This is a genomic window from Sphaerisporangium rubeum, from assembly GCF_014207705.1.
GTDB classification, from domain to species: domain Bacteria; phylum Actinomycetota; class Actinomycetes; order Streptosporangiales; family Streptosporangiaceae; genus Sphaerisporangium; species Sphaerisporangium rubeum.
In genome coordinates this window covers 4633283-4862013 of the sequence record NZ_JACHIU010000001.1, presented here as the reverse complement: position 1 = coordinate 4862013, position 228731 = coordinate 4633283, and the positions used below count along the sequence as shown (strand labels likewise).

Below are 228731 nucleotides of genomic sequence, written 5' to 3'. Positions count from 1 at the left end.
GCGCGCCGGTCGCAGCAGCGCGGTCGGCGCCGGTGTGTAGGGGCCCTCGCCGAGCAGCACGGGACGGTACCTGCTGAGCAGCGACGCGACGATGAGCGGCGCGTCCATCGTGAACAGGTGCCGGCCGAGGCACTGGTGCGCGCCGCCGCCGAACGGGAAGTAGCTGTAGCGGTGGCGCCGCTCGGCCCGGCCCGGCTCGAACCGCGTGGGGTCGAACTCCAGCGGCCGGTCCCAGAACTCCTCAAGACGATGCGTGACGTACGGGCTGATCAGCACCATCGACCCGGCGCGCACACGCGTGCCGCCGATGACGTCGTCGGCCACCGCCATGCGGGGGAACAGCCACCCCGCCGGGTACAGCCGCATCACCTCGCTCAGCACCATCATGGTGTAGCGAAGCTGCGGGACGTGCTCGGGCCTGGCCGGTCCGCTGCCGACGACGTCGGCGATCTCGTCGCACAACGCGTCCGCCACCTCGGGGTGCGCGTCGAGCACCGGCCACAGCCACGTCAGAGTGGTCGCGGTGGTCTCGGAGGCGGCGGCGTAGACGCTGACCAGGTCGTCGCGGACCCGCCGCTCGTCCACGCCGTCCACGCCGTCCGCCGCGTGCGCGCGGCACAGCGCGGACACCACGTCGTCGCCGTCCGCGCCGGTCCCGGCGGCCCTGCGCCGGATCACCGGCAGCACCACGTCGTCCACGGTGCGCACCGCGGCGAGGAACGCGCGGTCGCCGGGCACCCTGATGCCGTACGGCAGGAACGGCATCAGCAGGCGGAACGACACCGCCGCGTCGGCCGTGTGGTAGGCGGTGATGAGCCGCTCGCTGTCCTCGCGGGAGATGGCGTCGCCGAACAGCACGCGCACCACGCTCTGGTTGACGATGGCGGCCATCTCGCGCGCGGCGTCCACGGGCCGGCCGGTGCTCGCGTGCCGGTCGAGCTCGGCGACCCGCGTGTCGATGGTGGCGGCGATGGCGCCGGCCAGCGAGGTGACGTACTTGGCGGTGAAGACCTGCTGCAGGATCTTCCGGCTGCCGGCCCAGGTGTCGCCGTCACCGAGGATGCCGTCGCCGAGCAGGCGGTTCAGCGGACGCCAGAACATGCCTTCGCGCACGTAGTTGGTCCAGTTGCCCCGCAGCACGTGCTGCACGTGATCGGGGTGGGTCACCAGATAAGGACGGAACGGCCCGAGCCGCAGCCGGACGACGTCCCCACCCGCGGCCACACCCAACGACGCCAGGCTGTCGGCCGGTTCACGGGCCAGGCGTGGCATCGCTCGGGTGAGAGTGCCTCGTACGGCGTGCCGGATCCGCGGCACGCCACCAACGAACGGCATCGTGTTGTGTCTCCCACTTTCGTCCACCCGGTAAGACCACTGACGGTGACAGTGCTCCCTCGCGCACCGGGTGCCGCAAGAGCTTCAAAGAAGACAAAACGCTCTTACGGCTAAATACACGTGATGCGAGACCTATCACGATCACTGACGTCGATCAACCCCTAGTAGTCAGACTCGTATCAATGGGGCAATCGCCAAGAATGCGCACAAGTTCCTGCGCGGCCTGGTGAACCAGAGGGCCGGACCGTGCGTACGAACCGGGTGTACGACGGCGGGCCGCGCTCTCGTCACCTTACGTTTCCGCAGGCCGCCGCCGCCGAAAGCATCGTCGTGCCGTCGGGGACGACCCCGCGACGGCCCGCGCTCGGCATCACGGTATTACCAACAATCACGACATTTCGGGGAATGGAGCGCTGTGGAGCCGGTTTCTGTGGGCCTGGTCGGAGCGGGACCGTGGGCCGAGGCGGTACACGCACCCACATTGGCCAAAGGCCCGCACACCCGGCTCGCCGGGGTCTGGGCCCGCCGGCCGAGGTCCGCCGCCAGGCTCGGCGTCCCGGTCTACGAACGCGTCGAGGAGCTATTCGAGGTGTGCGAGGCGGTCGCCTTCTGCGTGCCACCCCACGTGCAGGCCGACCTCGCCGCGCGGGCCGCCAAGGCCGGCAAGGCGCTGCTGCTGGAGAAACCGCTGGCCGCCGACCTGGACGGCGCGCGCCGCCTCGCCGGCGCCATCGCCGAGGCCGGGGTGCCGAGCCAGATGGTGCTCACGTTCCGCTACTCACCGGCCACCCGCGCCTTCCTCGACCGGGTCCGCGCCATCGCGCCGTTCGGCGGCCACGCCGTCAACATCTCCGGCGCGCTGCACACCATCAAGTCGCCGTGGCGGCGCGAGCGCGGCGCCATCCTCGACCTCGGTCCTCACATGATCGACATGCTGGACGCCGCGCTCGGCCGCGTCGTGGCCGTCCGCGCGCACGGCCACCCCCTCGGCTGGACCGGCCTGCTGCTGGACCACGCGACCGGCGCGGTGAGCGAGGCGTCGCTGACCATGGCCGCCACCGTGGAGCGCGGCACCTCACGCGTCTCGGTCTACGGCCAGCACGGCAGCGAGACCCTGGACGGCGGCGACCTCGGCTACGACGTGTTCCCCGAGATGGCCGCCGACTTCGCCGCCACCGTACGCGAGCGGCGCCTGGACCACCCCCTGAACGCCGCGCACGGCCTCCACCTCCAGGAGGTGCTCGCCGCCGCCGAGGCCCAGCTCGTCTGACACGGGAAACCAGGCCGTTACCGGACCGGGCCTGGTGGATCCGCCGGGGATTGGTACGGTTCGGGTACGCGTGGCGCGCAGCGAAGTCCGGTGGAAGTCCGGCGCTGTCCCGCAACTGTGAGGCCCCCGAGGGCCGAGCCAGGTCGCCTGCACGCCGCGTGGACGCCGTCAACCCTCGTGGAAAAGGGTGATCCGTCACCCGGGTCCCTCTGCTCCGCGGCGATCAGGAGGAACCCTCGTGAGGCTGCTTCGCATGGCCGTGGCGGGCCTGGTGCTCGGACTGCCGGTGCTCGCCGGATGCGGGGCGAGCGACCCCGCCCCCGCCGCGTCGACCGCCGCTCCGGCCCCCGCTTCCCCCGCCGCCACGGCCGGCACGTTCCCGGTCACCGTCCAGGCCGGCAACGGCGCCGTCACCGTGGCGGCCCGGCCGTCCCGCGTCGTGTCGCTGTCGCCGAGCGCCACGGAGATGCTGTTCGCCGTCGGCGCCGGCCCGCAGGTCGTCGCGGTGGACGACCAGTCGACCTTCCCCGCCGAGGCGCCGAAGACCGACCTCTCCGGATACAAGCCCAACGCCGAGGCGATCATCGCGACCAAGCCCGACCTGGTGGTGCTCGCCAACGACACCGGCGGCATCGTCGCCGCGCTCGGCAAGGTCGGCGTGCCGGTGCTGCTCGAACCCGCCGCGGTGAAACTCGACGACAGCTACGACCAGATGACCGACCTCGGCGCCGCCACCGGCAACACCGCCAAGGCGCAGGAGGCCGTCACCGCGATGCGGCAGCGCATCGACACGCTCACCGCCGCCGCACCCAAGGACAAGAAGCTCACGTTCTACCACGAGCTCGACAGCACGCCGTACTCGGTGACGTCCACCACCTTCATCGGCCAGATCTACGGCCTGTTCGGCCTCGTCAACATCGCCGACGAGGCCCCCGACCCGGCCGGCGGCTACCCCAAGCTGTCCGGTGAGTTCGTGGTGAAGGCCGACCCCGACCTGGTCTTCCTCGCCGACACCAAGTGCTGCGGCCAGAACAAGGAGACCCTGGCCAAGCGGCCCGGCTGGGGTGGCCTGTCGGCCATCGCCAAGGACCAGGTCGTCCTGCTCGACGACGACATCGCGTCCCGCTGGGGACCGCGGGTGGCCGACCTCATCGAGACGGTCGGCGCGGCCGTCGCCAAGGCCGCGGCCTGAACCCGCGGCCCGCCTGGGTGCGGCCGGCCGGCTACCTCGCCGCGTCGGCCGCGCTGGTGGCGTGCCTGCTCGCCGGGCTCGTCGCCGGCGCGGCCGGCATCCCGGTCAAAGGGGTGCTGCTGGCGCTGCTCGACCGGCTGCCGCTGGTGTCGGCCGACCCCGGCCTGTCACCGGTGGAGTACGGCCTGCTGTTCCAGCTCCGGGTGCCGCGCGTGCTGCTCGCCGCGCTCGTCGGCGGCATGCTCGCCATGGCGGGGGCCGGGTACCAAGGGGTGTTCCGCAACCCGCTCGCCGACCCCTACCTGCTCGGCGCGGCGGCCGGGGCCGGGTTCACCGCCACCTTGATGATCGTGCTGGTCGACGTGGACGCGCTGGTGCCGCTCGCGGCGTTCGGCGGCGCGGCAGGCGGGGTGCTGCTCGCGTACGCGCTCGGCCGCACCGCCGGACGCGGCGGCGGCACGGCCACGCTGCTGCTCGCCGGGATCGCGGTCTCGTCGTTCCTGTCGGCGTTGCAGGCGTTCGCGCAGCAGATCAAGGTGGACCGGCTGCAACGCATCTACGCCTGGATCCTCGGCGGCATCGGCTCCGACTGGTCGCAGGTCCGCATGGTCCTGCCGTACGCCGCGGTGTCGGCCGCCGTGCTGCTCGCGCACGGCCGCGTGCTCGACGTGCTGTCCGTCGGCGACGACGAGGCCTCGGGACTCGGGGTGAACGCCGCACGGGCCCGCCTGGTGATCCTGTGCGCGGCGTCGCTGGCCACCGCGTCGGCCGTGGCCGTCGGCGGCCTCATCGGTTTCGTCGGCGTCGTCGTGCCGCACGCCGTGCGGCGCCTCGCCGGCGGCTCCTACCGCGTGGTGCTGCCGCTGTCCCTGCTGGCGGGAGCCGGGTTCCTCGTCCTCGCCGACCTGGTGGCCCGCACCGCGCTGGCCCCCGCCGAGCTGCCGATCGGCGTCGTCACCGCGTTCGTCGGCGCGCCGTTCTTCGTCGCCGTCCTGCGCGCCACCCGGACGGCCGACCCGTGACCGGCCGGAGCGGGGGAGTCGTCGTCACCGGCCTGTCCGCCGATCTGGACGGCCGGCCCGTGCTGTCCGGCGTCGGCCTCACCGCCGCGCCGGGGGAGTGGCTCGCCGTGATCGGCCCGAACGGCGCGGGGAAGACCACGCTGCTGCGCGCCATGAGCGGCCTGCTCGACGTGCGCGGCGACGTGCTCGTCGGCGGCACCGCCGTGCGCGGCCTGCCGGCCCGGCGGCGCGCCAGGCTCATGGCGTACGCGCCGCAGACCCCGCTGCTGCCGCCGGCCCTCACCGTGCGCGAGTACGCGCTGCTCGGCCGCACCCCCTACATCCCCTACCTCGGCAGGGAGAGCAGGCACGACCGGGACGTCACCTGGTCGGTCCTGGAACGCCTCGACCTCACCGGTCTCGCCACCCGGCCCCTCGGCCACCTGTCCGGCGGTGAACGTCAGCGTGTCGTCATCGCACGCGCGCTCGCGCAGCAGGCCCCGGTGCTCCTGCTCGACGAACCCACCACCGCGTTGGACCTCGGCCACCAGCAGCAGGTGCTCGAACTCCTCGACAGCCTGCGCCTGGCCGACGGCCTGACCGTCGTCACCACCCTGCACGACCTCGGCCTAGCGGCGCAGTACGCCGACACCCTCCTCCTGCTGGCCGACGGCCGTCCCGTCGCCGCGGGACCCCCCGGAGACGTGCTCACCGAACCCGTCCTGTCGCGGCACTTCGCCGCGCACGTCGCCGTCACCCCCGGCCGGGACGGCCGCCCCCAGGTCCACCTGGTGCGTCCCGGCGGCCGGTAGGATTCCCGGGCCCCGGCACGCGAGGAGAGCCGATGTTGTCGCTGAGTCACCGGCACGAGGACGGCGCGCGGCTGGCCTCGCTGCTGTGGCGGTTCGGCCCCGGCTGGCGCATGATCTCCTCGGCGGTCCTCGGCGGCGGCATCGGCCCCGGCGAGTGGGTGCTGAACGCGCAGGTCGACGCCGCCTACTCGCGCACCGACCCGGTGGAGCACCTGCGTCAGATGGCGCCGGCCGGTCCCGGTGTCGGCATGCTGACCGCGGCGTCCGTCGACCACCACACCCGTGCCGCCGACCACGGCGCCGAGGCCGTCGCCACCGTCGGCCTGCGCGTCCCCACCTGGGCCGCCGCGCCGGACGGCGCGCAGGACCCCGAGCCGCGTCCCCCGGCCCCTCGTCCCGGCACCGTCAACATCATCGTGGCCGTCCCCGTCGCGCTGAGCGACGCCGCGCTCGTCAACGCCGTCATGACCGTCACCGAGGCCAAGACCCAGGCCCTGCTCGACGCCGGCTACGCCTGCACCGGCACCGCCTCCGACGCCGTCTGCGTCGCCACCCCCGACCACGGCCCGGCCGAGCCGTTCGGCGGCCCGAGGTCGGTGTGGGGGGCCAGGATCGCGCGCGCCGTCCACCGTGCCGTCCTCGACGGCGCGCGCACCTGGGGCCGCTGGAACGCTAGGTGAAGGTCAGCGTGCCGAGCAGATGGTCGATGGCCGTGGCGTCGCACTTGGCCGGGGGACAGTAGAACGCGATCAGCGCCACCGGCTGGCCCTGGCCGCGGCCGACGATGTAGACCACCAGGTCGAGACGGCCCTGCTGAGCGGGGTCGTTGACGACGCCGGTGAGCTTGAACGCCGGACGGCCGCCGATGGTGGCGGTCGACGGCGCCGAGGCGAACTCGGCCGGCCCCGGCAGGACGAAGCTCAGGCTGCGGCGCAGCGACTCCGGCGAGTCGGACGTCGTGATGGTGTCGCTGACCCTGGCGAACACCCCGGTCGCCTGGCCGGGGGAACTCGCGAGGAGCTGGTTGACGGCCGACCAGTCCGAGGCGATGGGGACGGAGAACAACGCGTCGAACTGCTGCGCGGCCGGGGACACCACCACGTACTCGTCGGCGTGCGTGACCGCCGACCACGTCCCCGGGTACTCGAACGAGAACGGCGCGGCGGTCGTGCCGGGATACCGCTTGTCCGGGGCCGCCAGCGGGGACGTCCCCTGGCCGAACAGCAGCCAGGCGGCGACCGCCAGCGCCACGACGACCGCACCCGCGCCGGCGAGCACCCCGACCGGGGCCCCGCGCTTCTTGCGCGCCGGCTCCGCCCCGGGGTGCGTGAGCTGCGCGGGATCGCCGTGACCGTACCGCTCGTAACCGGGAGGCAGGGAGTGGCCGTCCTGGCCGGCCGGCAGGTACCCCCCCTGACCCGGCACGCTGTGACCGCCTGAGGCCGGCGGCGGGTACGACGAGGGGCCGGGGTGGTGGCCGTCCGGCGGGTTCCAGGAGGGACGGCCCTCCGGAGGTGTCCGCGCGGGCTGGTGCTCCACCGAGGGCCGCGGCACCGGGCCCTCGGCCGGCGGCCACGTGGTGCGGCCCCGCGGCGGGCTGTGCGCGTCGTCCTCGCCGCTGATCGCGTCGCGCAGCGCGGTCACGAACTCGCCGCAGGTGCCGAACCGCTCGCCGGGGGTCTTGGCGAGCGCGCGCGCCATGACGCGGTTCACCGCGTGCGGCAGGTCCTGCCGGTACGGCGTCAGCGGCGGCGGCTCGTGCGACACGTGCGCGTACAGCAGCGCCAGCTCGGTCTCCCGCTGGAACGGCGGCTGACCCGCCAGCGCCTCGTACACCACGCACGCGAACGCGTACAGGTCGCTGCGGCCGTCCACGGTGAGCCCGCGGATCTGCTCAGGCGCGACGTACCGCGGCGTCCCCATGAAATGACCGTGGCTGGTCAGCCCGGCCTCCGAGAACGTGCTCTTGGTCAGCCCGAAGTCGGTGAGGTAGATGTGCTCGGGGTCCCGCTCGGACCCCTCGGTCACCAGGATGTTCGCCGGTTTGACGTCGCGGTGCACCAGCCCGTTCTGGTGCGCCGCGTCCAGCGCCGAGGCGATCTGCGTGAACAGCCGGTACGCGCGGGCCACCGGCAGCGCGCCGGACGACTGGATCACGTCGCGCAGGTCGGACCCCTCGACGTACCGCATCGCGATGAACAGCAGGTCGTCGCGTTCCCCCGCCTCGTAGATCGGGATGATGTTGGGGTGGTCCACCGCCGCGACCAGCCGCGACTCCCGGACGAACCGGTCACGGAACCGGGGGTCCTGCGTGAGCTGCGGCGCGAGCACCTTGAGCGCGACGGCCCGGCCGAGCCTGCGGTCCCTGGCCCGGTACACCGTGGCCATGCCGCCTCGGCCGACCACGGCCTCCACGTCGTAGTCGCCGACCCGCGCGCCGGCCAGCGGCGGCATGGAGAACCCTTGCTCGCTCATCGCTCCACCGCGTGACCGCAGAACCCGCAGAACCGGTGCGCCTTGCCGAGCCGCATGCCGCACTGCGTGCAGAACTGCAGCTGACCGGACGGCCCCCCACCGGCGGACGCGTCACCGGACGCGCCTGCGGACGGCATGGGGGCACCGGCCGACCCTACCGCGGGCTGCGGCGCCGTCCCCGGCCCGTCGCCGTCACGAGAGTCGGCACCCGGCCTGCGGGCCCCCGCGACCCAGGTGTCGGCCGACCTGTCGGCCTCCGGCCCCGCGGCGCGGGCCCTCGGCCCCGACGTCTCGGGCCCGGACGGGGCCGGCCTCGTGTCCGGCGCGCCGGTGGCCGCCAGGGCCGGCGGCCCGGCGGGACGGGGGACCGGCGGGTGGGAACCCCCGCCGGCGGCGGGGAACTCGATGGTGCCGTGCGGCGGCCGGGTCGCGGCGGTGCTCACCGGTTCGAGCGGCGGCTGCGCCGTGGCGGCGCGGCGGCGCCTGCGGACGGTGAGAGGGACGGCGATCGCCACGATGACGGCGGCGAGGACCACCCCGGCCGCGCCGAGCGCCAACGGGGACCAGGTGACGCGGTCGGGTGCCGGGACACCGGCGGCCGCGGTGGATGTACGGGACGCCGACGGCGCGGCGCCGCGGTTGGCGCGCGCGAACCGCAGGTGGTCCTGCGCGACCGCGTGGTCGGGTCGCAGGCGCAGCACCTGCTCCAGCACCGGCACCGAGTTGGCGTAGAACTTGTTGTGGTAGGGGGCCAGGGCCGTCTCGTACACCACGTCCACCGGACCCCGGCGGGGGGTGACGCCGGCGGCGACCAGGGCCGTGCGGATGTCCTCCACGGGGGTCAGGGTCTGCGCCGTGCCGCCGCCACCGGCGAGCATGCCGATGACCTCGCTCTTGCCGTCGTCGATCACGGCGGCCCCCTGGCCGTCGTCGTCCAGGAAGTCGTCGAGCTTGCCGCGCTCGGCGGCCTTGAACGTGCGGCCCCCCGGCGGGTCGAGGTGCGCCGTCACGACCTTCGGCGGCGTCTTGGCGTTCGGCCGGACCGGCGTGCCGATCGCGTCCACCGACTCGATGCCGCTGCCGAGCGACGCGCCGAGCGGGACCGTCGGCAGGGTGGAGTCCTCGCCGCCTTTGGCCATCTTGAGCACGGCCGGAGCCCCGGCGGACGCGCCGGTGTGCAGCAGGTCGGCCGGGTAGCCCTCGGGGGCCGGCGGGTCGGCGAACGGGAACACGGTGACCTTGGTGGCGGCCGTGATGATGCAGGTGGAGTTGGCCCCCTGCGGCGGGTAGCAGGCCTGGAGCCGGCGGTTGAGGCCGGGGTCCTTGAGCTTGTGACGGGAGAAGTCGGCGGGGATGTTCACGTCGAAGTACTCGGCGAACGCGCGGTTGGCGGCGTACACCGCGGGGTCCTTGCCGGACTGCACGACACCGGTCGCGGTGACGACGACCCCGTCAGGCGCCACCACGAAACCGCTCCCGGAACCCACCGGGGTGTCGTACTCGCGGACCACCTGCTGGATGACCCCCCGGTCGTCGAGCAGGTTGATCGTCACGTGGGACCGGGCCTCGACCCGGACCGTTCCAGGCGTCACTCGGTCGGTCGAGCCGCTTGGGTGAGGGTGCACGCCGAGGGCGAGCGATCCAAGAGCGCCTAACCCCGCGACGAGATGGTACAGGCGGGGCATCTCCGCCTCCAATTCCCGATCAGTGTGTTACCAGCGTCGCAGCGGTACCGGCACTCGACAAGCCTCAACACGCTGCCGTCACGCAGTTGCAATCGGTCGTTGAGCGCGCTGCGATCGCCTCCCGGCGGCTCGGTCCCCGGGGCCGCGGCGCGTGGCGCGGACACCGGCCGTCGCCGCACCGGCCCGGCGCGACACGAGTTCCCGCTTCACCCACATCCCTGTGTATATTTTCCGTATAAATCGGTACGATGCCGGATATTTTCTGTACGAGGAGGGGTGGACGACGATGACGGCTTTCCCGCGGGTGCTGTTCGACGAAGCGCACAGCGAATCGTGGACGATCCGGCGCGAGGTCGCCGAGGCCATCAACCCCGCGCACCCCGACGACAACAGCTACGCGCGCGCCGCCGAAGTGCTGCGCGGCCTCGGCCACACCGTCACCGCGCACGCCGAGGGGCCCCTCACCCCGGCACTGCTCGCCGCCGCCGACGTGTTCGTCGTCGCGCACCCGGCCGGCACGCGCTGGGAGCGCACCACCGGCACCGGCAGCCCCGTGTTCCCCGCCGGGGAGATCGACACGATCGAGCGGTACGTCGCCGACGGCGGCGGCCTGCTCGTGCTGGCCGAGCACGAGCAGGACAAGTACGGCAACAACCTCGCCGAACTGCTCGCGAGGTTCGGCGTCGAGGTCGAGCACACCACCGTCCAGGACCCCGCCGCCTGCTACAACGGCGTCGCCGCCTGGGTGCTCGGCACCCCCGAGCTCGACGGCGCCGGCGAGGACCTCACCGCCGGCGCGCGCGAGGCCTGCTTCTACCGCGCCGGCGTGCTCACCGCGCCAGGCGACGCCACCGTCCTGTTCCGCACCTCACCCACCGCCGACCCCGCCGGCCGTCCGCTCGCCGTGGCGCTGCGGCACGGCCGCGGCCGGGTCGTGGTGTTCGCCGACTCCGACCTGTTCGGCGACGACTCCATCGGCGACCTGCGCCACACCCGCCTGTGGGGCAACGTCGTCACCTGGGCCGCGCGCGTCCCGGAGAGCGCCGCGGGCCGCCGCGACGACGACGCCGACTTCGCCGCGCTCGCCGCCGCCGTCGAGGACCTGCGTCCCCTGACCGCCAAGGACGGCTCCGTCGACGACACCGCCGCCGCCGCGCCGATCCTGGACCGTGTGCTCGCCGGCGTGGAGCGCCTCGCGCCGCGCTTCCCCCACGACGCCGCCTACCTCGCCGCCGTACAGGCCGACCTGCGCGAATGGCGGGACGGCGGCTTCGGCGTCCCCGACTTCCTCGACTCCCTGAACGCCTTCCACCCCGAGCGGCAGCGCGAGGACGGCCTGGAGCACCTGGTGGTGTTCCCCATGTACACCCAGAACGGCAACCCGTCCCGCCACCTGGAGGCGGTCTGGATCCGCACCGTGTGGCCGGACTGGCTGGCCGCGCTGGAACGGGACCGCTACGACAACCCGATGTTCGTGCCGATCGCCTTCTCCGGCTTCACCGCCGGGTACGACACCAACTCGGCCGTGCTGTTCCCCGAGACCGTCGCCGTGCGGGAGACCCCGCCGCGCTTCACCTGGGGTGCGATCTTCTGCGACCGCGAGGCCGCGCGGTTCCGCAGCGTGAGCCGCGCCGCCGCCGAGACGCTCAAGCTGGCGCTGCCGCCGGACGCCGCGCGCCTGCTCGACAGCCAGGACCTCGCGCAGGACACCTTCGTGCTGTGGGACCTCGTGCACGACCGCACCCACAGCCACGGCGACCTGCCGTTCGACCCCTTCATGATCAAGCAGCGCATGCCGTACTGGCTGTACTCCCTGGAGGAGCTGCGCTGCGACCTCACCGCCTTCGGCGAGGCGGTGAGGCTGGAGGCCGAAGGCGTGCCGCAGGCCCGCTACGTGCAGTACGCCATCCTGTTCGACCGGCTGTTCCGCTTCCCGATCACCGGCGAGCGGGTGCGCAACTACGACGGCCTCGGTGGCCAGCTCCTGTTCGCCTACCTGCACAGGAACGACGTGGTGCGCTGGACCGACAACCGCCTCAGCGTCGACTGGGACCGCGTGGCCCCCTGCGTGGCCGACCTGCGCGGCGAGGTCGAGAAGCTGTACCGCGACGGCATCGACCGCTCCAAACTGGCCCACTGGCTGGCCGCGCACCGCCTGGTCGCCGCGTACGTCGCGCCGCACCCGGCGTCGGTGTGGGCCCGCGGCGTCGAGGCGCTGCCGGTGGACGGCTTCCCCAAGGCCGTGGTGGACGCCGTGCTTCCCGACGAGTTCCCGCTGAGCATGTTCTACGAGGCCCTGCGCCGTAAGCTGGCCGCCGTGATCGAGGCGACGAAGGGAATCCGTCCATGAGCTCCGTGCCTTCCGAGAACCGGCCGCGTGTCGTCGTCGTCGCCGGGGCCGGCGGCCCCACCGGCCAGGCCGTCACCGGCCGTCTCGCGGCGCGCGGCGACATCGTGATCGGCGTCGGCCGGCACGCCGCCGACGGCGTCGAGGCGGTCGACCTGACCGACTTCGCCGCCGTGCGCGACCTCGCCGGCCGCGTCGAGCGCGAGCACGGCCACGTGGACGGCGTGGTGCACCTGGTGGGGGGCTGGCGCGGCTCCAAGACCTTCGCCGAGACCGACCTCGCCGACTGGGACGCGCTGCACACCCAGCTCATCCGCACCCTGCAGCACGTCACCCTGGCCTTCGAGCCGCTGCTGCGCGCCGGCGGCGACGGCCGGTTCGCCATCGTGTCCGCCACCGCCGCGCGCAGGCCGACCCAGGGTGGCGCCGTGTACGCCGCCGCCAAGGCCGCCGCCGAGGCGTGGACCCTGGCCCTGGCCGACTCCCTGCGCGACACCGGCTCCGCCGCCACCATCCTCGTGGTGAAGGCCCTGGTCAACGACGCCATGCGCGCCGCGAGCCCGGAGAAGACCTTCCCCGGCTACACCGACGTGACCGCGCTCGGCGACGCCGTCGCGAGCCTGTGGGACCGGCCGGCGAGCGAGGTCAACGGCGAACGATTGGACCTCACCACATGACCGACGCGCGACGACGGCACGACCCGCGGGTGCGCTGGTTCGCCAGCGACAACTACGCCGGGGCCCACCCCGAGATCCTCGAGGCCGTGGCCCTCGCCAACGGCGGTCACCAGCCCGCGTACGGCGAGGACGTCTACACCGAGGCCCTCGGCGACGTCTTCCGCCGCCACTTCGGCGACGACGCCGAGGTGTGGCCGGTGTTCAACGGCACCGGCGCCAACGTCGTCGCGCTGCGCGCCATGACCTCCCCCTGGGAGGCCGTGGTCTGCGCCTACTCCTCCCACCTCAACACCGACGAAGGCGGCGCACCCGAGCAGTCCGGCGGCATCAAGCTGCGCATGGTGACCACCCCGGACGGCAAGCTCACCCCCGAGCTGATCGACCAGGAGGCCTGGGGCTTCGGCGACGAGCACCGCGCGCAGCCGAGGGTCGTGTCGATCTCGCAGAGCACCGAGCTCGGCTCGCTGTACACCCCCGAGGAGATCGCCGCGGTCACCGCGCACGCGCACGGCCTCGGCATGGTCGTCCACCTCGACGGCTCGCGCCTCGCCAACGCCGCCGCGGCGCTCGACGTGCCGCTGCGGGCCCTCACCACCGACGCCGGCGTGGACGTGCTGTCGTTCGGCGGCACCAAGAGCGGCCTGATGTTCGGCGAGGCCGTCGTCGTGCTCAACCGCGACGCCGCGCGCGGCATGATCTACCTGCGCAAGAGCTCCATGCAGCTCGCCTCCAAGATGCGCTTCGTGTCGGCGCAGTTCGAGGCGCTGCTCGCCGGGGACCTGTGGCTGCGCAACGCGCGCCGGGCCAACGCCATGGCGGCCCTGCTCGCCGAGACCGTGCGCGCCATCCCCGGCGTCACCGTGACCCGTCCCGTGCAGGCCAACGCGGTGTTCGCCATGCTGCCGCGCGCCGTCGCCGACCGGGTACGCAAGCGGTTCCGGTTCTACACCTGGGACGAGGCCACCGGCGAGGTCCGCTGGATGACGTCCTTCGACACCACCGAGAGCGACATCGAGGCCTTCGCCGCCGCGATCACCGAGGAGATGGCCACCGGCTGAGCGCCGCCTACTCCGTCAGGATCGACGGGTACGGCTTGGCGCCGCGCGCCGTGAGCATCTCGGTCATGAGCTGGATCTCGCTGTCCTGCGTGTCCACGATGTGCTGCGCCATGGTGCGGACCTCGGGCCGGTTCGACAGCTTCAGCAGCGCCTTGGCCATGTCCACCCCGCCTTCGTGGTGGCGGATCATCAGCTGCAGGAAAAGAATCTCGCCGTCCTTGCCCTTGGTGGCCTTCAGGCGCTCCATCTCCTCGTCGCTCGCCATCCCCGGCATCCGCGGCACCCCGCCGGGGGACGGCGACGCCGCCGCGCCGTGTCCGCCGTGGCCGGCCATCCACGCCATCGGGGGGCGGTCACTGGCCTGGTTCAGGCCCCACTGCTGCAACCACCCGCCGAACATGCCGCGCTGCGCCGTCTGCGTGGTGATGATGTCGTACGCCAGGTTCCTGATCGGCTGGTCGTCGCTGTTGTCCCGCAGCGAGAACCCCATCTCGGCGGCCTGCGCGTGGTGCACCGCCATGTCGCGCGCGAAGCCCGCCTCCGGCGAGTCGTCCCCCGGCGGGCCCGCCGCGCGGGTGACGAACACGGTCACCACCGCGGTCAGCGCGCACGCCACGAGCACGACCAGAATCTGGCGGGTACGTGAAAGATTCATGGCTGAGTGAGTCCTGAGGCAGGGATGACAAGGGCGATAGACGCAAACCTTATTACTTACCCACTATCCTCCACGTAAGCCAGGCGGCTTGACAGAAAACGCAAACGTGACGCGGGCGGTGGAGGACCAGTATGGCCAAGGAGAGGACGCAGGCTCGGCGGGAGCAGCTCGCCAAGGTGCGCGCCGCGCAGAAGCGCAAGGAGCGGCGCGCGGCACTGCTCATGTGGGGTACGGGCGGCCTCATCATCGCGGTGCTGGTCGGTGTCGTCGGGTACTACGTGATCAACGAGCGGGCCAAGTCGTCCCTGGACGGCGTGACCACCTACAGCTACAAGGGTGCCGGTCACACGTCCGCCAAGGTGACCTACAAGGAGAACCCCCCGGTCGGCGGTGAGCACAACCCCACCTGGCAGCTCTGCAAGGTCTACGACGAGCCGGTCAACAACGAGAACGCCGTCCACTCCATGGAGCACGGCGCGGTGTGGATCACCTACCGGCCCGACCTGCCGAAGCCCCAGGTGGACAAGCTCAAGGCCCTCGTCACCACCGACTACATGGTGCTCAGCCCCTACCCCGGCCTGTCCGCGCCGGTCGTGGTCAGCTCGTGGAACCACCAGCTGAAGCTCAACAGCGCCGACGACCCGCGCCTGCCGAAGTACATCAGCAAGTACAAGCAGAACCCGTCCACCACACCGGAGTACGGCGCCACCTGTGGCGGCTCGGGCAGCACCGACCTGCCGGCCGCGCAGAACCCGCTGCCGGACAAGGCCGCCACCCCCGAGCCGAGCGCCAGCGGCACCGCTCCGGCCCCGGACCCCACCATGCCGTCCGACACCGCCGCGCCGAGCGCCACCCCGTCGTCCTGAGCCGCGCCGAGTCGCGCTGAGCCGTCCCTGACGCGGCGGCTCAGCGCAGCAGTTCCTCCGGATCGACCGCCTCGACGCCGTGCGCCTGGCCCACGGGGTGGTTGGTGAGCCGGCCCGCGTGCACGTTCAGCCCGTGGGCCAGCGCCGGATCGTCGGCCAGCGCCGCGCGCCACCCCTTGTCGGCGATGGCCGTGGCGTACGGCAGCGTGACGTTGGTCAGCGCGTACGTCGAGGTGTGCGGCACGGCCCCCGGCATGTTCGCCACGCAGTAGAACACCGAGCCGTGCACCTTGTACGTCGGGTGCGCGTGCGTCGTCGGCCGGGAGTCCTCGAACGCGCCACCCTGGTCGATCGAGATGTCCACGAGCACCGAGCCCGGCTTCATGCGGGACACCAGCTCGTTGGAGATCAGCTTCGGCGCCTTGGCGCCGGGCACCAGCACCGCGCCGATCACCAGGTCGGCGCCGAGCACCGCGCGCTCGATCTCGTAGGCGTTGGACGCCACCGTCCGCAGATGGCCCCGGTAGATCGTGTCGGCCTGCCGCAGCCGGTCGATGTTCTTGTCCAGGATCAGCACCTCGGCCTGCATGCCGAGCGCGACCACGGCGGCGTTCATGCCGGACACCCCGGCTCCGAGCACCACGACCTTCGCCGGGTACACCCCCGCCACCCCACCCATCAGCACCCCTCTGCCGCCACCCTGCCGCATCAGGTGATACGCGCCGACCTGCGGCGCGATCCGGCCCGCGACCTCCGACATGGGGGCCAGCAGGGGAAGCGCGCCGGTGGCCGTCTGCACGGTCTCGTACGCGATCCCGGTGACGCCGGACTCCAGCATCGCCATGGTGAGCTTGCGTGACGCGGCCAGATGCAGGTAGGTGAACAGCACCTGGCCCTCACGCATCAGGGAGTACTCCGACGAGATCGGCTCCTTGACCTTCAAGATCAGCTCGCCGTCGCGCCACACCTCCTCCGCCGAGTCGACGATGACGGCCCCCGCGCGCGCGAACTGCTCGTCCGGGATCGACGACCCCGTCCCCGCTCCCCGTTCCACCAGCACCTCGTGGCCGCGTGCCGTGAACTCGTGCGCACCGGCCGGGGTCAGCGCGACGCGGTACTCGTTGTCCTTGACCTCTCGGGGTACTCCGACCTTCATGTGGGAACTCCTCCGTCGCCCCTCGACCGGCGGGCCGCCTCCCGCGGGGGACCGCCGCGCACCGCAGGCGCCGACGTCCCCGGCGCCGGGGGGTGGAGGCGCCGGACGCTTGTCACCCTTGGGCCCCTTCCCCGAAAAACCCCCGCCAAGGACCATGCCACCAGGAATTACCCTCAGCAGACGGCAAAGCGTCCGGAGATCTTCCGCCATCCCCCTGCCTGGCGGCTGTTCAGGCGGTTAGCCCTGTCGCCGCACCTCTCGGATAGGCTCGTCGGAGCATCAAGCGGTCACAGGGGTGAGGATGCGTAACGATCAGGGGAACTACGGGCACACCGGCCCGCCAGGCGAACAGGCCGGGCAGCCGGCAGAGCCTGTCGAGTTCCCCACAGAAGTCCTCACCGGAAGGCCGCTGGAGCCCGACGAATGGCGCGCGCGTGAGGCGGACGCGTGGTCGCAGGACGCCGACGCCGGGCCGTGGCCCGCCACCAGGTCCGCGGGCCAGAGGCTGGACGACGGGCCGCTCACCGACCCGTCCGGTTTCACCTGGGGGTCCGCGGCGACGACCGGATGGCGGCACACCGAGCCGCCGCTGCCGCCGCAGGAGCCGCCGCTCAGCGAACCCGAGGAGCTCGCCGGACCCGGTGGCGCGGGGCCGGAGGAGCCAATGGGGCCCGAGGGCCCCGACGGCCCGGCGCCTGAGGGTGAGCCGGGTGGGCCCGCGGGGCCGCCGCGCGCCGCGCGGTCCACGACGATCGCGCTGGTGACGGCGCTGGTCGTCGTGGTGCTCGTGACAGGGGTGCTCGGCACGATCGCCGTACTGATGACCAGCCAGCCCGACGTGCCGCTCGGCGTGGCGCCGCCGCGCCGCCTGGCCACCACCATCCACTTCGCGCCGGTCACCGGCGTGCGGGCCGCCCCGTGCCCCGGCGCCGAGGCCGTGCTCGACGACACCTCCACCACCTGCTACCAGCTCGCCCCCGGCGTCACCGTCACCTCCGTGCTCAAGGTCGAGGCCGTCGCCGAGCGGGACGACAAGTACGCCGTCCGCGTCGTCCTGCCCCCCGAGAGCCGCGACCGTGTCTCCGACCTCACCCGCGACTCCCTGGACCAGCAGCTCGCCGTCGTCGTGTCCGACCGCGTCGTCGCCGCACCCCGGGTGGCCCAGCCCCTGACCGTGGACAGCCTGAGCATCTCGGGTTTCACCAAGGACCAGGCCGACTCCCTGGTGGGCCGCCTCCTCGGCACCGGCGCCGCCCCGGCCCCGAGCACCTGCCCCCCGACCGACCCGAACCAGGCCCAGCCGGGGGTCCCGAACGGCCAGAACCAGTCCGGTGTCCCCAACGGCCAGAACCAGCCAGGTGCGCCGACCTCGCAGGGCCAGCCAGGCGGGCCGTCGTCCCCGGGCCAGCCCGGCGGCCCGGTCCAGAACCAGCCCGGCGACCCCAACGCTCAAGGCCAGCCGGGGGGAGTTCCCACCTCCCAGGGCCAGCCGGGAGCCCCGACTCAGGGCCAGTCCGGCGTCCCCGACGGTCAAGGCCAGAACGCGCCGCTCAACCCCGGCGGCACGAGCACCTGCGCGCCGGCCGCGGACCCGAACACCGTCCCGAACCCGAACCCCGTGCCGTCCGCGAACCCGAACACGGTCCCGAACACGGGGCCGTCCGGCGGCCCCAGCGCGCCGGGAGGCACAGCCACCGGCGGTCCCACCTCGAACGGGGCCGGCGCCATGCCGCTGACCCCCCCGACCGGCTCGTCACCGGGAGGCCAGACCGGCGGCACCACGCCGGTGGCGCAGACCTCCCCGAGCCCGTCCGCGACCACGCCGCAGAGCACCGCCACCCGGAAACCCGACAAGCGGTTCGCCAGTTGCAAGCTGGCCAACGCCGCCGGGTACGGCCCCTACACCAAGGGTGTGCACCCCGAGTACCACTGGTACGTCGACGGCGACCAGGACGGCGTGGCCTGCGAGCGTGGCGACCTCACCTGACCGCGCCGGTGACCGCGCCGCCGGCCACGTCGCCGGCCGGCAGTGCGATGTCGGCCGGCCGCAGGGGGATCCTCGGCAGCGCGAGGCCGGTCGCGTCGCGCACGGCGGCGGCGATGGCGGGGGTCGAGGACAGCGTGGGGGGCTCGCCGGCGCCGCGCAGGCCGTACGGCGCGTCCGGGTCGGGGTTCTCCAGGATCGAGATGGTCATCGGCGGCATGTCGAGGACGGTGGGGATCAGGTAGTCGGTGAACGACGGGTTCAGCATGCGGCCGTCGCGCACCTGGATCTCCTCCATGAGCGCGAGGCCGAGCCCTTGCGCGGTGCCGCCGTGGATCTGTCCCTCCAGCGCGAGCGGGTTGAGAATCCTGCCGACGTCCTGCACGGCCGTCAGCTCCACGACCTTCACCAGGCCGAGGTCCACGTCCACGTCCACCACGGCGCGGTGCACGCACAGCGCGAGCTGCACGTGCGAGTCGCCTTGGCCCGTCACCGGGTCCATGGGGAAGGTCGGCCGGTGCCGGTACTCGCGGGTCTCCTCGACCGGCCCCGACGTCTCCAGGATCTCGGCCAGCGACGACTCGGGGTTCGCGGCACGCAGCGCGTCCAGCCGTTCGCGCACCGCGAGGCATGCCTCACGGACGGCCCCGCCGGTGACGTACGACTGCCGGGACGCCGACGTGGAACCCGCGGAGCCGACGGTCGTGTCGGCGGGGGCCACGGTGACCCGCTCGACGCCGAGCTCGGTGCGCGCGATCTGCGCCTGCACCATCACCAGGCCCTGACCCACCTCGGCGGCGGCGGTGTGCACGAGGACGTGCGGCTCGCCGCCGAGCAGCTCGATCCGCACCCGCGCCGTCGAGTGGTCGTCGAACCCCTCCGAGTAACAGATGTTCTTGATCCCGACGCCGTACCCGACGCCGCGCCGCACCCCTTCGCCGTGCGTGGTCTGCGCCACGCCGCCGGGCAGCGACCGCAGGTCCGAGCCGGCGCGCTCCGGCGGCATCGGTGTCGCGGCCAGTTCCTTGAGCATGCCGGCGAGCGGCGCCGGCGACTCGATGACCTGGCCGGTGGCCAGGCGCGACCCCTGCGCCACCGCGTTGCGCACCCGGACCTCCACCGGGTCGAGCCCGCACGCCTGCGCGACCCGGTCCATCTGCGACTCGTAGGCGTAGCACGCCTGCACCGCGCCGAACCCGCGCATCGCGCCGCACGGCGGGTTGTTGGTGTACACGCCGTACGCGTCGATCTCGACGTTGGCCACCTCGTACGGCCCCACGCCGAGCGAGGCGGCGTTGCCGACCACCGCGGGGGTGGACGAGCAGTAGGCCCCGCCGTCCAGCACGATCTCGGCCTTCACGTACACGAGCCGGCCGTCGGCGGTGGCGCCGTGCTCGTACCGCATGCGCGCCGGATGCCGGTGCACGTGGCCGTGGAACGACTCCTGCCGGCCATAAACGATCTTGACGGGCCGTCCGGTGCGCAGCGCCAGCAGGGACGCGTGCACCTGCATCGACAGGTCCTCGCGCGCGCCGAACGCGCCGCCGACCCCGGCGAGCGTCAGCCGCACCTTGTCCTGCGGCAGTCCGAGGCACGGCGCGATCTGCTCACGGTCCACGTGCAGCCACTGCGTGGCGACGAACAGGTCGACGCCGCCGTCCTCGGCCGGCACCGCGAGCCCCGACTCCGGCCCGAGGAACGCCTGGTCCTGCATGCCGACCTCGTACTCGCCGCGCACCACGACGTCGGCCTCGAACACCGACCCCACCCGCACCGGCTGGTACCGCACGACGTTGCCGCGCGGATGCACCTTGGGACAGTCCGCGTCGAACGCCGCACGGCGCGGGTCGGTGACCGGCTCGCGCTCCTCGTACTCCACGACGATCGCCGCCGCCGCGCGCCGCGCCGTCTCCGGGTGGTCGGCCGCCACGATCGCGACCGGCTCACCCTGGTAGCGCACCTGGTCGACGGCGAGCACCGGCTGGTCCTTGACGTCGAGGCCGTAGAACTTCTCACCCGGCACGTCCTCGTGGGTCAGCACGGCGTGCACCCCCGGCATGGCCAGCGCCGGTCCGACGTCGATCGACCTGATCCACGCCGACGGGTGCGGGCTGCGCAGGGTGGCACCCCACAGCATGCCGGTGAGGTACAGGTCGGAGGAGTAGGCGAACTCGCCGGTGACCTTCAGGGTGCCGTCGGGCCGAGGCGCGCTGGCCCCCACGCCGAGGCCCGCCGGCGCCGTCCGGCTCTGACCGCTCGTGGTATGGCTCACTCCGGCAGTACATCAAGGCCCCGATGAGGCGGCCAATGGACACGACCGCGAAACGCCGCCGCCGGCCGCCGCGACCGGTTGTAGGTTCGTCCAAAGCGGCGCGCTTAGCCTGGTGTCTGTGCGGATAAGTGAGCTGCTCGGGACGCGGGGCCTCGGCGCCGTCACCCTGCTGACCGGTGACCACCACCTGGACCGGCGGGTGACCGGCGTCTACATCACCGACCTCCCCGACCCCGGCCGTTACCTGGCAGGCGGCGAGCTGGTGCTGACCGGCCTGATGTGGCGCAGGGACCCCGGCGACTCGCGGCGTTTCGTGGAGATCCTCGCCGCGGCCGGGGTCGGCGCGCTCGCCGCGGGCCGCGCCTGGCTCGGCCACGTGCCGGGTGACCTGGTGGAGGCGTGCCGCGAACACGACCTGCCGCTGCTCGACGTGCCGGAGGAGGTGTCGTTCCGCACGCTCAGCGACGCGGTGGAGTCCCACGCCGGCGACCTGCGCGGCGCGCTCGGCCGGCACCGCAGGATCGTCGCCGCGGTCGCCGAAGGCGCGGGCCTCGACGAACTGTGCGCGCTGATCGCCGGGGAGCTCGGCATGACCGGCGCGGTGATCTCGGCGGTCGGCACCGTCGTCGCCGGCGGTCTCGCCGAGGGGACGGCCGGCCTGCTGGCCCGCGAGTACCTGGCCGCGACCCGGCTGCCGCACCTGGTGCGCACCCCCCAGGGCCCGTTCACCCTGTTCGCGGTGGACCGGGCCCACCGGGCCGCGGGCTGGGCCCTGGCCTGCGGCGGCGACCTGCTGGACCGCGCCGACACCGGCTACGAGCTGGCCGCGTGCGCCGCGCTGGAACGCAGCCGCCGTGAGGAGGGCCGCCGGGTGGAGCGGCGGCTCGCCGAGCAGCTCATCGGCGCCGCGTCGTCCGGCACCGCGGGGACCGCCGAACTGGCGGCGCGGCTGCGCACGTGCGGGATCGACCCGGAGGAGCCGTACGCCGTGGTGACGGCCACCGTGGTACGGCCGGGGGCCACAGAGGGGCCTGATCCGGCGGTCCTAGGGGGTCGTGTTCTGGAGGAGATGCTGGAGCGCCGGGTGGTCGCGGCGGCGGGAGCGGACGGGGCTGTAGCCCTCGTGCCATTGCGTACTCTCGGTACTGATGAGATCGTGCATTTGCAACATTCGGATCCCGTGCATGTGCAAGGACGGAATCTCGTGCAGATGCAAGTGCAGCGTAGCGTGCGAGCGTTGTCGGGCCTGCTGACCCAGCGGGTGTCGACGCTCCAGGCCGGGCTGCCCGAGAGCCGGGTGTCGGTCGGCGTCAGCGCCGCGCTGACCGGGCCAGGCGCCGTGCGGGGGGGAGCAGAAGAGGCAGGTCACGCGCGTCGGCTGGCCGAAGCGCGCGGCGGGGGAGTGGTGACCAGCGACGAGATCTACACACATGCTCTGTTGCTGGCCACCGTTCCCGACGATGTGCGGCGGTCCTTCGCGGACCGGATCCTGTCACCGCTGTTCGTCTACGACCGTCGCCACCAGTCAGAGCTGGTCCGCACCCTCGGTACGTTCCTGGACTGCGCTGGGTCCTGGAACATCTGCGCCGAGCGTTTGCACGTGCACGTGAACACCGTGCGATACCGTATTCGACGCGTCGAGGAGCTGACCGGGCGAGATCTGTCCTCTATGGCGGACAGAGTGGATCTTTTCCTTGCGTTAAGGGCGGGTTGATATTGCTACTGATCAGCAGCAGAAGTGCCAATCCGCGCGGACGTTGTATGTCGCTGCGGCGGCGTGCGCGGACGTACCGATGCCAGCGAGGCCGAACATGGTTGTGAAGGAAACTACTAGGGCGCATAGCGCAAGGCGGCGGCGATGCATGATGGACTCCCGTCTGTCGCAGTCTTCCGGGGCTTACATCTTCAGGGGGTGCCGGTGAGCGGTCAAGATCTTATTGGACAGCGAATCAAGACGATCCGTCGTCAACGCGGTCTATCGCAAGCGCAACTGGCTCACCCTGAGTTGTCGGATAGTTATGTATCACTGATCGAGAGCGGGAAGCGAACTCCCACGGTCGCGGTGCTCGAACTGCTCGCCGCCAAACTGGAATGCTCGCTCACCTATCTGATCAACGGCGTGACCGCCGAGCAGATGCACGATCTCGAACTCGGTCTCAACTACGCCTCCATGGCGCTGGAGAACGGCGAGGTCGCCGAAGCGCGGCGCCGCTACGCCGAGCTCCTCGAGGACGGCAGTCTCGCCGGCCTGGCCCCCCTGCGGCAGCGTGCCGAGTTCGGCTACGCGCTCGCCAGCGAGGCCTGCGGCGACCTGGACGAGGCGATCACCGTGCTCACGCGGCTGCACGACGCCGGCGACGCGGGGGAGCGGCCGGTGGCCGTCGCCGTCGCGCTGTCGCGCTGCCACCGCGAGCGCGGCGACCTCGCCGCGGCCGTGCGCGTCGGCGAGGTGGCCCTGCTCGGCACCGGCCGTCCCGCATGGAACGACGAGCTCGTCGAGCTCGGCGCCACCCTGCTCGCGGCCTACCTCGTGCGGGGCGACCTGCTGCGCGCCAGCCAGTTCGCACGCGAACTGCTGACCGCCGCCGAGAACCTCAACACCCCGAGGGCCGTCGTCGCCGCGTGCTGGAACGCGGCACTGGTCGCCGAGAGCTCCGGCCGCGGCGAGGAGGCGCTCAGCCTCGCCGAGCGTGCCCTCGCCGTCCAGTCCGAGACCGGCGAGTCCCGCAACCTCGCACGGCTCCGCCAGGCGTACGCGCTGCTGCGGCTGCGTGTGCGTCCCGCCGAGGCCCAGGCCTGCCGCGACCTCATGCTGCGCGGCGAGCGCGAACTGCGTGAGTCGTCGGCGAGCACCGTGGACATCGCGCGGTGCCTCGTCAACCTCGCCAAGGCCGAGATCGTCCTCGGCGACCCCGGCAAGGCCGTCGAGTACGCGCGCCGCGGCAGGGACATGCTCGACGAGCGCACCTCGGCGCTCCTCGCCGAGGCCCACCTGGTCCTCGGCAACGCTCTGCTGCTGTTCCACCAGAGCGAGGAGGCCTCCGCCGAGCTGACCGTCGTGGAGAGCATGCTGGTCAACACCCCCCCGTCCCGCCGGGCCGCGGAGGGCTGGCTGACCACGGCCACCGCACTGGAACAACTCGGCGACGAGGAGGCCAGCGAAGCCGCCTACCACCGCGCACTCGCCTGCGCCGGCCTGTAGGACCCACCCGGCCGCCGCGGAGCCCTCAACTCCGCGCCGGCCGGGCCCCGCTCGATGCCTGGTTCCGTGTGCCGGCTCGTGAGTCTCGATCGAAGTCCGGCTCTGCGTGCGCCGATCCGCGAGGCCTGTCCGGTCGGCCTGCCACGTGGCCGCGAGGTCGACGACTCCGGTCCCGACGCGACCCCTGGAGGCGGCTCTCAAGGGAAACCTGCTCCCGATCCCCCTAAGTCGTCCACAGGACGGCTACGCGAGGTGGGGACCGGAGGTGTCCATGAGTAGCCTTAGGGGGTTATGAAGACGTCCCCGCTCGCCGCAGTGCTCGCGCTCGTGATCGCCGTCCTTTCCGGCACGGTGATCGCGACCCCGGCGCTCGCGCACACGGCTCTCAAGAGCAGCAGCCCCAAGAAGGGCGCCACCGTGGAGACCCTGGACGAGGTGAAGCTCACCTTCACCGAGTCCGTGAAGTTCCCCGTGGTCCTCGTGCGCGACGCCGGCGGCAAGGCCTACGCCGACGGCAAGCCGGACGCCGACGGCCCCGTGATCACCCAGAAGGTCGCGGGCCCGCTCCCGTCAGGCAAGTACACCATCGCCTGGCGCGTCGTCTCCGCCGACGGCCACCCTGTGGAAGGCGAGATCCCCTTCACCGTCGAGGCCCCCGAGCCGTCCCCCGAGGCGTCCCCGTCCCCCACCGACACCCTGGCCCCCCCGGCCGGCGACGCCACCCCGAGCGCGGCCACCACCGCCTCCACCGAACCTTCCGAGGTCACCGCCACCCCCGCCGCCGACGCCACCGAGCAGCGCGGCGGCGTCCCCGCCTGGGTCTGGATCGTCGTCTTCGGCATCGCAGGCGTCGGCATCGGCCTGCTGATCACCATGCGGAAGAAGACATGACCCCTCCGCGCACCCCGGCCCCACCACCGCACGGCGTCTCCCCTGACCCGCCGGCGGCTTCTCACGGCGACCTCCCGGCCCCAGGTGTCCTCACCTGCGGCGTGGCGCGAGACACGGTGGCGAGGCCATGACCAAGACGTTCAGGCTCGGGCTCGCCGGGGCCTTCGTCGCGGTCGGGGCCCTCGCGGTGGCGCTGATCGCCGGGGGCGCCGCGACGCCGCGCATCATCCCGGGGCTGCCGGACGAAGGCACGCTGACCCGGTGGGCCCTGCCGCTGTCCAAGGCGACCATGGACATCGCCGGGGTGCTGACGGTCGGCATGCTGCTCATGGCGTCGGTGCTGCTGCCGAACAACAAGGGGCTCCTCGGCAAGACCGCGCTCGGCTACACCAGGGCCGCGGCCTGGGGTGGCCTGATCTGGGCCGCCGCCGCCGCGTCCACCCTGGTGTTCAGCCTGTCGGAGACGCTCGGCCTGCCGGTGATCGAGGTGCTCGGCGGCGACGAGCTGACCAGCTACGCCAGCCAGGTCTCCCAAGGCATCGCCCTGACCCTGGTGGTCCTCTTCGGCACGGCCATCGCGCTGTTCAGCCGCGGCGCCATCACCGCGGGCGCCGCCGCGGGCCTGCTGATCCTGGCCCTCGCGACCCTGCTGCCGCCGGCGCTCACCGGCCACTCGGCCTCCTCACCCAACCACAGCCTCGCCACCACCGGCGTGGCCCTCCACCTGCTCGTGCTCGCCGTCTGGGTCGGCGGCCTGCTGGTGCTGTGCGCGCACGGCCTGCGCGGCGGCGCCGACCTCGGCGTGGCCGCGCGGCGCTTCTCCCGCGCCGCGCTGTGGTGCTTCATCGGGGTCGGCCTGTCCGGGCTGTTCAGCGCCATCGCGCGCCTCACCTCGATCACCGAGCTGTTCATCAGCTCCTACGGCGTCCTGCTGCTCGCCAAGATCGTCGCGTTCGCCGCTCTCGGCGCGATCGGCTGGTGGCACCGGGGCCGCACCGTCCCCGAGCTCACCTCCGGCCGCTCCGGCGCGTTCCTGCGGCTCGCCGCCGTCGAGGCCGTCGTCATGCTCGGCACCGTCGGCGTGGCCGTGGCGCTGTCCCGCACCGCGCCGCCACCGCTCGACCTGCCGGTGGACCGCGCGTTCGAGCTCCTCGGCTACCTCGTCCCGCCGCCGATCAGCCTCGCCAACCTCGCCACCCTGTGGTGGTTCGACCTGTTCTTCGGCGCGCTCGCCGCCGTGCTCGCCGGCCTGTACGGCGCCGCCGTCGTTCGCCTGTCCCGCCGCGGCGACCACTGGCCCACCGGCCGCACCGTCGCCTGGGCCGTCGGCGTCCTGCTGCTCGTGCTCGCCACGCAGAGCGGCGTCGCCAAGTACGCGCCGGTGCTGTTCAGCGTCCACATGGCCGAGCACATGGTGCTGTCCATGATCGTGCCGATCTTCCTCGTGCTCGGCGCTCCGGTGACCATCGCGCTGCGCGCGCTCAAACCGGCCCTGCGCCGCGGCGACCGCGGCCCCCGCGAGTGGCTCGTCACCATCCTGCACAGCCGCGCCGTCAAGGTGATCACCCACCCCGCCATCGCCACCGCGATCTTCATCACCTCGACCTACGCGCTGTACTTCACCCCGCTGTTCGCCGCCGCGATGGAGGAGCACCTCGGCCACATCGCGATGACCCTCCACTTCCTGATCAGCGGCTCGCTGTTCTTCTGGGTGATCATCGGCGTGGATCCGGCCCCCACCAAGCTGCCGTACGTCGGCCGCCTGCTCCTGCTGTTCGTCACCATGCCGTTCCACGCGTTCTTCGGCATCGCCCTGATGAACATGGGGACCGTGATCGCCGCCGAGTGGTACGACCAGCTCGGCCGCACCTGGGGCTCGCCGTCCCTGGCCGACCAGCAGGCCGGCGGCGGCATCGCCTGGGCCTTCGGCGAGATCCCCACCTTGATCGTCCTCATCGCGCTGGCCTTCCAGTGGTACCGCGACGAGAACCGCAAGTCCCGCCGCGCCGACCGCAGAGCCGACGCCAAGGCGGCCCGCGACGGCGGCACCGGCGACGCCGAACTCGACGCCTACAACGACTACCTCTCCCGCCTGAACCGCTCCGGCCGCGGCCTCGACCCCGCCGACAAGGAGTAGCCCCGGCCCTCCCTACTTGACCTTCGCGCATCTACCCGTACCGGTAAGTAGCGTGACCAAGAGTGTTGCTGGGCATAACTCGGGGGGACGGGACTCAACCGCCGTACCCGGCGGACGTCTCGGCAGCACCAAACCAATCTCAATCGCTCGTTGAGCACGCACCGGTAGCGTCGATCATGGTTTCACGGACCAGGCTGGACGCGGTGGGGCCGGGATCACGTCGCACTGGAGCGGTGCTCCCAGGAGGGTTGGGGGACTTGTACGAAGAGTTGCGCATGCGCGGACGACGAGGTCTGTCGCAGACCATCGAGGACTACCTGACCGAGTGGTCCGACCGCACCGGCATCACGGTGGAGGTCTGGGCCCTCCCCACCGACCGTGTCCCCACCCCCGTGGCCGACGCCGTCTACGCCGTCCTCCAGGAAGCCCTGTCCAACGTCGAGTCACACAGCGGCGCGCACACCCTCTCCCTGGCCCTCACCACCTCCCGCACCGGCCTGAAACTCACCATCAGCGACAACGGCGTCGGCTTCACCCCCGGCACCCGCGCCGGCCGGGGCCTCGACCTCATGAAACGCCGCTTCAGCGAGGTAGGCGGCACCCTCACCGTCAACTCGGTCGTCGGCGAAGGCACCACCATCACCGGCCACATCTGACCCCCGGATCAACCCCGGATCAATTCCCCAGGGTCCAACCCCCCGGACTGGTCGAGGAACGAAGGAAAACAGAAGCTGTATCTACCGGCGGAACCCAGGAGCTGTCCACGGCACCGCCTCGCTCGACCGGACCCGGCCGCGGCAGACGTACCCCGCGCGGTCGAGGTGGCCCGCAACGTCAGGAGCGGCCAGACACGCCACGCCGGACACGCCACGCCAGACACGCGATCCCTGGCACCGGCCATCGAAGGGTCGACCATCGAGGGTCGACCATCGAAAGGCCGACCATCGGGCACGATCCAACCCGCCGATCGGCCCCGATCACATCCCCTCTCGGCCTACCCCTCCGATCCGACCTCCCGACTCGACCTGGTCCACCAACCGGCCTGGGTCCGATATCCGACAAATCCCGATCTCGCACCGCTTCCGCGATCGCGAAGCCCCGCCTGCTCCGGTCAGGGAGTCGAACTCGCGCACCGGGGGAATTCCTTCTCCCGGTCCAACTGGCCGCAGCGGCCGATCGTCGTCTGCTGGCCGTTCGCGTCGATGCTGATCAGCACGATGGGACGGTCGAGCGCGTGCCGGTGATCGGGAGCGTCGCGCAGCCGGATGACGCCGCTGGCGCCGTAGATCGGTCCGAGCCGCTCCAGAGCCAGCAGAACCCCACCCCGGTCGACCGCGCCGGGCTCTCCTGCCACGGACGCCGACCCGCCTTGGTCGGAGTACGCCTTCTGCGCCGCCTGCATCAACGCTTCGGTGGCGTCGTACGCCTGCACCGCGTACGCGTCCGACGGCAGGTTGTGCGGATCCTCCTTCGGCAGCTCAAGCACCTTGACGAGGTCCCTCAGCTCTCCGTAGAAGCTCGGCGAGTGTTTCGCCGTGAACTCCCACACACTGGACGACGCCAGCGCCACGTACACCACACGCTGGATGTCGCGTCCGATCCGCGGCGCGTTGTCGTTCACGTACTGCGTGACGTCGTCGCTGGCCATGACCGTGACGTGATCGCACTCCGATGTGGAGAGCGCCGTGAGGAACGCGCCGAACTGCCCCGATCGACCCGCGTAGTACGCCAGATCCGGCCGCCGGCTCTCCACGGAGCACTCGGATTTCACCAACTGCTCCAGCTCACCGGCGTCCTCGAACTCGACCCTCCTCGCATCCTTCCCGAACGCCGCCTCGAAGCGCTTTCCGAGGTCCCTGCCGAACAGATCCCTGATCGACGTGTCGGCGAACACCGTCGCCTTCTTCGACGGAGCGAGGCCGGCCGACGGGAGGCCCGATCTGGCCCACCGTGCCGCTGTGGCGGCCAGCTCACTGTTCGGCGGCGCCAGCGGGAAGTACGACGGGATGTCCCCGCCGTCCTCCCGCGTCCCGAGGTCGTCGAACGTGGACGTGGTCGTGACCATCGGCAGAGCCTTGCGGCCGAGGATACGCAGAGCATTCTGCACCTCCTGGCGGCTCTCCCCGAGCCCCACCACTCCGACGATCGTCGGGTCCTCGTTGACTCTCCGCAGCACCTCTTCAGCCACGCGCTCGGCGTACCTGAAGTCGGACCCGGCGTTGGCCACCAGCACGCGCATCCGCAGCTTGCTGCCGTCAGAGCTGTTGCGGGTGAGCAGGCGCTGCTGCACCGCGATGCCGGCCAGTTCCCCGTGAATGTCGGTGAGCGGGTCGTCGCCACCGTTCCTCGGGTTGGTCAGCTTCCCGAAGTACACCACTGTGGCGTACGGCCGGCCCGAGTCCAGGATCGCCTTGTTGGCCTTGTCGATCTCGGTGAGCACCGGCTCCAGCCGCGGTGTGTAGCCGAAATAGTCGTACCCGAACCCGACACACTCCCCGGTGCCCCTCTCCCACCAGATGGAAGGCGCGCAGTTCGACGCGGCCGTCGTCCCCACGCGCATCAGAGATATCGCCACCAACGCCGTCACCGTCAGCACCGGCAGCAACGGATGCGCGAGCACCGGCCGCCGCCGGGTGCGCACCGGCACATGCGACCTCCCCAGCAGTCGCGTGTCCCCGTCCTTCAGAACGATCCGGATCAGCCGCCGCGAGCCGAGCACGCGGTCCCTGGCCAGCTCGGCCTGCCACTGCTCCCACAGCTCCTCGGCGAACCCGGGCCGGCCCTCCAGCGTCTCCGTACCACCCGCCGGCGGCAGCTCGGTCCGTGCCGCCGAGCCGGTGACCACGACCATCAGCGGGTCGAGCAGCCCTGTCCCGGCCCTGACCTCCTCGATCAGCGTGACCAGCCGGGTGTCACCCCCGCGGACCAGCAGCACCGGCAACGACGTACGGGCCCACGCGACCCGCCGCCAGAACTTCCACAGACTGCGCTCGTACCCCTGCCGCAGATCATGCAGAAACGCGTTCACCAGCAGATGCTCGATGCCTTCGATCGCCTGCCGCCGCTGCTCACGCCGCTTGTCCACCTCTTCCCCGGCCGTGACCTGGCCGGCTTCCGGCGCACTCGGCTTCGCCGCACCGGCTTCGGCCGCATGAGGAGAAAGTGCGAGGTTCCGTGCCTTGATCACCCGCACCGCGAACTCATTGAAGTTCTTCGGCGGGTTACGCGACTTCGCCGGCACCAGATAGGGCTGCCGGCAGAACCACTTGTACCGCCGCCGGCCGGCCCAGCTCCGCGACAGCAGCAACACGTGCGCCGCGCCGACCACCAGGCCGATGGCGATGGTGGCGATGCCGAGCCAGGTGGCGAGCTTCTCGGCCAGGGTCGCGCTGATCAGCGCCGTCGCCGCGGCCCACGCCGGCAGCGGCCCCTCGGCGTACGCGCGCACGTTGGCCCAGAAGTTGCGCGCGTCCGGCTCGTTGCCTGGCCTGATCCGCCGCCGCCGTACGGCCCGCTTGACGCTGTCGTGGAGACGGACGTCATCGCCGTCGGCGGCGTCGAGCTCCAGCAGCCACAGCACCTGCGCCAGCAACGGGAACCGCAGATGCGCCTCCCCGCGCGGCGCCGCCGAGGCCAGCTCACGGCTCACCTCTCGTAATCGCGCCACCAGCCCCGAGTACGGTGTCGCCTGCGACGTGGCGGACGTCGGCTCCTCAGACGGCGCGAGGTCGGCGAACGGCGTGCCGGCACACCGGTCCTCCAACGCGTTGGCGACGGCCACCGTCTCACTCGACGGCCCCGTCACCGACAACACCGGCACCGGCAGGTCGCCACTGCGCCGCGTCGGCCGGATGCGGATCTGGTCGAACACCCGCAGGAACTCGCGCACCCCGTCGTAGGAGCGCTGGTAAGTGTCCTGTGAATCATCGGCCCGGACAGGCATACCGTTCGTCTCCTCGAAGCGATCAGGGGGTGCGAGGGACCTTCCGCGCGACTCTGCTTTCACGAAGCGACTATGACGCTCCGGCGTCAGGCCCTTACCACGCTAAAGCTTTCTAGAAGGACACGGCGCACCACGCCACCTTTTCGCGACCCTTAGCACGGTTTTTTCCCGACACTGTCCGCACGCGGACATTCCCCACGACGAATTACTCTCCCTCACCCTGATCCGCCGCCGTCTGAACACCGACAACTCGTCGCGATAAAGATCAGGCCACCCCCCGACCCGGCACATGCCGCCACACCACGCTGCCGCCGACCCGGCACGTGCCACCACACCACGCCGCGCACCGACCTGGCACATGCCGCCAGAGTCCGGCCGTGTATCAACCCGGCACATGCCGCCAGAGGCCGCCATACACCGACCCGGCACCCGCCGTCAGAGGTCGCGCCGCATGCAGACCCGCGGCCACCGGTCCAGCCCGAGCTCCGCCTCACGCCTGCGCCGGGCCCGCAACCCCGGCGTCAGCTCCGAGTCGTCCAGCCCCCAGAACCCGCATCGCTCGTAGTACGGCGCGTTCCACGGCACCCGCGTGAACGTGATCAGCGTGAGCGCCGGCAACCCCGCCGCCTTCGCGTGATCGGCCGCGTGCTCGATCAACGACCTCCCGAGCCCCCGCCGCGCCGCGGCCGGATGCACCGACACCTGCTCCAGATGCAGATTGCCGTCCACCTCCTCCGCGATCAGATACGCGACCGGCCGATCGTCCCCGTCCACCGACACCCAGGCCCGGCCCGACCCCTGGAACCGCGCCAGCACCTCCAGCGGATACGGCTCGTCGTCGGCCACCGGCCCCATCCCGACCCCGCGGAACAACTCCCCGGAAGCCCGCTCGATCTCCTGCAGCAGACCAAGCTCCCCCGCACCGGCGACGCGAATGCTCATCGCCACATTGTCACCGCCACCCCGGCCCGGGACCAGTGCTTTTCCGGGCTCAGCAGCCGAGCGCGACACCGGTGTCGAGGAACCGCGCGCGACGTGACCGCCGATCCGCTCACCGTACGGAGCCGAGATCGGCGCGGCTCGCCGGTCAGTACACCAGTTTGCGGTTGAGGATGAAACATCCCGTCTTGAGGTCGTCCACGAACTGACACCACCCCGCGCGTGTGGTCACGAGCACCGTCGCGCTCGGCCGTTTGGAGTCGCGGACCGCCACCACCCCGCGCAGATTGTTCGCCACTTCCACGCAGTGCCCCCCGGTGTCCCCGCTGAACTTGGACTTGTACCACTTCGCCGTGCTTAAATCCATTTGTCGGCAATTTCTCTGATTAACTTAAGCGAAAGCGACTGAGGAAGCGCCTCCGCCCGGATGGCGTCGTACCGTGCCGTGAGCAGCGAGATCATGCACCGCTCCGTCACCGTCCGACCCTCCGGTATGGAATCCACATATACCGCACAAGCCGTGCCGCGTTGTTCCGCTATAACAAAAGCGGCAAGCAACCCCGGTACCGCCTCAGCGGCATATGGCACGATTTGTATGGTTACCTTGGGATGCCGTGAGATCTCCAGAAGGAATTCCAGTTGCTCCCGCATCACGGTGGCCCCGCCGATGGGCCGCCGCAACACCCCCTCGTCGATCACACTGAGAATCGCCGGCGGCTCCGCCTGGCTCAGCAGGTTCCTGCGCTGCATCCGGCCGAAGACCCGCTCCTCGACCTCCTCCGGCGTGATCCCCGGCGCGCGCTCGAACACCCGGCGCGCGTACGCCTCCGTCTGGAAGATCCCCGGCACCAGGAACGGATCCCAGATCTGCAACCCCGAAGCCCGCCGCTCCTCAAGCGTCCAGTTGCGGAAGTGCTCAGGAACCGGCGGCGGCGGAGGCCACCCGTCGCTGTGCAGCCTCGTGAACAGCCCGTCCAGCCCGAACACCTGGTCGCACCGCTTCGCGAAATCGTCACTAGGCGTCCGCTTGAGGTTCTCCACGGCCCCGATCAGGCTCCCCGAGAACCCGATACGCCTCCCGAGCTGCCCCTGCGTGAGCTTCGCCAACAGCCGGTGCCGCTGCAACTCGTACGCGAAACGGGCCCGCGCGGAGTCCTCAGGGTCGATCCTCGTCATGTGCGGCATGCCACTCCCGCGTCGTGCGGGGAGACGGCCGAGGCGAAGGCCATCCCATGCAGGCGCCACTCCCCGAAGTGTTCAGATGGCTACTTAAGGTAGTGGATGCCGGTGGTCGTACGGCGGCGAATTCCCCGGTCCGGCACGCGGCGCCGAATCGCCTCCGCGTAAACCGCGGCCACCTTGACCGGCCATTTCCCGGCCCGGTCAACGACTCCACCGGCCGTTTCCCCTGGCCACCGCCACCCCTGTTATAACCAATCCGCATCGCCGCAGGTGAACGGCCATGCCGCCAGGCTTCCCGCAACCCGGCCCCACCCCATCAACGACCAACGATCACTAAACTGCACCGAATCCGGAGAAAAGGGTGACGAGCTCTGCCGTAGTCAGTAAAGCTCATCGATGACCCCACTCCGCAGACGGCGACTCCTGGAGGACGAGTGTCCGTTCCCCGTCCGAGCACCGGCTTCTCACCCGAGACCGCCGCCGCGCTCAGCCAGGCCGACCGGGGAATCCGCAGCCGCATGGGGAACCACCACGCATTGTTCGACTACTGGCGCTTCGCCATGAGCACCCTGTGCACCGTGAACGCCTTCTACGTCGGCTTCTACCGCGAAGGCCGGAAAATCGTCTACCCGTACACCTTCGACGACACCCTGCCGAGCGAGAACTACATCCAGCCCGAGGTCTTCACCTACGGCCCGGACGGCCAGGCCGCGTGGATCCTCCGCAACCGCCGCCCCTACACGTACGCCATGGACCACGGCCGGCTCCTGTACAACGGCGTCGCCTTCGGCGACGAGAAACGCATGTCCGCCGACGCCGTCACCATCCCCGTCTACGAGACCCCCGAGCCGGAGGCCCCCGTCGTCGGCATCGCCTCCATCCAGTCGTACCGGCGCGACAGCTACACCGGCGAACACGTCCGCGCCTTCGAATGGACCGCACGCTCGGTGGCCACCGTCCTCAGCCGCGAACGCGAGGACGCACTGAACCGCGCCGAACTCGCCACCCCCGACCCGGCCGCCGAATCCGAACGCCTGTCCGTCGCCGACGTCGTCCAGGACGTGTCCGAACGCCTCCGCGAGCTGCACCGCGACATCTGCCGCGTCGCGGCGGCCCTGCCGGCGGACCGGCCCGACCTCGTGGCGCTGGTGGCGGCGCTGCGGTACCGCTGCGAGCGCACGCAGACCGAGACGATGGACATCATCGCCCGGCCGTCGGTGCACGCGGAGACGCTGCTGCGGTCGCTGTCGGGGAAGGAGCGGGAGATCGCGCTGCTGATCGCGCGCGGGGGGATGACGAACAAGGAGATCGCGGCGCAGGTATTCGTCACGGAGTCCACTATCAAAGGGCACGTGTCCAGAATTCTGCGGAAACTCGGAGTGGAGCAACGTTCTGGAATCGCGGCCAAGCTGAGTCAATTCACCGAGTAGTGCGGGGTGTGGTGAGGTGCGGGTGGGTGTCACGTGCGGTTCACCTCTGTTCACCCTCCGACGCCGGGTAGTACTTAGTACTGTCCTGGCCGGTTGAAAACCCGTCGCGGACGTCGGGGCTTTATCCGATCGGTCCCTATATCGTCCTATTGTCATATGGGAGGGATTTGTCGGTACCTGGCGGCTTTCGGGCCGTAATCGTGGGTTACTGGCGGCTGGGGGGCCGTACAGGTGCCGGCGCGAGCTGAGGAGCTCGACATGGAAGGCCTGACGATAGCCATCCTCGCGCTAACACTGCTGTCCACAGTGGGCTTCGGCTGGATGACCAGGAGGGGGAGCCTCGCACAGGCTCCGGTCACCGCCGAGTTCCCACTGGCACCGCTCGCCGCGGCTCACATCGCCGGGGTGGCCGCGCTCACCGCCAAGGAGAGATCGAGTCGAGAGCCTGTTGACGTGATGCGTACTGATGACGGGTACCGGGTCGAGGTCGGCTGCCGGGCCGGGGTCATGACCTTCGACATCGTGGGCCTGGGGGAGGGGTCACGATGCCGGGTCGAGGCCCGGGCCGGGGACCTCACGCAGATCGGGTTGCCGGACATCGGGGGGATCGGGGTACCGGCTACCGACGTGCTGCACCTGCGGGTGGGGATGCCACGGAACGCGGCCAAGCTTGTACGGCGACGGCACCGGGTGTTCCGGGCTTTGACTGTGGCATCAGCTCGGGACGCTGCCTATGGGGACGTTCCTTGGGTCGTCCACGTGTGACGCCTGCCGGTCTGAGCCCTGGCCGCGATTGGCGGCCGGGGCTCAGCGGGTCTTTTCGGCTGGTTCAGGGTCGGTGTCGAGGCGTTCCACGCAGAGACCGTCCAGCTCGCCTGGCTCGAACCTGCACAGGCCGGAGACCCACCAGAAACGGCCGGCGCTGTCGCCGCTCAGGCGGTAACGGTGCTCGCCGTAGAACGTGGCCCAGCCTTGGTCCGGTAAGCCCATCACGATCAGAGTCGTAGCCGGTTCGTCATGTGCGAGAGCATTCAATCGATAGATCCGTGCGGTGCCGTCGTCGCTTGTGGTGGTGAGGTGGGTGCCGTCGGGTGAGTAGGCCACGGCGGTGAGCCAGCGGGTGTGGCCGGTGAGGGTGTGCAGGCAGGTGCCGGTGGCGAGGTCCCAGATGCGTGCGGTGCGGTCGTCGCTTGTGGTGGTGAGGTGGGTGCCGTCGGGTGAGTAGGCCACGGCGGTGACGCTGCCGCTGTGGCCGGTGAGGGTGTGCAGGCAGGTGCCGGTGGCTGGATCCCAGATGCGTGCGGTGCCGTCGTCGCTTGTGGTGGTGAGGTGGGTGCCGTCGGGTGAGTAGGCCACGGCGATGACGCTGCCGCTGTGGCCGGTGAGGGTGGTCACGCAGGTGCGGGTGGCTGGATCCCAGATGCGTGCGGTGCCGTCTCGGCTGGTGGTGGTGAGGTGCGTGCCGTCAGGTGAGTAGGCCACGGCGGTGAGCCAGCGGGTGTGGCCGGTGAGGGTGGTCACGCGGGTGCCGGTGGCGAGGTTCCAGATGCGTGCGGTGTTGTCGTGGCTTGTGGTGGTGAGGTGGGTGCCGTCGGGTGAGTAGGCCACGGCGGTGAGCCAGTCGTTGTGGCCGGTGAGGGTGTGCAGGCAGGTGCCGGTGGCCAAATCCCAGATGCGTGCGGTGCCGTCTCGGCTGGTGGTGGTGAGGCGGGTGCCGTCAGGTGAGTAGGCCACTGAGGTGACCGAGTCGTTGTGGCCGGTGAGGGTGTGCAGGCAGGTGCCTGCGACGGGGTTCCAGATGCGTGCGGTGCGGTCTCGGCTTGTGGTGGTGAGGTGAGTGCCGTCAGGGGAGTAGGCGACTGAGGTGACCGAGTTGGTGTGGCCGGTGAGGGTGTGCAGGCAGGTGCCGGTGGCGAGGTTCCAGATGCGTGCGGTGCGGTCCTCGCTTGTGGTGGTGAGGTGGGTGCCGTCGGGTGAGTAGGCCACTGCGGTGACGCTGGCGTTGTGGCCGGTGAGGGTGCGCAGGCAGGTGCCGGTGGCGGGGTTCCAGATGCGTGCGGTGCGGTCTCGGCTTGTGGTGGTGAGGTGGGTGCCGTCGGGTGAGTAGGCCACGGCGGTGAGCCAGTGGTTGTGGCCGGTGAGGGTGTGCAGGCAGGTGCCGGTGGATGGATCCCAGATCCGTGCGGTGCCGTCTCGGCTTGTGGTGGTGAGGTGGGTGCCGTCGGGTGAGTAGGCGACTGAGGTGACCGGGTTGTTGTGGCCGGTGAGGGTGTGCAGGCAGGTGCCGGTGGCGGGGTTCCAGATCCGTGCGGTGCCGTCTCGGCTTGTGGTGGTGAGGTGGGTGCCGTCGGGTGAGTAGGCGACTGAGGTGACCGAGTTGGTGTGGCCGGTGAGGGTGTGCAGGCAGGTGCCGGTGGCGGGGTTCCAGATGCGTGCGGTGCGGTCGTGGCTTGTGGTGGTGAGGTTGGTGCCGTCGGGGGAGTAGGCGACTGAGGTGACCGGGTTGTTGTGGCCGGTGAGGGTGTGCAGGCAGGTGCCGGTGGCGGGGTTCCAGATGCGTGCGGTGCGGTCGTCGCTTGTGGTGGTGAGGTGGGTGCCGTCGGGTGAGTAGGCCACTGCGGTGACGCTGGCGTTGTGGCCGGTGAGGGTGCGCAGGCAGGTGCCGGTGGCGGGGTTCCAGATGCGTGCGGTGCGGTCTCGGCTTGTGGTGGTGAGGCGGGTGCCGTCAGGGGAGTAGGCGACTGAGGTGAGCCAGTCGTTGTGGCCGGTGAGGGTGCGCAGGCAGGTGCCGGCGGCCGGATCCCAAAGTTCCGCGTTGTTACCGTTCGCAAGAGCCAGCAGGGCTCTCGTCGGGTGCCACACGGTCATGGAGGTCGCGGTGGCACTTGGCTGGAGCATCAGGCGAGGAGGTTCGGATGGCATGGCGGTTCCCCAGCCTGAAAGCACGTCGATGTTCGCGTTCCTGGCGGAGGTGAGCTTGGTCCGATCACAGCTCACTCTCCCCATGGCCGCGTCACGCAACTCCACGCCGATCAGCGACGCCTCGTCCAGGACCGCTCCGGTGAGGTCGGCGCCGGTCAGGTCCGCGCCGTCGAGGACGGCGCCGGTGAGGCGAGCGTCCGACAGGTCTGCTCCGGACAGGTTCACCCCTGCCAGGCGCGCTCCGGTGAGGTCCGCGCCGCGGAAGACGGCCCCGCTCAGATCCTCTTTCGGAGTGAACACCTCGCCGCGCAGGTTCTCTCCCGCGTAGTCGAGCAATCGGATGCCGCGTGCAAGACCGTCCTCCCGGAACACCCCCAGCAGCGTCCGAGCATTCCGCTTGCGCCAGTCGCTCACATGTCCTCCGGGTCGTCACCAGACCGGCCGTCCAGCCAGGCCTCGACGGACTCAGGGGCCAGGTCACGCAGGAAGCGGCCGGTCAGCGGAGTGAGCCGCGCGTCACCGATCAGGTCGTCGGCCCGGCCGGCGCGGAAGAACGTCGCGAGGTGTGACGCCAGCAGGAACTCCCAGACCGACTGGTGCGTGAACTTCCAGCATCCGTCACCGACCTGCAGCAACGTCCGGCTGCCGGCGATCTGCGCGGCCTGGTCGACGGTCAGCTCCAGTCCCGGCAGGTCCAGCACGTCCCGGACCGCTTGCTGGAGCGCGTCCTCGGTGACATCCCGTTCTCCCGCCTGCCACAGTCGCAGCGCGATCTCCTCCAGGAGTTCTCTGCGCTGCTCCTCGGACACGGCGCCTCTCCCCGCGGGGTCGATCCGCGCCGCCTCCTCGCTGAGCCAGCGGCTCACCAGCCGGTCGTAGAGGTCGGCGGCTGTCACCACCCCACGGCCGACGGCGGATCTGATCTCCTCAAGCCGCAGGTCCTTGACGATGAAGGACAACATGCGGGGGGTTCTGGCGAGCTCAGGAAGGTTGTCCACCTGACGCAGCGCGGCCATCCACTCGCCGGCGAGCACGACGGGGTCCGCCGCACCCTCTAGTTCGAACCAGCGTCTCAGGAACGCGCGTTGCTGGTCGTCGTCGAAGGGCTCCAGCAGGCGTACCCGGCCGTGGTGCACCGTCTGGAGGCTGGCGAAAAGGCTGCTGGTGACGTTCTCGGTACTGCGGAAGTGGCTCGGCCTGGTGGTGAGCAGGATCCTCGCGCGTCCCTTGGCGGCGTCCAGGAACGTGCGGAGCTGTGCCGCGGCGTTGTCGTAGCCGACCCGCACGGCGAACTCGTCGTATCCGTCGATCAGCAGGGCCAGTGAGCCGGCCTCCAGGCTGTGGCGGAAGTGGTCCGGGGCGAACGACGTGTTACTGGGGATCAGCACGTTGGAGACCATCTCCGCCACCGTCTGGCGCTTGTCCCGGTCCTTGAGGTAGACGACGATCGGGGTGATGCCGAGCCGGTCGTTGTCCAGCATCCGGTGCGCCAGCCGCCGCACGAGGAACGACTTGCCGTACCCGGCGTCCCCGAGGACCAGCACGAAACAGCCGTCCTCGGCGAGAAGCTCCCTGGAGACCTGGTCGAGCAGGTCGTCCCGGATCTCTGACTCTGCGCCGCCGAACCGATCGATGTCGCGGTACCGCTGCGGCTGGTAGAGCTTCTGCGGGTACAGCCGGTCGTTGTCCAGCTCGCGCTTCAGCCATGTCCGGTACGCGGTGCAGTCGAGCAGTGCGTTGTACTCGTTCCAGGTCTTGACGCGGATGCCGTGCGGCACCAGTGCGTGTTCCCGCAGTTCCGGCTCGTCAGGGCCGCGATGCACCAGGACGAACTCGGAGTGCTGGACCCGCGCGGGACCGAAGACCCGGCGGTCGAAGTCCTCCAGGGTCGTGCGGTCCAGCGGTCCGTCCACGATGCCGACGTACCGCAGCGGCCTGCCGTTCTGGTGAACCAGGAGGTAGCGGAGCGGCGGGTCCTCCGTTCTACGGGAATGGATCTGTGCCTCTTTCCCCAGGTCCTGCTGTGTCGTCCACACAACCTGCTCGGCGAAGTCACGTCCCCGTTCCCAACGCTCCCAGAGCTCTCCCGTTTCGAACCGGCTCACCTCGTCGGCCGTCTGCCGCCTCGAATTCCACCCCGGCACAATGAGCCTGACCGGCACCTGCGTCCTGCGTCGCTCAGGATCGGCCCGAATATCCGGCATCCAATCCCGTACGCCGTCCCACTCACGAGCCCAGCGAGTGGTGTTCCAGGCGTCCACCCGGAGGACTTGGTACTGGTTCCGCGTCTCCCCTGGCCGCCAGTCCTCGGTCACGGCCGCGGAGCCGGTGGCGAGAACGAGGGTCCCGTTCGGCAGCCGGTCTTCCTTCCCCGCATGGGTGTGGCCGTGCAGGATCAGATCGAGCCTGTCGCGCAGGATGTCGCTGAGCGCGTCCTCGTCCCGGAGGTTCTCGTTGTCGGCCACCGCCTTTCGGCGAACGTTGTGGTGCAGTACCCCGATCCTGAGCATGCCGTCCAGCTCGCCGAGTTCCCGCGCGAACCACCGGAGCTGGCCGTCGCCGCACCAGCCGTAGTGGTCGTCGTCCCGGTGACTCTCCTTGATCGTGGAGTTCATCGCCGCGACGGCCACCCGCAGTTCATCGAACCTGTGCAGCCGGTAGGGCCGTTCCGCCGTGAACGCCGTCGGGTCGTGCAACTCGGTCACGAACCTCTGGTAGTTCTCCCACTTGGGGAAGTAAGGGACGGCGAACTCTTTCCCCTTGGCCCGGCACTCGTAGAAATGGGCCTCGCTCCACGACCAGCTCACGTCGTGGTTGCCGGGAACCACCACCACACGTTCCCTGGACAGCCCCGTGATGGCACACACCTCGTCGAGGAAGGCGAGCGCATCGGCGAACTCGTCCTCGTTGGCCCTCTCGGTGATGTCTCCCGAAAGGATCATCAGGTCCGGCTCCGGCACCCTCTCGTCCCGCTTTAGCCGCTCCAGGTCCCGAATAAGGTTCCGGGCCAGTGAATCCTCTGTCCCAAATCGGTGATACTGACCGAATTGCGTATCCGAGACATGAAGGATTGTCACACTTGGGGAGTTATTTCCCGTTGGCACCGTTCTGTGTCCCACCTGACCGGCCGGTATTCCATCGAGACGCTACTCTTTGACGGCAATACTGGCATAAAGAAAGGATCCGGGTGCCAGATCTCCCACCCCCCGAGCACCACCACCACCCCACCCCCCGCCGCAGACGCTCCTGGACCCGAGGCGACCTGCCACCCCTACCCCGTCCCGCCACGTCCCCCGACCAGTGGGCCGACCCCCCGCAAGCCCTCGAAGAACTCCGCGTCTGGGCCGAGCACCGAGCGCTGGAACACCTCGACTGGTACACCCGCGACAAGAAGTTCCGCCGCGTGGCCTCCCGCTTCCTCCGCGCCGCGGCCGTGCTCCTGGCCGTCGCCGGCGGCGCGTCCCCCCTGGTGCTGCACGAAGGTCCAGGCGCCAACCTCGGCTACGTCCTGCTCGCCATGGCCGCCGGCTGCGTCGCCTTCGACCACTTCTTCGGCATCTCCTCAGGCTGGATGCGCGACATCGCCGCACTCACCACCCTGCGGGGCCGCCTCACCCGCTTCCACCTCGACTGGGCCGCCTGGCAGTCCACCCCGGCCGAGCCCGACCGCACCACCAAGGGCCTGGCCCTCATCGACGGCCTCGTCACCGACATCGTCCGCATTTCCGAGGCCGAGACCGCACAATGGATCGCCGAATTCAACTCCTCCATAGCGTCCTTACGGCAACAGTCCACCCCCGCGGTGACCTCGACCTCCGACCTGATGACCTGGAGCCACAAAGGCGAATTGTCCCCCTGATGCGGAATTCCCGCATCGCCTACCCCGGCGACGCGACCGTCATTTCACACCACACCACTTTCCCCCCACTCGCCGGCCGCCGCACCCCCCACCGCGCGCACAACGCGATGACGATCTGAAGCCCCCGTCCGCTCTCGTCATCCACCTCCGCCATCCGAGGCGACGGGGGACACGGCGCGCCGTCCCACACCTCGACCACGAGCAGCCCCGGACTTCGGAACAGCCCGAGCCACACGACATCGAGCAGGCCACCGGCCTCCCCGGAGGCGTCCCGCTGCCGGGGTACGGCGACGGCCCGCGTGGCGTTCGTGACCAACTCCGACACCACCAGCTGCACGTCGTCGGCGTACCCGTCCAGCCGCCATTCCGAGAGCGCCTGCCGCACGTATCGCCGCGCCGTCCCCGCTGCCGATGGCATAACGGGCAATTGCCACGAGACTGAATCAATTGCCGTCGTCACGATTTTCCCCTTCGTTGTTTTCCTCGAACCTCCGCTCCTGCGGGTATTCAGCGTCGTAAGCTGCCGGGGAAGGCGTCGTCCGTACCCACGTAATGTGAGTGCGGAGTTTTCCCCGTGAGCGTCTGTGAGGAAAACATGAGCAGTAGTCGAATGACCCCTCTCGAATTCTTCGCGAGAGAGCTGCGGCAGGCTCGTGAGTGTGCCGGGATGAGTCAGTCCCAGCTTGCTGCGGCGATCGTCGGTTACTCCGCTTCGTTCGTCGCGATGGTCGAGACAGCACGGCGGGTTCCCAAGCCTGACTTCGCGCAGCGGTGTGATCAACTCTTTTCTACAGGTGGCATCCTCACTCGACTGGCAGAAGATCTCGTATGCCGTGACATGCCACCGGAGTGGACCGGCAAGTGGCTGTCCATCGAGGACCGGGCAACGGCACTGCTGTCGTACGAGCCGCTTGTCATACCCGGCCTGCTCCAGACCGAGCCCTACGCGCGCGCGCTCCTCGCCGCTTCAGGACGGCAGTTCGACGTGGACGATCTTGTGTCGGCACGGATGGAGCGGCAGGGGATCCTCAAGAGGGAGCGTCCGCCGATGCTCATTGCCGTTATGGATGAAGGGGTTGTCCGTCGTCATGTCGGCGGACCCAAGGTGATGCACGACCAGCTCATGCACTTGATCGACGTCAGCGAGCGATCCGATTTGATAATCCAGATTGTTCCGTCCGACTCAGGTGTCTACGCTGGTCTAGCTGGAGCATTCGTCGTCGCATCATTTGATGATAGAGACGTTGTTTATGTGGACAGTGCGCTTCGTGGCGATGTTGTGGAGCGATCGGACGACGTGACGATTATGAGACGGATGTGGGAGGTACTACGCGCAGAGGCCTTACCGAAGAGTAAGTCGATCGATCTCCTAGTGAAGGTGGCCAAGACATGGGAATGAATGACGGCAACTGGTACAAGTCCTCCTACAGCAGCGGAAACGGCGAAAACTGCGTGGAAGTGGCCGGTATGGCTGGCGTCATCGCCGTACAGGACAGCAAGGACCCCGCGCGTGGCGTTCTTCGAGTACCAGTAGGTGAGTGGCGCTGTTTCCTGAGCGGCTTGGACGTCGGCAAGCTCGACTGCTGAGCTGTAGTCGGAGGTGGCGCTACAGATGGACACTGCTAACGGTTGGCGGAAGTCGTCACACAGCAGCGGCAACGGTGGGGACTGCGTAGAGGTGGCAGGTTCACCTGGACACGTCGCTGTACGGGACAGCAAGGACGTCGGCCGCGGCGCACTCCGCATCTCTCCCGGTGAGTGGCACCGATTCCTCGGCGCACTGGATCGAGGAGAACTCGACCGCTGACACCTCACCGGCTGACCCCCGCACAAGGCGCGGGATTCACCGCACCACGTCCCGCCGCGTCGACGCCGCGGAGGAAGAACCCCAGTGGCGGGGGTGGTTGGTCGGTCCTCGGTGGTGTGTTGCTGTTCCTGGGCCGTTGGTCCCGGCGTGTCGTAGCTGGGATGAACTCCTGTGGCGGGTGGTTGGCTGGTCGTCGGTGGTGGGTTGCTGTTGCCGGGCCGCTGGTCGCGGGGTTTCGGCGCGGCAGAAGTTAGAACTCCATTGGTGGGTGGTTGGCCGGTTGTTGCCGGTGGATTGTTGTTGCAGGGCAGTCGGTTGCGGCACACTCCGCTACAGCATGGTGTCCGCCGGCTGTCAGAGATGGTCGATGCGAATAGGGGTATTGGGGATGGCCAAGAGGAGGATTACCAGTCCACCCCCGAAACGGCTGGTCGGTTTCGGCGTCCAGGTGAGTTGTGCGAGAAGGTGAAAGTTTCGCCGATCCGTGAGACCGGTTCCTGCGGTGCAGGGGAGCCGCTACCCATTTGTGTCGTCTAACAGGATCCATAACTGGCCTGTTGGCTGAGGTTGAGACATCGCTCCGCTTTTAGGACAGCATCAACCCGCTTATTGTTCCCTCTCTTGCGGCAAAGGCAAGGCGGTATGCCGGATAAGGCTTGTCCCGCTTTCGTCTCCGGTGTGCGATCCTCCGTCGTGACGGCGCCTCCCCCAAGCGTCTTGGCGGTGTGGTGCGCCGGAAAAGGTCACCGGTACGAAGGGGATGGTAAGTGAAACTTCGTCGAGGACTGCGGGCTCTGGCACTAGGCGCGGCGGCGATGCTGGCGCTGACCGGGATCACCAGCCAGCCGGCGAGCGCGGCGAGCGCCAAGGCCGCAGCGCTCAGTTGCCCCATCAGGATCACCGATCCGGTCGCGTTGTACGGGACTTCCGTCTATTCACTGGTCGAGGTCAACTGCAACCAGCGTGTCAGCTACATCGGCGGGTACCTTTCCCTGTACCGCGACGGGGTGTTCCTGAACTACGCCGAGACCTACCTCTACAACACCTCTTACGCCTACAAGCTCAACATGGTGACCTGCGTCCCCGGCAACTACCACGTCATGGGCTACGGTTTCGCCAACCTCGACGGCGGCGCACCCGATTTCTCGCTGCGCGTCGCCAGCACGCCGACTTACATCTCCTGCACCTGAGCGACGACCCGGACGAAAGGCCCGGTCCCACCGGGCCAGAGTGAGTGGATGGACATCGGCGACTCCACGTCCACGTTCATGTCACCGTCCTGACTGACCCGGCCTCGGTTTTCGTGTTCCCGTCAGCCATGATGGAACACGAAAACCCGGTCGCGTTTCTGCCGTTAACCGTCGTCGGCACGTGCTCATCGGTGCAGATCGATTCTCGATCATCTGAGGCCGAACCAGTGCGTGAGGTGCACTGACGGCAAACCGAGTCGTCAAATGAATCGGCTGGTACGACCGGCGAGCGTCTCGTTCACGGACTCCTCACCGGCCGTCCCCCGTGCAAGGCGCCGGATCGCGCCAGCTCGCCCTTGATGGCGAACTGGCGATCTTCGGGTACTCCCGCCCACGGCCACCGCACGATCGTCGGCACAACACTCGATGATCGCGGTGGCCGTCGCCATCTCTGCCACCAGCCCACGCACAAGATCGCAATCTACGGCTGGAGTACTAGGCTGAACTTCATGATCCTGCGCCATGTGACCGTCGACTGTGCCGATCCTTATGAGCTCGCGAAGTTCTGGAGCGCCGTAACCGGATGGCCGGTGTCCGATGATGACGCGCCGGGCGACTCCGAGGTCCTCGTCGAGGCTCCCCCGTCCGTGCCCGGGATGCTGTTCATCCAGGTGCCCGAGGGCAAGACGGTGAAGAACCGGATCCATTTCGACTGGATGCCCACCGAGCGGACCCGCGACGAGGAGGTGGAGCGCGTCATCGCCTTGGGTGCGAAACTGTATGAGGATCATCGCACCGCCGAGGGGCTCGGCTGGGTCACGTTGCTCGACCCCGAGGGCAACGAATTCTGCGTTGAGCGGAGCACGGCCGAACGTGGCCTCTGACATGCCGTAGATCGGCGACTTTCCGGTGGGCGAGCGTGGAGACGCCGACGTCCACCACGACCACCAAGTGTCGTGCCGACGATCGTGCGGTGGCCGTGGGCGACAGCGTGGCGACCTCGCGCTGGCGGTCGATGTTCGATGTCAGGATCTACGGCTGGAGTGTTGACCAGGCGCTCATGAGGCGGTCGCTGTGACAGAAGTGCAAGCCAAGCGCGTTCTACCTGGGAGTATCGACGCCGACGTCGCTGGTCGCGCGGTACGTCGTGTCAAGGACTACCTCACGCGGTGTCCCGAGCAGTCGACCATCCGAGTCGCCGGCGAGCACGGGAGTGAGGACCCCATGATCCTGCCTCGCGAAGCCGTCAGCCTGCTCGCCTTCATCCTCGCGCAGGCCGTCGAGGGCCGAGGGATGACGGTCGTGCCGTCCCATGCCGAGCTGACGACGCAAGAAGCAGCGGACATGCTCAATGTCTCGCGGCCAATTTGATCAAACTGCTGGAGGACGGGACGATCCCGTTTCGTCTCGTCGGCAAGCACCAGCGTGTCAGATACGAGGATCTTCAGGAATACAAGCGGCGCGATGACGCCAAGCGTCGTACGGCCGCCGACGATCTGGCCGCGCTCGGACAGGAGCTGGGTATCTGAGCATGGGGTTTGTGGTGGTCTACGACGCGAACGTGCTGTATGGCAACACGATCAGAGATCTGCTCATCTGCCTGGCTACCACGGGACGGCTCCAGGCCAAGTGGACCGGCGGAATCCTGGACGAGACCTGCCGGAGCCTCGTCGGCAATCGTCCTGACATCGCTGACGAGGAGTTGAACAGACGCGGGTGATCCCGTCCAGTCAGATCGAGCTGACGTGACGAGTTGGGGGACCAGGTAGTTTCCTGATCTGCGCCACCCGGCACCGTGCGGGCCCTGCGGCGATGTGTCGGCGAAGCGCATACGACGGAAGAGGAGTGAGCGGTATGGGAGAGCGTACGTCCTGGGCGGACAAGCGAGCCGAGGTCATGGGACGGCCCGGTGCGGGGGCCGCGTACGAGGCGGCTCGCCTCAGGTTCGAGTTGGGGGAAGCCGTACGGCACCGGCGCGAGGAGCTTGGGCTGACGCAGGCACAGCTCGCGGAGCGGGCAGGCCTCCAGCAACCGGCGATCGCGCGGTTCGAGGCCGGGGGGACCATGCCGACGATTCCGATGCTGGAACGGTTGGCTGAGGCGCTCGAAGTGCGGCTCAGCGTTCAGTTCCAGCCGGTTCGGAAGGCGAGTTAGTCACGGCAAGGTGAGGATTTCGCTGCCGGTGTCGGTGACGACGATGGTGTGTTCGAACTGGGCTGTGCGTCTGCGGTCCTTGGTCACGGCGGTCCAGCCGTCGGGCCACAGGTCGTAGTCGATGGTGCCGAGGGTGAGCATGGGTTCGATGGTGAAGGTCATGCCGGGGACCAGGGTGACGGTCAGGCTCGGGTCGTCGTAGTGGGGGACGATCAGGCCGGAGTGGAAGCTGGTCGAGATGCCGTGGCCGGTGAAGTCGCGGACGACGCCGTAGCCGAAGCGTTTGGCGTACGCGGAGATGACGCGGCCGACGATGTTGAGCTGGCGGCCCGGGGCGACGGCCTTGATGGCGCGCATGGTGGCCTCGTGGGTGCGTTCGACCAGGAGGCGGGACTCCTCGTCGACGTCGCCTACCAGGAATGTGGCGTCGGTGTCGCCGTGGACGCCGCCGATGTACGCCGTGATGTCGATGTTGACGATGTCGCCGTCGCGCAGGACCGTGTCGTCGGGGATGCCGTGGCAGATGACCTCGTTGATCGAGCTGCACAGCGACTTGGGGTAGCCGCGGTAGCCGAGCGTGGAGGGGTAGGCGTCGTGATCGCAGAGGAACTCGTGGCCGATGCGGTCCAGCTCGTCGGTGGTGACGCCGGGGGCCACGTGCTTGCCGACCTCTTGGAGGGCCTGCGCGGCGATGCGGCCGGCGACGCGCATGCGTTCGATGGTCTCGGCGGTCTGGACGTCGGGGCCGCCTTTGCGGGGTTGCTTACGGCCGACGTACTCCGGTCGCTCGATGTGTGCGGGGACCTTGCGGGGCGGGGAGATCCGCCCTGGCCGGAGCAGAGTCGTCATGGCGCCAAGTCTAGTTGCGCTCCGGCGGGGCAAGATGTGGCAGAGATCGTGCGTGGCGGAGGTTCCGGGTGTGCCACCCGGGGATGGAGGTCGACATGGCCGGGGATCAGTGGTGGTTCTGCCTGAAGCACATGGCGGTCGAAGGGGAGAAGGGCTGCCCCAACAAGGACCGCCTCGGGCCGTACGCGACACGCGAGGAGGCCGCTTCTGCCATGGAGACCGCCGCGGCTCGTAACAAGGCTTGGCAGGAGTCGGACAAGGAGTGGGACGGGGACTGAGCAGCCGGGGGCTGCTGGGACGCGGGTCGGCGCTGTCAACGCGGCGCCGGATCCGCCGTACCTCGTCCCGCCGTCGCGGCGCCGGTCGGGGCTCGGCGGGTGGTGAGGGAGAGGGGTCGTGGGATGTTCGGAGCGGGGTTGATCCCTGTCCGGGATGCCGGCTCGGAGCGGTCGTTGTCACGGGATCTGAGGGTTGTCGGACGGCCGAGGGTCCAGCCGTGTCGTGTCTTGTGTCGGGTGTTCTTTCGCGGTCGGGTGGGTGGGGTTGTGGGTGGGCCGGTTGGTTGGAGTGGGTCGGCTCTGATGGGTGGGCATGGGTCACACCAGCCGAAGAGGGGTTTTGTCACCCCGCAGGGATGCGGCTTTCAGGGCGGCGTGGCTCGATCACCCGCACCTGAGACTGAGATCTCCGAACCGCCGTCGCGTGGTTGATCGGACCGGCCGTCTTCACGGCGGGGGCCGGTGGTATTAGGTAGGGCTGTGCGGAGACATGAGGTGCGAGGGAGTGCGCAGGAGGCCGGCGTGGTCGCGGTGCTGGAGTGTGTGGTTCTGGACTGTCCTGAGCCGTTGGAGCTGGCCGGGTTCTATCGGTCGTTGCTCGGCGGTGAGGTGAACCGGCCGGATCGGCGGTGGTCGCTGGATGACGACTGGTCGACGTTGCATCTGGCGTCGGGGCAGGTCTTCGCGTTCCAGCGAGCGGAGGATCACCGGCCGCCACGGTGGCCGGACCCGGCGTACCCGCAGCAGTACCACCTGGACTTCGGGGTGTCCGACCTGGAGCAGGCGCACGAGGTGGCGATGGCCGGTGGGGCCACGCTGCTGGAGGACTCCGAGGGATCGAGCTGGCGGGTGTACGCGGACCCGGCGGGGCATCCCTTCTGCCTGGTGTACCACCGGTGGCTGGCGAAGGAGACCGCCGCCGAGTGACGGTGAAGCGCGGGCCGCTGCGCGGGGGTCGGCGGCCTGAGGTCAATCGGGGACGCGCGGCCCGGTGATGCGCTCGGCCAGCCGGGCCAGGCGGTCGATCAGCCGGGTGCCGGAACGTGAGACGTCGCCGGCGGCGGCGCTGACGAGGTGCTGCGCGGCGTCGAACGTGAACACGCCGTCCTTGGCGGGGACGCTGAGCGCGTCGTGCGCGAGGGACTCGAGCTCCGGGTCGCCGCCGTCGAGCGCGATGATCGTGGCGCCGGTGCGGCGAGCGTCGTCCACCCGTTCCAGCAGCGGCACCGGGGCCCGCTGCTCGGTGACGACGAAGACGGTCTCACCACGGCCCGCCGCCTCGACCCGGTCCATGCCGACGGCCAGATGTGGCGGTGCCCCTGGTGGGGGTGACCACCGGATCAGCGTCGGCGCGAGCTGGTCGAGGCCGGACAGGCGGGCCTCGTCGTTGAGGTGTGCGGCGAGATGCCACGGCTCCTCGTCCGGCGAGCCCACCACCAGCAGGCCACCTCTGCTGCGGGTGGCTCGCAGGTACAGCCCGAGCTGCCGGGTGCGCTCGACCCAGCCGGTCGAGGAGAGCACATCACGCAGGAAGGCCACCGACGCTGCGTCCATGACGTCCATGGTGCATCAGCGGCCCCGCCGCCGTCCCGCGAAGCGCCGCACGGCGACACGGTGTGGCGGACTGTGGAACGCGGTGGTTTCCCGTGGGGCGGCGGCCATGAATGTCGGTGTGGCTGGCATCATCGGGAAGATCCGCAGGGAATAGAGGAGAGCATGAGCGACGAGCGCGCAGAGGTGGACGGCCTGACCATCGGCATCCTCGGGGGGACCGGGGATCAAGGTAAGGGGCTGGCCCGGCGGTTCGCGCTGGCCGGCAACCCCGTGGTCATCGGGTCCCGGAACGCGGCCCGTGCCGAGGAGGCGGCGGCGAGCCTCGGCGACCTGCCGGTACGCGGCGCCGAGAACAGCGCGGCGGCGTCCGAGGCGGACGTGGTGATCGTCGCGGTTCCGTGGGACGGCCACCGTGCCACCCTTGAGTCCCTGCGGTCCGAGCTGGCCGGGAAGATCGTCATCGACTGTGTGAACCCGCTGGGCTTCGACAAGCAGGGTGCCTACCCGTTGCCGGTCGAGGAAGGCAGCGCGGCGCAGCAGGCGGCGGCCGTCCTTCCCGACAGCCGGGTCGTGGCGGCTTTCCACCATGTGTCCGCCGTCGTCCTGCTGGATCCCGCTGTGGAGCGTGTGGACCTGGACGTCCTGGTGCTGGGGGACGACCGCGAGGCCACCAACCTGGTGCAGGCGCTCGCCGACCGCATCGCGGGGGTCCGGGGGGTGTACGGCGGCCGGCTGCGCAACGCGCACCAGGTGGAGGCACTGACCGCCAACATCATCTCCATCAACCGGCGCTACAAGGCCCACGCGGGGATCCGGATCACCGACGTGTGAGGCGAGGCGGCAGAAACTGACAAATGGGGTGTCGAGCGTCATTCTTGGTGGCATGACCTCTATGCACTTCGACAGCCGGGCCGTCCATCTTCCCGTTCCTCCGGTGGAGGGGGTCCGGCCGATGGCGCCGCCGTTGTACCAGACGTCGGGGTTCGCGTTCGATGATCCGGAGGTGCTGTCGGACGGGTTGAGCAGGCCGGATGGCGCCTTCGTCTACGGACGGATGAGCAATCCGACGGTGCGGACGCTGGAGGAGGCCGTCGCGGGGCTGGAGGGCGGGGTCGGCGCGGTGGCGGCGGCCTCGGGGATGGGGGCCATCAGTGCGGTGCTGCTGGGGGTGCTGAAGGCGGGGGATCATCTGGTGGCGCAGCCGGCCCTGTACGGGGGGACGGCGGGGTTGATCGCGGATCTGGTGGAGAGGTTCCAGATCTCGGTCACCTTTGTGGCGCAGGACGACCCGGAGGCGGCGCGCGCGGCGATCCGGCCGGAGACGCGGCTGATGTACCTGGAGACCATCGCGAACCCGATGACGCAGGTGGCGGACATCGCGGGGATGTGCGCGGTGGCACGGGAGGCGGGGGTGCCATCCGCGGTGGACAACACCTTCGCCTCGCCGGTGTTGTACCGGCCGCTGGAGCACGGTGCGGACATCGTCCTGCATTCCACCACCAAGTACCTCGGCGGACACAGTGACGTGCTCGGCGGTGTCGCGGTGTTCGGGGACGACGCGCTGTACCGCAGGGTGTGGTCGCAGGCGACCGAGCTCGGCGCGACCCCCGACCCGTTCGGCGCGTGGCTGACGCTGCGCGGCATGCGCACCCTGCCGCTGCGCATGACACGGCACTGCGAGAACGCGCGCGTGCTCGCGACCCGGCTGGCCGGGCATCCCGCCGTGGCCGCCGTGCACTGGCCGGGGCTCGCGACGCACCCGCAGCACAAGCTGGCCGCCTCGATGATGCCGGACTTCGGCGGCATGCTGGCGTTCGACCTCGCCGGCGGCCGGGAGGCGGGGGAGCGGTTCATGAGCGCCGTACGGCTCGCGCTGCTCGCGCCGTCCCTCGGCGGGCTGGAGACGCTCGTCATGCATCCCGCTACGACGTCGCACCGCAAGCTGCCCCCCGAGGACCTGGCCGCGGCCGGCATCGGACAGGGGACGGTGCGGGTGTCGACCGGCATCGAGCACGCCGAGGACGTGTGGGCCGACTTCGCGCAGGCCCTCGACAAGGCCGCCGGGTGAACGTCCGGGGGTGAGCGTCCCGGCCGCGGACGGCACGCCAGGGACCATGAGCCGGTACCTTCGCCGGATGCGCGGGGTGGGTAGGCCGTTATCGTCGTTGGGTCGGCTTCCGGCACGGAATGCCGGCTCGGTGCCGAGACGAGGGAGCGGTACATGGTCGTGACACGTGGGGACGTCGAGCGGGCCGCGGCGCGGATCGGCGCGCACGTGCGCCGCACGCCGGTGCTTCAGGACACGCCGGAGCTGGCGTTGAAGATGGAGTTCATGCAGCACGGCGGTTCGTTCAAGGCCCGTGGCGCGTTCAACCGCATGCTCGCGGCCGGTGACCTCCCCGAGGCGGGGGTGATCGCCGCCAGCGGCGGCAACCACGGTGTCGGTGTCGCGTACGCGGCCCGCGTGCTCGGCGTGCGGGCCGAGATCTTCGTACCGGAGATCTGCGCGCCGGTGAAGGTCGAGGGCCTGCGGGCCCTCGGTGCGCGGGTCACCCAGACCGGGGCCATCTTCGCCGAGGCGTACGAGGCGTCGGCCAAGCGGGCCGCGGAGACCGGCGCTCTGGAGATCCACGCGTACGAGCATCCGGACGTGGTCGCCGGTCAGGGTACGGCGGGGCTGGAGCTGCTGGAGCAGACCGGCGGGGTGGACACGGTGCTGGTCGCGGTCGGCGGCGGCGGGTTCGTGGCCGGGGTCGCCGCGGCGCTCGACGGCGCGGCCACGGTCGTGGCGGTGGAACCGGCCCTCAGCCCCACGCTGCACGACGCGCTGGCGAACGGCGGCCCGGTGCGGGTGCAGGTCGGCGGGGTGGCCGCCGACGCGCTCGGCGCGAGCCTGGTCGGCAAGGCCGCCTTCGACACGGTGGTCGCCGCCGGCGTGCGGTCCGTCCTGGTGGCGGAGGACGCCATCGTCGAGGCGCGCCGCCACCTGTGGCGCACGTACCGCGTGGCCACCGAGCACTCCGGCGCCACCGCCATGGCCGCGCTCACCTCAGGGGTCTACGTACCGGAACCGGGGGAGCGGGTGGCCGTGTTCGTCTGCGGCGCCAACACCGACCCCTCGACATTGGTGTGAGGCGGTCCGCGAACCGCGACCGCCGGTACCGATCTCCCGGCATCGGTGTGAGGTGGTCCGCGAACCGGACCCGTCACGTGGAACGCGCGACCGCCGGCACCTGCCGCTCGGCAGCGGTGTGAGAAGGGCCGTGCCGGGACGGGCCCGGCACGGCAGGGGGACGGGTTACCGGTAGCTGTGCTCGGGGGTGGGGAAGGCGCCGGAGACGACCTCGTCGGCGAAGGCGCGGACGGCGTGGTCCATCTCGGTGGCCAGGTCGAAGTACTTCTTGACGAACTTCGCGGGCTGGGGGGTGAGGCCCATGAGGTCCTGCCACACCAGGACCTGCGCGTCGCAGGCGGGGCCCGCGCCGATGCCGATGGTGGGGACCGACAGCGCCGAGGTGACGCGTTCGGCGAGTTCGGTGGGGACGCATTCGAGGACGACGGCGAAGGCGCCGGCGTGTTCGAGTGCCTTGGCGTCGGCCATGAGCTCGTCGCCGGACTGGCCGCGGCCCTGGACGCGGTAGCCGCCGAACACGTTCACCGACTGCGGTGTGAGGCCGAGATGGCCCATGACGGGGATGCCGGCCGAGACCAGGGCCTCGACCTGTGGCAGGACGCGGCGGCCGCCTTCGAGCTTGACGGCGTGGGCCCCGGCCTCCTTCATGAAACGGGCCGCCGACTCCAGCGCCTGCTGCGGAGACGACTGGTAGGAACCGAACGGCAGGTCGGCGACGACCATGGCGCGGGAGGAGCCCCGCACGACGGCCGCGGTGAGCGGGATGAGGTCGTCGACGGACACGGGAAGTGTGGAGTCGTAGCCGTACACGACCATGGCGGCGGAGTCGCCGACCAACATGACGGGGATGCCGGCCTCGTCGAACACACGGGCCGTCATCGCGTCGTAGGCGGTGACCATCGGCCATCTCTCGCCGCGCTCCTTGGCGGCGGAGATGTCGCGGACGGTCACCCTCTTGCCTGCCTTACCGCCGTACAACATGGTCGGTGAGCTGGACATACTTGGTGCAGAGGACATCGTAGATCCCTCCAGCCTCGTGGCGCCCTTGTGGCGTCCCCGGACGGTCAGCATCATCGCACGCGCGACCTTCATCACAACACCGGGGAGTGCCCTTCCTCGTCCCCGCAGCCCGGCGGCCGTGCCCGTTCCTCCGCACCGCCTGCCCCCGTACCGGGTGCGCTCACCCTTGACTTGGTCCGCCGTACGCGCAGGGGCCGGGAGGGCCGGGCCGAATCCGCGGGGCCGGCCCAAGGCCCGGTTCAGGGGTGTCTGCATCCGGACAGGTGTACGAAACCACCCGTACCCCCTACTTGGGAAGATATTTCGATACGGGACGGTTGCGTATCGTTGGCGCATCCACTACGGTCGCGTTGCGAAACTACCGCGTATCGAAACTTTTGTGACAGCTCAAAATGGGGGCAAGAGAGTGGAAACGGCGACGGGACACCCGCGCAGATGGCAAGTCCTCGGCGTGATGGTGTTCAGCCTCCTGGCGGTCGTGCTGGACAACACGATCCTCAACGTGGCGCTCAAGGTCATCTCCGACCCGGTGGAAGGGCTCGGCGCCACGCAGAGCCAGCTCGAATGGGCCATCAACTCCTACACGCTGGTGTTCGCCGGCCTCCTGTTCACCTTCGGGGTGCTCGGTGACAGGTTCGGCCGTAAGCGGATGCTGCAGATCGGCATGATCCTTTTCGGCCTGGCGTCCCTGGCCAGCGCCTACGCGCAGGACCCGGCGCAACTGATCGCCGCACGCGCCGCCATGGGCCTCGGCGGGGCCGCCGTCATGCCGGCCACCCTCGCGATCATCGCCAACGTCTTCTCACCCAAGGAGCGCGGCAAGGCCATCGGCCTGTGGGCCGGCGGCGTCGGCCTCGCCATCGCCATCGGGCCCATCACCGGCGGCGTGCTGCTCGAACACTTCTGGTGGGGCTCGGTCTTCCTGATCAACGTGCCGGTCGTGGCCATCGCCTCGGTGCTGATCGCGCTGATCGTGCCGGACTCCCGCAACCCCGACAAGGCGCAGCTCGACCCGATCGGCGTGCTGCTGTCCATCGTCGGTCTCGTCGGCGTCGTGTACGGCATCATCAAGGGCGGCGAGCTCGGCCGGATCACCGACGTCGAGGTGTGGCTGCCGTTCCTCGCCGGCGTCGCGGTGCTCGCCGTGTTCGTCTGGCACGAGCGGCGCACCGCGCACCCCGCGTTCGACGTGCGCGCCTTCGCGATCCCGCGGTTCTCCACCGCGGTCGCCAGCGTCGGCATCGTGTTCTTCTCGATGATGGGTGTGATGTTCTTCCTCGCGTTCTACCTGCAGATCGTGAGGGGGTACGGCCCGCTGCAGGCCGGCGCGCTCGTGCTGCCGTTCGCCGTGGCGCAACTCATCTTCTCGCCGCTCAGCGCCACCATGGTGCGGCGGTACGGCGGCAAGCGGGTCGCGACCCTCAGCATGCTCCTGATCGCGGTGGTGCTGGTCGGGTACGCCTTCCTGCAGGCCGACACGCCGATCTGGATGTTCGAGGTCCTCGGCTTCGTGCAAGGCGCCGCGATGGCCAACATCGGCGCGCCGGCCACCGAGGCGGTCATGTCGTCGCTGCCGCGCGAGAAGGCCGGCGTCGGGTCGGCCATGACCAACACCGTGCGGCAGGTCGCCGGCGCGCTCGGCGTCGCCATCCTCGGCTCGGTGCTGTCGGCCGTGTACCGCGACAACATCGCCGCGTCGCTCACCGCGCTGCCGGAGAACGCGCGGCACGTCGCCGGCGAGTCGATCACCGCGACCCTCGGCGTCGCGCAGTCGCTCGGCCCGCGTGGCGCGTCCCTGGTGGAACCCGCCAAGGAGGCGTTCATGAACGGCATGCACATCGCCGCCATCGCCGCCGCCGTGGTCGCGCTGCTCGGGGCCGCCGTGGTCGCCAAGTGGCTGCCGGGTAAGGAGGCCGTCGCCGCGCCGGCCGCGAGTCCGGACACCAAGGAACCGGCAGTAGTGTGAGTTCACCATGGTGACTGATCAGGTTGGGACGGCCCGCGCGCCGGGCCGTCCCCGCAGCGAGAAGGCCGAGAAGGCGATCATCGAGGCCACCATCGACATGATCGCCGAAGGCGCCACGGTGGCCGAGTTGTCCATCGAGGCCGTCGCGTCCCGGGCCGGCGTAGGCAAGACGACCATCTACCGCCGCTGGTCCGGCAAGGAAGACCTGGTCCTCGACGCTCTCACCAGCCTCAAGGCCCCCCTCCCCGACCTCGACGCACCGACCGTCCGCGAGAACGTCCTGCGCTACCTGTCGGTCATGCAGCACGAGTCCCACAGCCGCCGCACCCGCTGCATCATGAACATCGCCCTCAGCGAGTCCGAACGCTTCCCCCACCTGGCCGAACGCTTCCGCGAGATCGCCATCCGCCCCCGCCGCGAAGCCCTCCGCTCAGTAATCCAACGCGGAGTGGCCTCCGGCGAACTCCGCCACGACACCGACATCGAGGTAGCCATGGCCGCCCTCACCGGCGCCATGCTCTTCTTCACCAAGTGGCCCGGCAACGACGACCCCCTCCCCGAGGACCTCGCAGAACGCATCGCCGACCAGGTCCTCACCGGACTGCGTCCGTAACGAGCCCCCGAGGCCGCGACCTGGCCGGCAACTTGACCGCGTATTGCTACGTGTGGCTTTTGCGTGGACATGCGAAGTAAATTGCCGATCATTTATGGGCTGGAGCGAGCCACTCGGCAATGGTGGCCGAACATACCGCGGGTTGCCGCTGCGTCGCACGGCCAGTCCAAGTCTTGCCGTACTGGAGCGCCGGTCAGGCGAAAGTTGCAACCGTAAAAAACCACTCATGCCGAAGCGCTATGGAACGTCGAACTTCTTGCATCGTCGGAATGCGCATAGCAGTATCCAGGTGAATAGATATTCGACCGGTCGTCATGAGTGGCCGAAAATCTGTAAATTGGATGCTCCTTAAGGTGGATCGGCTCTCGCGCATTCCGGCAAAAAACACATTGAATCTTGTTTTGGGTCCGACTTGGCGCGGGACGGGAAGCGGTCCTCCAGGGAACCGCTTCAAATCGGATGGAGATGACAGAATGCCCCCGATGAAACGCGTCGCAACTCGAAGCCTACGGCTCGGCCGCAAGGCGATGATCGTGCTGCTCGGTACCGTGTGCGTGGTGGCCGGAACCACGACTTCCGCTTTCGCCAGCGGGACCAGTCCCACCACCAATGGCTGCTACTCCACCTGGGGAAGCACCGGGACGAGCGCACACTGCTTCAACGTGACCGTGACCGGGAACTACCGGAATCACGCCGCATGTCAGTCTCAGCCCGACAAGGTTTCCAGCTGGCTGTGGATCACCGCCGGATCCACGGTCGACAACTGGGGACAACTGAACTGTACATTCAAGATAACCAGCTCGCGCATTGAATTCACGGGATAATCATCACCGGTCAGGCTGAAACACTCGGCAAGGCTGAGGACCGAACAAACCCGTCCCGCCGCTGCGGCGCCACTCTGCTGAGGCTGATTCGGCGGGACGGGTGACTCGGTGGTCCGCCGGGGAACGCGATAAGTCAGTTACCGGGGGTTTCGCGCCAGCGGTTGGTTATGGGGAGGCGGCGGTCCCGGCCGAAGTTCTTGGGGGTGATCTTGGGGCCCGGGGGGTACTGGCGGCGTTTGTACTCGGCGATGTCGACCAGGCGGATGACTCTGGCGACCAGGTCGGGGTCGTGGCCGGCGGCTACCAGGCCGGCTTTCCCCATGTCGCGTTCGACGTAGTCGGACAGGAGGTGGTCGAGCACGTCGTACGGGGGGAGGGAGTCGGTGTCGCGTTGGCCGGGGCGGAGTTCGGCGCTGGGTTCCTTGGTGATCGAGTTCTCGGGGATGGGTGGGGTGGGGAAGGGGTGGAGGAGGTCGGAGGGGTGGCCGGCTTGTGAGTTGCGCCAGCGGGACAGGGCCCAGACGGTGGTCTTCAGGACGTCCTTGATGGGGGCGAAGCCGCCGGCGGAGTCGCCGTAGAGGGTGGAGTAACCGGTGGCGAGCTCGCTCTTGTTGCCGGTGGTGAGGACCAGGTGGCCGTGTTCGTTGGACAGGCCCATGAGGAGCATGCCGCGGACCCGGGCCTGGAGGTTCTCGGCGGCCAGGCCGTGCAGGTCGACTTCGTTCTCGAAGGAGTCGACGATGCCTTCGATGGGGACCAGGCGGGAGTTGACGCCTTGGCGCTCCACCAGGTCGCGCGCGTCGGAGATCGAGTGCTCCGAGGAGTGGCGGGACGGCATGAGGACCACGTGGACGCGGTCGGGGCCGACGGCGTCGGCGGCGATGGTGGCGGTCAGGGCCGAGTCGATGCCGCCGGACAGGCCGAGGATGACCGAGTGGAAGCCGTTCTTGGTGACGTAGTCGCGCACACCGAGGACGAGCGCGCTGTAGACCTCTTCCAGGTCGTCCAGCCGGGGGGCCACCACCGGCGGCTCGGGCTCGTACGGCGGCAGCGGGTCGGCGGACAGCTCCAGCCGCTCCACGGTGATCGTGGTGCCGTCGCCGGCGTCCACAGGGAACGAACCGGGCCGCGCCTCGGGGTCGGCGGCCGGCAGGTCGAGGTCGGTGACCAGCAACTCCTCGCGGAACTGCGCGGCACGTGAGATCAGCTCGCCGTCGGCGCCGACCACGATGGAGTCGCCGTCGAAGATCAGCTCGTCCTGACCGCCGACCTGGTTGGCGTACGCCAGCGCGCACCCGGCCTCACGGGCCCGGCTCGCGCACAGCGCCAACCGCACGTCGTCCTTCTCCCGCTCGTACGGCGAGGCGTTCGGCACGACCAGCAGGCCCGCGCCGGCCTGACCGGCGGCGAGCACGGGGCCGCCGTCCTGCCACAGGTCCTCGCAGACGGCGATCGCGACGTCCACGCCGTGCAGGCGGAAGATCGGCATGCGGTCGCCGCGCACGAAGTAGCGGTACTCGTCGAACACGCCGTAGTTGGGGAGGTGGTGCTTGGCCGTGCGGGTCACCACGTGGCCGCGGTGCAGCAACGCCGCCGCGTCCAGCGGCGCACCCTTCGGCTGGCCGACCCGGGGGGCCACGCCGGACCGGTCGACGTACCCCACCACGACCGGCAGGTCGCCGAGCCCCTCGGCCTGCAGCCGCTCCGCCGCGGACGTGAGGGCCGCGACGGAGGCGTCCACGAAGGACGACCGCAGCACGAGGTCCTCGACGGGGTAGCCGGTCAGGAACATCTCGGTGAACACGACCAGATGAGCACCGCGTGCGGAGGCCTCGCGGGCCCACTCGATCAGCTTGTCGGCGTTGGCGGTGAGATCGCCGACCACCGGGTTGGTCTGGGCGAGGGCGATTCGCAGTTGTGGCACGGGTCTTACTTTACGTGCGGCGGTCCCGCCGGTCCGGGACGGGCCCCGCGCCTGTGGAGAACTTCCTGGCGGTCGTACGGGGGGTGCGCAGGCGCGGGACGGAGTGCGTGCGCGGTGGGTCGCGGGTCAGACGGCGGCGAGGCCGCCGTCCACGGGGAGGACGGCGCCGTGGATGTTGGCGGCGGCGTCGCCGGCCAGGAACAGGACGGCCTCGGCGACCTCCTCGGGGGTGCCGGCGCGGCGGGACGGGCTGCGCTCCAGGATGGGGGTGAGGTGGTCCATCCAGGCCCGGGTCTTGTCGGTGACGGTGGGTCCGGGGGCGACGGAGTTGACGCGGACGCCGGAGGGGCCGTACTCGGCGGCCCACGACGCGGTCAAGGAGTGCATCGCGGCTTTGGTGGTGCTGTACAGAGCGCCGCCGGCCGCGCCGCGCGTGCCGCTGATGGACCCCATGTTGACGATCGCGCCGCGACCCCGTCCGGCCATCGCCGACGCCACCAGGCCGGTGAGCAGGAAGGCCGCCTTGATGTTGACCGCGAGCGCGCGGTCGATCAGGTCCTCGGTGGTCTCCGCGGTCGGGGTGAGAGGGATGAGCAGCGCGGCGTTGTTCACCAGGATGTCCAGCGGCCCGTTCGCCACCGCGTGCGCGGCGTCGGCGAGAGCACGGACCGCCGTCGCGCCGTCCCCGAGGTCGGCCCGGACGAAGGTGGCGAGGCCCCCGTCACCGGTGATGGCGGCGGCGACCTTCTCGCCGCGCGCGGTGTCGCGTCCGGTGACCACGACGTGCGCGCCGTGCGCGGCGAGCGTCTCGGCGACGGCGACGCCGATGCCGTCGGTGGAGCCGGTGACCAGGGCCGTACGGCCCCGCAGTGAGGTGGACATGAGGTTCCCCGTTCGTCGTCGGTGGTGATGCGCGTCCCACGGTGCCTCCGGTAAATTGGACTCGCAAGTCCAAAAAGAGGGGCCGACGATGAAGCTGACCGCCAAGGGGGCCGCGACCCGGCTGAGGATCATCGAGGGGGCCGCCGCCGAGATCCGCGAGAACGGCGTCGCGACCACGACGCTGGACGACGTCCGGGTGCGGACCGGCACCAGCAAGAGCCAGGTCTTCCACTACTTCCCCGGCGGCAAGGAGGAACTGCTGCTCGCCGTGGCCCGCTACGAGGCCGACCGCGTGCTCGCCGACCAGCGGCCCGAGCTCGGCGCGCTCACCTCGTGGGACGCGTGGCGCGGCTGGCGCGACCGTGTGGTGGACCGCTACCGCCGCCAGGGGGAGCACTGCCCCCTCGCCTCCCTCATGACCCACCTCGGCCGCAGTTCCCCGGGAGCGCGGGCCGTGGTCGGCGGGCTCGTCGAGCGGTGGCAGGCCGAGATCGCCGCCGGGGTGCGCGACATGCAGGCCGCCGGCGAGGTGGACCCCGATCTGGACGCCGACCGCACGGCGTCCTCGATCCTCGCCGGCGTGCAGGGTGGCGTGCTGCTGCTGATGTCCACCGGCCGCGTCACCCACCTGGAGGCGGCCCTGGACACCGGCATCGAGCACCTGCGGCGCAGCCGTCCCCTCTCAGCCGGCGGCGCGCTCGCCTGACGGGCCGCTCGCGGCCGTCAGGCCACCGGAGCCCGCGAGCTCCGGGCTCTCCGCGGGGAGCCGCGCGGTCGTGGAGCGGCGGCGGATGGCGGGTGCGAGCGCGAGGATGCCGGCGGCGCTGAGGACGCCGAGCGCGCCGGCCGTCAGCCACAAGGTGGCAGGGCCGTGGGCCAGGAGCCTGGTGCCGATCAGGGGGGCCAGCAGGCCGCCGGCCGACCACGAGAAGCCGTACACGCCGCTGTACCGGCCGCGCAGGTGCGGCGGGGCCAGGGCCGCGACGATGGTGCCGGCCATGCCGGCGGTGGCGATCTCGCCGAGGGTCCACACCGCGACCGTGCCGGCGTATCCGGCGGCCGTCGAGACGAACGAGGTCAGCGCGAAACCCACGCCGGCCACCGCCATGCCGATGGCCAGGACAACGCTCGGGTCGTGCCGCGCCAGCCAGTGGCTCACCAGCGGTTGCAGCACCACGATCAGCACGCCGTTCACCGCCATCGCCACGCCGTACACCGCGGTGGACAGACCCTGGCCGGTGACGGCCAGCGGCAACGTGGTGAAGGCCTGCAGGTACACGAAGGTGTAGGCCAGCGAGATCGTGACGTACGCCATCATCAGCCGGTCCCGCAGCACGTCGGTGAAGCCCCCCGGCGCGTGCCCCCGCTCCGGCCGGGTCTCGGGGACCGCGCGCCACACCAGCACCCCGAAGATCACCGACGTGATCGCGTCGATCCAGAACAGCCACAGGAACCCCGACTGCGCCAGCCACCCCCCGGCGACCATCGCGACCGCGAACCCGAGGTTGATGGCCCAGAACAGCAGCCCGAACGCACGCGACCGGTCGTGCGGCGGGATCAGGTCGGCCACCAGCGCCTGCGAGGCGGGCCGGTAGGCGTCCACCACCAGGCCGAGCACGGCCATCACGGCGACGATGGCCGGCAGCGACGTGCTGTACCCGAGGCAGATCATCGCGGCGGCGGTCGCGACCATGCCGCCGGTGAGAGTGGCGCGGCGTCCGAGGCGGTCGGTCAGCCAGCCCGCGACGAGCTGCGACAGCAGCGAGCCGACGCCGAACACGGCCATGACGAGACCCGCGGTGGCCAGCGACATGCCGCGGGCCTGGGTCAGGTAGACCCCGATGAAGGGCTCGACCATCGTGCCGAGCCGGTTGACGAAGGTGCCGCCGAACAGCACCCAGAACGCCTTGGGGAAACCGCCGGCCCTGACCCGCAGGAACGAGGCCGCGGTGGTGACGCCGCTCACCCGGTCAACCCTGGCCACCTCGCGGGGGGCCTGCCACTCCTTTAGGCTGGGCTAAAAGGTCCACGGGGGGATCATGAGCATCGAGTGGCGGTTCGGCACCGACGACATGGCGCGCATGCGGTTCGCGTTCTCGCCGTTGTGGGAGCTCGTCGCCAGTCTGCAGGTGCTGAGGTCGCCGGCGCGGCACTCGCTGCACCTGCCGTGGCTGCGTGCCGTACGGCCCCGGCTCGGCGCCGTGGACCTGGCGGAGCTGTTCGCGCTCGTCCCCGTGCAGGGGTACATCGCCGACTTCCTCACCCCGCCACCCGACACCCCGCTGCCGGACTTCACGGCGGAGCTGGACCGCGTGCGGGCCACCGACCCCGGCACCGCCGCCGAGGAGGCCGGCCGGGTGGTCACCCCCGACACCGGCGCGATCGCGCGGTTCAGGGCCGACCCCGAGGCCGGTCTGCGGCGCGTCGCCGACACGCTCGCGGCCTACTGGGAGGCCGCGCTGGCCGAGCACTGGCCACGGGTGTACGCGCTGCTCGAAGCCGACGTGATGTGGCGCGCGCGCCGGTTCGCCACCGGCGGCGCCACGGAACTGTTCGGCGACCTGCACCCGTCGGTGCACTGGGACGTCGACCGCCTGATCGTCACGAAGAAGTCGTGCTATGCCGGTGACCTCGGCGGCGACGGGCTGCTGCTGGTGCCGAGCGCCTTCCGCTGGCCCGGCATCGCCATCATGACGCAGCCGTACCGGCCCATGCTCGTCTACCCCGCGCGCGCCGTCGGCACCCTGTGGGACAAGGGCCCGGTCCCCGAGCCCGGCGCGCTGGCCGCGCTGATCGGCACCACCCGGGCCCGCCTGCTGATCACCCTGGCCCAGCCGGCGTCCACGACGGCGCTGGCCCGCCGCCTGTCGCTGACACCGGGGGCCGTCTCGCAACACCTGTCGGTGCTCAGCGGCAACGGCCTGGTGACCCGCCACCGCCAGGGCCGCGAGGTCATCTACCACCGCACCCCCACCGCCGACTCCCTCGTCACCGGCGCCTGACCGGAGGGTCAGCACAGGAAGGGACGGGTGGTGGGGAGCGCGGCGAGGGAACCGTGGCGCGGCGGGGCCCGCCGGTCGGCCGGCTCACCGACGGAGTCGCTGCGCGCCGCCGCGCCGTGCCGGTCCGCGGGTGGGCCGGCGGGCCGTTCGGGGGGCCGTTCGTGCTTCGGGACGACGCGCGCCGACGACGGCGGCCGTACGGCCGGGGCAGCCGGGGCGGCCGGGGCGGCCGCGGGGCGAGGTGGCGCGGGGTCGCGCTTGTGGGCCTGCGGCGCGGCCCGGGGATGTGTGCGCGCCGACAGCGCGCGGGGGGTAGGCGCGGGGGAGGCGGACGCCGGGCTGTACAGGCGGCGCGAGGTGCGCTGCACGGAGCCGGGGGCCGGCCGGATGCCGGTGGTGGTGAGGCGCTGGCCGTACACGTCGGTCACGCGGAACGCGTAACGCGCGGAACCGGTGAGCCGCGGCGCCAGCCAGTGGTTGTCGGCGGTGCGCGGCAGCGCGCGCCACGAGCCGCCGTCGCGGATCTCCAGGGTCCGCAACGGGTTGCCGTGGTCGACCACCTGGACGGCCAGCCAGTCACGGGTGGCCCCGGGGGTGAGGCGGAAACCCACCGGACGCGGCACCTCGGGGTTGCGCACCGCGTGGTAGCTGACCCGCACGCGAGCCGTGCCGGACCCCGCGATCCGCTGGAACGCCTCCCGGCTCATGTCGAGCTCACCGAGCGCGCACGTGCGGCACTCCTCGGCCACCTGCACCCGCACCGTGCCGAGCGGCCCGGTCACATCGAGGTAGCCCCCGCACGCGGCGGAGCCGGCGAACTCCACCGACGACACCGCCGCGACCGGCGCCGAGGCGCCGGCGAGGGAGCACGTGCCGCCGGCCGGAGGTGCGGCGACGGCGCACGCGGCGTCCCGGCCGGCCCGGCCGCCGAGCAGGATCAGGGTGCAGGCCGCCGAGACCCACGCCGTCCAGGCCACTCGCCGCAGCGCCGGGCCGTGCCGCCGCTCCACGCCCATATGCTCCCGCCCCCAGGGCATTGACGAACACACAACGAGATGATGCTGTCACATTACGTGATAGGAGGTGGTGTCCGTAATCCACCTGGCGGAGTTCGTCTTAAGGGCTCCACCTGAGGTCCCATACCCGGGATTCGGTCGGGTTGTGTGCCGCCCGGATGCCTCTAACAACGAACCCGCGTAACGTGTGCGAAACACCAAGCGGGCAGACTGGGTGATGACCAGACATGTCTAGCGCCGACTCAGGGACCAGGCTGCGCGCGGCGACGATGGTGTCCGAACATGTGAGGCAGAAGGGGATGCCTTGGACCGCCAGCAGGAGTTCGTGCTCCGCACGCTCGAAGAGAGGGACATCCGGTTCATCCGGCTGTGGTTCACCGACGTGCTCGGTTTCCTCAAGTCGGTGGCCATAGCGCCGGCCGAGCTCGAAGGGGCCTTCGCCGAGGGCATCGGCTTCGACGGCTCCGCCATCGAGGGCTTCGCGAGGGTTCACGAGTCCGACATGCTCGCCAAGCCCGATCCCTCGACGTTCCAGATCCTTCCGTGGCGCAGCGAGATCCCCGGCGCGGCTCGCATGTTCTGCGACATCCTCATGCCGGACGGCTCACCGTCCCACGCCGACCCGCGGTGGGTGCTCAAGCGCACCCTCGCCAAGTGCGCCGACATGGGGTTCACCTTCTACACCCACCCCGAGGTGGAGTTCTTCCTGCTCAAGGAGCGGCCGGAGGCCGGCTCCAAGCCGGTGCCGAACGATTCCGGCGGGTACTTCGACCACACGCCGCACAGCTCGGGGCACGACTTCCGCCGCAACGCGATCATGATGCTGGAGTCGATGGGGATCTCGGTGGAGTTCAGCCACCACGAGGGGGCCCCCGGCCAGCAGGAGATCGACCTGCGGTACGCCGACGCGCTGACCACCGCCGACAACATCATGACCTTCCGGCTGGTCATGAAGGAGGTCGCGCTGGAGCACGGCATCTGGGCCTCGTTCATGCCGAAGCCGTTCGCCGAGCATCCCGGCTCCGGCATGCACACCCACATGTCGCTGTTCGAGGGTGACCGCAACGCGTTCTACGAGCCCGGCGCCGACTACCAGCTCTCCAAGATCGGCCGGTCGTTCATCGGCGGCCTGCTCAAGCACGCCGCCGAGATCACCGCGGTGTGCAACCAGTGGGTCAACTCCTACAAGCGCCTGTGGGCCGGCGCCGAGGCGACCGCGGGCCAGGGAGGCGAGGCCCCCGCGTACATCAGCTGGGGCCACAACAACCGTTCCGCGCTGGTCCGCGTGCCGATGTACAAGCCGCACAAGGGCAACTCGACGCGGGTCGAGTTCCGCTCGCTGGACTCGGCGTGCAACCCCTACCTCGCGTACGCCGTGATCCTCGCCGCGGGCCTGAAGGGCATCGAGGAGGGTTACGAGATGCCTCCCGGCGCCGAGGACGACATCTGGGCCCTCACCAGCGCCGAGCGCCGTGCGCTCGGCATCGAGCCGCTGCCGCAGAGCCTGGACGAGGCCATCACCACCATGGAGCGCAGCGAGTTGGTCGCCGAGACCCTCGGCGAGCACGTCTTCGACTACTTCCTGCGCAACAAGCGCCACGAGTGGCACGAGTACCGCCGCCAGGTCACCGAGTTCGAGCTGGCCAGGTACCTGCCGGTGCTGTAGGCGTGCGGGACACCCCGGAGCGAATCGGTTCCGGGGTGTCTTATTTTTGTTACGCGCCGTTGACGACGTGGTCATGGCGGGCTGGTTCCTTTGAGAGGGACGGTGCCGGGTCGGTATCGGATGCCGTCTCGGGTTTTGAGTGGAATGTCCGACTTGGTGGAGCAGCGATGGAGGTGCTTCGACGGTGATGACGTCCGCTGGGGTGCGGAGCGTGCTGAGTGTTCCCGCGAGGTTCAGCGGTCCCGAGGGGACCGCGAACGGCGGGTGGATCGCCGGGGAACTCGCCGGTGAGGTGGACTGCGACGGAACGGTCGAGGTGACGCTGCGGCGGCCGGTGCCGCTCGGCACCGAGCTGACCCTCGGTCAGGTCGCGAACTCGGTGACCCTGTCGCACGACGGTGTGGTGCTGGCGGAGGCGATCCCGGTCACCGAGGACCTGACGCCGCCGCCGTTCGTGCCGTTCAACGAGGCCGCGCTCGCCGAGGAGGGCTTCGCCGGGCTGCGCGGCGAGCACCCCGTGCCGGGGTGCTTCGTGTGCGGCCTGCGGGCCCCCGGTGACGGGCTGCGCATCTTCCCCGGACCGGTCGCGCGGACGGACCTGGTGGCGGCCGGGTGGCGGGTGCCGGTGATGCTCGGCGACGACGGCGCCGTGCCGCGGGCCCTGGTGTGGGCCGCGCTCGACTGCCCGAGCGGCTGGGCCCACCAGGGACCGGAAGGGCCGGGTCTGCTCGGCAGGATCACCGCGCGTACCTACCGGCAGGTGTACCCCAACGGCACGTACTCGGTGGTGGGCCGGTCCGAGGGCCGCGACGGCCGCAAGCTGTTCGGCACGAGCGCCGTCTACGAGATGGACGGCACGCTCGTCGCCACGGCCAGGGCCACCTGGATCCTGCCGCGCTGAGACGTCAGAACGGCATCCAGGGACGGATCAGCGGGAACCCCGAGGTCGCCACGAAGGTCAGCGCCGCCGCCGCGAGCACGGCGGAGGTGACGAGCAGCGACCAGCGGAAGACCAGGTGCCCCAGCGGGACCAACGTGGTGGGCCGCGGCCGGGGGGACCACGGAGCGCGCGGGTCGGTCAGGACCAGGTCGTCGGCGCCGACGGTGGTCAGGGCCTCGGCGTGGCCGTTCAGCGGCAGGCCCGTCAGCCACGCCAGCATGGACGCGACGGCGGGGAAGTCCGGCGGGAAGCCGGAGGCCAGGTAGCGGACCTCGGCGGCGCTGCGGGCCAGGTCGCGCGTCATGGTGCCGAGGCCCACGCCGTCGAACCACGCCGGCAGGTCGCCGGCGTCCTGGCCGATCGCGGTCCTGCGCAGCAGGTCGGCCTTGCTGACCACCACCGCGACCCGTTTCTGGCGGCCCCCGTCGGCACGGGCCGCGAGCTCGTTGCGCACCCGCTGGAAGGTGTCGAACGGGTCCTCGGGGGACAGCACGACCCCCGCTTTCTCCAGGGTGCGGCGCTCGTCGTCGGTGAGGCCGTGCTGCACCAGCGGCAGCGCGAACGGATCGACGACGATGAGCATCGCCTCGCCGTGCGCGAGGTAGCTCATCGCCTCGACCTTGGTGGCGCCGGTGAACCCCTCACCGGACGGGTCGAACAGGTACAGGATGCGGCCCGCCGTGCGGGGGAGCGCGACGTCGAGCATGGTGGCGGACGGCGCGGCCGTCGTGGTCTTGGAGACCTTGCCGAGCCGCAGCTCCTCGCCGAGCCTGGCGAACGCCTGCTGGTCACCCTCCACGACGAACCCGGCCCGGCCCCCGGCGGCCCGCACCGCGGCGTGCAGCGCGTTGATGGCCAGCACCATGAAGGTCGTCTTGCCGGCGTCCGGCCCGCCGATGAACGGCAGCGGCTCCACGCGGGCCCGGCCGATGCGGTGCGGCAGCGCGCGGTGGCACTGCGGGCAGTACGCGCGCAGCCGGAACCGGCCGAGCACGATGGCCGTCGGCAGCCGCGTGCCGCACCGGCAGACGTGCCGCAGCGCGCCGTCCAGGTTGGGCCGCAGGGTCCGGTGCCGCTCGTCGCAGGTCGGGCAGGCGTACTCGGGCAGGCTGATCCTGGCGTAGCACAGCGGGTGCGGACAGGTCTGCAGGATGCGCCGCACCAGCATGACGACCGACTCCACGCCGCGCAGCAGCGCCACCCCGAGGAGCCACAGCGACCCGCCGGCCGCGAACACCAGCAGGTGCGCCGCCGCGACCGCCACGACCGCCGCCGCCAGCGGCACCGCGGCCACCAGCACCCCGGCGACCACCCCGAGCCAGATCGGCAGCAGGAAGATCCCCTGCACACCACCGGCCAGCCACCGCGAGACCCGCGTCACCGCGTGCCACCCGGCACTCGCGGCCTCCGGCACGACCGTCCTCGGCACCCGCCACGCGTCCAGCGGCATCTGCAGGAACAGGTAGTGCCGGTACACCGGGTCCTTGCCGGCCCCGGTCCGCGGCGGCGCGACCTCCGACTCACCGAGATCCCGCGCGGCCCCCAGCATGAGCCCGGCCCGCGCGAAGTAGTACCCGACCCCGGTGAGCGTGGTCACCACGACCGTGGCGACGGCCACCACCGGGAAGCCGTACCAGAACCCGAAGTACATGCACGCGACCCACACGACCGCGAGCATCACCACGACCAGAGGCATTCAGCGTCCCCCCGTCCGTGGCACAGGGGATTGCGCGTGCGGTGGCAGGCGGTGCGGTACGGAGGGCTCGCTGTGCGGCGGTCGGCGGTGCGGCGAAGGAGACTGTCGCGGCGGTGCGGGACGGCGCGGAATCGGGGGCTGTCGCGACTGCATCAGGGATTTTCTCGTTTCCACAGTGCGCCGCGTCTGCCGCGGGACAGTTCGCGCAGTGACGGAGCCAAGGCGTCCTCACGGCGCAGGCGCGACTCCACGGCGTTGGCCACCGAACGGCTCGACAGGCGGGACCTGGCGAAGGACTCCAGGGACGGCACGGTCACCCCGGCGTGGTGCAGGCGGACGGCCGTCTCGGCGAGATCGGCCTGCTCGTCCCGGCTGAGCCTGCCCTCCAGCCACACCCGCGCGACCAGGGGACGCAACGACCCCGGCAGGGCCGTCACGAGTCCGGCGCGGAACCGGGGGTCGCGACCGGCCAGGGAACGGACGGCGACGGCGACGGCCTCTTGGACCAGGTCCTGGTGCGCCTCGGCGGCGACGTCGTCCAGGCGCATGAGGAGCGCGGCGGCGGCCGGCGGGTCGGCGGCGTCCCCGGCGGCTGCGGCCAGCAGCACGGTCTCGGCGTCGGCGGCCGGATAGCCGGGGACGTGCGCCTGCACGGCCCCCGCGAGCCGCACGACCTCCGGGCCGGCCATGCCGTGCGCGAGGTACGCGCGGGCCGGCAGGTCCGACAGGCAGGGGGAGGAGCTGACGCCGGGACCGAGCCGCTGCACCAGGGCCGCGCACTCGCCGAGCTCCGGCGGCGCCTCCCAGACCTCCTCCAGCACCCGCTCCACGACCTCCCGCACGTCCTGGAGTACGTCCGGCGCCTCGGCGGCGTTCACCGTGTCCCCGCTCATGACGGGGGTGGTGGTGTTCAGGGTGTCCCCGCTCATGACCGGGGTGGCGATGCTCAGGGGGTCGCCGCTCATGACCGGGGTGGCGGTGTTCAAAGTGTCACTGCTCATGATCGGGGTGGCGGCGAGCCGCAGCAGGCGCGTGGTGGCGTCGACCCGGGTGACGCGGGCCCGCAGCGCCAGCAGGCGCACCACCGCCGCGCAGGTGCGCGGCGCGGCGGTCAGGTCGTGGCTCTCCAGGTGGTCGCACAGCCGGTCGGTCAGCAGGCGGCGCCGCGCACGCGGCGAGGCGGCCTCGAGGCCGGTGAGCACACCGGCGACGACGGCTTCCCGCAGCGCGCGCGGCGTGTGGTCGAGCAGGTCGGCGAGGTCGCCGCCGCTGTGCGCGGCCCGGTGCGCGGCACGTTCCACCTCGGCCGCCGGCACCGGCACGCCGAGGTGGTCCACGGCGCGCAGCACCCCGGTCAGCGACGGCACACCGTCCGCGCACGCCACGGCGCGTACCGCCTCAGGGGTCAGCGCGCGGCGGGTCTCGTCGTCCGGCGGCTCAGGCGACGGCAGCGCGGGGTCGTGCAGGGACAGGACGGCGCACCGCGCGGCGAACGGCCCGGCGAGACCGGCAGGCGCACAGGCGCGCGCCGCGGTGGCCAGCTCGAAGCCCATGCGGTCACAGGCGCCGGCCAGCTCTCTCCAGGCCCAGTCCGGCAGGCCGCCGCGCAGGGTGCGCGCGATACCGGCCTGCTCCTCCTCGGTGACCGAGCCGTCACCCCGGCAGAACGCCGACAGCGCGGCGGCGGTGTCCGGGCTGAACCCCCCGGCCGGGACCAGCTCGCCGATGGCGTCGATGCCGGCCATGTCCATGCGCCGCCAGCACTCGGCGACCGTGCGCGCGAACCGGCCGGGGACCGGGACGGCGGGGACGTGCGGTGCGCCGAGGTGGACCACGGTGGCGTCGGTGTCGGACGGGATCCACACGTCCGGGGTGGTGCCGACGATGACGTACGACGCGGTGGCCGGGTCGGCGCTGTAGGTGAGGAACGTGAGCTTGGCGGCCACTTGCCACGGCAGCGAATAGGAGATCACCCCGATCCACCGCACAACGTCCTCGGCCCTTCCGGAGTCCCTTGGGTCCCCAGGGACCGATGGGACCGACCGGTTGCGGGGACCGGTGGGGGTCCAGTGGTCGAGCGAGTTCCTAGGGTCGGTCGGATCGTTGTTCCGCGCGTCGCCAGAGTCCGCCGAGAACCTCGGATCTGCTGACGTCCGCTGGTCAGGTGAGTTTCCGGGGATTGCGGCCCAAGGGTCGGCTGAGATCCCAGGTCCGCTTGGCTTCCTCGGTCCGGTCGGGTTCCCGGAGTCGGTCGGCGTGCCGGCCGCCACCAGCACCAGGCGGCCGTGGCCCCGGCTCAGCGCGGTCCCCACGATCTGGAGCAGCACCGCCAGCAGCGCGTACCCCTGTTCGCCGCCGGTCGCGAGCCACTCGCCGAGTGAGTCGGGGTCGAGGCGGTCGCCGGGGGTCAGGTCGGCGAGTTCCGGCAGGGTCGCTCCCGGGGGGGCCGGTTCGTCGTGCCACAGGGGGGCCTGCCAGAGCTCGACCGGCCGCAGTCCGGTCAGTTCGTCCTGGGTCGCCACCACGGCGTGGCCGAGGAAGTTGCCGTAGCGGCCCGAGTAGTCCTGGCCGAGGTACACGCAGCGCGTCAGCACGCGCAGGTCGCCGGCGTCGCCGTACGCCAGGGCCACCGGCAGCGCCGCGATCTGCGCGGGGTCCGGTGCGAGCGGCGCCTCCGGCGGCGGCCGGTACGCCAGGTGCGACGCCACCGCGCCGGTCACCTCCGGTGGCACCCCCGCCGACTCGGCCGTGAACTGGAACCCGGCGCGGCCCCCGGGGCCGCACTCCGCCGACGTGTAGTGAAGCTGCCAGGCCATCGCGTCACCCCCGGGTGCCTTTGAGCATGCCGAAGCGGTGGAGCAGCCACAGCAACGGATCTTCCACCCGGTAGGGGCGGACGCCGCCGGGCCCCACGGTGCCGGCGTCGGGGACGGCGCCGAGCGCCGAGAGGCCGAAAAGCGCGAAATCGGTGAAGTGCTGCCGCAGGTAGCGGTCCACCATGCCGGCCTGCCAGTCGTCGAGCAGCGCGCGCACCTGCTCGTGCACGGCGTCGCGGTCGTCGAGGTCCAGCGTGCCGCTCGGCACGCGCGCGCGGTGCAGCGCGGACTGCGCGTCCATGCTCTCGCGCAGCGCGTCGATCTTGCTGAGCGCCACCGCCACGGGGACCGTGAGCCGGCCCGAGCCGGAACGGTCGCGCAGCAGCTCGGTCACGCGGCTGATGACATTGATGGGATCGCTGTCGGGATCGCCGGCGTTGACGCCGCCGCGACTCTGCGCGGGGCCGCTCAGCGACGCCTTGGCGCCGGGCAGCTCGAGCGGGTCGAGCAGGAAGATCACGGCGTCGGCGGCGTTGAGGTACCGCAGATGGGTCTCGGTGGACTCCCTGCTGCGCAGATCCTCACCGGCGGTGTCGAAGAACACCAGCGTCAGCGACATCGTGCGCGGCCGAAGACGGCCGGGGACGGTGCGGGTCAGCAGGTACACCAGGGGGTCGCGCGGCTCGGTGGCCGCGGGCCGCGTGGTGCTGAGCAGCCGGTGCTCGCCGTACAGGGGCCGTGCGAAGTCGCGTTTGTACCGCGCGATGGTGCGGTCGTCACAGGCCACCAGGGACGCGTCCAGCTCGGCGCCGACACGGTTGGTCAGCTCGTGCAGCAGCACCGCGATGTAGGTGCTCTTGCCGGACCCCTTGGCCCCGACCAGCGCGACGATGCGGCCGGGGTTGGCGCAGTACTCGGCGGGTAAGCGGTTGTGGCACGCGGGACAGACCCGCCAGCCGCTGGACCTGCCGCACTCGGGACAGTCGGCGCGCCGGCCCGGCCGCCGCACCGAGAACACCGGCGGCAGCGACGCGGCGTTCTGCGACCCGAGATAGGCGGCCAGGGTCTCGTCGAGCCGCGGCTCGCACCCCGAGCCGAGCCCCGACCTGCCGAGGCAGCGGAACGCGACGCGGTTGCGCTCGACCTTCGCGAAACAGTACGGACACGTGATCACCGGGGTCTCCCTCACCCCACCTTCATCCGCCGCACCGGCGGATCGATCAGCGCGACCTCACCAGGGCCCTCACCCGCGACGTCATCTTCCATGGTGCCCTCGAAACCCTCCACGCCATAGTCGCCGGCGGAAACCGCGCCACGCGGCCCCGCCGGCAGAGCCCCCTCGGCGAAACACCGCAGCCAGTACGGCTTCTCCTGCCGCGGCGCCGGCACGCTCAGCCGGCCGGGGACCTCCACGTCGGTCCACTGGTCGAGCAGCACACCGTCGTCGGCGGACCTCGGCTGCACGTGGCCCGGCTTCAGCACCAGGGCCAGCCGCCGCAGCCGCACCGGCCGCTCCGAGGTGATCTCCACCACGACCGTGCGCCGCCACGCCGGCCCCTCACGGCTCAGGTCGTACCGCACCGGCACCTTCCCCGCGAGCCGCACCCACGCCGGCGGCCCGCACAACCGCTCGCCGCGCACCAGCGCCGTCGGCGCGACCTCGATGAGCAGCGGCTCGGACTCCGGCGCCTCCAGCCGCACACCCCCCTGCGCGCGGTACGCCGCCGAGCTGACCAGCATGTCGCGGCCGGCCCACCGCACCTCGACCTCGGGGACGTCCGGCGGCCAGTCGAACCCGACGTACACCGTGGTCCCCCTGCGCTGCGCCGACAGCCCGGTCGGCGTCGCCAGGTTGACATGCTCCAGATGGCCGCCGACGGTGGCGAGGTCGCCGGCGATGGTGACGGCCAGCAGCACGCACTGCGAGCCGGGCCGGATGGCCTGGCCCTCACGCGTCGGGATGGACGGCACGGCGCGGCTCGCGGCCCGCAGGTCCGCCAGCGGCACCGTGGCCCCGGCGGGCCACGGCGGCGCGGTGTCCAGGGCCACGAACTCCACCACCCCCGACGGCGGCTCGTCGTACCACGCGAGCAGCGTGCCGGGAGACGACGGGTCGGGGTGCAGGGTGAACCCGGCGATCGGCTTCGGCAACCCGCGCGGCGTCACGGTGTGCCGCACCCCCGGCGTGAACACCTCGCCCTCGGGGCCGGGGTAGGCGGCGGCGATCACGTAGGTGTACGCCGTGCCGTTCACCACGCCGGCGTCGCGGAACCCGGTGTCGATGACCTGCACCGGCAACCCGTCCCTGCTCACCACCACCCGTGACGCCTCGGCGGGCCGGGTCCAGCGTCCCCACACCACGCCGTCGCCGGCGGTCAGCCGCACCTCACCGGGCTCGGGCCGCACGACGATCGGCGCGGCGATGGACGCCGGGGCCGAGGCCTCCTCGCGGCGGGCCACCACCGAATAGCTCACCGGCACGTTGACCGGCGGGTGGTCGTCCCTGGCGGCGGTGCGCTCGGTGCTGCTGAGCTGCGCGCCGTTGCGGAACACGTCGTACACCACACGTCCCGCGCGGGACGGCGACGGCTGCCAGGTGATCGCCACCCCGTCCCCCTGCGTCTCGGCGCGCACCGCTCGGGCCGGGTACGGCGCGAGCCGCGCCAGCATGTCGGCGGCCCCCGGCAGGTCGGGGACGCGTTGCAGCGCGTCGCGCAGCGCGATCCACGCGTCGTCGGGGTCGATGGCCGCCATCGCGCGGTCACGCAGCCGCACCGCGCCTGTCAGCCGAGCGCGCACCTCGGTGACCAGCTCGGCCGCCTCCCCGGTGAGCTCGCTCGGCGCGAGCGCGTCGGCGAAGTCGACCGCGGCGTGGATCTCGCCGGCGTCCACCAGCTCACGCAGCCGCGCCGCCGGGCCCGACGGCACGCCGCCGCCTTCGCCGCGCACCGCGAAGATCAGCCGCCGCGCGTCCCCCTGCGCGAGATCGAGCTCGCCGGTCGCGTGCCGCAGCAGCGTGTCGTCATAAGGGTGCTCGCGTACACGCTCACGCAGCCGCGCCACCACGTCGTACCGCACCAGCGTCGCCGGGTCGGAGGTGCCGCGCAGCGCCGCGAGCACCGTGTCGGCGCTGACCGTCCACGGACCGCGTGGCCGTGCGGCCCACCGCGCCTCGGCGGCGGCCACCGCGTCGGCGAGCGGCGGCGCACCCGGCACCGTCACCTCGCCGAGCACCTCGAGGCCGGCGCAGTCGTCACCGAACACGAACCTGCCGAGATGCGGCAGCCCCAGAGCATCCAGGGCCTCACGCGCCTTGCCGTACCCCGCGTACGGCGCGGACCGCGGCAGCGGATCGGGCTCGCGCACCTCGACCGACCTGGCGGCGGCGAGCCGCAGCGCCTCCTCCTGTGACACGCCGCAGGACTTGGCGATGGTGGACAGCAGCGCAGGCGACAGCATGCGCAGCGGCCCCGCGGCGTCGTCCAGGCGGCGCGCCGCGTCGTCGAGCCGCCGGCCGGCCCGCGCGTGCGAGTCGCGCAGCGCGGCACGCAGCGGCGCGAGGTCACCCTCGGCGGCGGCGGCGAACAGCGGCGCGAAGCGCGCGTGGTCGGACTCCATGCGGTCGATCAGCCGCCGGTACTTCAGCATGCCGCGGGCCCGCCGCCAGCACTGGCGCACCTGCTTGGCGGCGTCCACGACGTCGCGCGCGGTCATCGACTCCGCGAGCTGGTAGCGCGCCGCGAGGTCCGCCGGCGGCACGCCGCCGGCCTCGCGCGCGGGCTCCAGCACCTCCCGGACGTACCGCTCCTCGTCGAAGGCCATGAGGCAGGGTCAGCTGACCTGGACCTTGGACAACGCGGCACGCGACTCGGCGACGTCCTCCTCGGACATGCCGCCGATCTGCACCCGGAGCTCCAGTGCCTCGCCGGTCTCGCGCTCGCGTGAGGTCACCTGGAGCAGCCCTGCCGTGTCGAGCGCGAACGTCACCTCGATGGGCCACCCCGCGGGCTTGCCGGGTGGGATGCGCAGCACCCCCTCGGCGATCAGCCCGTTGTCCTCGAGCTCGCCGGACTCCACGCTGCCTGCCTGCTCCATGACCTCGACGTCCACCCCGGTCTGGCCGGGGTCCACGGTGTAGAAGTCACGCGTGACGGCGGCCGGCAGCGCGTCGTTGGCGTGCACCAGGTGCTCCACCGTGCGCCGCCGGGTGTCGCGGTCGGTGACCACGATGCCGAAGCCGCGCGACGCCACGGTCTTGATGGTGCGCGCCGCGATGCGCTCCTGCTGGTCGGGGGACAGGCCGGCCCGCGCGGCCATGTCCTCGGCGCGGTCGTGCTCACCGGCGCGCAGCAGCCGCCGGTAGGTCTCCTCGAACGCGTACAGCGCGGCCCCCTTGGCGACCGCGAGGTCGGGGTCCTGCAGACGTGGTTCGAGTTGCAGCTCTTTCTGCAGGGTCTCGGCGACCGCCGGCATCTTGGTGGACCCGCCGACCAGCACGAGGTGGTCGTAGGACGTGACCCCCTTGGCGGCGGCGGTGTCGAGCGTGCGGCGGGTGATCTCGACGGTGCGGTCGAGCAGGTCGCGGGTCAGCTCGGCGAACCCCTCGCGGGTGACCTCGACGGTGGCGACGCGGCCCTCGTGCATCACGCGCACGACGTGCTGCGTGCGGGCCGACAGGGTCTTCTTCAGGTCCTCGGCGTCCCTGCGGAGCTGCTGCTCGGACTGCTTGTCCAGCAGCGGGCTGCCGGCGTCGGGGTGCTCCTGCTCGAACCGCTCGGCGAGGTGCTCCACCAGGCGGTCGTCCCAGTCGGCGCCGCCGAGCTCGTGGTCGCCGTCGGTGCACACCACCTCGATGTCGCCGCCGCGCAGCGTGATCACCGTGGTGTCGAACGTGCCGCCGCCGAGGTCGTACACGACGATCGTGTGGTCGCGCTCGGGGTTGAGCAGGCCGTAGGTGATGGCGGCGGCGATCGGCTCGGAGATGATGTCGATGACGTTGAGCCCGGCGATCTGGCCCGCCTTGTGCGTCGCGTCCCGCTCGGCGGCGCCGAAGTAGGCCGGCACGGTGACCACGACGTCCTCGACGGGCTCACCGGTGTCGGTGCGCGCGTCGTCGGCCAGTTTGCGCAGGATGAACGCCGAGATCTCCTCGGGGGTGTACGGCCTGCCGTGGCGCACGCGCGGGACGTCGTGGCCCATGTCGCGCTTGATGCGGCTCACCACGAGGTCGGGCTCCAGCACCGCGCTGTCCTTGGCGGTGGCCCCCACCACGACGTTGTCGGGGGACTCGAAGAACACCACCGACGGGGTGGTGTCGGTGCCTTCGAGATTGCGCAGCACCGTGGGCCGTCCGACGTCGTCGACGTACGCTATGCACGAGTAGGTGGTCCCCAGGTCGATACCGAAAACAGCCATCGCCTACTCGCTCCCTTTCTCCACACCACCGTCCGGCCCGGCGAACCGGGTCCCGTCATTATCGTCGTTTTGCGATTCGCGGGGTGTGTTCTGGCTTTCCGTGTCCCGCGATTCCTCGGCTGGTTCGCCGCCGGATTCCTGCGTGGCGCGGCCGACGGCCACCGCGGCCTTGCGCAGCACGCGCTCACCGGCGGTGAACGCCTCCGTCAGCACCTCGGCCACCGTGCCGTCCGCTCCGGCCTCGACCGCTACGGTGCGCACCGGACGGTGCAGTGCGGCGTCGTAGGGGTCGCCGGGCCGCACGCCGGCGCGCTCGGCGCCGGCCCGGCCGAGCACCTCGGCCACCTCGTCGGCGGCGGCGGCCAGCAGCGGCCCGGCCAGCTCGGCGGCCGGCGGATCGGCCCCCTGCCAGCGCGCGGACTCGCGGGACAGCGTGTCGTGCAGGCGGAACAGCCCCGCGCGCACCGGCGCCAGCGCCTCCTGCAGGAGCCCGTGCCGCAGCTGCTGGTTCTCGCCGTGCAGCCGGTCGATGACCTGCTCCCGGTGTGCCGCGCGCTCGTGCTCGCGCCGCGCCGTCTCGGTGAGCGCCGCGACCTGGCGGACGAGCTCCTCGATGCGGCCGGTGAGCTCCTTGACCGTGTCGTACGGCTCGGCGGCGGCCGGCGCGGCGTCCTCGTCAGGGCCGGTGTCACGGCCGGAGGGGGGTGCGCCACCGGACGGAGGGTCCTGCGGCTCTTTGCCGGAAGGGGGCATCTATCTCCTCGTTCGGAAATCCCGAATCGCTGCCGCCTGCAACTCTAGCCACCGGGACCGCCGCCCGGTAGTGAGGAAGTTGTCGTTTATCTCATGTTATGTCGGATTTGTTGGATCCATTTCGAACACCGTGCCGGGACCGAGATATCCGAGGTGACGCACCGTCCCGGCCCCGGACCCGCCTCTCCCTCTGCCATCCATCCGTACCAGACGTCACAAATGCCGATAAAAGGGAAAACATGTCTTCCTGGTGCGGTCACCGGAGAATTCCCCTCTGAATATCGGTCTCCGGCCGACCCGGCGGTCTCCGGCCGACCCGGCGGTCTCCGGCCGACCCGGCGGTCTCCGGCCGACCCGGCGGTCTCCGGCCGACCCGGCGGTCTCCGGCCGACGCGGTGGCCATGGGCCGACTCAGTGGCCTTCGGCCGGCCCGGTGGCACCTGCACCCCGCTGGTCCGACAAGCCGGACATACCGCATTATCGTCCTATGCATCATCGTGTCCTGGTCGTGGAGCACGAGGCCGACGCCGGTCTCGGATTCTTCGAGGGCTGGCTGGCCGCGGCCGGCGTGACCTGCGACGTCGTGCGGCCCTACCTCGGGGAGGACGTCCCGGCGGCACCGGGGGACGGGCTGATCGTGCTCGGCGGGGCCGCGTCCGCGTGGGACGACGCGGGGTACCCCTGGCAGCCCGCCACCCGCGCGCTGCTGCGCACCGCCGTGGAGACCTCGGTGCCGGTGCTCGGCATCTGCCTCGGCGCGCAGTTGCTGACCATGGCCTGCGGCGGCGTGGTCGAACGCGGCACGCCGGGCCTGGAGGTCGGGCTGCGCACCGTCACCATGCTCCCCGCCGCCACGCGGGACCCCCTGTTCGGCGTGCTGCCGCCGGCCCCCCGCGCCGTGCAGTACCACTCCGACGCCATGACCGTCCTGCCGCCAGGCGCCGTCCCCATGGTCACCGGCGCGCCGTACCCTGCGCAGGGGTACCGGCTCGGCGACCTCGCCTGGGCCGTGCAGTTCCACCCCGAGGCCACCCCCGCGATCTTCACCTCGTGGCTGGCCGACCCGGCGCCGCTCACCGCCGCCGGGTACGACCCCGCCGCGCTCGACGCCGCGGTGCGCGCCGCCGCGGAGGAACTGGCGGCCACCTGGCGGCCGTTCGCCGAGGCCTTCGCCGCCGTGGTGACCCGTGCGCGACCCCGGTCACAGCCGCTCGCACCCCTGTCCATTCCCTGTGACCACGCGATTACGGCGCGAAACCACTAACGACGAGTGCGTGAGGCACCGACTACGTTGAGCTTGTGAACGCCGAGTCCCGTATGCAGACGACGGCCGGGCGTCTCGCCCGGCTGGGGTTCGCCGACGGCGCGCACACCGAGCGTCTCCTTGACGGTCTCGGGCCAGAAGCCGTCGGCGACCTCGACCTGCTCGCAGATCTCCTGGGAGCCGCCGACCCCGACCTGGCGCTCGTCTCGCTCAGCCGCCTCGCCGAGCGGGACCAGAGCGTCCTCGGCGCCATGCGCGCCGACCCCGGCCTGCGCCGGCGCCTTCTGTCGGTGTTCGGCCTGTCGGCGGCCCTCGGGGACCACGTCGTGCGGCACCCCGGCCACTGGCGGCTGCTGGAGGGGGAGCAGGCCAGGCAGCGGTCCCCGTACCGCGACCTGCGCGCCGAACTGCTGGAGGCCGTGGGGGCCGGCCCCGCCGACCCCGTGCCGTGCGCGTCGGACGCCGGCACCGACGTGCTGTGCGCGCTGCGCGTCGCCTACCGCGGCCGGTTGCTCCAGCTCGCCGCGCGCGACATCACCGGCCTCGCCATGCTCGGCGAGGTCACCTCCGAGCTGTCCGACCTCGCCTCCGCCGCACTGGAGGCCGCGCTCGCCGTCGCGCGGGCCGAGATTCCCGAGAGCGCCGACGTGCGTCTCGCCGTCATCGGCATGGGCAAGTGCGGCGCGCGTGAGCTCAACTACATCAGCGACGTCGACGTGGTCTTCGTGGCGGAGCCGCGGGACGGCGTGGACGAGACCAAGGCGCTCCAGGCCGCCACCAAGCTCGCGCAGGGCATGATGCGCGCCTGCTCCATCAGCACCCCCGAAGGCACACTGTGGGAGGTCGACGCGGCGCTACGGCCCGAAGGCAAGGCCGGGCCGCTGGTGCGCACCCTCGCGAGCCACCTCACGTACTACCGCCGCTGGGCCAAGACCTGGGAGTTCCAGGCCCTGCTGAAGGCGAGGCCCGTCGCCGGCGACCTGGAGCTCGGCGGCGAGTACGTCAACGCGGTGAACGAGATGGTGTGGCAGGCCTCCACCCGCGACAACTTCGTCGAGGACGTCCAGGCGATGCGCCGCCGCGTCGAGGCCCACGTGCGGGCCGGCGAGGTCGACCGGCAGATCAAACTCGGCCCCGGCGGCCTGCGCGACATCGAGTTCGCCGTACAGCTCCTGCAGCTCGTGCACGGCCGCGCCGACGCGCTGCTGCGCCGCCGCGCGACGCTGCCGGCCCTCGCGGCGCTGTCCCGCGGCGGGTACGTCGCCAGGGACGACGCCAAGACGCTCGCCGAGGCGTACACGTTCCTGCGCCGCGTGGAGCACCTGCTGCAACTGCACCGGCTGCGCCGCACCGCCGTCGTCCCCGAGGACGTGACCGACCTGCGCCGCATCGGCCGCGGCCTCGGCATGGTCGTCGACCCGGTGGGGGAGTTCACCACCCGCTGGCGCAGGCACGCCATGGAGGCCAGGCGCCTGCACGAGAAACTGTTCTACCGGCCGCTGCTCCAGGCTGTCGCGCGCCTCCCCGGAGAAGAGGCACGCCTGTCCACCGGCGCCGCGACGGCTCGGCTGTCGGCACTCGGGTTCGCCGACCCCCAAGGCGCGCTGCGTCACATCGCCGCGCTCACCAGCGGCGTGTCGCGCCGCGCCGCCATCCAGCGCACCCTGCTGCCGGTCATGCTCGGCTGGTTCGCCGACACCCCCGACCCCGACGCGGGACTGCTCGGGTTCCGCCAGGTCAGCGACAAGCTCGGCGCCACACCGTGGTACCTGCGGCTGCTGCGCGACGAGACCGCCGTCGCCGACCGCATGGCGCGGCTCCTCGGCACCAGCCGGTACGTCACCGGGCTGCTGCTGCACGCACCCGAGGCCGTCGCCATGCTCGGCTCCGACGGCGAGCTCCAGGCCCGGCCGAAGAAGGCGCTCGCCGCCGAGGCCGCCGCCGCCGTGCAGCGGCACGAGGCGGACGCCGAGACCGCGGTGGTCTCGGTGCGCACCCTGCGGCGCCGCGAGCTGTTCCGCACCGCGGTCGCCGGGCTGGTCGGCCGGATCGACATCGAGGAGATCGGCCAGGCGCTGTCGGAGCTCAACGACGTCACCCTGCAGTCCGCGCTGGACGCCGCGATCCACAAGGTCACCCTGGAGCGGCGCGGCGGCCTGCCGACACGGTTCGCGGTGATCGCGATGGGACGGCTCGGCGGGTACGAGGCGTCGTACGGCAGCGACGCCGACGTCATGTTCGTGCACTCGCCGCTGGAAGGCTCCGACGAGAAGGACGCCGCCGGCGCCGCGCACGCCGTCGCCAACGAGATGCGGCGCCTGCTCGCCATGCCGGCCACCGACCCGCCGCTGCTCGTCGACCCCGACCTGCGGCCCGAGGGCCGCCAGGGGCCGCTGGTGCGCACGCTGGCGTCGTACGCCGCCTACTACCGGCGGTGGTCCTCGCCGTGGGAGTCGCAGGCCCTGCTGCGCGCCAGGTTCTCCGCCGGGGACGAGCGGCTCGGCGAGGAGTTCATGGAGATGATCGAGCCGCTGCGGTACCCGCCGGACGGCATCTCCGGCACGGCGGTGCGCGAGATCCGGCGGCTCAAGGCCCGCATGGAGGCCGAGCGGCTGCCGCGCGGGGCCGACCCGCTGCTGCACACCAAGCTCGGCCGCGGCGGGTTGTCGGACGTCGAGTGGATGGCGCAGCTCATCCAGCTCCAGCACGCCTGCGAGATCCCCGAGCTGCGCACCACCCGCACGCTGGAAGCCCTGCGTGCCGCCGTGGGGGCCGGGCTGCTCGCCTGCACCGACGAGGAAGTGGTGGCCGACGCCTGGCGGTTCGCCGCGCAGATCCGCGACGCCATCATGCTGGTGCGCGGCCGGGCCGGGGACAGCATCCCCGCCGACCTGCGCGAACGCATGCTCATCGCGCGTGCGCTCGGCTACCCGCCTGACGGCTCCGAGGACTTCGTGGACGACTATCTGCGCACCACCCGTCGCGCTCGCGTGGTGGTCGAAAGGGTCTTCTACGGCGCATGACCCCCGGCACGGCCGGCGTCGCCGTTCCCTGTGGCGGCGGCACGACCGGGGGGAGTGCGCTGGGGTGAGCCCCCGGCGGCCGGGTCCGGGTCCGGCCGCCGGGCTCCCCGAAAGGCCCCGGGACGGTTACCGTTGATGGGTTCTGTCCGGCGTACCGGGGGAGTGGCCGTGCCGTTGTCGGATTACCTCGCCAGTCTGCGCGCACGGATCGGCAGCGACCTGCTGATGCTGCCGTCGGTCACCGCGTGCGTCTTCGACGACGAGGGCCGCATGCTCGTCGCGCGCCACACCGAGATGAGCAACCTGTGGTGTCCCCCCGGCGGCATCGTCGAGCCCGACGAGGCACCCGGCGAGGCGCTGGTCCGCGAGCTGCGTGAGGAGCTCGGCCTCGGTGTGCGGCTGCACGGGCTGATCGGCGCGTACGGCGGCCCGACGTTCCGCACGACCTACCTCAACGGCGACCAGGTGGCGTACGTCATCTCCGTGTACGGCTGCACCGTGGCGGACGGCCACGCCGAGCCGGACGGCGTGGAGCTCGCCGAGGTGCGCTGGGTCCACCCCGCCGAGGCCGCCGCGCTTCCCATGCCGCCGTGGACGTCGGTGGTCGTCCCCGACGGCTTCGCCTGGCGCGACGCCGCGCTCCCCGCACCGGCGCTCTGACGGCGGGCCGCACGCTCACGGGCCGGCGGTTCCGTGTACGGTCCGGCGCTCGCGCTCACGGGACCGACGCTGTCGCTCACACGGGCCGGTAGTTCGTCGCGCGCGGGCTGACAACCGCAGGCGGTCCGGCGACGTCTGCTGTGTGGCCCCGGCCGCCTGTGGCAGGGGTCCTCGTCCTTATGCGCCTACCAAGGTGGTCCGTCAGTGAACTCGGTCTACGTCGACCTCGCCATCGGGCTGGTCATCGCGTTCTTACTTTTCTCGCTGCTGGTCAGCGGCATCAACGAAGGGCTGGTGCGGATACTCGGCATCCGTAGCAAGTTCCTGTGGGCCTACCTGCGGGACACGCTCGACGGAGCGGACGGCAAACGGTCCTGGATCCCGAGCACCGTCAGGGAGGTGTTCGCGCGCCTGCCGTTCGGCCACAGGGACGCCAGGCCGAAGTTCGACCCGATGCCCCCGCCGGCGCACAGCACCGCCACCACCTGGTCGGGTCGGCTGTACGAGCGGCTGCGTGAGATCGACCACAGCTCCGCGGGACGCACCAGCATCTCGTTCGTGCCTCCTGGCCGGTTCGCGGTCGCGATGATGGAGATGACCGCCGCCGAGGGCGGCGTGCCGGCCATGCTGGAGCGGCTCAAGCAGGACGGCAGCCCCCTGTACGGGCCGCTGAAAGGCGTGTGGGACTCCGCCAAGGACGACGTGGACACGTTCCGCAAAGGCGTCGAGGCGTGGTTCGACGGCGAGATGCAGCGCCTCACCGTGCTGTACCGCAAGTATGTGCGCTGGGTCATCGCGGCACTCGGGCTGGTGCTGACCCTGTTCTTCAGCATGGACTCCCTGGAGTACGGCAAGGCCATCCTCAGTGACAACGCCGTGCGCGCTCAGGTGGCGGCCACCGCGGACGGCGGCGCGGCGGCCCTCGCCGGCCTGCGCGCCAAGTGTCCCGAGCACCCCGCCGACCCGTACGCCTGCGTGACCGAGATCCTGGCGGAACCGGCGTTCGTGAAGATCGTCGGCAGTGCGCCGGTATCGGTGGTCATTCCCGACAACGGCAACCCGCGGTGGATCTGGAACGGCGGCGAGTGGCTGAGCCGCCTCGTCTCACCCGGCCACTGGCCCGGGTTCCTCATCACCTTCGTCGCGCTGCTGTTCGGCGGGCCGTTCTGGTGGGACATCCTGCGCCGTCTCACCGGGATCAAGATCCGTCCCACCGAGACCACACCTTGACCGTCGCGCACCCTCGGTAATCAACCGCCGGGATATGTCGGCCCTGTCCGGCAATGGCGGAGAATGTGAAACCCGGGGGAGTGCTTGGTCTGCATAGGACACGTTCCGGGTGGAACCCCCAGGTCGGCCGGGTAGAAGTGACGTATCGCATTCCTCGGTCGGGTTGGGGGGACCATGGGTCGCTTCAGAGGTCGTCATATCGGCGCACTGTCACTCGGAGTGATCGCCCTGGCCGGCTGCGGAGGCGGAGACGGCAAGATCGCCGCGCGGCCGGCCGCCGGCGGGGGCCCCGCCAAGGCCGTCTCGGCCCAGGAGGCACGCAAGGCGGCCGTCGCGACCGCCGCCAAGGCCAAGGCCAACGAGCTCGGCCAGATCCCCGTGATCATGTACCACCGCATCGTCGCCAAACCCGCCGGCGGCGACGACCGCACCCCCGCGCAGCTCCGCACCGAGCTCGAACGGCTCGCCAAGGAGGGCTACGTCCCCATCACCGCGCGCGAGTACACCACCGGCCGCATCGGCATCCCCGCCGGCAAACATCCCGTGGTGCTGACCTTCGACGACTCCTCGCCGTCCCAGCTCACCCTGGACGGCTCCGGCGTCCCCAAGGCCGACACCGCCGTCGGCATCCTCATGGACGTCGCACGCAAGAACCCCGGCTTCCGGCCCGTCGCCACGTTCTACGTCATCAAGGACATGTTCGGCACCTTCGGCCACGAGGCGCAGGCCCAGGTGCTCGGCTGGCTCAAGGACAACGGCTTCGACATCGGCAACCACACCCGCGACCACCTCAACCTGCGGGGCCCCGGCAAGGACCAGGTCGAAGGCCAGATCGCCGCCGGCCAGAAACTCATCACCGACCTCATCAAGGACGTCCCCGCCACCCTGGCCCTCCCGTACGGCAACCAGCCGACCACCAAGACGTGGGCCATGCACGGCGGGTCCGCCGGCGTCCACTACGACTACTCCGGCGTCTTCCTCGCCGGCTACACCCCCGCCGCCTCGCCGTTCAGCAAGGACTTCGACCCCCTCGGCATCCCGAGGATCCGCGCCATGGACAAGGTCGGCGACTGCGCGCGCTTCTGCTCCACCGCCTGGCTCGACTGGCTCAAGGCCCACCCCGAGGACCGCTACACCTCCGACGGCGACATCCGCACCGTGGCCTTCCCCAAGTTCAAGAACCCCTACGTGGCGACCCGCTACGCCAAGTACACCTTGCCGTACTGACCCGCCACCGTCGGCCCCACCGGCCCGCCACCGGCGCACCAGGCCGGCACCGGCGCCGCCGTCAGTGCTGGCCGAGCGCCATCAGCACGAACAACCCCACGAAGTGCCCTACCACCACGAACACGATCAGGAAGATGAACACGAACTTCGCCGGCCCGTGCTCGAAGTGCTTGCCTTCCTCCAACGGCGGCAGCTGAGCCCTGCGCTCCGCCAGTCGCTCCTCAAGAGGCTTGCGTCCGAACACCCGTACCCCGCCCTTCCCGCGACGGCCTGCGTCCCCTGCCGGTCCTGAAGCCAGACCCCATGCTAGGCGACCCGCGCACAGCCCTCCGAACCGGATCACACCTCGACCGCGACCTCATGATGCGTGACCCGCTCGTCCCACCGGCTCAGCACCTGCCGCGCCGCGTCCTCCACGACCGCTCGCTCGACATCGTCCCCCGCGAAGCCCCGCACATCGTCCATCCCGTCGAAGAACACGATCGACGTGAACAGCACCTCGTCCCCGTCGATCCGCCGGAGCAGCCGCGCACCGCGAAACCCCGCCACGTGCCGTAGGTGCCTCGTCACCTCATCCTCGTAATGCCGCTGGTAGTCATCGGCCGTCCCCATCGCGGCCCACCCTCGCCACACCCGCGCGATCACGTCCCCACCCGCTCCTTCCGGAAGACACAGGAGGCTGGCGGTCGCGCGCGAGAAGCGGCGGCAGACGGCCCCACATGTGCAGACGCTCTGATGGATCAGACGTCGTAGTTCTGATTCCGCATGCTCGCTGCCTGCAAGGATTCGCTCTGAACCGCGAGCGACCTGCGATTGTACTTCTGTTCGTTGTTATCGCTTGCCAGCGCTTTCCGGTGCTATGTGCCCCCAAAGTGTCCCGGCCCGACTGTCCTTCGCGAACCCCCTGAGGGCCGATGTCGGCTCCATGAAACCCTGATCCCGTTTCCGGCATGCAGGGGGGAGGCTCCGCGTCAGGACGGGGCGAGGACGCAGAACTCGTGGCCCTCCGGGTCGGCCAGGCACGTCCACGGGACGTCGCCCTGGCCGAGGTCGAGGTCGGTGGCGCCGAGGGCCCGCAGCCGGGCCACCTCCGCCGCTTGATCGTCACTGGGGTACGGCAGCAGGTCAAGATGGATGCGGTCCGGCACGGTCTTCACGTCGGGCGTGCGGAGGAACTCGAGATACGGGCCGACACCCTTGGCGGAGCGCAACACCGCGTGATCGTCGGTCACCTCGTGCAGGGTCCAGTCGATCGCCTCGTCCCAGAACCGGGCCATGGCCCGCGGATCGGCGCAGTCGACGACCACCGCGGCGATCGGCCCGGTGCCCCGGTAGATCTCCCGAGGCTCCAGCACGCAGAACTCGTTGCCCTCGCGGTCGGCGAGGACCGTCCACGGCACTTTGCTCTGGCCCACGTGGGCGGGCGTCGCACCGAGAACCTGGAGGCGCGCGACCAACTCCGCCTGATGGGCCGCAGAGGTGGTGGAGAGATCGAGGTGCACACGGTTCTTCGTTGTCGTCTTGGGTTCCGGGACGGGAACGACGTCGATGCCGACGGTGACCGGGTCCGGCCAAACGAAGCCGCCGACGGGTCCAACGTAGGTGGTCACGCCGGATCCCCCGCTGAAAGCACTCCAGCCGAGCGACTCCGCCCAGAACCGGCCGACCGCAAAGTGATCAAGAGCCTTTATGTTCACCTGAACAGGTCGCAGTGCCATGCCGCCGATTCTGACATCCTCGCTCCCGCACGTTTCCCCCTGTCCTGATCTCTCGTCTGCTGGGCTCTGTCTGGGTCGATGGCAGGCGAGCGCTCAGGACCTCTACCTCAGCGGTTTCCATGCCCTTCGGCATCACTTCGTGAGCGTGTGGCTGGCGGACGGCGTCGATGTGCGCAGCCTCGCCGAATTCCTCGGTCATCATGACCCCGGGTTCACGCTCCGGACGTATACCCACCTGATGCCGTCCGGAGGGGAGCGCATGCGAAAGGCCATCGACCGTGCCTTCAGTGCGGCGCCGGCCGATGGCCTTCCTGTGGACGCGAGTGCCTTCCTGTGCCCTGAGCGGGAACTGTTCGGCTTCCCGGCCAGGTCAACGGTTCAGCGGATCACACGTCGTAGTACAGCTCGAACTCGTGCGGGTGCGGACGCAGGCGGATCGGGTCGATCTCGAACTCGCGCTTGTAGGAGATCCAGGTCTCGATGAGGTCCGGCGTGAAGACGCCGCCTTCGAGGAGGAACTCGTGGTCGGCCTCGAGCGCGTTGAGCACCTCGGGGAGGGAGCCGGGGACCTGCGGGACCTGGCCGGCCTCCTCGGGGGGAAGCTCGTAGAGGTCCTTGTCGACCGGCTGCGGGGGCTCGATCTTGTTGCGGATGCCGTCGAGGCCCGCCATGAGCTGCGCGGAGAACGCGAAGTACGGGTTGCACGACGGGTCGGGCACCCGGAACTCGATGCGCTTGGCCTTCGGGTTGGACCCGGTGATCGGGATGCGGATGCAGGCCGAGCGGTTGCGCTGGGAGTAGACCAGGTTCACCGGGGCCTCGTAGCCCGGCACCAGGCGGTGGTAGGAGTTCACCGTCGGGTTGGTGAAGGCGAGGATGGCCGGCGCGTGCTTGAGCAGTCCGCCGATGTAGTGCCGCGCCATGTCCGACAGGCCCGCGTAGCCGACCTCGTCGTAGAACAGCGGCTCGCCGTCCTTCCACAGGGACTGGTGGCAGTGCATGCCGGAGCCGTTGTCACCGAAGATCGGCTTCGGCATGAACGTGACGGTGCGACCGGCGTGGACCGCGGTGTTCTTGATGATGTACTTGTACAGCATCAGGTTGTCGGCGGTCTTGAGCAGCGTGCCGAACCGGAAGTCGATCTCGGCCTGACCGGCCGTGCCGACCTCGTGGTGCTGCATCTCGGTCTCGATGCCGGCCTCGATCAGCTTGCGGACCATCTCCGAACGCAGGTCGGTGAAGTGGTCCATCGGCGGCACCGGGAAGTAGCCGCCCTTGTACCGCGGCTTGTACCCGAGGTTGCCACCCTCCTGGGCCTTGCCGGTGTTCCAGGCACCCTCGATCGAGTCGATGTGGTAGAAGCTCTCGCTCTGGCTGCTGGCGAAACGCACATCGTCGAAGATGTAGAACTCGGCCTCGGGGCCGAAGAACACGGTGTCCGCGATCCCGGTGCCCTTGAGGTAGTCCTCGGCCTTGCGGGCGACGTTGCGCGGGTCGCGACTGTAGGCCTCACCCGTCAGCGGGTCGTGGACGAAGAAGTTGATGATGAGGGTCTTGTGGTCGCGGAACGGATCCAGCACGGCCGTCGACGGGTCGGGCAGCAGCAGCATGTCCGACTCATGAATGGCCTGGAAACCACGGATCGACGAGCCGTCGAACATCAGACCGTCGGTGAATACGCTGGCGCCGAAGTTCTCGGTGGGGAAAGTGAAGTGGTGCGTCGTGCCCGGCAGGTCGGTAAACCTGACGTCGACGAACTGCACCCCTTCGTCCCTGATGAACTTCAGGACGTCGTCGGCGGAGCTGAACATCCAACCTCCCAGGGGCACGAACTTGCAGACTCGAACGTAGGCCTGTGCCGTTTCGGTCCCATGTCTCGTTTGTTTCGCGGACGTTAACCAGACGGGGGGAGGGTTACAGGACGCACCAAGGTACCTAGACGGTATCTTACCTGCATGAACAGGCAGCCGAGATGGACTCAGACCTGGCTCGGCGGCGTCCGTGCCGCAGGCGCCGACCTGGGTCGTCCAGGTGAACGACTCGGCCTCCCCGCCACGGGCCCCGGCTCGGTCTCCGGCTTCGCACGCCGCATAGGCGCCGTCATCATCGACTGGCTCATCTGCACATGGGCCATCGGCCGCGGCATTCTCGGCGCCGACCCCAGCCGTTCCCCGTGGATCGGCCTTCTCGTTTTCGCTCTGGAATACATCATTCTCGCCGGCACCACCGGCACAACTCTCGGCATGCTCCTCTTCCGCATCAAAATCATCACCGTTACCGGCCACCGGCCTTCCCTGAAATCCATCCTCATAAGAACCCTCCTCCTCTGCCTCGCCATCCCCGCCCTCATCTGGGACCGAGACAACCGAGGCCTCCACGACCGCGCCGCCGGCACCGTGGTCGTCCTCAAATAACCTCCGTCCGTCCGGCCACCCCCCGATTCCTTTCCCGCAGCCGTTGCCGCGGGGTCGATCGGCGCCGGGACGGCGGGATGTGGTGCGGTGAAGCCGGCGCCGGATGGCGGGGGTCAGCCGGGGAGACGTTCGCAGGTGAAGATGGCCGTGCCGGGGAGGTGGTGGCCTCGCAGGGGGCTCCAGCCGCCCCAGGTGCGGGTGTGGCCGGGGGGCCATTCCGGTTCGGTCACGGCGGTCAGGGTCAGGCCGGAGGTGACGATGGCGGAGACCCAGTCGGCGATCGTGCGGTGGTGTTCGACGTACGTGGGGACGCCGATTTCGTCCTCCTCGACGTAGGGGGAGCGGTCGAAGTAGGAGCGGTCGGCGGTGAGACCGTGTTCGCCGGGGTCGTCGGGGAAGGCCCACCGGATGGGGTGACTGACCGAGAAGACGAAACGGCCGCCGAGACGGAGCACGCGGACGACCTCGGACAGCACCGATCCGGCGTCGGCGATGAACGGCAGGGCTCCGTAGGCGGAGCAGGCCAGGTCGAAGGACGCGTCGGCGAAGGGAAGCCGGCCGGCGTCGGCCTGCACGACGGGGACGTGGCAGCCGAGCGCGTCGTCGATGCGCGCCGAGTGCCGCAGCTGCCGGAACGACAGGTCGAACGCGACGACCTGAGCCCCCTCGGACGCCAGCCAGCGCGAACATTGGGCCGCGCCGGAGCCGACCTCCAGTACCCGCCTGCCGGCGACGTCGCCGAGCAGCCGCGCGTCGGCCTCGTCGAGGCCCTCAGGGCACCAGACGAAACCGGCGTCACGCAGGAAACCGCCGTGCTCGGCCTGGTACTCGTCGGCGGCGGCGTCCCACCAGCCGCGGTTGGCCCGCGCGGAAGCGTCGCCTGGCACGGTGTGCCTGGCGGGGTGGGACATCAGCGCATCTTGCCGCCGCGGGGCATGCGCGAGCCCTTCGGCATGGGACCCTTCGGCATCGGCACGGTCTGCGGCAGGGCCCGCAGGCGGTAGTTCACCTCGGACACGGCCTGCTTCTTGATCATGCGGGGGAGCTTCATGAGGTGACGCTGCAACTTGTTCAGCGGGATCTGACCCTCGCCGTCGCCGCACTGCACGTCGTACACCGGCACGTCGATCGCGACCCGCTGCACCCGCTTCTTCTCGGCCACCAGCATGCGCTGCACCCGCGACGCAGGCCCTTCCGACACCAGCACGATGCCGGGGAACCCCACCACCCGGTGCACGACATCCTGGTCACGGGTGACCGCCACCGCCGGCGTCACCTGCCAGTTGCCCCGCATGCCCTGCAGGACCGCCGCCGCGGCGCCTGGCTGGCCCGTCAGCATCGAGTACTGCGCCTTCTGCGCGAGCTGCGAGAACACCACCAGTCCCACGGTGATGGCGACCATGATCCCAAGAAGGATCAGCTGCCAGACGTACCCGGTGACCAGACCGAGCACCACGAAAAGGACCACCGTGCCGGCTGCCGACGCGTAAACGATCGGCATGCCTTTGGGGTTGGCCTTCTGGACGATCTGCGCGACCATCCGGAGCTGCTTGATGCGACCCGGACGCTCGGGGTCTGCGGGCTTGTTCGCCATGGGTAAAGGATACAAATCCCCAGCCGGGGAATGGACCGCCCACCCGCCGTACGACGGCACCGACTTCACCGTAGAACGTCCCGCCGCACCGGCGCGGAGGCGGTGATGTCAGGTGGTCCTGGCCGGTGGGGCCCCCGGCGACCGCGGGGGCCGGTCGGGGTCAGGTGGTCTGGCGGGCCTCGATGGCCTGCTTGTAGAGGCCGCCGGCGCGGTACGACGAGCGGACCAGCGGGCCGGACATCACGCCGGCGAAGCCGAGGGACTCGGCCTCGGCCTGGAAGGCGACGAACTCGTCGGGCTTGACCCAGCGGGACACCGGGTGGTGGCGCGGGGTGGGGCGCAGGTACTGGGTGATGGTGAGGAGGTCGCAGCCGGCTTCCCTCAGGTCACGCATGGCCTGCGAGATCTCCTCGGGTTCCTCGCCCATGCCGAGGATGAGGTTGGACTTGGTGACGAGGCCCGCCTCGTTCGCCATCGTGATCACCGCGAGCGAGCGGTCGTACCGGAACGCGGGCCTGATGCTCTTGAAGATGCGCGGCACCGTCTCGATGTTGTGCGCGAACACCTCGGGACGGCTGGAGAAGACCTCCTCCAGCTGGTCGCGCCTGCCGTTGAAGTCGGGGACGAGCAGCTCCACACCACAGCCGGGGACGGCGGCGTGGATGCGGCGCGCGGTCTCGGCGTACAGCCAGGCGCCGCCGTCGGGGAGGTCGTCGCGGGCCACGCCGGTGACCGTGGCGTACCGCAGGCCCATCTGCTGGACGGACTCGGCGACACGGCGCGGCTCGTCGGTGTCGTACTCGGCGGGCTTGCCGGTGTCGATCTGGCAGAAGTCGCACCGCCGCGTGCACTGGTCGCCGCCGATGAGGAACGTCGCCTCGCGGTCCTCCCAGCACTCGGAGATGTTGGGACAGCCGGCCTCCTGGCACACGGTGTGCAGGCCCTGGTCCTTGACGAGGGATCTGATCTCGTTGAAGGTCGGGCCGTTGTGCAGACGTGTCTTGATCCACGGGGGCTTGCGCTCGATGGGGGTCTGGCTGTTGCGCACCTCCAGGCGGAGGAGCTTGCGGCCTTCAGGAGCAACTGTCACGCCGTCCAGCTTACGTCCGCGCGAACGGCTGTGATGACCGGCCCTGCCGCGCGCGCACCGAGGTCAGAACCGGCCCGACAGCAGGTCCTCCTCCTGGATGTCGACCGCTTCCGCGCCGAGCGCCTCGGCGAGCCGCTTCTCGGCGAACGGCAGCACCTCGTCGACCGTGATGCGCCGGCCGGTCTCGGCCGACAGCGACGTGACGCCGGCGTCGGGGATGCCGCACGGGATGATGCGGTTGAACCAGCCGGGGTCGTTGACGCAGTTGAGCGCGAAGCCGTGCATGGTGACACCACCGGACACCCTGATGCCGATGGCGGCGAGCGCGCGGTCCGGCAGCCCGTGCGCGGGGTTTCCCGCCACCCACACGCCGCTGCGGCCCTCGACCCTGCCGGACGTCACCCCGAAGTCGGCGCTCACCTTGATCAGCGCCTCCTCCAGCAGCCGGACGTACGCCACGACGTCGAGCGCGGTGGTGAGCCGCACGACGGGATATCCGACGAGCTGTCCGGGGCCGTGCCAGGTGATCTTGCCACCGCGGTCCACGTCGATCACCGGCGTGCCGTCGGCCGGCCGCTCCTCGGGACGGGTGCGCTTGCCGGCGGTGTACACCGGTGCGTGCTCCAGCAGCAGGCAGGTGTCGGGGACGGCTCCCGCCACCCGGCGTGCGTGGACGTCGCGCTGGAGCTCCCACGCCTGCTCGTACGGGACGTCGACGCCGAGCCGGACCAGCGCCAGCCGTCCGACGCCTGTGGTGGTCCCCTGGTTCCCGCGCTCGCTCACGGGGGTCAGCCTAACGCGAGGTCACGGCGTCAGCAGGCGAGGCTCCACCCTGAACTCCTTGACGCGTCCCTCCCCGTCGCGCTCCAGGCGGTAGGCGGAGCCGGCGGGGTCGACCGTGACGGCCTGGATGAACTCGGTGCCGACGTAGTGCAGGGCGACGCCTTCGTCGGCGGCGTACCCCTCGGGCAGCTCGCCTGAGGCGATCGACTCCTGCAGCAGCGGACGTCGCTGCGGCTCGGAGTTGTAGTGGACGCCGCACGAGAACGGCAGCAGCCCGAGGCCCTCGGCCCACACCCGAAGCTCCGGCCCGAAGGAGTCGGTGTTGCCGCCGACGTGCCAGCACAACGCGCCGGCGCTCTGGCCCGACAGCACCACACCGCTGCGCCAGGCCTCCTCGAACGCCTCGTCGAGCCCGTGCAGCCGCCACAGGGCCGCGAGGTTGGCGACGCTGCCGCCGCTGACGTAGATGACGTCCTGGTCGAGGATCCACTCACGGGGATCGTCGACGTTCGGCATGGGGAAGACGCTCAGGTGGCTGACCTCGACGTCCCAGGAACGGAACGCGCCGTACATCTTCAGCAGCCACGGCGCGTCGTCACCGGTGGCGGTGGCGACCAGGCCGAGCTTCGGCCGGTCCTGGCCGGTGAGGTCGATGGCGTAACGCAGCAGCCCGGACGCCTCGATCACCCCCAGGCGGCGGGTCTGGCGGAACGAGCCGCCGCCGATGGCGAGGATGTGGGACTGACCGGACCGTCGCATGATCTCTCCTGACGCCGCATGGTGAGGCGAGAAGCCCCCCCATGGATCATCGGGCCTCCCGTTTCCGGAACGGCACACTAGAGTATGGCGGCCAGTGCCTCGTCGACGTGGGGATGCCGGAACCGGTAACCCATCTCCAGCAGACGAGCCGGCAGCACACGCTGGCCGATGAGCACTCCTTCGTCCGCCAGTGCCCCGAGTGCGGCACGCAGCACGAACGGCGGCACGGCCACCGGCAGGGTGGGACGGCCGAGCGCGCGGCCGAGCGCCTTGGTGAACTCGGCGTTGGTCACGGGGTTCGGCGCGGTCAGGTTCACCGGTCCGGCCGCGCCGGCCGCGGACCCCGCCAGCAGGAACTCCACGGCGCCGAGCCAGTCCTCCATGGTGATCCACGAGGTGTACTGCCGTCCCGAGCCGAGCGGCGCGCCGAGCCCCAGCCGGAACAGCGGGAGTTGCTTGCCGAGGAAGCCGCCGTCACGGGTGAGCACATGACCGGTGCGCAGCAGCACGACCCGCACCCCCGCCTCGGCCGCGGGGACCGTCTCGGCCTCCCAGGCCGCGGCGAGACCGGCGAGCCACAGGCCCGGGGCCTGCGGGGACGGCTCGGCCGGCGGCGCGGGTGCCGCACCCGCGGTGGCCGCGGGGGACGTGCCGGGCTCGGTGGACGGCCCCACGGGGAGCTTGGCCGACTCGTCGACGGCGCGGTCGCCGGTGTCGCCGTAGATCCCCATGGCGGAGGCGGACAGCAGCACGCGCGGCGGCCGGCCGAGACCGGCGACGGTGGTGGCGATCAGGCGCGTCGAGTCGACCCTGCTGGCCAGCAGCTCACGCCGGTAGGCGTCGGTCCACCGGCGGTCGGCGATCCCCGCACCCGCGAGATGCACCACCGCCTCGGCCCCTTCGAGCAGGCCGGGGTCGAGCACCCCCTCCCGGGGGTCCCAGAACGCCTCGTCCGCCCCCGCCGGCGGCCTGCGCACCAGTCTGACGACGGAATGTCCCCGGTCACGCAACGCGCGAACCAGGGCCGTGCCGATAAGCCCTGACGATCCCGTGACGACGACGCTCATACCGATCACCCTATGCCGGTGACGCGGCGCGGCGGCGACCGGCACGGTGTGTCGGCCCGCCGTACGGCGACGGCCGGCACGGGACGTCGCATCCCCGCGACGGCGACCGGTACGGGGTGCCGCACCCCGTACGACGACGGCCGGACCGGGAAGATCCCGGTCCGGCCGTGCGGTGGCCTGAAGAATCAGCCCAGGCCGAGCTGGCTTTCGAAGCGGCCGTCCTCAAGGCGGCGCTTGACCGTCGTGAGGAAGCGCGCGGCGTCGGCGCCGTCCACCAGGCGGTGGTCGTAGGTCAGGGCCAGGTAGACCATGGACCGGACGGCGATGACCTCGCCCTCGGGGGTGTCGAGCACCACGGGACGCTTGACGACCGAGCCGGTGCCGAGGATCGCCACCTGCGGCTGGTTGATGATCGGCGTGTCGAACAGCGCGCCGCGGCTGCCGGTGTTGGTCAGCGTGAACGTGCCGCCGGACAGCTCGTCCGGGCTCACCTTGTTGGTGCGGGTGCGCTCGGCGAGGTCGGTGATCTTACGGGCCAGGCCGGCGAGGTTGAGGTCGCCGGCGTCCTTGATCACCGCGGACGCGAGGCCGCGCTCGGCGTCGACCGCGAACGCCAGGTGCTCGTGGTCGAAGTAGGTGACCTCGTTGGTCTCGCTGTTGATCACCGCGTTGAGCTTGGGGTGCTGCTTGAGCGCCTCGACGGTGGCCAGCGCGAAGAACGGCATGAAGGTGAGCTTCACACCCTCACGGCGCTGGAAGTCCGCCTTGACCCGGTCGCGCAGCCGCGCGATCTTGGTGACGTCGGCCTCGACGACCGTGGTGAGCTGCGCCGAGGACTGCAGCGACTCCATGGTGCGCTTGGCGATGGTCTGCCGCATGCGCGACATCTTCTCGGTACGGCCGCGCAGCGTGGTGTCCGCCTGCACCGGCTCGGGAGCCGGAGCAGCCGCCTGCGGCGCGGCGGCCGGAGCCTGCGCCTGCGGAGCCGGAGCCGGGGCCGGGGCGGCCTGGGCCGCCTGTGCCTGCGCGGCGGCACGCTCGCGCTGCTGCCTGGCGGCCTCCAGCACGTCCTGCTTGCGGATGCGGCCGCCGACGCCGGTGCCCTCCAGCGAGTCGAGGTCCACGCCGTGCTCGCCGGCGAGCTTGCGCACCAGCGGCGTGACGTACGGGCTCTCACCTGTGGACTGCGCCGCCGGGGCGGGAGCCTGTGCCTGCGGGGCCGGCGCCTGCTGCTGCTGCACCTGCTGCTGAGGCTGCGGCGCGGGCTGCTGCTGCGGAGCGGGAGGCTGCGGGATCGAGGAGGCGGGAGCCTGCGCGGCCTTCGGCTGCTCGGGCTCGGGTTCCGGCTCGGGCTCGGGCTCTGCCTCCTGCTCGGCCTTGGGCTCGGCCGGTGCGGCGCCGCCGCCCTCACCGTCGATGACGGCGAGCTCGGAACCCACCTCGACCGTCTCGTCCTCCGCGACGACGATCTTGGTGAGCACTCCGCTGGACGGCGAGGGGATCTCGGTGTCGACCTTGTCGGTGGAGACCTCGAGCAACGGCTCGTCGGTCTCGACCTGGTCGCCTTCCTTCTTCAGCCAGCGGGTGACGGTGCCCTCGGTCACGCTCTCGCCGAGCTGGGGCATGGTTACGGAAACCGGCATGATAGTTCTCTCGCGCTTCCTTGTGAGGGCTTCAGTTGTGGACGTGCAGCGGCTTGCCGGCCAGCGCGAGCATCGCCTCGCCGACGGCTTCGGACTGGGTCGGGTGAGCGTGGATGAGCTGGGCCACCTCGGTCGGCAGCGCCTCCCAGTTGTAGATCAGCTGGCCCTCGGTGACGAGCTCGCCCATGCGCTTGCCCACCATGTGGACCCCCAAAACCGGGCCGTCCTTCTGAGCGACGATCTTGACGGCCCCCTGCGTGCCGATGATCTGGCTCTTGGGGTTGCCGCCGAGGTCGTACACCAGCTCGACGACGTCGTGACCGCGCTCCCGCGCGACGGCCGAGGTGATGCCCACGGAGGCGACCTCGGGGTCGGAGTAGGTGATGCGGGGCACCCCGTCGTAGTCGATCGGCATGGGGTTGAGGCCCGCGATGTGCTCGGCCACCAGGATGCCTTCGGCGAACCCGGCGTGCGCGAGCTGCAGCGTGGGGATCAGGTCGCCGACGGCGTACACCCCCGGCACACTGGTCTGGCAGTACTGGTCCACCACGACGGTGCCCCGCTCGATGGCGACCCCCGCCTCCTCGTAGCCGAACCCGGAGTGCACGGCGCCGCGGCCGACGGCGACGAGCAGCAGCTCGGCGTCGAGGGTCTTGCCACCCTGGAGGGTCACGACGACCCCGGTGTCGGTGGTCTTGACCCCCTCGAACCGGGTGCCGAGCTCGTACTTGATGCCGCGCCGGCGGAACGCGCGCTCCAGCAGCTTGGAGCTGGACTCCTCTTCCAGAGGTAGCAAGTGAGGCAGGGCCTCGACGATCGTGACCTCGGCGCCGAAGGACTTCCAGACGGAGGCGAACTCGACCCCGATGACACCGCCGCCGAGCACCACCACCGAGGACGGCACGCGATCGAGCTTCAGCGCGTGGTCGCTCGTGATGATCCGCTCGCCGTCGATGTCCAGACCCGGCAGCGACCGCGGCGCCGACCCCGTTGCGAGCACGACGTTGCGGCCCTCGACGGCCTGACCGCCGACCGTCACGCGGTTCGGCCCGGCCAGCCGGCCCTCACCCTCGAAGATCGTGACGTTCCTGCTCTTCAGCAGGCCCTGCACACCCTTCCAGGCGCGGTTGACGATCTTGTCCTTGAAGGCGTGGACGCCGGAGATCTCGATGCCCTCGAAACGCGCCTTGACGCCGACGGTCGCGGCCTCACGCGTCTCGTCGGCCACCTCCGCGGCGTGCAGCAGCGCCTTGGTGGGGATGCACCCGCGGTGCAGGCACGTGCCGCCGATCTTGTCGCGCTCGATCAGCGCGACGCTCTTGCCTAGCTCGGCCGCCCTCAGCGCACACGCGTAGCCACCGCTACCGCCGCCCAGGACCACGATGTCGAAGGGGGCGCTGCCATCAGCCACTGGAAAGCTCCTTGTCGGATCGGTGGGCTCTGACGGCCGGGTGCTGCCCGTGGTCGCTCCCGCCACGCTCCCGGCCCGCCCAACAGCATCTTTTCACTTGTCCCGCGTACATGTGACCCGCTCGGCCGCCGGTACGCGCCGGGGCCGCGCACACGCGTCCCCGGCCCATCATGCCTCTCGCGCGCTCTGGTGGCGCTCGGCGAGGGCGACCAGCGTGCGAGTGATCACTCCGGTGCCGCCCTTCGGGGTGTACCCGTGCGGCGCCTCCTTGTTGAACGCCGGCCCTGCCATGTCGATGTGGGCCCAGCGCACGCCGTCCGGCACGAACTCACGCAGGAAGATGCCCGCCGCGAGCATGCTGCCGGACCGCTCGGGATTGAGGTTCGCGATGTCGGCGACCGGAGAGTCCAGGCCCTTGCGCAGCTCCTCAGGCAGCGGCATGCCCCACGCCGCCTCACCCTGCGCGACGGCGGTCTCCACCACGTCGGCGCGCAGCTCGTCGTCGGAGGCCATGACGCCACTGGTGCGCCAGCCGAGCGCGACGATCTGCGCGCCGGTGAGCGTGGCCACGTCCACGATGACGTCCGGATCGTCCTCGGCGGCCCGCGCGATGCCGTCCACCAGCACCAGCCGGCCCTCGGCGTCGGTGTCGAGCACCTCGACGGTCTTGCCGCTGTAGGTGGTGAGCACGTCGGAGGGCCGCTGCGCCGTGCCGCTCGGCATGTTCTCCGCCAGGCACAGATAGCCGACCGCGTTCACCCGCAGCCCGAGCCGCGCGACGGCGAGCAGCGCGCCGAGCACGGCCCCCGCGCCACCCATGTCGGACTTCATCCACGCCATGGACGCCGACGGCTTCAGCGACAGTCCTCCGGAGTCGAACGTGATCCCCTTGCCGACGAACGCCACACGCGACGTCGCCTCAGGGTGCTCGTAACCGAGCCGCACCAGCCGCGGCGGATTCACCGACCCCTGGCCGACCCCGACGATGCCCCCGAAACCGCCGCTCCTCAGCGCCGCCTCGTCGAGCACATCGACGGTCAGCCCCGCCTTGTCACCGAGCTCCTCGGCCAGCTCGGCGAACCTTGCCGGCGGCAGGTCGCACGGCGGCGTGTTGACCAGATCGCGCACCAGGCACACCGACTCGGCCAGCGTCGCCGCCCGGTCGAGCGCCTCCTGCGCCTCGCCGGCGTCACTGAGCACCGCCAGCTCACCGACCGGCGCCTTCTCCTTGCCCGTGCGGTACTTGGTGAACACGTACGCCCCGAGCAGCCCGCCGAGCGCCACCGCCTCGACCTGCCCCGCCGTACCGGCCGGCAGCGCCAGCGCCGCCCGCCCCGTCCCCGCCAGCGACCGCACCGCCGTACCCGCGGCCCGCCGCAGCACCTCGAGATCGTATGCGCCGTCCCCCGGCTCGTCCCCCAGCCCCACGGCGACGATCACCGTCGCCGCCACGGCCCCGAACGACGGGAACTTGGCCGTCTCACCCGCCGCACCGCCGAAGCCCAGCGCACCGAGCGTGGCCGCCAGCCCACCCGCGATGGCGTCATCGATGCCCTCGGCGCCGGCGGCGGGACGCGGGCCGTCTGGGGAACTGTGGATCCCGATCACGAGGGCGTCGGACTCCACCGACCTCGGGTCAGGCGCGTTAAGTCGCACTGTCGTCACGTGAGCCGATGCTAGCCGTGCTTGCTCCGTACGCATAAACGAGGGTTCGTCCGACGAATTCCGGGTCGCTGGGTGGGGATGGAGCGGGCTGGTGGGATCGGTGGCGGATGGGGGTGGGGAGCGTTCGGGTCCGAGGGCCGGTCAGGGCCTTGAGGGTGGGATCGGTCTCGATCGGTTCTTTGATCGGAGCCGGATGGTGTTGGGGGCGTCCGGGTTCGGGGGTCGGGTCAGGGTCCCGGGTGTGGGGGTTCGGACTTGATCGGTTCTTTGACCGGTGGCGGATGGGGTGATGAGAGTCGGGTTCGGACCAGTGGGGCCGGGAGGCGGTCGCGATCAGTTCTGGAACCAGTCACGAACTCTCGAATCGTGTCCGATCGACTGTCAGATCAGCATCGCGCTGACGAGGAGGGCCGCCGCGGTGGCGGTCTCCACCAGAGCGCCGAGCACGTCCCCGGTGATGCCGCCGAGCCGCCGCACGGCATGCGTCTGGAGAAGCCACGCGGCCCCCAGTCCCGCGGCCGGCCCGAGCACGTACGCCAGGGGAACGCCGGTCGCCACTCCTGTGAGCAAGGCCACCACCCCCGCCGCGGCCGTCACGATGATCGCGTCGCTGCGCCGCACCGACCCCGCCACCATGGCCCCGAGCCCTTCCGGCCGCGCCGCGGGCACTCCCGCCACACAGGCCCACGTCACCGCCAGCCGTCCCGTCACACACGCCACCACCAGCGCCACGGCCCCCGCCTCGCTCGCCGCCGCCACCTGCACCAGCAGCGTGAACACCAGCGCCATCACGCCGAACGGCCCGATGTCCGACCGCTTCATGATCTCCAGCGCCTCCGGCGCGGCCCTGCCGCTCCCCAGCCCGTCCGCCAGATCCGCCAGCCCGTCCAGATGAAGCCCCCGCGTGAGCACCGCGAGCACCCCCACCCCGAGCACCGCCGCGAGCAACCCCCCCACAACCAGCCCCGCCAACGCCATGACCCCCGCCGCCACGACCCCCAGCGCCACCCCCACGAGAGGTGCCAGCGTCATGGCCCAAGAGGTCGTCCCCTGGTCGACCCGAGCCGTCCCCACAGGCCAGACGGTCAACGTCCCGACCGCCAGCCGCAGCCCCTCGGCCACCGGCCGTTCCCCGGAAGACGAGGTCGTCACACTCCCCAGTATCACGCCTCCCGCCTCCCCCCGCGCGAACCCACCCACCGACCGGCCACCGCACCACGTCCCGCCGATACGGCACCGACTCGAAGAGCGCACGGACCAACACGTGTCATGCCGTGCCGTGTGTCGTGTCGTGTCGTGCTGTGTGTCGCGAAGCCACACCTCTACGAGGTGATAACCCCCTCCGGCTGTTGCGTCCCCTGCCCACCCATCAGAGCCGGCCCACTCAGACCGACCGGCCCACCCACAACCCCCCGCCACCCGGCCGCGAAACAACACACGGCACGAGACTCGACTTGGGTGCGCGATGCGGTGCAGAGCATTACACCCGTCGCGGCACGACTTCACGGTTCGTCTGTACGTCGAATCCGACCGGCACCGCGATGGCGAGCGGGGGACGGCTCGGTCCCCCTAGCCTCCGCGAGCAGGTGATTCGGCTGCGCCTTGGTGCAAGGTCTCATCCCTGCGGGATCGAAAACCCCACTGGGCTGTTGCGTCCCCTGCCCACCCATCAGAGCCGGCCCACTCAGACCGACCGGCCCACCCACAACCCCCCGCCACCCGACCGCGAGACAACACACGGCACTAGACCCGGTCCGACATGAGACCCGGTCCGACACGACTCGAGTCACGCCAGGGTGTCTTGATCCGGTTTGACGGACATCAGAGGTTCATCCCCGGAAGGATGTCCATCATGGAGAGCATGGGGAACAAGTAGCGTCCTCGCCGCTCGTTCACGCCGGAGGTCAAAGCCGAGATCGTCGAGCTGTGCCGGCGTAGTGATCGTTCGATCGGCCAGATGGCCTGGGACTTCGATCTGACCGAGGCCGCGGTGCGGAACTGTATCCGCACCGCCGAGGTCGACGCCGGTGAACGTGATGGGCTGACCAGCGGCGAACGTGGGGAACTGGCGGCGTGGCGGCGGGAAAACCGCCGGCCGCGTGAGGACGTCGACATCCGCAAGCGGGCCACGGCTTTCTTGGTGCGGGAGACTCGGTGAGCGTGGACCCGTTCCTTGAGGCGGAGAAGCAGGACGGTCACGACGTCGAACGCGGCTCATGCATGCGACACGACATGACATCCGGCAAGCAACGGCACACGGTACAACGCTGGACGGGCTGCCGAACTCACGCGCACCCTTGGAGAAGCAACGATTTGCCGAATCCCCGTGCCGTCGTCGCGGTGGTGATCAGGTACGGCGTACGGATGAATGTGACGGCTTGCGCAGAGCTGTAAAGGCACTGGCCGCGTGGCCGTGTCGTGCCGCGTGTCGTGCCGCGTGTCGTGCCGCGTGCCGTGCCGCGTGCTGTTTCGCCGCCGAGTGGTTGGGGGGTTGTGGGTGGGCCGGTCGGTCTGAGTGGGTCGACTCTGATGGGTGGGCAGGGGACGCGGCAGCCCAGTGGGTTTCCATCCCTGCAGGGTTGTGGCGCTTGCGGGAAGGCACGGCTGGATCATCTGCACGCGTCTGCATCGCTTGCCGTGCCGTGCCGTGCCTGGTGCCGTGCCTGATGTCGTGTTGTGTCCAGTAGTGCCGCGTTGTGTCGTGTTGTCAGCGCGGTCGGCCAGGTGGGGGTTGTGGGTGGGCCGGTCGGTTTCAGTGGGTCGACTCTGATGGGTGGGCAGGGGACGCGGCAACCCAGTGGGGTTTGCCATCCCGCAGGGGTCTGGTCGTGCGGGAAGGCACGGCCGGATCATCTGCACTCGGAGGTGGTTGCACCGAGCCGTGACTCGTCTCGCCGTCGCGGTGGTGACCGGATACGGCGTGCAGGTGAACGTGAAGCCGTGCCGCGACGGGTGGACGATTCGCATCACCCACCCCGAGCCGAGCCGCATCGAGCGTGTCGAGTCGTGTCTCGTGCCGCACCGCGTCTCGTGCCGTGCGGTTGTTGCGCGGTCTGGTGGTTGGGGGGGTGTGGGTGGGCCGGTCGGTCTGAGTGGGTCGACTCTGATGGGTGGGCTGGGGACGCGGCAGCCTGATGGGGTTCAGCCATCCCCGGGCCGTGTGGCCGTTCGAGGAGGTGCGGTCGTGGTGGACTGGGTGGGGGACCTGGACAGGGCCGTTATGGGTACGTAGGACGGGGCCGTCGCCGGGCCGCTGGGGGAGGCGATGGTCCCGGTGTTGCCGGGGGGCTTCTGGGGCTGGTCGTCGGCGTCCGAAAGGTGGGAGGACGCGGCGACAGGTGGTCAGGTCAGGAGGGGGATGGGGCGGCCGGCCAGGACGAAGGTGGTTTCTTCGGATTCGGTGGTGAGGCGCTGGTTGAGGCGGCCCAGGGCGTCGCGGAAGACGCGGCCGGCGGCGGTGGCGGGGACGACGCTCAGGCCGACTTCGTCGCTGACGGCCACGACCTGGGCCCGGGTTTGGCGCCAGGCGGCGATCAGGTCGTCGCAGCGGGCGGCGACGGCGTCGAGTGCGGTGCCGAAGCGGACGGGTCTGCGGCCGCGGGGACGGTCGTGCGCGGGGTCGTCCCAGGCGCCGCAGCCGTCGAAGACGGCGGTGAGCCAGGTGCCGATGCCGTCGATGAGGAGGGGGCCGGTGGCGGTGCGCAGGAGGGTGGCGAGTTCGGTGGTCTCGATGGTGGTCCAGTACGGGGGACGGCGGCGCTGGTGCGCGCGGACACGGGCCAGCCACTCGGGGTCGCGGCGGCCCGCGGGGCCGGTGGCGACGTAGGTGACGTCGGGCTCGGTGATGAGCCGCAGTTCGGCTTCGGCGGATTTGCCGGACCGGGCCCCGCCGAGGATGAGGGTGCGGCGCGGCGGGGTGGGTCGTGGCGGGGGGAGGTGCCGGGTGTCGAGGATGGTGCCGTCGTCCACGGCGTGCGCTCCCCAGAACGCGAGGCGGCGGGTCAGTTCGGCCTCCGACGGCAGCCGGTGGTCCAGGTGGACGGCGATGACCTGGGTCCGCGCGGTCACGAGGCCGCGCCGCCGCAGGTCGCCGAGCCGCTGCGGCCGGTCGAGCAGGTCGATGAGCACAAGGTCGTAGGCGTCCTCGGCCCAGCTCGGCGACGGGTCGCCCCGGCCTTCGTCCTCAGGCGCCACGGCGTGCAGGACCCGGCCGCGGTCGGGCCCGCTGACGGCGTGCCCGTCGGGGGTGACCGTCATGCGGTATCCCTTCGGCAGGGAGGCCGGTGGCGCGAGTGGCAGGCCCGCCGGGGGTGCCAGCCGCACCATGTCGTCGAGCACGATGGACGTGGGGACGCGGTGACCGGGGGAGAGCCGGGAGCAGGAGGCGCACCCGCACGCGGGTTCGGGCCACCCGAACGGCCCGGCCGTCCCGGAGAGCTGGACCTTCACCGTGCCTCGGCAGGGGAGAGGGACGCGCGAAACGCCGGTGCGTGGGTCGCCGGGGAGGTTCGCGAGGTGGGGACCTCGGTGGTGGTCACGGGAGATACCGGTGTGCGGGTCGCCGGGGAGGTTCGCGAGGTGGGGACCACGGCGGTGGTCGCGGCAAATACCGGTGTGTGGGTCGCCGGGGAGGTCTGCGAGGTGGGGACCTCGGAGGTGGTCGTGGGGAACGCCGGTGTGGTGGGGGCCTTGGGGGTGAGGTGAGCGGGGACCCGTGCCGGGGTGTTCTCAGGCGGCATGGGACGTGCTCCTAGCGTGGTCGGATGTCGGTCGGGTGCTCCTCGGCCTGTCCGCGCGCCCCCACGGCAAGATCTGCGGGACACTCCCAGGAGATAGGGTCTGCCAGAGCCCCGGGAGGCGTTCGGCGAACCCCGCGAAAAGGAGCGTATGGCATGACTTGGCGGTGGCGATATGAAAATGCCAATGGCGGTGAGGTGACCGAGGGCCTGCTTCCCCGGGAGGTGTTTCCGAGCCAGGCGGACGCGGAGTCGTGGCTCGGGGAAAACTGGAAAGGGCTCCTCAATTCCGGTGTCGAGCAGGTGTCGCTGCTGGAGGGCGACAAGGTCGAGTACAAGGGGATGTCCCTGCGTGTGGAGTGACGACGGGGCCCTTCGTGTCGCATGGTGCCGTTGTGACACGAATTACGAAGGGCCCCGGTCACCGATGACCTTACGGTCGCGCCTTTACCCCGGATAAGGACATTTACCGACTACGGCCGGGGATTCGGACTTTCCGTCCGAGAAGGGTCGCGCTCGATCAGGGAGCCGAGCGTCTCGTCGATTCTGGCCATCACGTCGGCGTCGAGTTTGACGCCGGCCGCCTTGACGTTGTCGCGCACCTGCTCGGGCTTGGAGGCCCCGATGATGGCGCTCGACACGTTGGGGTTCTGCAGCACCCAGGCCACGGCGAGCTGCGCCATGCTGAGCCCGAGGTCGGAGGCGACGGGCTTGAGGTCCTGTACGGCCGACAGCACGTCGTCGCGCAGGAAGCGGTTGATCATGGTGGCGCCGGTCTCGTCGGTGGCCCGGGAGCCCTCAGGCGGCGCCTGGCCGGGCAGGTACTTGCCGGTGAGCACCCCCTGCGCGATCGGCGACCAGACGATCTGGCCGACGCCTTCCTTCTCGCACAGCGGCACGATCTCGCCTTCGATGACCCGCCACAGCATGGAGTACTGCGGCTGGTTGGACACCAGCCGGTCGAACCCCATCTGGTCGGCGATGCGCAGCGCCTCGGCGATCTGCGACGCCTTCCACTCCGAGACGCCGACGTAGAGGACCTTGCCCTGCCGGACCAGGTCGTCGAACGTCTTGAGCGTCTCCTCGAGCGGCGTCTCGTAGTCGAACCGGTGCGCCTGGTACAGGTCCACGTAGTCGGTGCGCAGGCGCCGCAGCGAGCCGTGGATCGACTCGGTGATGTGCTTGCGCGACAGGCCGCGGTTGTTCACCCCGGGGCCGGTCGGCCAGTAGACCTTGGTGAAGATCTCAAGGGAGTCGCGCCGCTGCCCCTCGAGTGCCCGGCCGAGAACATCCTCGGCCCGGGTGCCGGCGTACACGTCGGCGGTGTCGAACGTCGTGATCCCCTCGTCGAGCGCGGCGGCGACGCACGCCTTGGCGGCGTCCTCCTCGACCTGGGAACCGTGGGTGATCCAGTTGCCGTAGCTGATCTCGCTGACTTTGAGACCGCTGCGGCCGAGATGGCGGAATTCCATGCCAAGACCCTAAACCTCCGCGGCCGGACCGGCCGGGGGAGCCCCCGTCCCCCGTGCGAGGCGGGACGGGGAGCGGCTCACCGCTTGGGGACGACGGGCTCTCCGCCGGGCCGCACGGTGGGAGGCGGGAAGCGCAGCCGCCGGATCTGCAGCGCGCGCATCGCGGCGTAGAAGCCGACACCCTTGACGCTCTCGTCCGGCAGCTTCCGCGCGACCTCCTTGCGCACCCGCTGCGACACCATGATGGAGCTGGCGACCACCAGGACGATCATCAGCGGCCACAGGAAGGTGATGGCGTAGGAGTACAGGATGATGCCGGTCTGTCCGAGCACCATGGGGATCGTCCACAGCACGAGCAGCAGGGCCAGCGAGAACGGCAGGAAGTACTGGCTGATCGTGCGCCGCGAGTCGACCCAGTCGCGCGCGAGCTTGCGTGCCGGGCCGCGGTCGCGCGCCGGCAGGTAGCGGTCGTCGCCGCGCATCATGCCCTCGCGGGCTCGCACGCGCTCGGCGGCCTGGCGTTCGCGCATCTGCTTGTACGCCTCTTTGCGGTTGGCCGGGGCGGTCATCGGGGACCGGCGGCGGCCCTCGGCGTCCTTGCGCTTGGGGGTGGGGCGGCCCTTGCCCGCGGTCTTGGCCTGCGAGTCGGCCGACGTGGCGGAGGCGTCGTCCGCGGGGGCCTGATTACGACGTGGGAACACGGCGTCAGCCTACCGGCGGTGCAACTTAATGACGCCCTCGCGCGTTATGCGTAGGGTGGACGTAGGCGACTTTGCCGCGATAATCGGGGGCCGGTGGCATGAGCGGGCAGCCTATGGAGCAGGGAGCATAGATGCCGGCGCAGCGAGCATACGGCCGGCGAGCGTCGCTGCGTGCGGGAACATAGGCATAGCACTACCTAAGAAGGGGACGGCCGACGCGCATGAGCGTGATGAAGAGACTTTCCATGATCTTCAGGTCCAAGGCCAACAACGCCTTGGACAAGATGGAGGATCCGCGCGAGACCCTGGACTATTCCTATCAGCGGCAGCTTGAGCTCCTGCAGAAGGTCCGCCGGGGTGTGGCCGACGTCGCCACGTCGCGAAAGCGCGTGGAACTGCAGATCAACCAGATCCAGCAGCAGTCCAAGAAGCTTGAGGACCAGGGACGCAAGGCCCTCGGCGTGGGCCGTGAGGACCTCGCGCGCGAGGCGCTGAGCCGCCGCTCGGCGCTGCAGAGCCAGATCGCCGACCTCCAGGTGCAGCACAACAACCTGCAGGGCGAGGAGGAGAAGCTCACCCTCGCCAGCCAGCGGCTCCAGGCCAAGGTCGACTCCTTCCGTCACCGCAAGGAGACGATCAAGGCGACCTACACCGCCGCCGAGGCGCAGACCCGCATCAACGAGGCGTTCTCCGGCATCTCCGAGGAGATGGGTGACGTCGGTCTCGCCATCCAGCGTGCCGAGGACAAGACGGCGCAGATGCAGGCCCGCGCGGGTGCCATTGACGAGTTGCTCGCCAGTGGCGCGCTCGACGACTTCAGCGGCCAGCGTGGCGACGACATCCAGGCCGAGCTGGACCGCATGGGTGGCGGCAGCGACGTCGAGCTGGAGCTCGCGCGCATGAAGGCCGAGCTCGGCCAGGGCCCCGCCCCGAGGGACGCCATCGAGTCCGGCCAGCACGCGCAGCAGCACGCGCCTCAGCAGCAGCCCCAGCAGCAGCAGTACCCCCAGCAGCAGTACCCGCAGCAGCAGGCGCCGCAGGGCGGCCCGACGCAGCAGTACCCGCGCCAAGGGGAGGGCTTGTGATCATCCGCATCATGGGCGAGGGCCAGGTGCAGATCGCCGAGGGGGACATCGACGTCCTCAACCTGCTGGACGGCGAGCTGGAAGCGGCCATCGAGACCGACGACGAGGGCCAGTTCCGCTCCAAGCTGCACGCGCTGCTGGACAAGGTGCGTCAGATCGGCAAGCCCTTGCCGGACGACGCGCTGGAGCCGTCGGAGCTGATTTTGCCGCCGGCTGACGCTTCGATCGACGAAGTAAGGGGCATGCTGGGCGATTCCGGGCTCATTCCGGGTTAGCTTGGACATATGACGCAAACCCGGTTCGCCCCCGACCGGGGTCTGACCGTCCGCATGGTCGTGACCATGTTCCTGCTGGGGCTGCTGTACGTCGCGTTCGTGGGTGCCCTGCTCGCCCTCGGCGTGCAAGCGGTCGTGGTGCTCGTCCTCGCCGGTGGCCTCCTGCTGGTGCAGTACTTCCTGTCCGACAAGATCGCGTTGTTCGCGATGCACGGACGTGAGGTCTCCCCGCAGGAGGCCCCCGAGCTCCATGGCCTCATCGACCGCCTCTGCGCGATGGGGAACACCCCGAAGCCGCGGGTGGCGATCGCCGACAGCGACGTCCCCAACGCGTTCGCCACGGGACGCGACCAGAAACACGCCGTGGTCTGCGTGACCACCGGCCTGCTGCGGCGGCTCGACCCGGCCGAGCTCGAAGGCGTGGTGGCCCATGAGATGTCCCACGTCGCGCACCGCGACGTCGCGGTCATGACCATCGCCTCCTTCCTCGGCATCGTCGCGGGGCTGATGACGCGCTTCGCGCTGTACAGCGGCCTCGGCCGCGACCGCGGCAACAACAACGGCCCCCCGATCGGGCTGATCATCATGCTGGTCTCGATCGTCGTGTACGCGATCAGCTTCCTGCTCACCCGCGCGTTGTCGCGCTACCGCGAGCTGTCGGCCGACCGCGCCGGCGCGCTGCTCACGCAGCGGCCGTCCGCGCTGGCCAGCGCGCTGGTCAAGGTCAGCGGCGAGATCGCGCGCATCCCGACGCGCGACCTGCGCGAGGCACAGCCGTTCAACGCGTTCTTCTTCGCGCCGGCGCTGTCGGGCCGCGGCGTGGGCCAGGGCCTCGCCACCTTGTTCGCCACCCACCCGCCGCTGGAGCGGCGCCTGGAACAGCTCAACCGCATCTCCGCGCAGCTCGGCCGCGGCGGGGTGTGACGTGGGCTGGCTGGACGCGCTGCTCGGCAGGGGCAAACCCGCCAAACCGAACCTCGACGCGCTGTTCGCGCTGCCGTCCGCGGCGGTGACCCTCCAGGCCGCCACCGGCTTCACCCCCTCCGGGACCGGCTCGGTGTGCTTCCGGCCCGCCGAAGGCGGCGCGTTCGCGACCCTGGAGAAGGACGTCACCGAGCTGCTCGGCGACGTGGACGTGGAGCGCACCCGCGACGCCTACGGCTACACCTGGCTGCTGCTGCGCCGTCCCGCCGACGACGTCGCCTCGCTCGTCACCGACCTGCACGGCGTCAACTCCTCGCTGGAGGCCGCCGGGTTCGGGCCGTCGCTGCTGTGCTCGCTCGTGACGTTCACCGGCCCGGGTGGCGAACGCCTCGCGGTCGTCTACCTCTACAAGCGCGGCACCTTCTACCCGTTCGCCCCGCTCGCGGGGGAGCGCAGGGACAACGCACTGGAGCTCCAGGTACGCGGCGCCATGTCCGGTGAGCTGCCGATCGAGGAGGACCTGTCGCGGTGGTTCCCGGTGTGGGGTGCGCCAGGCCTGTGACCGGCCGCCGCCCGGCGATCCCCACCGGCCCGCCGTTGCCGTACCAAAAGCGATCAGTCACCCCCATGTGGTCCTAAGCAGGTGAACAGCCGGGTATACGACCCGACGATCACTGACGAACGGCCGACGCGGGGGAGACGGCGTGGCAGTCACCGAACAGGGCCGCGCCGCGGCGGCCGGATCGGCACGTCCGGCCACCGGCGGCGGACGGATCAGAGCGCTGGTGCCGCGCGTGCTGTCGGCCGCCATGGCGGCGGCGGCGCTGTACTCGGCGGCCATCGCGCTGGTGCCGCCGCTGCGCGGCCTGCTGCTGCCGGTGACCTTCGTGATCGAGACGGCGGTCTTCCCGGTGGCGCCGAACCTCGGCTACGCGGTGTTCCTCGCGATCCTGGCCGGAGCGCTGGCCCGCCGCAAACGCGCCGCGCACCGGGTGGCGGCGGCCGTGTTCACCCTGCTCGTGCTCGGCGACCTCGCGGTGGTGCTGTCGGCGTCGCTGATGCCGGACCTCGTGGAGGAGTTCGGGCTGACCGGCCAGGTGGTCGCCTCCGAGGTGAACCTCGCGGTGGCCGCCGCCGCGCTCGGGGTGCTCGTGGCCGCCGCCGACGAGTTCTTCGCCCCCACCCGTAAGGCGTCCTTCCGCCAGGCCCTCGCCACTCTCGCCGGTCTGCTCGCGCTGTCGGGAGCCGTCGGGTACGGCCTGGTCACCCTCTTCCCCGGCACGCTGCGCGACGAGCACCACCTGGCCTGGGCCGTGGAACGCGCGCTCGGCGGCGCCGCGACGTTCGACGCGCGGCGGTCCGGGCTGCCGCCGTCCTGGGTGGACCTCGTCATCGGCATGCTCAGCGCCGTCGCGGTGCTCGCGGCGTTCGCCGTGCTGTTCCGCTCGCAGCGCGCCAAGGCCGAGCTGCCGCCGGACGACGAGCAACGCCTGCGCGCGCTGCTTTCCACGTACGGCGCGCGCGACTCCCTCGGCTACTTCGCCACCCGCCGCGACCGCGCCGCGGTCTTCTCGCCGAGCGGCAAGGCGGCTGTGTCGTACCGCGTCGTGGCCGGGGTGTGCCTCGCGGGAGGCGACCCCATCGGGGACGTCGAGGCGTGGCAGCCGGCGATCAGAGCATGGCTCGAACAGGCGCGCCGGTACGGCTGGGCCCCCGCGGTCATCGGGCCGGGGGAGACCGCCGCGCTCGCGTACGCGCGCGCGGGGCTGCGGGTGCTCGAACTCGGCGACGAGGCCGTCATCGAGGTCGCGGACTTCGGCCTGGACGGCAGGGAGATGCGCGGGGTGCGGCAGGCGGTGAACCGCGTGCGCCGCGCCGGGTTCACCCTGCGCGTCCGGCGGCACGCCGACGTGCCGGCCGCCGAGATGCGCGAGGTCGTGGACCGCGCCGCCGCGTGGCGCGACAGCCGCGACGAGCGCGGCTTCTCCATGGCCCTGTGCCGTCTCGGCGACCCCGCCGACGGCGACTGCGTGCTGGTGGAGGCGCACGACGCCGACGGCAGGCCCGCCGCGCTGCTGTCGTTCGTGCCGTGGGGAGACGACGGGCTGTCGCTCGACCTGATGCGGCGCGACAGGGACACCGACAACGGGCTGATGGAGTTCATGGTGGCGGGACTGGCCGCCGCGGCCCCCGGCCTCGGGATCAAGCGGATCTCGCTGAACTTCGCCATGTTCCGCTCGGTGTTCGAGCACGGCGCGCGGCTCGGCGCGGGACCGGTGCTGCGCCTGTGGCGCTGGACCCTGGTGTTCGTGTCGCGGTGGTGGCAGCTGGAGTCGCTGTACCGGGCCAACGCCAAGTACCGGCCGAGCTGGGTGCCGCGGTTCCTCGCCTTCGACGACGCGCGCGACCTGCCACGCGTCGGACTCGCCTCGGTCATCGCCGAGGGCTTCCTCACCGCTCCCAGGCTGCCGCGATTCCCCCGGTTCGAGCGGCGCGCGGGTCACGCTACGGGTACGGGTTCGCTCAGCAGGTGAAGTGTTCCGCCGCCGCACCCCACAATGGTGTGAATTGCGATTGATGTGGGGCGATGGAGGGGGCGTCATGTCGAACCCGGTGCCGTTGCGGCCGGGCGACCCGGAACGGGTGGGGGAGTACACACTCTCCTCCCGGCTGGGTGAAGGGGGACAGGGGGTCGTCTACCTCGGCCGCTCCCCGGCCGGCGCCCCGGTGGCGGTGAAGCTGCTGCGCTCCGACCTCGCGCAGAACGAGGAGGCGCTCGCGCGGTTCGTGCGCGAGGTCTCCACCGCCGAGCGGGTCGCCACCTTCTGCACCGCACAAGTGATCGAGACCGGTGTCGCGGGACACCGGCCGTACATCGTCAGCGAGTACATCGACGGCCCCACCCTGGACGCCGTCGTCGAGGACGACGGCCCCCGGCGAGGCGCCGCGCTGTACCGCCTCGCCATCGGCACCGTCACGGCGCTCGTGGCGATCCACCAGGCCGGCATCGTGCACCGCGACTTCAAGCCGTCCAACGTGCTGCTGGCCGCCGACGGGCCGCGCGTGATCGACTTCGGCATCGCCAAGGCGCTGGACAAGACCTCCACGCTCACCTCGATGGTGGTGGGGACCCCCGCGTACATGACGCCGGAGCAGCTCGCGGGACAGCAGGCGGGCCCGGCGGCCGACATGTTCGCCTGGGCCGGCACCATGATCTTCGCGGCGACCGGGGACGCGCCGTTCGGCTCCGACAGCCTGCCCGCGGTGTTCCACCGGATCATGAACATCGAGCCCGACCTCACCGCGATCGAGGAGCCGCTGCGCGGCATCGTGGCCGCCTGCCTGGCCAAGGACGCCGCGGCCCGGCCCGCGGCCGGCGAGGTGCTGATGCGGCTGCTCGGCCAGCCCGGTGCCGCCGCGCCGTCGGCCATGCTGGCCGAAGGCACGGCCGCGGCGCAGCCCCGTGAGCCCGCGGGCCGCCGCGACCCCGCGGCGTACGAGCCCCCCGTGCCGCGTCCCGACTCCGCACCCGCGCGCCGCGAGGTCCCGGCGCAGCAGCACGAGCCCGTGGCCCGCGAGCAGGCGCCGCCGTTCGCCGCCTGGGCCCGGCCGTTACCCGCACCCCACCAGCAGATCCCCACCCGGCCCCTGGACACGGGTCCCGGCGCGCCGGGCCACCCCTCCGGCGGGTCCGCGCCGGTCACGCACCCGTCCGGAGGGCTCGCGCCGACACGTCCGGCGGGTCAGGCGCCGTCCGGGCCTCCGCCGCAGCCGTATCAGCACGGCCAGAGGCAGGCCGGCCCGCCGCCTGGCGGCCACGGCCCGGCGACCCCCGTGCCAGGCGCCGGGGGGATGCCGTACCCGCAGGGACAGGCGGCCACGGTGCCGGCCTGGCAACAGGGCGGGCCCGGCGGCTGGCCGGGTACGGAGGTAGCGCCGCCGCCGCGCCGCCGCGCGCCGCTGATCGCCGCTGCCGCCGCTGCGGCCGTGCTGGTGGTGGCAGGCGGCGGCTACCTGGTGGTGCGCGGTCTCAGCGATCCTGGCGGCACCGCCGGTCGCAGCCCTGGTCCGTCGAGCGGCGCGGAACGTTCCCCGACCCTGCCGGCCGGGTCCGCGGACGGCGGCGCGGAGGGGGTGCCGAGCGCCTCACCGGGAGGCCGTGCGACCGGCGCGGCCGATCCCTACACCGCGGCCGGTGACCTCCCGGCGGCGACCCGGCAGATCAAGCTGCCGGACAGCACGATCGTCCTGCACGAGAACGACGCCGACCCGATCAAGCTGACCGCCTACACCCTCGACGACGGCAAACAGGTCTACATCCGTCCCCACGGGCAGAACTCCTTCAGCCGCACCAAGAAGTACTTCGAGTACGTCGTCGGCTCCGACGGCCGCGCGGCGCTCGGCACCAACGTCACCTACACCACCGACAGCTACTCCACCGTGGCCCTGGTCGACCGCACCAACGGCCGCTCCACCACCATCAGGATCGCCAAAGCCCCGGTCTACCCCATCTACCCCCAGTGGTCGCCGGACGGCTCCAAGATCCTGCTGAGCCTGAACAAGGCCGTCGGCGACTCCAGCGAGGGCTGGGGCTTCGCCATCATCGACGTCGCGCGCAAGACCGCCAAGGTGGTGCACATCACCGAGAAGGACGTGGGCCGCTGGAGCTACTTCTGGCGGGGCGACGGCCAGGCCGTCGGCACGTGGGCCCTGAAGGGCTCCACCGAGCGCATCAGGTTCTACGACCTCGGTGGCACCGTGCTGCAGACCCTGCTGGACGTCGGCTCCCCCCTCACGGTGGAGAGCGACGACGTCTCCCCCGACGGCACGCAGTTCATGACCCGCTGCACCGGCAGCGACCAGGTCTGCGTGTGGTCCGTGGACGGCCAGGAACGGGCCCGCGTGCCGTTCGAGAGCGAACGGCTGATCGGGTGGTACGACGACCGGCACATCGCGGGCTGGCGCAAGACGGCCGGTGGTTACGAGGCGGTGGTGTTCGACTTCCAGGGCACGGTGAAGCGGCTGCTGGCGACCGCCAAGGCCGGGGAGTACAAGAAACAGTACCTGCGTTACACCAGAGGCTCCTGAGAATGGTAAAGCTCCCCCAGGGGCCGGACGGGCCGCGCGGGGCCACCGCGGCCCTGGTGGTGGCATGGCGCCATGACCAAGTTGAGTGTGCTGCTGGCGGCCGCCGCGTTCGCCGCCGCGGGGCTCCAGGCGGCCCCCGTCCTCGCCGCGGCCTCCCCCGTTCCCGGCCCAGCGGCCGCGTACGAGCCGGCGTCCAAGCCCGGGGGTGACCCGGTGACCATCACCATCGAGGGGCAGGGCGGCGTCCCGGTCACCCCGGACTCGATGCGGCTCAACGTCGCCGTCGAGGTGCGCAAGGACACCGCGGGTGAGGCGTTCGCCGCCGCGCGGGCCGCGGCGGGCCGGCTCACCGCCGTGCTCCTGGACGCCGGGGTCGCCGAGAAGGACCTGCGGACCAACGACCTGTCGCTCGACGCCGAGTACGACAAGTCCAAGGTCGTGGCCTACCGCGCCTCACAGGGGGTGCAGGCGATCGTCCGCGACCTGTCCACCGCGGACGCCGTGGTGGACGCCGCCGCCGCGGTGGGGGACGAGATCCGCTTCCGGGGGATCTCCTTCGTGGTGTCCAAGGCCGGCGAGCTGCTGAAGAAGGCGCGGGACGCGGCGTTCGAGGACGCCAGGTCCAAGGCCGAGCAGTACGCCGGGCTCGCGGGGTACGAACTCGGCCGGGTCCTGCGCATCGAGGAGGAGGACGGCGGCGGCTCGTCGCGCTTCGCCTTCGCGGCGGCCCCCGACGGCGGGGCCTCGATCGAGCCCGGCACGAGCAGCGTCACCGCCACCGTCCGTTTGCTGTACGAGCTGGTCGAGGCCGGCGCCGGCCGCTGAGGCGGCCTACGGCAGGGCCAGCATGCGGTCCAGGGCCACCCGGGCCCAGTGCGCCGTGCCGGGGTCCACGGTGATCTGGTTGACCACCTGGCCGTCCACCAGGGACTCAAGGGCCCACACCAGGTGGGGCAGGTCGATGCGGTTCATCGTCGAGCAGTAGCAGACCGTGCGGTCCAGGAACGTGATCGTCTTGTCCGGGTGCCTGGCGGCGAGCCGCTTGACGAGGTTCAGCTCGGTCCCGACGGCCCAGGCGGAACCGGCGGGGGCCTGCTCGATCGCCTTGATGATGTACTCGGTGGACCCGACCTGGTCGGCCTTGGTGACCACCTCGTGGCGGCACTCGGGGTGGACGAGCACGTTGACCCCGGGAATGCGGTCACGCACCTCGTCCACGCAACCGGCGGTGAACCGGCCGTGCACCGAGCAGTGACCCCGCCACAGGATCACCTTGGCGTTCCTGATCTGCTCCTCGGTGAGACCCCCGTCCGGCCGGTGCGGGTTGTAGACCACGCAGTCGTCCAGGGAGAAGCCCATCTCCAGCACCGCGGTGTTGCGGCCGAGGTGCTGGTCGGGCAGGAACAGCACCTTGCGGTCCCCGGCGCCTTTGCCTTCGGGCCCGCCGGGGCCCTGCTCGAAGGCCCAGGTCAGCGCGCGGCGCGCGTTGGACGAGGTGCACACCGTGCCGCCGTTCCTGCCGCAGAACGCCTTGATGTCGGCCGAGGAGTTCATGTACGTGACCGGCACGGTGACGTCGGCCACACCCATCTCGGTGAGGACGTCCCACGCCTCCTCGACCTGGTCGAACGTCGCCATGTCCGCCATGGAGCACCCGGCCGCGAGGTCGGGGAGCACCACCCGCTGCGCGGGGGAGGTGAGGATGTCGGCGGACTCGGCCATGAAGTGCACGCCGCAGAAGACGATGAACTCCGCCTCCGGCCGGGCCGCCGCGTCCTTGGCGAGCTTGAACGAGTCACCCGTCACGTCGGCGAAGCGGATCACCTCGTCGCGCTGGTAGTGGTGGCCGAGCACGAACAGCCGGTCGCCGAGCGCCGCCTTGGCGCGCAGCGCGCGCTCGACCAGATCGGGGTCGGACGCGGGGGGCAGTTCGCCGGGGCAGTCGACGCCGCGCTCGCTGTGGGGGTCGGTGCCCTGGCCGAGGATGAAGAGCGGTAGGCCCGTCTCCGTAGTCGTCACGCCACACCTTCTTTGCAGCTTCATACGGACTTATCGTCTATGTGACGACTAATCATCGCACACCGCGCCGGGTGGCCCGTGCGGGGAGGCCCCCGGAGCGACCATCCTTCGGGACAGGAATGTGTGGGAGGGCCCGGGTGTTGGTAGCGTCTGAATGAGACCTCAGACCAAGGCCTCCGTCCCCGAGGGGCGGTTGGGGCAGACGGGGAGTTCAGCACATGACGGTTGAGAGCAGCCAGTCCACGCAGCAGGGCCTCATCCTGACCGACGCGGCGGCGGCCAAGGTGCGCAGTCTCCTTGAGCAGCAGGGTGAGGAAGGCCTGCAGCTCCGGGTGGCCGTGCAGCCCGGCGGGTGTTCGGGCCTGCGGTACCAGCTCTTCTTCGACGACCGCGACATGGACGGCGACGTGGTCTCCGAGTTCGGCGGCGTCAACGTCGTCACCGACCGGATGAGCGCTCCGTACCTCGTCGGCGCCACGGTCGACTTCGTCGACACCATCGAGAAGCAGGGCTTCACGATCGACAACCCGAACGCCACGGGTTCCTGCGCCTGCGGCGACTCCTTCAACTAGGCAGGTGCCTGCACCCCCGCCCCGCGGACCTGTCCGCGCGGCGGGGTTCAGTCATGCCTGCACTGGCGCGGGGCCTCGTGTCCGTTCGCTCGGGTCCGCGAAGGCGCAGGACGGGGAGCGGCTGGGGTGCCGCCGCGTCCGCGCAGGTGAGGCGTACGGCCGGCGCGCGGCGGCCGGCCGTAACGGTGGCATACGGACGGCCGGGTGCCGTGCCGCGGCTCCAGGTGAGGCCCCGGCGCCGATTCGTTGTCGTATTCTTGGCGGGCCCACCGATGCTGACAACGAGGAGAGCACCCCGTGCGCATCGCCGTCACCGGCTCCATCGCGACAGATCACCTGATGACCTTCCCGGGTCGGTTCGGTGATCAGCTCATCGCCGAGGCGCTCGACCGCGTCTCCCTGTCCTTCCTCGTCGACGACCTGCAGATCCGGCGAGGCGGTGTCGCGGCCAACATCTGCTTCGGCATGGGATGCCTCGGCCTCAGCCCGGTCCTGGTCGGCGCGGTCGGCACCGACTTCGCCGACTACCGCTCCTGGCTGGAGCGTCACGGCGTCGACTGCGAGTCGGTCCACGTGTCCGAGCTGCACCACACGGCCCGGTTCCTGTGCACCACCGACGACGACCACAACCAGATCGCGTCGTTCTACACCGGCGCCATGGCCGAGGCCCGCGAGATCGAGCTGTGGCCCATCGCCGAGCGGCTCGGCGGGCTCGACCTCGTCATGGTCAGCGCCAACGACCCCGACGCGATGATCCGCCACACCGAGGAGTGCCGTCAGCGCGGCATCCCGTTCGCGGCCGACCCCTCGCAGCAGCTCGCGCGCATGGAGGGTGACGACATCCGCACCCTGATCGACGGCGCGGCCTACCTGTTCACCAACGACTACGAGAAGGCTTTGGTCGAGCAGAAGACCGGCTGGTCCGACGAGGAGGTGCTCACGCGGGTCGGCGTCCGGGTGACCACTCTCGGGCCCAAGGGTGCGCGCATCGACCGCGAGGGTGAGCCGTCGCTGCACATCCCGCCGGCCCCCGAGGTCGGCAAGGTCGACCCCACCGGCGTCGGCGACGCGTTCCGCGCCGGGTTCCTGTCCGGCCTGCACTGGGGCCTGCCTCTGGAGCGGTGCGGCCAGCTCGGCAACCTCACCGCCACCCACGTGCTGGAGCAGGTCGGCGGCCAGGAGTACCGCCTCGGCCGCGAGGGCTTCATGGAGCGCCTCGCCGCCGCGTACGGCTCCGAGGCCGCGGCCGACTGCGACGCGCACGTCGCCTGCGTCTACCCCTGATCAGCCTTCCTCGAGGGGACACCGGCCCGGTGTCCCCTCGCGCGCTCAGTAGTTGCGGCGCACGTGGATGGCCCAGCCTCCCTGCGGCAGCACGTAGCTGCCGACGTGGTGGTGGGACTTCAGGCGGCACCAGGCGGGGACGTCGGTGAAGGCGGCCGGGTCGTCGGCGAGCACCGCCACGACGGCGTTCAGCGGCACCGAGCCGATCTGGTCGGCCAGCATGATGATGGGGATCGGGCACTTGCGGCCGAGCGCGTCGATGGTGAGTGCCACGGCCGGCGGACCCGGCTCGGGCTCAGGTGCCCGGCCGCTCTCCTCAGTGGTGTCGGACGTGGTGTCGGACCTGCGCCGCCATGCCATCACGATCTCCCCCCAGCCGTGCACGCCTCACGCGCCGGCCCCCTGTGCCGTCTCACGACCGCACCCCGACGCTCTCCCGCACCCGCCGGACGATCCCCGGCAGCACGGCGAGGAAGCGGTCGACGTCCGCGCCTGACGCGCCGCGGGGCAGCGAGACCCGGACGTTGCCGTGCGTGAGCACTCCCATCGCCTCCAGAACGTGCGATGGTCGTAGCGTACTCGCCGTGCATGAACTGCCGGAGGAGACGGCGAATCCTGCTATATCCAGTTCGGAGAGAATCGCCTCACCTGGCACGTAAAGACACGAGAACGTCACAATGTGCGGGGCCCGGAGCTCCGGCTCGCCGACCACCTCGACATCGGGGACCAGCCGTGGCACCTCGGCGCGGATCCGGTCCACCAGCCGCGACAGCCGCGCGTTCTCCTCGGCCGCCTCGGCGGCCCGCGCGCGCAGCGCCGCCACCGCCGCGACCACCGCGGGGACGTTCTCGAAGCCCGGCACCCGGCGCCGTTCCCGCTCGTCCTCCGGCAGCGGGGACCGCCACCGCGTGCCCTTGCGCACGGCAAGCACCCCCACGCCGGCCGGGCCGCCCCACTTGTGCGCGCTGCCGGCCAGCACCGACCAGCCGGCCGGCACCGGCAGCCGTCCCAGGGTCTGCGCGGCGTCCACCAGCAGCGGCACCCCCGCCTCCTGGCACGCCAGGGCCGCCTCCTCCACCGGTTGCAGCGTGCCGACCTCGTGGTTGGCGGTCTGCAGGCAGGCCAGCGCCGTGCCGCCGGCGGCGACGGCCGCCGCGAACACCGCCGGGTCCACCCGGCCGGTGAGGCCCACCGGGACCGTCTCGACGGTGCCGCCTTGCGCCTCGTGCGCGCGGGCCGCGTGCAGCACGCTGGAGTGCTCCACGGCGCTCACCACCACGTGGCGGCCGGCGCGGCGGCGGCCGAGCAGAGTGCCGAGCACCCCGAGGTGGACCGCCTGGGTGCCGGAGGTCGTGAACGCCACCTCGTCCGCTCGCGCGCCGACGATCTCCGCGGCCTCGCCGCGGGCCTGTTCGAGCAGCATGCGCGCACGCCGCGCCGTGCCGTACAACCGTGCGGGATCGGCCCCGGCGGTGTCGAGGGACGCCAGCAGCGCCTCGCGCGCCGCGGGGTGCAGGGGTTCGGTCGAGGCCGCGTCGAAGTACGCCACGGCCCCCATCGTCCCACCGGGCCGCCGGGTCCGGCGGACCGGCCCGGCCCGCCGGCGCGAGGTTCCGCGGGCCTTCCGCGTGGTGTTGCCGGGGGCTGGGAAGGAGGGCGGCCCCAGTCCGCGCTAATGTGTCCCCCAGCGTGACGACAGCCGACTTTCTTCAGAGCGCGACAAGTGAACCTGAAAACTACCGCCCAGGAGGGACCGCTCTTGGGCTTCAACTGTGGGGTAGGCGATCCGTGAGTCCGACCCGCCGTTTCGCACGGCGTCCGTTGGCCCGCCGCAGGGTGCCTCGCGCCGCCGCGTTGGCGGTGCTTGCGCTGTCCCTGTCGGCGTGTGGAGGCGTTGGTACGTGGTCTCGTGGTGGCATGCCGGAAGGCGTCACCAAGGAGGCCGGCATCATCCAGAACCTTTGGAACGGTGCCTGGATCGCCGCCCTCGGGGTCGGGATCGTGGTGTGGGGCCTGATCTTCTGGGCCTGCCTGTTCCACCGCAGGCGCAAGAACTCGCCGGACGCGCTGCCGCCCCAGGTGCGGTACAACCTGCCGATCGAGATCCTCTACACCACCGTGCCGATCATCATGGTGGCGGTGTTCTTCTTCTTCACCGCGCGCGACCAGACGGCCATCGGCGCCGTCTCCGGCCGTCCCGACGTGAAGGTGCTCGTCGAGGGCTACCAGTGGAGCTGGCGCTTCACCAGCACCTACGGCGGCAAGACCGTGCAGGTGGCAGGCACCCCGGCGCAGCGGCCCGAGCTGGTGCTGCCGGTCGGCAAGAAGATCGAGTTCGCCCTTGAGTCGCGCGACGTCGCCCACTCGTTCTGGGTGCCCGCGTTCCTGTACAAGATGGACGTCCTTCCCGGCGTGCACAACAGGTTCGAGGTCACCACGCTCGACAAGCCGAGCACCTACGTCGGCCGCTGCGCGGAGCTGTGCGGCGTCGACCACAGCCGCATGCTCTTCACGGTGAAACTCGTGCCGCAGGCCGAGTACGACCGGTACGTCAACAGCCAGGCGGGGAGTGCCCAGTGACCGCCGTCAACGACCCATCCATCCAGGCGGCCCCGGCCGCCGTGCGCCGCGCGCGCCGCGGCTCCGTGATCGCCAAGTGGCTCTCATCCACCGACCACAAGATCATCGGTCATCTCTACCTGATCTCGTCGTTCGTCTTCTTCCTCATCGGCGGCGTGATGGCGCTGGTGATGCGGGCCGAGCTGGCGCAGCCGGGGCTCGACTTCGTGAGCAACGAGCAGTTCAACCAGCTGTTCACCATGCACGGCACGATCATGCTGCTGATGTTCGCGACCCCGCTGTTCGCCGGGTTCGCCAACGAGCTGATGCCGCTGCAGATCGGCGCGCCGGACGTCGCGTTCCCCCGGCTCAACATGGTGAGCTACTGGCTCTACCTGTTCGGCAGCACCATCGCGGTGTCGGGTTTCTTCGTCCCCGGCGGCGCGGCGTCGTTCGGCTGGACGGCCTACGTGCCGCTGTCGGACATGGTCTACTCGCCGGGCCTCGGCGCCGACCTGTGGATCATGGGCCTGTCGATGTCCGGTGTCGGCACCATCCTCGGCGCGGTGAACTTCATCACCACGATCATCACGATGCGCGCACCCGGCCTCACGATGTTCCGCATGCCGATCTTCACGTGGAACATCCTGCTCACCAGCATCCTGGTGCTGCTGGCCTTCCCCGTGCTGGCGGCGGCACTGCTGGCCCTGGAGGCCGACCGGCGGCTCGGCGCGCACATCTACGACGCCTCGACCGGCGGTGTGATGCTGTGGCAGCACCTGTTCTGGTTCTTCGGCCATCCAGAGGTGTACATCATCGCCTTGCCGTTCTTCGGCATCATCACCGAGGTCCTCCCGGTGTTCAGCCGCAAGCCGGTGTTCGGTTACATCAGCCTCGTCGGCGCGACCATCGCCATCGCCGGCCTGTCGGCGGCGGTGTGGGCCCACCACATGTTCGTCACCGGCCAGGTGCTGCTGCCGTTCTTCTCCTTCATGACGTTCCTCATCGCGGTGCCGACCGGGGTGAAGTTCTTCAACTGGATCGGCACGATGTGGCGCGGCCACCTGGTGTTCGCCTCACCGATGCTGTTCGCGGTGGGCTTCCTCGTGACGTTCCTGTTCGGCGGCCTGACCGGCATCATCCTGGCGTCGCCGCCGCTGGACTTCCAGGTCAGCGACTCCTACTTCGTGGTGGCCCACTTCCACTACGTGGTGTTCGGCACGGTGGTGTTCGCGATGTTCTCCGGCTTCTACTTCTGGTGGCCGAAGTTCACCGGCAAGATGCTCAACGACACCCTCGGCAAGTGGCACTTCTGGACGCTGTTCATCGGCTTCCACACGACGTTCCTGGTGCAGCACTGGCTCGGCGCCGAGGGCTTCCCCCGGCGGTACGCCGACTACTCGGCGCTCGACCGGTTCACCGACCTGAACGTCGTCTCCTCGGTCGGCGCGTTCATCCTCGGCGCGTCCACGCTGCCGTTCCTCTACAACGTGTGGACGACCTGGCGCAACGCACCCAAGGTCACCGTGGACGACCCCTGGGGCTACGGCAACTCCCTGGAGTGGGCCACGTCCTGCCCGCCGCCGCGGCACAACTTCACCAGCCTGCCGCGCATCAGGTCCGAGCGTCCGGCGTTCGACCTGAAGAACCCGCACCGGCTGGCGCCGGCCGAGCAGCTCGAAGGGACGACGACGCGATGAAGGTCCAAGGCTGGCTGTTCCTGCTGAGCGGCATCTTCTTCGCCGCGGTCGACCTCGTCTACTGGTTCTGGTCCAAGGAGCCCACCGGCACCACGGCCCTCGCCATCTCGGTCGGCCTGGCCCTGATGATCGGCTACTACCTGCTGTTCACGGCCCGCCGCATCGGCGAGCAGCCCGAGGACCGCAAGGACGCCGAGATCAGCGACGGCGCCGGCGAACTCGGGTTCTTCAGCCCGTCGAGCTGGTGGCCGCTGTTCGTCTGCCTGTCGGTGGCCCTCGTCACCGTGGGCTTCATCATCGGCTGGTGGATGTTCATGATCGGCGTAGCGGCCACCATCATGACGACGATCGGCTTCGTCTTCCAGTACTACCGGGGGCACTTCGCTCACTGAGCACTCCCGGCACGGCACGCTCGGCGCGGGCGGCCGGCGGTCTCCGTCAAGGAACCGTCGGTCGCCCGCGCCGCTTTTTTGCTGGTCGTTTCGCCCCTTTCTCCGAACTCCCCGGTACACGACACGCTGTGACCGGGTAATAACTGATAAGGAGTGATCCATCGGAGCGGGGGAGACGTCAGGTGGGACACGTCGAATTCCGGGTGATCGCCGTAGGAACCGGGGCATTGGCCCTGCTGCTGGCCGGTGGGTGTGGCACCTCCGGCACCGACAAGGAAGGTGGAGCCGCAGGAGGCCGCTCCGACGTGGCCGTGAACGTCTCTCCGGCCAACGGGGCGACCCAGGTACCACCGGAGCTGCCGGTGACCGTCGGCATCGCCGGTGGAGTCCTCAGGAGCGTCCAGGTGCGTCCGAGGAACGGTGAGGCCGTCAGCGGCCTCCTCAGCGCCGACCACACCCGGTGGCGCAGCAGGCGGACCATGACGCCGGGGGAGACGTACCAGGTGACCGTGGAGGCCGTCACCCCCACGGGTGAGGCGAAACGGCTCACGACCGTGTTCTCCACGCAGCGGGCAACCCAGCTGTTCGCGCTCGACAAGATCCTGCCGAGCAGGGACACCACCGGGCTCAAGGTCGGCGTCGGCATGCCGATCATGCTGGCCTTCGACAAGCCCATCGCCGACCGCGTGGCCGTGGAGCGCAACCTGCTCGTGCAGAGCTCCAAACCGGTCGAGGGAGCCTGGCACTGGTGGGACGACAAGACCCTGGCCTTCCGGCCGAAGACCTACTGGCCGGCCGACACCAAGGTGAAGCTCGTCGCGCAGCTCGCCGGCGTGCACGGCGGCCCCGGCATGTACGGCGCGCGCGACTACGTCAGGGAGTTCGAGATCGGCCGGGCCCGCGTCAGCCACGCCGACACCACGTCGCACCAGATGACCGTCAAGCAGGACGGCAAGGTGATCCGCACCATCCCGCTGTCGGCGGGACAGGGCGGCGACTGGAAGTACTACACGACCAACGGCATCCACCTGGCCATGTCGCGTGAGGACGTCACCACGATGACCTCACCGGGCATCGGCCCCGGCAGCGCCGGCTACTACAGCCTCACCGTGTACGACACCGTGCGCATCTCCGACACCGGCGAGTACGTCCACGGTGCGCCGTGGTCGGTGGGGTCGCAGGGAAACTCCAACGTCAGCCACGGCTGCATCAACATCAGCCCGTCCAACGCGCAGTGGTTCAAGGACACGACCCTGATCGGCGACCCGATCATCGTGTCCGGCTCGCCGCGGCGCCTCGACCCGACCAACGGGTGGGGCCACTGGCAGGAGAGCTGGCCCGAGTGGCTGCGCTGGAGCGGCCTGCGGTCCGGCTTCACCACCGAGGCGCTCGCCGTCACCCCGGCCGACCACGCCTCCGCACGCGCCGACGAGGCCGACAAGGTCAAGAAGGACCAGGAGAAGAAGAACACGCCGTCCTGAACGTCGAGGACACGCCGTCCTGAAGGTGAACGAGAAGGGCCCGGACGCGATCACGCGTCCGGGCCCTTCCTGGTCGTGCTCTCAGTGGCCTATCTCTCAGTGGCCGATCGACTTGGTCTCGCCGTGCGAGCCCGCGCCGACCGCGGCGTGCTCCTCGCCGTGGCCGTCGTGGCCGCCGTCCAGCGAGATGGACTCGCTGTCCCTGGCGTACTCGGCGCTGAGCTTGGCGCGCAGGCGGCCGACCGGGTTGCGCAGGCCCTTCGGCGGGATGCCGTCGCCGTCCGGGCCAGCCGTCACCGCGGCGATCGGCTCCTTGCCCTTGATGTGGGCCGCGAGGTCCTCGGCCGGCGGCACGTGGACCTCGATGTACTCGCCGTGCGGCAGACGCTTGATCACGCCGGACTCCACGCCGTGGTGGATGATCGCCTGGTCGCTGCGCTGCAGGCCGAGGCACACCCGGTAGGTGATGAAGTACGCCAGCGCCGGGCCGAGGAACACCAGGACCCGTCCCACCTCGGTGGTGGTGTACAGCGAGATGTGGAACGTCGCGGAGATCTCGTCGTTGGCCCCGAGCAGCCACAGGATGCCGTAGAACGTGATCGCCGAGATGCCGATCGCGGTGCGGTGCGGGTTGTTGCGGGGACGGTCGGCGAGGTGGTGCTCGCGGTTGTCCCCGGTGATCCAGCGTTCCGCGAACGGATACAGGGCGAGCCCCGTCATCAGCAGCCCGAGCGGTAGCAGCGCCGGTATCAGCACGCTCAGCGGCAGGGTGTGGCCGAGGAAGTTGATCTCCCAGGCCGGCATGAGCCGCAGCGAGCCCTCCAGGAAGCCCATGTAGAAGTCGGGCTGCGACCCCGCCGAGATGTCCGCCGGCGAGTAGGGCCCGAACAGCCAGATCGGGTTGATCTGCGCGAACGTGCCGAGCAGCGCCACGGTGGCGAAAGTGAACAGGAAGTACGCACCGGACTTCGCCATGAAGGACGGGTAGAACGGCGCGCCGACGACGTTCTTCTGGGTGCGGCCCTTGCCGGGCATCTGCGTGTGCTTCTGCACCCACATCAGGATCAGGTGGGCCGAGATCAGCGCGAGCAGCAGACCCGGGATGAGCAGGATGTGGATGGTGAAGAACCGCGAGATGATGTCCTCGCCGGGATACTCACCGCCGAAGAGCAGGAACTGCAGGTACGTGCCGACGATCGGGATCGACAGCACCACACCCTGGGTGATCCGCAGGCCCGCGCCGGACAGCAGGTCGTCCGGCAGGGAGTAACCGGTGAGGCCCTCAAGCAGCGCCAGCGTGAACAGCAGCACGCCGATCAGCCAGTTGAACTCACGCGGCTTGCGGTAGGCGCCGGTGAAGAACACCCGCAGCATGTGGATCATGAGGCCGCCGACGAACAGCAGCGCCGACCAGTGGTGGATCTGCCGCATGAGCAGACCACCGCGGACGTCGAAGCTGATGTGCAGCGCCGAGGCGTACGCCTCGGACATCTGGACCCCGACCAGCGGCAGGTAGGAGCCGTTGTACTCGACGTGACCCATGCTCGGCTTGAACCAGAACGTCAGGAACGTGCCGGTGAGCAGCAGGATGATGAAGCTGTACAGCGCGATCTCGCCGAGCAGGAACGACCAGTGGTCGGGGAAGATCTTGCGCAGGTTGCGCTGCATGAACTTCCCCGCGCCGAGCCGGTCGTCGATGTAGCTCGACGTCCCCGCTATGGCCTTGGGCGTCGTGTCCAGGCTCATGCCTGCCCCCTAGCTTCGGCCTCAGCGTCCCCGCGCTCCCAGAAACTGGGCCCGACCGGGACGTTGAAGTCGCTTTGTGCGATGAGGTACCCCTCGCCGTCGACGCCGATCGGCAGCTGGGGCAGGGGACGCGCGGCCGGGCCGAAGATGACCTTCGCACCGTCCGTCGCGTCGAACGTGGACTGGTGGCACGGGCAGAGGATGTGGTGCGTCGTCTGCTCGTACAGCGCCGCGGGACAGCCCACGTGCGTGCAGATCTTAGAGTAGGCAACGATGCTGTCGTGGGTCCAATTGAGCTTGGTCCCCGGCTTGAGGTCCTCGGGACGGAACTTGATCAGGATCAGCGTGGCCTTGGCCAGCGCGTTCAGATCGTGCTCGTGACCCTCCGGCACCACCGACAGGATGCCGCCGGGGGAGTTGAAGTCGGCGGCGCGGATCGGCTGGCCCGAGCCCTCCACCAGCAGGCGGGTGCCCTTCTTCCAGACCGTGTGGCGCAGCGAGGTGCCCGGCAGGGGGCCCATGTCCTTCAGCAGCACCAGCGGCAGCAGGCCGAGAGGAGCCGCGGCGAGCAGCAGGGTGCGGCGCAGCAGCTTGTACTTGACGAAGCCGCTCTCGTTGGCACCCTGCAGGAAGATCGCGTTGACCTCCTGGCGCACGTCGGGGTCGGTCGCCATGGCGTGACGCTGCTGGATCAGGTTGTACTTCGGCATCAGCCTGCGGACCCAGACCACGACGCCGCAGGCCAGCGCCAGCAGCGCCACCGACAGCGAGCCGCCGAGCGCGAGGTTGGAGACCTGGGTGCGCTCGATGTCGCCGACCTGGAACACCACGTAGGACGCGATGAACGCCACGGTGGCGAGGAACGTCACGAGGAACAGCAGCGCGACGACCCGCTCGGCCTTGCGGGCCGAGCGCTCGTCGGGGTACTCGACGCCTTCGTGCACGATCGGCTCCTCGGCGGGGGCCGTCGTGCCGAGCGTGCCGGGGCCGGCCTTGACCGGTGTGCCGATGACGCGGCGCGGGACGCGGGGCTCTTCGGCGTCCTGGACGCCGTTCGGCGTGGGGTGTTCGCTCATCGCGCGACCTTCCGCTTCTTCGCGGTGATCCAGATGGCGGCGAGCACGACGATGCCGAGACCGGCGGTCCACGCGACCAGGCCCTCCATCACCGGGCCGATGCGGCCGAGGCCGTTGCCACCCGGGTTGGGCTCCTCACGCAGGCCGACGATGTAGGCGATCATGTCCCGCTTCTGCTCGGGGGTGATCGTGCTGTCGTTGAAGACCGGCATCGCCTGCGGGCCGGTCGCCATGGCCTCGTAGATCTGGGTCGGCGTGGCCGGGCCGAGCGCCGGCGCGTGCTTGCCGTAGGTCAGTGCGCCGCCGGAACCGGCGAAGTTGTGGCACTGGATGCAGTTGGCCCGGAACAGCTCACCACCCTTGGCGGGGTCGCCCTTGGCCGGGTCCACGGCCTCGGCCGCCGGCACCGTGGGGCCGCCGCCGAGGGACTGCACGTACGCCGCGAGCTGCCGGACCGTGGTCTCGTTCACCCACTCCGGCGGACGCTTGCGCAGCGCCTGCGGGCCCGGGTTGGCGAGCGGCATGCGGCCGCTGGAGACCTGGAAGTCCACCGCGGCCGCGCCGACGCCGATGAGGCTCGGGCCCGACGCGGCACCCTTGTTGAAGGAGCCCTCGCCGTTCATGCCGTGGCAGCTCGCGCAGTGTGCCGTGAACAGTGATTTGCCCTCGGCCACGTCGTCCAGCTTGCCCGAGGCGCTCGCGGCGTCCGCCTGGCCCGCCGGGCCTGGCGCGAGCAGCGCGTACGTACCCCCCAGGAAGCTCAGGGCCAGGAGGAGCACGACGTACCGCGCGAGCGGATGCCGCCTCTTTACGGTGATCGAGTTCACCGGAATCCTCGTTCCGATCATTTGATGATGTAGATGGTCGCGAAGAGGCCGATCCAGACGACGTCGACGAAGTGCCAGTAGTAGGACACGACGATCGCGCTGGTCGCCTGCTCATGGGTGAAGCGCTTCGCGGCGTACGTGCGTCCCAGCATGAACAGGAACGCGATCAGGCCACCGGTCACGTGCAGGCCGTGGAAGCCCGTGGCGAGGTAGAACACCGAGCCGTAGGCGTTGGTGGAGATGGACAGGCCCTCCTCCACCAGGACGGAGTACTCGTACAGCTGTCCTCCGACGAACCACGCGCCCATGAGGAAGCTGATGACGTACCAGAAGCGGAGCCTGCTGACCTGACCCTTCTCGGCGGCCCACACGCCGAGCTGGCACGTCACACTCGACAGGACCAGCACGATGGTGTTGACCAGCGCGTAGGGGACGTCCAGGTGGACGCCTTCGGGCAGCGTCGGCCATGGCTGCTCATGGCCGAGGGTGACCGACCGGATCGTGAAGTACATCGCGAACAGCGCCGCGAAGAACATGAGCTCGGAAGACAGCCAGACGATCGTCCCCACGCTGACCAGGTTGGGCCGCCGGGACGATGCTGCTGTCGTCGTCGTAACTGCGGATGCTGTCGCCACGGGCAGCATTATTGCGGCTTCCATGGCCGGGTCGGCGCACGACCCCCTGGTTCGGGCACTTCAGGCCTATCGAACCGGACATATGGCTGGATCTTCCCGGCTGGTGATCGGTCTGGGTTTCCGTCGCCGGGGACCCGGTAGCATCCTTCGTGACCATACCTCGTCACCGACGGATAGTGAGCGCGACCGTGAGCAGCATGAGGGTTCTCGTCTACAGCGACGACGCAAGCACGCGTGAGAAGGTGCGGCTGGCGATCGGGCGGCGCCCCGCGGCCGACGTGCCCCTCGTGGAGATCGTGGAGTGCGCCACCCAGCCGGCGGTGCTCAAGCACCTCGACTCCGGCGAGATCGACGTCGCCGTCCTCGACGGCGAGGCCGTGCCGGCTGGCGGCATGGGTGTGTGCCGCCAGGCCAAGGACGAGGTGTACGACTGCCCGCCGATCTGCCTGATCATCGCGCGGCGCGACGACCGCTGGCTCGCCGACTGGTCGCGCGCGGACGCCGTCGTGCCGCAGCCGCTCGACCCGATGGCGCTGGCCGAGGCCGTGGCCGGCCTGCTGCGGCGCCGTTCGGCCTCCCGTCTGTCCTCTCACTGACCCCGGAGCCCCCCATGGACGCGCGCACCACGTGGCCCGCGCTGCTCACGGCCCTCATCACCGGCGATCACCTCACCGCCGACGAGACCGCCTGGGCGATGGACCAGATCATGTCCGGGGCGGCGACGCCGTCCCAGATCTCGGCGTTCGCGGTGGCGCTGCGCGCCAAGGGCGAGACGGTCGCCGAGGTGACGGGGCTCGCGCGCGGCATGCTGGAGCACGCGAACCTGCTGACGGTCGAGGGCCCCACGGTGGACGTCGTCGGCACCGGCGGCGACCGCGCGCACACCGTCAACGTGTCCACGATGGCCGCGATCGTCGCGGCGGCGGCGGGTGCGCGGGTCGTGAAGCACGGCAACCGGTCGGCGTCGTCCTCCGTCGGCGCCGCGGACGTGCTGGAGCACCTCGGCGTGGTGCTCGACCTGCCGCCGGAGCTGACCGTGCGCACGGCGGAGGAAGCCGGCATCGCGTTCTGCTTCGCGCCGCTCTACCACCCGGCGTTGCGGTTCGCCGGCCCCACGCGCAAGGAGATCGGCGTGCCGACGGTCTTCAACTTCCTCGGCCCGCTCACCAACCCCGCGCGTCCCACGGCCCAGGCCATCGGCGTCTACGACGCGCGCATGCTCCCCGTGGTCGCCGGCGTGTTCGCCGAGCGCGGCGTGTCGGCCCTGGTCTTCCGCGGCGACGACGGCCTCGACGAGCTGTCCACCGCCGCCACCTCGACCGTGTGGATCGTCCGCGACGGCACCGCCGTCGAGACGACCTTCGACCCGCGTGACATCGGCGTCCCCCGCTCGGCCGTCGACGCGCTGCGCGGCGGTGACGTGGAGTTCAACGCCGCCGCCGTCCACACCCTGGTCGACGGCGAGAAGGGCCCCGTCCGCGACGCCGTCCTCCTCAACGCCGCCGCCGCCCTGGTGGCTCTCGACCCCGTCCCCGCCACCCCCGCCACGTTGCCTGAGGCGATGTCGGCCGCACTGACCCGCGCCGCCGAGGCCGTCGACTCCGGCGCCGCCAAGACCACCCTCACCCGCTGGGTCGAGATCAGCCGCACCCACGCCGCGTCGTCCTGACCCGCCGCCGCGCCTCCTGACCGGCCGGAGCGGCAGGCCTCAGCATGGCCGTCCGGCGGCCGTGACCGTCTCCGGCGTGCTCGCGACCGCGAACCACACCGTGCGGCCCGCCGGCTCGTCCTGCCAGCCCCAGGCCGACGAAAGCTCACGCACGAGCCACAGCCCGCGGCCGCTCTCGGCGAGCCCGTTCCCCTGCGCGGGTACGACCGGCAGCGGGCCGGGTCCGCCTTCGTCGGTCACGGTCACGTAGACCCGGTCGTGTGTCGCCGTGACCTCGACCGTGATCCGTCCGCCGTCGCGCCGTCCGGAAGCGGAGTGCGTGACGGAGTTGGCGACCAGTTCGGTGAGCAGGAGCTCCACATCGTCCAGGCGCCGGTACCCGGATCTGGTCAGCAGATCCCGTGCGTAAGCGCGTGCCGTCGAGGCGGAGATCTCCGTTCCCGGAAGCTCGACGACGCCGAGCAGACGGGCCGCCTTCATTGCGCCGCCTCCCAGACACGATCCGGCGCGTCCTCCGCCAGCGCTCCGACCTTCTGATCCCTGCCGCGTCCCCATGTGAAGAACCACTTGCCGTCGCGCGCCAGCGCCATCACTTTCAGCGGCCTGGACGCACGGGAGACCACCAAGGCGGGCTCGGCCCCCGTCGGCAGATCGATCGCCGAGCCGAGTCCTCGCCTGCGCAGGTCCCAGGCCAGCCGCACCAGATGGATGAACTGCTCCTGCGGATCCGCCGCCGCCGTGGTCTTCACACGCACCGCCGACACATGATTTGCGGCGTTTCGAGCGCTTCGTTCATCTTCTCACCTGCGCATTCAACGGTAAAGGACTACCGCTGACCTTCACATGGCGGCATGATGGGAAGAGGTCGAATCACGACCACCCTGGTTTTGCAACCCCTGTCCGTCCACGTGTAACGCGAGGTAACCCGAATGGCAGGGAATGGTGGCACCTCACGCGCCTTCTTGGGGCGAGAATTGCGACGGGCACGTGAGGCGAAAGGGATATCTCGTGCGTCGCTGGCTAAAGCATGTTACGTCAGTGAATCACTGGTGAAGTTGTGGGAGACCGGACGTCGTGTCCCGATATCGGAACACCTCCATCAGATGGATGAAATGTTCGGGATGAATGGTATCCTTGTCAGGATTCGTGACGATCTGGTGAAGGCCGCCGTACCTCTTGAGTGGTTCGGCCGATGGCCCGAGGTTGAGAACCAGGCCACATCGCTGTGGTGGTTCGAGTTGGCCGTCATTCCTGGACTGCTTCAGACCGAGGACTACATGCGGGCAGTCCTGCGCGCGGGTGATCATCAGGCTGACGTTGAGGAGATGGTGAGCGCACGCCTGGAACGGCAACGAGTCCTGACCAAGGAAGACGATCCCCCCATGCTCTCCTCGATCATCTCCGAGAGTGTGCTCCGGCATAACGTCGGCGGTGCCAAGACCATGGCAGATCAGTTGGCCGGTCTTGTGGAGATGGCGGAGGGGGACAACAAGATCGTCATTCAGATCGTTCCGGATAGAGCACCTGTGTGCGCGGGATTTCTTGGTGGATTCATCATCGCGACGCTCGACAATGGCGTGGACGTGGCTTATCTCGATAACCAACTCGCCGGGGATGTGATCGAAGACGTAGAGAGTGTGAGGCGCTTGAGGCACATGTTCGACAGTTTCCGCGCGGAAGCGCTTCCTAGGATGGAATCAATTTCGTTGATCATGAAGGAGATGGAGAGATGGAAGCATTAAAGTGGCAGAAGTCGTCGTACAGCGGCTCCAACGGAGGGGCTTGCATTGAGATCGCCAGGTTGGCCGCAGGTATCGCGGTCAGGGACAGTAAGGTTCCCGGGTATGGCAGGCTGACGATATCCGTGGACGCCTTCCAGGCCTTCCTTGCGTGCATAAAGGATGACGTTACGAACGGAGCCTGATAGTTGATCGGAGAATTGAGTTGGCGGAAGTCCTCGCACAGTGGCTCCAACGGTGGTACCTGTGTCGAGGTCGCGCGAATCGGTGACGATTTCGCGGTCAGAGACAGCAAGAAAACCGAGCGGGGTCACCTGACGATATCCGCAGCAGAGTTTCGTACGTTCCTCATCGGAGTCAAAGACGCTCGTGCCTGACCGGAGACGTCGGCCTCTCAAGGCCGATGCGCCGTTGGCCGTTCGGTCCACAGAGCGTCAGGTCCGGAACGTTCGCCGACGAGAGACGGACGGCTCGTCTGTTCCGGAAGGCACCGGTGAGATCAGTCGGACTCGGGGAAACCGATGGAGAACGCCGCGTCCAGGTCGTGCTTGGAGTAGGTGCGGAACGCCAGGTGGGTCTCGGTCTCCAGGACGCCGGGGATCTTGTTGATGCGGCCCGGCACGATCTCGGCGACCTGCTCGTAGGCGGCGACGCGGACCATGGCGAGCAGGTCGTGCGCACCGGTGATCGAGTAGACCTCGCTGACGCCGTCGAGGTCGGCGATGGTCTCGGCGACCTCGGGGATGCGGTCGACTTCGGCCTTGATGTGCACGATCGCGGTGACCATCACGTGGCTCTCCTTCGAGTACGGCTCGGGTCGAACCTTATCGCCGTCAGCGCAGGGGCCGGCCCTCGCGGGTGCCGCGCGGCTCGAGGCCCTGGTACGCCAGGTCGATGCGTTCTTTCAGGCGTCCGGCTCCCCGCGCGGGGAGGCCGTAAACGCCGTCGACCCGCACCAGCCTGACGCCGGGGGAGTCGAGCCAGCGCAGGATGCACTCGCTCTCCTCGGCGACGGCCGCCGGCAGCGGGCCGGGGCCGGGGACGACGGTCTCGGCGGTGGCCACCAGAGCGTCGACGAACGGTGTGGGATGCGCGCCTTTCGGCATCACCCCGGCCGCGGCGAGCCGGCCGTGCCGGACGACGTGGATGTCCCACCCGCCGTCGAACGCCGGCGCGGCGGCGATCAGCTCGGGGAGACCGGTCAGCGACCGCAGGCGCTGCATGCGGGCCGCCGTGCGGACGAACACCGCGAGCCGGTCGCGGTCGACCGCCGCCTCCTCGTATCGCTGCTCGGCCGCAAGCCGGCCCATGCGGGCCTCCAGGGCCGCGAACACCGCGCCGGGGTCGCCCTCCATGGCGGCCCTGGCGTCCTCGACGTGCCGCTGGTAGTCGCCGGGGGACTGCCGGCCCTCGCACGGCGCGCCGCAGCGGCCCATCTCGGCGAGCGCGCACGCCGGCCGCCACGTGCGGGTGGTGACGCGCTCGGTGCACTGCCGCAGCGGGACCGCCTCGTGCAGCGCCGACCGAGCGTCCTCGGCGCCTCTGGCCGAGCCGAACGGACCTAGGTAGGTGCCGGCGTCGGCCTTGACCTCGCGCACGATGGACAGCCGGGGGAACTGCTCGTCGGTCAGCTTGAGCCACACGACCTTCTCGGGGAACCGCGACCGCCGGTTGTACCGGGGCTTGGCGGCGCCGATGAGCCGCAGCTCACGCACCTCGGCCTCCAGCGCGGTGGCGCACACGATGGGCCGCACCCGCTCGGCGATGCCGATCATCTCGCGGATGCGGGCCCGGGTCTCGCTCGCCGTGAAGTAGGACCGCACCCGGGTGCGCAGGTCGCCGCTCTTGCCGATGTAGAGCGCCTCACCGCGCTCGTCCTCGAAGACGTACACCCCCGGAGCGCTCGGCACCGACGACGCCAGGTGGCGCTTGCGCTTCTGCTCGGGGGTGGGGGCCCGCACGAAGCCCTTGAGCTCCTCGAGGGTGGTCACGCCGTACGACCCGACCCGCTCGATCAGCGCGTGCAGGACGTCGACGGTGGCCTTGGCGTCGGCGAGCGCGCGGTGGCACGGCTCGGTGGAGCTGCGGAACACCCGCGCCAGGGTGGAGAGCTTGCAGTTGGGGACCTCGTCGCGGGTGAGCACCCGCCGCGCGAGGTCGGCGGTGTCGACCACCGGCGCGACCGGCGGCGGGTAGCCGTGCTCCTGGCAGGACGCCTTGATGAAGCCGACGTCGAACGGCGCGTTGTGCGCCACCAGGACGGTGCCGGCCGCGAACTCCAGGAACGCCGGCAGCACCTGCCGCATCGGCGGCGCCGCCACCACCATGGCGTCGGTGATGCCGGTGAGGACCGTGATGAACGGCGGGATGGGCCGGCCGGGGTCCACCAGGGTGGCGAACTCGCCGATCACCTCGCCGCCGCGCACCTTGACCGCGCCGATCTCGGTGATGGCGTGCTCGGCGTGGGAGCCGCCGGTCGTCTCGAGGTCGAAGACGACGAACGTCACCCGCGACAGCGGTGTGCCGAGCTCGTCCAGCGTGCCTTGAACGCCGATCTCCACGAGCATGACCATACGATCGCGGTCCGACAGTTTCCCCGCCGCGGCCGCCGTTCCGGCATTCGTGGCACGATCGCAACCTTCCGCGGGGGGAATGTCGCACCGTGCGGGTATCGGCGCGTGACTCCCCCCGGTCGCGGGCCGTATATAGGGGCCGACCATGGACGCGACGGCCGTACCCTTGACGGATAGACATATCGTGAAGGGCCGGTCAGCTAGGGGAAGTCGGATGAGTTCAGCCGGAGAAGGCCTGTCTCGCCCGCTGCCCGAGCAGGTCCGTTTACATGTCGTGGAGCTGGCGGCACAGGTGCTCGGCACCTTGCAGCCGCCGGCCATCCCCGCGCCGCTGCGCGGCATCGCACGGTTCGACCCGCGCAAGCGCGCACGCCTCGGCAGCGCGCCGATCGCGGCGCAGCTGGAGACCGACAAGGAGTTCCGCGAGATCGTCGCCGAGGCGACCACCGCGGCGTGGCCCGAGCTGGTGGCGAGCCTTGAGGAAGGCAACGTCCCACCCGCCGCCGAGCCGGTGCTGGTGGCCGCGGCGGCCTACCTCACCCGGCCGCCGGGCTGGCCCGACCTGGTCGAGGCGGCACGCGCCGACATCGAGCGCGCCGCGGTCGTGGCCGAGGAGACGGCGCAGGAGCAGACCGCGCAGCGGCTCCGCGAGGAGCTCGCGCAGCAGAAGGCCGCGGCCAAGCAGGAGGCCGACCGGCTGCGCGAGCAGCTCAAGACGTCCCGCACCGAGGTCGCCGACCTGCGGCGGCGCCTGCACGACGCCAGGGAGCGAGGTAAACGCGCCGAGGAGCGCGCGGCCGAGGCCGAGGCGCAGGCGGCCGAGGCACGCGCGGCGGTCGCGTCGGCCACCGGGGCCGCCGAGTCGGAGCTGCGCAAGCTGCGTGAGCGGCTGGCCGACGCCGAGCGGCGCCTGCTCGCCGGCCGCCGCGCCGCACGCGAGGGCCGCAGCATCGAGGACGCGCGCCTGCGCGTCCTGCTCGACACCCTGCAGGACGCCTCGGCCGGCCTGCGGGCCGAGCTCGGGCTCCCCGTGGCGATCAGCAAGCCCGCCGACTCGGTGGACGCCGTCACCCCGGCCCGTCCGTCGGTGCGCGCCGTGCCGGCCCGTGCCCTGTCCGACGACGACCCGGCGCTGCTCGACCAGCTCCTCGCCATCCCCCATCTGCACCTCATCGTGGACGGCTACAACGTCACCAAGACCGGCTATCCCACGCTCACGCTGATCGACCAGCGCAGCCGGCTGCTCGGCGGCCTCGGCGGCCTCGCCGTGCAGACCCGGGCCGAGGTGACCTGCGTCTTCGACGGCGCGGAGCTGAACGGCCCCGTGCAGGTGTCCGCGCCGAGAGGAGTTCGGGTGCTGTTCAGCGAGCCGGGTGAGATCGCCGACGACCTCATCCGCCAGCTCGTGCGCGCCGAGCCGCCGGGCCGCGCGGTGGCGGTGGTGTCGGCAGACCGCGAGGTGGCCGACTCGGTGCGCCGCATGGGGGCCCGGCCGGTGCCGTCGATGCTGCTGCTGCGGCGTCTCGGCCGCGCCTGACGCAGACTTGGCCGCCGCTCTGACAGCAGTCCTGACTCGCCGTCCGGTCGCGGCGATGACGGCGGGACGACCCCGTGGTGCTCTTGGGGCGACCCTTAATCGCTGATACGGGTGTGAACTGGGGTTGCCGGGCCAAAACATTTCAGGCCTAACGCTGTCGGGGGCCTTACCGTTTCTGTAGGATCACGGCCCAGGTGTCACAGTTGTCGCACTTGAGGAGGCTGGGGTCCCCGTGACCGCGCGTGGTGTCCGGAAGCTCGGACGCGTACCGGTGACCGCTTTTCTCGTCGCCTCGGTGCTGGTGACCCAGGCGGCCGGGGCGGTGGCGGAGCCGAAACCCACCATCGCGCAGGCCAAGGCCCGGCTCGCCAAGCTGGACGCCAAGGCCGACAAGGTCGTCGACAAGTTCAACGACGCCGGTGAGAAGTACAAGGCGGCGCGCAAGGAGTACAACGCCGTCAACGGCCGCTTCAAGGCGAAGAACGCGCGGGCCGACCAGCTGCGTGAGGGCCTGGTGTCGGTCGCGGTGAGCAGCTACCAGTCGGGCGACATGCTCACGTGGCCGAACCTCGTCACCTTCGGCGACCCCGAGGCGCTGCTGGCGGGGCTCGCGTCGATCGACCAGATGTCGCAGGGCCGCTCGCAGACCCTCACCGAGTACGAGTCCACGATGAGTGAGCTCAAGGACGAGCGGGACAAGGCCAAGAGCGCCTACGATAAGGCGCTCAAGCTGCTTGACGATCTGCGCGGCCAGAAGAAGGACGTCGAGAAGCTGGTGGCCGAGCAGGAGAAGCTCCTGCGCCGTCTGAACGCCTACAACGCGGGCAATCCCAACAGCACCGGCGTCAAGTACACCGGCCCCGCCTCCGGCAACGCGCGCACGGCGCTGCAGTTCGCCTACGCGCAGATCGGCAAGCCGTACCGCTACGGCGGCACCGGACCCGGCTCCTGGGACTGCTCGGGCCTCACCCAGAAGTCCTGGGCCGCCGCCGGCGTCAGCCTGCCGCGCACCGCGGCCGCTCAGTACTCCTGGGGAGCCTCGCGGCGTGTCTCCCTGGACGCGCTCCAGCCCGGCGACCTGCTGTTCGCCTCCGGCCTCGGCCACGTCGGCATGTACGCCGGCAACGGCCAGATGGTGCACGCGCCGCGCACCGGCGACGTGGTGAAGGTCGTGCCGCTGTCCTCCTACCGGGGTATTTTCGCCGCTGTGCGGCCCTGAGCGGCTTTCTCCCGGCTGTTCACCTCACCGGGCTGATTCCCTGCGTTCCTCGCGGCCGGAACGTTCTCGCACGCCTGTATCCGTTGTCCGGGGTCTGATTTCTCGTGCGGTCGTACGCGCGCGGCCGTCCGCGATCACGTTCCAAGATCGCTAACTCCTGTGACAGGTGTGACGGGTGTGACTCGGCGACGGGTCTGTTGAAGGCGGTGTGAGACGAATCACATCTGACAGGAGAAATGGGAGATAACCAGGCAGTTTCCGTTCCGTGATCACCCCTTGATGATCTAGAGATATGCCGGGCCTTTGCCATCTGTTGGCGTTCTGTGTAGCTTCTGGGCCGCGGCGAGCACGCCATGCCGTCGCGAGAATGACCGGCCGTCCGCACGGCCGAACCCACCAAATGATCCATTGGTCGTCGATCGCGCATGTCCCGCCATTTATGGCTCGCGACTCGCTGACCAGCCGAATCCGTGCGGCAAGGAGCACGGAACCGGGGACCCAATAGACCCTTTCGCGAGGGTCAGGGGTGAATCAGTGGTTTTGCCACTGTAGGGCGACTTCCAAGCCCGAATCCGTCAGCTAACCCGGTAGGCGTAAGTGGAAGAACCTAGGAGCGATCCTGTCCAGCACCACCCCTAACCCCCGTCTGTCGCGTCTCGTTCGCCTCTCCCTCGGGGGTGTGGCCCTCACCGTCTCCGCCTCGGCGGCCGCGGTGGCGGTCCCGGCGGCGGCAGACACGGTCCCCGGCGCCGAGCAGGTCATCACACCCCCCATCACGCTCCAGGCACCCGAAGCGGCGCCGAAGAGCGTGACACCGGCCGCCAAGAAGAGCGGCAGCGCCAAGAGCGCCAAGCTCAGCAAGGCGGCCAAGCAGCGGATCAAGGCCGGCAAGGCCGTGTCCGTGGCCAAGAAGCAGATCGGCGACCCCTACCGCTGGGGAGCCAGCGGCCCGAACGCCTTCGACTGCTCCGGCCTGGTGATGTACTCGTGGCGCAAGGCCGGCGTGAAGCTGCCCCGCATCACCGGCAGCCAGTACCGCGCCGTCAAGAAGAAGGTCTCCTGGAAGAACCTCAAGCCCGGTGACCTGATGTTCTTCTCCGGCCTCGGCCACGTCGGCATGTACGTCGGCCACGGCAAGATGATCCACTCGCCGCACAGCGGCACCCGGGTGCAGATCAACAAGCTGTCCAAGTACCGCAAGGCCAGCTTCGTCGGGGCCGTCCGCCCCGGCATCTGACCTCACCCCCTGAGCGCGCAGGGCCCCGGCCACCCCCACGTGGCCGGGGCCCTCGGCGTACGAGCGTGCCAACGCCACAAAGCACCGCTTTCCGCCTTCAAAGGTATTAGGTCGGCATGACTGACCGAATCGACGGCCCGAATGAATGTCCTCGACATGGCCTGGCCTCGCGTGATGTTTCACCGAATGCCGCCGCGGACCGTTATCGCCGTTCCCTGCCTTGCCAACCCCGCGAAGTTCACCGATTCTGAGGCTCTGCTCGGTGACTGAGGGGTGGGAAATGAACGAACCCGAGGGTTCGGCCCGGAGAGCGGAAATACGAGAGGTAAAGGCCGCGGTGGAGGACGACCTCCTGGCCAGGCCGGAGATCAATGGCGTCGACATCGGGGAGAAGATCACCGGAGGAGCCCCGACGGGAACGCTGGCCATCATCGTTTACGTACAGGAAAAGAAATCACCGGAGGAACTCGAGGACGGCGAGGTGATCCCGCCGCTGATCGACGGCATACCCACCGACGTCGTCGAGGAGCGCGTCGTCCCCCATCCGGCGTTCGCCGAGGTCGCCGCGGCCGTCCCGCAGATCGACGCGGCCAAGTATCCGACCCTGCTCGGCGGCATCAGCATGGGGCCGTGCCGGTCGATCCACCTGGAGCCGCCTGACGTGCCCGCCTCCGGGAACTACGTCTTCACCGGAACCCTCGGCGCCATGGTCGTGGACCGTTCGACCAAGGCGCGCATGGCCCTCACCAACTTCCACGTCGCCTGCGTCGACGCCGGCTGGTCCGCCGGCGACACCATGACCCAGCCGAGCCGGGTCGACGGCGGCTCGTGCCCGGCCGACGTCTTCGGCACGCTCGCCAGGGCCGCGCTGAGCACCCACATCGACGGCGCCGTCGTCGGCATCGACGCGGGGGCCGCCACGGACTGCGCCATCCAGGACATCGGCGCGGTCGCCGGTCAGGCCGCCGCGTCCGTCGGGCTCACGGTGCGCAAACGCGGCCGGACGACCGGTCTCACCTACGGCACCGTCGTCTCGGTCGACGCCTCGGTCTCCATCGACTACGGCGACGGCCTCGGCGTCCGGATACTCAAGAACCAGATCCGCGTCGAGGTCGACACCACCAAGAGCGCCAAGTTCAGCGACCACGGCGACTCCGGCTCCGTGGTGGTGACCGACGACCGCAAGGTCGTCGGCCTGCTGTTCGCCGGCAACGACGTGCCGGGAAACCCCGCGCTCTCAGGAACGGTCGCGTTCGCCAATCCGATCCAATTCGTTCTCGACGAGCTGGATGTGGACCTGTGCGTCCCCCCTGTTCTGCCTATCAGGACAAAACCATTCGATCCGCGCTGTACCGTCTTCGTGACGACCCGGGTCATTCCCTGTGAACCGGTGATCAGTTACGCCGTGCCGTGCACGCTGCCGCGCACCGTGCGATGCTTCGATAACCCCATCGACATCCCACGTCCCCCTGATTTCGGCCCGCCAGGTGTACTGAGTGCCATTTACGGCGTCCCAGGCGCGCATTCCGCTTTCTGGCAGGGTTATTACGCGGCGCTGGAGGCGGTCGCGCGGGAACTCGGGGAATCGGACCCGACTCAGTGATCTCCGCCGAAGCCGTGCGCCGCCTGGTCGACCGGGAACTGGTCGGCGCGACGGAGGCACTGGACGGGCTGGTCGAGGTGCTGGACCTGTCGCGATCCAACGGCGTCTTCCTGGTCTCGGTCGCGGGGGTGCCGCGCTGCGTGGTCAAGCACCATTCGGCGCCCCTCGAAGATCACGACCCGTTCGACGCGGAACGCTCGGCCTACGCGTGGTTCGGCCACGACCAGGCGCTCGCACCCCGGCTGCTGCACGCCGACACCAGCTCTCGCATGCTGGTCCTGGAGGCGATCACCGGCGCGGTGCCTCTCCACGAGGCGAGGAACACCCCTGGCGCACTCCGGGCCCTGGCCCGCCTGCTCGCCGGGCTGCACGCGAGGGACGGTGCCGGGCTCCCGGCCCGGCGTCCCTGGATCCTCGACCTCCCGCACCGGCAGGTCGTGCCACCCGGCGAGCTCGTCGACCGCGTGATGACGTGCACACCCGTCCTGCGCGCCATCGAAGAACTGGGCCACCGGTGGCGGCCGCACGCACCCGTCCACGGCGACGTGAAGTTCGACAACGTGCTGGTCGCCGCGCCGGACGACCTCTGGCTGGTCGACTGGGAGTTCGCCGGGCTCGGCGAGCCGGCCTGGGACCTCGCCGGCATCGTCGACGGGGTGGCCGTGGCCGCGGCGCTGACCGGTCCCGTCGTGCCGGAGGCGGTCCTGCGCGACGCCTCCCCGGCCCTGTCGGCGTACCGGGACGAGAGCGGGGACACGACACCGGGACACCTGGCGCACGCCGTGATCGCCCGGCTCACCCAGTCGGTCTTCCAGCTCTCGGCGTACTCCAAGGAGCAGGCCCTCCTCATGCTCGACATGGTGCACGACTGGGCCGCACGTGATCTGTGGACGGCCGATGAACTGGCTCGATGATGTGCTCGCCTTTCTCCACGGGAACCAGGAGGACGGCGATCCGGCCGGACTGCTGTACACGCGGTGGTACGCCGGCTCCGCCCCGATCGACCAGCCGCCGGGCTTTCCCGCGAGCCTGGTCTCGGTGCTGCGATCGGCCGACGCTCGGGCCGAGGAGTGGGAAGAGGGATGGCTCGCGGTGCAGGTGGGGCCGAACGGCCAGGTCGTGGCCCGCCGGGACCGGGAGGTCCGCCTCGTCTTCCGCGGCGACTACGTGGTGACCGGCCGCCCCGGCCTCCTGGCCCGCCAAGGGGACCCGCTCATGGTCAGCGGACGCCGGGACATCGTGAGTCCCGCAGGCGACTGGTGGTACACCTCCGGCGGCGGCTGGCGCGTCGACCGGCCGCCCGCGACCTTGGTCCGGCTCTACTGGAACATCACCTTCGGCCACCTCCCCGAACTGACCGGCAGGCTCACCGGACTGCTCGGCCGGATCCGGCGTCCATGGATGCTCAAATGCGCCGCCGACCCGCCGGCGCACACCCGCGCCGACGTCACCGTGCTGTACCTCGACCCCGAGGTGGCGCACGACCTCGCGGGCCCGCTCCGGGACATGGCCCTGGACCTGCCGGTCCGGGACTCGGCTCCCCGTCTCACCTTGCCGGTCGCGCCGGGACTCGCCGCCGCCTGGGATCCCCGTGGCGGCGAGAGCTTCGGCGAGCACCGCTGCCGGCTCATCGCCGCGCCACCGCACTCGAAAGCCGGCATCGTGGACCGGTTCACGGCGGCAGGCATCTCCGTCGACCGTCCGTACGCGCACAAGGACGATCCGGTGCTGCCATGGGAGAACTGACAGGGATCGGCCCCGGCGAGCTGCTCGAACAGGCGGAGCGCGTCGCCGGCGTCATCGCCGCGACGGCGATCACAGCGGACGGCCAGGCGACCTGGTTGTCGGCGTCGGCCGAGCCCGGTGTCGCGCGGACGGGAGATGTGACGCTCTACGAGGGGTCGGCGGGGGTGGCGTGGAGCCTCGCCGGCGCCGCCGGGGTGCTCGACGACGCGCGTCTGGCCGGCCTGTCCGTCCAGGCGGCACGGCACGCCGTCGAGAGGGCCCCGCGGCGGGCCCCCGGACCGGGCCTCTACGACGGACTGGCCGGCATCGGGCTGGCCGCCATGGCGATCGGCGACCCGGGCCTGGCGAAGGCGGGTGGCGCCTTGCTCGACACGGCGGCCACACTTCCCCCGCAGGCCGCCGACCTCGTCGGCGGCGCCGCCGGGACGATCGTCGCGCTCATGGCCACCGGCCGGCACGAACGGGCCGTTCACCTGGGACACCGGCTGGCCGCGATGGCCGTCCGGCGGCCCTGGGGGTGTTTCTGGCCCGACCCCGGCGAGCCGATCGGGTTGTGCGGCCTGGCCCACGGAGTCGCCGGCATCGTCTGGGCACTCGCCGAGCTTCGCCACCCCGAGCTGGACGAGGTGGTCGAGGAGGGACTGCGCTACGAACGAAGCTGGTTCGACCCCGTCAGCGGGAACTGGCCCGACCTGCGTCCCGGCGCCTCCGGCCGGCGGCCGGCCATGTGGTGCCACGGAGCGGCAGGCATCGGTCTCGGCCGCCTCGGCCTGTTCCGCACCACCCGGCACCCCTCGGCGGCGGCCGAGGCCGCCGTGGCGCTTCAGGTGGCCGCGGCCGACGCGGAACACCAGCTCAGCGAAGGAGTGCCGGCACGCGGCCTCACTCTCTGCCACGGTCTCGGCGGCACGGTGGAGCTCCTCCTGACAGCCCACGAGATCCTCGGGGAACCGGAACACCTGGCCGCCGCACGCTGGATCCTCGCCGCCGCCCTGGAGTCGCTCGGTCCGGATCCGCGAACATGGCCGGGAGGCGGCCCGGACGCGGCCGGGAGCATGGGCTTGATGACGGGCCTGGCCGGCACCCTCTACCTGCTGGTACGCGCGGCGCACCCCGACCGCCTGGCGTCCGTCGGCCTGCCGGGTGGCGCACCGCCGGCCGGATGACGGGACCGGCCACCGGGAAAGCCGAGCACCGGCCGCCGCCGCGAGACCGTCAGGCGGTCCAGGAGGTCCAGGGGTCCAGGCGGTCCAGGTGGTTCAGGTGGTTCAGGTGGTTCAGGTGGTTCAGGTGGTTCAGGTGGTTCAGGCGGTTCAGGCGGTTCAGGCGGTTCCGGTGGTACACGCGGTACAGGTGGCGCCGGCGGACACCGGCCGTCCGGCTCGCCGCCGGAGATCAAGGTGAGCGGCCGTGGGATCCGCGTGGCCGGACGGTAGATTGCCACCATGCGCGTCGTGGGGCTCTGGGCCGTGGGGGCCGGTCTGCTCGTCGCGCTGACCGGACCACCGGGCACGCACGGCGAACGCGCGGCGGTCCCGGCCGCGAACCCGGCACGGGAGGGCTCCCTCCTGGAGCGCGTGCTCGCGGAACACCCCGTGATATGGCGGGACGCGCGCGTGGTGCGGGGACAGGAGGTGGTCGTGGCCGGGGCCGCCGGGACCGCGCTCGACCTGGGGGACATCGCACGCCGCGCGGACCACGCGGCACGCACCGTCCGGCGGATCGTGGGCCCGCGTCCCTCGGCAGGCGAGCCGGGCCGGACGCCGGGTGCCGAGCGTAGCGGCGGTCCCGCCTGGCCCGCCGCCTGGCGGGGTGCCGGCGTGGCGCCTGCCGGCGAGCCTGTGGTGATTCTCGTACCGGCATCCACGGAGCAGGCGGCCACGCTGGCGGCGCCGGCCGCGGTCGGAGGCATGGCGGCACTCGCGGGGACCGACCATGTCATCGTGGAGCCACGCGCGTTCGCCATGTTGACGGAGGCGGGGAGAGACGTCGTGCTGGCCCACGAGCTCACCCATCTGCCGATGGGTGCCGCCACCGACGGCCGCACCCCCAAGTGGCTGATCGAGGGCTTCGCCGACTACGCCGGATACCTGAACGCCGACATCCCCGTCCGCGCCGCCGCCGCCGAACTCGCCACCGAGGTCAGAGCCGGCCGCGTCCCCACAGCCCTCCCCGCGCCGGAGGACTTCTCGGGAACGCGTCCCGGCGGCGGAGCGGCCCGCGCGTACGAGCAGGCCTGGCTCGCCTGCCGGTACATCGCACAGCGGTACGGTGAGACCCGCCTGCGGGACTTCTACCGCGCCGCGAGCCACGACGACCTCGACACGGCCCTCACCAGCACCCTCGGCCTGACGCGAGAGTCGTTCATGACCGCCTGGCGCGCCTACCTGCGCACGGAGCTGTCGTGACCCGCGAGGCCGCGCGATGACAGCACAGAGGGCCGTCCCGACGCGCATCGTGACCGATCACAGCGTCATGAGCCGGGGGGCCGCGTCATGACGCCACAGGGGGCCGTCCCTACGCGCATCGTGACCAATCACACCGTCATGAGCCGCGGGGCCGCGTCATGACAGCACAGGGGGCCGTCCCCACGCTCATCGTGACCAACGACTTCCCGCCACGTCCAGGAGGCATCCAGGCGTTCGTGCACGCGCTCGCCACCCGTCTCCCACCCGGCGCGGTCGTGGTGTACGCGCCGCGCTGGCCGGGCTGCGAGGAGTTCGACCGGCGGCAGGCCTACCCGGTGGTACGGCACCCCACGTCCCTCATGCTGCCCCTCCCGGCGGTGGCGCGGCGGGCCGCGGACCTCGTGCGGCGGTACGGGACCGAGACGGTGGTGTTCGGCGCCGCGGCGCCACTCGGCCTGCTCGCGCCGGCTCTGCGCGCCGCCGGCGCGCGCCGCGTGGTGATGCTGACCCACGGCCACGAGGCGGCCTGGGCCGGCGTCCCCCCGGCGCGGGCTCTGCTGCGCAGGATCGGGGCCCACGCCGACGCCGTCACCTACCTCGGCGAGTACACCCGCGAACGCCTGGCAGGCGTCATCCCGCAGGACCGCCTGGTCCGCCTCGCGCCAGGGGTCGACACCACCGTGTTCCGGCCCGGCGCCGGCGGCGCCGCGATCCGCCGGTCCCTCGGCATCGGCGACCGCCCCGTCGTCGTCTGCGTCTCCCGCCTCGTCCCCCGCAAAGGGCAGGACACTCTGGTCCGCTGCTGGCCGAGCGTCCTTCGCGCCGTCCCGGACGCCGTGCTCCTGCTCGTCGGCGGCGGCCCCTACCGGCGCGCGCTGGAACGCCGGATCGCCGCCGGATCCCTGACCGGCTCCATCATCGTCACCGGCTCCGTCCCATGGTCCAGCCTCCCCGCCTACTACGACGCGGGTGACGTCTTCGCCATGCCCTGCCGCACACGACTGCGCGGCCTGGACGTCGAAGGCCTCGGCATCGTCTACCTGGAGGCCTCCGCCACCGCACTCCCCGTGGTCGCCGGCACCTCAGGCGGCGCCCCCGACGCCGTGCTCCCCGGCGAGACCGGCCTCCTGGTCGACGGCACCGACCCCGACGCCGTCGCCACCACCCTGATCACCCTCTTGACCGACCCGGCCAAGTCCCGCGCCATGGGTCAACGGGGCCGCGCGTGGATCACCAGCCAGTGGCATTGGGACCAGACCGCCACCCACTTCACCACCCTCCTCACCCCACCCGGCCCCACCACGGCCCACTCCGCCTTCCCCTGATCCCCCTGGGGGATCCGCCTGATCGACCGGGCCGGTCGATCACAGCGACCCCCTGCCGGAACCCGGGGTGTCACGACTGGTGCAACACCCGGGACGCGGAACCCGGCGTGCGTCATCCTGGCTCATGACGGCGGCGGAGGAGAGGCGTGCGATGGTCACCGACGTGCGGGACGAGGAGTTAGCCGGGCTCGTGGACCGGGTGCTGGCCGAGCCCGAGTTGACCGCCGCCATGGCCAGGGAGCACGCTCCGGCGGCCAAGGACCTGCGCGCCGCCGCGCTCGCGCAGAAGGACACGCTTCTCGCTCGGGCTCGTGCCGCTGAGGAGGAGTGGCTGGGGGCCGCCGCACAGCGCCGTACGCGGTGGGGTTCACGGCACGAGCGCCTGGTCTTCTGGGTCGGCGGGGGGTTCTCCTTCACGGTCGCCTTGGCGGCGCACACGGTGGCGGCCTGGAGCAAGGAACTGAGGGCGGCTCTGACCGAGCGCCGCGTGGTGTCACCCGGCACCATCATCGCCGACAGTTTCACCGCACTGCTGGGATCGGTGCTGCTGGCCTCGCTGTTCGCCGTCGTGGTCTATCAGCTCTTCCGCTTGTCGCCGTCCCTGCGCGCGGGGCACGAGGCCGCCAAGGCGCGCCGAGCGTTCTGGACCTCTGTCACCGCGGTGGTCACGATGGCGGTCCTCGTGTTCGCCGGGGCCGTAAGTGGGGGGACGCTTGTCTGGCAGTACACGAACAACCGTCCGATCGGAGAGGGCCAGACCCCTGTCGGGGGAGCGCTGGCGGCATACGCCGCCGCCGCGCTCTTCATCGTGCCTTTTTACGTTTTCCACAAGGTCACAGGTGGCATGGGCCTGCGCGCGAGACTGCCGGAAGCGGACGTCGCCGAGGTGGAGCGGCTCCGCGGGATCTGGCGGGACATGCTGGCCGGGGGATTGCGAGGGTTCCTGCGCGCCGAGATCGGCGCGCACGTCGCGCGGCGGTACGCCATGACGCTGGAGGTCTCCGAGTCGCCGGGCCTGCGCCAGGTGCGCGGGCTCGGCTTCCACGTGCCGACCGTGGCCGAGGAACGACTGATCGCTGTGGCGAACGGCATGGACGGTGGCAGCATCGCGCTGTCCGGACCGCGCGGCGTCGGCAAGACCGATCTGCTGCACGCTTTCTGCCTGGACGGCGGCGACCGCATGGGCCTCGTCATGGCGGCGCCGGTGGTGTACGAGCGACGCGAGTTCATGCTGGGATTGTTCGCGCAGCTCTGCCGCCTCGTGATCACGGCCGGCCTGGACGCGGCCTCCCAGGCGAGCGCGCACCTGCGGTGGATCGAGTACCTCCAGACCCGGACCGACGAGGCGGGGGCGAGCGCGGGTGGATCGTGGTTCGGGCTGTCCGCCAAGCGGGCCGTCAGCCACACGCGTCAGCCGCTCACCTACCTGGAGATCGTGGACGCGCTGAAGGGGTTCCTCGCCGTCACGGCGGCCGAGCTCACCACGAAAGGCGGCAGACCACGCGGCTTCGTGGTCGGCATCGACGAACTCGACCGCATCGAGCCCGCCGCCAGGGCTCGCGACCTGCTCAACGAGCTGAAGGTCGTCTTCGACGTCCCCGGCTGCCTGTTCCTGCTCTCGGTCTCCGACGAGGCGCTGCGCGAGGCCGATCTGGCCCCCGTCGGCCGCCGCGACGTCTTCGACAGCGCCATCGACGAGATCATCCGCGTCGAGCCGCTCGACCTCGCCACCGCCATCCGTCTGCTCGACACCCGTGCCGTCGGGCTGCCGGTCCCGTTCACCGCGCTCTTCCACTGCCTGTCCGGCGGCATGCCGCGCGACCTGCTCCGCACCGCCAGAGCCGCCGCGGCCCTGCTCGCCCCCGGTCGTCCCGCACCTCTCGGAGACGTCACCGCCGCGCTCCTCACCCGCGAGGCGGCGCGCCTCGTCGACGACCACGAGCCCCTCGACAGCGTCCGTCACGCGTTCCTGCGGACGCTGCGGGAGATCTTCACCGCCCCGCTCACCAAGGACGATGTCCTGAAAGCCGCGGAGCCGGCTTTCCCCGGTTCCTTCGACACACTCGCCGGCATCCGCAGGGACCTCGGCGTCGCCGACGAACGCGCGGCCCGCGCTCTGGAGGAGGCGAGACGGGCCTGGACGCTTCCCGGGTGAGCCGCCTCGCCGGTCACGTCAGCCGTACAGCGCGTCGATGTCCTTGGTGTAGTCGCGGACGACCAGGTTGCGCTTGACCTTGAGGGACGGGGTGAGGTGGCCGCTCTCCTCGGTGAAGTCGGTGTCGAGGATGACGAACTTCTTGATCTCCTCGGCCTTGGAGACCTGCTTGTTGGACTCGTCGACGGCGGACTGGACGGCGGTGACGACGGCGGGGTCGGTGCGCAGTTCGGCGAGGGTGGCGCCGGGACGGTTGTTGGCCTCTTTCCACTGGTCCAGGGCTTCGGGGTCCAGGGTGATGAGGGCCGAGACGAAGGGACGGTCGTCGCCGATGACCATGGCCTGGCTGACCAGGGGGTGCGCGCGGATGCGGTCCTCCAGGGGGCCGGGGGCGACGTTCTTGCCGCCGGCGGTGACGATGATCTCCTTCTTGCGGCCGGTGATGCGCAGGTAGCCGTCCTCGTCGATGGTGCCGACGTCGCCGGTGTGGAACCAGCCGTCGGGGTCGATGGCCTCGGCGGTGGCGGCGGGGTTGTTCCAGTAGCTCTCGAAGACGTGGCGGCCCTTGACGAGGACCTCGCCGTCCTCGGCCACGGCGACGGTCACGCCTGGCAGGGGCTTGCCGACGGTGCCGATCTTGTTGGCGCCGGGGATGTTGACGGTCGAGGGGGCGGAGGTCTCGGTGAGGCCCCAGCCTTCGAAGACCTCGATGCCGGCGCCGCGGAAGAAGTGGCCGAGGCGCTCACCGAGCGCCGAGCCGCCGGACACGGCGTGGCTGAGCCGGCCGCCGGTGGCGGCGCGCAGCTTGGCGTACACGAGCCGGTCGAACAGCGCGCGCCGCGCGCGCAGGCCGAGGCCGGCGCCGCCGGTGGACTCGGCGCGGCTCCACGCGGTCGCGGTGTCCACGGCGGCGCGGAAGATGCGGCTCTTGGCGCCGCCGCCGGCCGCGGCGCGTTGCTCGGCGCCGTTGTAGACCTTCTCGAAGACCCGCGGCACACCGAGCAGGAACGTCGGATGGAACGACTGGAGGTCGGGGGCGACGTTCTTCATGTTGGGGGTGTGCGCGAGCACGGCGCCGCTCTCGACCAGCACGATCTCGATGAGCCGCGCGAAGCTGTGCGCCAGCGGCAGGAACAGCAGCGCCGCGGGGTCCTTCGTCTCGAACAACGCCTGCAGCGGCCCGGCGATGACGTTGCGCGCCGTGAACAGCAGGTTGTCGTGGGTGAGGCAGCAGCCCTTGGGACGGCCGGTCGTGCCGGAGGTGTAGATGATGGTGGCGAGGTCGCGTCCGCCTCTGGCCGTGCGCCGCTCCTTGAGCGTCTCCTCCGGCACGTCGGCGCCGTGCGCGCTCAGCTCACTGATCGCGCCACGGTCGAGGCACCACACCGCGGGCTTCTCGCCGAGCTCCGCCAGCGCGGACCCGACCAGCGACTCGTGCGCCTCGGTCTCGACGATCACGACCTTGGCGCCGCTGTCGGACACGATCCAGGCGATCTGCTCGGCCGACGACGTCTCGTACACCGGCACCCCGACGCCGCCGGCGGCCCAGATGGCGTAGTCGGCGACCGTCCACTCGTACCGGGTGCGCGACATCAGCGCCACACGGTCACCCGGCTGGACACCGGAGGCGATGAGCCCGCGCGCGACCGCCGCTACCTGGTCGCGGAACTCCGCCGCCGTGACCGCGGCCCAGCCGTCGGCGGTACCGCGCTTGAACACCACCGCGCCGGGGTTCTGCTCGCCGCGCTCGAACACCACGTCGGCGCAGTTGGCCGAGGCCGGTACGTCAACCAGCATGGGAACGCTGTACTCGCGCACGCTCACAACTCCTCCGGATGCGCACGAAGGCCGTCCTTCGGCGGGGTTTCCCGGGACGCTATCGCGTCAAGTTACGTGCCGGTAGACCCGTCACCCAGCCTTTATCCAACCGAAAAACCACGCTATCAGGGTCATCTACCCCCAGAGCCCCACGTTGAGACCCCCTCCTGAGGCCACCGGGGAACGGCGGCGGTGAGACCATAGGGAGGGTAGGCGCGGAGTAATACGATGACCGGCATGCGGGTCCATGTCGTCAGTGACGTCCACGGCCGCGCCGACGCGCTCGCGCGGGCCGGCGAGGGTGCCGACGCGCTCATCTGCCTCGGCGACCTGTTGCTCTTCGTGGACTACGCCGACCACTCGCAGGGCATCTTCGCCGAGCTGTTCGGCCCCGAGCAGACCACGCGTTTCATCGGCCTGCGCGCGGAGGGCCGCTTCGAGGAGGCCAGGGAGCTGTCGGCGTCGCTGTGGGCCACGCTCGACGGCGAGCCGCGCGTGCACATCGAGGAGAAGGTCCGCGCGCAGTACGCGCGCCTGTTCGAGGCCATGCCGACCCCCGCCTACCTCACCTACGGCAACGTCGACCTGCCGGCGCTGTGGCCGGAGTTCACGCGCGACGGCCACCACGTGCTGGACGGCCAGACCGCCGAGATCGGCGGCCTGACGTTCGGTTTCGTCGGCGGCGGCCTGCGCACCCGCTACCGCACGCCGAACGAGGTCAGCGACGAGGAGTACGCGCGCAAGGTCGAGGCGGTCGGCGCGGTCGACGTGCTGTGCTGCCACATACCCCCGGCCGTGCCTTCGCTGCTGTACGACGTCGTGGCCCGCCGGTTCGAGCGCGGCAGCGAGGCCACCCTCGCGGCCATCGAGCGCACCCAGCCGAAGTACGCGCTGTTCGGCCACGTCCACCAGCCGCTCGCGGCCCGCACGAGGATCGGCCGCACCGAATGCGTCAACGTCGGCCATTTCCGCGGCAGGGGACGTCCGTTCGCGCTTGACCTGTGACGGCCTCACAGCGCCGGGAACGACCTTTGCGAAGATCCCCCTCCGGCGTTCATGCGGAGAGCGCGAACGAGTACGGTAAGCCCATGGCTGAGCGCACCACGTCGAGCATCACGATCGCCGTCGGCCCGTCGCGCGTCATCGAGGTGATCGCCGACTTCGCCTCCTACCCCGAGTGGGCCGGGCAGGTGAAGTCCGCGCAGGTGCTCACCACCGGTGCCGGCGGACGGCCGGAGACGGTCCGTTTCGCGCTGGACGCCGGCGTGATCAGCGACCAGTACACGCTCGGCTACCGCTGGACCGGCGACGAGGCCGTCGACTGGCACATCGTCGAGGCCGGTTCCATGGTCTCCGGCCTCACCGGCAGCTACCGCCTGGTCCCCGAAGGCGGCGGCACCAAGGTGACGTACGAGCTGGCGGTCGACCTCAAGGTCCCGATGATCGGCATGATCAAGCGCAAGGCCGAGAAAGTCATCGTGGACACCGCGCTCAAGGGGCTCAAGAAGCGCGTCGAGGGCCGATGAGCGCGAGCCCGCGCGTCCTGCTCTTCACCGGCAAGGGGGGAGTGGGCAAGACGACCGTGGCCGCCTCGACCGCGACGCTCGCCGCGCGCCGCGGCCACAAGACCCTCGTGGTGTCCACCGACACCGCGCACTCCCTGGCCGACGCGCTCGGCGTTCCGGGTACCGCCGAGCCCACGCAGGCCGCGCCGGGGCTGTACCTCCAGCAGGTCGACACGCAGCGGGCCCTGGAGCGCCACTGGGGTGAGCTCCAGCGGTACGCCGAGGGGGTGCTCGCCGAGCTCGGCCTGGACACGGTGACCGCCGAGGAGCTCACGGTGCTGCCGGGGGCCGAGGAGGTCATCGCGCTGCTGGAGCTGCGCGATCAGGTGGAGACCGGCCGCTGGGACGTCGTGGTGATCGACTGCGCGCCGACCGCCGAGACCCTGCGCCTGCTGGCCCTGCCGGAGGCGCTCGACTGGCACGTCAGCCGCCTCCTGCCGGCCGGACGCCGCCTCGTGCGGGTGCTCACCCCGGTGATCCGCCACGTCGCGAGGTTCAGCATGCCGGACGACGCGGTGCTGAGCGCCGGCGAGCGCATGCACGCCGGGCTGATGGCGGTGCGCGACCTGCTGGCCGGCCCGCACGCCTCGGTGCGGCTCGTCCTCACCCCCGAGGCGGTCGTGGTGGCCGAGGCCCGGCGCACCTACACCTCGCTCAGCCTGTACGGCTACCGCGTCGACGGCGTGATCGCCAACCGGGTGTTCCCCGGCGGCGGCTCCGACGAGTGGCGGCGCGGCTGGGTCGAGGCGCAGGCCCGCCACCTGGCGTCGGTGCGCGAGTCGTTCGCCCCGCTTCCCGTGCACACCGTGCCGTACCTCCCGGCCGAGCCGGTCGGCACCGAGGCGCTCGGCGCGCTCGGCGAGCAGTTGTACGGCGAGACCGACCCGTTCGCCCCTCCCGCCGGCGACCCGCCGCTGACCGTCACCGCCGACGGCGGCACGCACGAGCTGACCCTCGCGCTGCCGCTCGCCGGCAAGCACGAGGTGGACCTCGCGAGGAAAGGCGACGAGCTGATCGTCACCGCGGGTTCCTACCGGCGTGTCCTGGCCCTGCCGGCCGCGCTGGCCCGCCGATCGGTGCGCGACGCCGCGCTCCGCGACGGCCGCCTCCGGGTACGGTTCGAGGCAGGAGGGGCCCATGACCGAGAAGCATGACGACAGTCACATCGACGAGACCCACGACGGCGGCGAGGCCCGCCCCACGGACCAGCGCGGACCGGAGAGCCGGCCGTCCGGCGACCCGCGGCCGGACGTCCGGCGTACCGGCGACCGGCGGCTGGAGAACCGTCCGGCCGGAGACCGGCGGCCGGAAAGCCGGGTGCGCCGTCCCCCCACGCCGGCGGAGGCCGACCCCCTGGCCGGCGCGGTCGACGAGGCACGCAAATTCCTCGGCTCGATCCAGCGGCGCATCGGCCGCGAGATCGGCAAAGGCATGGTCGAGGGGAGTGTGGCCGGCATCGGCCAGACCCTCGGCTTCGGCAGGCCCGCGGGCCGGCCCGCCGCCGGGGACGTGTGGAGCGACGCCGTGGCCGAGCGCCACGACGAGGAGTACATCTGCCGCGCCTGCCCCGTGTGCCGCATGAAGGCGGCCCGGCGCGAGGCGGGGGCCGACGTCACCGACCATCTGATCGCCGCCGGCGGCGAGCTGTTCGCCGCCGTACGCCAGGCGGTCGTGGTCGTGTCGCGTCCGCCGGCGCCGGGGGCCTCCGGCGCGACCGGCGGCTCCTCCGGCGACAGGGACACCCGGGTGCAGCACATCGACCTCGGCTGAAGGCCGGCGGCTCGGGGAGAAGGGATGAGAGATGGCGCTGACGATCGGCGTTGACGTCGGAGGCACGAAGATCGCCGTGGGTGTCGTGGACGAGGCGGGCCACATAGTGGAGAACCTGCTGAGGCCCACACCCGCCGACAGTCCCGACCAGGTCGCCGACACGATCTCCGAGGCGGTGCTCGAGCTCGCCTCGCGGCACGACGTCGAGGCCGTGGGGCTCGGCGCCGCGGGATTCGTGGACGAGACCCGATCGATCGTCAGGTTCGCCCCCAACCTCGCCTGGCGCGAGGAGCCGCTGCAGAAGAAGGTCGCCGAGCGGGTCAACCTCCCCGTGGTCGTCGAGAACGACGCCAACGCCATGGCGTGGGGCGAGTACCGCTTCGGCGCCGGCCGCGGCGAGAGCCACGTGGTGTGCGTGACCGTCGGCACCGGCATCGGCGGCGGCATCGTGCTCGGCGGCGTGCTGTACCGCGGCAGATGGGGCATGGGGGCCGAGCTCGGCCACATGCAGGTCATGCCGGGTGGCCGGTTGTGCGGATGCGGCAACCTCGGCTGCTGGGAGCAGTACGCCAGCGGCAACGCTCTGGTGCACGAGGCCCGCACGATGGCCGCCGCCGACCCGGCGCGCGCGGAGCACATGCTGCGTCTCGCCGGCGGCTCGGTGTCCGACATCGAGGGCGAGCACATCACGCAAGCGGCGCGCGACGGCGACGAGTGCGCGCTGACCGCGTTCACGACCATGGCCGAGTGGCTCGGCCAGGGCATGGCCGACATGGCGGCCGTGCTCGACCCCGGGTGCTTCATCCTCGGCGGCGGCGTGTCACGGGCCGCCGACCTGTGGATCGATCGCACGCGGGCCGCGTTCCTGCGCGCGCTCACCGCGGCCGAGCACCGGCCGCACGCCGACATCCGTCCCGCCGAGCTCGGCCCCGCCGCCGGGCTGGTGGGGGCCGCCGACCTCGCCAGGCACCCCTGACGGGGCCTCGCGAGGCGGCACAGCGGTGAGCGGAGCGGTGTCCGACGAGCGGCGCGACGGCGCGGCGCTCAGAGTCGGCACGTACAACGTGCGGTCCATGTACGGCGACACCGCCGCGCTCGCGCGGGTCATCAGGGCCATGGCGCCTGCTGTGCTGTGCGTGCAGGAGGCCCCGCGCCTGGCCGGCTGGCGGCGCAAACGCGCGAGTCTGGCCGGCGGCGCGGGGCTGCGGCTGGTGAGCGGCCGCCGCGCCGGGGGAGTGGCCGTGCTGGCCGCGCCGGACGTCGGGGTGTTGCACGCCGGGGGCCACCTGCTGCGCGGGTTCGCCGGGCTGGAACGCCGCGCGGTCGCGCTCGCGGTGGTCGAGCGGCACGGCGTGCGGCTCACCGTCGCCTCGGTGCACCTGGACCTGTCGGCGCCGGCCCGGATGTGCCACGCCGCAGAGATCATGGCACTGGCCGGGCCGCTCGCCGCGCGGTTCGAGGCGCCGCTGGTGCTCGCCGGCGACGTCAACGAGCCACCCGGCGGCCCGGTGTGGCGTTACCTCGGCCGCGGCCTCGCCGACTGCTACCCACTGGCGCCGTACGGGGACGGGCTCACCTTCACCGCACGCAGGCCGGGCCGGCGCATCGACGCGGTGTTCGCCGCACCGGCCCTGCGGGTGCGCTCGTGCGGCACCGTGGACGCCATGGCGGCAGACCTGACCGCGGCCACCGACCACCTTCCCGTGGTGGCCGAACTGCTGGCCGGCTGACCGCGCGCAGGGGGTGATGGGGTCGTGCCGGACCACGCGGAGCCGGCGCGGGGGCTGGACCGGGACCCCCGGTGCCCTGGGCCCGTGGTGGTTCCGGGATGGGTGCGGTCCGGTGACCGTTCGGCCAACTCTGCGGATACTTCACGCGGAGCCGACATCCACGCACGTACGATTTGGTCATGTCCCGCCGCACGCCGCGGCGCGCGTTGTCGTTGTGCGTCCTGATGGCCGCGGTGGCCGGCCTTCCCCTCCGTGCGACGTCCGTCGCGCACGCACACGCCGACCCCGGTCGTCCGCGTGCCGAGCGCACCGCCGCCGCGTTGCTGCAGGAGTCCGCCACGGCGCGCCTGCGGACCGACGGCTCCCTGTCCGACGTCGTGGGGCTGTCCACCACCGACATCTGGGCCGTGGGCCAGCAGGACGTCTGGGAGGCCTGGCAGAACCGCAGCGTCCTCACCCACTGGGACGGCAGCGCGTGGACCGAGGCCGGCATACGCAACGACCCGTCAGGCGCCGGTCATCTGCGTTCGGTCGCGGCGGTCTCGCCGCGCGACATCTGGGCCGTCGGCGACGGCCACGACGGCCTGCCGTACGTCGTACGCGGCGACGGCTCGGTGTTCGACCGGGTCAGCGTGCCGCAGTTCGGCAGCGGCGACTGGCTCGGCGGGGTCGCCGCCGCGCCGGGCCGCGTGGTGGCCGTCGGCAGCCGGGGCCGCAAACCTCTCGTCGCGACCGCCGGCGCCAAGGGCTGGAGCATCGCCAAGGTCAAGAGCAAAGGCAAGGGCACGCTGTACGGCGTCGCGGTGACCGCGCGCGGCGACGGCTGGGCCGTCGGCGACGACGAGTCCGGGCCGCTGATCCTGCGTGCGTCCGGCGGCACGTGGAAACCGGTCGACGTCCCCCACACCGACGGCGGCTACCTGCGCGACGTGTACGTCGACGGGCCGCGCAAGGCCGTCGCGGTGGGAGGCGTGTACCGCGGCGAGGGTGACATCTCCCCGCTGGTGCTGGAGTGGAACGGCAAGCGATGGAGCCGGGCCGAGGTCCCCGGCAGGCGCGCCGAGCTGTACGGCGTCACCGGCGACGGCAAGGGCCACTTCTGGATCTCCGGTTTCGACCCGGCGCACCCCGGCGCGGCCTACCTGCTGCGCGGCGACGGCCGCAAGTGGAAGATCGTGCGCGGCGAGACCCCGGTCCGCTCCCGCACGGTGCGGCTGCAGGCCGTGACCCACGTCGGCGACCTCACTCTCGCCGTCGGCCACGTCGTGGACGATCGTGACCGCTACACCGACGTGGTGGAGCGGTTCCAGCCCGGCTCGACCCCCTCGGGGGAGGCCGCGGGCACCGGCACGCCGGAGGCCACCGGAAGCCGCGCACCGGTGGAGAAGTGACCGGTCACACGATGGCGCCGTCGTCCCAGCCCGAGTCCGGCGGCGGGCCGTCCCCCATGCGCACGATCAGGGCCACGAAGCCGCCGATGAACGCCGCGATGGCGGAGAACAGGATCCAGCCGTCCATCGGCCAGGACAGCAGCGCGGCGAGCAGCAGGTAGGCGGGGCCGCCGAACAGCGCGAGCCACGCGATCTTGGTGCCGGCGTCCATCTTGGGCAGCGGCGGAGGCGGCGGCGGCTCGTAGTGGTCGGTCTCGTCGTCGGCCTCGGCGGTGGCGTCCTGCTCGCCGGGGTCATGGGACGGGACGCGTGACTCCACGTCCCTGGTGTCCTCGCGGACGCCGGCCACGGTCGCCGTCTCCGGCGCCGTGGGGCTCTCCACGGGGACGTTCTCGCGGTCCGGCCAGGGCTGGACGGCCGAGGTCGTTTCCGTGCTCTGGTTGAAGGAGGCGACGATCTGACGCCAGACCTCGTCCTCATCGCTCTGCGGCGTCACCGGTCACTTCGATTCGTTCCTCTGCTCACGATCGCGATCGCTGGGTGGATGGTGCTCCGGCCGGTCAGTGGAGGCCACGCGTCGACCCGGGCCCCCGAGATCGGGTCAGTCTCTTTGCAAGGGTACCGAGGCGTGCGTTCTGATGAAGTCGAGGCTTCCCTCGAAGATGGCAGGCGCATCGTTGTCGAGCGTCGCGACGTGGTAGCTGTCGAGGCATTCGCGGACGGTGAGGTTGTCCCCGAGCGCCGACCGCAGCACCGCCACGCTCGCCGGTTTGACCACGTGGTCCTCGGGGCTGTGGTAGACCAGCACCGGCTGGGTGACCCGGTGCAGCTCCGACCGCACCAGGGCCCACAGCCGCGGCAGGGTCGCCGCCGCGCGCACCGGTGTGCGGGTGTACCCGACCTCGGTCACCCCCGGCTTCTTGATGTCCCCGGCGACCCCGGCGACCGAAGCCACCAGGAACTTCAGCACCGGGGCCAGCGTGAGCAGCGGCGCGTCGTTCACGATGGACGGGTTCACCACCACCACACCGCGCACCAGCGGCCCGTGCACCTCGGCCAGGCGCAGCGCCATGCAGCCGCCGAGCGACAGCCCCATCACGAACACCTCCGAGCATGTGCCGCGCAACGCGTCGAACGCGCGCTCCAGCTCGGCGAACCAGTCCTCCCAGCGGGTGCGGTTCATCTCCTGCCACGTGGTGCCGTGCCCCGGCAGCCTCGGCAGGGACACGGTGAGGCCGGCCGCGGCGAGGTGCTCGCCCCACGGCCGCAACGACTGAGGCGTGCCGGTGAAGCCATGGCACAGCAACACCCCGATCTGGCCGCCTTCGTGGTGGTACGGCGCGGAGCCGGGCATGAGCGGCATGTTTCCCGTCCTCTCCTGATACGGCTCATCCCGATCGTCGCACGAGCGGGGCCGGTCCCGCGAGATCCGAGGACCCGGTGTCGCGCCGTCCGGTGATCATGCGGACCGCGCAGGATTCGGCACGACGCTCGCGGCGTGCGAAGATGACGCCACGCCACGGCCCCACGCGGTCTGGTGCCTGTATGACCGGAAATGAGGTGCCCGCGTGTTCTACTGGGTGGTGAAGGCCGTTCTGGGGCCACTGCTCCATCTGGTGTTCCGTCCCAAAGTCGACGGCATCGAAAACGTGCCACGCCAAGGCGCCGCCATCCTGGCAGGCAACCACCTGTCCTTCGCCGACCACTTCATCGGCCCCCTGCCTCTCCCGCGCAAGGTCATCTCCCTCGGCAAAGCCGAGTACTTCACCGGCCGCGGCCTCAAGGGTCTGCTCACCCGCGCCTTCTTCACCGGCGTCGGCACCGTCCCCATCGACAGGTCCGGCGGCAAGGCCAGCGAGGCCGCCCTGCGCACCGGCCTGCGCATCCTCCGCGAAGGCCACCTCCTCGGCATCTACCCCGAAGGCACCCGCTCACCCGACGGCCGCCTCTACAAGGGCAAGACCGGCGTGGCCCGCCTGGCCCTGGAGTCCCGCGTCCCTGTCATCCCCTGGGCCATGCTCGACACCTTCGAGATCATGCCGACGGGCCGCCCCCTTCCCAAACTCGGCATCCGCCCCACCGTCAGATACGGCAAACCCCTCGACTTCTCCCGCTACTACGGCATGGAGGACGACCGCCTCGTCCTCCGCGCCGTCACCGACGAGATCATGTACGCGCTGATGGAACTCTCCGGCCAGGAATACGTCGACAAGTACGCCACCAGCGCCAAGATCGAACAAGAACGCGCCGCTCGCGCGGCCCGCGGCACCACCTCCCCCTGACCCCCGGCAGGGGCCGGGCCGACCCGTCCCCTGCGCGTCCCCGCACGCTCACGACGATCGGCCCTCGCCGAAGAAGCGGGCCGCGGCCTGCGTGTGCAGGGGGAACGCCAGCTCCTGAGGGCCGTCGATCACCAGCCACTCGCTGGTCTCCGTGGTGCGTACGACCGGCGGCAAGGTGTCCGCGGTCGTACGCGGCCCGAGACCGAAGATCAGCACGGTGCCGTCCGGCGCGCTGACCGCGTCGAACAGCCGCACGTCGGCCGCGTCGACGACCACCCCCGTCTCCTCGCGGAGCTCCCGCACGGCGGCCTGCTGCCAGGACTCGCCGACGTCGATGAATCCGCCGGGGAGCGCGAGCAGGCCGCGGCGCGGCTCGACGTCCCGGCGGACCATGAGAAGGCCGTCGTCCACCGGTAGCACCATGACCGCGACCGGCAGGGGGTTGAGGTAGCTGGTGTTGCCGCACTCGGCGCAGGTCCGCGGCCAGGACAGGCCGGGCTCGTAGGCCGCTCCGCAGAAGGAGCAGCAGGAGTTGATGATCGCCACGACGGCGAGGGTAGCAACGCCGATCGCCGGCGGCGCGGGCCGGTCAGCCGCCGGGGATCCAGGTGGTGCCGGCCAGGGGGACGCGGGCCATGGCGGCGGCCTCCACGGTGAGGGCGACCAGGTCGTCGGGGGAGAGGTCGTGCACGGAGCTGCGGCCGCAGGCTCTGGCGAGCATGGTGGCCTCCGTGGTCAGGGAGCGCAGGTAGTTGGCGACGCGTTCGGCGCCGAAGTCGGGGTCGAGGCGGTCGGCGAGCATGTCGTCCTGGGTGGCGATGCCGACGGGGCAGCCGCCGGTGTGGCAGGCGGTGCAGGAGCCGGGGGAGGTGCCGAGCGCGCGGTAGCCGAGGCTGACGTCGGCGCCGGTGTCGTCGGAGGGGGAGTTGCAGCCCAAGGCGATGAGGGCCGCCACTCCCAGGGAGACGGCGTCGGCGCCTAACGCCAGGGCCTTGGCGACGTCGGCGCCGCTGCGGATGCCGCCGGAGATGATGAGCTGCACCTCGTTCTCCACCGACAGGGCCTTGAGGGTGTCGGCGGCCAGGCGGAGCGCGGCGAGGGTGGGGATGCCGGTGTGCTCGATGAAGACGTCGTGGGCCGCGCCGGTGCCGCCTTGCATGCCGTCGACCACGATGACGTCGGCCCCGGCCTCCACGGCGTGGCGGACGTCGGCGGCGACGCGGGACGCGCCGATCTTGACGTACACGGGGATGCGCCAGCCGGTGACCTCGCGCAACTCCTCGATCTTGACGCGCAGGCCCTCGGTGCCGGCCCAGTCGGGGTGGCGGCTCGCGGTGCGCTGGTCCACGCCTTCGGGGAGGTCGCGCATGTACGCCACCGGCGTGGTGACCTTCTGGCCGAGCAGCACGCCACCGGCGCCTGGGGACGCGCCTTGGCCGAGCACGATCTCGACGGCGTCGGCGGCGCGCAGATGGTCGGGGTCGAAGCCGTACCGCGACGGCAGGCACTGGTACACCAGTGTCTTGGCGGCGCCGCGCTCCTCGGGGATCAGCCCGCCTTCGCCGGACGTGGCCGAGGTGCCGGTCAGCGTCGCGGCCCGGGCCAGCGCCTCCTTGGCGCCGGCCGACAGCGCGCCGTACGACATGCCGGCGATGGTGATGGGGATGTCCAGGATGACCGGCTCCGCGGCGTTGCGCGTGCCGAGCACGGTGCGGGTGTCGCACCGCTCCCTGTGGTCCTCCAGCGGAGTGGCGGACAGGCCCGCCGTCAGGATGAGCAGGTCGTCGAAGCCCGGCACCGCGCGGCGCGCACCCCAGCCGCGCACCTCGCAGCGGCCCAATCTGGCACGTTCCTGGATCTCACCGATCACCTCCGGGGAGAAGGTGTGGCTCATGCGGCGGGCCTCCTCGGCTCAGTACGCACCGTCGACGTGACCGTCGAGGTGGTAGAGGCGCCGGGTGGAGACGACCTTGGAGATGTTCTCAGGAGAGATGTGATCGAGGCCGTATCCGTCCGCGAGGATCTTCACGAAGGTCACGTCGTGCTCGTTGATCTCCTCCATTATGGCGTCCGCGCCGAGCCCCGCGATCCGTCCCGCGACGTAGACCACGGCCTCGTACAGCGAGTCACCGAGGTGCCGTCCGGCGTCCCCGCCGACCAGGATCACGCCGGACTGCGCGAGGAACCCGCACAGCGGCCCCACGTCACCGCCGACCACCAAGGTGCCGCCTTTGAGCGAGATGCCGGCTCTGGCGCCGCAGCCGCCGTCCACCACCACCGTGCCGCCTCTGGCCGACGCCGCGACACTCGGGCCCGCCGAGCCGCGCACGTGGACGCAGCCGGACATGAGGTTCTCGCCGGCCCCGCAGCCCGCGGCGCCGCGCACGGAGACGACGGCCTTCTTGCCGAGGCCACCCGCGTAGTCACCCGCGGGGCCGTCGATCTCGACCCGGACCGGCGCGTCGAGGCCCACGGCGAGGTTGTGCCGCCCCGCGGGGTTGCTCACCGTCGCCCTGCCGCGCGGCATGGCCTGCAGCGAGCGGTTGATCTCCCGTGTGGACAGCGTGGCGGCGTCGAACGCCACCTCGGTCGCGGGTGGGTCCGCTCGCTCGCCGGCCCGTCGCTCAGGGGGGTGCGGCGGGGACGTCATCGCGCCTCCTGTTGACAGCCATAGGTCGGTGCCTGTCAGGAGTCAACCGTGAGAATGTTGCCTTTGTGGTGCTCACGGATGACCGCGATGTTACTCAGTGGCTACTATTCCGCCGCTGGTCATCGTGGCTGTCCTTGTGTTACGGATCTTCGGTGCGGCCGGTCACGCTCGGTGACGGCAAAAGCGTCGTTCCCCTTCCGCGCCGGACGAACCGGTCGCCGGCCGCTCAGGCCCCGCTTCGCTCGTCCGCCGGCCCCTCCAGGCGGTCGCGCACCCGGCGGATGTGCTCCGGAGTGGTGCGGCAGCAGCCCCCGATGTACGTCGCGCCGGCGGCACGCCACCGCGCTGCGGCGGCGGCGAAGTCCATCGGGTCGGCGGTGCCACGCCAGCGGCGCCGCTCGGCGTCCCAGGTCTCACCGGAGTTGGGGTACACGATGACCGGTGCGTCCTTCAGGCGGCCGATCAGGCTCTCGACGTACGCGGGGGACGTGCAGTTGACGCCGATCGCCACGACCTGAGGGTTCCCCGCGAACAGTTCCGCACAGCGTTCCAGTGGCGTGCCGTCGCTGATGCACTCCCCGTCACGGCAGGAGAATGCGACCCAGGCGTTGACGTCCGGCGTCCGTTCCAGCAGCCGCGCGATCGCCTTCGCCTCGGCGTACGACGGGATGGTCTCGCAGGCCAGCAGGTCGGCGCCGCTGCGTGCGAGCACCTCCCAGCGCCGGCGGTGCCACTCGAACAGCCCGTCCTCGTCCAGGTCGTAGTCACCGGTGTACTCGGCGCCGTCCGCCAGGAACGCGCCGTACGGCCCGATACTCGCCGCGACCACACCACCGCCGGCGGCGTCCCGCGCCTCGACGGCCAGCTCCACCGACAGCTGCAGCAGGGCCCGCGTCTCGTGCTCGTTGCGGCCCCGGCGCATCAGACCAGGGAAGCTCGCCTGGTAACTGACCGTCGTGGCGACGTCGGCACCCGCGGCGAAGTAGTCCAGGTGAGCCCGCAGGATGGCCTCGGGGTCCTCAATGAGCAGGCGTGCCGACCACAACTCGTCGCTCAGGTCGTACCCGAGGGCCTCCAGGTGGGTGGCGAGCCCTCCGTCGAGGATCACGGTTCCTACGTCATCCGAGTCGAATGTCACCTATGTACCTTATGTGGCGCGTGGTCGACCGGCCCCCAAGACGGCACCCGGACCTTCCACCGAACGTCCGTCCATACCGCCGTCCATACCGCCGTCCATACCGCCGTCCACACCGCCGTCCACACCGCCGTCCACACCGCCGTCCGCTGTGCGCGCGGCGACGTATCATCGGGATCCCCCGGCAGGTCAGGCGACGCCTCGAACGGAGTTGGTGCAGTGCTCGTGGTCCACGGCGCCTGGGTGGCCGGCCGTCTCACCGTGTGGGCCGAGGACACCACGGCACCCGGCGGCGACGACGGCACGGCGTCGGCGACCCGCACGAGCGGCCCTGTGCCTGGCGCAAGCGGTCTTGTGTCTCACCCGAGCGGCCTCCTGTCCCGCGAGAGCGGCCCCGCCTCGCGCGGCCGGATCCGTGGCGTGAGGCCGCATCCGTTCGCCGCGCCTGCGGACGCCTTGGCCGCGGCGCTCGGCCTGACCGGCGAGATCGCGGCCGAGCCGGTCGGCCTGAGCCTCCCGGGGTCGGCCACCGAGCCGCTGCCGTCCCCGGAGTCGGGCCTGGCGAGCCGGGTTCGCCGGCCGAGGATCGTCACCTGGCAGGCGCCGTCGCTGCGGCTGCCCCCCGCGCAGGCGCTCGTCCTGCTGCGCTCCCTGCCGGGCACGTCCGTCCCGCGGGGCGGCCCCGCGCTGGACGCCGGTGCCGCCGAGTGGGCCCCAGGCTGGTCGCTGCGGTACTTCGCGCTCGTCGCCGAGCACGCGCGCGCACTGGCCGGACGAGGCAGGGTGCTGCCGCAGTTCGTCAACGAGGACGGAGGCTACGCCGCGCGGTGGGTCCCCGTGATCACCGGCGCCGACGTCACCGCCGTGCGCGACCTCGCCGCCGCCATGCCCCCCGCCTGCCGCGCCGCGCCGCGCGAACGGCCCGCCGCCGACGTGCTGCACGAGGCACTGTCCGGCTTCACCGACGCCGTCACCCGCGCACGCATGCCGGAACGGCTCCTGCTCGGCAACCGCCCCGGCCGCACCAGCCCCCTGCCCGACCGCTGGCTGTTCGCCCTCACCGCCCCCGACGCCGCCGTCGAGGACCCCGGCCCGGCCGAGGCGGCGGCGCTGCAAGGCACCCTCGCCACCTGGCTGGACGCGGCGACCCGCATGGAAGGCCCCATCCGGGTCTGCTTCCGCCTCATCGAACCGGCCGGGGACGACGACCGCTGGGAGCTGGAGTTCGCTCTCCAGTCGGTCGACGACCCCAGCCTGTACGTGCCGGCGTCCCTGCTCTGGGACGGCACCCCGATCCGCGGCCTGCCCGGCCGTCCCGACGAGACGCTGCTCGCCGGGCTCGGCCGCGCCGTGCGGCTCTGCCCCGAGCTGCACACCGCGCTCGACGACGCACGGCCGTCCGGCATGGTGGTGGACAGCGCCTGGGCCTTCGGCTTCCTGCGCCGCGCCGCACCCCTGCTCCAGGCCGCGGGGTACGGCGTGCGGCTCCCGGCGTGGGCCGGCCGCAAGGCGCTCGGGTTGAAACTCACCACCCGCAGCCGTGCCACGGCGTCCCGCGCGGCCGGCGGCCAAGGGCTCGGTCTCGGCGAGGTGGTCGACTTCCGGGTGGACCTCGCCGTCGGCGGCCACACCATCGGCGAGGAGGAGCTCGCCGAGTTGGCGCGGCTGAAAGTGCCGCTGGTCCGGGTGCGCGGCCAGTGGGTCGAGCTGGACGACCGGCAGCTCAAGGCGGCGCTCGCCGCCATCGAGCGGCGCCGGGCCGGCGAGATGACCGTCGCGCAGGCGCTGCACGAGGTCGTCACCGGCGGCGACGAGGAGCTGCCGCTGGTCGAGGTAGACGCCGACGGGGTGCTCGGCGACCTGCTGTCCACCGACGCCGAGCGGCGCCTGACCCCCGTGCCGACCCCCGCGTCGTTCCACGGCGCGCTGCGGCCCTACCAGGAGCGCGGCCTGTCGTGGCTGAGCTTCCTGTCCCGGCTCGGGCTCGGCGGCATCCTCGCCGACGACATGGGCCTCGGCAAGACCGCGCAGACACTGTCCCTGCTGCTCGACGAGCGCCGCGACGGCGGCACCCCCGCGCCTACGCTGCTGGTCTGCCCCATGTCGCTGATCAACAACTGGCAGAAGGAAGCCGCGCGGTTCGCCCCCTCGCTGCGGCTGTACGTCCACCACGGCGCGTCCCGCATGCGCGCGGACGAACTCGCCGGTGCCGTCGCCGGCGCCGACCTCGTCATCACGACATACGGCACGTTGCTGCGCGACGCCGCGGCGCTCGCGGCCTTCGCCTGGGGCCGGGTGGTGTGCGACGAGGCGCAGGCCATCAAGAACAGCGGCGCGAGGCAGTCCCAGGCCGTGCGCTCCATCCCGGCCCGCACCCGGCTCGCGCTCACCGGCACCCCCGTGGAGAACCACCTCGCCGAACTGTGGTCGATCATGGAGTTCTGCAACCCCGGCCTGCTCGGCCCCGCACGCCGGTTCCGCGAGCGCTACCAGGAACCCATCGAGGCCCGCGGCGACGAGACCGCGACCCTGGCGCTGCGCCGCGCCACCGGCCCGTTCGTCCTGCGCCGCCTCAAGACCGACAAGACGATCATCTCCGATCTCCCCGAGAAGCTGGAGATGAAGGTCTGGTGCACTCTCACCCCTGAGCAGGCCACCCTCTACAAGGCCGTGCTCGAAGACATGATGGCCCGCATCGACGACAGCGAGGGCATCGAGCGCCGCGGCAACGTGCTCGCCGCCATGGCCCGGCTCAAACAGGTCTGCAACCACCCCGCGCACCTGCTCAAGGACGGCTCCCGCCTCGCCGGCCGCTCCGGCAAGCTGGCCCGTCTCGAAGAGCTCGCGGAAGAGATCATCCAAGAAGGCGACAAAGCCCTCGTCTTCACCCAGTACGCCGAATGGGGCTCCCTGCTCCAGCCCTACCTGGCGGCCCACCTGGACCGTCCCGTCCTGTGGCTCCACGGCGGCCTCCCCAAGAAACGCCGCGACGAACTGGTGGACCGCTTCCAGAACGAGGACGACCCCATGATCTTCCTGCTGTCCCTGAAAGCCGCAGGCACCGGCCTCAACCTCACCGCCGCCAACCACGTCATCCACGTGGACCGCTGGTGGAACCCCGCCGTCGAGGACCAGGCCACCGACCGCGCCTTCCGCATCGGCCAGCACCGCAACGTCCAGGTCCGCAAGTTCATCTGCGCCGGCACTCTCGAAGAACGCATCGACGAAATGATCGAACGCAAGAAAGCCCTGGCCGACTCCGTGATAGGCACCGGCGAGGACTGGCTCACCGAACTGTCCACAACGCAACTCCACGACCTGTTCCGCCTCTCACCCGAGGCGGTGAGCTGACATGCCTATCGGCAGGGACGGGTGGTTCGAAGCGGCGGCGCCGATCCGGGTCGAAGGCGGGTTGCGGGCCCGGAGCAAACGGGGCTCGATCGGGGAACAATGGTGGTCCCGCCGCTTCATCGACATCCTGGAAGAGATCTGCGACCCCGGCCGGCTGTCCCGTGGCCGCGCGTACGCACGCAAAGGCCAGGTCCTGGAGATGGGCCTCGCACCCGGGACAGTCCGTGCCCTGGTCCAGGGCTCACGACCCGAGCCCTACCAGGTCACCATCACCGTCCCCGCGTACGACGACGCCGACTGGACCCGCGTGGAGCGAGAACTCTCCAGACGAGCCCTGTACCGCGCCAAACTCCTGGCCGGCGAGATGCCCCCCGAGATCGTCGAAGTCTTCGAAACGCTGAACCTTTCCCTCTTCCCCACCACCTTCGACATGACCTGCTCCTGCCCCGACTGGTCCGACCCCTGCAAACACCTCTCGGCGGTCCTCTACCTCCTCGCCGAGTCCTTCGACGACGACCCCTTCCAAATCCTCCACTGGCGAGGCCGCCCCCGCCCCACCCTCCTGACCGCCCTCCACCCAACTCCCCCCACCCCCACACCACGCAGCCCCACTGACCTCCCCGACACGGCCAGATCAACCCTCACCCCCACCACCCCAGCCCTCAACCCAACCTCAACCCCCAACCCCACCGCCTCCGACCCATCCCCAACCGCGCTCCCCGCAGACCCCCCGTTCACCGAACGCCTGACCGACTTCTACACCCCCACCACCCCCCTCTCCCGCCTCCACCCACCCCCCACCACCACAAACCCCCCCGAACTCCTCCTCCGAGCCCTGGACCCCCCACCTCTGAAAATCCGCCACATCCCCTTGATGGACATCCTCCGTCCCGCCTACCGATCGCTCCCCGACCAGGAGGAGGAAAGGGAACGACCAAAGAACTGAACACAGAGAGCAGGAACCACTCCCACCACTAAGGCACTCACATCCACAGGCGTCAGCGGCGACTCGGGCTCGCACGGCACGACGAGTACCCGCTGCGCAATGTAGCTCCCACCCCGAGGCCGCTACCTGGAACGTCCCACTCCGACGGCAGCCGCCGCGACCTCCGCGCGTTCACACCGTCCCGGCGGCCACAATCGTGGCGACGAAGATCACTCGCGGCAGTCGACGCCGAGCTCCGCGTTCACACCGTCCCGGTGGCCACGAGCGTGGCGACGCAGACCGGTCCAGCGGTAGCCGCCGCGACCTCCGCGCGTTCACACCGTCCCGGCGGCCACAATCGTGGCGACGAAGATCACTCACGGCAGTCGACGCCGAGCTCCGCGCTCACGCAGTTCCGGTGGCCGCGAGCGCGGCGACGCAGACCGGTCCGACGGCAGTCCACGCGATCCCCACGCGCTCAGCTTCCGGCTTTCACTTGGAGCGCCGTGCCGCACTTGGCCGTGTTCCGCAGCGCTCCCCGTCCGAATACGAGGACGGGGAGCGGGTCGCCGCCATGGGGAAGTTCCTCAGGAACGCTTCCAGAAGGATCGGCGAGAGGTGGGGGGTGCGGGTGGCGGTGGGGTGGGGGGTTCGCCGGTGAGGGTGGCGAGGACGGTGAGAGCGCGGTGCCACAGGGCTTCCAGGTCGAGGTCGGGAGTCGGGGTTTCACAGGCGGCGAGGTCGCGGGCCAGGGTGGCCAGCGGACCGTCATCGCCGAGGTGGGTGGCGAGTGCGGCCAGTCGGCTGGCCAGGTCCGCCAGGTACGTCATGCGATCGGCCGGAGAGAGTGCCTGCTGGGAACGCAGCCGGCTCAGTTCCTCCGTCAACTGAGGACGGATGGTTTCGGGGGAGCGGCGGATCAACCCCGGAGCGGGGCCGGCCATGCGCTTGGCCACACCGAACCGGCCGCGAGGCGGCGCACCGGAGAGGCCGCCAAGAGGTCCGGAAGGCGGACTCGGCGGTGGGGCGAACGACGGAACCGGCGGTGGCACCGGTGACGGCGCAGATGGCGAGCCGGGTGGTGGGGCGAGCGGTGACGCGGGTGGTGAGCCGGGTGGCGGAGGTGAGGGGACACCCAGGCTGCTTCGAGACGATTCCTGGTCGCCGGCCGAGTTCCTCTGATGGCCGGCGTCGAAGAACGCCGGCGCGGCGGTGGTGAACGCCATCGGGGCGGCGGCCATCATCGGGGCCGCGTTGATGGACATGTCCCAGCCGCTCGGCGTCTCCACCGGCTGGATCACGCGGTGCGTCTTCCCACCCGGCGCGGTGACGACCCTGGTGTCCACGGCCACGAAAGCGGTGAACCGGCACAGCACCCCATGCCGCAGCGAGGTACGGATGATCTCTTGCTCCAACTCGTACTCCCCGCCGGCGTACCGGTCCTCCAGCCCACGCAGCTGAGCCCTCGCCCAGATGGCCCGCGCCACACCCGGCGCATGTGCGCTGCCGGTGTGAGGTGCACCGGGGGACGCGTCGGCGTCGGACGCGGGTCGCGGGGCCGTGCCGGCGACAGGACACGAGGAGGCGGTGGTGGCCGCTGTGGGAGGGGTGGTGCCGGGGTGTACGGAGTGCGGAGTCGCCGGTGTGCCGGCGGCGGCCGGTTGAGGGAGGGTGGCGGACGTGGTGGATGTGGGCTGGTCCGAAGGCGTGAGGTGAGGAGAGCTCGGGGGGGTTGAGGTGGGGAGGGAAGCGGTCAGGTGGTGGTCCCAGGGGTGGCCGGTGGGGGTCTGGCCGTGGATGGTGATGGCGCCACTGGCGGGGCCGCGGTAGCGGCCCCAGACGCGGAGGGGAACGCCGGGGTACAAGGAGCTCAAGTGGGTGACGGTGGCGGGGAGGACGTCGAGGCCGTCGGCTTTCAGGGTGAGGCCGTTCACCAGCGGGGAGCCGATGCGGCGGTGGATGTGCTCCATCGCTTCGTCGAGACGGTCCTCGGACTCGACGAGTTCGCAACGACCGGAGCCGAGGCCGGCGAGCCTGCCGAGGAAACCGGCGTTGACTGCCCGGTCGATGCCGACGGTGTGGACCCGGATGGCGGCGAGCCGGGAAGCAAGCCGCTCAAGGATCTGATCCTCGTTACCCACCTGTCCGTCGGTGACCAGCACCAGGACGCGATCCCGGTCCGGGGTGTTCGGATGGTCGGAGTCGTGGTCCGGGTTGTTCCGAAGGTTGAGGTCCGGGTTTGGGTGGTTCGGATGGTCCGGGTCGTGGTCTGGGTGGTTCGGACGGTTGGGGTCTCGGTCTGGGTTGTTCCGAAGGTTGGGGTCGTAGTCTGGGTGGTTCGGACGGTTGGGGTCGTGGTCTGGGTTGTTCCGAAGGTTGGGGTCGTGGTCCGGGTTGTTCGGACGGTTGGGGTCGTGGTCCGGGTTGTTCCGAAGGTTGAGGTCCGGGTTTGGGTGGTTCGGATGGTCCGGGTCGTGGTCTGGGTGGTTCGGACGGTCGGGGTCTCGGTCTGGGTTGTTCCGAAGGTCGGGGTCGTGGTCCGGGTTGTTCGGATGGTCCGGGTCCTGGTCTGGGTCGGTCAGGAGGGTGAGGGCCTGTTCCATGGGGGACAGCATTTCGGTTCCGCCGCGTGCCTCCAGGCGGGAGAGGTGCTCGACCGCGCGGTACCTGTTGCGGTCGGTCGCGGGGGACAGGCCGGGGCCGAGGTCTTGTGGACGCTCGACCACTGAGTCGAACGACAGGACGGCGAACCTGTCGTCGGTGGTGAGGGTGTCGACGATGCGAGCGGCGGCGCGGCGTGCCGCGATGATCTTCCACCCGGTCATGCTGCCCGACCGGTCCAGCAGCAACGCCACATCACGCGGCCGCCGCTTTGCGTCGTCGCCGAGGTCCGGCGGCAGGATGGTGAGCGCGAAGGTGCCGCTCCCATCGTCTGGACCGTCGGCTTTCACGCCGCTGACCGGCTCGGTGGACCGGGTCGGTTCGATGGGCCAGGTCGAGGTCGGGGTGTCGGCCGGGGTTCCGATCCTGTCGGGTGGTGCGCTGCCGGAGGAGGTGGCGCCGACGGACGAGGTGCCGGGGGGTGACTCGGGTGAGTGGGGGGTGCGGGGGTGGGAGGGCTCGGTGTCGGTAGCAGTAGCTGGGTCGGTGTCGATGTCGGTAGCAGTAGCAGTAGCAGTAGCAGTAGCAGTAGCAGGGTCGGGGTCGGGGTCGGGGAATAGTTCCAAGGAGGTGGAGGGGGCGAAGTGGAGGCGGAGGAGGAAGTCGCGGTCGAGGCGTTCGCCGGGGGTGAGGCGGAGGGTGCCGTTGTCCTCGGTGACGGTGTGGAGGCTGGAGCGGACTTCGCGGAGGTCCAGGCCGGCGGGGTCGAGGTGGACGGCAAGGGACAGGAGGACGGGGTTCGGGAAGCCGGGGAGGAGGACCGGTGGGGTGATGCGGGAGGCGTCGGGGACGGCGTCGGTGTCGGGGGCGACGCCGGAGCCGGCGGGGTCGCCGTCCAGGGGGGTGCCCGGGATGTAGCGCGGAGCCACGACCAGGGGGAAGCGGAAGGTGGCGGCGCCGTCCTCGTAGGGAAGCGGCTGGCTGAGGGTCAGACGGACGGTGACCCGTTCGCCGGGGACGATGTTGCCGACGCGGATGGTGAACACGTCGGGCCGGTCCTCCTCGGCGATGGCGGCCCGCTTGCCTTGTGCCGTCGCCTCGTCGTACTCACGCCTGGCCTCGCCGCGCTCCTTCAGCGTGCCTTCGATCACCCGGTCGTCCGCCTCCATGCGGAACGCCGTCACCGCCGCCCGGTCGGGGAGCGGGAAGACGTACGTCGCCTCCAGCGGCACGTCGTGCGGGTTCTTGAAGACCTGGGACATCTCCACGCCGCCGGTGAGGCCGTTGACGTGCGCGGTGACGTGGACGCTCTCCAGGGGCAGATTGCCCTTTCCCGTGCTCAGCGCGCCGATCCCCGCGTCGGGGAGCGGGGTGTACTCGCCGGGCTTCAGCGGGGCGATGGAAACACTCATCTCTGCTTCCCTTCGGGATCGCCGGCGGTGGTGTCGGCACGGGTGACGTGAGTCGCGACCGGATCGGCCGCGGGCCGGGTGACGGTGGTGTGCGGCAGGTCAAGGGGGGTGGTGTGGGTGGCCGTGGAGTGAGGCGGAGCCGGATCGGTGGTGGTGCGAGCCGCGGCGTCATGAATGGCTGTGCCGTGACTCGCACCGGTGCGCGTGGAGGGGTGATGGGTGGTGCTCGTGCGGGTGAGGTCGTGCGGCTCGACGGGGTCGGCCGGGGCCAGCAGGTGCCGCTCCTGAAGCACGGCCAGGAGGGTGCCGGCGGCGGTCCTGATGGCGGTGATGTCGTCCAGGCCCGGGGTCCGGCCGTCGATGAGGAGTGTCACGCCGCGTGCCAGCCGTATGCCGTGGATGAGCGCATCGCCTCCCGGAGGCGGGAGATCTGGAGGCACGCGATGGCCGCCGGGAGGTGACTCAGGTATGGCCGCGGCGAAGGTGGCGGGCCGCTCGGCCCAGAAGCGTGGCCGCGCGACGTCCGGGGTGTAGTGCGGCTCGTCGGAGGGACCGGGGTGGCCGGGTGAACGCACGGCCGGTGGTAGCAGCGGCTCCAGCGGCGAGATCGGTTCCTGGGGCACGTGGATGGCCGGAGGGGGGCCGGCTCCCGGAGAGGGGTGCGGGCCGCGAGCGTCATCGTTCCGCGAGGGGTGGAAGACCACGGGTGGCGTAGCGCGAAGGGGATCGGCCGGGGGTCGCGTAGTGCGAGCGGGGTCGGCCGGGGGTGGCGCAATGCGAGGGGGGTCGACCAGGGGTGGCGTGGTGCGAGGGGAGCCGGCCGGGGGTGGCGCCGGGATCGGGATGGGGGGACCTGGTGGGGTCGGGGTGGGGAGGTGGGCCAAGGATTCGAGGACGGAGTCGGGGGCTCCGGTGAGCTCGGACTGGATGGCGGCTATGGACAGGCCTTCGGCTTGGCGGCGTTTGACGGCCACGAGTTGGAGCAGGTGGCGGCGGCCGTACAGGGCCACGCGGCCGCGGCGGGTCAGTGGGGGGTCGAGCAGGCCGATCGTGGTGTACCAGCGGATCAGGCGCTCGTTGGGGACGTCGCGGACCCGGCCGTTGGCGCGTGGCGTGGAGGGGCCGAGGGCTTCGGCCGCTCGGTCGGCCAGCTCGCCGATGGTCCAGGTTTCGCTCATGCGACGATTATGACACTGTCATCATGACAGTGTCAACGTTTAGCGCCGGGGCCACGGGTTAGGGCATTCAACGAAGAAGGCCATCGACATCGTGCTGTTAGGGGGACACATCCTCATGGCCCAGATCACCAGCCCCTTGTCGGGCGAGAACCTCACGATCACCGGTGAGGCGCTCCAGGGTTCGCTCACCGACCTGCTCGACCTGGCGCTCGTCGGCAAGCAGGCCCACTGGAACCTGGTGGGACGGAACTTCCGCTCCCTCCACCTCCAGCTGGACGACATCGTCGCCATCGCCCGGACCCGTGCCGACGAGGTCGCGGAGCGCGCCGTGGCGCTCGGCCTGAACCCCGACGGCCGCGCGGCCACCGTCGCCAGGGACACCCAGGTGCAGCAACCGGAGGTCGGCTACCTGGAGGACTCCAAGATGGTGGCCGTCTTCACCGACGTCCTCGGCGCCATGGTGAAGCGCATGCGCGACCGTGTCACGGCCACCGAGGAGGCCGACCCGGTGACCCAGGACCTGCTCATCGCGGTCACCCAGGACCTGGAGAAGCAGCACTGGATGATCCAGGCCCAGCGCTGACGATGCCGTGAGGCGGCCGAGCGGGCCCGTGGTGACCGGACCCGGCCCGGACGGCCGTCGCCGAGGCGCGCGCCGCGGGCCGGCCGTCCGGAAAGCCCCAGGCGGTGGCTGACCCAGCGGTCGCGAGTGGGGAGAGCAACGGCGGCGCCGGCCGTCACAGGACGTCGCGGGCGAGTGGTGCGACCGGTGGCCGGGTCGTGAGCAGAGCGCGGAGCGCTTCCCAGCGCGTCCCGGCCTCGCCGGCGCCGGTGAGGCCGGCGGCGGCGAGGGCCCGGGACCACTCGGCGTCGGAGGCCGGTGCGGCGCGTTCCAGGGAGTCCAGGGCCGTGGGGCCGTCGCCGGGGTCGCGGGTGAGCAGGGTGAGCAGGTGCGGCCAGCGGATGGTGAGGAGTGCCAGCTTGGCCACCTCGTCGTCGCCGGCGCGCGGTGCTCCCGCGAGGGCCCGGCGGTAGGTGACGAACGAGTAGAACCTGAACACGTTGACGTACCGTTTCAGCTCACGCGGGTTGGTGAGGCTCAGCACCGGCAGGACGCGGCGGATGGCGGCGTACGCCTTCTCGTCACTGTAGAGGTCGTCGTACACCCGGTCGGCCGCGAGCCGCGTCGCGGCCGACAGCCCTCCGATCCGTGTCTCGGCGGGTCCGGCGTCCGCCGTCTCCTCGACCTGCCGCGCGACGGCGTCGAGGTCGTCCGCGGACGGCCGCAGCGCTCTGATCCGCGCCTCCAGCCGGTCCACCAGCTCAAGGACCGAGGTGTCCTCCCCGGTTCCCCGCCGGGCCACCGGGACGGCGGGGTGCTCGCCGGCGCCGGCCCGCACCCCGAGCAGCGCACGCAGGTACGACGGCAGCCGTTCGCCGTCGTCGAGCAGCGGCACGCTCAGCGGCAACTGCACGATCTTCTCAAGGAACCGCCACCCGAGCCCCGACCGTTCGAGCCCGCCAGGCGGCAGACTGCGGGCCAGGTCGCCGTAGGCCACCTCCACATGTGCCGCCACCACGTCGGGTTCCATGGCGAGCACGAACACGCAGTCGGGGAACTCCCCGGCGAGGAACAGGTTGACCGCCTCGATGACCTGCGCGACCGTGCCTGGCGAGCACCGGTCGAGGTCGTCCACGAAGACGACGAGCGGCCGCTCGGCGCTCGCGACCATGCCGAGCACGTGCCGCATGTCGGTCTGCACCAGGTGCAGGAACCCGGTCCTCGCCCGGTACCCGGGGTCGGGTGTCAGGCCTTCCACCAGGTCAGGCGGCGTGGTGAGCACCTCGGGCCTGCTGACCAGCCCGGCGAACGCCGTGCCTGCCGACTCGCCGAGGAAGCGCGCCAGCCGTACCACGGCGGCGACCACGGCGATCAGCGTGCCTCCCGCGCCGACGGCCGCCGCGCCGCCGCGCAGCGCCGGCCCGAGCGACGGCACCAGGGTGGCCGCCGCCAGAGCCGCGACGGTGAGCAGCAGGGTGGCGCACAGGGCCAGCGCCACGGGAAGCAGGCGGATCAGCGCCAGCCGGTACGCGCGGCGGCGCACCGCCTCGCGGTCGATCCGCGCCAGGTTGAGCGCCAGCCAGAAGCGTTCACGTTCGCCGCGAGGCAACCGGTCGGTGACCTGGCTGATGATCTCGTGTGCCAGCCCGGCCCACACCTGTTCGCCGTTCTGGTACATCCACGGGTTGAACCACACCGTGGGCCGCCAGTCGCCTTCCCGCAGCGGCAGCGTCCCCGGTACGGCACGGCCCGGCGCGCCGTCTCGCGGTGTGCGCACACGCGCGAGCACCTCGGCGTTGGTCGGCGCGGTCTGGTCCCGGTTCAGATGGATCGGCGCCGGCCGTCCCTCGGCCGCGCCGGGGTCCAGCACGTCCTGGATCATGCGCATCAGGGAGGTCTTGCCGGCTCCCCACGGCCCTTTCACGCCGATCGTCAGCGGCGGCCTGGTGTCCGGGTGGCGGATGAACGCGGCGACGGCCTCGGCGTGCACCCGGTGGCCGAGCCGGTCGGTGATGGTCCACCGGTCGCCGGTGATCCGTGTCCGGGGCCGTACGGCGCGGTGCGCGGCGCGGCGGCGCCGCAGCGCGGCGGCCACCCTGGCGTGTTCGGCCGCGTCCAGCCGCGCCGCCGCCGCGTGCCGTACGGCGGGGTCGGTGAACGGCGCACGCTCTCCGAGCAGTCCCCAGGCGAGCAGTTCACGCACGGCCTCCTCCACCTCGGTGGCGGTCTCGGCCGTACGGGCCTCGTCGCCGGCGGCCGGCGGGTCTCCCCGGGTGAGCAGGTACGCGAGGTCGGGAGTGAGGGGTTCGTCGTCGTCGAGCAGCGTGGCGCGGCGCAGCAGCCGGCGCGCGTTCTCGCCGAGGTGGACGTCGTAGACGCGTCCCACCAGCTCGGTCGCCGACAGCGGCGGCACGGGGTCGCCGGTGACGGCGAGGCGGGCCAGAGCGGTGCCGAACGCCGGCCCGAGGTGCCGCGCCGGTCCGGGGGTCGCGGCGACGCCGATCAGCTCGCCTTCGCCGTACGTCAGCAGGTACGGCCGCCGGTCCGCGCCGAGCGCGGCGCAGCGCTCCTCGGCGTACCTGAACAGGTCGCCGACGGTGACGGTGCCGTCCCCGTCCAGATCGGCGGCGCCGGACAGGATGCCGTCGGCGAGGATCGCGGTGAGCGAGACCGTGCGGCCCGGCCGTTCCCCCGGCATGGTGGCGCTCGTGGTGAGGGCCGCGGCGGCGGACACCGGCTCGCCGCTGACCCGCAGCCGTCCCACGGTCTCGTGGGAACGGCCGCCGTCCACGGTGATCAGCCAGCCGAAGTCCACGACCAGCAGCAGCGCCGCGCCGTCGGACCGCTCGACGCGCCGCGCGAACTCCGCCATCAGCGCGCCGAACTCCCTGCGTCCCCACCCCGACTCGGTGGACCATCGCACCAGCAGCAGGTCACCGGGTTCCACCGCGTCGAGGAACGCCTCCACCCGCCGTTGTTCCTCGTCGCCGCACGCGGCGGTCCGCACGGTGTACCCCTCGGCGTCGAGCGCGTGCGCCAGCCTGCGCGCGGCGTGCTCGGGGCCGTCCTCGGGGTCGAGGAAGACCAGGGCCTTGCGGTTCCTGATGGCGGGTGCCGGCGGCGCGGTAACGATCATCGAGGTCATCGGCGTGCTCCCTGGGGCGCACTGCCGATGGTGTCAACGCCGCATGGCACCTCACTCCCGCCATGCCACTTCAAGAGCGGCTTTTTACCGAGATTTGCCCTCAAGCGTGCGCGACCACCATTGCTCGGTGACGCGCGTCCCGTAGGCGTCCACCTCATGCTCGTCGTCCAGCGCGAACCCGGCCGCCTCGTAGATCCGGCGCGCCGAGGTGAGGCCCGCGACGGTCATGAGGACGATCCGGGTGTGACCGGTGGCGCGCGCGAAGACGAGGCACTCCTCGACGAGCCGGGAGCCGATGCCCATGCCGCGCGCGGACGGCTCCACCAGCAGCAGGCGAAGCTGCGCGGTGCGTTCGTCCGGGCCGCGCACGCACATGACCGAGCCGGCGGGGACCCCGTCCACCTCGGCGATCCAGCACGCCTCGCGCCGCGGGTCACGGGAGGTGGCGTACTCGGCGACGATGGCGGCGATGTAGCCCTCCATGGTGACGTCCCACCCCTGCTCCTCGGCGTACAGCGCGCCGTGGCGCTGGACGATCCAGCCGAGGTCGCCGGGCCGCGGCGGCCGGATGACGTACGGCACGGCGCCGGGTGCGGGGGACAGCACGCGGCGGATGGTGTCCATGGCCGACAGCAGACGCTCGCGGTCCCCGGCGGTGAGCGGGCCGAGCAGGTCGCGCGCGGCGCCGGCGGCGGCCTCGTCGAGCACCTTGGACGCCGCGCGGCCCTCGGCGGTGAGCCGCACCACCTGCCGCCGCGCGTCGGAGGCCGAGCGCTCCCGGGTGACCAGCCCGCCGGACTCGAACCCGGCCAGCATCCTGCTGAGGTAGCCGGCGTCCAGACCGAGCCGCCGCCGCAGTTCCGCCGACGGAAGGTCCCCGTGGCCGTACAGCTCGAACAGCACTCTGGCCTCGGTCAGCGAGTACGGCGTGTCGTGCATGCCGGCCCCGAGCACCCCGATGATCCGGGTGTAGAAGCGGTTGAACGCGCGGACGCCGCCGATGAGCTCCTGCATCGTTTGCTCCGATCAACTGTTTCGTTGACTCAGTCAAACATAAAGCGCGTCGCCGTTCCAGGGCCCGCCTCCTGATCAGGCCTCAAGATCGGCGCGCGGTATCGTCGACCGCATGGAAGCGGGGAACGGCATGCTCTTCATCGGCGGATACACCCCCGGCACCGGTGGCTCGGGGACCGGGCTGACCGTCGTGCGGCGCGAGGGGAACGGCGAGTTGAAGGCACTCGCCGAGACCGCGGCGACCGGCCCGTCGTTCCTGGCCTTCCACCCGCGGCTGCCGATCGTGTACGCGGTGCTCGAATGCGAGGAAGGCGGGGTGGCGGCCTTCTCCGCCGACGCCGAGGGGCCGGCGCTGCTGGCGGAGGGACCGAGTGGCGGCTCCTACCCCTGCCACGTCGCCGTGGACCCCTCAGGCACGTGGCTGTCGGTCGCCAACTACGGCGACGGCACCGTGGCGGTGTTCCGGCTCGGCAGCTCCGGCCTGTTCGACGGCCGTCCGCACCTGTTCCCCGGCGAGGGTCACGGCGCCGACCCCGCGCGCCAGGCCGGCCCGCACGCGCACCAGTCGACGTTCGGCCCCGGCCGCACGCTGTACGCCACCGACCTCGGCACCGACCGGATCCGCCGCTTCACGACCGGCGCCGCGCCGGCGCCGCACCCGGACGGGCCGGTGATCATGCCGGCCGGCATGGGCCCGCGCCACATGGCACGCCGCGACGGCCGCTGGTACGTCGCCGGCGAGCTGGACGGGGCCATCCGGGTGTACGACGACGGGTGGCGCGAGCTCGGCGCGGTGCCGGCCACCGGGTCCGCCGGCCGCAACCTCGTGTCGCACATCGACCTTTCCCCCGACGGCCGGCACCTGTACGCCGCCAACCGCGGCCCCGACACGATCGCGGTGTTCGGTTTCACCGGTGACGGCGGCCTCACCCTCCTGGCGGAGGTAGGCTGCGGTGGACTGTGGCCGCGCCACTTCACGGTCGCCGGCGACCACATGTACGTCGCCAACCAGCGGTCCGACAACGTCGCCGTGCTCGCCTTGCACGACGGCGTTCCGGTGCCGACGGGTCTGGCGTTCGAGGTCGGCAGCCCCTCCTGCGTGTTGCCGGCACCGGTCTGACCGCCTGTCACATGCTGGTCTAGACCAATGTTGGCGGCTGCGGCACAATGCCATGGGCGGTGACGCCGGCGGATGGGGGGAATGCCTTTCCGACGGTGCCCGCCGGCAGCCATGACGCACAAGAAGTGTGACCGCAGACCCACATCGGGAGGAAACCCGCCATGCGTATCGGTGTACTGACTGGGGGCGGAGACTGCCCTGGCCTCAACGCGGTCATCCGTGCCGTCGTCCGCAAGGGCGTGAGCGTCTACGGGCACGAGTTCGTCGGGTTCCGGGACGGCTGGCGCGGCCCGCTCGAAGGCGAGACGATGCCGCTGGAGATCTCCAGCGTGCGCGGCATCCTGCCGCGCGGCGGCACCATCCTCGGCTCCTCGCGCACCAACCCCATCAAGATCGAGGGTGGTGTCGACCGCATCAAGGCCAACCTCGCCGAGTACGGCGTCGACGCGCTCATCGCGATCGGCGGCGAGGACACCCTGGGTGTCGCCAAGCAGCTGTACGACCGGGACGTGAAGGTCGTCGGCGTGCCGAAGACCATCGACAACGACCTCAACGCCACCGACTACACCTTCGGCTTCGACACCGCGGTCAACATCGCGACCGAGGCCATCGACCGGCTGCACACCACCGCCGAGTCCCACCACCGCGCGCTGATCTGCGAGGTCATGGGCCGTCACGCGGGCTGGATCGCGCTGCACGCCGGCATGGCGGGTGGCGCCAACGTCATCCTCATCCCGGAGAAGCCGTTCGACATCGACAAGGTCTGTGAGTACGTCGAGAGCCGCTTCAAGATCCGTTACTCGCCGATCATCGTGGTCGCCGAAGGCGCGCACCCGCTGGAGGGCCAGATGGCCCTGCAGACCGGTGAGCTCGACTCCTTCGGCCACGTCCGTCTCGGCGGCATCGGCGAGATGCTGGCCCAGGAGATCGAGAAGCGCACCGGCAAGGAGGCCCGCACCACCGTGCTCGGCCACGTGCAGCGCGGCGGCACCCCGAGCGCGTACGACCGCGTGCTCGCCACCCGCTTCGGCCTGCACGCCATCGACGCGGTGAACGACGGCGACTTCGGCAAGATGGTCGCGCTGCGCGGCACCGACATCGTCCGTGCGCGCCTTGAGGAGGCGACCGCCGAGCTCAAGACGGTCCCGGTGTCCCGGTACGAGGAGGCGGAGGTCTTCTTCGGCTGACAGACCGGCGTACGGTGAACGACGACGGCCCCGGCGACATCACGTCGCCGGGGCCGTCGTCGTCAGGTCAGCGCGAGGGGCCGCCGGAGTCGAACAGCGACGGACGGCGCGCGGGGGCCGCGGGGGCCTGAGGTGGAACGATCCCGGCGCGGCGCCGCTCGATGGACGCGAGCAGCGCGGCCTCGTTCTCGATCTCCTGACGTGAGGGCATCAGGGTGACGACGAGCAGCAGGCCGAGCGTCACCAGGCTGATGCCGATGAGCAGCGGCAGCAGGAAGCTCAGCGCGGTCGCGCCGCCGACGTCCGCGGCGGGCCCCGGCCACAGGCTGACGCTGAGCGAGAACATGCCGGTGTAGTGCATGCCGCACACCGCCACCCCCATGATGAGCGCGGCGGCCGTGGTGGCGACCAGGCCCTCGACCCGCAGGGTGAACCACAGCGCGGCGGTCGCGGCCACCACGGCGATGAGCACCGAGGCCGCGACGGTCACCACGTCGTAGTGCAGGTCGGCGGGGATGCGTATCGCGGACATGCCGAGGTAGTGCATCGCGGCCACGCCGAGCCCGGTGATCAGGCCCGCGCCGGCGAGGCGCGGGAAGTGCTCGCCGCCGCGGGCCGCGAGCAGCAGCCCGATCCCTACGATGACGACCGCGACGAACGCGGAGACGACGGTGAGCGGCACATCGTAGCGGATCGACGTGCCCGGCACGGAGAAGCCCATCATCGCGATGAAGTGCATGACCCAGATGCCGGTGCCGCCGATGGCCAGGGCCGCCGCGACGAGCCAGCGGGTCCGCGCGGCCCCCTCGGTCACGCGTGCGCGGGAGGCGAGCAGCAGGCCGAGCAGAGAACCGATGACGGACATGGCATAGGACAGCACGGGGATGAGCGCCCCGTGGGAGAAGTGGTCGATGTGGGACAAGCGTGCGCTCCTTGCGGGAAACGCGAACATGGTTCGTGTTACCTGGTCATAGTGGGACGTATCCCATCATCGCTGATGTGGCTGCCAGTATTCGGCGCATCACGACCTGATTGAAGACCTGACCGAAAATGTCAGGGAACGGAAGTGTCCCGTGCTCGGAAGCCCTGCGAAAGAGGGCAGGAGTGGTCGCCATCCGGGATAAATTGAAGGGTGCCCCCGGCGCCTTCCTCCGGCCGGTGCGGCGACCCCGACCCCGACCACCCCGCCCGGAGGCCCCCATGTCCGTCGTGCCCCCGTCTGCCCTGGGCGACCCCTGCGTGCTGCTGAAGCTCGGTGAGGTCGTGCTCAAGGGCAGGAACCGCGAGCGGTTCGAGCGCCGCCTGCAGGGCAACATCAGGGCCGTGCTGCGGGAGTTCGGCGTGCCGTTCGACCTGCGCCAGCGGCACGGCGTGATCGCGATCCTGCTGCCCGAGGGCACCCCCGTGGCGACCGCCGACGCGTTCGCGCGCCGTCTCACCGACGTCGTCGGGCTCGTCTGGGTCCACCGGGCCTGGCGGGTCGCCAAGGACCCCGACGCCGTCACGGCCGCCGCGCTCGAACTGGTCGCGGGCCGTCCCGAGGTCGAGCGCCGCGCCACGTTCGCGGTGCGCTCGCGCCGCCGCGACAAGCGCTTCCCGCTGCGGTCCAACGAGCTCGACCGCATGGTGGGTGGCGAGATCAACGACAAGTACGGCCTGCCGGTGCGCCTGAAGGACCCCGAGCTGACCGTGTCCATCGAGGTCGACAGGGACGAGGTGTTCGTCTACACCGACGGACTGCCCGGCCAGGGGGGCCTGCCGGTCGGCACGAGCGGCCGGGGCCTGGTGCTGATGTCCGGAGGCATCGACTCTCCGGTCGCCGCCTACCGCATGATGCGCCGCGGGTTGCAGGTCGACTTCCTGCACTTCTCCGGCATCCCGTTCACCACCTCCGAGTCGATCTACAAGGCGTACGCGCTGATGCGGGCCCTGAGCCGGTTCCAGGGCCGTGCCCGGCTGTTCGTCGTGCCGTTCGGCAAGGCGCAGCAGTCGCTGAAGACCTCCGGCGCCGACCGGCTGCAGGTGGTGGCCCAGCGCCGTCTCATGCTGAAGACGGCCGAGGAGGTCGCGCACCGCCTGCACCGCGACGTCCTCGTCACCGGTGACTCGCTCGGCCAGGTGGCCTCGCAGACCCTGCAGAACATCACCGCGCTCGACGACGCGGTGTCCATGCCGATCCTGCGTCCGCTGATCGGCATGGACAAGAGCGAGATCATGGCCGAGGCCCGCCGCATCGGCACCCTGGAGATCTCCGAGCTCCCCGACGAGGACTGCTGCACCCTGCTCACCCCCCGCCGCGCCGAGACCCGCGCCAAGATCTCCGACCTGCGGCAGATCGAGCGGCGGCTCGACGCCGAGGAACTCGCCGTGCGCCTCGCCGACTCCATCCAGGAGTACAAGCTCGACTCCCCGAAGGCCGGGTCCGCGGAGACCGGGTCCGAGCAGGAGCCGGAGTCCGAGCAGGAGTTCGCGATGGAGCGCGCCGAGCGGTCCGCCTAGGCCGAACCCCGGACGGTCCGCCTGAGCCGGGGCCCCGGCGGGAGGAGCCCCGGCCGCCGCGTCACGCCGGGGTGAGCGCCGCGGCGGTGCGGCCCACCAGCGGCGGCAGGTCGCGCATGACGCCGGCCAGCGCGTCGAGGTCACCGTCCACCAAGGCCTGCGGCCCGTCGCACAGCGCCTGCTCTGGGTGCGGATGCACGTCGATGATCACGCCGTCCGCGCCGACCGCCACCGCCGCCCTGGTCAGCGGCAGGACCAGGTCGCGGCGGCCTCCTGAGTGGGAGGGGTCGACGATGACGGGGAGGTGGGACAGGCGCTGGACGACGGGGACGGCGGAGATGTCGAGGGTGTTGCGGGTGGCGGTCTCGAAGGTGCGGATGCCGCGTTCGCACAGGACGATGTCGAGGTTGCCGCGCTGGGCGATGTATTCGGCGGCCATGAGCCATTCCTCGATGGTGGCGCTCATGCCGCGTTTGAGCATGACGGGCCGTCCGGCGGCGCCGACGGCTTGGAGCAGGGGGAAGTTCTGCATGTTGCGGGTGCCGATCTGGAGCATGTCGGCGTGTTCGGCGACGGTGGCGACGTCGTCGGCGGCGACGACCTCGGTGACGATGGGGAGCCCGGTCTGTTCGCGTACGTCGGTGAGGATGCGCAGGCCTTCGACGCCGAGTCCTTGGAAGGCGTAGGGGGAGGTGCGGGGTTTGTAGGCGCCGCCGCGCAGCAGGGTGGCGCCGGCGGCCTTGGCCATCAGCGCGGCCTGCAGGGTCTGGTCGGGGGTCTCCACCGCGCACGGCCCCGCGATCAGCGTCACCGTGTCGGGACCGATCGGCACACCACCGACCCGCACCGTCGTCCGGTCGGGATGGTTCTCCCGGCTGACCAGCTTGTACGGCGCGGTGATGCGCATGACGTCGGCCACGCCGCGCATGCCGGCGAGGTCGAGTGTGCCGAACTGCGCGACGTCCCCGACCAGCCCGATGATCGTGCGGCTCACGCCGCGGCTGACGAACGCGCTGCCGCCTGCCGCGGCGACCACCTCGACGACCGCGTCGACGTCCTGCCGAGTGGCTTCCGGAGCCATGACGATGACCATGTTCTTCGTCCTTCCCGCAACGAAAAAGGCCCCGGGTCCAGATGGACCCGGGGCCTTTGTGACGTTTACCTGTCAGCGCAGCGTCTGACGGCGAACGGTCCGCTCCACGGGTCCGTCGCCATACCAAAACTCGATCGCTGTACGCATCGTGATCGAGTGTAGCGCAGCCCTCGACCGCCGCGCCGCCCCCGGGTGCCGATGCCGCGCGGCGCGGGACGCGATGGGAGGATGACTGCGTGCCGGACTCTACCGAGGAAGACCGACTGCCCCCCGGGCAGTACGTCCCGCGCGGCCGACCGGTCGTCCACTACGGACGCGTCCCGGCGTTCCGGCCGGAGACCTGGAGCTTCTCGGTTTTCGGCGCCACCGCCTCGGGGGAGGAGACCCGCCTCACGTGGCCGGAGTTCTCCGGCCTGCCGAAGGTCAACGTGCTCGCCGACTTCCACTGCGTCACGAAGTTCTCCCTGATGGGGAACGAATGGGGTGGCGTGCCGGCCGGCGCGCTGCTCGCCGCCGCGCCACCGGCGCCGGACGTCCGGCACGTCATGATCTGGGGTGAGTACGGCTACAGCGCCAACCTGCGCATGGCGGACTTCGACCGCGACACCACGCTGTTCGCGACCGAGCTCGACGACAAGCCCCTCACCCCCGACCGGGGCCACCCGGTGCGGGTCGTCGTGCCCCACCTGTACGCGTGGAAGAGCGTGAAATGGGTGCGCGCCGTGGAGTACCTCACCGAGGACCGGCGCGGATTCTGGGAGGACCGGGGCTACCACAACGTCGGCGACCCCTGGCGCGAGCAGCGGTACTCCTACCAGGAGGACCCCGGCGAGGGTCCCGCGTAGCGTTCGCCCCCGATCACGGCCCGTCACCTATTACGGTTTGCCGCATGCCAGACAGCGTATGGGTGGTGCTGTGCGTCGTCGTCGGCGTCGCCGGGTACGTCCTCGGCCGCCGCGTGCGCGGACGCGGCGACGACGGCACGGCGGCGGCCCACGCCACCTTGCACGTCGCCGCGATGGCCGCGCCGTACCTGCGGGCCGGGCTCACCCGCGAGTCGGCCCGCCGCGCCGTACGTCACCTGCGCGCGCTCGCGGCCACGTCCGCGCTCGCCGTCACCTCCACCGACCAGCTCCTCGCCTGGGACGGCCCCTGGGAGACCCTCAGCGAGGAGCAGGTGCGCGACCTGCTCGGCCACGTCTCGGGGGTGCTCGCCGGCGGCAGGCCCTACCTTGTGGCGGGGGACGACCTGTTCTGCGAGGCCGACGACTGCGCGGTACGCAGCGCCGTGGTGGTGCCGCTCACCGCCGGGGGCCGGGTGATCGGCGCGCTGGCCGCCTTCCACCCGCAGGTCGGGGCCACACTGGTGCGGGCCGCCACCGAGCTCGGCCGGTGGGTGTCGGGACAGCTGGAACTGGCCGAACTGGACGCCACCCGGCGCCGCGCGCTCGCCGCCGAGACCCGTGCCCTGCGCGCGCAGATCTCGCCGCACTTCGTGTGCAACTCGCTCGCCACCATCGCGTCGTTCACCCGCACCGAGCCGGCCCGCGCGCGCGAACTGCTGCTGGACTTCGCCGAGTTCGCCAGGCACGCGCTGCGCCGCGCCGGCGACTTCACCACGCTGTCGGACGAGCTGACCTGCGTCGACCGCTACCTGCTGCTGGAACGTGCCAGGTTCGGCAGCAAGCTCAGATATGTCGTGGACGTGGTGCGCGAGGTGCTTCCCGTCCCCGTGCCGTTCCTGTGCCTGCAACCGCTGGTGGAGAACGCCATCACCCACGGCATCCGCCGCGGCGGCGGCAGCGGCGAGGTCAGCGTGGTGGTGCGCGACGCCGGGGACGAGGTACACATCACCGTCGAGGACGACGGCGCCGGCATGGACCCGGCCCGCGTGCGCGACCTGCTCGACGGCGAGCCGCCGATCGGCGACAGCGGCATCGGTCTCGCCAACGTCGACGTGCGGCTGCGCCAGATCTACGGCCAGGACTACGGCCTGGCCATCGACACCGCGCCTGGAGAGGGCACCACGGTCCGCATGAGGCTCCCCAAGCGGCATCCGCGTCCATAACTCGGTGTCGTCAGGCAACCACACAATGTCGCGACAGGTCTTGCCTGGCGGGTGTCCGGGACGGCAGCGTATGGGCCATGCTCCGTGTGCTGGCAGTTGACGACGAGGAACACGCGCTGTCGGAGCTCGCCTACCTGCTGCGGCAGGACAGCCGTGTCGAGCAGGTGCTCACCGCCTCCGACGGCGTGGCCGCGCTGCAGGACATGGTGGCGATGATCGGCGCGGGGGAGCGGCTCGACTGCGTCTTCCTCGACATCCGCATGCCTGGTCTCGACGGTCTCGACCTGGCCCGCCTGATCGGCGCGTTCCCCGTCCCGCCGAAGCTCGTGTTCGTCACCGCTCACGACGACCGCGCCGTCCAGGCGTTCGAGCTGGAGGCGGTCGACTACCTGCTCAAGCCGCTGCGTCCCGACCGCCTGGCCGAGGCCGTACGCCGCCTGGAGCTCGCCACGTACGGCTCGGCCACCGCCGACGCCGGCACAGAGGACGTGATCCCCGTGGAACTCGGGGGACGCACCAGCTTCATCCCCCAGCACGCCGTGAGCTACGCTGAGGCCAGCGGCGACTACGTCCGCCTCCACACCGCCGACGGCACCCACCTGGTCCGCATGTCGCTGGCCGCGCTGGAACGCCGCTGGGGCCCGCTGGGGTTCATCCGCGTCCACCGCAGCACCCTGGTCTCCGCGCGTCACGTCACGGAGATGCGCTTCGAGGAAGGCAGCGCCTTCCTGAAGGTCGGCGACGTGACCTTGAAGGTCAGCCGCCGCCACACCCGCCACGTGCGGGAACGGCTCGTCCGCCAGACCCGGCCCCTGCCGGCCCCTCCCGACGCGGTACCGCGGCCCTGACGCGCCTGAGCGGGCCCGGCGCGGCGTCTGGCGGGCACCGCGCCTCCGCTCACCGTCAGACCGCGGCCCGTTCGTCCCCGCCGACCGGCACCCGGCGGCCTCGTCGCGCCATCGCCGCCGGGTCCGGCCGCGCCGCCGAAACCCCCTGCACGAATGCCCTCGGCTCGCCGCTCGTCGTCCGGCGGCCACCGCTCGTCGCGTCGGAACGCTCCGCACAACGCTGACTACTGACCGTTGAGCGAGCCATCTTCCAACGACCTCACACGCCGCCGATTACCCGACGTAATGTCGTGCCCGTCGAGAGCCACACCGTGTGACCAGGCCCAACGCAGCCCTGGTCGTACGGTTCCGATGGTGGCCGCCACATGGTGACGCGCACCCGCGCACCCGGCGACCGCCAGAGGCCACCGGGCCCTGACCGGGGGGTAGGGCCGGGTGGCCTCGGCGAGGCGGGGTGTTCGCCGGCCGGCCGCGAGACGGCCCTGCACACGATCCGGCCCACTAGGGGGGCGGCCGGATCGCGTCCGCGAACACCCCGCCCGACGCCGTTCCGATCGCGACGGGTGGTAGTCCTGTCCAGAGGGCCGCAAGGACGTCCCTGCCGACGATCACCGTGGAAGGGCCGGGTTGTGACGATCACGCCGATGCCGGAGTTCCGGCTGGAGACCTATCTGTCGCGGTGGGAGTTCGCCGCCGAGCACCACCTGACGGCGTCGGACGCCGAGACCCTGACCGTCGCGGAGCTGCTCGGCCTCGGGACCGAGGACGACCGGCGCGCGTTCATGGAACAGCCGCTCGGCTACATCGAGACGTGGGGGACCGGACGGCTGCGGGAGGCGGTGGCGGCGACGTACGAGACGTGCGGGCCGCAGGACGTGCTCGCCTTCACCGGGGCCGAGGAGGCGATCTTCTGGGTGATGGGGGTGCTCGCCGGCCCCGGCGACCACGTGATCGTCACGGTGCCGAACTACCAGTCGATGGAGACGGTGCCGCTGACCTCCGGGGCCGAGGTGACCGGAGTGCCGCTCGACCCGGCCGACGGGTGGCGGCTCGACGTCGAGGCGGTGCGCGCCGCGATCCGGCCCTCGACCAAAGTCGTGGCGGTCAACTTCCCCAACAACCCCACCGGGGCCGTCCCCGATCATCAGACGTGGCGTGCCCTGGTGGAGCTGTGTGAGGAGCGGGGGGTCCGGCTGGTGTCGGACGAGGTGTACCGGGGGCTGGAGAGCGACAGGGAACGCATGCTGCCGCAGGCCGCCGACCTGTCACCGACGGCGGTGTCGATCAACGTGATGTCCAAGTCGTACGGCATGCCGGGGCTGCGGGTGGGGTGGGTCGCGAGCCACGACCACGCGCTGCTGGAAACGCTGGAACGGCACAAGCACTACACGTCGATCTGCGGCGCCGTGCCGAGCGAGTTCCTCGCGGCCGTCGCGCTCGGGGCCGGGGAGCGGATCCAGGCACGCAACCGGAAGATCATCGCCGGCAACCTGCCGGTGTTCGCCGGCTTCTTCGCCTCCCACGAGGACCTGTTCGAGTGGTCGCCTCCCGAAGGCGGCTGCGTCGCCTTCCCCCGCTACCTCGGTACGGACGGCGTGGAGGCCTTCTGCCGTGACCTGGTGGAGACGGCCGGGGTGGTGCTGCTCCCCGCGAGCATCTACGCCTCCACGCTCGCGGCCGTCCCCGCCGACCGGTTCCGCATCGGTGTCGGCCGCCGTGACCCCGGCCCGGCCCTGGCCGCCTTCGACCGCTTCCTCACCGGCCGCCGCCGTACCTAGGCGTCCGTGCCGTCCCTCAGCCGCTTGAGCAGCAGGATGTCCTGATGGTGACGCTCACCCTTGCCGGGGGTCTCGATGCACAGCGGCACGCCGGCCGCGGCGGGGTGGCGCATCAGGGTGCCGAACGCCGCGGCGCCGACGTGGCCGGCGCCGATGTTCTCGTGGTGGTCCCGCTTGGAACCGCACGGGTCCTTGGAGTCGTTGGCGTGGACCAGTCTCAGGCGGCCGGGGGCGATGGCCTCCAGAGCGTCCAGGGTCTCGGTGACGCCGCGCTCGGTGGACAGGTCGTGGCCGGCGGCGAAGGCGTGACAGGTGTCCAGGCAGACACAGGCACGGGGGTGGTGGTCCAGCGCGCCGAGATAGGGGCCGAGGTCCTGCACTGTGGCGCACAGCATGTTGCCCTGGCCCGCCATGGGTTCCAGCAGCAGGTCGGGGCCGTCGGCGGGAATCTCGTCCAGGATCGGGAGCAGGTGCTCACGCAGGCCGCGCAGAGCCGCCTCCCGGGTCTGGCTGACGGCGGAACCGGTGTGCACGACGACGCCGCGCGCACCGAGCTCACGGCCGCGGCGCAGCGCGTGGCGGATCGACGCCGCCGACTTCTCCAGGATCGCCGGGTCGGGGGACCCCATGTTGACCAGGTAGGACGTGTGGATGAACACCGGGACGCCGCTGCCGCGCAGCGATGCGTCCTCGGCCGGGTTGCCGTCGGTCAGGGCCCAGCCCCGGGGGTTGGTGACGAACACCTGAACGACCTCGGCGTCGATCTCGGTGGCGTACTTCAGGCCGCCGGTCGCGAGGCCGCCGGCCACGAACACGTGGCCGCCGATGGGTGAGGTAGGGGTCATCGCATGCCGGGACCGCCGCAGTCGGCGGCGTGCCCTCTCCTTCGGTGTCGGCTGGCGTTCCCTGACGCGGAAACGCAGGTCAGATGCGCTCCAGCTTAGGACAGTCGCCGGGGGCCTCCGGCCTGTTGGAGCATGACACGAAAAGTCCCGGCGATGCGCGGCCCGGTTCGGAGTCATCGCCACTGGACCGGCCGCGGGGCCGGGCGATCTACTGGCTGTCATGCCGCACGTCACCCCGGCGCACGCCGGCTTGGCCGCGCTCAACGCCCTGCCCGAACCCGAGGCGCGGCGCGAGCTGCTCGCCTGCTGCGCGTCCACGGCCTTCGCCGCCGAGGTGGCCGCGGCGCGGCCCTTCGCGTCGGCGGACGACCTCGCGGACACGGCCGCCGCCACCGTGCTCGGCCTGACCTGGCCGCAGGTCCTCCAGGCGCTGGCGGCGCACCCCCGCATCGGCGAGCGCGCCGCGGGTACGGGACGTGAGTCGGCCTGGTCGCGCCGCGAGCAGGCCGGCGCCGACGGCGCGGACGAGGATGTCCTCACCGGACTCGCGGACGGCAACGCCGCCTACGAACGGCGGTTCGGCCACGTGTACCTGGTCTGCGCCACCGGGCTGACCGCCGCCGAGATGCTGGACCGGCTGACGGCGCGCCTCGGCAACGACGAACCGGCCGAACGCGCCGTCGTGCGCGAGGAACTCGCCAAGATCACCAGATTGCGGGTGGGGAAACTGCTGACCGCGGGCAGGGAGGCTCCATGAGCCTGTCCACGCACGTCCTGGACGCCACCCTCGGCCGTCCCGCCGAAGGCGTCGCCGTCCGGCTGGAACGCGACGGCCGCGCCGTGGCGACGGGAAGCACCGACCACGACGGCCGGCTGCGCGACTGGCTGCCGGACGGCGAGCCGGAAGCCGGGACGTACCGGCTCGTCTTCGGCACCGGGGAGTACTTCACCCGTCTCGGCGTGGACGCGTTCTACCCCGAGGTCGTCGTGACGTTCACCGTCGCCGACCCCGCGGCGCACCACCACGTGCCGCTGCTGCTCAGCCCGTTCGCCTACTCGACCTACCGTGGGAGCTAGCCGTGACCGTCGTCCTCGGCGCCAACCGCTACGGCAAGGCGGAGACCCGCGTCGTCCGCGTCACCCGCGACGGGGACACGCATCACATCAAGGACTGCAACGTCAGCGTGGCCCTGTCAGGTGACCTGGCCGCCACCCACCTGACCGGCGACAACTCCGCCGTCCTGCCGACCGACTCGCAGAAGAACACCGTCTACGCCTTCGCGCGCGAGCACGGCGTCGGCCAGATCGAGGACTTCGCGCTGCTGCTCGCGCGGCACTTCACCGCCTCGCAGCCGGCCGTCCGCCACGCACGGGTCGCGATCGAGGAGTACTCCTGGGAACGGCAGGGCCCGCACTCGTTCTCCCGCGCCGCCGCCGAGGTGCGCACCTGCGTCGTCCACCACGACAAGGACGGGAGCACCAGCGTGGTGTCGGGCCTGCGCGATCTGGTGCTGCTCAACACCACCGGCTCGGAGTTCCACGGTTTCGCCGAGGACCGTTACACCACGCTCCCGCCGGCCACCGACCGCGTCCTCGCCACCGCCGTCACCGCGGGGTGGCGCCACCACCCGTCGGCGGCCGGGTCCCGCGACTACGGGAAATCCTACGAACAGGTGCGGCGATGCCTGATCGAGGCGTTCGCCGGCACGCACAGCCTGTCCCTGCAGCAGACCCTGTACGCCATGGGCTCGCGCGTGCTCACCACCCGTGAGGAGATCTGCGAGGTACGTCTGGCGCTCCCCAACAAACACCACTTCCTCGTCGACCTCACCCCCTTCGGGCTGGACAACGACAACGAGGTCTACTTCGCGGCCGACCGTCCGTACGGCCTCATCGAAGGCACCGTGCGGCACGACGACGCCCCCGATCCCGGTCCGGCGTGGGACTAGAGCAAGGAGCGCGAGCAATGGAGTTCCTGCGTCCCGCCACCTGGGAGGAGGCGCTGGCCGCCAAGGCCGACGTCCCCGGCGCGGTCCCCCTCCAGGGAGGCACCGACGTCATGGTGGAGATCAACTTCGACGTGCGGCGGCCGGCCGCGCTGCTCGACCTCGGCGCGATCACGTCCCTGAGCGACTGGGAGGTCGCCGCCGACGGCCGGGTGCGGGTCGGGGCCGCCGTGCCGTACGCGAGGATCATCACCGAGCTCGGGGACCGGCTGCCGGGCCTGGCCCAGGCGTCCCGCACCGTCGGGTCGCCGCAGATCCGCAACCGAGGCTCCGTCGGCGGCAACCTCGGCGCCGCGTCACCGGCGGGGGACAGCCACCCGCCGCTGCTCGCCGGGGACGCCGTCATCGAGGCCGAGTCGGCGGCAGGCGGCGTGCGCATGATCCCCGCCGACACGTTCTACACCGGCGTCAAACGCAACGCGCTGCGGCCCGACGAGCTGATCCGTGCCTTCTGGATGAGCCCCGCCACCGGGCCGCAGTACTTCTCCAAGGTCGGCACCCGCAACGCCATGGTCATCGCCGTCTGCTCGTTCGCCGTCGCGCTGCACCCGCGCGAGCGCCGCGCCGGCACCGGCCTCGGTTCCGCGGCCCCCACGCCGCGCCGGGCCAGGGCCGCCGAGGACTTCCTCGCCGCCGAGCTCGACTGGGACGGCGCCGCGCCGCTCACCGGACCGCTGCTCGCGAGGTTCGGCGAACTGGCGGCCGAGGCGGCCTCCCCGATCGACGACGTGCGCGGCACCGCCGCCTACCGCCGCCACGCCGTGGCGGTCATGGCCAGACGGACGCTCGGCTGGGCCTGGAACGACTACCGCGAAAGGGTGGCGTCATGCGCGTGAACCTCACCGTCAACGGCCGCGCCGAGACCGCCGACGGCGTCTGGGAAGGCGAGAGCCTGCTGTACGTGCTGCGTGAACGTCTCGGCCTCCCCGGGTCCAAGAACGCCTGCGAGCAGGGGGAGTGCGGGTCCTGCACGGTGTACCTCGACGGGCTGCCGGTGTGCGCGTGCCTGGTGGCCGCCGGTCAGGCCGAGGGCCGCGAGGTGCGGACCGTCGAAGGGCTCGCCGACGGCGACCGGCTCGACCCCGTGCAGGAGGCGTTCGTCGAGTGCGGCGCCGTACAGTGCGGATTCTGCACCCCCGGCCTCGTCGTCCAGGCGCACGACCTGCTGGAACGGGTCCCCGAGCCGTCCGACCCCGAGATCAGGGAGGCGCTGGCCGGCAACCTGTGCCGCTGCACCGGCTACGAGAAGATCATGGACGCGGTGCGCCTCGCCGCCGCGCGGAAGGCGGCCCGGTGACCCCCCGCGCGACCGTCGTCGAGAACGTCGCCGTCGCCCCCGTCGCCGGACCCGAGATCACCCGCGGGTACCTCCACATCGAGGACGGCCGCGTCGCCGCGCTCGGCGAAGGGCCCGCGCCGGACGTCCCCGGCGCCGAACGCGTCGACGGCACCGGGTGCCTCGCGACCCCCGGCCTGGTCAACACCCACCACCACCTGTACCAGTGGGCCACGCAGGGGGTCGCGCAGGACGCCACCCTGTTCGAGTGGCTCACCGCGCTGTACCAGGTGTGGGCCGCCATGGACGCCGAGGTCGTCAACGGCGCCGCCACGGCCGGCCTCGGCTGGCTGGCCCTGTCGGGCTGCACCACGACCACCGACCACCACTACGTGTTCCCCTCCGGCCGCGGCGACCTGTTCGCCGCCGAGATCGACGCGGCGCGCGACATCGGGGTGCGGTTCCACCCCTGCCGCGGCTCCATGGACCGCGGGGCCTCCGACGGCGGGCTGCCGCCGGACGAGGTCGTGGAGACCCTGGAGGAGATCCTCGACGCCACGGCCGAGGCCATCGACACCTACCACGACCCCGCACCCGGTTCGATGCTGCGGGTCGCCGTCGCGCCGTGCTCGCCGTTCTCCGTCACCGGCCGCCTCATGACCGAGGCCGCCTCGCTCGCACGCGACAAAGGGGTGCGTCTGCACACCCACCTGTGCGAGACGCTGGACGAGGAGGAGCACTGCCTGGCGCAGATGGGCTGCGCGCCGGTCGACTACATGGAGAAACTCGGCTGGCTCGGGCCCGACGTGTGGGTCGCGCACGCCGTCCACCTCCGCGACCGCGACATCACCCGCTTCGCCGAGACCGGCACCGGCACCGCGCACTGCCCCTCGTCCAACGGCCGCCTCGGCGCCGGGATAGCCCGCGTCTCCGAACTGCTGCGCGCCGGCGCGATCGTCGGCCTCGGCGTCGACGGCAGCGCCTCCAGCGAGCTCACGCCGCTGTCCGGCGAGATGCGCCAGTCGCTCCTCTTCCAGCGCGCACGGTACGGCCCGACGGCCCTCACCGCACGCCAGGCGCTGGAGACGGCCACCCTCGGCGGCGCGCGCTGCCTCGGCCGCGACGACATCGGCACCCTGGAACCCGGCAAACAGGCCGACGTCGTGCTGTGGCGCGTCGACGGTTTCCGCTCCGCCGTGGACGACCCCGTCGGCGCGCTCGTCCTCGGCCCGCCACCCCCCGTCGCACGCGTCATGGTGGCAGGCCGGACCATCGTGGAGGCCGGTGAGCTGCGCACCGTCCCCCAGGACACCGCCGCCGAGGCCGGCGCCACGGCGCATCGCCGCCTCCTGGAACTGGCCGCGGGCCAAGGTCATACAGTGGCCGGAGAAGTCCACGGATGACCAAGGGGAGGGGTGCTTGAGCCAGGGACACGTGGTCGTCGCTCCGGACAAGTTCAAGGGGTCGCTCACAGCCGTCGAGGTGGCCGCACGGGTCGCGGCCGGGTTCCGCGCCGCGCGGCCGCGCACGCAGGTGGTCACCGTGCCGGTGGCCGACGGCGGGGACGGCACGGTGGACGCCGCCGTCGTCGCCGGGTTCACCCGCAGGCGGACCACGGCCACCGGCCCGCTCGGCGATCCGGTCACCGCGGCGTACGCGACACGAGGCGACCTCGCGATCGTGGAGCTGGCCGAGGCGTCCGGCCTGCGGCGGCTCCCCGGCGGTCGCCTCGCGCCACTCACCGCCGGCAGCGAAGGCACCGGCGACATGATCGCGGCGGCGCTCGCCGGTGGCGCGCGCCGGGTCGTGATCGGCCTCGGCGGCAGCGCCTGCACCGACGGCGGCGCCGGCCTGGCCCGTGCGCTCGGCGTGCGCCTGCTCGACGCACGCGGCCACGACCTGCCGCCGGGTGGCGCGGCGCTCACGGACCTGCACGCCATGGACCTGTCCGGATTCACCCTGCCTGACGGGGTGACGTTCACCCTGGCAAGCGACGTCGACAACCCGCTGCTCGGCCCGCACGGCGCCGCCGCCGTCTACGGTCCCCAGAAAGGCGCAGGCCCGGACGACGTGCGCCGCCTGGAGGAGGCCCTGATCCGCTTCGCCGACATCGCGGAACGTGAGCTCGGCGTGCGGTGCAGGGACGACCCCGGCGCCGGCGCGGCCGGCGGCACCGGCTTCGCCGCGATGGCGTTCCTGAGAGCCGCCACCGGCTCCGGCATCGCGCTGCTCCTCGACCTCCTCGGCTTCGCCGGCCACCTCCCCGGTGCCACGTTGGTCGTCACCGGCGAAGGAGCCCTCGACGAGCAGACCCTCCGCGGCAAGGCCCCCGCCGGCGTCGCCGCCATGGCCGCCGCACAAGCCGTCCCCGTCATCGCCGTCTGCGGCCGCACCACCCTGACCGCCGGCCAGCTCGGCCAGGCCGGCATCCACCGCGCGTACGCACTCACCGACATCGAGAAGGACGAGACCCGCCTCATGACCCAAGCCGGCCCCCTCCTCGAACGCCTGGCCACCGGCATCGCCACCGAGTGGCCCGCCACCGGCGCGGAGGATGACCGATGAGCCGGGTCGAGCCGGTCGTACGGTCCTGCCGTGTCGTGCGGACCGCCGGCCGGCTCGTCCACGGAGAACGGGAGGAGATCCGGTGAGCGGATTCGATCTGGTCGTGCGGTCACGCCGGGTCGTGACACCTGAGGGGGAGCGGCCGTTGGCCGTGGCGGTCCGTGGCGGCACGATCGCCGCGCTGGCGCCGTACGCGGAACCGCCGGAGGCCGCGGAGCACGTGGACCTCGGGGACACCGTGCTCCTGCCAGGTCTCGTCGACACCCACGTGCACGTCAACGAACCGGGTCGCACCGAATGGGAGGGGTTCGCCACCGCCACCCGCGCGGCCGCGGCCGGTGGGGTCACCACCATCGTCGACATGCCGCTGAACTCCCTTCCCCCCACGGTGGACGCCGCCGCGCTCGCGGTGAAACGCGAGGCCGCCGCGGGGAAGTGCGCCGTGGACGTCGGCTTCTGGGGTGGCGCCATCCCCGGGAACGCCGCCGCGTTGCGGCCCCTGCACGACGCCGGCGTGTACGGGTTCAAGTGCTTCCTGTCGCCGTCCGGTGTGGACGAGTTCCCGCCGCTCGACGACGACGGACTGCGGGCCGCGCTCACCGAGATCGCGGCGTTCGACGGCCTCATGGTGGTCCACGCCGAGGACCCCGCGCTGCTCACCGAGCCCGCCGGGCCGACCTACCCCGAGTTCCTCGGCTCCCGGCCCGGTGAGTCAGAACGCCGCGCCGTGGAACGCGTCGTCGCCGCCGCCATGGACATCGGGGCGCGCGTGCACATCCTCCACGTCTCCTCCGCCTCCTGCCTGGAACCCCTGGAGGCCGCCAGACGGGACGGCGTGCGGATCACCGCCGAGACCTGTCCCCACTACCTCACCCTCAGCGCCGACCAGGTCCGCGGCCCCGAGTTCAAGTGCTGCCCCCCGATCCGCGACACCGGCAACCGCGACGCGCTGTGGGACGGCCTCGCCGCCGGCGTACTCGACTGCGTCGTGTCCGACCACTCACCCTCCACCCCCGACCTGAAGGTCCCCGACTTCGCCGCCGCCTGGGGCGGCATCTCGTCCCTGCAACTCGGCCTGCCGGCCGTGTGGACCGAGGCCAGGGACCGCGGCCACCCCCTGACCCGCGTCGTGGACTGGATGTCCACCCGCACCGCCGCACTCGCCGGCCTCACCGCCAAAGGCGCCATCGCCGTAGGCGCAGACGCCGACCTGGTCGCCTTCGACGACACCGCCGACTTCACCGTGGACGCCGCACGCCTGCGCCACCGCAACCCGATCACCCCCTACCACGGCCGCACCCTCACCGGAGTCGTCCGCACCACATGGCTCCGCGGCCACCAGGTCACCGACACCACCGACCCCACCGGAGCGCTCCTGTGACCGCCACCCACCAGGTCACCGACCCCACCGGCGAACTCCTGTGACCGCCACCCACCAGGCAACCCGCAACGTGAGGGGCCACATGACACGTCATCTGAACGACCAGGTGGAGGACCGCACGTGAGCGACGTCGGCAGGCTGCCTGACCTCGCGTCCCGCGCCTACGGAGGGTCGGTCGTCGCCGCGAGCGACGAGTCGTTCGCCGAACGGCAGGCGCTGATCCTGCCGAGCGCTCCGGTGTTCCAGCCGCACACCTTCGGCTTCCGGGGTCAGGTGTACGACGGGTGGGAGACCCGCCGCCGACGCACCTCCGGCCACGACTGGGCCATCGTCCGCCTCGGCCTCCCCGGCATCGTGCGCGGCGTCGTCGTCGACACGGCGTGGTTCACCGGCAACCACCCCGCGACCGCCTCGGTGGAGGCCTGCGCACTCGACGGTCACCCTTCCGTCGCGGAACTCCACGCCGCCGACTGGACCGAGATCGTCCCGCGAACCCCCCTCACCGGTGACAGCACCCACGAGTTCGCCGTCGACCACCCCGTCCGCGTCACCCACCTGAGACTCAACATCCACCCCGACGGCGGCGTGGCCCGCCTCCGCGCACACGGCGAGGTCGTCCCCGACCCCCTCCGCTACGAGGGCCTCACCACCGACCTGGCCGCCTTGGAGAACGGCGGCCTCGTCATCGCCTGCTCCAACGAGTTCTACTCGTCCCCCGCCAACGTCCTGGCCCCCGGCCTCCCCCGCCACCAGGCCGAAGGCTGGGAGACCGCGCGCCGCCGCGACGAGGGAAACGACTGGCTCATCGTCCGCCTGGGCCTCCCCGGCGTCATCCACCTGGCGGAACTCGACACCACCAACCTCGTCTACAACGCTCCCGCCGCCGCGAGCCTCACCGCCGCCAACCTCCCCCAAGGCGCACCTCTCGACGACGCCACCTGGACCCCCCTACTGCAAAGAACCCCCCTCCAGCCCGACACCCGCCACCATTTCCGCCTCTCCCCGTCCACCTCCGCCACCCACGTCCGCCTCGACATCTACCCGGACGGCGGCCTCGGCCGCCTCCGCCTCCACGGCACCCCCGCGACCTGACCCCGCGCCGGTGGCCGGACTCCACCAAGGAGGTCCTGAGGCCACCGGCGCCATGCGGTCCTCAGTCGGCGCCGAAGATCTCGTCGAGCGAGGTCGCGCCGACGGCACGCTGCAGCCACGTGTCCAGCTGGTCATGGTCGCGGCACGACATGATGCGCTCCTTGACCTCGCCGGGCACCGTGATGCCACGCATGTGAATGACGGTCAGGAGCGACTCGGCTTGACCCTCGGTCCGGCCCTCGGCCAGTCCCTTGCCGAAGTGCTCGCGGGCGAACGGGCTGTAGACGGGCCAGGTGGTAGACGACATGATCTCCTCCAGGATGCGCCGTGCGGCCGGTGAGGCCAGACGGTGTGCGTATTCATAGTAATGCGGAGCGTGATCGAGGGGGACCTTCTCCAGGGCGGTCATGAACGCGGTGACGACGGCGCGGTGCCTGCCGTGGGCCATCACCGAGATGGCCGCCAGTTCAGGGTTGTCCGCGGCCTGCGCCGGGTCGGTGACCTTGGGGATGAGGGCGGGTCCGAGGACCTCGGCGCTGAGGACGTAACCCGGGAGCGTCGTGCGGATGGGTTCGGCGGCCCATGCCGCGACCTTCGGGTTGGGGCAGACCACGAGGACGGAGACGGGGCGGTCGAGCCGCAGCCAGAGGGCCGCCGCGTAGCGGGCCAGGCCGCGGCGCTTGGAGTCGTCGACGTCCTGCTGGATCTCCACGATGATGCCGTGGAGAGGGTCCCGTGACGAGCCGACGAGGATCACGGTGTCGGCCTGGCTGTCGCGGGACGGGCGGTCGTTGAAGTCGCTCGTGGTCACGTGCACGGGTGCGTCGGGTGGCACGTGGACGCCGAACCGGTCACGCAGGAGTTCTGCGGCGAGCTCGGGCCGGTTGCGGAACAGTGAGTTCAAGGTGTCATGGACGACAGATGGCATGTCACGGGAAGTTACATGACCGGTACTTTACGTGACGGTGGTTCGGGTTTTTCTTTACCTTGATCGGCCGGTGGCCGGATGAGGTCAGTGCCAGATGGTGATGCGGGTGCCGGCCGGGGCCTGGCCGAGGGGGTTCTCTCCCAGGACGACGCCGCGGCCGGCCACGCGGCGGACCTTGACCTGGAAGCCGGCGGCGCGGAGTTCGTTGCTGGCGTCGCGGACGCTTTTGAAGCGGACGTCGGGGATGGGGACGAGGTTCTGGCCGGGCTGGACGTTGGGGTCGCGTTCCCAGGGCCAGCGGAAGCCGACGTCGGGGCCCTTGCTGCAGGTGAGCTGGACCTGCTGGCCGGAGGTGATCTCGGCGCGCGCGGCGGGGTTCTGCGCGATCACGGTGCCGGGTTGCGCGTCGTCGACCTGCTCGACGACGGCGGGGTTGAGGCCGCGCTGGCGGAGGAACTCGGCGGCCTGGTCGCACTGCATCTCGCTCACGTCCGGCATGAGCTGGCCGGCGCTGAGGATGAGCTGGACCTTGCCGCCTTCTTTGATCTTGGTGCCGACCTGGGGGCTGGTGCGCAGGACCTGGCCCCGCTGCACGGTGTCGCTCGGGACCTTGCTGACCGAGCCGGCGGTGAGGCCCGCTTCGGAGATCTTGGCGCGCGCCTCTGCCTCGGAGAGGCCGACGACGTTGGGTACGGCGATCTTGACGGGGCCGGAGGACGGGATGAGCGTGATGGCGGAACCGCTCACCACTTCGCGGCCCGCGCCGGGATCGGTGCGCAGCACCTTGCCCTCGCCGAGCTTGCTGTCGTGCTCGGCGGGCCCGACCTTGACCTCGAAGCCGCGTTTGCCGGCCTCGGCCTTGGCCACGGCGAGGTTCATGCCGACCAGGTCGGGGACCTTGTCGTAGCGGCCCTCGGAGAACCACCAGCCGGTGCCGGCGACGGCGCCGATCATCACGATCCCGAGCGCGATGAGGAACCAGTTGACGTGGCGGCGGCGCGAGGCCTCGTGGCCGGGCCGCGCCGGGGGTGAGGTCAGCAGGTCGGCGGCGGAGTGGATCAGCGTCGGGTTGGCCGGCGGCGGCATCGGGCTCGCGGTGACCCCCGAAGAATCCCCGGGGCCGGCCGGCACGGCGGTGTGCCGGGCCGTGGGGGAGGGCCCCGAGGGCAGCGCGCGGTGCGCGTCCACGGCGGCGACCAGCATGGCCGTGGCGTCCGGCGGACGCCTGGCGGGGTCGCGGTCGGTGGCGGCGAGCACCAGGGTGTCGAGCGGCGGCGGCGTGCCGGGGACGACGGCCGACGGGGCCGGCACCCGGTCGTGCACATGGCGGTACGCCACCGACATCGGGTTCTCACCCTCGTACGGCTGCCGTCCGGTGAGCAACTCGTACAGCATCACGCCTGCCGCGTAGACGTCGCTGCGCGCGTCGGTCTGACCGGCGAGGACCTGCTCGGGGGACATGTACGCGATGGTGCCGATCATGACACCGGTGCGGGTCTGATGGGAGCCGCCCTCGATGGCGCGGGCCAGCCCGAAGTCCACGACCTTGACCCGGCCGTCGTCGGTGATGAGGACGTTCTCCGGCTTGACGTCGCGGTGCACCATGCCGGCCTGGTGGGCCGCGCCGAGCGCCGCCAGCACCGGGATCATGATCTCCAGCGCCTCGCGCGCCGGCAGCCGCGTGCGGCGGCGCAGCACGTCGCGCAGCGTGCTGCCGGGGACGTACTCCATCGACAGGTACACATGGTCGCCGTCGGTGCCCTGGTCGAAGACGTGGACCACGTTGGGGTGGGAAAGGCTCGCCACGGACTTGGCCTCGCCGATGAACCGCCGCACGAAGTCGGGGTCCTCGGCCAGCGACCGGTGCATGACCTTGAGAGCGACCGTGCGGTCGAGCCGGACGTCCAGCGCGAGATAGACCGCAGCCATGCCACCCCGGGCGACCCGGGACTCGACGCGGTAGCGTCCGTCCAGCACTCGCCCTACGAGGGGGTCCGCAACCGTCGTGTCCACAGGAGCGAGTTTACGGGCGGTTTGCCAGGCGCAGAGCGGGCTCATCCCAAACCGATGCCGACATGTTTCCCCGTCCCAGCTCAGCGATCCCTTGCCGCCGGCCTGATCGCCGGCGAGGACGCCTCAGCGTACCGGCGCCGCGGGATCCTGCCCGCGAGGCGCGCCATGCGTCCGGCGACGACGGCGTCGCGCATGGCGGACGCCATCAGCCCAGGCCGCCGCGCACGGGTGACGGCGGTGGCGAGCAGCACCGCGTCGCAGCCGAGCTCCATCGCCAGAGCCGCGTCGCTCGCGGTGCCGATGCCGGCGTCCAGGATCACCGGCACGCCGGCCGACTCGACGATGAGCTCGATGTTGTGCGGGTTGCGGATGCCGAGGCCGGAGCCGATGGGGGAGCCGAGCGGCATGACGGCCGCGCAGCCGGCCTGCTCCAGCCGCCTGGCGAGCGCGGGGTCGTCCCCGATGTACGGCAGCACGGTGAAGCCGTCGGCGACGAGCCGCTCCGCCGCGTCGAAGGTCTCGATGGGGTCCGGCAGCAGCGTGCGCTCGTCGTTGATCACCTCCAGCTTCACCCAGGAGGTGCCGAGCGCCTCACGGGCCAGCCGGGCCGTGAGCACCGCCTCGCCGGCGGTGAAGCATCCGGCGGTGTTGGGCAGCACCTTGATGCCCCTGCGGCGCAGCACGTCGAGCACCGACCCCTGGGCCTCGGGGTCGAGACGGCGCATGGCCACTGTGGTGATCTCGGTGCCTGAGGCGACGAGCGCGTCGTCGAGCACTTCGAGGGACGGCGCGCCGCCGGTGCCCATGATGAGGCGGGACCGGAACTTCTCCCCGCCGAGCTCCAGGGTGTCGTCCTCGGCCGTGCTCACGAGGTCGCTGCTCACGAGGTCGGTGCTCACGATGTCCGTGTGCCGGAGGTGGTCCTCGGCGAGGTGGTCGCCGTGACCCAGACGGTCGGTGTGGTCTGCGTGGTCGCTGTGGTCCATGAGGTCAGGCTGCTCCTGGTGCTGAGAGTTCGATGCGTCGGCCGGGGTACGCGGGGTCGCCGGGTCAGCCACCTTGCACCGCCGTCAGCACCTCGACCCTGTCGTCGGCGCCGAGCGTGGTCGTCTCCCAGTCGCCGCGCCGTACCACCTCGTCGTTCAGTGCGACCGCCACGCCGCTCGGGGCGGCGGTCAGCTCGCGCACGGCCTGGCCGACTGTGGTGCCGTCGGGAAGGTCGTGGGTCCTGCCGTTGATCGTCACCTTCATGTGCCTTGTGCGGGAGTCCCGTCCATGCGGACCGGACAAGCCCTCCTCCTTGCCGTCTGTCAGTCGTCGCCGTGCGCGGGCCGGCCGGTGAACCGCGCGGGGGAGCAGATCCGGCCCACCGGGGGGTCGTCGCCGGGATGGCCGCCGGTCAGTTCCGCGGCCACGTGGTCGGCGGTCAGCGGGGCCAGCAGGACACCGCCGCGGTGGTGCCCCGTGGCGAACAGCAGGCCCGGCAGCGACGCGCGGCCGATCACCGGGATGTTGTCCGGGGTGCCGGGACGAAGGCCCGCCACGGTGCCTGTCACCTCGAGCTCGGTGACACCGGGCACGAGTTCACGCGCGTCGCGCAGCAGCTCGTACAGCCCTCCCGCCGTCACCCGCGTGTCGAACCCCATCTCCTCCTGAGAGGCGCCGAGCACGACCTCGCCGTCCCGGCGGGGCACGAGGTAGGCGGACGAGCCGTGCACCACGCCGCGCACGCAGTGGCCGAGGAATCCCGGCGCGCCGCGCAGCCGCATGATCTGGCCCTTGACCGGCCGCACCGGCGGCAGCACCCCGGCCGGCAGCCCGTCCAGCGTGCCGGCCCAGGCGCCGTTGGCGAGCACGACCTGGCCCGCGGCGATCGTGCCACCGCCGGCGAGTCGCACCCCTGTCGCGGCGTCACCGTCGACGACCACAGCGCTCACCTGCTCGCGGACCAGTCTCACCCCGCGCCGGCCGGCGGCGGCCAGCAGGGCCTCCGCGACGCGGCGCGGGTCCACCCAGGCGTCGTCGGCGGCGAGCACGCCGCCGCGTACACCGGGGGCGAGCATCGGTTCGAGCCTGCGGCACTCACGGCCGGTCAGCCGCTCGGCCGGCAGCGACAGTTTGGCCATGAAGTCCGCGAGCTCGCCGAGCGCCGCGAGGTCGTCGGCGCCGAACGCCACGGCGAGCGTGCCGTCGGCGCGGTGGTCGACGTCCACGCCTGAGTCCTCGGTCAGCTCGGCGGCGAAGGCGGGCCAGCGGGCCAGGGACGCGAGGCCGAGCCGCAGCAGTGGTTCCTCGGTGTAGGTCACCTCGCTCACCGGCGCGAGCATGCCGGCCGCCGCGTGGGTGGCGCCGGACGCGGGGGAGGGGTCGGCGACGGTGACGGACAGGCCGAGCGCGGCGGCGCGCCAGGCGATGGACAGCCCGATGACGCCGCCTCCGACGACGCAGACGTCGGCCGGGCGGGTGAGGGGGGAGGCCGTGGCGGGATCGCCATGCGGCAGGTTCACGTGGATCTCCGCTCCCTTCGCCGGCATGATCCGGATCAGGTCTGTGGCGGTCGAGGGCCGGCAGCCCTCCTCTCAGCCCGGTCTCGCCGGACTCCCGCGCGTACTTGCGACACTAGCCTATTCCTGCCCTCGTACGGCATGCGCACCCGCTTGGGTAGTTTCATTACCGCGCGTACCGGATAGTGAGCCAATTCGTTACCAAATCGCCGTTGGCAAGTTACCGGCCCGGCCGCTTAGGGTCAGGTTGTGAATCATGTCGCGGTAGTAGGCGCCGGGCTGGCCGGTGTGCGGAGTGTCGAGGCGCTACGGGCCCGAGGATTCAAAGGGCGCATCACTTTGATTGGGGAAGAGACCCATCGTCCTTACGACAGGCCTCCCCTTTCCAAGGCGGTGCTACAAGGAGATCTGGACTCCACGGTGGTCGATTCCGACTTCGGCGCGCTCGACGTCGATCTGCGGCTCGGAGTCGCGGCCAAAGGGCTGCGCGAGGGCACGCTGGAGACGACCGAGGGCGAGCTGGAGTTCGACGGCCTGATCATCGCGACCGGTGCGGCGCCGGTGCGACTGCGTGGCGAGGGCCCCCAGCACGTGCTGCGCACCATCGACGACGCGCTCGCACTCCGGGAGCTGATGACGGACGGCGCCAGGGTCGTGATCGCCGGCGCCGGATGGATCGGCGCCGAGGTCGCCACGGCGGCACGAAAGGCCGGCGCGCACGTCGTGGTCGTCGAGGCGGCGCGCACGCCGCTGGCCGGCGCGCTCGGCTGCGAGGTCGGCGCGTTCACCACCTCCTGGTACGCCGACGCCGGCATCGATCTGCGGCTCGGCACCATGGTCGGCTCGGTGGACCCCGGCGGGCTGACCATGATGGACGGCTCATGGATCCCGGCCGACGTGGTGGTGACCGGCATCGGCGTGCGGCCGAGCGTCGCGTGGCTCGCCGGGTCGGGGATCGAGCTGGACAACGGCATCGTGGTCGACGAGCACCTGCGCACGTCCATGCCGGGGGTGGTCGCCGTCGGCGACTGCGCGAGCTGGTGGTCGCGCCGGTTCGGCCGCCGCCTGCGGGTCGAGCACTGGGACACCGCGCTGCACGCGCCGGAGACCGCCGTGGCCACCATGCTCGGCGGCACCGCCGTGTACGACCCGGTGCCCTACTTCTGGTCCGAGCAGTTCGACCACATGCTGCAGTACGCAGGAAACCACGACGGCGCGCGGCTGGTGATGCGCGGCGATCCGGCGGCCGGCGCGAAGTGGGCGGCGTGCTGGTTGACCGGCGACGACCGGCTCACGGCGATCCTCACGGTGGACCTGCCGCGCGACCTGGTGCAGGGCCGCCGTCTCATCGAGGGGGGTCAAAGACTCGATGTGGATCGTGTGCGGGACCCCGCGACACCCTTGCGTGACTGCACATGACCCGTCTGGGGTGTTTGCGGAGTCCCGGGACGTGGTAATTGTGGGTTCGTGACGCTCTCTGTTGCACAGATCGACCGGGAAACCGACCAGTTAGTAGGCGAATGGCTCCCTCTCACCGAGGTGGGCAAGCGGCTCGGGCTCAGCGCCGGCCGTGCGAAGCAGCTTCTGAAGGACAAGAAGCTCATCGGAGTCCGGCGCGGCGGCCCTGAACCCGAGGTCCCCGCTGTGTTCCTCCACCGCGGTGACGTGGTGAAAGGCCTCCCCGGCACCCTGACCGTCCTGTCGGACGCGGGGTACGACGACGTGGAGGCCCTGCGGTGGCTCTTCACGTCCGACGAGTCCCTGCCCGGGGCGCCGATCGACGCGATCGTCGCGGGCAGGCACACCGAGGTGAAAAGGCGTGCCCAAGCGCTCGCTTTCTGACGCCAGGCTCTACCTCTGCACCGACGGCCGCCGCGCGCGCGGCGACCTGGAGCCCTTCCTGGACGCCGTGCTCGGCGCGGGTGTGGACATCGTGCAGCTTCGCGAGAAAGGCCTGGAGGCCACCGAGGAGCTCGCGCTGCTGGAGGTGTTCCGCGCCGCCTGCGACCGGCACGGCGCGCTGCTCGCGGTGAACGACCGGGCCGACGTCGCGTACGCGGCCGGCCCGGACGTGCTCCATCTCGGCCAGGACGATCTCCCGGTCCCGGTGGCACGCGAGATCGTCGGCCAGGACATGCTCATCGGCCGCTCCACGCACGCGGCCGGTGAGGTGTCCGCGGCGGCGCGGGAGGACGGGGTGGACTATTTCTGCTGCGGCCCGGTCTGGCCCACGCCGACCAAGCCCGGCAGGCCCGCTCCCGGCCTCGGACTGCTCGACCACGCCGCTTCGCTCGGCACCGATCGTCCGTGGTTCGCCATCGGCGGCATCGACCTCGGCAATCTCGGCGAGGTCATGTCCCGTGGCGCCACCCGCGTGGTGGTGGTCCGCGCCATCACCGAGGCCGACGACCCGGCCGCCGCCGCAAAGGAGTTCGCCCGCCGCCTGCGCGAGGGGTGAACGTCGGCGCGGACTCCGGCCGTGCCGTCCGCGGCGCGGCCGCTGTCCTCATGCGCCGACACGCGGGGGAGAGCTCGGCGCGCAGTGAGACGCGCCGACCGGCGACCTGCGCCTGACCGCCGCCGGCACCGGCCACTGGTAGCCACCGCGACCGGAGGCCTCAGCTCAAGCCACCGCGACCGGAGGCCTCAGCTCCTGCGAGAGGTGGCGGCGACCGCGAGCTCGGTGAGGGCCTCGCGCGCGTCGGGCGTGAGCGGCGCGTGGTCGAGGGCGCCGAGCGCGTCGTAGAGGTACTGCTTGATCATCTCCTCGCTGGCGGCCAGCGCGCCGGTGTCCTCGATGATCTGGCGCAGCCGCGCCAGGCCCTCGTCGTCCAGCTCGGGGTCGCCGAGCAGGCGCCGTACGTCCTCCGCCTGCGCCGGGGAGGCGGCGGCCACGGTGCGGGCCACGAGCATGGTGCGCTTGCCCTCACGCAGGTCGTCCCCCGCGGGCTTGCCGGTCTCCACGGGGTCGCCGAACACGCCGAGCAGGTCGTCGCGCAACTGGAACGCGATGCCGACCTTGTGCCCGTAGTCGACGCACAAGCGGTCGATCCACTCGCTCCGCTCGCGCGCGGCGAGCACCAGGCCGAGCCGCAGCGGTTGCTCCACCGAGTACTTGCCGCTCTTGTGCAGCGCCACCCGCAGCGCGCTGTCGAACGTGCCGCCTCCTTGCGCCTGTTCGAGCAGATCGAGGTACTGGCCGCACATCAGCTCGGTGCGCATGTGGTCGTGCACGGGCTGCGCGGCGGCGAGCGCCTCGGGAGGCAGGCCGCTGGTGCGCCACATCTCACCCGACCACACCAGCAGCAGGTTGCCGAGCAGCACCGCGGCCCCCTCGCCGAACTGCCGCGCCGAGCCGAGCCAGCCCGACGCCTCGTGCAGCGCCTCGAAGCGGCGGTGCGCGGACGGCAGGCCCCGGCGCAGGTCGCTCGCGTCCATGACGTCGTCGTGGATCAACGCGCTGGCCTGGAGCAGTTCGAGCGACGCGGCGGCCGTCAGGATCGCGGGGTCCTGGTCCCCGCCGGCGCCGCGCCAGCCCCAGTAGCAGAAGGCGGGCCGCAGACGCTTGCCGCCGGCCAAAAAGTCCTTCGCGGCCGACAGGAGCGGCGCCAGTTCCGGTGCGCCGACCAGGGGACGCTGCCGGTCGACGAACTCCTGCAGCCGGTCGTCCACCGCGGCGCGCAGGGCCTCCGTGACGGCGAAGGATGTGGTCATGTTCTGAGCCTAATGTCCCGAGTGCCCCGCTAAGCCCCATGGGGCGTCCCCTGTCACCGCCTATCGCACCCGAGTCGGGGAACTGGGGACCGCGTATCGGGGCCGCGGCACAAGGCGCGGCGGCGCGTGCACCTGTAGCCTGGTATCCATGGCTTCAGGTCGTCCTTCCGTCCTGCCCGGCCGCGTGCCCACCGTCCGCGAGCTTCTCGCCGCCGGTGACCGGTCGTTCTCGTTCGAGTTCTTCCCCCCGAAGACCGACACCGGGGAACGGCTGCTCTGGCGCGCGATCCGCGAGCTCGAGGCGCTGCGCCCCACCTTCGTCTCGGTGACCTACGGCGCGGGGGGCTCCACCCGTGACCGCACCGTCGAGATCGTCGAGCGGCTCGCGCACGAGACGACGCTCACCCCTGTGGCCCACTTCACCGCGGTCGACCACTCGCTGCGGGAGCTGCGCCATCTGATCGGCCGCTTCGCCGGGGCCGGGGTGCGCAACATCCTGGCCGTCCGCGGCGACCCCCCCGGCGCCGACCCCCTCGCCGAGTGGGTGGCGCACCCCGAGGGTGTGCACTACGCCGAAGATCTCGTGCGCCTGATCCGCCAGGCCGGCGAGTTCTGCGTGGGTGTGGCCGCGTTCCCCTACCGCCACCCCCGCTCACCGTCGGTGGAGTCGGACACCGACTACTTCATCCGCAAGTGCCGCGCCGGGGCCGACTACGCCATCACCCAGATGTTCTTCCGCGCCGAGGACTATCTGCGGCTGCGTGACCGCGTCGCCGCCAAGGGCTGCGACACCCCCATCATCCCCGGCATCATGCCGGTCACCCAGATGAGCACCATCGAGCGCTCGGAGAAGCTCTCCGGCGCTCCGTTCCCCCCTGAGGTGGCCGCGCGCTTCGAAGCCGTCGCCGACGATCCCGCCGCCGTCCGCGACCTCGGCATCGAACACGCCGCCGAGCTCTGCCAGACCTTGCTCGACGAAGGCGCCCCCGGCATCCACTTCATCACCTTCAACAAGAGCAGCGCCACACGAGAGGTGTACCAGGCCCTGGCCCCCTCCCGCCCCACCGCCAACGCGGTCTGAGACGACCGAGACCGCAAGATCCCCCGGGCCGACCGGAATCGGACTCGGCTGGTAACGGGGTCGGCCGGTAGCGAATTCGACCGGTAGTGAGGTCGGCTGCTATCGGACTCGGCCGGTAACGGGGTCGGCGGTAGCGAACTCGACTGATAGTGAGGTCGGCTGCTATCGGGGTCGGCCGGTCGGAACTCGGCCGGTCGGAACTCGGCCGGTCGGGACTCGGCCGGTCGGGACTCGGCCGGTCGGGACTCGGCCGGTCGGGACTCGGCCGGTCGGGACTCGGCCGGTCGGGACTCGGCCGGTCGTTCGACGCTGGAGTGGCCGCACCGGTCGGCGATGGTCGCACCGGTCACTCGGCGACGGTAACGCTGCTCCGTGACAGGTCGGCGGAAGCAGTGCCGGTCAGCCGGACCCGGCGTTCCGGTCAGCCGGCCAAGGGGGTGCGGACGGGGAGGGTCGGCTGGCTGGGGAGGCCGAGGATCTCCTCGACGACGCGGACGAAGGTGTCGGCTTCCGTGGTGAGCTCGTCGGCGTCTTTGGGGGTCACGGCGCGGACCATGCCGGCTTCGGCGGCGGCGCGCTTGGTGGCGCTGACGGCGAAGTAGGCGGCCCACTGGGCCAGGCGGGGCTCGGCTTCGGGGAGGAGCTCCCAGGCGCTGCGCAGACGGCGCCTGCGGCCGTCCATGGGCCGGGGGAGGGCCGCGATGACGGCGGCGGCGGCGCGCAGGGCCGCGAGGTGCGCCGCGACGTAACGCTCGGCCGCGGTGGTGGCCGCGGTGGCGTCGGCGAGACAGGAGTGCGCGTCGGACATGTGTGCGCGCACGGTCGGTGAGACCCGGGGGCCTTCTTCGGACGTTCGAGTCATGTCACCCTCCTTGGGGTCGTGACTCCGGCGGTCACCGCCGGTGAGAATCACAGTCGCAGATACCACCGACAATTTCGGTGGTGCCGCATTTCGTGGTCACTCGGCCGTTCGCTCCTCGCTCTCCCGGCCCGGCACCGCCCCGTGCCACGGGCCCGCGAATCTCTATTCCCGCTTTCCGCCTTTTCGAGTTGCCCGTATTTCACCGAAGGCGCGGTGCGCCGAGTGGCGAGAAAAGGCAGGAGGGGATTCCCGCCGGGACCGGACGAGGAGCTTCCCCTCTCCCCGCCCGGCCGACGCCACTTGGCGCCCTGCGCCAGGAGGTGAGGGCGGGCCGCGAGTCCCACCCCCACGCTGTCGAACATAGATTCGACCGGACCCGGTGTCAAGCACGACACGAACACCCGTTCGATCGGGTCGTCCGCGCACACGAAGCGCCGTGCTGCCGTGCAGGCGGCGCCGGCGCCGGCGATCTCGGGTCGACGATCTGGACGTGGGACATGGTCAGTAGTGGTAGTACTCGCCGACGGTCTCCCGGCGGCGGGTGCCATTCGTCCGGGACGTCATGTCGTCCGTGCGCACGAAGGGTCGCGCCGCCATTCACGCGGCGACGGCCGGGATGGCGGGTCGTCCGCGTACGCGGAAGGCCGCGGCCGTCAACCGGCCGCGGCCCTCGTGAGGTGCGGGTACGTCAGCGGCGGAACTTGCCGCGTACGTGCACGGGGACGCCTGTGCCGAGCATGCCGGGGAGGATCTCCGCGACGTGCATCGGCAGGCGCACGCACCCGTGCGACGCCGGGTACAGCGGGACCGACAGCGCCCCGTGGAACGCGATGCCCCCGTTGAAGAAGATCGGGTTGTACAGCTGTCCCAGGTAGGACTTGTGCCAGCCCGAGCGCCGCCAGGTGGTCTTGTAGTCCCCCGTCGGTGTCCGCGCGTCACCGCAGAACCGCTGCTGCTTCCCGTCCCAGACCGCCGTCTCGCAGTACGGGATGCCGCTGCCCGAGGAGACGTGCGTGATGAGTTTCGGCACCCCCGCGGCGTACAGCACCGCGACCTGCAGGGTGAGGTTGACCTCCATCCGGTCCGGCTTGCCCCGAGGCACCAGCACCTTGGGTGCCTTGGGGTTCTCGAGCGCACGCCAGGTGCGCGCGGTGACGGTGCTGGTGGGCTTGAGCCCCTGCACCTTCTGGAAGGCCCAGACGGCGGACATCGTCGTCCCGCCGTACTTGGCGTCGATCTTGCCGGGCACGTAACCGAGCTCCAGCAGCCGGGTCTGCAGCGCCTTGACCGCCGCACCCTTCGCGCCGAGCTTGAGCGTGCGGCCGGGCGCCGTGAACGGCGTCGGCGCCTGCGCCGGGCTCGCGGTGGTCACCGGCGAGGTGACCGTCGTGCCCGTGGCCGTGAGCGCCGTCGCGGAGGCCGGGACCGTGGCGGCCGAGGCCGTCGTCCCCCCCGTGAGCCCCGCGAGGAGCACGGCCGTCGCGGTCATCGCCGCCGCGGCGGCGAGCCGCGTCCTACTTGCCATGTCGCTTTTTCCCTTCCCAACTCCATGATCTGGTCAACGGACAGTAGCGCACCGATCATGAACGGACGCGTAGTGTGCCGCAGATGTAATCAATGGTCCATGTCCCGTCATCATGTTTAGAGTGTCCGCGTGCCAGAAAAGTTGCATCCGAGCGTGATGAAGGTGACCGAGGCCCTGCGCGGGCTCGGCGCGGCGGGTGAGGTGGTCGTGCTGACCGACCCGGCGCCGACGGCGGTCACGGCGGCGGCCCAGCTGGGCTGCGAGGTCGGCGCGATCGCCAACAGCCTGGTCTTCGACGCCGACGGCGCGCCGCTGCTGGTGCTGACCAGCGGCGCGCACCGGGTGGACACCGGCCTCGTGGCCGGCCTCGTCGGGGTCGCCAAGGTCAAGCGGGCCACCCCGGACTTCGTGAAGGCCGCCACCGGTCAGACGATCGGCGGCGTCGCGCCGGTGGGCCACCCCGCGCCGATCCGCACCCTCGTCGACAAGTGGCTGAGCCGGCACGAGGTGGTGTGGGCCGCGGCGGGCCACGCGCACACGGTGTTCCCCACGACGTTCGACGAGCTCGTCCGTATCACCGGCGGCACCCCTGTCGAGGTGGAGTAGACCGCGGACGGCGGCAGGTCCGGGCCGGTGTGGTTCCGGGGGAAGTTCAGGGGGTTGTGGCGATTCGGTCCGGCGGCGGGCTCAGGCGGTCGGTGGGATACGGGGATACGGATCCGCCGGGAGGCCGGGCCGGGGCCGGCGGGTACGGTCCGGCGCGCCTGCGGGGATGGTCAGGGGGAAACGGGGGGTGAAGGTCGATTTGACCGGCTTTCGACCGCTCGTCGATGAGGGCCCTGCTAGTGTGCGATAAGTGATCGAACTGCGACGCACCGGTCCCGAAGGGTTCACCGCCGCGCTGGACACCGTCATCGAGATCTACACCGCGGCGATGCGTCCCCCGGCCGACCAGTTGTCGGGACGGCAGGGGATCATGCGCAACCACGCGACCTTCCCCGGCTTCACCTGCCTGCTCGCCGAGACCGACGGCGACGTCGTCGCGGGCTTCGGGTACGCGTTCCACGGCGCACCCGGCCAGTGGTGGCACGACGTGGTGCGCCGTGCGCTGGAGGACCGGCAGGGCCGTGACGTGGCCGTCGCGTGGTTCGGTGACGCGCTGGAGATCGCCGAGATCCACGTGCGTCCCGACTACCAGGGCAAGGGGGTCGGCCGGCGTCTGGTGCGCGGACTGTGCGAAGGCAGGCCCGAGCGTACCGCCGTGCTGTCGACCCATGACCAGCCGACGGCGGCACGCCATCTGTACCGGCGGCTCGGTTTCACCGACCTGCTCGGCGGGTTCGTGTTCCCCGGCGGCTACGAGCGCTACGCGATCGTGGGGGCGACGCTCCCGCTACGGCCGCAGGCGTAGCGGGACCCCGTCGTGCGTCGCGTCAGAAGGACTCGACGGCGCGGCGCGCCTCGGCGTCCAGCACACCCCAGGTGATGAGCTCCTCGGTGAGCTCGGTGGGGGACTTGTCGTAGATGACGGCGAGCGAGCGCAGATCCTCCTGGCGGATCGACAGCACCTTGCCGTTGTAGTCGCCACGCTGGCTCTGGATGGTCGCGGCGTACCGCGCGAGCGCGCCGGCCTTGTCCTTCGGCAGCTGCGCGAGGCGCTCCAGGTCGATCACCAGCTTGGGTGTCGGGCCAAGGGGGCTCGGCGCGGAACCGCCGGGGAGCAGCTCCGAGACCGGCACCCCGTAGAAGTCGGCGAGTTCGGCCAGCTTCTGCACGGTCACAGCCCGGTCACCACGCTCGTAGGAGCCCACGACGACGGCTTTCCACCGGCCTCGCGACTTCTCCTCGACCCCGTGCAGTGAAAGTCCCTGCTGGGTGCGGATGGCGCGCAGGCGAGCTCCCAGCGACTTGGCGTAGTCAGACGGCATGTGTGGCCCCCCGGCTTTCTATGAACGTTCTCACTAATTGTGCGCCTTGCGACGTATCACCCAGCGCTCGGGTCCGGTACCCGGGGCAGGCACCAACGGTGACCGTCGCGTCGAGGTTTATCCGAGAACGTCGCGAGGTGTGGTTACGGACAGTGACGGTAAAGGTGTGGGCGTGATTGGTCAAGCTGATTGGAAAAAAGATGCCGAATCCTGTCCGGTCCAGCGCCGATCCACCTGACCGGCCGGACCGTGCCAGGTGTCCCCGCCGGCGCCGCGACGGCCGTGATCCGCCCGCCGTGCCCCGGCCTCCTGACCGTGCGGCGCGGGCCACCGAGCGCGCGACGCGCCGTCGGAGGCACGATGCGGTACCGGAAGGACCCGCTGGTCAGCCGCCCACTATACGGCCATTTGCGCAGCTTGGTGGAGTGTGTACCCGTTCGGAGGCTTTCTCGGCGGGCTGCTACCGTGGTGACGCCAAGCTTCCTTTAAGACCCGTCCTGTGAGGCGGGAAAGGCGGTGACCTTCATGGACGGCGCCCGAAAAACGGCGCACGACGGTGACCACGCGGACGAGCGTGCCGTGCTGGAGGCCCCGGACATCAACCGGGCCCTCACCCGCATCGCCCACGAGATACTCGAACGCGCCAAAGGCCCCGACAACCTCCTCCTGCTCGGCATCCCGACCAGGGGCACCTTCCTCGCGCGCAGGCTGGCCGACCGCATCGAGCAGGTCGAGGGCCGGCCGGTGGCCTGCGGCTCCCTCGACGTCACCATGTACCGCGACGACCTGCGGCTCAAGCCGGCCCGCGCCATCGGCCGCACCGACCTGCCCCCCGACGGGGTGGACGGCCGCATCGTGATCCTCGTCGACGACGTCCTGTACTCCGGCCGCACCGTGCGCGCGGCCCTCGACGCGCTCAACGACCTCGGCCGTCCCACGGCGGTGCGGCTCGCCGTGCTCGTGGACCGCGGCCACCGCGAGCTGCCCATCCGCGCCGACCACGTCGGCAAGAACCTCCCCACGTCGCGCGCGGAGACGGTACGCGTGTGCCTGTGGGAGACCGACCAGCGGGACGCCGTCCTGCTGCGGGGAGGCCACTGATGAACCGCCACCTGCTGTCCACGGCCGACCTGTCGCGCGACGACGCGCTCCTCATCCTCGACACCGCCGAGCAACTGTCGCGGGTCTCGGACCGTTCCATCAAGAAACTGCCGACCCTGCGCGGCCGCACGGTGGTCAACCTCTTCTTCGAGGACTCCACCCGCACCCGCATCTCCTTCGAGGCCGCCGCCAAGCGCCTGTCCGCCGACGTCATCAACTTCTCGGCGAAGGGCTCCAGCGTCTCCAAGGGCGAGAGCCTGAAGGACACCGCGCTCACCCTGCAGGCCATGGGGGCCGACGCCGTCGTGGTGCGCCACAGCGCGTCCGGCGCGCCGCACCGCCTCGCCACCTGGGTGGACGGCAGTGTGGTCAACGCCGGCGACGGCACCCACGAGCACCCCACCCAGGCGCTGCTCGACGCCTTCACCATGCGCCGCCGCCTCGGCGAGCTGGACGGCCGCCGGGTGACCATCGTCGGCGACGTGCTGCACAGCCGGGTCGCGCGCTCCAACGTCCACCTGCTGCACACCCTCGGCGCGCAGGTCACCCTGGTGGCCCCGCCGACGCTGCTGCCGGTCGCCATGGACGGCTGGCCGTGCGAGGTGTCCTACGACTTCGACGCCGTGCTGCCGAAGTCCGACGCGGTCATGATGCTGCGCGTGCAACACGAGCGGATGAACGCCTCGTTCTTCCCCTCGGCCCGCGAGTACAGCCGCCGCTACGGCCTGGACCCCGACCGCCTCGGCCGCATGCCGGACGGCGCCATCGTGATGCACCCCGGCCCGATGAACCGCGGCATGGAGATCGCCGCCGACGTCGCCGACTCGGGCCGCTCCACCATCGTCGAGCAGGTCACCAACGGCGTGACCGTGCGCATGGCCGTGCTGTACCTGCTGCTTTCCGGTTCCGAGTCCGCCATCGGGGGAGACAAGTGACCTACCTCATCACGGGTGCGCGCCTGCTCGGCGGCGACCCGTGCGACATCCTGATCGACGGCGGCCACGTCGCCGAGGTCGGGACGGCCCTGGACGCCGGCCGCGCCACCCGGGTGGACGCCGACGGCCTGATCGCCCTCCCCGGCCTGGTGGACCTGCACACCCACCTGCGCGAACCCGGCAGGGAGGACGCCGAGACCGTCGAGTCCGGCACGGCCGCCGCCGCGCTCGGCGGCTACACGGCCGTCCACGCCATGGCCAACACCTCGCCGGTCGCCGACACCGCCGGCGTGGTCGAGCAGGTGTGGCGGCTCGGCCAGGAGGCCGGCCACTGCGACGTGCGGCCCGTCGGGGCCGTCACCGCGGGCCTCAAAGGCGCGCAGCTCGCCGAGCTCGGCGCGATGGCCGACAGCGCGGCCCGCGTGCGGGTCTTCTCCGACGACGGCGTGTGCGTCTCGGACGCGGTGCTCATGCGCCGCGCGCTGGAGTACGTCAAGGCGTTCGACGGCGTGATCGCGCAGCACGCGCAGGAGCCGCGGCTCACCGAAGGCGCGCAGATGAACGAGGGCGAGGTGTCCGGCAGGCTCGGCCTCGCCGGCTGGCCCGCAGTGGCCGAGGAGGCGATCATCGCGCGCGACTGCCTGCTCGCCGCGCACGTCGGCTCCCGGCTGCATGTCTGCCACGTCTCCACGGCCGGCTCCGTCGAGATCATCCGCTGGGCCAAGTCCAAGGGGTGGGACGTCACCGCCGAGGTCACCCCGCACCACCTGCTGCTCACCGACGCGCTCGCCGAGGACTCACCCGCCGGGCCGTACAACCCGGTGTACAAGGTGAACCCGCCGCTGCGCACCGCCGCCGACGTGCGGGCCCTGCGTGAGGCGCTGGCCGACGGCACCATCGACTGCGTCGCCACCGACCACGCGCCGCACCCGGTGGAGGACAAGGAGACCGAGTGGCCCGCCGCGGCCATGGGGATGGTCGGCCTGGAGACGGCCCTGTCGGTCGTGCAGGAGGCCATGGTGGAGACCGGGCTGCTCGACTGGGCCGGGGTGGCCGACCGCATGTCCACCCGTCCCGCGCGCATCGGCCGGGTGACCGGTCACGGCGGCCCGCTGCGCGCCGGGGCCCCCGCCAACATCACCCTGGTCGACCCCTCGGCCCGCGCCGAGGTCGACCCCCGCGGCTTCGCGTCCAGGAGCCGCAACACGCCCTACGTGGGCATGACACTGCCTGGCAAGGTCGTGGCGACGTTCCTGCGGGGCCGTCCCACCGTCTCCGAAGGGAAGCTCACGTGACGCGCGCGACCACCGCCGTCCTGGTGCTGGAGGACGGCAGGGCCTTCCACGGCACGCCGTACGGCGCCGAAGGCGAGACGTTCGGCGAGATGGTCTTCAACACCGGCATGACCGGCTACCAGGAGACCCTGACCGACCCGTCGTACCACCGGCAGATCGTCGCCATGACGGCACCGCACATCGGCAACACCGGCGTCAACGACGAGGACCCCGAGTCGTCCCGCATCTGGGTCGCCGGGTACGTCGTGCGCGAGCCCGCGCGCGTGGCGTCCAACTGGCGTTCGCGCCGCTCCCTGGACGAGGAACTGCGGGCCCAGGGGGTCGTCGGCATCGCGATGCCCGGCACTCGTGCGCTCACCCGTCACCTGCGCGAGCGCGGCGCCATGCGGGCCGGGGTGTTCACCGGCCCGCACGCCTCGGTGGAGGAGCTGGCCGAGCGGGTGCGGCGGAGTCCGTCCATGGTGGGGGCCGACCTCGCCACACAGGTGTCCACCGCCGAGCCGTACGTCGTGGCGGCGCACGGCGAGAAGCGGTTCACCGTCGCGGCCATCGACCTCGGCATCAAGGCCATGACGCCGTACCGCATGGCCGAGCGCGGCTGCGAGGTGCACGTGCTGCCGGCCACGACCACCGCGGCCGAGGTGCTCGCGCTGAACCCCGACGGGGTGTTCCTGTCCAACGGCCCCGGCGACCCGGCCGCCGCCGACTACGCCGTCGAGACCCTCACCGGCGTCATGGACAGCGGCACACCGGTGTTCGGCATCTGCTTCGGCAACCAGATCCTCGGCCGCGCGCTCGGCCTCGGCACCTACAAGCTGCGGTACGGCCATCGCGGCGTCAACCAGCCGGTCCAGGACCGCCGCACCGGCAAGGTGGACATCTCCGCGCACAACCACGGTTTCGCCGTCCAGGCGCCGCTTGAGGGCTCGTTCGACACGCCGTACGGCCGGGCCGAGGTCAGCCACGTCAACCTGAACGACGACTGCGTGGAGGGCCTGCGGCTGCTGGACTACCCGGCGTTCAGCGTGCAGTACCACCCCGAGGCCGCCGCGGGGCCGCACGACGCCGCCGGCCTGTTCGACGAGTTCCGCGCACTGATGGCGACCAAGGGGGACCGGCGTGGCTAAGCGCACCGACATCCACTCGATCATGGTGATCGGCTCGGGGCCGATCGTGATCGGGCAGGCGTGCGAGTTCGACTACTCGGGGACGCAGGCGTGCCGGGTGCTGCGCGCCGAGGGCTACCGCGTGATCCTCGTCAACAGCAACCCCGCGACGATCATGACGGACCCGGAGTTCGCCGACGCGACCTACGTCGAGCCGATCACCCCCGACATCGTCGAGAAGATCATCGCCAAGGAGCGGCCCGACGCGCTGCTGCCGACCCTCGGCGGCCAGACCGCGCTCAACACCGCGGTGGCGCTGCACGAGGCCGGCGTGCTGGAGCGGTACGACGTCGAGCTGATCGGCGCCGACATCGCGGCCATCCAGGCGGGGGAGAACCGCGAGCTGTTCAAGGGCATCGTGGCCCGCGTCGCCGCCGAGCACGGCCTGAACGCCGAGTCGGCCCGCTCGGTGATCTGCCACAGCCTGGACGACTGCCTGGCCGCCGTGGACACCCTCGGCTACCCCCTGGTGGTGCGGCCGAGCTTCACCATGGGTGGCGTGGGCTCGGGCTTCGCCTACGACGAGGAGGGGCTGCGCCGCATCGCCGGCGCCGGGCTCGACGCCTCGCCGACCGGGGAGGTGCTCCTTGAGGAGTCCATCCTCGGCTGGAAGGAGTTCGAGCTGGAGGTGATGCGCGACCGGGCCGACAACGTCGTCATCGTCTGCTCCATCGAGAACATCGACCCCATGGGGGTGCACACCGGCGACAGCGTCACCGTGGCCCCCGCGATGACGCTCACCGACCGCGAGTACCAGAACATGCGCGACGTCGCCATCGCGGTGATCCGCGAGGTCGGCGTGGACACCGGCGGCTGCAACATCCAGTTCGCGGTGGACCCCCGCACCGGCCGCATGATCGTCATCGAGATGAACCCCCGCGTGTCGCGGTCCAGCGCGCTGGCGTCCAAGGCCACCGGCTTCCCCATCGCCAAGATCGCCGCCAAGCTCGCCGTCGGCTACACGCTGGACGAGATCCCCAACGACATCACCAAGGAGACCCCGGCGTCGTTCGAGCCCTCCCTGGACTACGTCGTGGTCAAGGTGCCGCGGTTCGCGTTCGAGAAGTTCGCCGGGGCCGACCAGACCCTGACCACGCACATGAAGTCGGTCGGCGAGGCCATGGCCATCGGCCGGTCCTTCCCCGAGGCGCTGCAGAAGGCCCTGCGGTCGCTGGAGCGCAAGGACTCGTCGTTCGCCTGGGACGGCGACCCCGGCGGCAAGGACGAGCTGCTGGCGGCCTGCCGCACCCCGCACGACGGCCGCCTGCGCACCGCGCAGCGCGCCATCCTGGCCGGCGCCACCCTTGAGGAGCTGTACGAGGCCACGTCCATCGACCCGTGGTTCCTCGACCAGCTCTACCTGATCGACGAGGAGGCGCGGGCCCTCGCCGACGGCGAGCTGACCGCGCAGGCGCTGACGCGGGCCAAGCGGCACGGCTTCTCCGACGCGCAGATCGCCGGCCTGCGGGGCCTCGCCGAGGCCGAGGTGCGGCGGCTGCGGCACGAGCTCGGGGTGCGGCCGGTGTACAACACCGTGGACACCTGCGCCGCCGAGTTCGCCGCGCGCACGCCGTACCTGTACTCGACCTACGACGAGGAGACCGAGGTCCCCTACGGAGACCGGCCCAAGGTCATCATCCTCGGCAGCGGGCCCAACCGCATCGGCCAGGGCATCGAGTTCGACTACGCCTGTGTGCACGCGTCCTTCGAGCTGTCGAGGGCCGGGTACGAGACCGTGATGGTCAACTGCAACCCCGAGACCGTGTCCACCGACTACGACACCTCCGACCGGCTGTACTTCGAGCCGCTCACCCTGGAGGACGTGCTGGAGGTCGTGCACGCCGAGCGCGAGACCGGGCCGGTCGCCGGGGTCATCGTGCAGCTCGGCGGCCAGACGCCGCTCGGGCTCGCGCAGGCGCTCAAGGACGAGGGGGTGCCGGTGGTCGGCACCAGCCCCGAGTCGATCCACCTGGCCGAGGACCGCGGCGCGTTCGGCCGCGTGCTCGCCGAGGCCGGGCTGCCGGCGCCGAAGCACGGCACCGCGATGACCGTCGGCGAGGCCAGGGCCGTGGCCGAGGAGATCGGCTACCCGGTGCTGGTGCGGCCCTCGTACGTGCTCGGCGGGGCCGGCATGGCCATCGTGTACGACGAGGACACCCTCGCCTCGTACATGGAGCGCGCGACAGGCGAGCACCCGGTGCTGGTGGACCGGTTCCTCGACGAGGCCATCGAGATCGACGTGGACGCGCTGTTCGACGGCGAGGAGCTGTTCCTCGGCGGCGTCATGGAGCACATCGAGGAGGCCGGCATCCACTCCGGCGACTCGGCGTGCGCGCTGCCGCCGATCACCCTCGGCGGGTACGACATCAAGCGCATCCGCGCCGCCACCGAGGGCATCGCGCGCGGCGTCGGCGTGCGGGGCCTGCTGAACGTGCAGTACGCCATGTCGGCCGGCGTGCTGTACGTCCTCGAGGCCAACCCGCGTGCCAGCCGCACGGTGCCGTTCGTGTCCAAGGCCACGGCCGTGCCGCTCGCCAAGGCCGCGGCCCGGATCATGATGGGGGCCACCGTCGCCGAACTGCGCGCCGAGGGCATGCTGCCGCGCACCGGGGACGGCGGCGCGCTGCCGATGGACGCGCCGATCGCGGTCAAGGAGGCCGTGCTGCCGTTCAACCGCTTCCGCGGCGTGGACACGGTGCTCGGGCCCGAGATGCGGTCCACCGGCGAGGTGATGGGGATCGACGAGGTGTTCGGCACGGCCTACGCGAAGTCGCAGGCCGCGTCCTACGGGTCGCTGCCGACCAAGGGCCGCGCGTTCGTCTCGGTGGCCAACCGCGACAAGCGCGCGATGATCTTCCCGATGAAGGCGCTGGCCGACCTCGGGTTCGAGATCCTCGCCACCGAGGGGACGGCTGAGGTGCTGCGCCGCAACGGGGTCCATGCCAAGATCGTGCGAAAGCAGAGCGACGGCCCCGGACCCGACGGGGAGCCCACCATCGTGACCCGCATCCTGGACGGCGAGGTCGACCTCATCGTGAACACCCCCTTCGGCGGCCCCGGCCAGTCCGGGCCGCGCCTGGACGGCTACGAGATCCGCACAGCGGCCGTCCTGAGAGGCATCCCGTGCGTCACCACTGTGCAGGGCCTCGCCGCGGCCGTGCAGGGCGTCCAGGCGATCGCCGCCGGGTCGGTGGGCGTACGGTCGCTGCAGGAGCACGCCGAGCGGCTGCGCGGCTGAACGACCCCTGCGGGAGGTGAAGGAGACGGCCGGTACCGCGGTACAGGTGACGGGCACGGTGCTGACCACGCGCCGCGTCGACGCCTACCACGCCCTCACCGTGGTCGCCCCCGGCATCGCCGAGCGGTTCCGCCCCGGCCACTTCGTCACGGTGGCCGTCGGCGGGCCGCACACCTCCATGCCGGCCCGCCGCGCCTTCGCCGTGCACGACGTCAAGCCCGACTACGGTGGCACGGTGGAGCTGGTCTTCGCCGTGCGCGGCCGGGGCACCGCGTGGCTGGCCGAGCGCAAGGCCAGGGACACCCTGGACCTCGTCGGACCGCTCGGCCGTCCCTTCCCTGTGCCGCGCGATCCCGCGGCGTGCGTGCTGGTCGGCGGCGAGTACGGATCGGCGTCGCTGTTCGCGCTCGCCGACGTGCTGCAGCGGCGCGGCTGCCGCGTCGACTTCGTGCTCGGCGCCGCGTCCGCCGACCGGGTGTTCGGCGCGCTCCGCGCGCGGCGCATGGGGGAGACCACCACGTTGACCACCGAGGACGGCTCGCTCGGCCTGCGCGGCCGGGTCACCGACGCGCTGCCGTCGGTGATCGCCGACGCGCGGGCCGACGTGGTCTACGCGTGCGGGCCCATGGCCATGCTGCGCGGGGTGACCGCGGTCGCCGTCGAGTTCGACATCCCCGTGCAGGTCTCGATCGAGGAGGCCATGGCCTGCGGCTACGGCGTCTGCATGACCTGCGTCGTTCCGGTCATCGGTGACGACGGCGTGACCCGCATGGTGCGATCCTGCGTGGAGGGGCCGGTGTTCCGCGGCGAGCGCGTGCGGTTCGAGGACATCGGCACCATCCCGTTCGACGCCCTGGGTGCGCCTGGGGGACGAGCACAGGAAGGGGGTGCTCACACCCGAAATGTCAGTTGACATGCGGACCTACCTCGCGCACGTCGAACTGGCCAACCCGATCACCACGGCCGCCGGGTGCGCCGCCTCCGGCGACGAGCTCTCCCAGTTCGTCGATCTGTCACGTCTCGGCGCGTTCGTCACCCGGTCCATCACCATGGCGCCGAGGGCCGGACGGCCGACCCCCCGCATGGCCGAGACCCCGTCGGGCCTGCTGAACGCCGTGGGCCTCCAGGGGCCAGGCGTGGACGTGTTCCTGGAACGCGAACTGCCGCGCCTGGTCGACCGCGGCGCGCGGGCCGTGGTGTCGATCGGGGGCGGCAGCGTCGCCGAGTACACCGCGCTGGCCCGCAGGCTCGCCGACGCGCCGGGGGTGACGGCCGTCGAGGTCAACCTGTCGTGCCCCAACGTCGAGGACCTCGGCCGGGTCTTCGCGCGCGACCCGGCCGCCGCCGCCGAGGTCGTCTCCTCGGTGCGCGCCACCATGCGCTACGACGTGCCGGTGGTGGCCAAGCTGGCCCCCGACGCCGCCGACATCGTGGCCGTCGCACGCGCCTGCGTGGACGGCGGCGCCGACGCGCTCGCGATGATCAACACGCCGCTCGGCATGAGCATCGACGTCGACACCATGCGTCCCGCGCTCGCCGCAGGCACCGGCGGCCTGTCGGGGCCGGCCGTGCGGCCCCTGGCGGTGCGCTGCCTGTGGCAGGTGCACGCCGCGCTGCCCGGTGTGCCGATCGTCGGCATGGGAGGCGTGTTCAGCGGCAGGGACGCGCTGGAGCTCATCCTGGCGGGGGCCTGCGTCGTCTCTGTCGGCACCGCGCTGTTCCACGACCCCTACGCGTGCCTGCGCATCCTGCGGGAGCTTGAGGACCTGCTCAAGGAGCGCGGCTTCGAGCGGCTGGCCGACGCCGTCGGCCTGGCCCAGCGACCACCCGGGGCCGGACCCCGGCACCGTATCGACCTGGAGGAGAGCTCCCTGTGACGTCCGCACCCATCGCCGTCGCCTTGGACGCACCTGATCTGGAGACGGCGGCCCGCTGGGCTGCCCTGGTCACACCGCACGTGAGCACCGTGAAGGTCGGCCTCGAACTCTACCTGCGCTACGGCCCCGACGTGCTGGCCTCCGTGCGAGGGGCCAGCGGGGTCCAGGTCTTCCTCGACCTGAAGCTCCACGACATCCCGAACACCGTCGCCGGGGCCACGCGCGCGGTCGCGCGGCTCAAGCCCGCGATCTTGACCGTGCACGCCTCAGGCGGCCACGCCATGATCAAAGCGGCGGTGGAGGCCGCCCCGTACACCCGTGTGGCCGCCGTGACGGCGCTGACGTCGCTGTCGGAGGCCGATCTGGAGCGCCTTGGGGTCAGGGGACCCGCCGGGGACGCCGTGCGCCGTCTGGCGGTCGAGGCCGTCGGCGCCGGGGCCCAGGCCCTGGTCTGCTCACCCCGCGAGGTCGCCGCGGTGCGTGCCGAGGTCGGGCCGGACATCATGCTCATCACCCCGGGCGTGCGTCCCGCCGGATCGGACACCCAGGATCAGGCAAGGGTAGCGACTCCTGAGCGTGCCATCGCCGACGGAGCCGATCTCCTCGTGATCGGCCGGCCCATCACCGCCGCCACCGACCCCGGAGCCGCCGCGGCCGGCATCGCCGCGGCGCTGAGGCGCGTCGTACCGAACTGACCCGCCGAGGACTCCGCGCCGGCCCGTCCGCCGCGCCGGCGTGCCACCGTGTCCCGTGGCGAAAGCTGTCACCTTCCGTAGCGGCCGGTGGCCGAGTGTGTTCGCGTCCGGCATTCCCGTGACGGTCCCAGGGTCGTCCGCGTGGAAATTGGATCGATCTAATGGTGCACAAATCTACAAAGCTAACATTTCGGATAAAAAACGTATAAGGCCTGTAATCCGGCGGAGCCGAAAGCCGTCCAGGCCAAGGGGCCGATGTGCTCACACGGCGTGTCCGGGGTGGCGGGCCCGCCTGGCGGGCCGGGCGGTGAGGTGGCAGTACAGGCGGGTTTTGTCGACACACAGCGATGTGACGGCTACTAAGGGTGAGGAATTGAAGTTTATGTGGGGAGAAACTGGTCTTGACGTTGCCTGAAGGGCCCAAGACCAGCTAGTTTCCCCTCCCGTCCGAGTACATCGACAGAAATTCGAGGTGACCCGGCGTGGCTCTTCCTCCCCTGACCCCCGAGCAGCGCGCCGCAGCCCTGGAGAAGGCTGCCAAGGCCCGCAAGGAGCGTGCCGAGGTCAAGAACCGGCTGAAGCACGGCGCGGTTTCTCTGGCTGAGGTGCTGAAGGATGGTCAGACCGACGACGTCATCGGCAAGATGAAGGTGTCGGCCCTTTTGGAGTCGCTCCCCGGCGTGGGCAAGGTCCGCGCCAAGCAGCTCATGGAGAGACTCGGTATCGCCGAGTCCCGTCGCGTACGGGGTCTCGGTGCGAACCAGCGCTCCTCCCTGGAGCGCGAGTTCGGCGGCGGCGAGAGCTGATCTCGGCTGACGCCGGCACGAACTATCGGGGGTGTGGAGTGACCGGTATGTCCTGGCCCGAAGGGAGGGGCGCGCGAAGGGCGCCCGTTTTCGGGGGGTTCGGGACAGGTGGCGGTGATCCCATGCCTCCATCCGGGAGTCCGGAGGGGACCGACCTCTCCTCCGGACCGAAGGGAAACCGCCTGACGGTGCTGTCCGGGCCGTCGGGTGTCGGCAAGTCCACGGTCGTCGCCGAGCTTCGGCGGTCCCACCCGGAGGTGTGGCTGTCGGTCTCGGTGACCACCAGGGCGCCGCGACCAGGGGAGCGGCACGGAGTCGAGTACTACTTCGTGCCGGGCTCCGAGTTCGACCGCCTGGTGGCCGGCGGTGAGCTGCTCGAATGGGCGGAGTTCGCCGGCAACCGGTACGGCACCCCGCGCGCGCCGGTGGAGCGCAGGCTCGCCGAGGGGGTGCCCGCGCTGCTGGAGATCGACCTGCAGGGTGCGCGCCAGGTGCGCGACACCATGCCGGACGCGCTTCTGGTCTTCCTGGCCCCCCCGAGCTGGGAGGAGCTGGAGAGCCGCCTGCGCGGCCGCGGCACCGAGCCCGAGGACGTCATCGCGCGCCGCCTGGCCGCGGGACGCGTCGAGATGGCCGCCGAGAAGGAGTTCGACCTCACGCTCGTCAACACCGCCGTCGAGGACGTCTGCGGCCGGCTCATCGAGCTTCTGGTCCGCGACGACTCCCACCCTCGCCGGCACTGAGACGACCGCCGCTCGCCGTCCGGCCTCCATCGGTCTCGTCACGGAATGCTCCGGGGACTTGGTATCCTTCGCCGAGACCAGAACGAAGATACGACTCTACGGAGAGGCGGCCACGTGGCAGGCACCATGCCAGTTGCCGAAGGCATTACCAACCCGCCGATCGACCAGCTTCTCGAGGTCGTCGACAGCAAGTACAGCCTCGTGATCATGGGGGCCAAGCGCGCGCGCCAGATCAACGCGTACTACTCGCAGCTCGGCGAGGGCCTGCTGGAGTACGTCGGCCCTCTGGTCGAGACCCACGCTCAGGAGAAGCCTCTGTCCATCGCGCTGCGCGAGGTCTCCGAGGGTCTGCTGACCTCCGAGCCGATCGAAGGCTGAGTCCCGGCCTGAGCCGGCCGGGCCGGATCCGGCGATTCCACCGGATCCACCAGTTCGAACGAGAAGGACCAGCGCCATGACCGCCGGCCGGGACGACCGTCCGCGTGTCGTCCTCGGTGTGGCCGCCGGCATCGCCGCGTACAAGGCGTGCGAGCTGCTGCGGCTGTTCACCGAGTCCGGCCACGACGTGCGGGTGATCCCCACCCGCGAGGCGCTGCGGTTCGTCGGCGAGCCCACCTGGGCCGCGCTGTCGGGAAACCCCGTGACCAGTGAGGTCTGGGAGTCCGTCCACGAGGTGCCCCATGTGCGGCTCGGCCAGCGCGCCGACCTCGTGGTGGTGGCTCCGGCCACCGCCGACCTGCTCGCCAAGGCCGCGCACGGCCTGGCGGGCGACCTGCTCACCGGCACCCTGCTGACCGCGCGCTGCCCTGTGGTGTTCGCCCCCGCCATGCACACCGAGATGTGGGAGCACCCCGCCACCCGCGCCAACGTCGCCACGCTGCGCGAGCGCGGCTCGGTGGTCGTCGACCCGGCCTCGGGACGGCTCACCGGCGCCGACACCGGCCCCGGACGCCTGCCCGACCCCGCCGAGATCTTCGAGGTGTGCCGCCGGGTCCTTTCCGGCGCTCCGCGCGATCTCGCCGGCCGTCACGTCGTCGTGTCGGCGGGAGGGACCCGCGAGGCGATCGACCCGGTGCGCTTCATCGGCAACCGCTCGTCGGGCCTGCAGGGCTACGCGCTCGCCCGAACCGCCGTGGCGCGCGGCGCGCGTGTCACCGTCGTCGCGGCCAACGTCGCGCTGCCGGACCCCGCAGGAGCGGCCGTGGTGCGGGTCGAGTCGGCCGAGCACATGCGCGCGGCGGTCCTGGACGCCGCGCGTGACGCCGACGCGGTCGTCATGGCCGCCGCGGTGGCCGACTTCCGTCCCGTCGCGGCGAGCGACGTCAAGATCAAGAAGACCGGCGGGGAGCCCGAGCCGATCCGGCTCGCCAAGAACCCCGACATCCTCGCCGAGCTGTGCGACCGGCGCCGCGACGGTCTCAAGCCGTCCCCCGAGGTGATCGCGGGCTTCGCCGCGGAGACCCACGACGTGCTCGCCAACGGCCGTGCCAAGCTGGAGCGCAAAGGCTGCGACCTGCTGGTCGTCAACCAGGTCGGCGACGGCCTGGCCTTCGGCACCCCGGACAACGCCGCCGTCATCCTCGTCGCCGGCGGCGACCCCGTAGAGGTCCCCCGCGGCCCTAAGGAGTCCCTCGCCGACGCGCTGTGGACCCTGGTGTCCGCACGCCTGTCCCACCCGGCCTGACAGCACCGGCGCCACCGGCCCGCCGTGCGCCGTCCGGTCACCGTCCACGGTGGCGCCTCGCCGTCCGTACGCTGAATCCCCGCGACTTCGCGGCCGTCCGCACGCCGATTCCGCGCGGAAACAGCGCTTTGCGCGCACCGATTCCCCGCGAACCGGTCACGCTCTTAATACGGCGTCTTGCTGACGGTGTCCCCGCGCCGGATACTCCATGGAAAGGCCGAGCGAGAGGGCCTGGAACGATGCCGGTGACCGCAGCCATCAGGCAGAGATGCCGAGAGCTCCTGCCCGCGGGTGAGAACATCCACTACGTCTTCCCGGTCAGCCTCGTCGGATCCGGCGGGGTGGCCAACTTCATGATCCTGGTGAGCGACCGCTTCATCACGGTGCTCGCCACCAAGGTGTTCAGCCGATACGAGCCCGCCGCCGTGTGGGCGACCCACCCGCGCGACACGAGGCTCGGGCCGATCGAGTTCGGCGGCGGGCCGAGAATCAGATTGGGTGGTACGGTTTTCGAGGTCGACGAGGAGTACGTCGCGGTCGTGGGGGCGGCGGACACCGAAGCGTTCTCTCCGGGTGACCTGCCCAGAGATCCGCTTCCCGACCTGTGAGGTCGGCCGGCGACCACCGGTCGAGACGGCAGAGCGGCGCCGCGCGGGGTGAGGCTACACTCGGCGGAGCGCTCGGGCCGTCCGTGCCTCGAGTCATATCGCCAGCAGCCGCTGCATGAGGAGCCACTGAGTTGTCCCGCCGCCTGTTCACCTCCGAGTCGGTCACCGAAGGCCACCCGGACAAGATCGCCGACCAGATCAGTGACGCGATCCTCGACGCGATGCTCAAAGACGACGTCCGGAGCCGGGTCGCGGTCGAGACCATGATCACGACCGGCCAGGTCCACGTGGCCGGTGAGGTCACCACCGAGACCTACGTCGACATCCCCGGCGTCATCCGGGAGAAGATCCTGGAGATCGGCTACGACGCCTCCCACAAGGGCTTCGACGGCGCCTCCTGCGGCGTGTCGGTGTCCATCGGCGCGCAGTCCCCCGACATCGCGCAAGGCGTCGACGACGCCTACGAGCACCGCGAGGGCGAGGCCGGCGACGAGCTCGACCGTCAGGGGGCCGGCGACCAGGGCCTGATGTTCGGGTACGCCTGCCGTGAGACCCCCGAGCTGATGCCGCTGCCGATCCAGCTCGCGCACCGCATGTCCCACCGCCTGTCGGAGGTCCGCAAGAACGGCACCGTGCCGTACCTGCGTCCCGACGGCAAGACCCAGGTCACCGTCGAGTACGACGGCGACCGTCCGGTCCGCCTCGACACCGTCGTGGTCTCCAGCCAGCACGCTCCGGAGATCGACCTCAAGGAGATGCTGGCCCCCGACATCAAGGAGCACGTCGTCGACCCCGTCGTCGCCGAGCTCGACATCGACACCGAGGGCTACCGGCTGCTGGTCAACCCGACCGGCCGTTTCGAGATCGGCGGCCCGATGGGTGACGCCGGCCTGACCGGCCGCAAGATCATCGTGGACACCTACGGCGGCATGGCGCGGCACGGCGGTGGCGCGTTCTCCGGCAAGGACCCCTCCAAGGTCGACCGGTCGGCGGCGTACGCGATGCGCTGGGTCGCCAAGAACGTCGTCGCGGCGGGCCTGGCCGACCGTGCCGAGGTGCAGGTGGCCTACGCCATCGGCAAGGCGCAGCCGGTGGGGGTGTTCGTGGAGACCTTCGGCACCGAGAAGGTCGCCGTCGACGCCATCCAGCGGGCCATCCTGGAGGTCTTCGACCTGCGTCCGGCCGCCATCATCCGCGACCTCGACCTGCTGCGGCCCATCTACTCGGCCACCTCCGCCTACGGCCACTTCGGCCGCGAGGAGCCGAACTTCTCCTGGGAGCGCACCGACCGGGTCGACCAGCTCCGCCAGGCCGCCGGCCTCTGACCCACTGACGGCCCGTCTCAGGGCACACCGCCACGCGTCCGGCGTCACCGCGCCGGACGCGTTCGCGCTGCCTGGCGCGCCGCGTGTATGGCAGGGTGCGCTGACTTCGTCGTGCCGTGCCGGGGCCGCCGTGGATGGGGTGCGGCGTCGGTGTCTTCTGGTAGGACCTAGGGGTGACCGAGACCATGCCGCCTTCTGGCTCGCGCGAGCCGGCGGCCGACGAGCAGACCGCTCTTGAGGGCGTCCCCGGGCCGCGAAAAGGCGGCGCGGGGGAGAAGGCCCTCGGTGCGGTCGTCGCGGCGGAGCGGTCACCGGTGGCCCGGGTCCTGGTCGACACGCCGCTGCCGCATCTCGACCGGCCGTTCGACTATCTGGTGCCGGCGGCGATGCACGCCGACGCGGTGCCGGGGTGCCGGGTGCGGGTGCGGTTCGCGGGGAAGCTCACGGACGGGTTCCTGCTGGAGCGGGTGGACAGCAGCGAGCACGAGGGGTCGCTGCTCGCGCTGGAACGGGTGGTGTCCCCCGAGGCGGTGCTCACCCCCGAGGTCGCCGCGCTGTGCCGCGCCGTCGCCGACCGTTACGCCGGCACCATGTCGGACGTCGTCCGCCTAGCCGTACCCCCGCGTCACGGCCGCGTGGAGGCGGAGCCGGTCGACAAGGAGGACGCTCCGGAGGAAACGCACGCGGGTGAGCATGCGACCGGCGCCGGGGAGGCGGCCACGAGCGGCGAGGTGACAGGTGGGCCGGGGGCCGCAGCGGCGGAGAGGCCCTACTCCGTGGGGCCGGTGTTCCTGGCGGCGGTGGAGCAGGGCCGCGATGTGCGCGCGGTGTGGAACGTGCTGCCCGGGGTGGTGGCGCGGACCGGGATCCGGGTCGCCGGCGGGGAGACGGCGGAGTCGCGGCGGGGGAGGGGCAGGAAGGCGGAGCGAGAGGTGCTCGGGGCCGAGGTGCCGTGGGCCGTGGGGATCGCCGAGGCGGTGGCGGCCGCGGTGCGCGGGGGACGGGGAGCGGTGGTCGTGGTGCCGGACGGCAAGGACGTCGCGCTGGTCGACACCGCGTTGCGCGGGGTCCTCGGGTGGGGACGGCACGTGGCGCTGACGGCCGATCTCGGCCCGGCGGAGCGGTACCGGCGGTGGTTGCGGGTGCTGCGGGGACGCACACGTGTCGTCGTCGGCACGCGGGCCGCGGCGTTCGCGCCGGTGCGTGACCTCGGGCTCCTGGTGATCTGGGACGACGGGGACGATCTGCACGCCGAGCGGCTCGCGCCGTACCCGCACGCGCGTGAGGTCCTGGCGCTGCGGTCCCACCAGACGGGGGCCGCGATGCTCATCGCGGGGTACGCGCGCACCGCCGAGGCCACCCGCATGATCGCGTCGGGTTGGGCCGGGCCGGTGGGCCCGCCGCGCGACACGCTGCGCGCGTACGCGCCACGGGTGCGTCCCGCCGGGGAGGACGCCGACCTGGCGCGCGACCCGGCGGCCCGTGCCGCGCGCCTGCCGACCGTGGCCTGGACGGCGCTCCGCCACGGCCTCGAGTCGGGCCCCGTGCTGATCCAGGTGCCCCGGCGCGGCTACCTCCCGGCACTGGCGTGCCTGCACTGCCGCACCCCGTCGCGCTGCACCCAGCCCCCGCTCCCGGTGCCGGAACCCCATGCCCCGCCGGGGTCGCCGGCTCCCTCCCGCCGCTTCAGGGCCGCGACGGCCGGCACCCTGACCGGCCTCACCGACGCCGTCGGCCAGGAGCCCGCCGAGGAGACCCCGCCCCCGCTGTGCGGCGGGCCGCTGGCCCTGCGCGGCGGTCACGCCGCGCCGTACTGCCGCTGGTGCGGCCGGATCGCCGGGGGCTGGCGTTGCCGCGTCTGCGGCGGCGACCGTTTCCGAGCCCTGGTGGTGGGTGCGCGCCGCACGGCCGAGGAGCTCGGCCGCGCGTTTCCCGCGGTCCCGGTGAAGACCTCCGGCAAGGACGCGGTGCTCGCCACCGTCGAGGCGACCCCCGCGCTGGTGGTCGCCACACCAGGTGCCGAGCCGGTCGCCGAGGGGGGGTACGCGGCGGCGGTCCTGCTGGACGGCTGGGCCCTGCTCGGCCGTCCCGACCTGCGTGCGGCCGAGGAGACCCTGCGCCGCTGGATGAACGCCGCGGCCCTGCTGCGGCCCGCCTCCGAGCTGGTGGTGCTCGCCGACTCCGCGCTCCCCCCCGTGCAGGCCCTGATCCGCTGGGACCCGGTCACCCACTCCGAGCGCGAGCTGACCGACCGCACCGTGCTCGGGTTCCCCCCGGCCGTCCGCATGGCGACGCTGACCGGCACCCCGGCCGCGGTGCGCGAGATGATCGTCTCCCTGCGGCTGCCCCGGGAGACCCAGATGCTCGGCCCGGTGCCGGTCGAGACGCAGGGCCACACGTCCGGGGAGGAGGAGCGCGCCATGCTCCGCGTGCCGTGGAGCGCCGGGCCGGCGCTGGCGCGTGAGCTGAAGGCCGCGGCCGGCGTGCGGTCCGCGCGCAAGGCTCCCGACCTGGTCCGGGTGTGTATGGATCCCATGGATCTGATCTGACCGGGGGACGCCGATTCGCTCGGCTGTCAGTAAGCCGTTAGTTTCTCCCTGTGTCGATCGAATGGGTGAACGGGGCCATCGAGGAGATCCGGGCGTGGGGGCGCCTGAAGGACATCGAGGTGGATGTCGAGGAGATCCGGCTCCTGTGCGACTACGCCAGCGACTATCTGGGGGTCGGAGAGCTCGCCGACTTCACGCCTGTGACGTTCGAGCAACTGCTTCTCGACATCTATCCCCGCAAGGTCATCGCCCCCCCGGAGAGCGCCGAGGAGACCGTCGCCGCGGCACGCACACTGGTCGAGTTCCTGCTGGACAGCGGGGAGATCGGCACCAAGATGGCGGGCCGCATGCGCGAGCGGCTCACCGAGATCGCCCCGGAGATGCCGGCCGCGCTCGCCGACACCAGCAAGTTCGGCATGGCCAAGAGCCTGTTCGCCGCGATGGGGGCCGACGACGACTCAGGCGACACCCCATTGCCGTTCCCGACCGGTTTCGCCGCCGCGGGCCGCCAGGCGCGTCAGGCCGAGGCCGCCGAATGCGACTGCTGGGAGTGCTCACCCCTGCCGGCCGTGCGGCTCCCCACCGGCGCGGACGTCGCCGCGGCCGTCCGCGCGGACGGCCTGCTGCGGCACGCGCACGAGGTGGTGGCTTGGATGCGGCACGGCGGCCGCACCCCCACCGCGCGCGGCGCTCTGCGGGTGCGCGACGCGAGGCGCGCCACCGGCGAGCTCGGCGTTCCCGCGCCGGCCCTGGCCTGGGAACTGGCCCTGTCGATCGGGCTCGCCTCGACCGGCCCCCACGAGGAGACCGCCGGGCCGCCTGCTCTCGCCGACAGGGACGACGCGGAGGTGCTCGACCTGTGGGCCGGCGCGGTCGCGTTCCTCACCGGCGGCCCGCTCGCCCCCGTGACCGGCTCACCCCGGGTCGACGCCGAGCTTCCCGTTCTGCACGACCTGCTCTACCGCTCCCAGGAGCCGCTCACCCTCGAGGCGTTCGGCGAGCACATGTCCGGCGCCTGGGGAGCCGACGAGCGCGACCCGCCTGACGCGCCGCAGGAGCCGCCTGAGGACCTCGGCGCCGCGCTCGACGCGCTGGCCCTGCTCGGCACCGTCGAACGGGACGGCGACGAGCTGCGCCTCACCCCGCAGGGCCTGTGGGGGCTGCGCGAGGTGTACTCCCGCATGGGCCTGACCGCGCCGGTCGCCCCCGACCCGGCGGACGGCGACGCGAGCGTCCTGATCGACGCGCTGCTCGGCGGTGTGCGGCCCGCTCAGGCCGAGACCGACGTCACCGGGTGGCTGGAGCGCCGCACCCCGCCTGAGGCGGCTCACGACCTCCTGGAGGCCGCGCGCGGCGGCGGCGCGCCGCACCGGGGGGCCGCCGCGCGGGTGCTCGACCGGCTCGGCCCCGAGGCCGCCTCCTCGGTGCGGTCCTTCCTCGAGGACCTTCAGCTGCGTCCGCACGCCGTCCGCTGGCTGGAGCGCCACGGCCTCGACGCGCCGGACCTGACGCCGCAGGAGATCCTCTGGCTCGACGTCGACGTCCTCGCGGCGGTCGTGCCGGCCGCGGAGGCCGACCCGGCGGCCTTCGAGAGCACCGTCGCGGCGGCCCGTCCGTCCGCGCGGGTCATCGAGGAGATGTGGCAGGTCGACCACCCCGACGTCGCGGAGGTCCTCGACCTGCTCGGCCGCCATCTGCCCGACAAGGACGCCGCCAAGGCCGCGCGCAAGGCCGCCTTCAAGGCGCGG

The 228731-nt window shown here is 71.3% G+C and carries 204 protein-coding genes and 3 riboswitches (2 of these 207 running past the window's edge); of the genes, 125 read left to right on the top strand and 79 right to left on the bottom strand.

The features are described from left to right. On the bottom strand, positions 1-1335 hold the 5' portion of the coding sequence (locus tag BJ992_RS20910; protein ID WP_184983572.1) for a cytochrome P450. Its footprint begins 45 nt before the window's first position; only the first 1335 of its 1380 coding nucleotides appear in the window; its start codon is at positions 1333-1335; its stop codon lies beyond the left edge, outside the window. Between the two features lie 415 nt (positions 1336-1750). On the opposite strand from BJ992_RS20910, the gene BJ992_RS20905 reads away from it, so the two are divergent. The 5 genes from BJ992_RS20905 (at position 1751) to BJ992_RS20885 (ending at position 6290) form a co-directional block, all read left to right on the top strand. Beyond that, positions 1751-2605, top strand: a complete 855-nt coding sequence (locus BJ992_RS20905; RefSeq protein ID WP_184983565.1) for a Gfo/Idh/MocA family oxidoreductase — start codon at positions 1751-1753, stop codon at positions 2603-2605. Positions 2606-2659: 54 nt separating this feature from the next. Further along, a riboswitch (adenosylcobalamin (AdoCbl) riboswitch) is annotated at positions 2660-2800 on the top strand. A gap of 43 nt (positions 2801-2843) precedes the next feature. Next, positions 2844-3797 (top strand): helical backbone metal receptor, encoded by a 954-nt coding sequence (locus BJ992_RS20900; protein WP_184983563.1) that lies wholly within the window; start codon positions 2844-2846, stop codon positions 3795-3797. A 17-nt stretch (positions 3798-3814) separates the two neighbouring features. Next, the gene (locus BJ992_RS20895; protein ID WP_343072785.1) at positions 3815-4819 is read left to right on the top strand and encodes a FecCD family ABC transporter permease; all 1005 of its coding nucleotides are present in this window, start codon (positions 3815-3817) and stop codon (positions 4817-4819) included. Continuing rightward, a complete protein-coding gene (locus BJ992_RS20890; protein ID WP_184983561.1) occupies positions 4816-5610 on the top strand; it encodes an ATP-binding cassette domain-containing protein in 795 nt (264 codons plus the stop codon). The genes BJ992_RS20895 and BJ992_RS20890 overlap by 4 nt, the downstream gene beginning before the upstream one ends. Before the next feature lie 32 nt (positions 5611-5642). Beyond that, positions 5643-6290: an adenosylcobinamide amidohydrolase gene (locus BJ992_RS20885; RefSeq protein ID WP_184983559.1), complete on the top strand. Its 648-nt coding sequence runs from the start codon at positions 5643-5645 to the stop codon at positions 6288-6290. Here the strand turns inward: BJ992_RS20885 and BJ992_RS20880 are convergent. Both BJ992_RS20880 and BJ992_RS20875 read right to left on the bottom strand, forming a co-directional pair. Then, a complete protein-coding gene (locus BJ992_RS20880) occupies positions 6283-8085 on the bottom strand; it encodes a serine/threonine-protein kinase (RefSeq protein ID WP_184983557.1) in 1803 nt (600 codons plus the stop codon). The two genes, BJ992_RS20885 and BJ992_RS20880, sit on opposite strands and share 8 nt — an antisense overlap. Beyond that, the gene (locus tag BJ992_RS20875; protein ID WP_184983555.1) at positions 8082-9638 is read right to left on the bottom strand and encodes a zinc ribbon domain-containing protein; all 1557 of its coding nucleotides are present in this window, start codon (positions 9636-9638) and stop codon (positions 8082-8084) included. Before BJ992_RS20875 ends, BJ992_RS20880 begins: the two co-directional genes overlap by 4 nt. 418 nt (positions 9639-10056) lie before the next feature. Between BJ992_RS20875 and BJ992_RS20870 the strand changes: the two genes are divergently transcribed. Genes BJ992_RS20870 through BJ992_RS20860 form a run of 3 tightly spaced genes read left to right on the top strand, consistent with a single transcriptional unit; the run spans position 10057 to position 13852 of the window. Next, on the top strand, positions 10057-12120 hold the full coding sequence (locus tag BJ992_RS20870; protein WP_184983553.1) for a DUF6421 family protein: 2064 nt from the start codon (positions 10057-10059) through the stop codon (positions 12118-12120). Continuing rightward, complete coding sequence (locus tag BJ992_RS20865; RefSeq protein ID WP_184983551.1) at positions 12117-12794, top strand: SDR family oxidoreductase; 678 nt, start codon at positions 12117-12119, stop codon at positions 12792-12794. The genes BJ992_RS20870 and BJ992_RS20865 overlap by 4 nt, the downstream gene beginning before the upstream one ends. After that, on the top strand, positions 12791-13852 hold the full coding sequence (locus BJ992_RS20860) for a threonine aldolase family protein (protein WP_184983549.1): 1062 nt from the start codon (positions 12791-12793) through the stop codon (positions 13850-13852). Before BJ992_RS20865 ends, BJ992_RS20860 begins: the two co-directional genes overlap by 4 nt. A gap of 7 nt (positions 13853-13859) precedes the next feature. On the opposite strand, the gene BJ992_RS20855 is transcribed toward BJ992_RS20860, so the two are convergent. Further along, positions 13860-14507, bottom strand: coding sequence for a DUF305 domain-containing protein (locus BJ992_RS20855; RefSeq protein ID WP_184983547.1), 648 nt, complete (start codon positions 14505-14507; stop codon positions 13860-13862). 131 nt (positions 14508-14638) lie between these two features. Here BJ992_RS20855 and BJ992_RS20850 point away from each other — a divergent pair, with 131 nt between their 5' ends. Next, a complete protein-coding gene (locus tag BJ992_RS20850) occupies positions 14639-15373 on the top strand; it encodes a thioredoxin-like domain-containing protein (protein ID WP_184983546.1) in 735 nt (244 codons plus the stop codon). A 40-nt stretch (positions 15374-15413) separates the two neighbouring features. Here the strand turns inward: BJ992_RS20850 and ald are convergent, their stop codons facing one another. Further along, positions 15414-16529, bottom strand: coding sequence for an alanine dehydrogenase (ald, locus tag BJ992_RS20845; protein WP_184983544.1), 1116 nt, complete (start codon positions 16527-16529; stop codon positions 15414-15416). Positions 16530-16830: 301 nt separating this feature from the next. Here ald and BJ992_RS20840 point away from each other — a divergent pair, with 301 nt between their 5' ends. After that, positions 16831-18516 carry an excalibur calcium-binding domain-containing protein gene (locus BJ992_RS20840; protein WP_184983542.1) on the top strand — a complete coding sequence of 562 codons (1686 nt, stop codon included), beginning with the start codon at positions 16831-16833 and terminating at the stop codon, positions 18514-18516. Here the strand turns inward: BJ992_RS20840 and BJ992_RS20835 are convergent. After that, positions 18509-20785 carry a molybdopterin cofactor-binding domain-containing protein gene (locus BJ992_RS20835; RefSeq protein ID WP_184983540.1) on the bottom strand — a complete coding sequence of 759 codons (2277 nt, stop codon included), beginning with the start codon at positions 20783-20785 and terminating at the stop codon, positions 18509-18511. The two genes, BJ992_RS20840 and BJ992_RS20835, sit on opposite strands and share 8 nt — an antisense overlap. A 118-nt stretch (positions 20786-20903) precedes the next feature. Here BJ992_RS20835 and BJ992_RS33880 point away from each other — a divergent pair, with 118 nt between their 5' ends. The 5 genes from BJ992_RS33880 (at position 20904) to BJ992_RS20810 (ending at position 27671) form a co-directional block, all read left to right on the top strand. Then, positions 20904-22499 carry a PucR family transcriptional regulator ligand-binding domain-containing protein gene (locus BJ992_RS33880; RefSeq protein WP_184983538.1) on the top strand — a complete coding sequence of 532 codons (1596 nt, stop codon included), beginning with the start codon at positions 20904-20906 and terminating at the stop codon, positions 22497-22499. A gap of 144 nt (positions 22500-22643) precedes the next feature. Further along, positions 22644-23987, top strand: coding sequence for a helix-turn-helix domain-containing protein (locus BJ992_RS20825; RefSeq protein WP_221474908.1), 1344 nt, complete (start codon positions 22644-22646; stop codon positions 23985-23987). Between the two features lie 291 nt (positions 23988-24278). Continuing rightward, positions 24279-24878, top strand: a complete 600-nt coding sequence (locus BJ992_RS20820) for a copper resistance CopC family protein (protein WP_184983534.1) — start codon at positions 24279-24281, stop codon at positions 24876-24878. Between the two features lie 127 nt (positions 24879-25005). Next, positions 25006-27015 carry a bifunctional copper resistance protein CopD/cytochrome c oxidase assembly protein gene (locus tag BJ992_RS20815; protein ID WP_184983532.1) on the top strand — a complete coding sequence of 670 codons (2010 nt, stop codon included), beginning with the start codon at positions 25006-25008 and terminating at the stop codon, positions 27013-27015. 275 nt (positions 27016-27290) lie between these two features. Continuing rightward, complete coding sequence (locus tag BJ992_RS20810) at positions 27291-27671, top strand: sensor histidine kinase (protein ID WP_184983530.1); 381 nt, start codon at positions 27291-27293, stop codon at positions 27669-27671. 455 nt (positions 27672-28126) lie between these two features. Here the strand turns inward: BJ992_RS20810 and BJ992_RS20805 are convergent, their stop codons facing one another. From BJ992_RS20805 to BJ992_RS20790, 4 genes are all read right to left on the bottom strand, one after another. Next, positions 28127-30958 carry a type 1 periplasmic-binding domain-containing protein gene (locus BJ992_RS20805; RefSeq protein WP_184983528.1) on the bottom strand — a complete coding sequence of 944 codons (2832 nt, stop codon included), beginning with the start codon at positions 30956-30958 and terminating at the stop codon, positions 28127-28129. 435 nt (positions 30959-31393) lie between these two features. After that, positions 31394-31900 carry a GNAT family N-acetyltransferase gene (locus BJ992_RS20800; protein ID WP_184983526.1) on the bottom strand — a complete coding sequence of 169 codons (507 nt, stop codon included), beginning with the start codon at positions 31898-31900 and terminating at the stop codon, positions 31394-31396. 145 nt (positions 31901-32045) lie between these two features. Next, the gene (locus BJ992_RS20795) at positions 32046-32264 is read right to left on the bottom strand and encodes a DUF397 domain-containing protein (RefSeq protein ID WP_184983524.1); all 219 of its coding nucleotides are present in this window, start codon (positions 32262-32264) and stop codon (positions 32046-32048) included. Beyond that, positions 32255-33073 (bottom strand): helix-turn-helix domain-containing protein, encoded by an 819-nt coding sequence (locus BJ992_RS20790; RefSeq protein WP_184983522.1) that lies wholly within the window; start codon positions 33071-33073, stop codon positions 32255-32257. The genes BJ992_RS20795 and BJ992_RS20790 overlap by 10 nt, the downstream gene beginning before the upstream one ends. A gap of 440 nt (positions 33074-33513) precedes the next feature. Between BJ992_RS20790 and BJ992_RS34365 the strand changes: the two genes are divergently transcribed. Together BJ992_RS34365 and BJ992_RS20780 are read left to right on the top strand one after the other, a co-directional pair. Next, the gene (locus tag BJ992_RS34365) at positions 33514-34509 is read left to right on the top strand and encodes a LuxR C-terminal-related transcriptional regulator (protein WP_221474907.1); all 996 of its coding nucleotides are present in this window, start codon (positions 33514-33516) and stop codon (positions 34507-34509) included. Positions 34510-34767: 258 nt separating this feature from the next. After that, complete coding sequence (locus tag BJ992_RS20780; protein WP_184983520.1) at positions 34768-35274, top strand: hypothetical protein; 507 nt, start codon at positions 34768-34770, stop codon at positions 35272-35274. A 42-nt stretch (positions 35275-35316) separates the two neighbouring features. On the opposite strand, the gene BJ992_RS20775 is transcribed toward BJ992_RS20780, so the two are convergent. Together BJ992_RS20775 and BJ992_RS20770 are read right to left on the bottom strand one after the other, a co-directional pair. After that, entirely contained in the window at positions 35317-37845 is a 2529-nt protein-coding gene (locus BJ992_RS20775; RefSeq protein ID WP_184983518.1) for a WD40 domain-containing protein, read from the bottom strand. Next, on the bottom strand, positions 37842-40508 hold the full coding sequence (locus tag BJ992_RS20770) for a metallophosphoesterase (protein ID WP_184983516.1): 2667 nt from the start codon (positions 40506-40508) through the stop codon (positions 37842-37844). The genes BJ992_RS20775 and BJ992_RS20770 overlap by 4 nt, the downstream gene beginning before the upstream one ends. A 110-nt stretch (positions 40509-40618) precedes the next feature. On the opposite strand from BJ992_RS20770, the gene BJ992_RS20765 reads away from it, so the two are divergent. Further along, positions 40619-41290 carry an SLATT domain-containing protein gene (locus BJ992_RS20765; RefSeq protein ID WP_184983515.1) on the top strand — a complete coding sequence of 224 codons (672 nt, stop codon included), beginning with the start codon at positions 40619-40621 and terminating at the stop codon, positions 41288-41290. 19 nt (positions 41291-41309) lie between these two features. On the opposite strand, the gene BJ992_RS20760 is transcribed toward BJ992_RS20765, so the two are convergent. Continuing rightward, positions 41310-41708: an ATP-binding protein gene (locus BJ992_RS20760; RefSeq protein WP_184983513.1), complete on the bottom strand. Its 399-nt coding sequence runs from the start codon at positions 41706-41708 to the stop codon at positions 41310-41312. Positions 41709-41900: 192 nt separating this feature from the next. Here BJ992_RS20760 and BJ992_RS20755 point away from each other — a divergent pair, with 192 nt between their 5' ends. The 9 genes from BJ992_RS20755 (at position 41901) to BJ992_RS20720 (ending at position 46441) form a co-directional block, all read left to right on the top strand. Then, positions 41901-42689: a helix-turn-helix domain-containing protein gene (locus BJ992_RS20755; RefSeq protein ID WP_184983511.1), complete on the top strand. Its 789-nt coding sequence runs from the start codon at positions 41901-41903 to the stop codon at positions 42687-42689. Continuing rightward, positions 42680-42877, top strand: coding sequence for a DUF397 domain-containing protein (locus BJ992_RS20750; RefSeq protein WP_184983509.1), 198 nt, complete (start codon positions 42680-42682; stop codon positions 42875-42877). The genes BJ992_RS20755 and BJ992_RS20750 overlap by 10 nt, the downstream gene beginning before the upstream one ends. A 25-nt stretch (positions 42878-42902) precedes the next feature. Beyond that, the gene (locus BJ992_RS20745; protein ID WP_184983507.1) at positions 42903-43097 is read left to right on the top strand and encodes a DUF397 domain-containing protein; all 195 of its coding nucleotides are present in this window, start codon (positions 42903-42905) and stop codon (positions 43095-43097) included. Between the two features lie 767 nt (positions 43098-43864). After that, on the top strand, positions 43865-44287 hold the full coding sequence (locus BJ992_RS20740) for a hypothetical protein (RefSeq protein WP_184983506.1): 423 nt from the start codon (positions 43865-43867) through the stop codon (positions 44285-44287). A gap of 509 nt (positions 44288-44796) precedes the next feature. Then, positions 44797-45171: a VOC family protein gene (locus BJ992_RS20735; RefSeq protein ID WP_184983503.1), complete on the top strand. Its 375-nt coding sequence runs from the start codon at positions 44797-44799 to the stop codon at positions 45169-45171. A gap of 340 nt (positions 45172-45511) precedes the next feature. Further along, a complete protein-coding gene (locus BJ992_RS32240) occupies positions 45512-45658 on the top strand; it encodes a hypothetical protein (protein ID WP_221474906.1) in 147 nt (48 codons plus the stop codon). Further along, the gene (locus BJ992_RS32235; protein WP_221474905.1) at positions 45655-45816 is read left to right on the top strand and encodes a MerR family transcriptional regulator; all 162 of its coding nucleotides are present in this window, start codon (positions 45655-45657) and stop codon (positions 45814-45816) included. The genes BJ992_RS32240 and BJ992_RS32235 overlap by 4 nt, the downstream gene beginning before the upstream one ends. 2 nt (positions 45817-45818) lie before the next feature. Next, positions 45819-46007: a hypothetical protein gene (locus BJ992_RS20725; protein ID WP_184983502.1), complete on the top strand. Its 189-nt coding sequence runs from the start codon at positions 45819-45821 to the stop codon at positions 46005-46007. Positions 46008-46141: 134 nt separating this feature from the next. Beyond that, on the top strand, positions 46142-46441 hold the full coding sequence (locus tag BJ992_RS20720; protein ID WP_184983499.1) for a helix-turn-helix domain-containing protein: 300 nt from the start codon (positions 46142-46144) through the stop codon (positions 46439-46441). On the opposite strand, the gene map is transcribed toward BJ992_RS20720, so the two are convergent. Then, positions 46442-47290 carry a type I methionyl aminopeptidase gene (gene map / locus BJ992_RS20715; protein WP_184983497.1) on the bottom strand — a complete coding sequence of 283 codons (849 nt, stop codon included), beginning with the start codon at positions 47288-47290 and terminating at the stop codon, positions 46442-46444. A gap of 95 nt (positions 47291-47385) precedes the next feature. Here map and BJ992_RS20710 point away from each other — a divergent pair, with 95 nt between their 5' ends. Together BJ992_RS20710 and BJ992_RS20705 are read left to right on the top strand one after the other, a co-directional pair. Continuing rightward, positions 47386-47568 (top strand): hypothetical protein, encoded by a 183-nt coding sequence (locus BJ992_RS20710; protein ID WP_184983495.1) that lies wholly within the window; start codon positions 47386-47388, stop codon positions 47566-47568. Between the two features lie 495 nt (positions 47569-48063). Next, complete coding sequence (locus tag BJ992_RS20705) at positions 48064-48495, top strand: VOC family protein (RefSeq protein ID WP_343072784.1); 432 nt, start codon at positions 48064-48066, stop codon at positions 48493-48495. 42 nt (positions 48496-48537) lie between these two features. Here the strand turns inward: BJ992_RS20705 and BJ992_RS20700 are convergent, their stop codons facing one another. Beyond that, a complete protein-coding gene (locus BJ992_RS20700) occupies positions 48538-49122 on the bottom strand; it encodes a hypothetical protein (RefSeq protein WP_246496732.1) in 585 nt (194 codons plus the stop codon). Between the two features lie 162 nt (positions 49123-49284). Here BJ992_RS20700 and npdG point away from each other — a divergent pair, with 162 nt between their 5' ends. From npdG to BJ992_RS20685, 3 genes are all read left to right on the top strand, one after another. Further along, entirely contained in the window at positions 49285-49953 is a 669-nt protein-coding gene (gene npdG, locus BJ992_RS20695; protein ID WP_184983491.1) for an NADPH-dependent F420 reductase, read from the top strand. A 52-nt stretch (positions 49954-50005) separates the two neighbouring features. Beyond that, positions 50006-51190: a trans-sulfuration enzyme family protein gene (locus BJ992_RS20690; protein ID WP_184983489.1), complete on the top strand. Its 1185-nt coding sequence runs from the start codon at positions 50006-50008 to the stop codon at positions 51188-51190. 153 nt (positions 51191-51343) lie between these two features. Then, positions 51344-52255: a threonine/serine dehydratase gene (locus BJ992_RS20685; RefSeq protein WP_184983487.1), complete on the top strand. Its 912-nt coding sequence runs from the start codon at positions 51344-51346 to the stop codon at positions 52253-52255. Positions 52256-52420: 165 nt separating this feature from the next. Here the strand turns inward: BJ992_RS20685 and panB are convergent, their stop codons facing one another. Then, positions 52421-53254 carry a 3-methyl-2-oxobutanoate hydroxymethyltransferase gene (gene panB, locus BJ992_RS20680; protein WP_246496730.1) on the bottom strand — a complete coding sequence of 278 codons (834 nt, stop codon included), beginning with the start codon at positions 53252-53254 and terminating at the stop codon, positions 52421-52423. Between the two features lie 475 nt (positions 53255-53729). Here panB and BJ992_RS20675 point away from each other — a divergent pair, with 475 nt between their 5' ends. The 3 genes from BJ992_RS20675 (at position 53730) to BJ992_RS20665 (ending at position 56678) form a co-directional block, all read left to right on the top strand. Then, complete coding sequence (locus BJ992_RS20675) at positions 53730-55241, top strand: MFS transporter (RefSeq protein WP_184983483.1); 1512 nt, start codon at positions 53730-53732, stop codon at positions 55239-55241. Positions 55242-55248: 7 nt separating this feature from the next. Beyond that, on the top strand, positions 55249-55854 hold the full coding sequence (locus BJ992_RS20670) for a TetR/AcrR family transcriptional regulator (RefSeq protein WP_184983481.1): 606 nt from the start codon (positions 55249-55251) through the stop codon (positions 55852-55854). A gap of 482 nt (positions 55855-56336) precedes the next feature. Beyond that, the gene (locus BJ992_RS20665; protein WP_184983480.1) at positions 56337-56678 is read left to right on the top strand and encodes a hypothetical protein; all 342 of its coding nucleotides are present in this window, start codon (positions 56337-56339) and stop codon (positions 56676-56678) included. 133 nt (positions 56679-56811) lie between these two features. Here BJ992_RS20665 and BJ992_RS20660 read toward each other — a convergent pair whose 3' ends face one another. After that, positions 56812-58602, bottom strand: a complete 1791-nt coding sequence (locus BJ992_RS20660) for an NAD+ synthase (RefSeq protein ID WP_184983478.1) — start codon at positions 58600-58602, stop codon at positions 56812-56814. Between the two features lie 126 nt (positions 58603-58728). After that, complete coding sequence (locus tag BJ992_RS20655) at positions 58729-59484, bottom strand: SDR family NAD(P)-dependent oxidoreductase (RefSeq protein ID WP_184983475.1); 756 nt, start codon at positions 59482-59484, stop codon at positions 58729-58731. Positions 59485-59572: 88 nt separating this feature from the next. On the opposite strand from BJ992_RS20655, the gene BJ992_RS20650 reads away from it, so the two are divergent. Beyond that, positions 59573-60190 carry a TetR/AcrR family transcriptional regulator gene (locus BJ992_RS20650; RefSeq protein WP_184983473.1) on the top strand — a complete coding sequence of 206 codons (618 nt, stop codon included), beginning with the start codon at positions 59573-59575 and terminating at the stop codon, positions 60188-60190. Here the strand turns inward: BJ992_RS20650 and BJ992_RS20645 are convergent. After that, entirely contained in the window at positions 60167-61450 is a 1284-nt protein-coding gene (locus tag BJ992_RS20645) for an MDR family MFS transporter (RefSeq protein ID WP_343072783.1), read from the bottom strand. The two genes, BJ992_RS20650 and BJ992_RS20645, sit on opposite strands and share 24 nt — an antisense overlap. Positions 61451-61523: 73 nt before the next feature. On the opposite strand from BJ992_RS20645, the gene BJ992_RS20640 reads away from it, so the two are divergent. After that, entirely contained in the window at positions 61524-62486 is a 963-nt protein-coding gene (locus BJ992_RS20640; RefSeq protein WP_184983471.1) for an ArsR/SmtB family transcription factor, read from the top strand. A gap of 8 nt (positions 62487-62494) precedes the next feature. On the opposite strand, the gene BJ992_RS20635 is transcribed toward BJ992_RS20640, so the two are convergent. Continuing rightward, the gene (locus tag BJ992_RS20635; RefSeq protein WP_184983469.1) at positions 62495-63496 is read right to left on the bottom strand and encodes an expansin EXLX1 family cellulose-binding protein; all 1002 of its coding nucleotides are present in this window, start codon (positions 63494-63496) and stop codon (positions 62495-62497) included. A gap of 310 nt (positions 63497-63806) precedes the next feature. Here BJ992_RS20635 and glnA (BJ992_RS20630) point away from each other — a divergent pair, with 310 nt between their 5' ends. Beyond that, positions 63807-65168 (top strand): type I glutamate--ammonia ligase, encoded by a 1362-nt coding sequence (gene glnA, locus BJ992_RS20630; RefSeq protein WP_184983467.1) that lies wholly within the window; start codon positions 63807-63809, stop codon positions 65166-65168. Between the two features lie 211 nt (positions 65169-65379). Beyond that, positions 65380-66069: a hypothetical protein gene (locus tag BJ992_RS20625; protein WP_343072782.1), complete on the top strand. Its 690-nt coding sequence runs from the start codon at positions 65380-65382 to the stop codon at positions 66067-66069. A gap of 4 nt (positions 66070-66073) precedes the next feature. On the opposite strand, the gene BJ992_RS20620 is transcribed toward BJ992_RS20625, so the two are convergent. The 6 genes from BJ992_RS20620 to grpE all read right to left on the bottom strand — a co-directional run bounded on the left by BJ992_RS20620 (position 66074) and on the right by grpE (position 76788). Next, a complete protein-coding gene (locus BJ992_RS20620; protein ID WP_184983463.1) occupies positions 66074-67804 on the bottom strand; it encodes a TRAFAC clade GTPase domain-containing protein in 1731 nt (576 codons plus the stop codon). Between the two features lie 152 nt (positions 67805-67956). Next, complete coding sequence (locus tag BJ992_RS20615) at positions 67957-70620, bottom strand: DUF963 domain-containing protein (protein WP_184983461.1); 2664 nt, start codon at positions 70618-70620, stop codon at positions 67957-67959. Between the two features lie 4 nt (positions 70621-70624). Then, a complete protein-coding gene (locus tag BJ992_RS20610; protein ID WP_343072781.1) occupies positions 70625-71794 on the bottom strand; it encodes a TRAFAC clade GTPase domain-containing protein in 1170 nt (389 codons plus the stop codon). Between the two features lie 11 nt (positions 71795-71805). Continuing rightward, positions 71806-74442, bottom strand: coding sequence for a SaeA-related protein (locus tag BJ992_RS20605; RefSeq protein WP_184983457.1), 2637 nt, complete (start codon positions 74440-74442; stop codon positions 71806-71808). Positions 74443-74451: 9 nt separating this feature from the next. Further along, entirely contained in the window at positions 74452-76035 is a 1584-nt protein-coding gene (locus BJ992_RS20600) for an Hsp70 family protein (RefSeq protein WP_184983455.1), read from the bottom strand. A 3-nt stretch (positions 76036-76038) separates the two neighbouring features. Further along, positions 76039-76788, bottom strand: a complete 750-nt coding sequence (gene grpE / locus BJ992_RS20595) for a nucleotide exchange factor GrpE (RefSeq protein ID WP_184983453.1) — start codon at positions 76786-76788, stop codon at positions 76039-76041. Positions 76789-77275: 487 nt separating this feature from the next. Between grpE and BJ992_RS20590 the strand changes: the two genes are divergently transcribed. The 5 genes from BJ992_RS20590 to BJ992_RS20570 all read left to right on the top strand — a co-directional run bounded on the left by BJ992_RS20590 (position 77276) and on the right by BJ992_RS20570 (position 84192). Then, positions 77276-78052 (top strand): type 1 glutamine amidotransferase, encoded by a 777-nt coding sequence (locus BJ992_RS20590; RefSeq protein WP_184983451.1) that lies wholly within the window; start codon positions 77276-77278, stop codon positions 78050-78052. A 53-nt stretch (positions 78053-78105) separates the two neighbouring features. After that, a complete protein-coding gene (locus BJ992_RS20585) occupies positions 78106-81075 on the top strand; it encodes a bifunctional [glutamine synthetase] adenylyltransferase/[glutamine synthetase]-adenylyl-L-tyrosine phosphorylase (RefSeq protein ID WP_184988604.1) in 2970 nt (989 codons plus the stop codon). A 168-nt stretch (positions 81076-81243) separates the two neighbouring features. Beyond that, positions 81244-81735, top strand: coding sequence for an NUDIX domain-containing protein (locus tag BJ992_RS20580; protein ID WP_184983449.1), 492 nt, complete (start codon positions 81244-81246; stop codon positions 81733-81735). A gap of 204 nt (positions 81736-81939) precedes the next feature. Next, positions 81940-82965: a hypothetical protein gene (locus BJ992_RS20575; RefSeq protein WP_184983447.1), complete on the top strand. Its 1026-nt coding sequence runs from the start codon at positions 81940-81942 to the stop codon at positions 82963-82965. 219 nt (positions 82966-83184) lie between these two features. Then, complete coding sequence (locus BJ992_RS20570) at positions 83185-84192, top strand: polysaccharide deacetylase family protein (RefSeq protein WP_343072780.1); 1008 nt, start codon at positions 83185-83187, stop codon at positions 84190-84192. Positions 84193-84253: 61 nt separating this feature from the next. Here BJ992_RS20570 and BJ992_RS20565 read toward each other — a convergent pair whose 3' ends face one another. The 3 genes from BJ992_RS20565 to BJ992_RS20555 form a co-directional block, all read right to left on the bottom strand. Next, a complete protein-coding gene (locus BJ992_RS20565) occupies positions 84254-84436 on the bottom strand; it encodes a hypothetical protein (protein WP_184983436.1) in 183 nt (60 codons plus the stop codon). A 95-nt stretch (positions 84437-84531) separates the two neighbouring features. Next, positions 84532-84837, bottom strand: a complete 306-nt coding sequence (locus BJ992_RS20560) for an antibiotic biosynthesis monooxygenase family protein (RefSeq protein WP_184983434.1) — start codon at positions 84835-84837, stop codon at positions 84532-84534. 326 nt (positions 84838-85163) lie between these two features. After that, a complete protein-coding gene (locus BJ992_RS20555) occupies positions 85164-85910 on the bottom strand; it encodes a VOC family protein (protein ID WP_184983432.1) in 747 nt (248 codons plus the stop codon). On the opposite strand from BJ992_RS20555, the gene BJ992_RS20550 reads away from it, so the two are divergent. Next, a complete protein-coding gene (locus BJ992_RS20550) occupies positions 85909-86394 on the top strand; it encodes a tyrosine-type recombinase/integrase (RefSeq protein WP_184983430.1) in 486 nt (161 codons plus the stop codon). The two genes, BJ992_RS20555 and BJ992_RS20550, sit on opposite strands and share 2 nt — an antisense overlap. On the opposite strand, the gene glnA (BJ992_RS20545) is transcribed toward BJ992_RS20550, so the two are convergent. Then, complete coding sequence (gene glnA, locus BJ992_RS20545; RefSeq protein WP_184983428.1) at positions 86297-87721, bottom strand: type I glutamate--ammonia ligase; 1425 nt, start codon at positions 87719-87721, stop codon at positions 86297-86299. The two genes, BJ992_RS20550 and glnA (BJ992_RS20545), sit on opposite strands and share 98 nt — an antisense overlap. Positions 87722-87865: 144 nt before the next feature. On the opposite strand from glnA (BJ992_RS20545), the gene BJ992_RS20540 reads away from it, so the two are divergent. Continuing rightward, positions 87866-88324: an RDD family protein gene (locus BJ992_RS20540; RefSeq protein ID WP_184983426.1), complete on the top strand. Its 459-nt coding sequence runs from the start codon at positions 87866-87868 to the stop codon at positions 88322-88324. 113 nt (positions 88325-88437) lie between these two features. Here BJ992_RS20540 and BJ992_RS20535 read toward each other — a convergent pair whose 3' ends face one another. The 10 genes from BJ992_RS20535 to BJ992_RS20490 all read right to left on the bottom strand — a co-directional run bounded on the left by BJ992_RS20535 (position 88438) and on the right by BJ992_RS20490 (position 99488). Continuing rightward, the gene (locus tag BJ992_RS20535; RefSeq protein WP_184983424.1) at positions 88438-89235 is read right to left on the bottom strand and encodes a class I SAM-dependent methyltransferase; all 798 of its coding nucleotides are present in this window, start codon (positions 89233-89235) and stop codon (positions 88438-88440) included. Next, a complete protein-coding gene (locus BJ992_RS20530) occupies positions 89235-89918 on the bottom strand; it encodes a DUF4191 domain-containing protein (protein ID WP_184983422.1) in 684 nt (227 codons plus the stop codon). The genes BJ992_RS20535 and BJ992_RS20530 overlap by 1 nt, the downstream gene beginning before the upstream one ends. A 160-nt stretch (positions 89919-90078) precedes the next feature. Then, positions 90079-91008, bottom strand: coding sequence for a lipoyl synthase (lipA, locus tag BJ992_RS20525; RefSeq protein WP_184983420.1), 930 nt, complete (start codon positions 91006-91008; stop codon positions 90079-90081). 63 nt (positions 91009-91071) lie between these two features. Continuing rightward, positions 91072-91791 carry a lipoyl(octanoyl) transferase LipB gene (gene lipB / locus BJ992_RS20520; RefSeq protein WP_425503687.1) on the bottom strand — a complete coding sequence of 240 codons (720 nt, stop codon included), beginning with the start codon at positions 91789-91791 and terminating at the stop codon, positions 91072-91074. A gap of 21 nt (positions 91792-91812) precedes the next feature. Further along, positions 91813-92550 (bottom strand): Type 1 glutamine amidotransferase-like domain-containing protein, encoded by a 738-nt coding sequence (locus BJ992_RS20515; protein WP_184983418.1) that lies wholly within the window; start codon positions 92548-92550, stop codon positions 91813-91815. Between the two features lie 77 nt (positions 92551-92627). Beyond that, positions 92628-93617: an epimerase gene (locus tag BJ992_RS20510; RefSeq protein WP_184983416.1), complete on the bottom strand. Its 990-nt coding sequence runs from the start codon at positions 93615-93617 to the stop codon at positions 92628-92630. Between the two features lie 185 nt (positions 93618-93802). Continuing rightward, positions 93803-95260 (bottom strand): 2-oxoglutarate dehydrogenase, E2 component, dihydrolipoamide succinyltransferase, encoded by a 1458-nt coding sequence (sucB, locus tag BJ992_RS20505; protein ID WP_184983414.1) that lies wholly within the window; start codon positions 95258-95260, stop codon positions 93803-93805. 31 nt (positions 95261-95291) lie between these two features. Next, positions 95292-96671, bottom strand: a complete 1380-nt coding sequence (lpdA, locus tag BJ992_RS20500; RefSeq protein ID WP_184983412.1) for a dihydrolipoyl dehydrogenase — start codon at positions 96669-96671, stop codon at positions 95292-95294. A gap of 168 nt (positions 96672-96839) precedes the next feature. Next, complete coding sequence (locus tag BJ992_RS20495; protein ID WP_184983410.1) at positions 96840-98372, bottom strand: leucyl aminopeptidase; 1533 nt, start codon at positions 98370-98372, stop codon at positions 96840-96842. A 345-nt stretch (positions 98373-98717) separates the two neighbouring features. Beyond that, a complete protein-coding gene (locus BJ992_RS20490) occupies positions 98718-99488 on the bottom strand; it encodes an adenosylcobinamide-GDP ribazoletransferase (RefSeq protein ID WP_343072779.1) in 771 nt (256 codons plus the stop codon). Positions 99489-100293: 805 nt separating this feature from the next. On the opposite strand from BJ992_RS20490, the gene BJ992_RS20485 reads away from it, so the two are divergent. Next, positions 100294-100494 (top strand): hypothetical protein, encoded by a 201-nt coding sequence (locus tag BJ992_RS20485; protein WP_184983408.1) that lies wholly within the window; start codon positions 100294-100296, stop codon positions 100492-100494. 1184 nt (positions 100495-101678) lie between these two features. Here BJ992_RS20485 and BJ992_RS20480 read toward each other — a convergent pair. Further along, positions 101679-102785 (bottom strand): bifunctional adenosylcobinamide kinase/adenosylcobinamide-phosphate guanylyltransferase, encoded by a 1107-nt coding sequence (locus BJ992_RS20480; RefSeq protein WP_184983406.1) that lies wholly within the window; start codon positions 102783-102785, stop codon positions 101679-101681. Beyond that, on the bottom strand, positions 102782-103075 hold the full coding sequence (locus tag BJ992_RS20475) for a hypothetical protein (protein WP_184983404.1): 294 nt from the start codon (positions 103073-103075) through the stop codon (positions 102782-102784). The genes BJ992_RS20480 and BJ992_RS20475 overlap by 4 nt, the downstream gene beginning before the upstream one ends. Before the next feature lie 153 nt (positions 103076-103228). Here BJ992_RS20475 and BJ992_RS20470 point away from each other — a divergent pair, with 153 nt between their 5' ends. After that, positions 103229-103435 (top strand): hypothetical protein, encoded by a 207-nt coding sequence (locus BJ992_RS20470; RefSeq protein ID WP_184983402.1) that lies wholly within the window; start codon positions 103229-103231, stop codon positions 103433-103435. A 110-nt stretch (positions 103436-103545) separates the two neighbouring features. Here BJ992_RS20470 and BJ992_RS20465 read toward each other — a convergent pair whose 3' ends face one another. Together BJ992_RS20465 and BJ992_RS20460 are read right to left on the bottom strand one after the other, a co-directional pair. Further along, positions 103546-104544, bottom strand: coding sequence for an aldo/keto reductase family protein (locus BJ992_RS20465; RefSeq protein WP_184983400.1), 999 nt, complete (start codon positions 104542-104544; stop codon positions 103546-103548). A 77-nt stretch (positions 104545-104621) separates the two neighbouring features. Then, positions 104622-105245, bottom strand: a complete 624-nt coding sequence (locus BJ992_RS20460; protein WP_184983398.1) for a DUF3043 domain-containing protein — start codon at positions 105243-105245, stop codon at positions 104622-104624. 221 nt (positions 105246-105466) lie between these two features. On the opposite strand from BJ992_RS20460, the gene BJ992_RS20455 reads away from it, so the two are divergent. The 7 genes from BJ992_RS20455 to BJ992_RS20425 all read left to right on the top strand — a co-directional run bounded on the left by BJ992_RS20455 (position 105467) and on the right by BJ992_RS20425 (position 113442). Beyond that, the gene (locus tag BJ992_RS20455) at positions 105467-106330 is read left to right on the top strand and encodes a PspA/IM30 family protein (protein WP_184983396.1); all 864 of its coding nucleotides are present in this window, start codon (positions 105467-105469) and stop codon (positions 106328-106330) included. Continuing rightward, positions 106327-106605: a PspA-associated protein PspAA gene (gene pspAA / locus BJ992_RS20450; protein ID WP_184983395.1), complete on the top strand. Its 279-nt coding sequence runs from the start codon at positions 106327-106329 to the stop codon at positions 106603-106605. The genes BJ992_RS20455 and pspAA overlap by 4 nt, the downstream gene beginning before the upstream one ends. Before the next feature lie 9 nt (positions 106606-106614). After that, positions 106615-107529, top strand: a complete 915-nt coding sequence (gene htpX / locus BJ992_RS20445) for a zinc metalloprotease HtpX (protein ID WP_184983393.1) — start codon at positions 106615-106617, stop codon at positions 107527-107529. Between the two features lies 1 nt (position 107530). Further along, on the top strand, positions 107531-108091 hold the full coding sequence (gene pspAB, locus BJ992_RS20440) for a PspA-associated protein PspAB (RefSeq protein ID WP_184983391.1): 561 nt from the start codon (positions 107531-107533) through the stop codon (positions 108089-108091). Positions 108092-108233: 142 nt separating this feature from the next. Beyond that, the gene (locus tag BJ992_RS20435; protein ID WP_343072778.1) at positions 108234-110063 is read left to right on the top strand and encodes a phosphatidylglycerol lysyltransferase domain-containing protein; all 1830 of its coding nucleotides are present in this window, start codon (positions 108234-108236) and stop codon (positions 110061-110063) included. A gap of 67 nt (positions 110064-110130) precedes the next feature. After that, positions 110131-112617, top strand: coding sequence for a serine/threonine-protein kinase (locus BJ992_RS20430; protein ID WP_184983389.1), 2487 nt, complete (start codon positions 110131-110133; stop codon positions 112615-112617). Positions 112618-112689: 72 nt separating this feature from the next. Beyond that, the gene (locus BJ992_RS20425) at positions 112690-113442 is read left to right on the top strand and encodes an SIMPL domain-containing protein (RefSeq protein ID WP_184983386.1); all 753 of its coding nucleotides are present in this window, start codon (positions 112690-112692) and stop codon (positions 113440-113442) included. 6 nt (positions 113443-113448) lie between these two features. Here BJ992_RS20425 and nadA read toward each other — a convergent pair whose 3' ends face one another. Further along, positions 113449-114660 carry a quinolinate synthase NadA gene (gene nadA / locus BJ992_RS20420; RefSeq protein WP_184983384.1) on the bottom strand — a complete coding sequence of 404 codons (1212 nt, stop codon included), beginning with the start codon at positions 114658-114660 and terminating at the stop codon, positions 113449-113451. Between the two features lie 194 nt (positions 114661-114854). On the opposite strand from nadA, the gene erpA reads away from it, so the two are divergent. Further along, positions 114855-115208 (top strand): iron-sulfur cluster insertion protein ErpA, encoded by a 354-nt coding sequence (erpA, locus tag BJ992_RS20415; protein ID WP_184983382.1) that lies wholly within the window; start codon positions 114855-114857, stop codon positions 115206-115208. A 297-nt stretch (positions 115209-115505) separates the two neighbouring features. Continuing rightward, a complete protein-coding gene (locus BJ992_RS20410; protein ID WP_184983380.1) occupies positions 115506-116492 on the top strand; it encodes a PfkB family carbohydrate kinase in 987 nt (328 codons plus the stop codon). A 45-nt stretch (positions 116493-116537) separates the two neighbouring features. Here the strand turns inward: BJ992_RS20410 and BJ992_RS20405 are convergent, their stop codons facing one another. Then, complete coding sequence (locus BJ992_RS20405) at positions 116538-116852, bottom strand: sulfurtransferase TusA family protein (protein ID WP_184983378.1); 315 nt, start codon at positions 116850-116852, stop codon at positions 116538-116540. Positions 116853-116904: 52 nt separating this feature from the next. After that, on the bottom strand, positions 116905-118050 hold the full coding sequence (locus BJ992_RS20400; protein WP_184983376.1) for a cysteine desulfurase family protein: 1146 nt from the start codon (positions 118048-118050) through the stop codon (positions 116905-116907). Between the two features lie 230 nt (positions 118051-118280). Here BJ992_RS20400 and ctaC point away from each other — a divergent pair, with 230 nt between their 5' ends. The 4 genes from ctaC (at position 118281) to BJ992_RS20380 (ending at position 122624) form a co-directional block, all read left to right on the top strand. Next, the gene (ctaC, locus tag BJ992_RS20395; RefSeq protein ID WP_184983374.1) at positions 118281-119072 is read left to right on the top strand and encodes an aa3-type cytochrome oxidase subunit II; all 792 of its coding nucleotides are present in this window, start codon (positions 118281-118283) and stop codon (positions 119070-119072) included. After that, complete coding sequence (gene ctaD, locus BJ992_RS20390) at positions 119069-120751, top strand: aa3-type cytochrome oxidase subunit I (RefSeq protein ID WP_184983372.1); 1683 nt, start codon at positions 119069-119071, stop codon at positions 120749-120751. The genes ctaC and ctaD overlap by 4 nt, the downstream gene beginning before the upstream one ends. Continuing rightward, entirely contained in the window at positions 120748-121143 is a 396-nt protein-coding gene (locus BJ992_RS20385; RefSeq protein WP_184983370.1) for a cytochrome c oxidase subunit 4, read from the top strand. The genes ctaD and BJ992_RS20385 overlap by 4 nt, the downstream gene beginning before the upstream one ends. Positions 121144-121325: 182 nt before the next feature. Further along, complete coding sequence (locus BJ992_RS20380; RefSeq protein WP_343072777.1) at positions 121326-122624, top strand: L,D-transpeptidase; 1299 nt, start codon at positions 121326-121328, stop codon at positions 122622-122624. A 96-nt stretch (positions 122625-122720) separates the two neighbouring features. Here the strand turns inward: BJ992_RS20380 and qcrB are convergent, their stop codons facing one another. The 4 genes from qcrB to ctaE are packed head-to-tail and all read right to left on the bottom strand — an operon-like array spanning position 122721 to position 126842. Beyond that, a complete protein-coding gene (gene qcrB / locus BJ992_RS20375; RefSeq protein ID WP_184983368.1) occupies positions 122721-124370 on the bottom strand; it encodes a cytochrome bc1 complex cytochrome b subunit in 1650 nt (549 codons plus the stop codon). Then, positions 124367-125446 (bottom strand): cytochrome bc1 complex Rieske iron-sulfur subunit, encoded by a 1080-nt coding sequence (qcrA, locus tag BJ992_RS20370; protein WP_184983366.1) that lies wholly within the window; start codon positions 125444-125446, stop codon positions 124367-124369. Before qcrA ends, qcrB begins: the two co-directional genes overlap by 4 nt. Next, positions 125443-126273 carry a cytochrome bc1 complex diheme cytochrome c subunit gene (gene qcrC, locus BJ992_RS20365; protein ID WP_343072776.1) on the bottom strand — a complete coding sequence of 277 codons (831 nt, stop codon included), beginning with the start codon at positions 126271-126273 and terminating at the stop codon, positions 125443-125445. The genes qcrA and qcrC overlap by 4 nt, the downstream gene beginning before the upstream one ends. A 17-nt stretch (positions 126274-126290) precedes the next feature. Then, positions 126291-126842, bottom strand: coding sequence for an aa3-type cytochrome oxidase subunit III (gene ctaE, locus BJ992_RS20360; RefSeq protein ID WP_484592956.1), 552 nt, complete (start codon positions 126840-126842; stop codon positions 126291-126293). A 263-nt stretch (positions 126843-127105) separates the two neighbouring features. Between ctaE and BJ992_RS20355 the strand changes: the two genes are divergently transcribed. Next, a complete protein-coding gene (locus tag BJ992_RS20355) occupies positions 127106-127504 on the top strand; it encodes a response regulator transcription factor (protein WP_184983354.1) in 399 nt (132 codons plus the stop codon). A 14-nt stretch (positions 127505-127518) separates the two neighbouring features. Further along, the gene (trpD, locus tag BJ992_RS20350; RefSeq protein ID WP_184983352.1) at positions 127519-128577 is read left to right on the top strand and encodes an anthranilate phosphoribosyltransferase; all 1059 of its coding nucleotides are present in this window, start codon (positions 127519-127521) and stop codon (positions 128575-128577) included. A gap of 39 nt (positions 128578-128616) precedes the next feature. Here trpD and BJ992_RS20345 read toward each other — a convergent pair whose 3' ends face one another. Together BJ992_RS20345 and BJ992_RS20340 are read right to left on the bottom strand one after the other, a co-directional pair. Continuing rightward, a complete protein-coding gene (locus BJ992_RS20345; protein ID WP_184983349.1) occupies positions 128617-129057 on the bottom strand; it encodes an ATP-binding protein in 441 nt (146 codons plus the stop codon). Further along, positions 129054-129332, bottom strand: a complete 279-nt coding sequence (locus BJ992_RS20340) for a hypothetical protein (RefSeq protein ID WP_184983348.1) — start codon at positions 129330-129332, stop codon at positions 129054-129056. Before BJ992_RS20340 ends, BJ992_RS20345 begins: the two co-directional genes overlap by 4 nt. A gap of 174 nt (positions 129333-129506) precedes the next feature. On the opposite strand from BJ992_RS20340, the gene BJ992_RS20335 reads away from it, so the two are divergent. The 3 genes from BJ992_RS20335 to BJ992_RS20325 are packed head-to-tail and all read left to right on the top strand — an operon-like array spanning position 129507 to position 130693. Beyond that, entirely contained in the window at positions 129507-130319 is an 813-nt protein-coding gene (locus BJ992_RS20335) for a helix-turn-helix domain-containing protein (RefSeq protein WP_184983346.1), read from the top strand. Next, positions 130307-130501, top strand: a complete 195-nt coding sequence (locus BJ992_RS20330) for a DUF397 domain-containing protein (protein WP_184983344.1) — start codon at positions 130307-130309, stop codon at positions 130499-130501. Before BJ992_RS20335 ends, BJ992_RS20330 begins: the two co-directional genes overlap by 13 nt. Before the next feature lie 3 nt (positions 130502-130504). After that, on the top strand, positions 130505-130693 hold the full coding sequence (locus BJ992_RS20325; RefSeq protein ID WP_221474904.1) for a DUF397 domain-containing protein: 189 nt from the start codon (positions 130505-130507) through the stop codon (positions 130691-130693). Between the two features lie 122 nt (positions 130694-130815). Here BJ992_RS20325 and BJ992_RS20320 read toward each other — a convergent pair whose 3' ends face one another. After that, a complete protein-coding gene (locus tag BJ992_RS20320) occupies positions 130816-131103 on the bottom strand; it encodes an Lrp/AsnC family transcriptional regulator (RefSeq protein WP_184988587.1) in 288 nt (95 codons plus the stop codon). A gap of 46 nt (positions 131104-131149) precedes the next feature. After that, positions 131150-132883 carry a DEDD exonuclease domain-containing protein gene (locus BJ992_RS20315; RefSeq protein WP_221474903.1) on the bottom strand — a complete coding sequence of 578 codons (1734 nt, stop codon included), beginning with the start codon at positions 132881-132883 and terminating at the stop codon, positions 131150-131152. 220 nt (positions 132884-133103) lie between these two features. Here BJ992_RS20315 and BJ992_RS20310 point away from each other — a divergent pair, with 220 nt between their 5' ends. From BJ992_RS20310 to BJ992_RS20280, 7 genes are all read left to right on the top strand, one after another. Beyond that, positions 133104-134426 carry an NYN domain-containing protein gene (locus BJ992_RS20310; RefSeq protein ID WP_184983340.1) on the top strand — a complete coding sequence of 441 codons (1323 nt, stop codon included), beginning with the start codon at positions 133104-133106 and terminating at the stop codon, positions 134424-134426. A 271-nt stretch (positions 134427-134697) separates the two neighbouring features. Continuing rightward, the gene (locus BJ992_RS20305) at positions 134698-135645 is read left to right on the top strand and encodes a C40 family peptidase (protein WP_343072775.1); all 948 of its coding nucleotides are present in this window, start codon (positions 134698-134700) and stop codon (positions 135643-135645) included. Between the two features lie 450 nt (positions 135646-136095). Beyond that, positions 136096-136254: riboswitch (cyclic di-AMP (ydaO/yuaA leader) on the top strand. Between the two features lie 70 nt (positions 136255-136324). Then, positions 136325-136882: a C40 family peptidase gene (locus BJ992_RS33875; protein ID WP_343072774.1), complete on the top strand. Its 558-nt coding sequence runs from the start codon at positions 136325-136327 to the stop codon at positions 136880-136882. Between the two features lie 337 nt (positions 136883-137219). Next, the gene (locus BJ992_RS20295; protein ID WP_184983336.1) at positions 137220-138485 is read left to right on the top strand and encodes a chymotrypsin family serine protease; all 1266 of its coding nucleotides are present in this window, start codon (positions 137220-137222) and stop codon (positions 138483-138485) included. After that, the gene (locus BJ992_RS20290; protein WP_184983334.1) at positions 138482-139399 is read left to right on the top strand and encodes a phosphotransferase; all 918 of its coding nucleotides are present in this window, start codon (positions 138482-138484) and stop codon (positions 139397-139399) included. Before BJ992_RS20295 ends, BJ992_RS20290 begins: the two co-directional genes overlap by 4 nt. After that, positions 139383-140231: a T3SS effector HopA1 family protein gene (locus BJ992_RS20285; protein ID WP_184983333.1), complete on the top strand. Its 849-nt coding sequence runs from the start codon at positions 139383-139385 to the stop codon at positions 140229-140231. The genes BJ992_RS20290 and BJ992_RS20285 overlap by 17 nt, the downstream gene beginning before the upstream one ends. After that, the gene (locus BJ992_RS20280; protein WP_184983331.1) at positions 140219-141397 is read left to right on the top strand and encodes a lanthionine synthetase LanC family protein; all 1179 of its coding nucleotides are present in this window, start codon (positions 140219-140221) and stop codon (positions 141395-141397) included. Before BJ992_RS20285 ends, BJ992_RS20280 begins: the two co-directional genes overlap by 13 nt. A gap of 49 nt (positions 141398-141446) precedes the next feature. Here the strand turns inward: BJ992_RS20280 and BJ992_RS33870 are convergent, their stop codons facing one another. Further along, positions 141447-141575: a hypothetical protein gene (locus BJ992_RS33870; protein ID WP_281390420.1), complete on the bottom strand. Its 129-nt coding sequence runs from the start codon at positions 141573-141575 to the stop codon at positions 141447-141449. Positions 141576-141676: 101 nt separating this feature from the next. On the opposite strand from BJ992_RS33870, the gene BJ992_RS20275 reads away from it, so the two are divergent. The 3 genes from BJ992_RS20275 (at position 141677) to BJ992_RS20265 (ending at position 146119) form a co-directional block, all read left to right on the top strand. Next, positions 141677-142639: a hypothetical protein gene (locus tag BJ992_RS20275; protein WP_184983329.1), complete on the top strand. Its 963-nt coding sequence runs from the start codon at positions 141677-141679 to the stop codon at positions 142637-142639. A gap of 158 nt (positions 142640-142797) precedes the next feature. Then, on the top strand, positions 142798-143964 hold the full coding sequence (locus BJ992_RS20270) for a glycosyltransferase family 4 protein (protein ID WP_184983327.1): 1167 nt from the start codon (positions 142798-142800) through the stop codon (positions 143962-143964). A gap of 124 nt (positions 143965-144088) precedes the next feature. Next, entirely contained in the window at positions 144089-146119 is a 2031-nt protein-coding gene (locus BJ992_RS20265) for a P-loop NTPase family protein (RefSeq protein ID WP_184983325.1), read from the top strand. A gap of 18 nt (positions 146120-146137) precedes the next feature. On the opposite strand, the gene BJ992_RS20260 is transcribed toward BJ992_RS20265, so the two are convergent. Beyond that, positions 146138-147937, bottom strand: a complete 1800-nt coding sequence (locus tag BJ992_RS20260; protein ID WP_184983323.1) for an AMP-binding protein — start codon at positions 147935-147937, stop codon at positions 146138-146140. A 237-nt stretch (positions 147938-148174) separates the two neighbouring features. Between BJ992_RS20260 and BJ992_RS20255 the strand changes: the two genes are divergently transcribed. From BJ992_RS20255 to BJ992_RS20225, 7 genes are all read left to right on the top strand, one after another. Continuing rightward, on the top strand, positions 148175-148942 hold the full coding sequence (locus tag BJ992_RS20255) for a metallophosphoesterase family protein (RefSeq protein ID WP_184983321.1): 768 nt from the start codon (positions 148175-148177) through the stop codon (positions 148940-148942). Positions 148943-149025: 83 nt separating this feature from the next. After that, positions 149026-149463, top strand: coding sequence for an SRPBCC family protein (locus BJ992_RS20250; protein ID WP_184983319.1), 438 nt, complete (start codon positions 149026-149028; stop codon positions 149461-149463). Continuing rightward, positions 149460-150656 (top strand): ArsA family ATPase, encoded by a 1197-nt coding sequence (locus BJ992_RS20245; protein WP_184983317.1) that lies wholly within the window; start codon positions 149460-149462, stop codon positions 150654-150656. The genes BJ992_RS20250 and BJ992_RS20245 overlap by 4 nt, the downstream gene beginning before the upstream one ends. Further along, positions 150640-151272: a hypothetical protein gene (locus BJ992_RS20240; RefSeq protein ID WP_184983315.1), complete on the top strand. Its 633-nt coding sequence runs from the start codon at positions 150640-150642 to the stop codon at positions 151270-151272. The genes BJ992_RS20245 and BJ992_RS20240 overlap by 17 nt, the downstream gene beginning before the upstream one ends. Before the next feature lie 31 nt (positions 151273-151303). Beyond that, positions 151304-152248 carry an ROK family glucokinase gene (locus tag BJ992_RS20235; RefSeq protein ID WP_184983313.1) on the top strand — a complete coding sequence of 315 codons (945 nt, stop codon included), beginning with the start codon at positions 151304-151306 and terminating at the stop codon, positions 152246-152248. Between the two features lie 25 nt (positions 152249-152273). Next, positions 152274-153002, top strand: coding sequence for an endonuclease/exonuclease/phosphatase family protein (locus BJ992_RS20230; RefSeq protein WP_343072773.1), 729 nt, complete (start codon positions 152274-152276; stop codon positions 153000-153002). A gap of 179 nt (positions 153003-153181) precedes the next feature. Then, positions 153182-154393, top strand: coding sequence for a beta propeller repeat protein (locus BJ992_RS20225; RefSeq protein ID WP_184983305.1), 1212 nt, complete (start codon positions 153182-153184; stop codon positions 154391-154393). Positions 154394-154397: 4 nt separating this feature from the next. Here BJ992_RS20225 and BJ992_RS20220 read toward each other — a convergent pair whose 3' ends face one another. After that, positions 154398-154889, bottom strand: coding sequence for a hypothetical protein (locus BJ992_RS20220; RefSeq protein ID WP_184983303.1), 492 nt, complete (start codon positions 154887-154889; stop codon positions 154398-154400). Positions 154890-154994: 105 nt separating this feature from the next. Then, complete coding sequence (locus tag BJ992_RS20215) at positions 154995-155756, bottom strand: alpha/beta hydrolase (protein ID WP_184983301.1); 762 nt, start codon at positions 155754-155756, stop codon at positions 154995-154997. A gap of 205 nt (positions 155757-155961) precedes the next feature. On the opposite strand from BJ992_RS20215, the gene BJ992_RS20210 reads away from it, so the two are divergent. Then, positions 155962-156675 carry a 1-acyl-sn-glycerol-3-phosphate acyltransferase gene (locus BJ992_RS20210; RefSeq protein WP_184983299.1) on the top strand — a complete coding sequence of 238 codons (714 nt, stop codon included), beginning with the start codon at positions 155962-155964 and terminating at the stop codon, positions 156673-156675. 48 nt (positions 156676-156723) lie between these two features. On the opposite strand, the gene BJ992_RS20205 is transcribed toward BJ992_RS20210, so the two are convergent. The 4 genes from BJ992_RS20205 to mmuM form a co-directional block, all read right to left on the bottom strand. Then, positions 156724-157221, bottom strand: coding sequence for an NUDIX domain-containing protein (locus tag BJ992_RS20205; RefSeq protein ID WP_343072772.1), 498 nt, complete (start codon positions 157219-157221; stop codon positions 156724-156726). 43 nt (positions 157222-157264) lie between these two features. Then, positions 157265-158569, bottom strand: a complete 1305-nt coding sequence (locus BJ992_RS20200; protein ID WP_184983297.1) for an FMN-binding glutamate synthase family protein — start codon at positions 158567-158569, stop codon at positions 157265-157267. Between the two features lie 18 nt (positions 158570-158587). Next, positions 158588-159325: a GltB/FmdC/FwdC-like GXGXG domain-containing protein gene (locus BJ992_RS20195; RefSeq protein WP_184983295.1), complete on the bottom strand. Its 738-nt coding sequence runs from the start codon at positions 159323-159325 to the stop codon at positions 158588-158590. Between the two features lie 226 nt (positions 159326-159551). Next, a complete protein-coding gene (mmuM, locus tag BJ992_RS20190; RefSeq protein ID WP_184983293.1) occupies positions 159552-160463 on the bottom strand; it encodes a homocysteine S-methyltransferase in 912 nt (303 codons plus the stop codon). 216 nt (positions 160464-160679) lie between these two features. Between mmuM and BJ992_RS20185 the strand changes: the two genes are divergently transcribed. Further along, positions 160680-163811, top strand: coding sequence for an SNF2-related protein (locus tag BJ992_RS20185; protein ID WP_184983291.1), 3132 nt, complete (start codon positions 160680-160682; stop codon positions 163809-163811). A gap of 1 nt (position 163812) precedes the next feature. Continuing rightward, complete coding sequence (locus BJ992_RS20180; RefSeq protein ID WP_184983290.1) at positions 163813-164757, top strand: SWIM zinc finger family protein; 945 nt, start codon at positions 163813-163815, stop codon at positions 164755-164757. A 566-nt stretch (positions 164758-165323) separates the two neighbouring features. Here BJ992_RS20180 and BJ992_RS33025 read toward each other — a convergent pair. Together BJ992_RS33025 and BJ992_RS20160 are read right to left on the bottom strand one after the other, a co-directional pair. Continuing rightward, entirely contained in the window at positions 165324-168749 is a 3426-nt protein-coding gene (locus tag BJ992_RS33025; RefSeq protein WP_246496723.1) for a VIT domain-containing protein, read from the bottom strand. Further along, the gene (locus tag BJ992_RS20160; RefSeq protein WP_184983288.1) at positions 168746-169927 is read right to left on the bottom strand and encodes a helix-turn-helix domain-containing protein; all 1182 of its coding nucleotides are present in this window, start codon (positions 169925-169927) and stop codon (positions 168746-168748) included. The genes BJ992_RS33025 and BJ992_RS20160 overlap by 4 nt, the downstream gene beginning before the upstream one ends. Before the next feature lie 91 nt (positions 169928-170018). Here BJ992_RS20160 and BJ992_RS20155 point away from each other — a divergent pair, with 91 nt between their 5' ends. Further along, entirely contained in the window at positions 170019-170510 is a 492-nt protein-coding gene (locus BJ992_RS20155; protein WP_343072771.1) for a Dps family protein, read from the top strand. Positions 170511-170664: 154 nt separating this feature from the next. Here BJ992_RS20155 and BJ992_RS20150 read toward each other — a convergent pair whose 3' ends face one another. Continuing rightward, positions 170665-173634 (bottom strand): P-loop NTPase fold protein, encoded by a 2970-nt coding sequence (locus tag BJ992_RS20150; protein WP_184983287.1) that lies wholly within the window; start codon positions 173632-173634, stop codon positions 170665-170667. Positions 173635-173718: 84 nt separating this feature from the next. Next, complete coding sequence (locus tag BJ992_RS20145) at positions 173719-174648, bottom strand: bifunctional helix-turn-helix transcriptional regulator/GNAT family N-acetyltransferase (protein WP_184983285.1); 930 nt, start codon at positions 174646-174648, stop codon at positions 173719-173721. 112 nt (positions 174649-174760) lie between these two features. Between BJ992_RS20145 and BJ992_RS20140 the strand changes: the two genes are divergently transcribed. Both BJ992_RS20140 and BJ992_RS20135 read left to right on the top strand, forming a co-directional pair. Then, positions 174761-175768 (top strand): lactonase family protein, encoded by a 1008-nt coding sequence (locus tag BJ992_RS20140; protein WP_184983283.1) that lies wholly within the window; start codon positions 174761-174763, stop codon positions 175766-175768. Between the two features lie 161 nt (positions 175769-175929). Continuing rightward, on the top strand, positions 175930-176955 hold the full coding sequence (locus tag BJ992_RS20135) for a 6-phosphofructokinase (RefSeq protein ID WP_184983281.1): 1026 nt from the start codon (positions 175930-175932) through the stop codon (positions 176953-176955). Positions 176956-177022: 67 nt separating this feature from the next. Here BJ992_RS20135 and BJ992_RS20130 read toward each other — a convergent pair whose 3' ends face one another. After that, positions 177023-177877, bottom strand: a complete 855-nt coding sequence (locus BJ992_RS20130) for an MHYT domain-containing protein (protein ID WP_184983279.1) — start codon at positions 177875-177877, stop codon at positions 177023-177025. Between the two features lie 278 nt (positions 177878-178155). Here BJ992_RS20130 and thiI point away from each other — a divergent pair, with 278 nt between their 5' ends. Next, positions 178156-179454, top strand: a complete 1299-nt coding sequence (gene thiI, locus BJ992_RS20125; protein ID WP_184983277.1) for a tRNA uracil 4-sulfurtransferase ThiI — start codon at positions 178156-178158, stop codon at positions 179452-179454. Positions 179455-179515: 61 nt separating this feature from the next. Here thiI and aroF read toward each other — a convergent pair whose 3' ends face one another. Continuing rightward, complete coding sequence (gene aroF, locus BJ992_RS20120; RefSeq protein ID WP_184983268.1) at positions 179516-180547, bottom strand: 3-deoxy-7-phosphoheptulonate synthase; 1032 nt, start codon at positions 180545-180547, stop codon at positions 179516-179518. A gap of 236 nt (positions 180548-180783) precedes the next feature. Between aroF and BJ992_RS20115 the strand changes: the two genes are divergently transcribed. The 4 genes from BJ992_RS20115 to BJ992_RS20100 all read left to right on the top strand — a co-directional run bounded on the left by BJ992_RS20115 (position 180784) and on the right by BJ992_RS20100 (position 185241). Beyond that, positions 180784-181392, top strand: a complete 609-nt coding sequence (locus BJ992_RS20115) for a molybdopterin-dependent oxidoreductase (protein ID WP_184983266.1) — start codon at positions 180784-180786, stop codon at positions 181390-181392. Positions 181393-181436: 44 nt separating this feature from the next. After that, on the top strand, positions 181437-182615 hold the full coding sequence (locus tag BJ992_RS20110; protein WP_184983264.1) for a histidine kinase: 1179 nt from the start codon (positions 181437-181439) through the stop codon (positions 182613-182615). Positions 182616-182692: 77 nt separating this feature from the next. Continuing rightward, positions 182693-183463, top strand: coding sequence for a LytR/AlgR family response regulator transcription factor (locus tag BJ992_RS20105; protein WP_184983262.1), 771 nt, complete (start codon positions 182693-182695; stop codon positions 183461-183463). A gap of 629 nt (positions 183464-184092) precedes the next feature. Next, the gene (locus tag BJ992_RS20100; RefSeq protein ID WP_343072770.1) at positions 184093-185241 is read left to right on the top strand and encodes an aminotransferase class I/II-fold pyridoxal phosphate-dependent enzyme; all 1149 of its coding nucleotides are present in this window, start codon (positions 184093-184095) and stop codon (positions 185239-185241) included. Here the strand turns inward: BJ992_RS20100 and BJ992_RS20095 are convergent. After that, the gene (locus BJ992_RS20095; RefSeq protein WP_184983260.1) at positions 185238-186086 is read right to left on the bottom strand and encodes a deoxyribonuclease IV; all 849 of its coding nucleotides are present in this window, start codon (positions 186084-186086) and stop codon (positions 185238-185240) included. The two genes, BJ992_RS20100 and BJ992_RS20095, sit on opposite strands and share 4 nt — an antisense overlap. 220 nt (positions 186087-186306) lie before the next feature. Between BJ992_RS20095 and uraD the strand changes: the two genes are divergently transcribed. From uraD to alc, 9 genes are all read left to right on the top strand, one after another. Beyond that, positions 186307-186843 carry a 2-oxo-4-hydroxy-4-carboxy-5-ureidoimidazoline decarboxylase gene (gene uraD, locus BJ992_RS20090; protein WP_184983257.1) on the top strand — a complete coding sequence of 179 codons (537 nt, stop codon included), beginning with the start codon at positions 186307-186309 and terminating at the stop codon, positions 186841-186843. Then, positions 186840-187163 (top strand): hydroxyisourate hydrolase, encoded by a 324-nt coding sequence (uraH, locus tag BJ992_RS20085; protein WP_184983256.1) that lies wholly within the window; start codon positions 186840-186842, stop codon positions 187161-187163. The genes uraD and uraH overlap by 4 nt, the downstream gene beginning before the upstream one ends. A gap of 2 nt (positions 187164-187165) precedes the next feature. Beyond that, on the top strand, positions 187166-188035 hold the full coding sequence (pucL, locus tag BJ992_RS20080; RefSeq protein ID WP_184983247.1) for a factor-independent urate hydroxylase: 870 nt from the start codon (positions 187166-187168) through the stop codon (positions 188033-188035). Positions 188036-188052: 17 nt separating this feature from the next. Continuing rightward, the gene (locus BJ992_RS20075) at positions 188053-188928 is read left to right on the top strand and encodes an FAD binding domain-containing protein (protein WP_184983245.1); all 876 of its coding nucleotides are present in this window, start codon (positions 188053-188055) and stop codon (positions 188926-188928) included. Then, on the top strand, positions 188919-189389 hold the full coding sequence (locus tag BJ992_RS20070; protein ID WP_184983243.1) for a (2Fe-2S)-binding protein: 471 nt from the start codon (positions 188919-188921) through the stop codon (positions 189387-189389). Before BJ992_RS20075 ends, BJ992_RS20070 begins: the two co-directional genes overlap by 10 nt. Then, positions 189386-190771 carry an 8-oxoguanine deaminase gene (locus tag BJ992_RS20065; protein ID WP_184983241.1) on the top strand — a complete coding sequence of 462 codons (1386 nt, stop codon included), beginning with the start codon at positions 189386-189388 and terminating at the stop codon, positions 190769-190771. The genes BJ992_RS20070 and BJ992_RS20065 overlap by 4 nt, the downstream gene beginning before the upstream one ends. Positions 190772-190787: 16 nt before the next feature. Further along, positions 190788-191933 carry a glycerate kinase gene (locus tag BJ992_RS20060; RefSeq protein ID WP_221474902.1) on the top strand — a complete coding sequence of 382 codons (1146 nt, stop codon included), beginning with the start codon at positions 190788-190790 and terminating at the stop codon, positions 191931-191933. A gap of 82 nt (positions 191934-192015) precedes the next feature. Beyond that, positions 192016-193314: an allantoinase AllB gene (allB, locus tag BJ992_RS20055; protein ID WP_343072769.1), complete on the top strand. Its 1299-nt coding sequence runs from the start codon at positions 192016-192018 to the stop codon at positions 193312-193314. A 120-nt stretch (positions 193315-193434) separates the two neighbouring features. Beyond that, complete coding sequence (gene alc, locus BJ992_RS20050) at positions 193435-194406, top strand: allantoicase (RefSeq protein WP_184983237.1); 972 nt, start codon at positions 193435-193437, stop codon at positions 194404-194406. A gap of 61 nt (positions 194407-194467) precedes the next feature. Here alc and BJ992_RS20045 read toward each other — a convergent pair whose 3' ends face one another. The 5 genes from BJ992_RS20045 to thiO all read right to left on the bottom strand — a co-directional run bounded on the left by BJ992_RS20045 (position 194468) and on the right by thiO (position 199854). After that, positions 194468-195334 (bottom strand): hypothetical protein, encoded by an 867-nt coding sequence (locus BJ992_RS20045; protein WP_221474901.1) that lies wholly within the window; start codon positions 195332-195334, stop codon positions 194468-194470. A gap of 84 nt (positions 195335-195418) precedes the next feature. Then, on the bottom strand, positions 195419-197347 hold the full coding sequence (pknB, locus tag BJ992_RS20040; RefSeq protein WP_184983235.1) for a Stk1 family PASTA domain-containing Ser/Thr kinase: 1929 nt from the start codon (positions 197345-197347) through the stop codon (positions 195419-195421). 80 nt (positions 197348-197427) lie between these two features. Beyond that, a complete protein-coding gene (locus BJ992_RS20035) occupies positions 197428-198333 on the bottom strand; it encodes a thiazole synthase (protein ID WP_184983233.1) in 906 nt (301 codons plus the stop codon). Positions 198334-198397: 64 nt separating this feature from the next. Beyond that, positions 198398-198598, bottom strand: a complete 201-nt coding sequence (gene thiS / locus BJ992_RS20030; protein ID WP_184988564.1) for a sulfur carrier protein ThiS — start codon at positions 198596-198598, stop codon at positions 198398-198400. A gap of 59 nt (positions 198599-198657) precedes the next feature. Then, positions 198658-199854, bottom strand: coding sequence for a glycine oxidase ThiO (thiO, locus tag BJ992_RS20025; protein ID WP_425503680.1), 1197 nt, complete (start codon positions 199852-199854; stop codon positions 198658-198660). Further along, positions 199850-199962: riboswitch (TPP riboswitch) on the bottom strand. Its footprint overlaps the gene before it by 5 nt. A gap of 138 nt (positions 199963-200100) precedes the next feature. Here thiO and BJ992_RS20020 point away from each other — a divergent pair. From BJ992_RS20020 to thiE, 3 genes are read left to right on the top strand one after another with little or no spacing between them, the layout of a single operon-like run. Next, on the top strand, positions 200101-201270 hold the full coding sequence (locus BJ992_RS20020; RefSeq protein ID WP_184983229.1) for an FAD-dependent oxidoreductase: 1170 nt from the start codon (positions 200101-200103) through the stop codon (positions 201268-201270). Between the two features lie 48 nt (positions 201271-201318). Continuing rightward, on the top strand, positions 201319-201693 hold the full coding sequence (locus tag BJ992_RS20015) for an Rv2175c family DNA-binding protein (RefSeq protein ID WP_184983227.1): 375 nt from the start codon (positions 201319-201321) through the stop codon (positions 201691-201693). Further along, on the top strand, positions 201671-202309 hold the full coding sequence (gene thiE / locus BJ992_RS20010; RefSeq protein WP_184983225.1) for a thiamine phosphate synthase: 639 nt from the start codon (positions 201671-201673) through the stop codon (positions 202307-202309). The genes BJ992_RS20015 and thiE overlap by 23 nt, the downstream gene beginning before the upstream one ends. Before the next feature lie 188 nt (positions 202310-202497). On the opposite strand, the gene BJ992_RS20005 is transcribed toward thiE, so the two are convergent. Further along, entirely contained in the window at positions 202498-203565 is a 1068-nt protein-coding gene (locus BJ992_RS20005; RefSeq protein WP_184983223.1) for a polyprenyl synthetase family protein, read from the bottom strand. 148 nt (positions 203566-203713) lie between these two features. On the opposite strand from BJ992_RS20005, the gene metF reads away from it, so the two are divergent. Further along, positions 203714-204646 (top strand): methylenetetrahydrofolate reductase [NAD(P)H], encoded by a 933-nt coding sequence (gene metF / locus BJ992_RS20000; RefSeq protein ID WP_184983221.1) that lies wholly within the window; start codon positions 203714-203716, stop codon positions 204644-204646. A gap of 421 nt (positions 204647-205067) precedes the next feature. Here metF and BJ992_RS19995 read toward each other — a convergent pair whose 3' ends face one another. Continuing rightward, complete coding sequence (locus BJ992_RS19995; protein WP_184983219.1) at positions 205068-205508, bottom strand: SAV_6107 family HEPN domain-containing protein; 441 nt, start codon at positions 205506-205508, stop codon at positions 205068-205070. A 688-nt stretch (positions 205509-206196) separates the two neighbouring features. Continuing rightward, a complete protein-coding gene (locus BJ992_RS19990; RefSeq protein WP_184983217.1) occupies positions 206197-207033 on the bottom strand; it encodes a L,D-transpeptidase family protein in 837 nt (278 codons plus the stop codon). A gap of 156 nt (positions 207034-207189) precedes the next feature. Here BJ992_RS19990 and BJ992_RS19985 point away from each other — a divergent pair, with 156 nt between their 5' ends. Then, positions 207190-207639 carry a YbaK/EbsC family protein gene (locus tag BJ992_RS19985; protein WP_184988561.1) on the top strand — a complete coding sequence of 150 codons (450 nt, stop codon included), beginning with the start codon at positions 207190-207192 and terminating at the stop codon, positions 207637-207639. A 250-nt stretch (positions 207640-207889) separates the two neighbouring features. Further along, positions 207890-208444 carry a GNAT family N-acetyltransferase gene (locus tag BJ992_RS19980; RefSeq protein ID WP_184983215.1) on the top strand — a complete coding sequence of 185 codons (555 nt, stop codon included), beginning with the start codon at positions 207890-207892 and terminating at the stop codon, positions 208442-208444. A 22-nt stretch (positions 208445-208466) separates the two neighbouring features. On the opposite strand, the gene bldD is transcribed toward BJ992_RS19980, so the two are convergent. Then, positions 208467-208961 carry a transcriptional regulator BldD gene (gene bldD / locus BJ992_RS19975; RefSeq protein ID WP_184983213.1) on the bottom strand — a complete coding sequence of 165 codons (495 nt, stop codon included), beginning with the start codon at positions 208959-208961 and terminating at the stop codon, positions 208467-208469. Between the two features lie 525 nt (positions 208962-209486). On the opposite strand from bldD, the gene pyrR reads away from it, so the two are divergent. The 16 genes from pyrR to BJ992_RS19895 form a co-directional block, all read left to right on the top strand. Then, positions 209487-210062: a bifunctional pyr operon transcriptional regulator/uracil phosphoribosyltransferase PyrR gene (gene pyrR / locus BJ992_RS19970; RefSeq protein ID WP_184983212.1), complete on the top strand. Its 576-nt coding sequence runs from the start codon at positions 209487-209489 to the stop codon at positions 210060-210062. Continuing rightward, positions 210062-210997 carry an aspartate carbamoyltransferase catalytic subunit gene (locus BJ992_RS19965; RefSeq protein ID WP_184983210.1) on the top strand — a complete coding sequence of 312 codons (936 nt, stop codon included), beginning with the start codon at positions 210062-210064 and terminating at the stop codon, positions 210995-210997. The genes pyrR and BJ992_RS19965 overlap by 1 nt, the downstream gene beginning before the upstream one ends. After that, positions 210994-212292, top strand: a complete 1299-nt coding sequence (locus BJ992_RS19960) for a dihydroorotase (RefSeq protein ID WP_184983208.1) — start codon at positions 210994-210996, stop codon at positions 212290-212292. Before BJ992_RS19965 ends, BJ992_RS19960 begins: the two co-directional genes overlap by 4 nt. Continuing rightward, positions 212289-213419 (top strand): glutamine-hydrolyzing carbamoyl-phosphate synthase small subunit, encoded by a 1131-nt coding sequence (gene carA / locus BJ992_RS19955; protein WP_184983206.1) that lies wholly within the window; start codon positions 212289-212291, stop codon positions 213417-213419. The genes BJ992_RS19960 and carA overlap by 4 nt, the downstream gene beginning before the upstream one ends. After that, on the top strand, positions 213412-216696 hold the full coding sequence (gene carB / locus BJ992_RS19950; protein ID WP_184983199.1) for a carbamoyl-phosphate synthase large subunit: 3285 nt from the start codon (positions 213412-213414) through the stop codon (positions 216694-216696). The genes carA and carB overlap by 8 nt, the downstream gene beginning before the upstream one ends. Before the next feature lie 16 nt (positions 216697-216712). After that, the gene (locus BJ992_RS19945; protein WP_184983192.1) at positions 216713-217609 is read left to right on the top strand and encodes a dihydroorotate dehydrogenase electron transfer subunit; all 897 of its coding nucleotides are present in this window, start codon (positions 216713-216715) and stop codon (positions 217607-217609) included. Continuing rightward, positions 217599-218573: a dihydroorotate dehydrogenase gene (locus BJ992_RS19940; RefSeq protein WP_184983190.1), complete on the top strand. Its 975-nt coding sequence runs from the start codon at positions 217599-217601 to the stop codon at positions 218571-218573. Before BJ992_RS19945 ends, BJ992_RS19940 begins: the two co-directional genes overlap by 11 nt. Continuing rightward, on the top strand, positions 218570-219268 hold the full coding sequence (gene pyrF, locus BJ992_RS19935; protein ID WP_184983188.1) for an orotidine-5'-phosphate decarboxylase: 699 nt from the start codon (positions 218570-218572) through the stop codon (positions 219266-219268). The genes BJ992_RS19940 and pyrF overlap by 4 nt, the downstream gene beginning before the upstream one ends. A gap of 482 nt (positions 219269-219750) precedes the next feature. Next, the gene (mihF, locus tag BJ992_RS19930; protein WP_184983186.1) at positions 219751-220074 is read left to right on the top strand and encodes an integration host factor, actinobacterial type; all 324 of its coding nucleotides are present in this window, start codon (positions 219751-219753) and stop codon (positions 220072-220074) included. A 122-nt stretch (positions 220075-220196) separates the two neighbouring features. Beyond that, positions 220197-220817: a guanylate kinase gene (gmk, locus tag BJ992_RS19925; protein ID WP_184983184.1), complete on the top strand. Its 621-nt coding sequence runs from the start codon at positions 220197-220199 to the stop codon at positions 220815-220817. Between the two features lie 114 nt (positions 220818-220931). After that, the gene (gene rpoZ / locus BJ992_RS19920; protein WP_184983182.1) at positions 220932-221195 is read left to right on the top strand and encodes a DNA-directed RNA polymerase subunit omega; all 264 of its coding nucleotides are present in this window, start codon (positions 220932-220934) and stop codon (positions 221193-221195) included. Positions 221196-221271: 76 nt separating this feature from the next. After that, positions 221272-222501, top strand: a complete 1230-nt coding sequence (gene coaBC / locus BJ992_RS19915; protein ID WP_184983180.1) for a bifunctional phosphopantothenoylcysteine decarboxylase/phosphopantothenate--cysteine ligase CoaBC — start codon at positions 221272-221274, stop codon at positions 222499-222501. A gap of 239 nt (positions 222502-222740) precedes the next feature. Continuing rightward, positions 222741-223109, top strand: coding sequence for a hypothetical protein (locus BJ992_RS19910; protein WP_184983178.1), 369 nt, complete (start codon positions 222741-222743; stop codon positions 223107-223109). Between the two features lie 131 nt (positions 223110-223240). Then, positions 223241-224434: a methionine adenosyltransferase gene (metK, locus tag BJ992_RS19905; protein WP_184983176.1), complete on the top strand. Its 1194-nt coding sequence runs from the start codon at positions 223241-223243 to the stop codon at positions 224432-224434. A 185-nt stretch (positions 224435-224619) separates the two neighbouring features. Then, the gene (locus BJ992_RS19900; protein WP_184988558.1) at positions 224620-226983 is read left to right on the top strand and encodes a primosomal protein N'; all 2364 of its coding nucleotides are present in this window, start codon (positions 224620-224622) and stop codon (positions 226981-226983) included. A 50-nt stretch (positions 226984-227033) separates the two neighbouring features. Further along, on the top strand, positions 227034-228731 hold the 5' portion of the coding sequence (locus BJ992_RS19895) for a hypothetical protein (RefSeq protein ID WP_184983174.1). Its footprint extends 18 nt past the window's final position; the window shows 1698 of its 1716 coding nt (coding positions 1-1698); its start codon is at positions 227034-227036; the stop codon falls past the right edge of the window.

What these genes read in the sequence shown, in the direction of transcription:
- BJ992_RS20885 (WP_184983559.1), top strand. Translation starts at nt 5,643, where the DNA reads ATGTTGTCGCTGAGTCACCGGCACGAGGACGGCGCGCGGCTGGCCTCG.
- BJ992_RS20880 (WP_184983557.1), bottom strand. Translation starts at nt 8,085, where the DNA reads ATGAGCGAGCAAGGGTTCTCCATGCCGCCGCTGGCCGGCGCGCGGGTC.
- BJ992_RS20870 (WP_184983553.1), top strand. Translation starts at nt 10,057, where the DNA reads ATGACGGCTTTCCCGCGGGTGCTGTTCGACGAAGCGCACAGCGAATCG.
- BJ992_RS20865 (WP_184983551.1), top strand. Translation starts at nt 12,117, where the DNA reads ATGAGCTCCGTGCCTTCCGAGAACCGGCCGCGTGTCGTCGTCGTCGCC.
- BJ992_RS20860 (WP_184983549.1), top strand. Translation starts at nt 12,791, where the DNA reads ATGACCGACGCGCGACGACGGCACGACCCGCGGGTGCGCTGGTTCGCC.
- BJ992_RS20855 (WP_184983547.1), bottom strand. Translation starts at nt 14,507, where the DNA reads ATGAATCTTTCACGTACCCGCCAGATTCTGGTCGTGCTCGTGGCGTGC.
- BJ992_RS20850 (WP_184983546.1), top strand. Translation starts at nt 14,639, where the DNA reads ATGGCCAAGGAGAGGACGCAGGCTCGGCGGGAGCAGCTCGCCAAGGTG.
- ald (WP_184983544.1), bottom strand. Translation starts at nt 16,529, where the DNA reads ATGAAGGTCGGAGTACCCCGAGAGGTCAAGGACAACGAGTACCGCGTC.
- BJ992_RS20840 (WP_184983542.1), top strand. Translation starts at nt 16,831, where the DNA reads ATGCGTAACGATCAGGGGAACTACGGGCACACCGGCCCGCCAGGCGAA.
- BJ992_RS20825 (WP_221474908.1), top strand. Translation starts at nt 22,644, where the DNA reads ATGCATGATGGACTCCCGTCTGTCGCAGTCTTCCGGGGCTTACATCTT.
- BJ992_RS20820 (WP_184983534.1), top strand. Translation starts at nt 24,279, where the DNA reads ATGAAGACGTCCCCGCTCGCCGCAGTGCTCGCGCTCGTGATCGCCGTC.
- BJ992_RS20815 (WP_184983532.1), top strand. Translation starts at nt 25,006, where the DNA reads ATGACCAAGACGTTCAGGCTCGGGCTCGCCGGGGCCTTCGTCGCGGTC.
- BJ992_RS20810 (WP_184983530.1), top strand. Translation starts at nt 27,291, where the DNA reads ATGCGCGGACGACGAGGTCTGTCGCAGACCATCGAGGACTACCTGACC.
- BJ992_RS20805 (WP_184983528.1), bottom strand. Translation starts at nt 30,958, where the DNA reads ATGCCTGTCCGGGCCGATGATTCACAGGACACTTACCAGCGCTCCTAC.
- BJ992_RS20800 (WP_184983526.1), bottom strand. Translation starts at nt 31,900, where the DNA reads ATGAGCATTCGCGTCGCCGGTGCGGGGGAGCTTGGTCTGCTGCAGGAG.
- BJ992_RS20795 (WP_184983524.1), bottom strand. Translation starts at nt 32,264, where the DNA reads ATGGATTTAAGCACGGCGAAGTGGTACAAGTCCAAGTTCAGCGGGGAC.
- BJ992_RS20790 (WP_184983522.1), bottom strand. Translation starts at nt 33,073, where the DNA reads ATGACGAGGATCGACCCTGAGGACTCCGCGCGGGCCCGTTTCGCGTAC.
- BJ992_RS20780 (WP_184983520.1), top strand. Translation starts at nt 34,768, where the DNA reads ATGGAAGGCCTGACGATAGCCATCCTCGCGCTAACACTGCTGTCCACA.
- BJ992_RS20760 (WP_184983513.1), bottom strand. Translation starts at nt 41,708, where the DNA reads ATGCCATCGGCAGCGGGGACGGCGCGGCGATACGTGCGGCAGGCGCTC.
- BJ992_RS20755 (WP_184983511.1), top strand. Translation starts at nt 41,901, where the DNA reads ATGACCCCTCTCGAATTCTTCGCGAGAGAGCTGCGGCAGGCTCGTGAG.
- BJ992_RS20750 (WP_184983509.1), top strand. Translation starts at nt 42,680, where the DNA reads ATGGGAATGAATGACGGCAACTGGTACAAGTCCTCCTACAGCAGCGGA.
- BJ992_RS20745 (WP_184983507.1), top strand. Translation starts at nt 42,903, where the DNA reads ATGGACACTGCTAACGGTTGGCGGAAGTCGTCACACAGCAGCGGCAAC.
- BJ992_RS20735 (WP_184983503.1), top strand. Translation starts at nt 44,797, where the DNA reads ATGATCCTGCGCCATGTGACCGTCGACTGTGCCGATCCTTATGAGCTC.
- BJ992_RS32240 (WP_221474906.1), top strand. Translation starts at nt 45,512, where the DNA reads ATGATCCTGCCTCGCGAAGCCGTCAGCCTGCTCGCCTTCATCCTCGCG.
- BJ992_RS20725 (WP_184983502.1), top strand. Translation starts at nt 45,819, where the DNA reads ATGGGGTTTGTGGTGGTCTACGACGCGAACGTGCTGTATGGCAACACG.
- BJ992_RS20720 (WP_184983499.1), top strand. Translation starts at nt 46,142, where the DNA reads ATGGGAGAGCGTACGTCCTGGGCGGACAAGCGAGCCGAGGTCATGGGA.
- map (WP_184983497.1), bottom strand. Translation starts at nt 47,290, where the DNA reads ATGACGACTCTGCTCCGGCCAGGGCGGATCTCCCCGCCCCGCAAGGTC.
- BJ992_RS20710 (WP_184983495.1), top strand. Translation starts at nt 47,386, where the DNA reads ATGGCCGGGGATCAGTGGTGGTTCTGCCTGAAGCACATGGCGGTCGAA.
- BJ992_RS20700 (WP_246496732.1), bottom strand. Translation starts at nt 49,122, where the DNA reads ATGGACGCAGCGTCGGTGGCCTTCCTGCGTGATGTGCTCTCCTCGACC.
- npdG (WP_184983491.1), top strand. Translation starts at nt 49,285, where the DNA reads ATGAGCGACGAGCGCGCAGAGGTGGACGGCCTGACCATCGGCATCCTC.
- BJ992_RS20690 (WP_184983489.1), top strand. Translation starts at nt 50,006, where the DNA reads ATGACCTCTATGCACTTCGACAGCCGGGCCGTCCATCTTCCCGTTCCT.
- BJ992_RS20685 (WP_184983487.1), top strand. Translation starts at nt 51,344, where the DNA reads ATGGTCGTGACACGTGGGGACGTCGAGCGGGCCGCGGCGCGGATCGGC.
- panB (WP_246496730.1), bottom strand. Translation starts at nt 53,254, where the DNA reads ATGTCCAGCTCACCGACCATGTTGTACGGCGGTAAGGCAGGCAAGAGG.
- BJ992_RS20675 (WP_184983483.1), top strand. Translation starts at nt 53,730, where the DNA reads ATGGTGTTCAGCCTCCTGGCGGTCGTGCTGGACAACACGATCCTCAAC.
- BJ992_RS20670 (WP_184983481.1), top strand. Translation starts at nt 55,249, where the DNA reads ATGGTGACTGATCAGGTTGGGACGGCCCGCGCGCCGGGCCGTCCCCGC.
- BJ992_RS20665 (WP_184983480.1), top strand. Translation starts at nt 56,337, where the DNA reads ATGAAACGCGTCGCAACTCGAAGCCTACGGCTCGGCCGCAAGGCGATG.
- BJ992_RS20655 (WP_184983475.1), bottom strand. Translation starts at nt 59,484, where the DNA reads ATGTCCACCTCACTGCGGGGCCGTACGGCCCTGGTCACCGGCTCCACC.
- BJ992_RS20650 (WP_184983473.1), top strand. Translation starts at nt 59,573, where the DNA reads ATGAAGCTGACCGCCAAGGGGGCCGCGACCCGGCTGAGGATCATCGAG.
- BJ992_RS20640 (WP_184983471.1), top strand. Translation starts at nt 61,524, where the DNA reads ATGAGCATCGAGTGGCGGTTCGGCACCGACGACATGGCGCGCATGCGG.
- BJ992_RS20620 (WP_184983463.1), bottom strand. Translation starts at nt 67,804, where the DNA reads ATGCCTCTGGTCGTGGTGATGCTCGCGGTCGTGTGGGTCGCGTGCATG.
- BJ992_RS20615 (WP_184983461.1), bottom strand. Translation starts at nt 70,620, where the DNA reads ATGGCCTGGCAGCTTCACTACACGTCGGCGGAGTGCGGCCCCGGGGGC.
- BJ992_RS20605 (WP_184983457.1), bottom strand. Translation starts at nt 74,442, where the DNA reads ATGGCCTTCGACGAGGAGCGGTACGTCCGGGAGGTGCTGGAGCCCGCG.
- BJ992_RS20600 (WP_184983455.1), bottom strand. Translation starts at nt 76,035, where the DNA reads ATGGCTGTTTTCGGTATCGACCTGGGGACCACCTACTCGTGCATAGCG.
- grpE (WP_184983453.1), bottom strand. Translation starts at nt 76,788, where the DNA reads ATGCCCCCTTCCGGCAAAGAGCCGCAGGACCCTCCGTCCGGTGGCGCA.
- BJ992_RS20590 (WP_184983451.1), top strand. Translation starts at nt 77,276, where the DNA reads ATGCATCATCGTGTCCTGGTCGTGGAGCACGAGGCCGACGCCGGTCTC.
- BJ992_RS20585 (WP_184988604.1), top strand. Translation starts at nt 78,106, where the DNA reads ATGCAGACGACGGCCGGGCGTCTCGCCCGGCTGGGGTTCGCCGACGGC.
- BJ992_RS20550 (WP_184983430.1), top strand. Translation starts at nt 85,909, where the DNA reads ATGCCGCCGATTCTGACATCCTCGCTCCCGCACGTTTCCCCCTGTCCT.
- BJ992_RS20555 (WP_184983432.1), bottom strand. Translation starts at nt 85,910, where the DNA reads ATGGCACTGCGACCTGTTCAGGTGAACATAAAGGCTCTTGATCACTTT.
- glnA (WP_184983428.1), bottom strand. Translation starts at nt 87,721, where the DNA reads ATGTTCAGCTCCGCCGACGACGTCCTGAAGTTCATCAGGGACGAAGGG.
- BJ992_RS20540 (WP_184983426.1), top strand. Translation starts at nt 87,866, where the DNA reads ATGAACAGGCAGCCGAGATGGACTCAGACCTGGCTCGGCGGCGTCCGT.
- BJ992_RS20535 (WP_184983424.1), bottom strand. Translation starts at nt 89,235, where the DNA reads ATGTCCCACCCCGCCAGGCACACCGTGCCAGGCGACGCTTCCGCGCGG.
- BJ992_RS20530 (WP_184983422.1), bottom strand. Translation starts at nt 89,918, where the DNA reads ATGGCGAACAAGCCCGCAGACCCCGAGCGTCCGGGTCGCATCAAGCAG.
- BJ992_RS20515 (WP_184983418.1), bottom strand. Translation starts at nt 92,550, where the DNA reads ATGCGACGGTCCGGTCAGTCCCACATCCTCGCCATCGGCGGCGGCTCG.
- BJ992_RS20510 (WP_184983416.1), bottom strand. Translation starts at nt 93,617, where the DNA reads ATGAGCGTCGTCGTCACGGGATCGTCAGGGCTTATCGGCACGGCCCTG.
- sucB (WP_184983414.1), bottom strand. Translation starts at nt 95,260, where the DNA reads ATGCCGGTTTCCGTAACCATGCCCCAGCTCGGCGAGAGCGTGACCGAG.
- BJ992_RS20495 (WP_184983410.1), bottom strand. Translation starts at nt 98,372, where the DNA reads ATGCGTACGGAGCAAGCACGGCTAGCATCGGCTCACGTGACGACAGTG.
- BJ992_RS20485 (WP_184983408.1), top strand. Translation starts at nt 100,294, where the DNA reads ATGGCCTGGGACTTCGATCTGACCGAGGCCGCGGTGCGGAACTGTATC.
- BJ992_RS20475 (WP_184983404.1), bottom strand. Translation starts at nt 103,075, where the DNA reads ATGCCGCCTGAGAACACCCCGGCACGGGTCCCCGCTCACCTCACCCCC.
- BJ992_RS20470 (WP_184983402.1), top strand. Translation starts at nt 103,229, where the DNA reads ATGACTTGGCGGTGGCGATATGAAAATGCCAATGGCGGTGAGGTGACC.
- BJ992_RS20465 (WP_184983400.1), bottom strand. Translation starts at nt 104,544, where the DNA reads ATGGAATTCCGCCATCTCGGCCGCAGCGGTCTCAAAGTCAGCGAGATC.
- BJ992_RS20455 (WP_184983396.1), top strand. Translation starts at nt 105,467, where the DNA reads ATGAGCGTGATGAAGAGACTTTCCATGATCTTCAGGTCCAAGGCCAAC.
- htpX (WP_184983393.1), top strand. Translation starts at nt 106,615, where the DNA reads ATGACGCAAACCCGGTTCGCCCCCGACCGGGGTCTGACCGTCCGCATG.
- BJ992_RS20430 (WP_184983389.1), top strand. Translation starts at nt 110,131, where the DNA reads ATGTCGAACCCGGTGCCGTTGCGGCCGGGCGACCCGGAACGGGTGGGG.
- BJ992_RS20425 (WP_184983386.1), top strand. Translation starts at nt 112,690, where the DNA reads ATGACCAAGTTGAGTGTGCTGCTGGCGGCCGCCGCGTTCGCCGCCGCG.
- nadA (WP_184983384.1), bottom strand. Translation starts at nt 114,660, where the DNA reads ATGAAGCTGCAAAGAAGGTGTGGCGTGACGACTACGGAGACGGGCCTA.
- erpA (WP_184983382.1), top strand. Translation starts at nt 114,855, where the DNA reads ATGACGGTTGAGAGCAGCCAGTCCACGCAGCAGGGCCTCATCCTGACC.
- BJ992_RS20405 (WP_184983378.1), bottom strand. Translation starts at nt 116,852, where the DNA reads ATGGCATGGCGGCGCAGGTCCGACACCACGTCCGACACCACTGAGGAG.
- BJ992_RS20400 (WP_184983376.1), bottom strand. Translation starts at nt 118,050, where the DNA reads ATGGGGGCCGTGGCGTACTTCGACGCGGCCTCGACCGAACCCCTGCAC.
- BJ992_RS20385 (WP_184983370.1), top strand. Translation starts at nt 120,748, where the DNA reads ATGAAGGTCCAAGGCTGGCTGTTCCTGCTGAGCGGCATCTTCTTCGCC.
- qcrB (WP_184983368.1), bottom strand. Translation starts at nt 124,370, where the DNA reads ATGAGCCTGGACACGACGCCCAAGGCCATAGCGGGGACGTCGAGCTAC.
- qcrA (WP_184983366.1), bottom strand. Translation starts at nt 125,446, where the DNA reads ATGAGCGAACACCCCACGCCGAACGGCGTCCAGGACGCCGAAGAGCCC.
- BJ992_RS20355 (WP_184983354.1), top strand. Translation starts at nt 127,106, where the DNA reads ATGAGGGTTCTCGTCTACAGCGACGACGCAAGCACGCGTGAGAAGGTG.
- trpD (WP_184983352.1), top strand. Translation starts at nt 127,519, where the DNA reads ATGGACGCGCGCACCACGTGGCCCGCGCTGCTCACGGCCCTCATCACC.
- BJ992_RS20345 (WP_184983349.1), bottom strand. Translation starts at nt 129,057, where the DNA reads ATGAAGGCGGCCCGTCTGCTCGGCGTCGTCGAGCTTCCGGGAACGGAG.
- BJ992_RS20335 (WP_184983346.1), top strand. Translation starts at nt 129,507, where the DNA reads ATGGCAGGGAATGGTGGCACCTCACGCGCCTTCTTGGGGCGAGAATTG.
- BJ992_RS20330 (WP_184983344.1), top strand. Translation starts at nt 130,307, where the DNA reads ATGGAAGCATTAAAGTGGCAGAAGTCGTCGTACAGCGGCTCCAACGGA.
- BJ992_RS20320 (WP_184988587.1), bottom strand. Translation starts at nt 131,103, where the DNA reads ATGGTCACCGCGATCGTGCACATCAAGGCCGAAGTCGACCGCATCCCC.
- BJ992_RS20315 (WP_221474903.1), bottom strand. Translation starts at nt 132,883, where the DNA reads ATGCTCGTGGAGATCGGCGTTCAAGGCACGCTGGACGAGCTCGGCACA.
- BJ992_RS20310 (WP_184983340.1), top strand. Translation starts at nt 133,104, where the DNA reads ATGAGTTCAGCCGGAGAAGGCCTGTCTCGCCCGCTGCCCGAGCAGGTC.
- BJ992_RS20285 (WP_184983333.1), top strand. Translation starts at nt 139,383, where the DNA reads ATGAACTGGCTCGATGATGTGCTCGCCTTTCTCCACGGGAACCAGGAG.
- BJ992_RS20280 (WP_184983331.1), top strand. Translation starts at nt 140,219, where the DNA reads ATGGGAGAACTGACAGGGATCGGCCCCGGCGAGCTGCTCGAACAGGCG.
- BJ992_RS20275 (WP_184983329.1), top strand. Translation starts at nt 141,677, where the DNA reads ATGCGCGTCGTGGGGCTCTGGGCCGTGGGGGCCGGTCTGCTCGTCGCG.
- BJ992_RS20270 (WP_184983327.1), top strand. Translation starts at nt 142,798, where the DNA reads ATGACAGCACAGGGGGCCGTCCCCACGCTCATCGTGACCAACGACTTC.
- BJ992_RS20265 (WP_184983325.1), top strand. Translation starts at nt 144,089, where the DNA reads ATGACGGCGGCGGAGGAGAGGCGTGCGATGGTCACCGACGTGCGGGAC.
- BJ992_RS20255 (WP_184983321.1), top strand. Translation starts at nt 148,175, where the DNA reads ATGCGGGTCCATGTCGTCAGTGACGTCCACGGCCGCGCCGACGCGCTC.
- BJ992_RS20250 (WP_184983319.1), top strand. Translation starts at nt 149,026, where the DNA reads ATGGCTGAGCGCACCACGTCGAGCATCACGATCGCCGTCGGCCCGTCG.
- BJ992_RS20245 (WP_184983317.1), top strand. Translation starts at nt 149,460, where the DNA reads ATGAGCGCGAGCCCGCGCGTCCTGCTCTTCACCGGCAAGGGGGGAGTG.
- BJ992_RS20240 (WP_184983315.1), top strand. Translation starts at nt 150,640, where the DNA reads ATGACCGAGAAGCATGACGACAGTCACATCGACGAGACCCACGACGGC.
- BJ992_RS20235 (WP_184983313.1), top strand. Translation starts at nt 151,304, where the DNA reads ATGGCGCTGACGATCGGCGTTGACGTCGGAGGCACGAAGATCGCCGTG.
- BJ992_RS20225 (WP_184983305.1), top strand. Translation starts at nt 153,182, where the DNA reads ATGTCCCGCCGCACGCCGCGGCGCGCGTTGTCGTTGTGCGTCCTGATG.
- BJ992_RS20215 (WP_184983301.1), bottom strand. Translation starts at nt 155,756, where the DNA reads ATGCCGCTCATGCCCGGCTCCGCGCCGTACCACCACGAAGGCGGCCAG.
- BJ992_RS20200 (WP_184983297.1), bottom strand. Translation starts at nt 158,569, where the DNA reads ATGAGCCACACCTTCTCCCCGGAGGTGATCGGTGAGATCCAGGAACGT.
- BJ992_RS20195 (WP_184983295.1), bottom strand. Translation starts at nt 159,325, where the DNA reads ATGACGTCCCCGCCGCACCCCCCTGAGCGACGGGCCGGCGAGCGAGCG.
- BJ992_RS20180 (WP_184983290.1), top strand. Translation starts at nt 163,813, where the DNA reads ATGCCTATCGGCAGGGACGGGTGGTTCGAAGCGGCGGCGCCGATCCGG.
- BJ992_RS33025 (WP_246496723.1), bottom strand. Translation starts at nt 168,749, where the DNA reads ATGAGTGTTTCCATCGCCCCGCTGAAGCCCGGCGAGTACACCCCGCTC.
- BJ992_RS20160 (WP_184983288.1), bottom strand. Translation starts at nt 169,927, where the DNA reads ATGAGCGAAACCTGGACCATCGGCGAGCTGGCCGACCGAGCGGCCGAA.
- BJ992_RS20150 (WP_184983287.1), bottom strand. Translation starts at nt 173,634, where the DNA reads ATGACCTCGATGATCGTTACCGCGCCGCCGGCACCCGCCATCAGGAAC.
- BJ992_RS20145 (WP_184983285.1), bottom strand. Translation starts at nt 174,648, where the DNA reads ATGCAGGAGCTCATCGGCGGCGTCCGCGCGTTCAACCGCTTCTACACC.
- BJ992_RS20140 (WP_184983283.1), top strand. Translation starts at nt 174,761, where the DNA reads ATGGAAGCGGGGAACGGCATGCTCTTCATCGGCGGATACACCCCCGGC.
- BJ992_RS20135 (WP_184983281.1), top strand. Translation starts at nt 175,930, where the DNA reads ATGCGTATCGGTGTACTGACTGGGGGCGGAGACTGCCCTGGCCTCAAC.
- thiI (WP_184983277.1), top strand. Translation starts at nt 178,156, where the DNA reads ATGTCCGTCGTGCCCCCGTCTGCCCTGGGCGACCCCTGCGTGCTGCTG.
- aroF (WP_184983268.1), bottom strand. Translation starts at nt 180,547, where the DNA reads ATGGTCATCGTCATGGCTCCGGAAGCCACTCGGCAGGACGTCGACGCG.
- BJ992_RS20110 (WP_184983264.1), top strand. Translation starts at nt 181,437, where the DNA reads ATGCCAGACAGCGTATGGGTGGTGCTGTGCGTCGTCGTCGGCGTCGCC.
- BJ992_RS20105 (WP_184983262.1), top strand. Translation starts at nt 182,693, where the DNA reads ATGCTCCGTGTGCTGGCAGTTGACGACGAGGAACACGCGCTGTCGGAG.
- BJ992_RS20095 (WP_184983260.1), bottom strand. Translation starts at nt 186,086, where the DNA reads ATGACCCCTACCTCACCCATCGGCGGCCACGTGTTCGTGGCCGGCGGC.
- uraD (WP_184983257.1), top strand. Translation starts at nt 186,307, where the DNA reads ATGCCGCACGTCACCCCGGCGCACGCCGGCTTGGCCGCGCTCAACGCC.
- uraH (WP_184983256.1), top strand. Translation starts at nt 186,840, where the DNA reads ATGAGCCTGTCCACGCACGTCCTGGACGCCACCCTCGGCCGTCCCGCC.
- BJ992_RS20075 (WP_184983245.1), top strand. Translation starts at nt 188,053, where the DNA reads ATGGAGTTCCTGCGTCCCGCCACCTGGGAGGAGGCGCTGGCCGCCAAG.
- BJ992_RS20070 (WP_184983243.1), top strand. Translation starts at nt 188,919, where the DNA reads ATGCGCGTGAACCTCACCGTCAACGGCCGCGCCGAGACCGCCGACGGC.
- BJ992_RS20045 (WP_221474901.1), bottom strand. Translation starts at nt 195,334, where the DNA reads ATGCCATCTGTCGTCCATGACACCTTGAACTCACTGTTCCGCAACCGG.
- BJ992_RS20035 (WP_184983233.1), bottom strand. Translation starts at nt 198,333, where the DNA reads ATGGACCACAGCGACCACGCAGACCACACCGACCGTCTGGGTCACGGC.
- thiS (WP_184988564.1), bottom strand. Translation starts at nt 198,598, where the DNA reads ATGAAGGTGACGATCAACGGCAGGACCCACGACCTTCCCGACGGCACC.
- BJ992_RS20005 (WP_184983223.1), bottom strand. Translation starts at nt 203,565, where the DNA reads ATGACCACATCCTTCGCCGTCACGGAGGCCCTGCGCGCCGCGGTGGAC.
- metF (WP_184983221.1), top strand. Translation starts at nt 203,714, where the DNA reads ATGGCTTCAGGTCGTCCTTCCGTCCTGCCCGGCCGCGTGCCCACCGTC.
- BJ992_RS19995 (WP_184983219.1), bottom strand. Translation starts at nt 205,508, where the DNA reads ATGACTCGAACGTCCGAAGAAGGCCCCCGGGTCTCACCGACCGTGCGC.
- BJ992_RS19990 (WP_184983217.1), bottom strand. Translation starts at nt 207,033, where the DNA reads ATGGCAAGTAGGACGCGGCTCGCCGCCGCGGCGGCGATGACCGCGACG.
- BJ992_RS19985 (WP_184988561.1), top strand. Translation starts at nt 207,190, where the DNA reads ATGAAGGTGACCGAGGCCCTGCGCGGGCTCGGCGCGGCGGGTGAGGTG.
- bldD (WP_184983213.1), bottom strand. Translation starts at nt 208,961, where the DNA reads ATGCCGTCTGACTACGCCAAGTCGCTGGGAGCTCGCCTGCGCGCCATC.
- pyrR (WP_184983212.1), top strand. Translation starts at nt 209,487, where the DNA reads ATGGACGGCGCCCGAAAAACGGCGCACGACGGTGACCACGCGGACGAG.
- BJ992_RS19965 (WP_184983210.1), top strand. Translation starts at nt 210,062, where the DNA reads ATGAACCGCCACCTGCTGTCCACGGCCGACCTGTCGCGCGACGACGCG.
- BJ992_RS19940 (WP_184983190.1), top strand. Translation starts at nt 217,599, where the DNA reads ATGTCAGTTGACATGCGGACCTACCTCGCGCACGTCGAACTGGCCAAC.
- gmk (WP_184983184.1), top strand. Translation starts at nt 220,197, where the DNA reads ATGCCTCCATCCGGGAGTCCGGAGGGGACCGACCTCTCCTCCGGACCG.
- coaBC (WP_184983180.1), top strand. Translation starts at nt 221,272, where the DNA reads ATGACCGCCGGCCGGGACGACCGTCCGCGTGTCGTCCTCGGTGTGGCC.
- BJ992_RS19910 (WP_184983178.1), top strand. Translation starts at nt 222,741, where the DNA reads ATGCCGGTGACCGCAGCCATCAGGCAGAGATGCCGAGAGCTCCTGCCC.
- BJ992_RS19900 (WP_184988558.1), top strand. Translation starts at nt 224,620, where the DNA reads ATGCCGCCTTCTGGCTCGCGCGAGCCGGCGGCCGACGAGCAGACCGCT.